The 228,676-nt window shown below is 73.1% G+C and carries 213 protein-coding genes, 2 tRNA genes and 2 riboswitches (2 of these 217 only partly in view); of the genes, 127 read left to right on the top strand and 88 right to left on the bottom strand.

Annotation, left to right across the window (positions count from 1 at the left end):
- The 9 genes from JOE38_RS07060 to JOE38_RS07020 all read right to left on the bottom strand — a co-directional run.
- A protein-coding gene (locus JOE38_RS07060; RefSeq protein WP_204575495.1) for a nucleotidyltransferase family protein crosses the window boundary here: on the bottom strand, window positions 1–77 show its beginning. Its footprint begins 1,084 nt before the window's first position; 77 of the gene's 1,161 nt are visible here — the first part of the coding sequence; its start codon is at window positions 75–77; its stop codon lies off the left edge, out of view.
- A gap of 89 nt (window positions 78–166) precedes the next feature.
- Window positions 167–1,264, bottom strand: a complete 1,098-nt coding sequence (locus tag JOE38_RS07055; protein WP_204575494.1) for an iron-containing alcohol dehydrogenase — start codon at window positions 1,262–1,264, stop codon at window positions 167–169.
- Window positions 1,254–2,423, bottom strand: coding sequence for a phosphoglycerate kinase (pgk, locus tag JOE38_RS07050; protein WP_204575493.1), 1,170 nt, complete (start codon window positions 2,421–2,423; stop codon window positions 1,254–1,256). Before pgk ends, JOE38_RS07055 begins: the two co-directional genes overlap by 11 nt.
- An 11-nt stretch (window positions 2,424–2,434) precedes the next feature.
- A complete protein-coding gene (gene argC, locus JOE38_RS07045) occupies window positions 2,435–3,511 on the bottom strand; it encodes an N-acetyl-gamma-glutamyl-phosphate reductase (protein WP_204575492.1) in 1,077 nt (358 codons plus the stop codon).
- Entirely contained in the window at window positions 3,508–4,542 is a 1,035-nt protein-coding gene (locus JOE38_RS07040; RefSeq protein WP_204575491.1) for a zinc-dependent alcohol dehydrogenase, read from the bottom strand. The genes argC and JOE38_RS07040 overlap by 4 nt, the downstream gene beginning before the upstream one ends.
- Window positions 4,539–5,525, bottom strand: a complete 987-nt coding sequence (locus JOE38_RS07035; protein ID WP_204575490.1) for an NAD(P)-dependent oxidoreductase — start codon at window positions 5,523–5,525, stop codon at window positions 4,539–4,541. Before JOE38_RS07035 ends, JOE38_RS07040 begins: the two co-directional genes overlap by 4 nt.
- Window positions 5,526–5,583: 58 nt before the next feature.
- Window positions 5,584–6,447 carry an isocitrate lyase/phosphoenolpyruvate mutase family protein gene (locus tag JOE38_RS07030; RefSeq protein ID WP_204575489.1) on the bottom strand — a complete coding sequence of 288 codons (864 nt, stop codon included), beginning with the start codon at window positions 6,445–6,447 and terminating at the stop codon, window positions 5,584–5,586.
- Between the two features lie 20 nt (window positions 6,448–6,467).
- The gene (locus tag JOE38_RS07025) at window positions 6,468–8,624 is read right to left on the bottom strand and encodes an FAD/NAD(P)-binding protein (RefSeq protein WP_204575488.1); all 2,157 of its coding nucleotides are present in this window, start codon (window positions 8,622–8,624) and stop codon (window positions 6,468–6,470) included.
- Window positions 8,621–9,706, bottom strand: coding sequence for a pyridoxal-phosphate-dependent aminotransferase family protein (locus JOE38_RS07020; RefSeq protein WP_204575487.1), 1,086 nt, complete (start codon window positions 9,704–9,706; stop codon window positions 8,621–8,623). Before JOE38_RS07020 ends, JOE38_RS07025 begins: the two co-directional genes overlap by 4 nt.
- A gap of 538 nt (window positions 9,707–10,244) precedes the next feature.
- On the opposite strand from JOE38_RS07020, the gene JOE38_RS07015 reads away from it, so the two are divergent.
- The 6 genes from JOE38_RS07015 (at window position 10,245) to JOE38_RS06990 (ending at window position 16,834) form a co-directional block, all read left to right on the top strand.
- Window positions 10,245–11,396, top strand: a complete 1,152-nt coding sequence (locus JOE38_RS07015; RefSeq protein ID WP_204575486.1) for a bifunctional 2-methylcitrate synthase/citrate synthase — start codon at window positions 10,245–10,247, stop codon at window positions 11,394–11,396.
- A 74-nt stretch (window positions 11,397–11,470) separates the two neighbouring features.
- Window positions 11,471–13,048 (top strand): methionine--tRNA ligase, encoded by a 1,578-nt coding sequence (gene metG / locus JOE38_RS07010; protein ID WP_204575485.1) that lies wholly within the window; start codon window positions 11,471–11,473, stop codon window positions 13,046–13,048.
- Between the two features lie 72 nt (window positions 13,049–13,120).
- Window positions 13,121–14,071 carry a TatD family hydrolase gene (locus tag JOE38_RS07005; protein ID WP_045528950.1) on the top strand — a complete coding sequence of 317 codons (951 nt, stop codon included), beginning with the start codon at window positions 13,121–13,123 and terminating at the stop codon, window positions 14,069–14,071.
- Complete coding sequence (rsmA, locus tag JOE38_RS07000; RefSeq protein ID WP_204575484.1) at window positions 14,068–14,979, top strand: 16S rRNA (adenine(1518)-N(6)/adenine(1519)-N(6))-dimethyltransferase RsmA; 912 nt, start codon at window positions 14,068–14,070, stop codon at window positions 14,977–14,979. The genes JOE38_RS07005 and rsmA overlap by 4 nt, the downstream gene beginning before the upstream one ends.
- Window positions 14,980–14,989: 10 nt before the next feature.
- Complete coding sequence (locus JOE38_RS06995) at window positions 14,990–15,928, top strand: 4-(cytidine 5'-diphospho)-2-C-methyl-D-erythritol kinase (protein WP_204575483.1); 939 nt, start codon at window positions 14,990–14,992, stop codon at window positions 15,926–15,928.
- An 18-nt stretch (window positions 15,929–15,946) separates the two neighbouring features.
- Window positions 15,947–16,834, top strand: coding sequence for a DMT family transporter (locus JOE38_RS06990; protein WP_204575482.1), 888 nt, complete (start codon window positions 15,947–15,949; stop codon window positions 16,832–16,834).
- Here the strand turns inward: JOE38_RS06990 and JOE38_RS06985 are convergent.
- Genes JOE38_RS06985 through JOE38_RS06975 form a run of 3 tightly spaced genes read right to left on the bottom strand, consistent with a single transcriptional unit; the run spans window position 16,831 to window position 18,549 of the window.
- A complete protein-coding gene (locus tag JOE38_RS06985) occupies window positions 16,831–17,250 on the bottom strand; it encodes a hypothetical protein (RefSeq protein WP_204575481.1) in 420 nt (139 codons plus the stop codon). The two genes, JOE38_RS06990 and JOE38_RS06985, sit on opposite strands and share 4 nt — an antisense overlap.
- A 55-nt stretch (window positions 17,251–17,305) precedes the next feature.
- Window positions 17,306–18,010, bottom strand: a complete 705-nt coding sequence (locus JOE38_RS06980) for an HAD family hydrolase (protein ID WP_204575480.1) — start codon at window positions 18,008–18,010, stop codon at window positions 17,306–17,308.
- Between the two features lie 38 nt (window positions 18,011–18,048).
- Complete coding sequence (locus JOE38_RS06975) at window positions 18,049–18,549, bottom strand: CGNR zinc finger domain-containing protein (protein WP_204575479.1); 501 nt, start codon at window positions 18,547–18,549, stop codon at window positions 18,049–18,051.
- Window positions 18,550–18,636: 87 nt separating this feature from the next.
- On the opposite strand from JOE38_RS06975, the gene JOE38_RS06970 reads away from it, so the two are divergent.
- A complete protein-coding gene (locus JOE38_RS06970; protein ID WP_204575478.1) occupies window positions 18,637–19,497 on the top strand; it encodes an alpha/beta fold hydrolase in 861 nt (286 codons plus the stop codon).
- Between the two features lie 12 nt (window positions 19,498–19,509).
- Here the strand turns inward: JOE38_RS06970 and JOE38_RS06965 are convergent, their stop codons facing one another.
- On the bottom strand, window positions 19,510–21,216 hold the full coding sequence (locus JOE38_RS06965) for a glycosyltransferase family 39 protein (protein WP_204575477.1): 1,707 nt from the start codon (window positions 21,214–21,216) through the stop codon (window positions 19,510–19,512).
- On the opposite strand from JOE38_RS06965, the gene JOE38_RS06960 reads away from it, so the two are divergent.
- From JOE38_RS06960 to JOE38_RS06940, 5 genes are all read left to right on the top strand, one after another.
- Window positions 21,215–22,402 carry a ThiF family adenylyltransferase gene (locus JOE38_RS06960; protein ID WP_204575476.1) on the top strand — a complete coding sequence of 396 codons (1,188 nt, stop codon included), beginning with the start codon at window positions 21,215–21,217 and terminating at the stop codon, window positions 22,400–22,402. The genes JOE38_RS06965 and JOE38_RS06960 overlap by 2 nt on opposite strands.
- Window positions 22,375–23,208, top strand: coding sequence for a nucleotidyltransferase domain-containing protein (locus tag JOE38_RS06955; protein WP_204575475.1), 834 nt, complete (start codon window positions 22,375–22,377; stop codon window positions 23,206–23,208). Before JOE38_RS06960 ends, JOE38_RS06955 begins: the two co-directional genes overlap by 28 nt.
- 90 nt (window positions 23,209–23,298) lie before the next feature.
- Entirely contained in the window at window positions 23,299–24,294 is a 996-nt protein-coding gene (locus JOE38_RS06950; protein WP_204575474.1) for a hypothetical protein, read from the top strand.
- On the top strand, window positions 24,287–25,747 hold the full coding sequence (locus tag JOE38_RS06945) for a hypothetical protein (RefSeq protein ID WP_204575473.1): 1,461 nt from the start codon (window positions 24,287–24,289) through the stop codon (window positions 25,745–25,747). The genes JOE38_RS06950 and JOE38_RS06945 overlap by 8 nt, the downstream gene beginning before the upstream one ends.
- A gap of 146 nt (window positions 25,748–25,893) precedes the next feature.
- On the top strand, window positions 25,894–26,505 hold the full coding sequence (locus tag JOE38_RS06940) for an acetyltransferase (protein WP_204575472.1): 612 nt from the start codon (window positions 25,894–25,896) through the stop codon (window positions 26,503–26,505).
- Window positions 26,506–26,557: 52 nt separating this feature from the next.
- On the opposite strand, the gene JOE38_RS06935 is transcribed toward JOE38_RS06940, so the two are convergent.
- Window positions 26,558–27,055: a general stress protein gene (locus JOE38_RS06935; RefSeq protein ID WP_204575471.1), complete on the bottom strand. Its 498-nt coding sequence runs from the start codon at window positions 27,053–27,055 to the stop codon at window positions 26,558–26,560.
- 108 nt (window positions 27,056–27,163) lie between these two features.
- On the opposite strand from JOE38_RS06935, the gene JOE38_RS06930 reads away from it, so the two are divergent.
- A complete protein-coding gene (locus JOE38_RS06930) occupies window positions 27,164–27,658 on the top strand; it encodes a MarR family winged helix-turn-helix transcriptional regulator (RefSeq protein ID WP_204575470.1) in 495 nt (164 codons plus the stop codon).
- 196 nt (window positions 27,659–27,854) lie between these two features.
- Here JOE38_RS06930 and JOE38_RS06925 read toward each other — a convergent pair whose 3' ends face one another.
- Window positions 27,855–28,700: a trypsin-like serine protease gene (locus JOE38_RS06925; RefSeq protein ID WP_204575469.1), complete on the bottom strand. Its 846-nt coding sequence runs from the start codon at window positions 28,698–28,700 to the stop codon at window positions 27,855–27,857.
- A 313-nt stretch (window positions 28,701–29,013) separates the two neighbouring features.
- On the opposite strand from JOE38_RS06925, the gene JOE38_RS06920 reads away from it, so the two are divergent.
- Together JOE38_RS06920 and JOE38_RS06915 are read left to right on the top strand one after the other, a co-directional pair.
- Window positions 29,014–31,047 carry an aldo/keto reductase gene (locus JOE38_RS06920; RefSeq protein ID WP_204577145.1) on the top strand — a complete coding sequence of 678 codons (2,034 nt, stop codon included), beginning with the start codon at window positions 29,014–29,016 and terminating at the stop codon, window positions 31,045–31,047.
- Window positions 31,026–32,057 (top strand): LacI family DNA-binding transcriptional regulator, encoded by a 1,032-nt coding sequence (locus JOE38_RS06915; RefSeq protein WP_204575468.1) that lies wholly within the window; start codon window positions 31,026–31,028, stop codon window positions 32,055–32,057. The genes JOE38_RS06920 and JOE38_RS06915 overlap by 22 nt, the downstream gene beginning before the upstream one ends.
- Window positions 32,058–32,066: 9 nt before the next feature.
- Here JOE38_RS06915 and JOE38_RS06910 read toward each other — a convergent pair whose 3' ends face one another.
- Window positions 32,067–32,957: a cyclase family protein gene (locus JOE38_RS06910; RefSeq protein ID WP_204575467.1), complete on the bottom strand. Its 891-nt coding sequence runs from the start codon at window positions 32,955–32,957 to the stop codon at window positions 32,067–32,069.
- Between the two features lie 135 nt (window positions 32,958–33,092).
- On the opposite strand from JOE38_RS06910, the gene JOE38_RS06905 reads away from it, so the two are divergent.
- The 5 genes from JOE38_RS06905 (at window position 33,093) to JOE38_RS06885 (ending at window position 36,520) form a co-directional block, all read left to right on the top strand.
- Complete coding sequence (locus tag JOE38_RS06905; protein WP_204575466.1) at window positions 33,093–33,557, top strand: MarR family winged helix-turn-helix transcriptional regulator; 465 nt, start codon at window positions 33,093–33,095, stop codon at window positions 33,555–33,557.
- 49 nt (window positions 33,558–33,606) lie between these two features.
- Window positions 33,607–33,957: a GntR family transcriptional regulator gene (locus JOE38_RS06900; protein ID WP_204575465.1), complete on the top strand. Its 351-nt coding sequence runs from the start codon at window positions 33,607–33,609 to the stop codon at window positions 33,955–33,957.
- Window positions 33,954–34,919 carry a DUF1648 domain-containing protein gene (locus tag JOE38_RS06895; RefSeq protein WP_204575464.1) on the top strand — a complete coding sequence of 322 codons (966 nt, stop codon included), beginning with the start codon at window positions 33,954–33,956 and terminating at the stop codon, window positions 34,917–34,919. The genes JOE38_RS06900 and JOE38_RS06895 overlap by 4 nt, the downstream gene beginning before the upstream one ends.
- 109 nt (window positions 34,920–35,028) lie before the next feature.
- On the top strand, window positions 35,029–35,508 hold the full coding sequence (locus JOE38_RS06890; RefSeq protein ID WP_204575463.1) for a VOC family protein: 480 nt from the start codon (window positions 35,029–35,031) through the stop codon (window positions 35,506–35,508).
- Between the two features lie 115 nt (window positions 35,509–35,623).
- Window positions 35,624–36,520 (top strand): dihydrodipicolinate synthase family protein, encoded by an 897-nt coding sequence (locus JOE38_RS06885; protein ID WP_204575462.1) that lies wholly within the window; start codon window positions 35,624–35,626, stop codon window positions 36,518–36,520.
- 27 nt (window positions 36,521–36,547) lie between these two features.
- Here JOE38_RS06885 and JOE38_RS06880 read toward each other — a convergent pair whose 3' ends face one another.
- The 4 genes from JOE38_RS06880 to moaA form a co-directional block, all read right to left on the bottom strand.
- Window positions 36,548–36,871 carry a hypothetical protein gene (locus tag JOE38_RS06880; protein WP_204575461.1) on the bottom strand — a complete coding sequence of 108 codons (324 nt, stop codon included), beginning with the start codon at window positions 36,869–36,871 and terminating at the stop codon, window positions 36,548–36,550.
- Window positions 36,872–37,058: 187 nt separating this feature from the next.
- Window positions 37,059–37,925 carry a DUF2971 domain-containing protein gene (locus JOE38_RS06875; protein WP_204575460.1) on the bottom strand — a complete coding sequence of 289 codons (867 nt, stop codon included), beginning with the start codon at window positions 37,923–37,925 and terminating at the stop codon, window positions 37,059–37,061.
- A 14-nt stretch (window positions 37,926–37,939) separates the two neighbouring features.
- On the bottom strand, window positions 37,940–38,206 hold the full coding sequence (locus JOE38_RS06870; protein ID WP_204575459.1) for a MoaD/ThiS family protein: 267 nt from the start codon (window positions 38,204–38,206) through the stop codon (window positions 37,940–37,942).
- 1 nt (window position 38,207) lies between these two features.
- Entirely contained in the window at window positions 38,208–39,293 is a 1,086-nt protein-coding gene (gene moaA, locus JOE38_RS06865; protein ID WP_374191159.1) for a GTP 3',8-cyclase MoaA, read from the bottom strand.
- A 93-nt stretch (window positions 39,294–39,386) separates the two neighbouring features.
- On the opposite strand from moaA, the gene JOE38_RS06860 reads away from it, so the two are divergent.
- From JOE38_RS06860 to JOE38_RS06845, 4 genes are read left to right on the top strand one after another with little or no spacing between them, the layout of a single operon-like run.
- Complete coding sequence (locus JOE38_RS06860) at window positions 39,387–39,902, top strand: TOBE domain-containing protein (RefSeq protein WP_204575458.1); 516 nt, start codon at window positions 39,387–39,389, stop codon at window positions 39,900–39,902.
- 35 nt (window positions 39,903–39,937) lie between these two features.
- Window positions 39,938–40,711 (top strand): molybdate ABC transporter substrate-binding protein, encoded by a 774-nt coding sequence (gene modA, locus JOE38_RS06855; protein WP_307838843.1) that lies wholly within the window; start codon window positions 39,938–39,940, stop codon window positions 40,709–40,711.
- Window positions 40,701–41,513 (top strand): ABC transporter permease, encoded by an 813-nt coding sequence (locus JOE38_RS06850; protein WP_204575457.1) that lies wholly within the window; start codon window positions 40,701–40,703, stop codon window positions 41,511–41,513. The genes modA and JOE38_RS06850 overlap by 11 nt, the downstream gene beginning before the upstream one ends.
- Entirely contained in the window at window positions 41,510–42,577 is a 1,068-nt protein-coding gene (locus tag JOE38_RS06845) for an ABC transporter ATP-binding protein (protein WP_204575456.1), read from the top strand. The genes JOE38_RS06850 and JOE38_RS06845 overlap by 4 nt, the downstream gene beginning before the upstream one ends.
- Here the strand turns inward: JOE38_RS06845 and JOE38_RS06840 are convergent, their stop codons facing one another.
- Window positions 42,578–44,035: a glycosyltransferase family 87 protein gene (locus tag JOE38_RS06840; protein ID WP_204575455.1), complete on the bottom strand. Its 1,458-nt coding sequence runs from the start codon at window positions 44,033–44,035 to the stop codon at window positions 42,578–42,580.
- Between the two features lie 78 nt (window positions 44,036–44,113).
- Between JOE38_RS06840 and JOE38_RS06835 the strand changes: the two genes are divergently transcribed.
- Both JOE38_RS06835 and JOE38_RS06830 read left to right on the top strand, forming a co-directional pair.
- Window positions 44,114–45,343, top strand: coding sequence for a molybdopterin-dependent oxidoreductase (locus JOE38_RS06835; protein ID WP_204575454.1), 1,230 nt, complete (start codon window positions 44,114–44,116; stop codon window positions 45,341–45,343).
- Window positions 45,343–45,822: a hypothetical protein gene (locus JOE38_RS06830; protein ID WP_204575453.1), complete on the top strand. Its 480-nt coding sequence runs from the start codon at window positions 45,343–45,345 to the stop codon at window positions 45,820–45,822. The genes JOE38_RS06835 and JOE38_RS06830 overlap by 1 nt, the downstream gene beginning before the upstream one ends.
- Here JOE38_RS06830 and JOE38_RS06825 read toward each other — a convergent pair.
- The 3 genes from JOE38_RS06825 to JOE38_RS06815 are packed head-to-tail and all read right to left on the bottom strand — an operon-like array spanning window position 45,771 to window position 47,853.
- The gene (locus JOE38_RS06825) at window positions 45,771–46,469 is read right to left on the bottom strand and encodes a class I SAM-dependent methyltransferase (RefSeq protein ID WP_086522709.1); all 699 of its coding nucleotides are present in this window, start codon (window positions 46,467–46,469) and stop codon (window positions 45,771–45,773) included. The genes JOE38_RS06830 and JOE38_RS06825 overlap by 52 nt on opposite strands.
- Window positions 46,466–47,149, bottom strand: a complete 684-nt coding sequence (locus tag JOE38_RS06820; RefSeq protein WP_204575452.1) for a TIGR04282 family arsenosugar biosynthesis glycosyltransferase — start codon at window positions 47,147–47,149, stop codon at window positions 46,466–46,468. Before JOE38_RS06820 ends, JOE38_RS06825 begins: the two co-directional genes overlap by 4 nt.
- The gene (locus tag JOE38_RS06815) at window positions 47,146–47,853 is read right to left on the bottom strand and encodes a glycosyltransferase family 2 protein (protein ID WP_204575451.1); all 708 of its coding nucleotides are present in this window, start codon (window positions 47,851–47,853) and stop codon (window positions 47,146–47,148) included. The genes JOE38_RS06820 and JOE38_RS06815 overlap by 4 nt, the downstream gene beginning before the upstream one ends.
- Before the next feature lie 142 nt (window positions 47,854–47,995).
- Between JOE38_RS06815 and JOE38_RS06810 the strand changes: the two genes are divergently transcribed.
- The 4 genes from JOE38_RS06810 to JOE38_RS06795 all read left to right on the top strand — a co-directional run bounded on the left by JOE38_RS06810 (window position 47,996) and on the right by JOE38_RS06795 (window position 52,089).
- Window positions 47,996–48,844 carry a response regulator transcription factor gene (locus JOE38_RS06810; protein WP_204575450.1) on the top strand — a complete coding sequence of 283 codons (849 nt, stop codon included), beginning with the start codon at window positions 47,996–47,998 and terminating at the stop codon, window positions 48,842–48,844.
- Window positions 48,841–50,103, top strand: coding sequence for a sensor histidine kinase (locus JOE38_RS06805; protein WP_204575449.1), 1,263 nt, complete (start codon window positions 48,841–48,843; stop codon window positions 50,101–50,103). Before JOE38_RS06810 ends, JOE38_RS06805 begins: the two co-directional genes overlap by 4 nt.
- Entirely contained in the window at window positions 50,100–51,719 is a 1,620-nt protein-coding gene (locus JOE38_RS06800) for a molybdopterin-dependent oxidoreductase (RefSeq protein ID WP_204575448.1), read from the top strand. Before JOE38_RS06805 ends, JOE38_RS06800 begins: the two co-directional genes overlap by 4 nt.
- Window positions 51,720–51,834: 115 nt before the next feature.
- A complete protein-coding gene (locus tag JOE38_RS06795) occupies window positions 51,835–52,089 on the top strand; it encodes a hypothetical protein (RefSeq protein ID WP_204575447.1) in 255 nt (84 codons plus the stop codon).
- 87 nt (window positions 52,090–52,176) lie between these two features.
- Here the strand turns inward: JOE38_RS06795 and JOE38_RS06790 are convergent, their stop codons facing one another.
- Complete coding sequence (locus tag JOE38_RS06790) at window positions 52,177–52,860, bottom strand: PadR family transcriptional regulator (RefSeq protein WP_204575446.1); 684 nt, start codon at window positions 52,858–52,860, stop codon at window positions 52,177–52,179.
- 265 nt (window positions 52,861–53,125) lie between these two features.
- Between JOE38_RS06790 and JOE38_RS06785 the strand changes: the two genes are divergently transcribed.
- The gene (locus JOE38_RS06785; RefSeq protein ID WP_204575445.1) at window positions 53,126–53,818 is read left to right on the top strand and encodes a hypothetical protein; all 693 of its coding nucleotides are present in this window, start codon (window positions 53,126–53,128) and stop codon (window positions 53,816–53,818) included.
- Between the two features lie 131 nt (window positions 53,819–53,949).
- Here JOE38_RS06785 and JOE38_RS06780 read toward each other — a convergent pair whose 3' ends face one another.
- The 6 genes from JOE38_RS06780 to JOE38_RS06755 all read right to left on the bottom strand — a co-directional run bounded on the left by JOE38_RS06780 (window position 53,950) and on the right by JOE38_RS06755 (window position 59,961).
- Window positions 53,950–54,333 carry a cupin domain-containing protein gene (locus tag JOE38_RS06780; RefSeq protein ID WP_204575444.1) on the bottom strand — a complete coding sequence of 128 codons (384 nt, stop codon included), beginning with the start codon at window positions 54,331–54,333 and terminating at the stop codon, window positions 53,950–53,952.
- Window positions 54,334–54,364: 31 nt separating this feature from the next.
- Complete coding sequence (locus tag JOE38_RS06775; RefSeq protein WP_204575443.1) at window positions 54,365–55,762, bottom strand: hypothetical protein; 1,398 nt, start codon at window positions 55,760–55,762, stop codon at window positions 54,365–54,367.
- 7 nt (window positions 55,763–55,769) lie between these two features.
- On the bottom strand, window positions 55,770–56,630 hold the full coding sequence (locus JOE38_RS06770; protein WP_239544761.1) for a TIGR03943 family putative permease subunit: 861 nt from the start codon (window positions 56,628–56,630) through the stop codon (window positions 55,770–55,772).
- Entirely contained in the window at window positions 56,617–57,510 is an 894-nt protein-coding gene (locus tag JOE38_RS06765) for a permease (protein ID WP_204577142.1), read from the bottom strand. Before JOE38_RS06765 ends, JOE38_RS06770 begins: the two co-directional genes overlap by 14 nt.
- A gap of 517 nt (window positions 57,511–58,027) precedes the next feature.
- The gene (locus JOE38_RS06760; protein ID WP_204575442.1) at window positions 58,028–58,879 is read right to left on the bottom strand and encodes a hypothetical protein; all 852 of its coding nucleotides are present in this window, start codon (window positions 58,877–58,879) and stop codon (window positions 58,028–58,030) included.
- Window positions 58,876–59,961 (bottom strand): hypothetical protein, encoded by a 1,086-nt coding sequence (locus JOE38_RS06755; RefSeq protein ID WP_204575441.1) that lies wholly within the window; start codon window positions 59,959–59,961, stop codon window positions 58,876–58,878. The genes JOE38_RS06760 and JOE38_RS06755 overlap by 4 nt, the downstream gene beginning before the upstream one ends.
- Window positions 59,962–60,089: 128 nt before the next feature.
- Between JOE38_RS06755 and JOE38_RS06750 the strand changes: the two genes are divergently transcribed.
- The 4 genes from JOE38_RS06750 to JOE38_RS06735 all read left to right on the top strand — a co-directional run bounded on the left by JOE38_RS06750 (window position 60,090) and on the right by JOE38_RS06735 (window position 62,779).
- Complete coding sequence (locus JOE38_RS06750; protein WP_204575440.1) at window positions 60,090–60,272, top strand: hypothetical protein; 183 nt, start codon at window positions 60,090–60,092, stop codon at window positions 60,270–60,272.
- A 56-nt stretch (window positions 60,273–60,328) separates the two neighbouring features.
- Entirely contained in the window at window positions 60,329–60,796 is a 468-nt protein-coding gene (locus JOE38_RS06745) for a Dabb family protein (RefSeq protein WP_204575439.1), read from the top strand.
- A 100-nt stretch (window positions 60,797–60,896) separates the two neighbouring features.
- Complete coding sequence (locus JOE38_RS06740) at window positions 60,897–61,913, top strand: CPBP family glutamic-type intramembrane protease (RefSeq protein WP_204575438.1); 1,017 nt, start codon at window positions 60,897–60,899, stop codon at window positions 61,911–61,913.
- A 77-nt stretch (window positions 61,914–61,990) separates the two neighbouring features.
- Entirely contained in the window at window positions 61,991–62,779 is a 789-nt protein-coding gene (locus JOE38_RS06735; protein WP_204575437.1) for an SDR family oxidoreductase, read from the top strand.
- 57 nt (window positions 62,780–62,836) lie between these two features.
- Here JOE38_RS06735 and JOE38_RS06730 read toward each other — a convergent pair whose 3' ends face one another.
- The 5 genes from JOE38_RS06730 to JOE38_RS06710 all read right to left on the bottom strand — a co-directional run bounded on the left by JOE38_RS06730 (window position 62,837) and on the right by JOE38_RS06710 (window position 66,580).
- Window positions 62,837–63,286 (bottom strand): hypothetical protein, encoded by a 450-nt coding sequence (locus tag JOE38_RS06730; protein ID WP_204575436.1) that lies wholly within the window; start codon window positions 63,284–63,286, stop codon window positions 62,837–62,839.
- A gap of 120 nt (window positions 63,287–63,406) precedes the next feature.
- Window positions 63,407–64,471 carry an NAD-dependent epimerase/dehydratase family protein gene (locus JOE38_RS06725; protein ID WP_204575435.1) on the bottom strand — a complete coding sequence of 355 codons (1,065 nt, stop codon included), beginning with the start codon at window positions 64,469–64,471 and terminating at the stop codon, window positions 63,407–63,409.
- A complete protein-coding gene (locus tag JOE38_RS06720) occupies window positions 64,468–65,370 on the bottom strand; it encodes an MTAP family purine nucleoside phosphorylase (protein WP_204575434.1) in 903 nt (300 codons plus the stop codon). The genes JOE38_RS06725 and JOE38_RS06720 overlap by 4 nt, the downstream gene beginning before the upstream one ends.
- 97 nt (window positions 65,371–65,467) lie before the next feature.
- Entirely contained in the window at window positions 65,468–66,241 is a 774-nt protein-coding gene (locus tag JOE38_RS06715) for an isocitrate lyase/PEP mutase family protein (RefSeq protein ID WP_204575433.1), read from the bottom strand.
- Between the two features lie 114 nt (window positions 66,242–66,355).
- Window positions 66,356–66,580 carry a hypothetical protein gene (locus tag JOE38_RS06710; protein ID WP_204575432.1) on the bottom strand — a complete coding sequence of 75 codons (225 nt, stop codon included), beginning with the start codon at window positions 66,578–66,580 and terminating at the stop codon, window positions 66,356–66,358.
- 140 nt (window positions 66,581–66,720) lie between these two features.
- Between JOE38_RS06710 and JOE38_RS06705 the strand changes: the two genes are divergently transcribed.
- The 7 genes from JOE38_RS06705 to JOE38_RS06675 all read left to right on the top strand — a co-directional run bounded on the left by JOE38_RS06705 (window position 66,721) and on the right by JOE38_RS06675 (window position 70,856).
- Window positions 66,721–68,019 (top strand): molybdopterin molybdotransferase MoeA, encoded by a 1,299-nt coding sequence (locus tag JOE38_RS06705; RefSeq protein WP_204575431.1) that lies wholly within the window; start codon window positions 66,721–66,723, stop codon window positions 68,017–68,019.
- The gene (moaC, locus tag JOE38_RS06700) at window positions 68,012–68,509 is read left to right on the top strand and encodes a cyclic pyranopterin monophosphate synthase MoaC (protein WP_204575430.1); all 498 of its coding nucleotides are present in this window, start codon (window positions 68,012–68,014) and stop codon (window positions 68,507–68,509) included. Before JOE38_RS06705 ends, moaC begins: the two co-directional genes overlap by 8 nt.
- A complete protein-coding gene (locus JOE38_RS06695) occupies window positions 68,506–69,045 on the top strand; it encodes a MogA/MoaB family molybdenum cofactor biosynthesis protein (protein WP_204575429.1) in 540 nt (179 codons plus the stop codon). Before moaC ends, JOE38_RS06695 begins: the two co-directional genes overlap by 4 nt.
- Window positions 69,042–69,473, top strand: coding sequence for a molybdenum cofactor biosynthesis protein MoaE (locus JOE38_RS06690; protein WP_204575428.1), 432 nt, complete (start codon window positions 69,042–69,044; stop codon window positions 69,471–69,473). The genes JOE38_RS06695 and JOE38_RS06690 overlap by 4 nt, the downstream gene beginning before the upstream one ends.
- A gap of 235 nt (window positions 69,474–69,708) precedes the next feature.
- Window positions 69,709–70,290: a hypothetical protein gene (locus JOE38_RS06685; protein ID WP_204575427.1), complete on the top strand. Its 582-nt coding sequence runs from the start codon at window positions 69,709–69,711 to the stop codon at window positions 70,288–70,290.
- Window positions 70,291–70,357: 67 nt separating this feature from the next.
- A complete protein-coding gene (locus JOE38_RS06680) occupies window positions 70,358–70,546 on the top strand; it encodes a hypothetical protein (protein ID WP_204575426.1) in 189 nt (62 codons plus the stop codon).
- Between the two features lie 97 nt (window positions 70,547–70,643).
- Window positions 70,644–70,856: a molybdenum cofactor biosynthesis protein MoaE gene (locus JOE38_RS06675; RefSeq protein WP_374191158.1), complete on the top strand. Its 213-nt coding sequence runs from the start codon at window positions 70,644–70,646 to the stop codon at window positions 70,854–70,856.
- A 26-nt stretch (window positions 70,857–70,882) separates the two neighbouring features.
- On the opposite strand, the gene JOE38_RS06670 is transcribed toward JOE38_RS06675, so the two are convergent.
- Both JOE38_RS06670 and JOE38_RS06665 read right to left on the bottom strand, forming a co-directional pair.
- Window positions 70,883–71,053 (bottom strand): hypothetical protein, encoded by a 171-nt coding sequence (locus JOE38_RS06670; protein WP_167435227.1) that lies wholly within the window; start codon window positions 71,051–71,053, stop codon window positions 70,883–70,885.
- Window positions 71,054–71,176: 123 nt separating this feature from the next.
- Entirely contained in the window at window positions 71,177–72,469 is a 1,293-nt protein-coding gene (locus JOE38_RS06665; RefSeq protein WP_204575425.1) for an MFS transporter, read from the bottom strand.
- Window positions 72,470–72,618: 149 nt separating this feature from the next.
- On the opposite strand from JOE38_RS06665, the gene JOE38_RS06660 reads away from it, so the two are divergent.
- Complete coding sequence (locus JOE38_RS06660; protein WP_204575424.1) at window positions 72,619–74,436, top strand: ABC-F family ATP-binding cassette domain-containing protein; 1,818 nt, start codon at window positions 72,619–72,621, stop codon at window positions 74,434–74,436.
- Between the two features lie 25 nt (window positions 74,437–74,461).
- On the opposite strand, the gene JOE38_RS06655 is transcribed toward JOE38_RS06660, so the two are convergent.
- Window positions 74,462–75,295 (bottom strand): hypothetical protein, encoded by an 834-nt coding sequence (locus JOE38_RS06655; RefSeq protein WP_204575423.1) that lies wholly within the window; start codon window positions 75,293–75,295, stop codon window positions 74,462–74,464.
- Window positions 75,296–75,356: 61 nt separating this feature from the next.
- On the bottom strand, window positions 75,357–76,253 hold the full coding sequence (locus JOE38_RS06650) for a hypothetical protein (protein WP_204575422.1): 897 nt from the start codon (window positions 76,251–76,253) through the stop codon (window positions 75,357–75,359).
- A 336-nt stretch (window positions 76,254–76,589) separates the two neighbouring features.
- Between JOE38_RS06650 and JOE38_RS06645 the strand changes: the two genes are divergently transcribed.
- Genes JOE38_RS06645 through JOE38_RS06635 form a run of 3 tightly spaced genes read left to right on the top strand, consistent with a single transcriptional unit; the run spans window position 76,590 to window position 79,217 of the window.
- Window positions 76,590–77,522: a MetQ/NlpA family ABC transporter substrate-binding protein gene (locus JOE38_RS06645; protein WP_204575421.1), complete on the top strand. Its 933-nt coding sequence runs from the start codon at window positions 76,590–76,592 to the stop codon at window positions 77,520–77,522.
- A complete protein-coding gene (locus tag JOE38_RS06640) occupies window positions 77,519–78,556 on the top strand; it encodes a methionine ABC transporter ATP-binding protein (protein ID WP_204575420.1) in 1,038 nt (345 codons plus the stop codon). Before JOE38_RS06645 ends, JOE38_RS06640 begins: the two co-directional genes overlap by 4 nt.
- Window position 78,557: 1 nt before the next feature.
- The gene (locus JOE38_RS06635) at window positions 78,558–79,217 is read left to right on the top strand and encodes a methionine ABC transporter permease (RefSeq protein ID WP_204575419.1); all 660 of its coding nucleotides are present in this window, start codon (window positions 78,558–78,560) and stop codon (window positions 79,215–79,217) included.
- Window positions 79,218–79,255: 38 nt separating this feature from the next.
- Here JOE38_RS06635 and JOE38_RS06630 read toward each other — a convergent pair whose 3' ends face one another.
- Entirely contained in the window at window positions 79,256–80,152 is an 897-nt protein-coding gene (locus JOE38_RS06630) for a LysR family transcriptional regulator ArgP (RefSeq protein WP_204575418.1), read from the bottom strand.
- 69 nt (window positions 80,153–80,221) lie between these two features.
- On the opposite strand from JOE38_RS06630, the gene JOE38_RS06625 reads away from it, so the two are divergent.
- The 3 genes from JOE38_RS06625 to JOE38_RS06615 are packed head-to-tail and all read left to right on the top strand — an operon-like array spanning window position 80,222 to window position 82,405.
- The gene (locus JOE38_RS06625) at window positions 80,222–81,031 is read left to right on the top strand and encodes a LysE/ArgO family amino acid transporter (protein ID WP_204575417.1); all 810 of its coding nucleotides are present in this window, start codon (window positions 80,222–80,224) and stop codon (window positions 81,029–81,031) included.
- Window positions 81,032–81,033: 2 nt separating this feature from the next.
- On the top strand, window positions 81,034–82,041 hold the full coding sequence (locus JOE38_RS06620; protein WP_204575416.1) for an LLM class flavin-dependent oxidoreductase: 1,008 nt from the start codon (window positions 81,034–81,036) through the stop codon (window positions 82,039–82,041).
- Between the two features lie 7 nt (window positions 82,042–82,048).
- Window positions 82,049–82,405 carry a TraR/DksA family transcriptional regulator gene (locus JOE38_RS06615; RefSeq protein WP_204575415.1) on the top strand — a complete coding sequence of 119 codons (357 nt, stop codon included), beginning with the start codon at window positions 82,049–82,051 and terminating at the stop codon, window positions 82,403–82,405.
- A gap of 29 nt (window positions 82,406–82,434) precedes the next feature.
- Here JOE38_RS06615 and JOE38_RS06610 read toward each other — a convergent pair whose 3' ends face one another.
- A complete protein-coding gene (locus JOE38_RS06610; protein WP_204575414.1) occupies window positions 82,435–82,938 on the bottom strand; it encodes a MarR family winged helix-turn-helix transcriptional regulator in 504 nt (167 codons plus the stop codon).
- Window positions 82,939–82,989: 51 nt separating this feature from the next.
- Between JOE38_RS06610 and JOE38_RS06605 the strand changes: the two genes are divergently transcribed.
- The 5 genes from JOE38_RS06605 (at window position 82,990) to JOE38_RS06585 (ending at window position 86,119) form a co-directional block, all read left to right on the top strand.
- Complete coding sequence (locus JOE38_RS06605; protein WP_204575413.1) at window positions 82,990–83,184, top strand: hypothetical protein; 195 nt, start codon at window positions 82,990–82,992, stop codon at window positions 83,182–83,184.
- Between the two features lie 15 nt (window positions 83,185–83,199).
- On the top strand, window positions 83,200–83,382 hold the full coding sequence (locus tag JOE38_RS06600; RefSeq protein ID WP_204575412.1) for a hypothetical protein: 183 nt from the start codon (window positions 83,200–83,202) through the stop codon (window positions 83,380–83,382).
- Window positions 83,383–83,458: 76 nt separating this feature from the next.
- A tRNA-Gln gene (locus JOE38_RS06595) sits at window positions 83,459–83,533 on the top strand.
- A gap of 48 nt (window positions 83,534–83,581) precedes the next feature.
- Window positions 83,582–85,108, top strand: a complete 1,527-nt coding sequence (glmU, locus tag JOE38_RS06590; RefSeq protein ID WP_204575411.1) for a bifunctional UDP-N-acetylglucosamine diphosphorylase/glucosamine-1-phosphate N-acetyltransferase GlmU — start codon at window positions 83,582–83,584, stop codon at window positions 85,106–85,108.
- A 33-nt stretch (window positions 85,109–85,141) separates the two neighbouring features.
- A complete protein-coding gene (locus tag JOE38_RS06585) occupies window positions 85,142–86,119 on the top strand; it encodes a ribose-phosphate diphosphokinase (RefSeq protein ID WP_204575410.1) in 978 nt (325 codons plus the stop codon).
- Between the two features lie 20 nt (window positions 86,120–86,139).
- On the opposite strand, the gene JOE38_RS06580 is transcribed toward JOE38_RS06585, so the two are convergent.
- Window positions 86,140–86,514 carry a hypothetical protein gene (locus JOE38_RS06580; RefSeq protein ID WP_015490910.1) on the bottom strand — a complete coding sequence of 125 codons (375 nt, stop codon included), beginning with the start codon at window positions 86,512–86,514 and terminating at the stop codon, window positions 86,140–86,142.
- Between the two features lie 70 nt (window positions 86,515–86,584).
- Window positions 86,585–88,039: an NADP-dependent phosphogluconate dehydrogenase gene (gndA, locus tag JOE38_RS06575; RefSeq protein WP_204575409.1), complete on the bottom strand. Its 1,455-nt coding sequence runs from the start codon at window positions 88,037–88,039 to the stop codon at window positions 86,585–86,587.
- A 139-nt stretch (window positions 88,040–88,178) separates the two neighbouring features.
- On the opposite strand from gndA, the gene JOE38_RS06570 reads away from it, so the two are divergent.
- From JOE38_RS06570 to mfd, 4 genes are all read left to right on the top strand, one after another.
- Window positions 88,179–90,104: a gluconokinase, GntK/IdnK-type gene (locus tag JOE38_RS06570; protein ID WP_307838842.1), complete on the top strand. Its 1,926-nt coding sequence runs from the start codon at window positions 88,179–88,181 to the stop codon at window positions 90,102–90,104.
- 169 nt (window positions 90,105–90,273) lie between these two features.
- A complete protein-coding gene (locus JOE38_RS06565) occupies window positions 90,274–90,918 on the top strand; it encodes a 50S ribosomal protein L25/general stress protein Ctc (protein ID WP_204575408.1) in 645 nt (214 codons plus the stop codon).
- A gap of 139 nt (window positions 90,919–91,057) precedes the next feature.
- Entirely contained in the window at window positions 91,058–91,645 is a 588-nt protein-coding gene (pth, locus tag JOE38_RS06560; protein WP_015490906.1) for an aminoacyl-tRNA hydrolase, read from the top strand.
- 88 nt (window positions 91,646–91,733) lie between these two features.
- Window positions 91,734–95,366 carry a transcription-repair coupling factor gene (mfd, locus tag JOE38_RS06555; protein ID WP_204575407.1) on the top strand — a complete coding sequence of 1,211 codons (3,633 nt, stop codon included), beginning with the start codon at window positions 91,734–91,736 and terminating at the stop codon, window positions 95,364–95,366.
- A 36-nt stretch (window positions 95,367–95,402) separates the two neighbouring features.
- On the opposite strand, the gene JOE38_RS06550 is transcribed toward mfd, so the two are convergent.
- Entirely contained in the window at window positions 95,403–96,632 is a 1,230-nt protein-coding gene (locus JOE38_RS06550; protein ID WP_204575406.1) for a Na+/H+ antiporter NhaA, read from the bottom strand.
- Window positions 96,633–96,738: 106 nt separating this feature from the next.
- Between JOE38_RS06550 and JOE38_RS06545 the strand changes: the two genes are divergently transcribed.
- The 9 genes from JOE38_RS06545 to JOE38_RS06505 all read left to right on the top strand — a co-directional run bounded on the left by JOE38_RS06545 (window position 96,739) and on the right by JOE38_RS06505 (window position 105,172).
- Window positions 96,739–97,452, top strand: coding sequence for a MazG family protein (locus JOE38_RS06545; protein WP_204575405.1), 714 nt, complete (start codon window positions 96,739–96,741; stop codon window positions 97,450–97,452).
- Window positions 97,453–97,606: 154 nt separating this feature from the next.
- A complete protein-coding gene (locus tag JOE38_RS06540) occupies window positions 97,607–98,242 on the top strand; it encodes a TetR/AcrR family transcriptional regulator (RefSeq protein WP_204575404.1) in 636 nt (211 codons plus the stop codon).
- A 12-nt stretch (window positions 98,243–98,254) separates the two neighbouring features.
- Entirely contained in the window at window positions 98,255–99,562 is a 1,308-nt protein-coding gene (gene hisS / locus JOE38_RS06535; protein ID WP_204575403.1) for a histidine--tRNA ligase, read from the top strand.
- Window positions 99,563–99,678: 116 nt separating this feature from the next.
- Window positions 99,679–100,959, top strand: coding sequence for a phosphopyruvate hydratase (eno, locus tag JOE38_RS06530; RefSeq protein ID WP_012038953.1), 1,281 nt, complete (start codon window positions 99,679–99,681; stop codon window positions 100,957–100,959).
- Between the two features lie 83 nt (window positions 100,960–101,042).
- Complete coding sequence (locus JOE38_RS06525) at window positions 101,043–101,606, top strand: FtsB family cell division protein (protein WP_204575402.1); 564 nt, start codon at window positions 101,043–101,045, stop codon at window positions 101,604–101,606.
- Entirely contained in the window at window positions 101,603–102,118 is a 516-nt protein-coding gene (locus tag JOE38_RS06520) for a DUF501 domain-containing protein (protein ID WP_204575401.1), read from the top strand. Before JOE38_RS06525 ends, JOE38_RS06520 begins: the two co-directional genes overlap by 4 nt.
- Complete coding sequence (locus tag JOE38_RS06515) at window positions 102,118–103,458, top strand: S8 family peptidase (protein ID WP_374191168.1); 1,341 nt, start codon at window positions 102,118–102,120, stop codon at window positions 103,456–103,458. The genes JOE38_RS06520 and JOE38_RS06515 overlap by 1 nt, the downstream gene beginning before the upstream one ends.
- Window positions 103,459–103,495: 37 nt before the next feature.
- Entirely contained in the window at window positions 103,496–104,983 is a 1,488-nt protein-coding gene (locus tag JOE38_RS06510) for an NAD(P)/FAD-dependent oxidoreductase (RefSeq protein ID WP_204575400.1), read from the top strand.
- Between the two features lie 114 nt (window positions 104,984–105,097).
- Window positions 105,098–105,172 (top strand) — tRNA-Leu (locus tag JOE38_RS06505).
- 26 nt (window positions 105,173–105,198) lie between these two features.
- On the opposite strand, the gene JOE38_RS06500 is transcribed toward JOE38_RS06505, so the two are convergent.
- Window positions 105,199–106,353, bottom strand: coding sequence for an acyltransferase family protein (locus tag JOE38_RS06500; protein WP_204575399.1), 1,155 nt, complete (start codon window positions 106,351–106,353; stop codon window positions 105,199–105,201).
- Between the two features lie 176 nt (window positions 106,354–106,529).
- Between JOE38_RS06500 and JOE38_RS06495 the strand changes: the two genes are divergently transcribed.
- The 6 genes from JOE38_RS06495 (at window position 106,530) to JOE38_RS06470 (ending at window position 114,247) form a co-directional block, all read left to right on the top strand.
- Complete coding sequence (locus JOE38_RS06495; RefSeq protein ID WP_204575398.1) at window positions 106,530–107,726, top strand: PP2C family protein-serine/threonine phosphatase; 1,197 nt, start codon at window positions 106,530–106,532, stop codon at window positions 107,724–107,726.
- Window positions 107,723–109,714, top strand: a complete 1,992-nt coding sequence (locus JOE38_RS06490; RefSeq protein WP_204575397.1) for a glycosyltransferase family 2 protein — start codon at window positions 107,723–107,725, stop codon at window positions 109,712–109,714. Before JOE38_RS06495 ends, JOE38_RS06490 begins: the two co-directional genes overlap by 4 nt.
- On the top strand, window positions 109,711–110,049 hold the full coding sequence (locus tag JOE38_RS06485; RefSeq protein ID WP_204575396.1) for an STAS domain-containing protein: 339 nt from the start codon (window positions 109,711–109,713) through the stop codon (window positions 110,047–110,049). Before JOE38_RS06490 ends, JOE38_RS06485 begins: the two co-directional genes overlap by 4 nt.
- A complete protein-coding gene (locus tag JOE38_RS06480) occupies window positions 110,039–110,488 on the top strand; it encodes an ATP-binding protein (protein WP_307838841.1) in 450 nt (149 codons plus the stop codon). Before JOE38_RS06485 ends, JOE38_RS06480 begins: the two co-directional genes overlap by 11 nt.
- 14 nt (window positions 110,489–110,502) lie before the next feature.
- The gene (opgC, locus tag JOE38_RS06475; protein ID WP_239544759.1) at window positions 110,503–113,121 is read left to right on the top strand and encodes an OpgC domain-containing protein; all 2,619 of its coding nucleotides are present in this window, start codon (window positions 110,503–110,505) and stop codon (window positions 113,119–113,121) included.
- Between the two features lie 184 nt (window positions 113,122–113,305).
- On the top strand, window positions 113,306–114,247 hold the full coding sequence (locus JOE38_RS06470) for a ferritin-like domain-containing protein (RefSeq protein WP_204575395.1): 942 nt from the start codon (window positions 113,306–113,308) through the stop codon (window positions 114,245–114,247).
- A 76-nt stretch (window positions 114,248–114,323) separates the two neighbouring features.
- Here the strand turns inward: JOE38_RS06470 and JOE38_RS06465 are convergent, their stop codons facing one another.
- Complete coding sequence (locus JOE38_RS06465; RefSeq protein WP_204575394.1) at window positions 114,324–115,766, bottom strand: amino acid permease; 1,443 nt, start codon at window positions 115,764–115,766, stop codon at window positions 114,324–114,326.
- A 133-nt stretch (window positions 115,767–115,899) separates the two neighbouring features.
- Window positions 115,900–118,197 carry a hypothetical protein gene (locus JOE38_RS06460; RefSeq protein ID WP_204575393.1) on the bottom strand — a complete coding sequence of 766 codons (2,298 nt, stop codon included), beginning with the start codon at window positions 118,195–118,197 and terminating at the stop codon, window positions 115,900–115,902.
- A gap of 140 nt (window positions 118,198–118,337) precedes the next feature.
- On the opposite strand from JOE38_RS06460, the gene JOE38_RS06455 reads away from it, so the two are divergent.
- Window positions 118,338–119,756, top strand: coding sequence for a glycoside hydrolase family 1 protein (locus JOE38_RS06455; protein ID WP_204575392.1), 1,419 nt, complete (start codon window positions 118,338–118,340; stop codon window positions 119,754–119,756).
- Between the two features lie 105 nt (window positions 119,757–119,861).
- Window positions 119,862–120,428 carry a LemA family protein gene (locus tag JOE38_RS06450; protein WP_204575391.1) on the top strand — a complete coding sequence of 189 codons (567 nt, stop codon included), beginning with the start codon at window positions 119,862–119,864 and terminating at the stop codon, window positions 120,426–120,428.
- A 10-nt stretch (window positions 120,429–120,438) separates the two neighbouring features.
- Here JOE38_RS06450 and JOE38_RS06445 read toward each other — a convergent pair whose 3' ends face one another.
- Window positions 120,439–121,692, bottom strand: coding sequence for a winged helix-turn-helix domain-containing protein (locus JOE38_RS06445; RefSeq protein ID WP_204575390.1), 1,254 nt, complete (start codon window positions 121,690–121,692; stop codon window positions 120,439–120,441).
- An 86-nt stretch (window positions 121,693–121,778) separates the two neighbouring features.
- Between JOE38_RS06445 and JOE38_RS06440 the strand changes: the two genes are divergently transcribed.
- Window positions 121,779–123,014, top strand: coding sequence for an AI-2E family transporter (locus tag JOE38_RS06440; RefSeq protein WP_204575389.1), 1,236 nt, complete (start codon window positions 121,779–121,781; stop codon window positions 123,012–123,014).
- A complete protein-coding gene (gene ilvA, locus JOE38_RS06435; protein WP_204575388.1) occupies window positions 123,011–124,387 on the top strand; it encodes a threonine ammonia-lyase in 1,377 nt (458 codons plus the stop codon). The genes JOE38_RS06440 and ilvA overlap by 4 nt, the downstream gene beginning before the upstream one ends.
- 85 nt (window positions 124,388–124,472) lie before the next feature.
- Here the strand turns inward: ilvA and greA are convergent, their stop codons facing one another.
- Window positions 124,473–124,961, bottom strand: a complete 489-nt coding sequence (greA, locus tag JOE38_RS06430; protein WP_086513190.1) for a transcription elongation factor GreA — start codon at window positions 124,959–124,961, stop codon at window positions 124,473–124,475.
- Window positions 124,962–125,021: 60 nt separating this feature from the next.
- Complete coding sequence (locus JOE38_RS15905) at window positions 125,022–125,504, bottom strand: DUF4307 domain-containing protein (RefSeq protein WP_204575387.1); 483 nt, start codon at window positions 125,502–125,504, stop codon at window positions 125,022–125,024.
- 66 nt (window positions 125,505–125,570) lie between these two features.
- Between JOE38_RS15905 and mca the strand changes: the two genes are divergently transcribed.
- The 7 genes from mca (at window position 125,571) to JOE38_RS06390 (ending at window position 131,451) form a co-directional block, all read left to right on the top strand.
- Complete coding sequence (mca, locus tag JOE38_RS06420; RefSeq protein ID WP_204575386.1) at window positions 125,571–126,452, top strand: mycothiol conjugate amidase Mca; 882 nt, start codon at window positions 125,571–125,573, stop codon at window positions 126,450–126,452.
- Window positions 126,452–126,799 (top strand): hypothetical protein, encoded by a 348-nt coding sequence (locus JOE38_RS06415; protein WP_204577136.1) that lies wholly within the window; start codon window positions 126,452–126,454, stop codon window positions 126,797–126,799. The genes mca and JOE38_RS06415 overlap by 1 nt, the downstream gene beginning before the upstream one ends.
- 110 nt (window positions 126,800–126,909) lie before the next feature.
- Window positions 126,910–127,170, top strand: a complete 261-nt coding sequence (locus JOE38_RS06410) for a hypothetical protein (protein WP_204575385.1) — start codon at window positions 126,910–126,912, stop codon at window positions 127,168–127,170.
- A gap of 173 nt (window positions 127,171–127,343) precedes the next feature.
- The gene (locus JOE38_RS06405) at window positions 127,344–128,333 is read left to right on the top strand and encodes a carbohydrate ABC transporter permease (protein WP_204575384.1); all 990 of its coding nucleotides are present in this window, start codon (window positions 127,344–127,346) and stop codon (window positions 128,331–128,333) included.
- Window positions 128,330–129,241 (top strand): carbohydrate ABC transporter permease, encoded by a 912-nt coding sequence (locus JOE38_RS06400; RefSeq protein WP_204575383.1) that lies wholly within the window; start codon window positions 128,330–128,332, stop codon window positions 129,239–129,241. Before JOE38_RS06405 ends, JOE38_RS06400 begins: the two co-directional genes overlap by 4 nt.
- A 63-nt stretch (window positions 129,242–129,304) precedes the next feature.
- On the top strand, window positions 129,305–130,684 hold the full coding sequence (locus tag JOE38_RS06395) for an ABC transporter substrate-binding protein (RefSeq protein ID WP_204575382.1): 1,380 nt from the start codon (window positions 129,305–129,307) through the stop codon (window positions 130,682–130,684).
- Window positions 130,681–131,451, top strand: a complete 771-nt coding sequence (locus JOE38_RS06390) for a glycerophosphodiester phosphodiesterase (protein WP_204575381.1) — start codon at window positions 130,681–130,683, stop codon at window positions 131,449–131,451. The genes JOE38_RS06395 and JOE38_RS06390 overlap by 4 nt, the downstream gene beginning before the upstream one ends.
- A 44-nt stretch (window positions 131,452–131,495) precedes the next feature.
- Here the strand turns inward: JOE38_RS06390 and trhA are convergent, their stop codons facing one another.
- The gene (gene trhA / locus JOE38_RS06385; protein WP_204575380.1) at window positions 131,496–132,248 is read right to left on the bottom strand and encodes a PAQR family membrane homeostasis protein TrhA; all 753 of its coding nucleotides are present in this window, start codon (window positions 132,246–132,248) and stop codon (window positions 131,496–131,498) included.
- An 82-nt stretch (window positions 132,249–132,330) separates the two neighbouring features.
- Between trhA and JOE38_RS06380 the strand changes: the two genes are divergently transcribed.
- Together JOE38_RS06380 and JOE38_RS06375 are read left to right on the top strand one after the other, a co-directional pair.
- On the top strand, window positions 132,331–133,116 hold the full coding sequence (locus tag JOE38_RS06380) for an isoprenyl transferase (RefSeq protein WP_204575379.1): 786 nt from the start codon (window positions 132,331–132,333) through the stop codon (window positions 133,114–133,116).
- Between the two features lie 224 nt (window positions 133,117–133,340).
- Entirely contained in the window at window positions 133,341–134,687 is a 1,347-nt protein-coding gene (locus JOE38_RS06375) for a PhoH family protein (protein WP_204577135.1), read from the top strand.
- Window positions 134,688–134,766: 79 nt separating this feature from the next.
- On the opposite strand, the gene JOE38_RS06370 is transcribed toward JOE38_RS06375, so the two are convergent.
- From JOE38_RS06370 to xseA, 5 genes are all read right to left on the bottom strand, one after another.
- A complete protein-coding gene (locus JOE38_RS06370; RefSeq protein ID WP_204575378.1) occupies window positions 134,767–136,194 on the bottom strand; it encodes a class II fumarate hydratase in 1,428 nt (475 codons plus the stop codon).
- A gap of 80 nt (window positions 136,195–136,274) precedes the next feature.
- Entirely contained in the window at window positions 136,275–136,922 is a 648-nt protein-coding gene (locus JOE38_RS06365; protein ID WP_204575377.1) for a carbonic anhydrase, read from the bottom strand.
- The gene (locus JOE38_RS06360; protein WP_204575376.1) at window positions 136,919–137,626 is read right to left on the bottom strand and encodes a DUF4245 domain-containing protein; all 708 of its coding nucleotides are present in this window, start codon (window positions 137,624–137,626) and stop codon (window positions 136,919–136,921) included. Before JOE38_RS06360 ends, JOE38_RS06365 begins: the two co-directional genes overlap by 4 nt.
- 2 nt (window positions 137,627–137,628) lie before the next feature.
- On the bottom strand, window positions 137,629–137,871 hold the full coding sequence (locus JOE38_RS06355; protein ID WP_012038920.1) for an exodeoxyribonuclease VII small subunit: 243 nt from the start codon (window positions 137,869–137,871) through the stop codon (window positions 137,629–137,631).
- Between the two features lie 10 nt (window positions 137,872–137,881).
- Window positions 137,882–139,198, bottom strand: coding sequence for an exodeoxyribonuclease VII large subunit (gene xseA / locus JOE38_RS06350; protein ID WP_204575375.1), 1,317 nt, complete (start codon window positions 139,196–139,198; stop codon window positions 137,882–137,884).
- Window positions 139,199–139,300: 102 nt separating this feature from the next.
- Between xseA and JOE38_RS06345 the strand changes: the two genes are divergently transcribed.
- The gene (locus tag JOE38_RS06345) at window positions 139,301–140,335 is read left to right on the top strand and encodes a 4-hydroxy-3-methylbut-2-enyl diphosphate reductase (RefSeq protein ID WP_043560941.1); all 1,035 of its coding nucleotides are present in this window, start codon (window positions 139,301–139,303) and stop codon (window positions 140,333–140,335) included.
- Window positions 140,332–141,165 carry a DUF6264 family protein gene (locus JOE38_RS06340; RefSeq protein ID WP_204575374.1) on the top strand — a complete coding sequence of 278 codons (834 nt, stop codon included), beginning with the start codon at window positions 140,332–140,334 and terminating at the stop codon, window positions 141,163–141,165. The genes JOE38_RS06345 and JOE38_RS06340 overlap by 4 nt, the downstream gene beginning before the upstream one ends.
- Window positions 141,166–141,263: 98 nt before the next feature.
- Here JOE38_RS06340 and fbaA read toward each other — a convergent pair whose 3' ends face one another.
- The 3 genes from fbaA to JOE38_RS06325 form a co-directional block, all read right to left on the bottom strand.
- Entirely contained in the window at window positions 141,264–142,289 is a 1,026-nt protein-coding gene (gene fbaA / locus JOE38_RS06335) for a class II fructose-bisphosphate aldolase (protein WP_045528764.1), read from the bottom strand.
- A 105-nt stretch (window positions 142,290–142,394) separates the two neighbouring features.
- Window positions 142,395–143,774 (bottom strand): DNA recombination protein RmuC, encoded by a 1,380-nt coding sequence (locus tag JOE38_RS06330; RefSeq protein WP_204575373.1) that lies wholly within the window; start codon window positions 143,772–143,774, stop codon window positions 142,395–142,397.
- Window positions 143,775–143,840: 66 nt separating this feature from the next.
- The gene (locus tag JOE38_RS06325; RefSeq protein WP_204575372.1) at window positions 143,841–144,470 is read right to left on the bottom strand and encodes a 3'-5' exonuclease; all 630 of its coding nucleotides are present in this window, start codon (window positions 144,468–144,470) and stop codon (window positions 143,841–143,843) included.
- 99 nt (window positions 144,471–144,569) lie between these two features.
- Between JOE38_RS06325 and ychF the strand changes: the two genes are divergently transcribed.
- Window positions 144,570–145,643 (top strand): redox-regulated ATPase YchF, encoded by a 1,074-nt coding sequence (gene ychF / locus JOE38_RS06320; RefSeq protein ID WP_204575371.1) that lies wholly within the window; start codon window positions 144,570–144,572, stop codon window positions 145,641–145,643.
- A 135-nt stretch (window positions 145,644–145,778) separates the two neighbouring features.
- On the opposite strand, the gene JOE38_RS16100 is transcribed toward ychF, so the two are convergent.
- From JOE38_RS16100 to JOE38_RS06280, 8 genes are all read right to left on the bottom strand, one after another.
- Window positions 145,779–146,828 carry a ComEC/Rec2 family competence protein gene (locus JOE38_RS16100; RefSeq protein WP_204575370.1) on the bottom strand — a complete coding sequence of 350 codons (1,050 nt, stop codon included), beginning with the start codon at window positions 146,826–146,828 and terminating at the stop codon, window positions 145,779–145,781.
- Entirely contained in the window at window positions 146,825–147,148 is a 324-nt protein-coding gene (locus tag JOE38_RS06310; RefSeq protein WP_204575369.1) for a hypothetical protein, read from the bottom strand. The genes JOE38_RS16100 and JOE38_RS06310 overlap by 4 nt, the downstream gene beginning before the upstream one ends.
- A 336-nt stretch (window positions 147,149–147,484) precedes the next feature.
- Window positions 147,485–149,557, bottom strand: coding sequence for a sensor histidine kinase (locus JOE38_RS06305; protein ID WP_204575368.1), 2,073 nt, complete (start codon window positions 149,555–149,557; stop codon window positions 147,485–147,487).
- Window positions 149,545–150,750: a hypothetical protein gene (locus JOE38_RS06300; protein ID WP_204575367.1), complete on the bottom strand. Its 1,206-nt coding sequence runs from the start codon at window positions 150,748–150,750 to the stop codon at window positions 149,545–149,547. The genes JOE38_RS06305 and JOE38_RS06300 overlap by 13 nt, the downstream gene beginning before the upstream one ends.
- 397 nt (window positions 150,751–151,147) lie before the next feature.
- Window positions 151,148–151,915: an SCO1664 family protein gene (locus JOE38_RS06295; RefSeq protein WP_204575366.1), complete on the bottom strand. Its 768-nt coding sequence runs from the start codon at window positions 151,913–151,915 to the stop codon at window positions 151,148–151,150.
- Complete coding sequence (locus JOE38_RS06290; RefSeq protein ID WP_204575365.1) at window positions 151,915–152,478, bottom strand: DUF3090 domain-containing protein; 564 nt, start codon at window positions 152,476–152,478, stop codon at window positions 151,915–151,917. Before JOE38_RS06290 ends, JOE38_RS06295 begins: the two co-directional genes overlap by 1 nt.
- Before the next feature lie 23 nt (window positions 152,479–152,501).
- Window positions 152,502–153,194 (bottom strand): histidine phosphatase family protein, encoded by a 693-nt coding sequence (locus JOE38_RS06285; RefSeq protein WP_204575364.1) that lies wholly within the window; start codon window positions 153,192–153,194, stop codon window positions 152,502–152,504.
- 50 nt (window positions 153,195–153,244) lie between these two features.
- Window positions 153,245–154,657 carry an amino acid permease gene (locus JOE38_RS06280; RefSeq protein ID WP_204575363.1) on the bottom strand — a complete coding sequence of 471 codons (1,413 nt, stop codon included), beginning with the start codon at window positions 154,655–154,657 and terminating at the stop codon, window positions 153,245–153,247.
- Window positions 154,658–154,845: 188 nt separating this feature from the next.
- Between JOE38_RS06280 and JOE38_RS06275 the strand changes: the two genes are divergently transcribed.
- Window positions 154,846–155,433 (top strand): TlpA family protein disulfide reductase, encoded by a 588-nt coding sequence (locus JOE38_RS06275; protein ID WP_204575362.1) that lies wholly within the window; start codon window positions 154,846–154,848, stop codon window positions 155,431–155,433.
- Between the two features lie 202 nt (window positions 155,434–155,635).
- The gene (locus JOE38_RS06270) at window positions 155,636–156,640 is read left to right on the top strand and encodes an HNH endonuclease (protein WP_204575361.1); all 1,005 of its coding nucleotides are present in this window, start codon (window positions 155,636–155,638) and stop codon (window positions 156,638–156,640) included.
- Window positions 156,641–156,692: 52 nt separating this feature from the next.
- Here the strand turns inward: JOE38_RS06270 and JOE38_RS06265 are convergent, their stop codons facing one another.
- The 3 genes from JOE38_RS06265 to JOE38_RS06255 form a co-directional block, all read right to left on the bottom strand.
- Window positions 156,693–157,148 (bottom strand): universal stress protein, encoded by a 456-nt coding sequence (locus tag JOE38_RS06265; RefSeq protein WP_204575360.1) that lies wholly within the window; start codon window positions 157,146–157,148, stop codon window positions 156,693–156,695.
- Window positions 157,149–157,151: 3 nt separating this feature from the next.
- Window positions 157,152–158,618, bottom strand: coding sequence for an APC family permease (locus tag JOE38_RS06260; RefSeq protein ID WP_204575359.1), 1,467 nt, complete (start codon window positions 158,616–158,618; stop codon window positions 157,152–157,154).
- Window positions 158,619–158,691: 73 nt separating this feature from the next.
- Window positions 158,692–159,087 carry a MarR family transcriptional regulator gene (locus tag JOE38_RS06255; protein WP_239544757.1) on the bottom strand — a complete coding sequence of 132 codons (396 nt, stop codon included), beginning with the start codon at window positions 159,085–159,087 and terminating at the stop codon, window positions 158,692–158,694.
- A 248-nt stretch (window positions 159,088–159,335) separates the two neighbouring features.
- Here JOE38_RS06255 and JOE38_RS06250 point away from each other — a divergent pair, with 248 nt between their 5' ends.
- Both JOE38_RS06250 and JOE38_RS06245 read left to right on the top strand, forming a co-directional pair.
- Window positions 159,336–159,740: a hypothetical protein gene (locus tag JOE38_RS06250; protein WP_204575357.1), complete on the top strand. Its 405-nt coding sequence runs from the start codon at window positions 159,336–159,338 to the stop codon at window positions 159,738–159,740.
- Between the two features lie 58 nt (window positions 159,741–159,798).
- Window positions 159,799–160,362 (top strand): GIY-YIG nuclease family protein, encoded by a 564-nt coding sequence (locus JOE38_RS06245; RefSeq protein WP_204575356.1) that lies wholly within the window; start codon window positions 159,799–159,801, stop codon window positions 160,360–160,362.
- A gap of 19 nt (window positions 160,363–160,381) precedes the next feature.
- Here JOE38_RS06245 and JOE38_RS06240 read toward each other — a convergent pair whose 3' ends face one another.
- Complete coding sequence (locus tag JOE38_RS06240; RefSeq protein WP_204575355.1) at window positions 160,382–161,467, bottom strand: zinc-ribbon domain-containing protein; 1,086 nt, start codon at window positions 161,465–161,467, stop codon at window positions 160,382–160,384.
- Window positions 161,468–161,515: 48 nt separating this feature from the next.
- Here JOE38_RS06240 and JOE38_RS06235 point away from each other — a divergent pair, with 48 nt between their 5' ends.
- Both JOE38_RS06235 and JOE38_RS06230 read left to right on the top strand, forming a co-directional pair.
- Window positions 161,516–162,070, top strand: a complete 555-nt coding sequence (locus tag JOE38_RS06235; protein ID WP_204575354.1) for a GNAT family N-acetyltransferase — start codon at window positions 161,516–161,518, stop codon at window positions 162,068–162,070.
- A gap of 159 nt (window positions 162,071–162,229) precedes the next feature.
- Window positions 162,230–165,079 (top strand): glycoside hydrolase family 43 protein, encoded by a 2,850-nt coding sequence (locus tag JOE38_RS06230; protein ID WP_204575353.1) that lies wholly within the window; start codon window positions 162,230–162,232, stop codon window positions 165,077–165,079.
- 40 nt (window positions 165,080–165,119) lie between these two features.
- On the opposite strand, the gene JOE38_RS06225 is transcribed toward JOE38_RS06230, so the two are convergent.
- The 4 genes from JOE38_RS06225 to phoA form a co-directional block, all read right to left on the bottom strand.
- Entirely contained in the window at window positions 165,120–165,515 is a 396-nt protein-coding gene (locus tag JOE38_RS06225) for a ChaB family protein (protein ID WP_204575352.1), read from the bottom strand.
- 79 nt (window positions 165,516–165,594) lie between these two features.
- Window positions 165,595–166,038, bottom strand: coding sequence for a Fe-S cluster assembly sulfur transfer protein SufU (gene sufU / locus JOE38_RS06220; protein ID WP_204575351.1), 444 nt, complete (start codon window positions 166,036–166,038; stop codon window positions 165,595–165,597).
- Window positions 166,035–167,342, bottom strand: coding sequence for a SufS family cysteine desulfurase (locus tag JOE38_RS06215; RefSeq protein ID WP_204575350.1), 1,308 nt, complete (start codon window positions 167,340–167,342; stop codon window positions 166,035–166,037). The genes sufU and JOE38_RS06215 overlap by 4 nt, the downstream gene beginning before the upstream one ends.
- A gap of 120 nt (window positions 167,343–167,462) precedes the next feature.
- Window positions 167,463–169,154, bottom strand: coding sequence for an alkaline phosphatase (phoA, locus tag JOE38_RS06210; RefSeq protein ID WP_204575349.1), 1,692 nt, complete (start codon window positions 169,152–169,154; stop codon window positions 167,463–167,465).
- 157 nt (window positions 169,155–169,311) lie between these two features.
- Between phoA and JOE38_RS06205 the strand changes: the two genes are divergently transcribed.
- Window positions 169,312–170,079 (top strand): copper resistance CopC family protein, encoded by a 768-nt coding sequence (locus tag JOE38_RS06205; protein ID WP_204575348.1) that lies wholly within the window; start codon window positions 169,312–169,314, stop codon window positions 170,077–170,079.
- Between the two features lie 9 nt (window positions 170,080–170,088).
- Here the strand turns inward: JOE38_RS06205 and JOE38_RS06200 are convergent, their stop codons facing one another.
- A complete protein-coding gene (locus JOE38_RS06200) occupies window positions 170,089–170,460 on the bottom strand; it encodes a BlaI/MecI/CopY family transcriptional regulator (protein WP_015490825.1) in 372 nt (123 codons plus the stop codon).
- Window positions 170,461–170,586: 126 nt separating this feature from the next.
- On the opposite strand from JOE38_RS06200, the gene JOE38_RS06195 reads away from it, so the two are divergent.
- The 10 genes from JOE38_RS06195 (at window position 170,587) to JOE38_RS06150 (ending at window position 181,191) form a co-directional block, all read left to right on the top strand.
- Window positions 170,587–171,042: an SseB family protein gene (locus tag JOE38_RS06195; protein WP_204575347.1), complete on the top strand. Its 456-nt coding sequence runs from the start codon at window positions 170,587–170,589 to the stop codon at window positions 171,040–171,042.
- A gap of 145 nt (window positions 171,043–171,187) precedes the next feature.
- Window positions 171,188–171,274, top strand: a riboswitch (glycine riboswitch).
- 1 nt (window position 171,275) lies between these two features.
- Window positions 171,276–171,369: riboswitch (glycine riboswitch) on the top strand.
- 43 nt (window positions 171,370–171,412) lie between these two features.
- Complete coding sequence (gene gcvT, locus JOE38_RS06190) at window positions 171,413–172,621, top strand: glycine cleavage system aminomethyltransferase GcvT (protein ID WP_204575346.1); 1,209 nt, start codon at window positions 171,413–171,415, stop codon at window positions 172,619–172,621.
- Window positions 172,618–172,989: a glycine cleavage system protein GcvH gene (gcvH, locus tag JOE38_RS06185; protein WP_204575345.1), complete on the top strand. Its 372-nt coding sequence runs from the start codon at window positions 172,618–172,620 to the stop codon at window positions 172,987–172,989. Before gcvT ends, gcvH begins: the two co-directional genes overlap by 4 nt.
- The gene (gene gcvP, locus JOE38_RS06180; protein WP_204575344.1) at window positions 172,986–175,967 is read left to right on the top strand and encodes an aminomethyl-transferring glycine dehydrogenase; all 2,982 of its coding nucleotides are present in this window, start codon (window positions 172,986–172,988) and stop codon (window positions 175,965–175,967) included. The genes gcvH and gcvP overlap by 4 nt, the downstream gene beginning before the upstream one ends.
- Window positions 175,968–176,183: 216 nt before the next feature.
- Window positions 176,184–176,939, top strand: coding sequence for an HAD family hydrolase (locus tag JOE38_RS06175; RefSeq protein ID WP_204575343.1), 756 nt, complete (start codon window positions 176,184–176,186; stop codon window positions 176,937–176,939).
- The gene (phnD, locus tag JOE38_RS06170) at window positions 176,936–177,913 is read left to right on the top strand and encodes a phosphate/phosphite/phosphonate ABC transporter substrate-binding protein (protein WP_204575342.1); all 978 of its coding nucleotides are present in this window, start codon (window positions 176,936–176,938) and stop codon (window positions 177,911–177,913) included. The genes JOE38_RS06175 and phnD overlap by 4 nt, the downstream gene beginning before the upstream one ends.
- Window positions 177,914–177,916: 3 nt before the next feature.
- The gene (gene phnC / locus JOE38_RS06165) at window positions 177,917–178,738 is read left to right on the top strand and encodes a phosphonate ABC transporter ATP-binding protein (RefSeq protein ID WP_204575341.1); all 822 of its coding nucleotides are present in this window, start codon (window positions 177,917–177,919) and stop codon (window positions 178,736–178,738) included.
- Entirely contained in the window at window positions 178,735–179,529 is a 795-nt protein-coding gene (gene phnE, locus JOE38_RS06160; protein WP_204575340.1) for a phosphonate ABC transporter, permease protein PhnE, read from the top strand. The genes phnC and phnE (JOE38_RS06160) overlap by 4 nt, the downstream gene beginning before the upstream one ends.
- Window positions 179,526–180,332, top strand: a complete 807-nt coding sequence (phnE, locus tag JOE38_RS06155) for a phosphonate ABC transporter, permease protein PhnE (protein ID WP_204575339.1) — start codon at window positions 179,526–179,528, stop codon at window positions 180,330–180,332. Before phnE (JOE38_RS06160) ends, phnE (JOE38_RS06155) begins: the two co-directional genes overlap by 4 nt.
- Entirely contained in the window at window positions 180,319–181,191 is an 873-nt protein-coding gene (locus tag JOE38_RS06150) for a MurR/RpiR family transcriptional regulator (protein WP_204575338.1), read from the top strand. The genes phnE (JOE38_RS06155) and JOE38_RS06150 overlap by 14 nt, the downstream gene beginning before the upstream one ends.
- A gap of 45 nt (window positions 181,192–181,236) precedes the next feature.
- Here JOE38_RS06150 and JOE38_RS06145 read toward each other — a convergent pair whose 3' ends face one another.
- From JOE38_RS06145 to JOE38_RS06135, 3 genes are all read right to left on the bottom strand, one after another.
- On the bottom strand, window positions 181,237–182,835 hold the full coding sequence (locus JOE38_RS06145) for a solute symporter family protein (protein WP_204577134.1): 1,599 nt from the start codon (window positions 182,833–182,835) through the stop codon (window positions 181,237–181,239).
- Window positions 182,836–182,855: 20 nt separating this feature from the next.
- Complete coding sequence (locus JOE38_RS06140) at window positions 182,856–183,263, bottom strand: DUF485 domain-containing protein (protein WP_204575337.1); 408 nt, start codon at window positions 183,261–183,263, stop codon at window positions 182,856–182,858.
- 107 nt (window positions 183,264–183,370) lie between these two features.
- Complete coding sequence (locus JOE38_RS06135; RefSeq protein ID WP_204575336.1) at window positions 183,371–184,186, bottom strand: CPBP family intramembrane glutamic endopeptidase; 816 nt, start codon at window positions 184,184–184,186, stop codon at window positions 183,371–183,373.
- 289 nt (window positions 184,187–184,475) lie between these two features.
- Between JOE38_RS06135 and JOE38_RS06130 the strand changes: the two genes are divergently transcribed.
- From JOE38_RS06130 to JOE38_RS06120, 3 genes are all read left to right on the top strand, one after another.
- Window positions 184,476–186,311, top strand: coding sequence for an ABC transporter family substrate-binding protein (locus tag JOE38_RS06130; protein ID WP_204575335.1), 1,836 nt, complete (start codon window positions 184,476–184,478; stop codon window positions 186,309–186,311).
- A gap of 178 nt (window positions 186,312–186,489) precedes the next feature.
- On the top strand, window positions 186,490–188,016 hold the full coding sequence (locus JOE38_RS06125; RefSeq protein WP_204575334.1) for an ABC transporter permease: 1,527 nt from the start codon (window positions 186,490–186,492) through the stop codon (window positions 188,014–188,016).
- Between the two features lie 3 nt (window positions 188,017–188,019).
- Window positions 188,020–189,213: an ABC transporter permease gene (locus tag JOE38_RS06120; protein WP_204575333.1), complete on the top strand. Its 1,194-nt coding sequence runs from the start codon at window positions 188,020–188,022 to the stop codon at window positions 189,211–189,213.
- 53 nt (window positions 189,214–189,266) lie between these two features.
- Here JOE38_RS06120 and JOE38_RS06115 read toward each other — a convergent pair whose 3' ends face one another.
- Window positions 189,267–189,872 carry a PH domain-containing protein gene (locus JOE38_RS06115; protein ID WP_204575332.1) on the bottom strand — a complete coding sequence of 202 codons (606 nt, stop codon included), beginning with the start codon at window positions 189,870–189,872 and terminating at the stop codon, window positions 189,267–189,269.
- A 71-nt stretch (window positions 189,873–189,943) separates the two neighbouring features.
- Here JOE38_RS06115 and JOE38_RS06110 point away from each other — a divergent pair, with 71 nt between their 5' ends.
- From JOE38_RS06110 to JOE38_RS06095, 4 genes are all read left to right on the top strand, one after another.
- Window positions 189,944–191,635: an ABC transporter ATP-binding protein gene (locus tag JOE38_RS06110; protein ID WP_204575331.1), complete on the top strand. Its 1,692-nt coding sequence runs from the start codon at window positions 189,944–189,946 to the stop codon at window positions 191,633–191,635.
- Window positions 191,636–191,733: 98 nt separating this feature from the next.
- The gene (locus tag JOE38_RS06105; protein ID WP_204575330.1) at window positions 191,734–193,587 is read left to right on the top strand and encodes an ABC transporter family substrate-binding protein; all 1,854 of its coding nucleotides are present in this window, start codon (window positions 191,734–191,736) and stop codon (window positions 193,585–193,587) included.
- A 114-nt stretch (window positions 193,588–193,701) separates the two neighbouring features.
- Complete coding sequence (typA, locus tag JOE38_RS06100; RefSeq protein WP_204575329.1) at window positions 193,702–195,609, top strand: translational GTPase TypA; 1,908 nt, start codon at window positions 193,702–193,704, stop codon at window positions 195,607–195,609.
- Window positions 195,610–195,615: 6 nt separating this feature from the next.
- Window positions 195,616–196,125 (top strand): hypothetical protein, encoded by a 510-nt coding sequence (locus JOE38_RS06095; RefSeq protein WP_204575328.1) that lies wholly within the window; start codon window positions 195,616–195,618, stop codon window positions 196,123–196,125.
- A 40-nt stretch (window positions 196,126–196,165) separates the two neighbouring features.
- On the opposite strand, the gene efeB is transcribed toward JOE38_RS06095, so the two are convergent.
- The 3 genes from efeB to efeU all read right to left on the bottom strand — a co-directional run bounded on the left by efeB (window position 196,166) and on the right by efeU (window position 199,682).
- A complete protein-coding gene (gene efeB, locus JOE38_RS06090) occupies window positions 196,166–197,497 on the bottom strand; it encodes an iron uptake transporter deferrochelatase/peroxidase subunit (RefSeq protein ID WP_204575327.1) in 1,332 nt (443 codons plus the stop codon).
- Window positions 197,497–198,708 (bottom strand): iron uptake system protein EfeO, encoded by a 1,212-nt coding sequence (gene efeO / locus JOE38_RS06085; RefSeq protein WP_204575326.1) that lies wholly within the window; start codon window positions 198,706–198,708, stop codon window positions 197,497–197,499. Before efeO ends, efeB begins: the two co-directional genes overlap by 1 nt.
- Window positions 198,709–198,785: 77 nt before the next feature.
- Window positions 198,786–199,682 carry an iron uptake transporter permease EfeU gene (gene efeU, locus JOE38_RS06080; RefSeq protein WP_204575325.1) on the bottom strand — a complete coding sequence of 299 codons (897 nt, stop codon included), beginning with the start codon at window positions 199,680–199,682 and terminating at the stop codon, window positions 198,786–198,788.
- A 178-nt stretch (window positions 199,683–199,860) separates the two neighbouring features.
- Here efeU and JOE38_RS06075 point away from each other — a divergent pair, with 178 nt between their 5' ends.
- From JOE38_RS06075 to JOE38_RS06030, 10 genes are all read left to right on the top strand, one after another.
- Window positions 199,861–201,228: a PIG-L family deacetylase gene (locus tag JOE38_RS06075; protein WP_204575324.1), complete on the top strand. Its 1,368-nt coding sequence runs from the start codon at window positions 199,861–199,863 to the stop codon at window positions 201,226–201,228.
- A 40-nt stretch (window positions 201,229–201,268) separates the two neighbouring features.
- The gene (gene fdxA, locus JOE38_RS06070; RefSeq protein ID WP_045528705.1) at window positions 201,269–201,589 is read left to right on the top strand and encodes a ferredoxin; all 321 of its coding nucleotides are present in this window, start codon (window positions 201,269–201,271) and stop codon (window positions 201,587–201,589) included.
- 5 nt (window positions 201,590–201,594) lie between these two features.
- Window positions 201,595–202,707 (top strand): succinyldiaminopimelate transaminase, encoded by a 1,113-nt coding sequence (gene dapC, locus JOE38_RS06065; RefSeq protein ID WP_204575323.1) that lies wholly within the window; start codon window positions 201,595–201,597, stop codon window positions 202,705–202,707.
- Window positions 202,708–202,868: 161 nt separating this feature from the next.
- Window positions 202,869–204,194, top strand: a complete 1,326-nt coding sequence (locus JOE38_RS06060; protein ID WP_204575322.1) for a citrate synthase — start codon at window positions 202,869–202,871, stop codon at window positions 204,192–204,194.
- Window positions 204,195–204,351: 157 nt separating this feature from the next.
- Window positions 204,352–205,920 (top strand): serine/threonine-protein kinase, encoded by a 1,569-nt coding sequence (locus tag JOE38_RS06055; RefSeq protein WP_204575321.1) that lies wholly within the window; start codon window positions 204,352–204,354, stop codon window positions 205,918–205,920.
- The gene (locus JOE38_RS06050; protein ID WP_307838840.1) at window positions 205,899–211,931 is read left to right on the top strand and encodes an Ig-like domain-containing protein; all 6,033 of its coding nucleotides are present in this window, start codon (window positions 205,899–205,901) and stop codon (window positions 211,929–211,931) included. Before JOE38_RS06055 ends, JOE38_RS06050 begins: the two co-directional genes overlap by 22 nt.
- 59 nt (window positions 211,932–211,990) lie before the next feature.
- Window positions 211,991–213,031 (top strand): AAA family ATPase, encoded by a 1,041-nt coding sequence (locus JOE38_RS06045; protein WP_204575320.1) that lies wholly within the window; start codon window positions 211,991–211,993, stop codon window positions 213,029–213,031.
- Complete coding sequence (locus JOE38_RS06040) at window positions 213,028–214,524, top strand: DUF58 domain-containing protein (protein WP_204575319.1); 1,497 nt, start codon at window positions 213,028–213,030, stop codon at window positions 214,522–214,524. The genes JOE38_RS06045 and JOE38_RS06040 overlap by 4 nt, the downstream gene beginning before the upstream one ends.
- A complete protein-coding gene (locus tag JOE38_RS06035) occupies window positions 214,521–217,013 on the top strand; it encodes a transglutaminaseTgpA domain-containing protein (protein WP_204575318.1) in 2,493 nt (830 codons plus the stop codon). The genes JOE38_RS06040 and JOE38_RS06035 overlap by 4 nt, the downstream gene beginning before the upstream one ends.
- A gap of 90 nt (window positions 217,014–217,103) precedes the next feature.
- A complete protein-coding gene (locus JOE38_RS06030; RefSeq protein WP_204575317.1) occupies window positions 217,104–220,439 on the top strand; it encodes an FtsK/SpoIIIE domain-containing protein in 3,336 nt (1,111 codons plus the stop codon).
- Here the strand turns inward: JOE38_RS06030 and JOE38_RS06025 are convergent.
- Both JOE38_RS06025 and gabT read right to left on the bottom strand, forming a co-directional pair.
- On the bottom strand, window positions 220,429–221,439 hold the full coding sequence (locus JOE38_RS06025) for an asparaginase (protein WP_204575316.1): 1,011 nt from the start codon (window positions 221,437–221,439) through the stop codon (window positions 220,429–220,431). The genes JOE38_RS06030 and JOE38_RS06025 overlap by 11 nt on opposite strands.
- Window positions 221,439–222,854 (bottom strand): 4-aminobutyrate--2-oxoglutarate transaminase, encoded by a 1,416-nt coding sequence (gene gabT, locus JOE38_RS06020; protein ID WP_204575315.1) that lies wholly within the window; start codon window positions 222,852–222,854, stop codon window positions 221,439–221,441. Before gabT ends, JOE38_RS06025 begins: the two co-directional genes overlap by 1 nt.
- Window positions 222,855–222,925: 71 nt before the next feature.
- On the opposite strand from gabT, the gene JOE38_RS06015 reads away from it, so the two are divergent.
- From JOE38_RS06015 to JOE38_RS06005, 3 genes are all read left to right on the top strand, one after another.
- Window positions 222,926–223,420, top strand: coding sequence for an OsmC family protein (locus JOE38_RS06015; protein WP_204575314.1), 495 nt, complete (start codon window positions 222,926–222,928; stop codon window positions 223,418–223,420).
- Between the two features lie 110 nt (window positions 223,421–223,530).
- A complete protein-coding gene (locus JOE38_RS06010) occupies window positions 223,531–224,538 on the top strand; it encodes an FKBP-type peptidyl-prolyl cis-trans isomerase (protein ID WP_307838839.1) in 1,008 nt (335 codons plus the stop codon).
- 8 nt (window positions 224,539–224,546) lie between these two features.
- Window positions 224,547–225,629 carry a 1-deoxy-D-xylulose-5-phosphate reductoisomerase gene (locus JOE38_RS06005; RefSeq protein WP_204575312.1) on the top strand — a complete coding sequence of 361 codons (1,083 nt, stop codon included), beginning with the start codon at window positions 224,547–224,549 and terminating at the stop codon, window positions 225,627–225,629.
- 194 nt (window positions 225,630–225,823) lie between these two features.
- Here JOE38_RS06005 and JOE38_RS06000 read toward each other — a convergent pair whose 3' ends face one another.
- Both JOE38_RS06000 and JOE38_RS05995 read right to left on the bottom strand, forming a co-directional pair.
- Complete coding sequence (locus JOE38_RS06000; protein ID WP_204575311.1) at window positions 225,824–226,429, bottom strand: hypothetical protein; 606 nt, start codon at window positions 226,427–226,429, stop codon at window positions 225,824–225,826.
- Window positions 226,426–227,691 carry a serine/threonine-protein kinase gene (locus tag JOE38_RS05995; RefSeq protein ID WP_204575310.1) on the bottom strand — a complete coding sequence of 422 codons (1,266 nt, stop codon included), beginning with the start codon at window positions 227,689–227,691 and terminating at the stop codon, window positions 226,426–226,428. Before JOE38_RS05995 ends, JOE38_RS06000 begins: the two co-directional genes overlap by 4 nt.
- A gap of 137 nt (window positions 227,692–227,828) precedes the next feature.
- Here JOE38_RS05995 and JOE38_RS05990 point away from each other — a divergent pair, with 137 nt between their 5' ends.
- Window positions 227,829–228,676, top strand: the 5' portion of a protein-coding gene (locus JOE38_RS05990; protein ID WP_204575309.1) for a M50 family metallopeptidase. Its footprint extends 574 nt past the window's final position; 848 of the gene's 1,422 nt are visible here — the first part of the coding sequence; the start codon lies at window positions 227,829–227,831; the stop codon falls past the right edge of the window.

Raw genomic sequence — 228,676 nt, 5'->3', positions numbered from 1 at the left:
ACCCGCGACAGCCGCAGGAGCAGGCGTCCTTCCGGATCCATGCCGCTCGGCTCGGCCCGCTCGTCGTGCGGTTCCATGGTGGTCGGCCTCTCCGTCGTGGTGTCGGGCCGCGGGTCCCCGTGGTCCGTGGCGCGGCCGGGGCGGACGCGGCGCGCGCGTCGGTCCGTCACCAGGACCGCCGCAGGATCGCGAGCATCGCGTCCGGGCCGCCGTGGGCGCCCGGGTCGTTCTCGACGCTGCCGGTGACCGCGGCGACCAGGCGCGGCAGGTCGCCAGCGGACACCCCGGTGTCGCGGAGCCTCAGCCGCAGATCGAGGCCGTCGAGCAGCCGCGCGACGGTCGCCGCCGTCGCTCCCGCGCCGCCGAGGACGTCGTCGGTCCGGCCGAGCGCATCGGGGGCGAGCTCGCCGAGGTGCTGGATCCACGCCGGGTACAGCACCGCGAGGCCGGCTCCGTGCGGCAGCTCGATCCCCACCGCGCCCATCGCCTGCTGGAGGCGGTGCGGGAACCCGGTGCTCGCCGTGGCGACGCTGAGCCCGCCGAACAGGGCCGCCTCCGCCAGGCGGTGGCGGTCCCGCCGCTCCGGGCTCCGGTCGAGCTCGGCGGACATCCGCCGCAGGGCCGTGGTGGCGAAGACGTCGGACACGGGGCTGCGACGGCGCGCGACGAGCCCCTCGATCCCGTGGGCCACCGCGTCGAAGCCGGTGGCGGCCGCCGTGCGGTCGTCGACGCCCGCGAGCAGCTCCGGATCGACGAGCGCGATGGCCGGCCGCACCGCCTCGCCGCGGATCGCGACCTTGCCGCCGCCGTGGTCGTCGCCGAGGAGCGCGCCGGTGGTGACCTCGGCGCCGCTCCCGGCGGTGGTCGGCACGGCGATCACGGGGATCCGCCGCTCGACGGCCGCGCCGACCAGGCTCGCCACGCCGCCACCGCCCGCGGCGACGCCGCACGCCTTCGCGACGTCGAGCACGCTGCCGCCGCCGATCCCGATGATCACGTCGGCGCGGGCGTCCTCGATGACGCGCAGCACGCTCTCCGCGTCGCGCACCCGCGGTTCCGGCGGCACGATGTCCGCCACCGTCACGTCGACCGCCGCGCGCCGGAGGCTCGCGACGGCCCGGGCCGTCACCCCGGATCGGCGCATCGCGTGCCGGCCGGTGACCAGCACGGCGCGCGTGCCGAGCCCCGCCGCCAGCGCGCCGACCTCGTCGAGGCCGCCGTCGCCGAGCACGATCCTCGTGTCCAACCGGATGTCAGAGAGCATGGGTCCTCCTCGTCGGGGGGAGCGGGCGGCGGGTCCGGAGCGCGTCCAGCGCGGCGGCCGATCCGGTGGCGATCAGCGCGAGGGCCGAGCCGCCGCCGGACGACCGGCGTGCGACGGCCGCGGGGAGGTCGTGCACGGTGTCGCCGCCGAGCAGCAGGGCGGTGGCGCGGGGATCGCCGCAGCACCGCTCCACCGCGCGGGCCGCGCGGCGATGCCCCTCGTGCGCGGCGCTCGGGGTGCCCGCGACCAGCACGCGCGTCGGCGCATCGAGCGGTCCGAGCGCGGCGGTCGCGAACTCGAGGTCGACGATGCGCTCGCCGGTCCGCACGGGGTCGCCGACCGCGATCCGCCGCACCTCCCCGTCGGCGCCGGCGACGATCAGCCGCGCGGGCAGCACGAGCCGGTGGGAGGACGGGCCCGTGAGCACGGACCGGGCGGCGGCCAGCGCGCGGGCCGGTCGTTCCCCCAGCGAGGAGTCGCCGACGTCCATGCCCGCGGCACGGAGGACGGCGTTGAGCACGGTGCCCGCGGGGATCACTCGCTCGTAGTGGCGCGCGAGGTGCGGCAGGCCGATCTCGGCCTTCTCGGCCTTGACGCCGCCGATCACGGCGAGCGAGCGACCCTCCGGCCGGGTCCAGCCGTCGAGCTCCGCGACCGCCCGCTCGACGGACGACGCCAGGTAGGCGGGCAGGTGCCGGAGGATCGCGTCGTTGGACGCGTGCGCCCGGTGCAGCTTCGAGAAGCCGCCGAGGACGAGCGCGTCCCCGAGCCGGGCGAAGGCGCGCCCGAGCGCGGGATCGTCCCGTTCCTCCCCGGCGTGATGGCGCGTGTTCCCGAACACGACCACCTCGCCCGGGCGCATCGCGCCCGCGCGCCTCCGCGCCGTGGGCGACGCGTTCTCCGGGAAGTAGTCCACGCGGCGTCCGAGGCGCGACCCCAGGTACCGGGCGACGTGGCCCAGGTGCGTCGCGGATCCGTCGCCGTGCTTCCCCTGGTGGCTGAGCACCGCGACGCGCGCCCCGCGCCCGGCCAGCATGGCCAGGTCGTCGAGCTCCTCGTCGATGCGCTCGGTGCTCGAGAGGCGCGCGTCGACGTTGAAGCCCGCCGAGAAGACCCACCTGTCCCCGGCCCGGATGCGCGCCGTGCGGATCGACGCCACCCCGCGCACGCTCAGAACCCCCGCATCGTGAGCCCGGCCCGCTCCGGCAGCCGCAGGGACACGTTCATGTTCTGGATGGCCGAGCCCGCGGCGCCCTTGACGAGGTTGTCGGTGACGCCCACGAGCCGCACCACTCCCGACGCGCGGTCGACGTCGGCCCCGAGGAAGCACCGGTTGGTGCCCACCACGTGCCGGAGGTTCGGGTGGATGTCGTACTGCTTGGCGTTCCTCACCGCGTCGTGCGGGCGCCGGTTGACGTGCACGAACGCGGCGTCGCGCTCCCGGTAGAACGCGTCGAGGCACTCGAGCACGTCGTCGCGGGTCGCGCCGTCCCGCAGCACCGCGCTCGCCTGCAGGTGGATCCCGCGGGGGAAGTCCCCGTGCGCGGTGGCGAGGTCGATGTCCGGGGAGGAGCCGACGATCCGCGTGATCGCCTCGTGGATCTCCGGCGCGTGCCGGTGCCCGTCGAGGTCGTACGGCAGCAGCGCTCCCGACAGCTCGGTCACGGACAGCGGACGCCGCGCCTCGATCCCGGCTCCGCTCGTGCCGTTCACCGCGAAAACCGCCACCCGCTGGGCGGTGTCGACGAGCCCCGCGGCGTGGAGCGGCGTGAGGGCCAGGAGCGCGGTGAGCGCGTAGCAGCCGGGGTTGGCGATGAGGTCGGCGTCGCGGATCCGGTCGCGGAGCACCTCGGTGAACCCGTAGACCGCGCGCGGCAGGAGGTCCGGCGCGGCGTGCGGCTTCCCGTGCGCCGCCTCGAAGGACCGCGCGGTCGCGAAGCGGAAGTCGGCGCTGAGGTCCACGACCCGCACGCCGGCGTCGAGCAGCGCGGGCGCCAGGCGCATGGCCTCGCCCGTGGGGGTGCAGAGGAACGCCACGTCGAGCTCGTCCCGGTGCTCGAGGAGCTCCTCGACGCGGAGGGAGCGCAGGCCGCTGCCGTCGAGGGCCGGGTTGGTCCGCTCGATGTCCGCCCCGCTCCGCGACGCCGCGCGGATCTGGCCGACGTGCGGGTGCTCCAGCAGCAGGCGGCAGAGCTCCGCGCCCGCGTATCCGGTCGCGCCGACGACGCCGACCACGAGGTCGTTCACGATGCGGTCCCCTCGATGATGATCTTGCCCAGGTCGCCGTCCCCGCGGTCCATGAGCGCGAACGCCTCCGGTGCCGCCGCGAGGGCGAACCGGTGGCTGATGAGGGTGGCGGGGTCGACGAGGCCGGCCTCCCACCACGCGATGACGGCGGCGACGTCGCGCGGGGTGCTGAGCGCGGATCCGCGGATGGCAATCTCCTTCGACACGGCCTCGTTGGCATGGAGCACCTGCGCGTCGGGGAAGTAGCTGACGACGATCACGGTGCCTCCCGGCCGCGCCAGCCGCACGGCGTCGTCGAGCACGCCCGGGTACGCGGTCGCGACGACCACCACGTCGTGCGCGACGACGTCCTCGTCCGACAGGTCACGGACGGCGGCGTCCCGGACGTCGACGAACGCGTCGCCCCCGGTGGCGACGAACCGGTCGCGCTTCCCGTCGCCGCGGTCGATCCCGCGGATGGACGCGGCACCCGCCGCCCGGGCGGCGATGACGCAGCCGAGCCCGATGGTCCCGCAGCCGATGACGCAGACGGATCGCCCGTCGAGCGCCGCCAGCGCCGCCGCGTGCGCGGAGATGGCCAGCGGCTCGATGAGCACCACGGCATCGCTCGGCATGCGCGGCGGCACCGCGCACACCATGGCCGCGCGGAGGACCACCTCCTCGGCGAGCGTGCCGCCGAGCCGGCCGGCGCTGAGGTTCTCGCGATCGGAGCACAGGTGCGGATCCCCGCGCCGGCAGGCCGCGCAGCGGAGGCAGGGGGCGTAGGCGAAGGTGGCGACGCGGTCGCCCGGTCGCACGTCGCGCACCCCGGGGCCCACCTCCGTGACGGTCCCGGCGAGCTCGTGCCCCAGCACGGCGGGCGGGCGCTTGTAGGGGTGGTGCCCCCGGTACGCGGCGAGGTCGGATCCGCAGATACCGGAGCTGATGACCCGCACGCGCACGTCGTCGGCGCCGAGCGCCTCCGGTGGCGCCGTCATGACCTGCACGTCGCGCTCCGCTCGGAGCACGGCGCTGGCGATGGCGGCGCTCATGCGACCCGTCCCTCCAGCGTCGCGTCGCCGCGCGCGACCTGGGCGAGGATCGACGACACGACCCGTCCCACCCGCTCCTGCGCCTCGGCGGTCATCCCGCCGATGTGCGGGGTGAGCACCACGTCGTCGAGCGCGGCGAGCGGGCTGGTCCCGCGGCCCTCGACCTCGTGCACGTCGGTGGCGGCTCCGGCGAGGCGACCGGACGCGAGCGCGTCCGCGAGCGCCCGTTCGTCGACGATGCCGCCGCGCGACACGTTCACGAGGTACGCCCCGGCGGGCATCCGCGCGAGGAACGCCGCGTCGACGACGCCCCGCGTGTCCGCGTCCAGGGGCAGCGCCAGGAAGAGCAGGCCGGCGCGTGCCGCCATCTCGTCGCGGGTGACCAGCTCGACGCCCTGCGCGGCGAGCTCCGCGCGCCGCGCCTCGCTCGGGGAGCCGACGGCGGCGATCACCCGTGCGCCCAGGGCCGACGCGATGGAGCCGATCCGGGACCCGATGGCCCCGAACCCGAGCACGCCGACGGTCGAGCCGGCGATCTCGGCCCCCATCAGCTCGTGCTTGCGCCAGCTGCCGGCGCGGAGCTGGCGGTCGGCGAGGGCCACGTGGCGCATGGTGCCGATCGCCAGGCCGACGGCCAGCTCGGCCACGGCGTTCGCGGATCCGCCGGGCACGGAGCAGACCGGAACGCCCTGCGCGGTCGCGGCGGCGAGGTCGATGTTGTCGAGGCCGGCCCCGGCCCGGATGATCGCCCGGAGCCCAGGCGCTGCGCGCATCATGTCGGCGGTCAGCGCGGCGCCGCTGCGGAGGACGATGACGTCCGCCTCCGCGAGATCCGCGGCCTCGGCCGGTCCGCTCGCGCCGTAGCGCTCCACGAACCGGCTGCCGGCCGGGGCGCTCGTGCGCACGACCGGGTGGACGGGATCCAGCAGCAGGATCGTGAGCTCCCGCTGCGTGCCGCCCGCGCGCGTGTCCGTGTCGGTCATGTGGTGCTCCATCTCGTTCGTCGTCGTGGGCGTCGGGCGTCCTCCGGGACGCGCCTCGTCAGGACCGGGTCAGCTCCTGCCACTGGCTGAGGTCCTGGATCTCGAAGACCTGCTGCACGGAGGCGATGTCGCTCTCGAGCGAGAGGCTGGATCCCTCCCGGAGGATGGTCGCGAACGTGCCCTCCATCGCGCGGACGGACGACCGGAGGCCCTGGTTGGCGTAGATGACGGCGGACGCGCCGGCCTCGCTGATGGCGTCGACCTGCCAGTCCGGGTACGTCGTCGGCACGATCACCACGGGCGCGGCGCCGTCCCACTGGCGGAGGAAGCTCTCGATCTCGCCGCGCTCGCTCGACTTGGAGTGGGCGAGCACGGCGTCGGCGCCGGCGGCGACGTAGGCGGCGCACCGCTCGAGCGCCTCGTCGACGCCGAGCCCCGCGATCATCGCCTCGGTGCGGGCGATGACGTAGAAGTCGTCGCTCGCCTGGGCGCTCTTGGCGGTGTCGATCTTGTCGGAGAACTCCTGCACCGTGAGCAGCGCGTGGTGCGCGTCGGCGAACGAGTTCATCTTCGGGTGGTGCTTGTCCTCGATCGCGACCGCCGTGATCCCGGCGCGCTCGTAGCGGTGCACCATGTGCGCGACGTTGAGGTTGTTCCCGTAGCCGGTGTCGCAGTCCGCGACGACGGGGATCCCGATGGCCGACTGGATGTTCTGGGCCGCCTCCAGGTACTCCGCCATGGACAGGAGGCTCGCGTCCGGCAGCGCGCGGGATGCGGAGACCTCGAAGCTCGACGACCAGACGGCGTCGAAGCCGGCGCTCTCGGCGAGCTTGCCGCCGAGGCCGTCGTGCACGCCCGCGATGCGGACGATGGGCTTCTCGGCCATGAGCCGCCGGAAGCTGGGATGTGAGTTGCTCTTCATGGGTGTCTGTCTCTTTCTTCTTACGCGGAGAGGAGTTCGTGCTCGAGGTGCTCGATCCAGGTGAGGATGTCCTGCATCAGGTGGTGGTTCTGCTGGGGGCGCAGGGCTCCCAGCTGGAAGAACATGACGCCCTCGCTGGGCGGCCCGAGGAACGTCAGCCGACGGTCGGCCTCGCCTGAGGCGGTGAGCGGATGGAAGTCCGGCGAGAGGTCGAGGCCACCCGGGCGGTAGGGCGTCCCGTCGGGGGAGGGGTTCTCCCACATGCGGACGAGGCCGCGATCGAGGAGGGACGCGTAGAGCGGGGACACGTCGGCCTCCGCGTCGAACGGGTGGACGCGCGCGTCCACCAGCACGTCGGCGGGGGAGCGGGCGCCGGTGCGCGGGCCGACGACCGTGAAGCCGTCGTCGTCGCCGAGGATGCGCCCGCCCGGTCCCGTGCTCATGTCGATGACGCCGGCGTGGATGAGGGCGAGCATCTTCTCCATCACCTCCAGCGCGGCGCCGTTCGCCAGGCGGTTGTGATGGCGCATGACGGACTCGACGAAGTCGCGGTGCGACTCCGCCGTCAGGCCCCCGAAGTCGACGGCGTGCTGGAGCACCGGGCGCAGGTCCCGCCAGACGCCGTCGGCCGCGGCCTTCGACGGGTTGAGCAGGTTGCCCTGGGCGGCGGCCAGGTGGTCCCGTTCCATGAAGTCGATCACCGCGGCCGTGTACCCGGCGGGGTCGGTGGCCGCCTCCTCGGGGACGGGCCGGATGGCGTCCTCCCAGGAGAAGCGGTGCTCGACCGGGTGGATGGGGTGCCGCCACGGGCTCGGCGCGCCGGCCAGGTAGGCGGCCCGGTTCGCCTCGGTGTCGTCGCGGGGGTCCTCCGGGCTCCCGCCGACGCCGTAGACGACCCGCAGGAACCGCTCGGCCGCCTCGTCCACGTCCCAGGGGACGTCGTCGGCCGCGGCGGGATCCCCGTCGAGCGACGCCTGGAGGGCCGCCGCGACGGATGCGGCCGCCTCGTCGATCGTGCGCCCGAGGGCCTCGGCCGTCTCGGGCCCGGGGGCCGCGAGGAACTGCCGGAACACCGGCTCCACCACCGAGCGGAGGTGCGCGGCGACGGTTGCGCCGTAGAGCGTCGCGTGATGGAGGTACGCCATCTCGAGCGTGACCAGCGGGAACAGGTGGGCCTGGAAGTCGAGCTGCCGGACGGTGCCGGTCCCGACGCGCACGGGGATCCCCGCCGACTCGCGGAGGGCGTCGACGGCGGTCTCGGAGAGGAACCGCCCCCGGTGCTCGTACCGCGGCAGGTCCACCTGCTTGGCGTTGAAGGGCCGCGCGAAGGTGAACAGACCGGCTCCCGACACCATCGCGATGCGCGCGGGCTCGCCGCCGCTCGGCCGGTACCGGAGCGATCCGTCCTCCTGGCGGGTGAAGGTGCCGCCGCGACCCTCCGAGAGGTACAGCGCGACGTCGATGGCCGTGAGGCCGGCGCCCGAGCAGGCGACGACGGATCCCGGGGGGACGGCGTCCGGCGTGAGGGTGGCCTCCAACGGGTAGGCGTAGCGCACGAACGTGCGGCCGGATGCGTCCGCTGCGGCGGCCCAGACGGCCTGTCGCGGGTACTTCTCGGGCTTGTTCACCGAGTGGCCGGTCACGAAGAGCACCTGGTCGGCGGCGATCCGGGCGCCCGAGGCGCAGCGCAGCTCCAGGCGTCGCCCGAGGTCGTCGATGTCGACCACCTCGTCCTCGTGCAGCTCCAGGTGCACGCCGGGGATCTCCCGGAGGTGCTGCACGTACCGGTCGAACTGCGCGGCGAGCGCCATGCCGTGCATGAACCGCTTCGGCCAGTCCTCCGCGCGCAGGTTGAACCGCTCGTCGCCCGTGCGCCGGTATTCCTGCTGGCACCACTCGTGCAATGTCGGGCGTTCCGATTCGCCGAGGAGATCACCCGCGCCGACGACGGTCTCGTCCGCCGCGAACGACACCTGGCCGACGATGCGATTCAGGAAGCTCGTCTGCGGCTGCCGCGCGCTGTGCACGGCGCCCGCACCGAATTCCCCGGTCTTCTCGAAGACGTGGATCTCCAGGTCGACGGCGACCGGATCGGCGCGCAGGAGGCTCACCAGCCTTTCCAGGACATATGTGCTGCTCGGACCGCCACCGACGATCGCGAGCGATCCGCGCTTCATGCGGGCACCACGGAGCGCAGCTCGACGAGCGATTCATCGAAGGCGTCCAGGAATCGCGTGAGGTCGGATTCGCGCAGCTGCCCCATTGTGGAGAGGCGGACGTATTCGCCCACCTTCTGCGGGACGCCGTAGATGGTGTATCCGCGCCGCTTCAACGCGTCGTGCAGCTCCTCGTAGGTGACGCCGTCGGGCAGGGCGACGTTGGTCACGCTCCTGGCCCGGTCGCGGGGCTCGAGCGCGATCCCGAGGCCGCGCTCGGCCATCCCGTCGCGGAGGATCCCGGCGAGCGACTCGTAGCGTGCGCCGCGGGCCGCGACGCCCTCCTCGAGCGCCATCGCGAGCGCGACGTCGAGCGCGTAGAGCACCTGCACGGCGGGCGTGAACAGCGGTGCGTCGTCCTCCTGGGCCAGGTGGTGGCGGTGCAGGTCGAGGTAGAGGGTGCGGGGCGGGTGGTCCGCGATCGCGTCCAGCGCCGCCCGTCGGGCGACCACGAAGCTGACCCCGGGGAGGCCCTCGACGCACTTGTTCGCGGTGCCGACGCACCAGTCGACGTGGTCGTCGACCACGCTCAGGTCCTCGGCGCCGAGGCTCGAGATCGCGTCCACGATCAGCGAGCGGCCGAGCGCGTGCACGATCTCGCCCACCCCGTGCAGCGGGTTCATCATTCCGGTGCTGGTCTCGTGGTGGATCATCGCGACGTGCGTCAGGTCCTCGTCCGTGACGAGGGCGTGGCGGACCGCGTCGAGCTCGATGCGCTCGCCCCAGCCGAACTCGAGGTGCGTGGAGGGGATGCCGTGCGCGGCGAGCACCTTGGCGATCCGCTCGCCGTAGTTGCCGTTGTCGAGCACGAGGACCCGCTTGCCGGGAGGCACGACGCTGGTCAGCGTCGCCTCGAGCGCGGCCGTCCCGGATCCCGTGACGACGACGCTCGTGAAGCGGGAATCGCCTCCCGCGAGCCGGGTGGCGGAGGCGCGGACGTTGCGCAGGAGGTCGGCGACCTCGACCTCGCGGTGGCAGGCGTCCGGATAGGACATGGCCTCGCGGACGGCCGGATGCACGTTCACGGGGCCGGGATTGAGCAATACGGATCTGCTCGGTGGGGGTACGGCGGGCATGGCATTCCTCCATGTGTCGTGCGGTGCTCGAGAGAATGCGGCGAAATGGCTGCCGCGACGGGGTCGGATGCGATATCCGGCGTGGAGGTGGACGCACGGGGGCGTCCTCGCGCACTGACGAGCGCGAAACGGGGACGGGCGACGAGAAGCGCATTCCGCTTTTCGTGGGGAGCGTCACCGGGGACTCGTTAAGGAATATGCCTCCGACTGGACCAAGTCAAGACACCGTCGCCCCGTTGCTCTCTGCGCGAACGTGTGCTAATGCTCGGCGCGCATTTGCGGGCAGGCTGGGATCCCGGCATTTCTTTGGTCAGGAAATCAGGACCCGTGGCTATTTCGGATGAAGCGGAAATTAGGCCGCCGTGATTCGCGGCCCCACGTCTCCGCCCGGGTGGCTCCGGGCGCCGCGCCGCGCCGCCGCCCGCCCCTGGCCGGGCACGCGCCGCCCCGATACGCTGACGACGCACCCTCCGTGGGCATCCGAGCCGCTCGGGAGCGGTGCGGCATGACGCGAAGGAGCACCATGACCGACATCCGCAAGGGCCTCGCCGGGGTCGTCGTCGACACGACCCGCATCAGCAAGGTCGAGCCGGCCACCAACTCCCTCCTCTACCGCGGGTACCCCGTTCAGGAGCTCGCCGCGCACTGCTCCTTCGAGCAGGTCGCGTACCTCCTCTGGCACGGCGAGCTGCCCACCGACGAGGAGCTCGCGCACTTCGAGAACCAGGAGCGCGCCGAGCGACGGCCGTCCGACGCGGTGCTGCGAATCATCGACGCCCTGCCCGTCGACGCCCACCCGATGGACGTCCTGCGCACCGCCGTCAGCGCGATCGGCGCCGCGGATCCGGCCCCGGACGACCACTCGGCCGACGCCGACCTCGAGCGCTCCGTGCGGCTGCTCGCGCAGATCCCCGTGCTCATCGCCCACGACCAGCGCCGCCGCCGGGGCCTCGCCCCGGTCGAGCCGCGCGACGACCTCGGCCTCGCCGAGAACCTGCTCCTCATGGTGCACGGCGACCGGCCCACCGAGGCCGACGCGAAGGCCATGGAGGTGTCGCTGATCCTCTACGCCGAGCACTCCTTCAACGCCTCCACGTTCACGGCCCGCGTCATCACCTCGACCCTCGCCGACCTGCACTCCGCCGTCACGGGCGCGATCGGCGCGCTCAAGGGCCCGCTGCACGGCGGCGCCAACGAGGCCGTGCTCGAGACGCTCGACGAGATCGGCGACGCATCGCGCGTGGAGACCTGGCTCGACGAGGCGCTCGCCGCGAAGCGCAAGGTCATGGGCTTCGGGCACCGTGTCTACCGCGCGGGCGACTCGCGCGTGCCCACCATGAAGCAGGCGCTCGACGACCTCGTCGCCGTGCGCGTGGCCGGCGGCGGCGAGGCCGGGGAGTCCGCCCGCCGCACCATGGAGCTGTACGACGCGCTCGAGCGCGGCATGGCCGAGCGCACGGGGATCCTGCCGAACCTCGACTACCCGTCGGGCCCCGCCTACGCGCTCCTCGGCTTCGAGACCCGCGCCTTCACGCCGCTGTTCGTCGCCGCGCGCGTGGTCGGCTGGACCGCGCACGTCGTCGAGCAGCGGGCCGCGAACTCGCTGATCCGGCCGCTGTCGGAGTACGACGGACCGGCCGAGCGCCACCTGTACTGATCGCCGCCGGAGCCGCCCCGCGGGCCCCGGTCACACGGCCGGGAGCGCTCCCGCCGATCGTTAGGATGGAGCCCATGTCCCGCGGCGAGCCCTTCTACATCACCACGCCGATCTTCTACGTGAACGACGTCCCGCACATCGGGCACGCGTACACCGAGGTCGCCGCCGACGTGCTCGCCCGCTGGCACCGCCAGCGCGGCGACGACACCTGGTTCCTCACGGGCACGGACGAGCACGGGCAGAAGATCCTCCGCACCGCGACGGCGCACGAGACCACGCCGCAGGCCTGGGCCGACCGCCTCGTCACCGAGAGCTGGCAGCCGCTGCTGGAGGCCGTCGACATCTCCAACGACGACTTCATCCGCACCACGGACGCCCGCCACGAGGAGAGCGTCAAGATCTTCCTGCAGCGCCTCCACGACGCCGGGTTCATCTACACGGGCGAGTACAAGGGCTACTACTGCGTCGGCTGCGAGGAGTACAAGCAGCCGTCCGACCTCCTCGAGGGCACGGGTCCGTTCGAGGGCCAGCTCGTCTGCGCCATCCACTCCAAGCCGGTCGAGCTGCTGGAGGAGAAGAACTACTTCTTCCGCATGAGCGACTTCGGCGAGCGGCTCCTCGCGTTCTACGAGGAGCGCCCCGACTTCATCCAGCCGGAGAGCGCCCGCAACGAGATCCTGTCGTTCGTGCGCCGGGGCCTCGAGGACCTCTCCATCTCGCGGTCCAGCTTCGACTGGGGCATCCCGATCCCGTGGGACGAGAGCCACGTCGTCTACGTGTGGTTCGAGGCGCTCATGAACTACGTCACCGCCATCGGCTACGGCGTGGACGACGAGCGGTTCCAGCGCCGCTGGCCCGCGACGCACCTGGTGGGAAAGGACATCCTCCGCTTCCACGCGGTCATCTGGCCGGCCATGCTCATGGCGCTCGGCGAGGAGCCGCCCCGCCGCGTCTTCGGCCACGGCTGGCTGCTCGTCGGCGGCGAGAAGATGTCGAAGTCGAAGCTCACGGGCATCGTGCCGCAGACCATCACCGACACCTTCGGCATCGACGCGTTCCGCTACTACTTCATGCGCGCCTTCGCCTTCGGGCAGGACGGATCCTTCAGCTGGGAGGACCTCAGCGCCCGCTACCAGGCCGAGCTCGCCAACGGCTTCGGCAACCTCTCCTCCCGCGTGATCGCCATGGTCGGCCGCTACTTCGACGGCCGGATCCCCGAGGCCAACGAGCTCACCGAGGCCGACGAGCGCGTGCTGTCCGTCGCACGCGCTGCCGCGTCCACCGCCGACGACGCCATCGAGCGGCTCGCGATCCACGAGTCGCTCGCCGCCGTGTGGACCCTGGTCGACGAGCTCAACGGCTACATCACGAGCCAGGAGCCCTGGGCCCTCGCCAAGAAGGACGAGGACCGCGCGCGCCTCGAGACCGTGCTGCACACCGCGGTCCGCGGCCTCGGCACGCTCGCCGTGCTGCTCGCGCCCGTGCTGCCCGGCGCCACCGCGAAGCTCTGGACCGCGCTCGGCGGCACCGGCACGGTCGGCCAGCAGCGCATCGACCTCGCCGACGAGTGGACCGGTTCCGGCACCGTCACCCCGCTCGAGGCGCCGCTGTTCCCGCGCATCGAGCAGGAGCCGGCGACCGCCTCCGCCTGACGCCCGCCGCCTGATCCTCGGGGTGCCGCGCCCCGCCGGGCGGGGCACCCGGCCGTCGGTAGAGTGAGCGGGATGTCCGAATCCAGCTACGTGCGCCAGCGCGACACCTCCGCGGCCCACGGCCAGACGCGCGACCTCACGTACCCGCCGCTGCCCGAGGCGCTCACGGTGCCCGTCTACGACAACCACACGCACCTCGAGATCGCGGACGGCGAGTCGCCCATCGACTTCACCGAGCACCTCGACCGCGCGAGCTCCGTCGGCGTCCGCGGCGTGATCCAGGTCGGCGGCGACCTCGAGACGTCGCGCTGGTCCGCGGAGACCGCCGCGCACGAGCCGCGCATGCTCGCGGCCGTCGCGATCCACCCGAACGAGGCCCCGGCCTACGAGGAGGCGGGCACGCTCGACGACGCGCTCGCCGAGATCCACGAGCTCGCCGGACGCCCGCGCGTGCGCGCCGTCGGCGAGACCGGCCTCGACTTCTTCCGCACGGGCGAGGAGGGCCGCGCGGCCCAGCAGCGCTCGTTCGAGGAGCACATCCGCATCGCCAAGGAGCGCGGCATCGCCCTCCAGATCCACGACCGCGACGCGCACGACGAGGTCGTCGCCACCCTGCTGCGCGTCGGCGCCCCCGAGCGCACCGTCTTCCACTGCTTCTCCGGTGACGAGGACCTCGCCCGGATCTGCGCCGAGAACGGCTGGTACATGTCGTTCTCCGGCACGGTCACCTTCAAGAACGCGGGAGACCTGCGCGAGGCGCTCGCCTTCGCGCCGCGCTCGCTCCTGCTGGTGGAGACGGACGCGCCGTTCCTCACGCCCGTGCCGTTCCGCGGCCGGCCGAACGCGCCGTACCTCATCCCGCACACGCTCCGCGCGATGGCCGCGCACCTCGGCACCGACGTGTCGATGCTCGCCGCGCAGATCTCCTCCAACACCGAGCTCGTCTACGGGCGCTGGGACGACGAGCCCGTGACGTCGCCCGCGAAGGACCCCGCCGAGATCGACCCGGCGGGCCGCGCGTGAGCGACGAGGCGGCACCCGCCGCGCCCGCTCCCGCCGCGCCGACGCTCCTCGGCCCCGCCGAGATCCGCGACCTCGCCGAGCTGCTCGGCGTCGCGCCCACCAAGAAGCTCGGCCAGAACTTCGTCATCGACGCCAACACCGTGCGCCGCATCGTCCGGGTCGCGCGCGTCGAGGCCGGCACGCACGTGGTCGAGGTGGGGCCGGGCCTCGGATCCCTGACGCTCGGCCTCCTCGAGACCGGCGCGAGCGTCGTGGCGGTGGAGATCGACGGCCGGCTCGCCGAGCAGCTGCCCATCACGGTGCGCCTCTACCAGCCGGAGGCTGCGCTCACGGTCGTGCACGAGGACGCGCTCCGCGTCGCCGAGCTGCCCGGGGATCCCACCGCGCTCGTCGCGAACCTCCCGTACAACGTCTCCGTGCCCGTGCTGCTGCACCTGCTCGAGCACTTCCCGGCGATCCGCACGGGCGTGGTGATGGTGCAGGCCGAGGTCGGGCACCGCATCGCCGCGGCACCCGGATCCAAGGTCTACGGATCCCCGAGCGTCAAGGCCGCCTGGTACGGCGCGTGGCGCACGGCCGGCCAGGTCAGCCGCCAGGTGTTCTGGCCGGTGCCGAACGTCGACTCGGTGCTCGTCGCGTTCGAACGGCACGCGGAGCCGTTCGCCTCCGAGTCGCTGCGCGTCCGTACCTTCAAGATCGTCGACGCGGCCTTCCAGCAGCGCCGCAAGATGCTCCGCCAGGCGCTCGCCGAGCTGCTCGGCGGGAGCGAGGCCGCGTCCGCGCTCCTCGAGGCCGGAGGGGTCGCCCCCACTTCGCGGGGCGAGCAGCTGAGCGTGCACGACTACCTCCGCGTAGCCCATGCCTGGGCGGATCGCGAGGCGGACGGAGTGCCTCCCAGCCTCCGCTAGGTTGGAGCACATGACCTCCGCGGCCACCAGCTCCGACGTGGTGCACGCGCGGGCCCCGGGGAAGATCAACGTCTCCCTCACCGTCGGTGCGCTCCAGGAGGACGGGTACCACGACGTCGCCACCGCGTACCAGGCGGTGAGCCTCTACGAGGACGTGTGGGCGACGAAGGCCGACGGCTTCTCGGTCGAGTTCGGCGGATCCATCGACACCTCCCACCTCACCACCGGTGCCGACAACCTCGCCGTCCGCGCGGCCCGTCTCCTCGCCCGGAGCACCGGCTACCGCGGCGGCGTGCACCTGCGGATCGAGAAGAACGTCCCCATCGCGGGCGGCATGGGCGGCGGATCCGCGGACGCCGCGGCCACCCTCCTCGCCTGCGACACCCTGTGGGGCACCGAGCGCACGCGCGACCAGCTGCTCGCCCTGGGCGCGGAGCTCGGCGCCGACGTGCCGTTCGCGCTCGCCGGCGGCACCGCCATCGGCACCGGCCGCGGCGACCGGCTGAGCCCCGCGCTCGCCAAGGGCACGTTCCAGTGGGTGCTCGCCATCGCCGAGTTCGGCGTCTCCACGCCCGACGTCTACGGCGAGCTCGACAAGCACCGCGAGCGCCACGCGCAGGACATCTTCCCGGCGCAGCAGATCCCGCAGGTCGACTCGGGCGTGCTGCAGGCGCTGCGGGCGGGGGATCCGCACATGCTCGCCGAGGTCCTCCACAACGACCTCCAGGCGCCCGCCCTCCACCTCGCGCCCGGCCTCGGCGAGGTGCTGCAGCTCGGCGAGGAGAACGGCGCGCTCGCCGGCATCGTCTCGGGATCCGGCCCCACGGTCGCGTTCCTCGCCGCGGACCTCGACAGCGCGCTCGAGCTGCAGATCGCGCTGAGCGCCGCCCGCCTCACGGTCATCCGGGCGACCGGGCCCGTGCACGGCGCCCGCATCATCACGGGCTGACGCGGGCCGCTCCGCTCCATGCGCACGATGCTGCCCCGCGCCGTCCGGCCGTCCCGCCCCGAGTGGGCGCTCATCGGCATCACGGCGATTTGGGGCGGCACGTTCCTCGCGGTGCACGTCGCGATGGAGCACAGCGGGCCGCTCTTCTTCGTCGGGCTCCGATTCCTCGCGGCGGGGCTGATCAGCGTGGTCCTGTTCCGCCGGGTCCTCCGCGGGATGCGCCGGATCGACCTCGCGGCCGGCGCGGCGATCGGCGTCATGATCTTCCTCGGCTACGGCCTCCAGACGTACGGGCTGCAGACGATCCCGAGCAGCACGTCGGCCTTCATCACCGCGCTGTACGTGCCGCTCGTGCCCCTGCTGCAGTGGGCGGCGTTCCGGAAGCGACCGAGTGCGCTCGCCCTGGTGGGCGTGGCGCTCGCCTTCGTCGGGCTGCTCCTCGTAGCCGGTCCGCAGGAGGGGGTGGCGCTCGGCGCCGGGGAGGTGGCGACCCTCGTGAGCACGCTCCCGATCGCCGCCGAGATCATCCTCATCGGGCTGTTCGCCGGTCGCGTCGACGTCGGCCGGGTGACCGTCGTGCAGCTCCTCATCGCCGGGGCGCTCTCGCTCGCGTGCATGCCGCTGGCCGGGGAGGCGATCCCCGCCTTCTCGTGGGTGTGGCTCGTGGCGGCGGTGGCGCTCGGGGCGAGCAGCTGCCTCATCCAGCTCACGATGAACTGGGCGCAGCGCTCCGTCTCGCCGACCCGCGCCACGATCATCTACGCGGGCGAGCCGGTCTGGGCGGGCGTGGTCGGACGCGTGGCGGGGGAGCGGCTGCCCGCGCTCGCGATCCTCGGCGCGGCGCTCATTGTCGCGGGGACGGTCGTGAGCGAGCTGCGGCCGCGGCCGGCGCGGGAGCCCGTCTAGCGCACGGCTCCCGTCGCGCGGAGGTGGCGGATCAGGTCGGCGGGGTCGGCGCACATCGTCTCGAACGCCAGGTGGAGCGTCTCGGTGCGGTCCGGCGGGCCCACAGCGACGCAGGGCTTCCCGAGCCCGAAGGCGATGCCGGCCTCCATGTGCGCGGCAGCTCCTGCCGGGAGCACCAGCACGAACCGGTCGGCGGCACGGAGCGCGGCGAGGTCCTGCTCGAACAGCCTGCGGATCCCCGGGGCGTCGAGGTCGGCGTCGTCCGCGCCGCCCGGAACCGCGAAGGCGGCGGCCTCCGCGTCGTAGGAGGCCCGGATGAAGCAGGTGGACCGCGCGCCCACGCCGTCGAGCGCGTCGAGCACCTGGGCGATCGCCTCTCGATTGCGCCAGCTGCCGGCGACGAAGAAGGTGCTCACGGGGTGACGCTACTGCGGGCGACGGGGCTGGGGCGGCGGCGTGCGGCGATCTGTCTCATCGGGAGACAGGGAGGCCGTCGACGATACGCGCCGCAGCGTCGCCCAGCGTGAGCGCTGCGTCGTCGCCCGACGGGCGGTGGACGAGCATGGCCCGCATGCCGACCGCCCGCGCGCCCGCGACGTCGGCGACGGGGTGGTCGCCGACCATCCAGCTGTCCCTGGCTGCGCCCGTCATCCGCAGCGCGGCCTCGAACATGCGGGGATCCGGCTTCTCCATCCCGAGCGATGCGCTGGTGATGGTCCGAGTGACCGGGGGTGCGAACCCGAGCGCGCGCACGAGGTCCGGAAGCTCGGGGGCGTGGTTGCTGAGGATGACGCTCGGGAGCCCCGCACGCGAGACGGCGTCGAGGGCCTCGTGCGCGCCCGGGAGGATCCGCCACGCATCAGGCCGGTAGTAGACGCGTGGGACCTCGGCCATCACGCGCTCCGTGGTCGCCCCGTCGACGCCCGCCTCCCGGCACGCGCTCCCGAGGGCCGGGGATGCCTCCGCCCACCAGTCGGATGCGCGGGCGTGGAGGCCCATGCCGCCGGGGCCCCAGCGCGGGAAGCCGGTGCGAAGTACTCGGTCGAGGGCCTCCAGGTCCACCGCCTGCGTCGGGTTGACGGCGAGGATCGCCTCCTGGAGCACGCTCGGCCACATCCCGTCGCGGGCGGCGAGGGTGCCGTCGAAGTCCCAGAACACCATCAGCGCGTCGCTCATGCGCCCACCGTACGGGCGGGGAACGCGACCGCCGCGCGTCAGTCGCGCACGCGCTGCGCGTGCGCGCGGGCCTTCATCCGGTTGCCGCACGTCGCCATGGAGCACCACTTCGCGGTGCCGGGTCGGCTGTGGTCGACGAGGAAGAGCTCGCACTCGTGGTTGGCGCACGGACGGAGGCGACCGGGGAGCCGCGCCGAGACGGTCGACCAGGCGAGCACGGCGTCGACCGGGAGGCGGTCGTCGCGCGGCACGCGGAGCTCCCAGGTCACACCTTCGGCGGTGACGCGCGGCGTGCGCACGGCGCCGTCGACCACCGCGGCCAGCTCCGCGACGGCGGCGGGCGCGGCGTGTCCGCGGACGACGGCCTGGATCGCGTCGCGGGCGCGGCGCAGGCGCTCGAGCTCGGCGGCGGTGCCGGTGCCGCCCCACTCGCGGGCGAGCTCGCGGCCGGATGCGCCGGCGAGCCGGTCCTCGCGCCGACCGTCGACCACCGGCGCGCTGTTCAGCACGGCCAGCAGCAGCTCCTCGTCCGGGTCCACCGGCTCCTCGATCCTCCGCGCCCGGATGGCGCGATGGATCCATGCTACCGTCCGACTAACCACCAAAATAACTCAAAGGGGTTAGCCATGGTCACCGTCCACCACCGCACCGTCTCGATCGACGGCCTCGACGTCTTCTGGCGCGAGGCCGGACCCGCGGACGCGCCCGTGCTCCTGCTCCTGCACGGATACCCGTCGAGCTCGCACATGTTCCGCCACCTGATCCCCGCGCTCGCGGGCCGCTTCCGCGTCATCGCGCCGGACCTCGTCGGGTTCGGCCGGTCGTCGGCGCCGTCCGTCGACGACTTCGACTACACCTTCGCAGCCCTCGCGGACACGACCGGCCGCTTCCTCGCCGCCATCGGGGTGTCCCGCTACGCGATCTACGTGCAGGACTACGGCGCCCCCGTCGGCTGGCGCCTGGCGCTCGCCGACCCGTCCCCCGTCACGGGCGTCATCACGCAGAACGGCAACGCCTACGAGGAGGGCTTCGTGCCGTCGTTCTGGGATCCGATCTGGGCCGACGCCGCCGAGCGCACCCAGGTGACACGCGAGGCCCTCCGCCCCGCCCTCGGCCGCGAGGCCGTCGAGTGGCAGTACACGCACGGCGTGGCGGATCCGTCGGTCGTGGATCCGGACGCCTGGGAGCACGACCTCGCGCTCCTCGCCCGTTCGGGCCAGGACGACGTGCAGCTCGCGCTCTTCCGCGACTACGCCACCAACCGGGAGCTCTACCCGGCGGTGCACGCCTGGCTCCGCGAGTCCCGGGTGCCCGTGCTCGCGATCTGGGGACGGAACGACGAGATCTTCGCCGCGGCCGGCGCCGAGGCCTTCCGTCGCGATGCCCCGCACGCGCGGATCGAGCTCGTCGACGGCGGCCACTTCCTGCTCGAGTCGCACCTCGACCGCGTCGTCACGGCGATCGGGGAGTGGCAGCCCGGAGCGTGAGGTGGCGCAGGATCAGCCCGCTGCCACCCGCTCGTACCGCTCGACGTTCGCGTTCATCACGTGCCAGTCGTCGGTCTTGGCGAAGCCGCGCGGGGTGAGCGCCGCGGCCACGTCGTCCCGGATGTCCTGCTTGTCGCTAGTGACCAGCCAGACGACGTCGGCGCCGTCGACCTCGTCGACGCGGTCGGCGAGCGGGTACGTCTGCTCCCAGAGGCCGTCGGTGTCGCCGGGCGGCGTGCGCAGCAGGATGTCGTCCATGCCGCGGAACGCGTCCGGGTACGAGTACGCGACGATGCGCGAGGTCGCCTTCGGGTGGCGGCGGACCGGGCCGAAGATCACGGCCTCGCTCGTGCCGGGGGCCTCCTGCGCGCGCTCCTCGGAGACGATCCGCGCGATGGCGGCCCAGTCGGAGTCGGCCTTCACGGTGGTCGTGCGGTCGTGCACGAGCTGCATCACCGACAGCGCCACGAGCAGGGCCGTGACGCCGGCGACGAGCGGCTTCCACTTGAGCGCGAGGATCCCGACCGCCATGAGCATCGCGAACGCGGGCGCCGTGTACGCCATGTACCGCGGGGAGTAGAGCGGCGACATGAGCGTGGAGGCGCCGATGAGCAGCAGCGTCGGCACGACGAACCACACGACCGCGAGCTGCAGGATCGTCGGCGACCACCCGGCGTGCAGGTACGCCGACTCGAACTCGGCGAGAGCGCCCTCCGGCTCGAGGCGCGAGGCGCGGCGGGCGCGCACCAGGCGGATCCCGCGGCGCACCAGCAGCGCCAGGCCCACGAGCGCGAGCGCCCAGGCGAGGAAGCCGAAGACGTCGTTCTGGTAGAAGAGCTGCGTCGAGATCACCTGCGTGATCGTGTTCGGGCCGATGGGCTTGATCCACCCGACCTGGCCCGACTGCTCCGTCACCACGCGCACGAGCGGCAGCGACAGGAGCCCTGCCGTGATGGAGGCGATGGCCCAGCCGAGGAGCGAGACGACCATGGGCCGGCGGCTGCGGCGGCCGGCGCGCGCGGAGGCGATGGACCAGAGGATCACGACGCCGTGCGCGCCCACGAGCAGCGCGAGGTACACGAACGTGGAGGCGCCGAGCCACGCGAGCAGCCCGTACAGCGCCCACCACCTGGCCTGCACCTGCCAGCGGGATCCGGCACGGCGGGCCGCGAGCACGAACGCGACGGTGAGCGCGACCGCGATGAGGGTGCCGAGCGCGAACGAGCGTCCCTCCGTGCCCATCCAGGCCGAGCGCGGGATCACGACGAAGACCAGCCCTGCGACGATGCCGGTGGCGCGCGTGGAGATCGTGCGCGTGAGGAGCACCACGCCCGCGGCGGCGAGGCCGATGAACACCGCGCTCGGGAAGCGCAGCGACGTGGGCGAGTAGCCGACCAGCTCGAACCACACCTTCATGCCCGCGTAGTAGAGGCCGTGGACGGCGTCGACCGTGCTGAGCTCGCGGAGGAGGTCGTCCCAGCCGCGCGTGGCCGAGATCACCGTGGCGGCCTCGTCGTACCAGACCGAGGGCGCGCCGGCGAGGGGGAGCGCGAGCAGGAAGCCGAGGAGGCCGATGAGCCAGGCGTCGCCCCAGCGGCGGTGGTGGAAGCGGCCGAGGGGGCCCGAGGGGCGACCGCCGCGGGGACCGTCGGCGGGCCGTCGTACGCTGGGTCCGGTCGACGCGGGTCCGCGTCCGCCGTCCGTACGGAGGTCTGTCATGGGGTCGTCTCTGCCGCTCGTCGATCTGGACGGCACGCACCCCGGGGGGCGGGGCCTCGGTGGTCATGGCTCCGGGCAGGATGCGCACGAACGGCGCGAACGCCACTCCCGGCACCTCGCCCTTCCCGGCATCGGGATGGGGGGTCAGTCCCGCATCGACCAGGCGCGCGTGCTCGTGATCGGCGCGGGCGGCCTCGGTTCCCCCGTGCTGCAGTACCTGGCCGCGGCGGGGATCGGGACCCTCGGAATCGTAGACGACGATGCTGTGGACCTCTCCAACCTCCAGCGCCAGACCATCCACGGCACGCCCGACGTCGGCCGGCCGAAGACCTCGTCAGCGGCGGATTCGGTGCACCGCACCGACCCCGGCATCGAGGTCGTGGAGCACGCCGAGCGGCTGACGAACGACAACGCCGTCCGGATCCTCAGCGGCTACGACGTGGTCGTCGACGCCACCGACAACTTCGCCACGCGGTACCTCATCAGCGACGCGGCTGCCCTCGTGGGCGTGCCCTGCGTGTGGGGATCCGTGTACCGGTGGGACGCGCAGGTCACCGTCTTCTGGGACGCGGCCCCCGACGGTCGCGGCATCGACTACCGCGACGTCTTCCCCGAGCCGCCCGCCGACGGCGCCGTGCTCTCCTGCGAGGAGGCGGGCGTGTTCGGCGCGGTCTGCGGCACGGTCGGTGCGCTCATGGCGACCGAGGTCATCAAGCTCGTCACGGGTGCCGGGACGCCGCTCCTCGGCCGGGTCGTGGTGCTCGACGCGCTCGCCGGCACCAGCCGCACCATCGGCGTGAAGCGCGCGAAGGGCCGCCAGCGGGTCACGGCGCTCGCCGACTACGACCTCTTCTGCGGCGTGGGCGCCGCCACCGACGGCACCGAGCTCGACGCGGAGGAGGTGGAGCGGATCCTCGCCTCCGACGAGCAGGTCGTGCTCCTCGACGTGCGCGAGCCCGACGAGCGGCTCGTCGACTCCATCCCCGGCCACGTCGCGGTGCCCGTGCGCATCGTCACGGTGGATCCGGGCGCGGTGCCCGGCGCGATCACCGACCGCGTGATCGTCTACTGCGCCTCCGGTGTGCGCTCGCGGGCGGCCGCGGCGGCGTTGCGCGAGGCGGGGCGCGACGCGGTGAGCCTGCGCGGCGGGATCCGGTCGTGGCGGAGCGTGGCGGGGCGGGCGTGACGGGTGGCGTCGACGCGGGTCCGGTCCTCGGGCTCGACGACGACGCGTTCCTCGAGCACGTCGCCGATGCACTCGCCTCCGTGCCGGGGGTGCGGGGCGTGGCGCTCGGTGGATCCCGCGCACAGGGCGCGAACCGGCCCGACAGCGACTGGGACGTCGCTGTCTACTACCGCGGATCCTTCGACCCCGATGCCCTGCGCGCCCTCGGCTGGCCCGGCGCGCTCAGCCCGCGCGGCGGCTGGGGTCCGATCTTCGACGGCGGCGGCGCGCTGCACGTCGACGGCCGCACGGTCGACGTGCACTACCGGGACCTCGACACGATCGAGGCCGTTCATGAGGAGGCGCTCGCCGGGCGCTTCACCATCGAGACGCTGCTCTTCCACCAGGCGGGTCTGCCGAGCACGATCCTGCTGGCCGAGGTGGGCGTGAACCGCGCGCTCCGCGGCGAGGTGTCGGCCTTCGAGTACCCGGCGGCGCTGCGCGCGTCCGCGCCCGGCGTCTGGTGGCAGCGGGCCGAGCTGACGCTCCACTACGCCCGCGAGGGCCACGCCCGCCACGGCCGGGTCGCGCAGTGCGCGGGTCTCCTCTCCGAGGCGGCGTGCTCCGCGGCGCACGCGATCCTCGCCCGCCGCGGCGAGTGGATCACGAACGAGAAGCAGCTCCTCACGCGCGCGGGGCTCCGCGGGGTCGACGCGGTCGTCGGGCGGATGGGGGCCGAACCCGCCGACCTGCTCGGTGCGGTCGACGAGGTCGAGGTCCTGCTCGTCGACGCGGTGCGACGCGAGGGGGTCGCGAGCCGCGCCTGATCGACTCGTCCGGTCCGCGGTTCCCGCGCCGGCGTCGCCGGTCGTCTATATCCTCCAGTGAGGAAATGGCATCGACGGGGATGGGAAGACGTGATGGACGAACAGCGCGGCTTGGGCAAGGCCAGGGACGGCATCGCCAAGGCGGTGGACGACGCTGCCCGGAGGGCGCGCGCCGCGTCCACGCAGGTGGGCGAGCGGGTGGGGGATCTCCGGGACACGACGAAGGAGACCGTCGAGAAGCTCGCCGCGAGGAAGCCGGACCCCTACGAGGACGCGGTCGCCGAGTACAACGTCGCGTACACGACGATGAACGACGCGGGGCTCGCCCTCCTGCGTCAGCGCGAGCGGTCGGCCGACCTGATCGAGCACGTGGAGGCGCTGGTCAACAGCATCGCCAACACGCCGAAGTCCTTCGAGGCCGCCATCGGTCGGATCGACGTCGACAGGGCTGAGTTCCTGGACGTGGAGGAGTTCGCCCGCCGAGATCTCGAGGCCGCCCGCCGGTCCGCCGCCGGGGGCGGGGCCGGGTTCGCCGCGGGCGCCGCGGTCGCGAGCGTCGCGCCGAGCGCGGCGATGTGGGTCGCGACCACCTTCGGCGCCGCGTCGACCGGCACCGCGATCTCCGCCCTGTCCGGCGCTGCGGCCACGAACGCCGCGCTGGCCTGGCTCGGGGGCGGAGCCCTGGCAGCCGGCGGTGGCGGCACGGCCATGGGAGGAGCGATCCTCGCGCTGTCCGGACCGGTCGGCTGGGGCGTCGCGGGGGCTGCGATCCTCACGTCGGTCGCCCTGTTCGCCTGGAAGAAGGGCGAGACCCGCGAGGAGAAGCAGGAGGCTCTCATCGCGGTGAAGCGCAACACCGCCCGCGTCGAGGAGCTGGCCGCCCGGGTCGACGGGCTCCTGCGCCGCACCGACGAGCTCCGGTCGCAGCTGACCACGAGCTACCGCGACGCGATGCGGTCCTTCGGCGCCGACTTCTCGGCACTCCCCGCGAGCGAACAGTCGCGTCTCGCGGCGCTCGTCAACAGCACGCAGGCGTGCGCGGCCCTGCTGGGCGAACGTGTCGACGGGGGCGCCGACCGTGGTTGACGCGCCCCGCCTCGCGCGGCGGAACCAGGAGCAGGCGGTCGCGGCGTGGGTGAACCACCTCAACCAGGTGCGCCTCGACGGGCTGCTGGACGCGCTCCGGCGTCAGGACGGGAACCTCCGCGAGGCGCTGGCACGTGTCGACGCGGCGATCCGGACCATCGACCTCGAGGTGGTCGGGAGGAACCGTGGCGGCACGAAGGGCATGCACGGCTTCATCGCCGAGGCCGCCGAGAGCGGCATCGGGGACGCGCGCAGCCAGATCCTCGGACAGGGCCTGGTCTACGAGTGGGTGAACGACAACGGCCCCGTCGACCTGATGCGCGGCGGCGTGGAGATCCAGCAGAAGTTCGTCGCGGCGGGCGGGCGCTTCGGCCTCGGAGCCGTCGCGGAGCACCTCGAGAGGTACCCCGACTTCGTCAGCGGAGGGGGCAGGTACCAGGTCCCGAGCGACCACTTCGAGGTGATCCAGGCGCTGCACGGCATGAGCCGTGAGGAGGCGGGTCGCCTGCTCACGCGGGGAGGCGAGGGTCCGTCCTTCCGCGACTGGAAGGCGGTGCAGACCTTCTTCGCGACGCGCGACCTCGGGATCGAGTCGCTCGAGCCCTCCCACCTCCGCTACGACGAGGTGCAGCGGGGTGCCTTCGGCGCGACGCTGGAGGGGGAGAAGGAGTCGCTGCGCACGACCGACGAGGCCCTTCGGGACGACGCCCACCGCGCGAGCCGGCCCAGCGCGCGCGAGGGGGCGGAGGCGACCCTCGTGGCCGCTGGCGTCGAGGGCGGGACGGCCTTCGTCCTCGCGGTGGTGCGGAAGCGCCGTGCGGGAACGAGGCTCCAGGACTTCACGAGCGAGGACTGGGCCGAGATCGCGGGCGACTCCGGCAGGGGCTTCCTCACGGGCGGCATCCGGGGCCTCAGCATCTACTCGCTCACCAACTTCACCGCCACCTCCGCATCGGTCGCCAGCGCCATGGTCACCGCGGCGTTCGGGGTCGCGGAGCAGGCGCACCGGCTGCGTACCGGCGAGATCGCCGAGGCGGAGTTCCTCGACAACGCCGAGCTCGTCTGCCTGGAGGCGGCCGTCGGCGCGCTGTCGTCCTTCGTGGGCCAGGCGCTCATCCCCGTGCCGGTGCTCGGAGCCGTCATCGGGAACACGGTGGGCATGATCATGCACTCGGCCGTGTCGGACGCGCTGTCCCGGCGGGAGGCCGCCCTCATCGAGGGCTACCTGCGTGACCAGCGCGAGCTCGACGAGCAGCTCGCCGCCGAGCACCAGGCGCTGATCGACGAGCTCGACACGAGCATGGCCACATGCCTCGCCGTGCTCGAGCGGGCCTTCTCGCCCGACACCGAGGCGGCCCTCATCGGGTCGGTCGACCTCGCGCGCTCGGTCGGGGTGGCGACGGAGCGGATCCTGGACTCGGAGGAGAAGGCCCGCAGCTACTTCCTCGACTGAGCCAGGACCACGGGCAGCCCCCTCCCGCCGGCACACCCTGGCCGGTGCGATCAGCTGCAGCGTCTCGTGGCTCTCCGCGCCGGACCGGGCAGCTCGGATCGGCCGCATCGCGGGGCTGAGCGGCCCCGCCATGCCAGGCTCGCGGGATGAGCGCCAAGCCCGTCATCGCCCGATCCGACGACCCGCGGGCGACGCGCCTCGCCGCGGAGGGCTGGATCGTGATCGCGCGGTCGTGGGGCGCGCAGCTCGACGCGGCCGACGCGGACCTCGCGCTGCTGCGGGCGCTCGTCGACCGCGTCGGCGGATCCGCCGTGCTGCGCGAGCTCGGGCCGGACGACGTCCCGCGGATCCTCGCGCTCGACGCCGCCACCCTCGCCGACTACCCGGGCGGCCCGGCCACCCGCCACGCGGGCCTCACGCGCGACTCCGCTCGCGTCCCTGCTCCGGACCGCCGCGGCTTCGGCGCATTCGACTCCGCCGGCGCGCTCCTGGCGATGACGATCGTCGACCTGGATCCCGCGGGCCTGGCCGCCGAGACCGACGTGACGGTCGTCGACGCCGCCCATCGCGGGCGCGGCCTCGGCACGGCCGTCAAGGCGGCCTCCGTGCTGGCGCTGATCGAGGCGGGCGCGATGTCGTTCCGCACCGGGGGCTCGAGCGAGAACGCCGCGATCATCGCGGCCGGTGCCGCGCTCGGCTACCGCGTCGACGAGGAGTGGCTCACGCTCGAGGCGCCCGAGGACGCACCCCGGACATGACGACGCGGACGGGCGGCTGAGCCGTCCGTCCGCGTCGCGGTGATGCGGCGGGTCAGGCGCGCGGCGCCCCGGTGGTGTCGAACAGGATCCGCGACGCCTCGGCGGCCCGGGCGCTGTCGACCAGCACGTCGTAGCGGCCGGCCGTCAGCGTCTGGATGGAGGAGAAGTCGCGCTTCCCGCGGGTGGCGTAGTGGCCGACGAAGCCGAACAGCGCGCCCCAGAGCGCGCCGATGCCGACCGCGACGAGGAGCACGCCGAGGAACGCGACGCCGGGCGTGAAGATCCCGAACAGCACGCCCAGCATGAGGCCGAACCAGGCGCCGCCCGCGGCCCCGCGCACCGCGGCGCTGCCGTTGGTGACCCGGCCGGTCACTGTCTCGACGGTGCGGACGTCGTGGCCGACGATCTGCGTCGATGCGACCGGGAACTCGCGGTCGGACAGCGTGTCGACGGCGGCCTGCGCGTCGGCGTACTCGGTGTAGCTCGCGATCACCTCGCGGGGCGTGGCCGGGACGGCGTGCGCGCGGGGGTCGGTGCTCGGGGTGGACATGGGGTGCTTCCTCTCGGATCGTGCGGTTCGTGCGTTCCGTCCGGGGCCGGACGATATGGTTTGAGGATACCAACGGTCGGCGATCACGGAGGGGACGGGGATCGAACGGTGAGGGAGCTCCCAGGCAAGGACGGCGCGCACAACCAGGACGGCATCGCCGTCGGAGCCGCGATGGAGCGTGCGGTCCTCGCGATCACGCGCTGGGCGTCGCGGCCCGATGTGCGTCGGCGCATGCTCGCCGACGAGGGCGAGGCGTTCTCGTCGACCGACACCTGGCTCCTCGCCCACCTCGCCGAGTGCGGGGCGACCCGGATGCGCGTCCTCGCCGACTGGCAGGGCGTCGACAAGTCGACGATGACCGCGCACGTGCGGCGCCTCGAGGAGCGGGGCCTCGTGATCCGCGAGCCCGACCCCGACGACCGGCGCGCGGTCCTCGTGCGCCCGACGCCCGACGCCGAGCGGGTGCTCGACCGCAACTCCGCCACGGCCCGCGCGCTCCTCGGCGAGCTCGTGGGGGAGTGGTCGCCGCGCGAGCGCACCGAGCTGACCCGGCTGCTCGGGCGGCTGGTCGCGGAGATCGAGGCGGAGGGCGCGGAGCGGTGACGCCTCGGGCGCGACCCTCGCTCAGGTCGCGCTCACGAACGACGGCAGACGACGGCTGGCCGCGCGCTTCGCCGTCCTGCGCGGTCGGGATCCCTCGTAGCGGCGGCGCTGGATCGTGGGGCCCGCCTCCCACCCGGGACCGGCCGGCACCCGGCGGACGCGGTCCGTCGGGCGCCGGCCGGCGCGGGCGAGGGGATCAGCTCGTGGGCGCCAGCACGTAGGCGGGCAGCTCCGCGAGCACCTGGTCGATCGACGTGTAGAGCAGGTAGTGCCCGTTCGCCGTCTGGCTGGAGATGATGCCGATCAGCTTGTGCCCGTAGGACACGACGGGACCCCCGGAGTCACCACCGGTGATGGCGGCATGCTCGTCCGACTCGCCCGCCGACACGTGGTTCCACCGGGTCTCGACGCCCGGGGGCAGGCTCACCGGCTGGAACACGCACCTCACGCCGGACGCGTGCCCGCTCGTGCAGAACCTGCCCTCGGGGGCGGTGGTTCCCTGGACGGGCTGGCGTCCGACGCGGCCGCGGCTGGGCATGAAGACCTGGCCGTTGGCGCGCGGCGTGTACGTCTGGATGGGGCTGCAGAACGCCGCGGACGAGTGGTGCGAGCGGCAGTAGAGCGTCCGCTCGTCGGGCTGGGGGGAGACGCGGATCAGCTCGATGTCGGAGTTGTGGGGCGAGATCCAGTCGACCGTGCCGAGGGCCGCGGTGCCGACGTGGACCGTGGAGTACATGCCCCCGCAGTGCGCGGCCGTGACGATGTACCGCGTCGCGTTCTGGTAGGGCGTGAGCCGCAGGAACCAGCTGCGCGGGACGAGCACGGCGCCGACCGTGCAGGTGCCGGCGGACGAGTCGATCATCGAGCCCGCGATCACGGGCAGGGCCGTGCGGTCGCCCTGGTCGGCGTTCGCGGGTGCGGCGCCGAGGCTGGTGAGGGCCACGACGGCGACGACGGCGGCGAGCAGGGTGACGAGCGGGGAGGGCCGGCCGCGGCCGGGGCCGCTCCGGTCCCGGGCGCTGTGGCGACGTGCGAGGTGCATGGGTTCTCCTTCGGGGTGCGGGGCCGCGCGATCGCGCGGCGGGGTCGGAGGTCGGCGGCGTTCCGGCCGGGACGTCCCGGCGTGCGCCTCCTCCGCGAGCGGACGCTAGCGGCGGGATCGTGAGCGGGGAGCGCGGAGCGCACACGCCCGAGGGGCCTGGGGAGAGCGCCGGATGCTCCGCGCGGAGCCGCTCCCGCGGGTGCCTGCGTGAACGTTCACGCCGCCCCCCGGCCGAGAGGCTTGACCATCCCGCAGCCCAGCCCTTAGCGTCGTCGTGAACGTTCACGCCGACGACGCCGCGAAGGGCCCCACCATGACCGACCCCACCCCGACCACCCCGACCGCACCCGGCTGGGCGGTCCTCGGCCCGGGCTCCATCGCCCGCCGCTTCCTCTCCCAGCTCCCCGCGAGCGTGCGGGGCGCGCGCCTCGTCGCGGCCGGCAGCTCCAGCGCCGAGCGCGCCGAGTCCTTCGCGGCCGAGGCCGCCGACCACGGCTTCGACGACGTCACGGGCGCCGACTACGACGCCGTCCTCGCGGATCCGGCCGTCGGCGCCGTCTACATCTCGACCGTGCACACCGGCCACGCCGACCTCGTGATCCGCGCGCTCGACGCCGGCAAGGCCGTCCTCTGCGAGAAGCCGCTCGCCGTCAACCACGGCACCGCGATGGCGCTCGTCGACGCGGCCCGCGAGGCCGGCCTCCCGCTCGTCGAGGCGTACATGTACCGCTTCCACCCGCAGACGGCCGCGCTCCTCGAGCTGCTGCGCGACGGCGTGATCGGGGAGGTCGCCCACGTCGACGCCTCCTTCTCCTTCCGCACCGGATCCCGCACCGGCCGCCTCTACGACACCGCGACCGCGGGCGGCGGGATCCTCGACGTCGGCGGCTACGCGGTCACCGCCGCGGCGGCCGTCGTGCAGGCCGCGACCGGGATCGCCGTCGCCGAGCCGCTCACGCTCGAGGTCGAGGGCACCGTCGGGCCGACCGGCGTCGACGAGTGGTCCGTGGCGCGCGCGACCTACCGCGGCGGCGCCGGGCAACCGGGCATCACCGCGACCCTCCGCACGGGCGTCGCGCTCGACGAGCCGCAGGCGCTCACAATCCTGGGCTCGAAGGGCCGCATCCACCTCAGCGACCCGTGGACCCTCGGCGACGCGCCCACCATCGAGGTCTCCGTCGTCGGCGAGGAGCCGCGCACGCTCACCTTCACGGGCGCGAAGCCGTACGCGATCGAGGCCGACGCCACGACCGACGCCCTCGCGGCCGGCCTCGGCGAGGCCGCGCAGATGACCCTCGACGAGACCCTCGCCACGGCCCGCACGCTCGACCGCTGGCGCGCCGCGCTCGAGCTGCGCTACCCGTTCGAGTCCGAGGACGCCGACATCCCCACCGTCTCCGGCCGCCCGCTCCGGGTCCGCGACGACAGCCCGATGCTGTACGGCGAGATCCCCGGCGTCGGCAAGCGCATGTCGCGCCTCGTCATGGGCGTCGACAACCAGCCCGACCTCGCGCACGCGTCCGCGATCTTCGACCACTTCGTCGAGCAGGGCGGCAACGCGTTCGACACCGGCTACATCTACGGCGGCGGCGTGCTCGAGGGGCGCCTCGGGAGGTGGATCCAGAACCGCGGCATCCGCGAGGACGTGGTCGTCATCACCAAGGGCGCCCACACCCCGCACTGCGACCCGGAGTCGCTCACCAGCCAGCTGCTCGAGAGCCTCGACCGCCAGGGCACCGACTACGCCGACATCTACCTCATGCACCGCGACAACCTCGAGGTGCCGGTGGGGGAGTTCGTCGACGTGATGGACGAGCACCAGCGCGCCGGGCGGATCCGCTCCTACGGCGTCTCGAACTGGACGCCCGAGCGCTTCGACGAGGCGCAGGCCTACGCGAAGGCCAACGGCCGCGCGGGGTTCCAGGCGCTGAGCGACCACTTCGGCCTGGCCGAGGCGTACGACGTGCCGTGGGCGGGATGCGTGCACGTCACGGATCCCGCCTCCAAGGCGTGGCTCGAGGAGCGGCAGGTCCCGCTGCTGCCGTGGTCGTCGCAGGCGCGCGGCTTCTTCACGGGCCGCGCCCGCCCGGACGACCTGAGCGACCCCGAGCTCGTGCGCTGCTACTACGGCGACGACAACTTCGAGCGCCTCCGTCGCGCCGAGGAGCTCGCGGCCGAGCACGGCGTGCAGGCCACGGCGATCGCGCTCGCCTACGTGCTCGCGCAGCCGTTCCCGACCTTCCCGCTGTTCGGGCCCCGCACCATCACCGAGGTCCGGTCCTCGATGCGCGGCCTGTCGATCGAGCTCACCCCGGAGCAGGTGGCGTGGCTGGACCTGCGGGGCTGAGCGGGTCGGGCGCGGCCGGTCGCGAGCCGGCCGGCCGCGCCACCATCCACGACGTCGCCTCCGCCGCGGGCGTCTCCCGCCAGACCGTCACGCGCGCGATGAACGGCATGCCGGGCATCAGCGAGGACACGAAGCGGCGCGTGCTCGACGCCGCCGATCAGCTCGCGTACCGGCCGTCGCGGTTCGGGCGCGGGCTCGTGACGGGCGGGGACCACCAGCTCGGCCTGGTGGTCGACGACCTCAGGAACCCGTGGTCGCCCGAGCTCGCGGCCGCCGTGGTGCGGATCGCGGCGGCCCGCGGCTGGAACGTGTCGCTCGCCGACGTCGGCCTCGCCGCCGACTCCGACCGCATGGTGGAGGACCTCGGCGCGCAGACCGACGCCGTGATCGGGACGCTCGGATCGCGGGCCGCCGAGTGGATCGCGCGGCTCGGCTCCGTGCCCGTCGTGGAGCTGGATCCGCGCGGCGACCCGCTCCGCGCCGCCGTGCAGCTGGATCCCTCGGAGGCGATCGACGCGCTCGCGGACCATCTCGCGGCGGTCGGCGTGCGCCACCCCGTCGTGCTCGATGCCGCCGTCGCCGCGGGCCCCAGCGCGCGCGCCGCCCTGCTCGTGCGCGCGTTCGAGGCCCGGTCCATGGAGGTGTCCGTCGTCCGGGCGTCCGCGCCCACCGCGGAGGCCGCCGCCGTCGCGACCGAGCGCGTCGTCGCCCGCCCGCGCACGGCCGACGCGATCGTCGCCTTCAACGACGTGTGCGCCCTCGGTGTGCTCTCCGCCTGCCGCCGCGCGGGCGTCGACGTGCCGGGCGACGTGCGCGTGGTCGGCATCGACGGCCTCTCGCTCGGCCGCCTGCTCGCCCCCACCCTCACGACGCTCGCGGTGGACCTCGACGAGCTCGCCCGCCACGCGCTCGACCTCGCGGTCGCGATGATCGCGGGCGACCTGCCGCGCTCCGGCCCCGAGGTGGTCCGCACGGTTCGGCACCAGCTCGTGGTGCGCGAGTCGGCCTGACGCCGATCGTCAGAAGACGGCGATCGGGTTCACGGGGACGCCCGTCAGTCCGTGGATCCGCGGCGGCGCCACGCTGAGCAGGAACGACCAGCGGTCGAGCTCCCGGCAGGCGGCCGCGAGCTCCTCGACGGCGGCGCTGTCGATGAGCGGCATGCCGAGCCGGGCCAGGGCCACCATGTGCATCGGCATGGGGACGTCGGGGTCGCTCGGCGGGAAGCCGTCGCTGACGTCCCCCGCGTAGAGGGCGACGCCGCGCGCGTGCATCCACCGCACCGCGTCGACGGTCATGCCGGGTCCGGGCTCCGTCGCGCCCCAGGCGAACGCCCATCCGCTCCGGACGACCAGGGCGTCGCCGGGCTCGAGGGCCACGCCGCCGCGCGCCTCGGCGGCGTCGAGGTCGGCGCCCGTGATCGCGTGGCCTGACATCAGGCGTCCCTCCGGCGCGAGGTCGAGCAGCACGCCGCGCGTGACGACGCCCTCCGCGAAGGCCGTCGTGGATCCGGACGCCACGTGCCCGCCCGGCGCCGCCTCCGCGAGGGGTCGGCCCGGGTACACGACGCCGTCGATCGGCATGTGCACGACCGCGTCGATGTGCGTGAGGGCCGGGTGGTGCGGCGTGACCACGAGGACCTCGGACATGCCCATCGGCGGCGTGCCCGTGTGCAGCAGCGCCTGCTGCACGGGCGGCGACGGCGGTGACGGAGGCGCGAACGGCCCGCCCAGCATCGACGCGGGCTCGACGGGCAGCGCGAGCGAGACCCAGCGGCCGGTGCGCACCGCGGCGGCGGCGCGGGCGCGGGCGTCGTCGTCGACGAGGTTCAGGGTGCCGCGCTCGTCGTCGTGGCCCCAGCGGCCGCGGTCGTCGGGGAGCGCGGGGTGCGCGGTGGGCGGTGTCGTCATGGGTGGTGTCCTGTCGGGTCGACGGCGCCCCGGGCGGGTGCGCCGCGGGATCCTGCAGAAGCAGGCACCTGCATGTTAGTCACCAACAGGACCCTGCTGGTCCACGCGGCGGTGATCATGCGCGAGGATCGGCACATGGTCAGGAACGACGACGGGGCGCTCGAGGCGGTCCTCGGCTGGAACGCGGTGAAGGTCGCGCGCATCATCGGGACCCGGATCACGGCCGAGCTCGCCGCGCACGACATCAGCCTCGTGCAGTTCGGCGTGCTGTCCTGCCTGGCCGGGGGCACGCAGATGACGTCGGCCGACATCGCCCGGGCCGTGTTCGTGCGGCCGCAGAGCATGGCCGAGGTGCTCGACGGGATGGAGCGGCGCGGGCTCGTGCAGCGCGTGGGCGTCCGGTCGAAGGGCCGTCGCAATCCCGTCCGCATCACGGAGGACGGGGAGCGCGCGCTCGCCGCATCGCAGGAGATCGCGACGGCGACGAACGACCTCAGCGCCTTCGGGATGAGCGCGGCCGAGAGCGCGCAGCTGAACGCCCTGCTCCTCGCCGTCATCCGGAACGCCGACGAGCAGCCGCCGGTGGATCCGTCGCTCTGAGGGCCGCCGACCGCTGGCTCGGTCGGGATTGTTCGCATACAATGCGAACATGCTCATCACGGTGGATCCCACGGCCAAGGCCTCGCTCGCCGAGCAGGTGGCCACGCAGATCCGCTACGCGATAGCGCGCGGGGAGCTCGCGAGCGGGGAGCGGCTGCCGTCGGCGCGCGACCTCGCGGCCTCGGTGGACGTGAACATGCACACGGTCCTCCGCGCGTACGCGAGCCTCCAGGACGACGGGCTCATCGAGCTGCGTCGCGGTCGCGGCGCGACGGTGATCCGCTCGGGCAACGCCTCCTTCGACCGCCTCCGCACGCTCGTCGAGGAGCTGCGCGAGCAGGCGGAGACCCTCGGCGTGCCGATGGACGACCTGTTCACCATGATCAAGGGAGCACGATGACGACTCCAGCACCTTCGCCCCTGTCGACCGGCGCGCGCGTCGCGGTCGTCGCCCCCGCGGCCGTCATCGCCCTGGCGCTCGGCGTCGCGGCCGTCGTGCTCGCGCCGGCGCTCCCCGGTCGGATCGCCGTGCACTTCGCCGCCGACGGGACGCCCGACGGGTGGGGCTCGCCCTGGGTGATGCTCGCGGCGGCACTGGGTCTCGCGCTCGTCGCCGTGGCCCTCGCTGTCGCCGCCCTGCGAGCGCGGGACCGGCGCACGGCGGCCACGGTGCTCCTCGTCGCGAACCTCGTGGCGGGCATCCTCGCGACGGGGTGGATCGCGATCGCCGCTTCCGCCGGCATCGGCGACGGCACCTTCCCCGTGGTGTCAAGCGTCGTGCTGCTGGGCGTGGGCGCGCTGGCGGCCGCGATCCCCGTGGCCGTCCTCGTCCGCGCCGCGGGGCCCGTCCCCGCGCACGACGTGGCGCCGCTCGAGGTCGCCGCGACGGCCCGCGTGGCGTGGCGCGGGCGCACCGGCAGCGGCTGGTTCGCGGGCATCGGCGCGGTCGTCGTGGTGCTCGGCTTCGTGGCCGCGGCCAGCGCGCCTCCGGGCGATGCCGGTACCGCTGCGCTCACGGGCCTCCCGCTGGTCGTGGCCGGCGTCGCGATGCTGGCGCTCGCGCGCGTCGACGTCACGGTCGACCGGCGCGGGCTCCGGGTCGTCTCGGCCTGGACGCGGATCCCGATCATGCGCGTGCCCCTCGCGCGCATGGAGTCGGCCGGGTGGGAGGACGTCTCGCCGGGGCAGTGGGGCGGCTGGGGCCTGCGCATCTCGGGTCGCGGCGTCGCCTACGTGACGCGCTCCGGGTCCGGCCTCGTCGTGCGGCTCAGCGGCGGAGGAGCCCGGCTGGTCACCGTCGAGGACGCGGATCGCGGCGCTGCCGTCCTCGAGGCGCTCCTCGCGGGGCGCCGCACGCCCTGAGCCGCCCGCCGCATCCGTCGTCGGGCGGGCTCTGGTCCGCGGGACCGCCGGTGGCTAGCGTGGCCCCGACGGCGCGCGACGAGGCCGCCGTCGGACACGAGGAGCAGCCATGCCGCGCATCACCCCCACCCTCTGGTTCGGCGAGGAGATCGAGGAGGCGGCTCGGTTCTACGTCGACCTGTTCCCCGGCTCGCGGATCCTCGACACCTCGCGCTACCCGGACGACTTCCCCGACGCGGCCCTCCGCGGCACGGCCCTCGTGATCGACGTCGAGCTCGACGGCCAGCAGATCCGCCTGCTGAACGGCGGCCCCGGCATGCAGGCGACCGAGGCGGTGTCGCTGTCGATCTCGGTGGGCGGCCAGGACGAGGTCGACCGCTACTGGGACGCGTTCGCCGACGGCGGGACCGAGGGCCGATGCGGCTGGGTGCGCGACCGCTGGGGCTTCTGGTGGCAGGTCGTCCCGGAGGCGATGGCGACCACGATCGGCGGGCCCGACCCCGAGGGTGCCGCGCGCGCCATGGCCGCGATGATGGGGATGGGCCGGCTCGTCGTCGCCGAGCTGCAGGCCGCGTACGACGCGCGCTGACCGAGCGCGCGCACCTGTCGGTGCCCGCACCCGGCGCCCGCCCCCGTCAGGATGGGGTGATCCCCGCACCCGCCCACTCGACGGGATCGGCCGCCCTCGACCGGATCGGATGCCCATGCTCACGGGTCTCAGCGCCTTCCCCCTCACCCCGCTCCGCGACGACGCGGTCGACGAGGCCGCGTACGCGGGCCTCGTGGGGCGGCTCGCCGTCGCCGGGGTGGACTCGATCACCGCCCTCGGGTCTACCGGCTCGTACGCGTACCTGGGCCGGGAGGAGCGCCGCCGGGTCGCGACCTCGACCGTGGACCACGCGGGTCCCGTGCCGGTGATCGTCGGCATCGGCGCCCTCCGCACGTCGCAGGTCCGAGCGCTCGCGGAGGACGCGCAGCGGGCCGGGGCGCGCGCGGTGCTCCTCGCGCCCATCACCTACCAGGCGCTCACGGACGACGAGGTGCACGGCCTCTTCGCCGACGTGACGGCCGAGCTGTCGGTGCCGCTCGTGGTCTACGACAACCCGGGCACCACGCACGTGACCTTCACGGACGACCTGTACGCGTCCATCGCGCGGCTGCCGCACGTCGCGTCGATCAAGATCCCGGGCGTGCCCGCGGATCCCGCCGCGGCCGCCGCGCGCGTGCAGGCGATCCGCGCCCGGATCCCCGCCGGCGTGACGATCGGCGTATCCGGCGACGGCTTCGGCGCGACCGGCCTCGTCGCGGGCTGCGACGCCTGGTACTCGGCGATCGCGGGCACGCTGCCGGAGCCCGCCCTGCGGATCACTCGCGCGGCCCAGGCCGGGGATCACGCGTCGGCCGCGGCGGAGTCCGCCCGGCTGCAGCGGCTGTGGGACCTGTTCGCCGAGCACGGCGGCAGCTACCGCGTGATCGCCGCGATCGCGGAGCACCTGGGGCTCGTGGCGCCGGACGCGCTGCCGCGGCCGGTGCGGGGGCTGGATCCCGCTGCCCGCGCGCGCGTCGCCGATGTCGTGGCCGAGCTGGACCTGCGCGCGTAGGGCACCGCCGGGTGCGGCGTCTCGACGTCAGGCCCCCGCGCGCTCCGACAGCAGCAGGAGGAGCAGCGACCCGAGCGCGACCAGGGCGATCAGACCCATGAGGGAGGCGAAGGCGAGGTTCCGGATGCGCGCCGTCCGTACCGTCGCGGCGACCACGACCATGGCGAGGTAGAGGAGCGCCGTCGCCACGATGCCGGTCAGCGGGATCGCCGTCTCCAGCCGGAGCGCCGCGACGAGCAGCCCCACGGTGAGCCCCGCCATCAGCCCCGCGGGGACGAGCCACTGGCGGCGGCGCGCGGTGCGGATCGCGGGCTGATCGCGGACGCGGGTGGGATCGGGTTCGGCGGGCATGCCCCACCCTCCCGCTGCGCCGCGTCCCTGCCTACGGATGGATCGCACGCGGGAGGATCAGCGCGCTAATGGCTCGTATACATTGATGACGGCATGGCGACCGCAGGGAGCTTTGCGGGATTCGGGGTGAGCTCTACCGGCGATTGCATGAGGTTCTGGTCTGTGCAGGACATGGTGCTGCGCCTTTTTACCAATTGAAGGGCAGCGCCGATTCTCGGATCTCCACGTGACTGTACGAGCCGCGGTCTCCATCGGACAACAAGCTTTCGAGCGCGCGTCTTTGCTGCGAGGCGTTGGCGCTCGGTGCCATGGTGATGCTGCGGATCGCTTCGCGAGGAAAATTAAATGTCCGATAAGAAACGAGTGAACCAGTTCCTGATACCCGGACGCGCGCATCGAGCGCGTGGTGACCGACTATTCTGATGACCAAGCGAGCTTCTCGCTCGTCGGCAAAGGCGTCATGCTTTCGATAAGAGAGTTTCTGAAACACCGACCGCAGCTCGGTGTCTAATTGATCACGCTTTAGTTCATCAGCATTGAGGCTTTGGATCTCCCTAACTAGGTGTTCTAGGTCGGTCTCTCCGTATATGACGTCCTCAACGGAACCGAACAATTGATAATTACTCTTAATGGCTTCGTCTTCCTCCGAAGCACCGTCGAGCGGGAAGAAATTTGAATTGTTGAGCCAGGCGAGTAATATATCTTGATCGAAGCCAATAGCAAATCCATTGCGACCGGCGTAGAGGCGCCAAAGCGTAAGGCTCTCGTCGGATCGCGAGAAGCTGGTGACGAACGACCGCTCTTCGACGACGAGATCTGCGGAGTGGGCGTCGAAGTATTGCTCTTCCAGTAAGACACCGGCTCTGATTAAGAGGTCTTCGGGTCTTCCGCTAGGTGCAGGCGTTTCGGCCAGGCGAAGAGCTAGAGCACGGGCACCAAAAGTAATTTCCGTAGGGTCGTTGAGGTAGTTTGACTGAGTCGCCCACAACTCGCGATTCTGGACGATGTGAATGAGCGCAGCCGCGTTTGTGTAGTGATAGAGCTCTGAAATCACTGTCTCTCCTAGCCTCAGCCGCCCGAGAACGGCGGCAGCACGTCCACCGTGCTGCCGGCGGTGAGGGGCGCGTCGCGGTCGGTGGTCGCGACGCCCTCGACGAGGTAGGTGCAGCGGGCGAGGACGGCGGCAGCGTTCGCGGGATCCTCCGAGGCGGCGGCACGGGACCCGAGCGCGTCCATCAGGTCGCCGAGCACAGCTGCGGACGGCAGGTCGAGCTCGTCCGTCGTGCGGCCGAGCGCGGCGGCGGCAGCGGCGAAGAGCTCCACGGGCACGATCACGTCAGCCCCCGATCGCGCTCATCGAGCGGGCGGGCTGGATGAAGTCGGCGTCGTCCATGCCGTGGCCCTTCGGCTTGGCCCACATGGCGCCGCGCCAGAGGTCGGCGATCTCCTGGTCGGTCGCGCCGGAGCGGAGAGGCGCGAGCAGGTCGGTCTCCTCGTGCGAGAAGAGGCAGCTGCGCACGCCGCCCGTCGCGGTGAGGCGCGTGCGGCGGCAGTCGGCGCAGAACGGCTCGGTGACGCTCGCGATGACGCCCACGCGGCCGAGCATCGCGGTGCCGGCCCCGCCCTCGCGGGAGTGCACGCGCCAGAGCTCGGCGGGGGATCCGTCGCGCGGCTCCTCGTCGGGCACGAGCGTGAAGCGCTCCGAGAGGCGTGCGCGGATCTCGGCGGCCGTGATCATCTCGTCCCGGTCCCACGCGTGGTCGGCGTCGAGCGGCATCTGCTCGATGAAGCGCAGCTGGTGCCCGCCCGCGACCGCCCAGGCGAGGAGATCCGCCGCCTGGTCGTCGTTGACGCCGCGCACGAGCACCGCGTTGATCTTGATCGGCGTGAGCCCCGCGGCAGCCGCGGCGTCGATCCCGTCGAGCACGCGGTCGAGGAACGGGCGGCGCGTGATGAGCCGGAACGTCTCCGCGTGCACGGAGTCGAGCGAGACGTTGATCCGATCGAGCCCCGCGTCCTTCAGGGCCTGCGCGCGGGAGGAGAGGCCGATCGCGTTGGTCGTGAGCGAGATCTCGGGCCGGTCGGGGATGGCAGCGCAGGCGGCGATGATCTCGATGAGGTCGCGGCGCAGCAGGGGCTCGCCGCCCGTGAAGCGCACCTGGCGGACGCCGAGGTCGCGCGTGCCGATGCGCACGAGCCGCTCGATCTCCGTCAGCTGCAGCGCCTGCCGGTCGGGCGTGAAGGGGAGGCCCTCGGCCGGCATGCAGTACGTGCAGCGCAGGTTGCAGCGGTCGGTGAGCGAGATGCGGAGGTCGGTCGCGCGGCGGCCGAAGGGATCGAGGAGCGCCGGATCGTCGGGCCGGGCGGGGCCCGGAGCGGCGGCGGGACGCGGCATCGCCGGCATCCCCAGCGAGGTGCTCATCACCCCAGGCTACGCGCGCCCCGGAGCGGGCCCGTCGCCGCCCGGCTCCGACGGAACGGAGCGCGCCGCGCCTGCGGTGCCTAGGATCGTCGCATGACGCAGAACAGGGACCGGGCGCCCTCCCGCGCCGCGGATGCCGAGGATCCCCTCACCGCCGAGACCGCCTCCGGGCCCTTCCGCTACCGCGTGAGCGAGGCCGCCGCGCTCCTCGGCGTGAGCGACGACACCCTCCGTCGATGGGCCGACGCCGGTCGCCTCGACCTCGTGCGCGGCGAGGGCAGGCTGATCCAGGTCGACGGCGTGCAGCTCGCGCACCTCGCGACGGAGCTCGCGGCCGACGGCACGCTCGCGGCGAGCGGCGGCGCCCGGCGCCCGACGTCCTCGGCGCGGAACCGCATGGCGGGCATCGTCACGCGCGTCGTGCGCGACGGGGTGATGGCGCAGGTCGAGATCCAGGCGGGGCCGTTCCGGATGGTGTCGCTCATCAGCCGCGAGGCCGCCGACGAGCTCGGGCTCGAGGTGGGCGCGCCCGCCGCCGCGACCGTCAAGGCCACCAACGTGGGCGTCGAGCTGCTCGCGCCCGAGACGCTGACGGGCGGGCGGGCGTGATCCGCCGGGGACGCCGGGCGGCGACCCTCGCGCGCGTGGCCGTCGTCGGCGCCCTCGCCGCCGGGCTCCTGGCCGGGTGCGCGGCGGGCGGATCCGCGCCCGCGGGCGTCCCGGATCCCGCCCCCGACTCCCTCGCCGGCACCCTCGTCGTGCAGGCCGCGGCGTCGCTCACCGGCAGCATGGACGAGGTCGCCCGCGGCTTCGAGAGCGCGCACCCGGGCGTGACGGTCACGGTGTCGTACGGCGGCAGCTCGACGCTGGCGCAGCAGATCGTGCAGGGCGCGCCCGCGGACGTGTTCGCGTCCGCATCCGACGCGACGATGACGACGGTGGTCGACGCGGGCGAGACGGCGGCGGATCCGCGCGTGTTCGCCCGCAACGCCCTCGAGATCGCGGTGCCGCCCGGGAACCCCGCCCGCATCGCCGGCCTCGCGGACTTCGCGGACGCCGGCCGCACCCTCGCCCTCTGCGCGCCCGAGGTGCCGTGCGGGGCCGCCGCGGCGCAGGCGTTCCAGGAGGCGGGCGTCACGCCGCAGCCGGACTCGCTCGAGCAGGACGTGCGCGCCGCCCTCACGCGCGTCGAGCTCGGCGAGGTGGACGCGGCGGTCGTCTACGAGACGGACGTGCGCGCCGCGGGCGACCGGGTCGAGGGCGTGCCGCTGCCGGACGAGGTGAACGTGACGACCGACTGCGTCGTGGCGCCGCTCGCCGGATCCGCGTCGCCCGCTCTCGCCGCCGCGTTCGCCGACTACGTGGCCGGCGACGACGCCCGGGCCGTGTTCCAGGCGGCGGGCTTCCGTGCGCCCTGACCGGCGCGCCGACCGCGTCCCGGTCCTCCTCTGGATCCCCGCCGGCGTCGCCCTCGCGTTCCTCGTGCTGCCGCTCGCGGCCCTGGTGGTGCGCGCGCCGTGGGCGACGCTGGGGGAGCGGCTCGCGGATCCCGGGATCGCGCGCGCCCTCGGCCTCTCGCTCGGCAGCGCGCTCGCCGCGACCGCCCTCAGCCTCGTGCTCGGGGTGCCGCTCGCGTTCGTGCTCGCGCGCTCGGCGAGCCGGCCGGCCGTGGTGCAGCGGATCCTCCGCGCGCTCGTGACCGTTCCGCTCGTGCTGCCGCCCGTGATCGGCGGCGTGGCGCTGCTGCTGCTGCTCGGGCGCCGCGGGCTCGTCGGCGGACCGCTCGAGGCGCTGACCGGGATCACCATCCCCTTCACGACGCCGGCCGTGGTGATCGCCGAGACCTTCGTGGCCATGCCGTTCCTCGTGCTCGCGGTGGAGGGGGCGCTGCGCGGCGCCGACCGCCGCTTCGAGGACGCGGCGGCGACGCTCGGCGCGAGCCGGTGGACGGTGCTCCGCCGCGTGACCCTGCCGCTCGTCGCGCCCGGGATCGGCGCCGGCGCGGTGCTGTGCTTCGCCCGCGCGCTCGGCGAGTTCGGCGCCACGCTCACCTTCGCGGGCAGCTTCCCGGGCGTGACGCAGACCGTGCCGCTGTCCGCCTACCTCGCGCTGCAGACGGATCCGGACGCCGCCGTCGTGCTGAGCCTCGTGCTCCTCGCCGTGTCGGTCGTCGTGCTCGTGAGCCTGCGCGACCGGTGGGCGACGGGGGTGCACGCGTGAGCGCGTCTGCGGGCCGCGGGACGGTGACCGATGGGCTCGACGCGCGCGTCGTCGTCGAGCGCGCCGCGTTCCGGCTCGACGTCGCGCTGCGCGTCCCGGCCGGATCCACGACCGCGGTCGTCGGGCCGAACGGCGCCGGGAAGTCCACGCTGCTCCGCGCGCTCGCCGGGCTCGCGCCGCTCACGGCGGGACGCGTCGCGCTCGGCGGCCGGGTGCTCGAGGAGCCGGTCGGGAGCGCCGCGCGGATCCCCGCCGAGCACCGCGGCATCGGCGTCGTCTTCCAGGACCACCTGCTCTTCCCGCACCTGTCCGCGCTCGCCAACGTCGCGTTCGGGCCGCGGGCGCACGGCGTCGCGCGTGCCGTGGCGGAGGAGCGGGCGCGGGCCCTGCTCGACCGGCTCGGGATCGCGCACCTCGCCGACCGCCGGCCCGCCGCGCTGTCGGGCGGGCAGTCGCAGCGCGTCGCGCTCGCCCGCGCCCTCGTGCTCGAGCCCGCGCTGCTCCTGCTCGACGAGCCGATGGCGGCGCTCGACGCGGGCACGCGCCTCGACGTGCGCGAGCTCCTCGCCGACGAGCTGCGGCGCTTCGGCGGCGCGGCCGTGCTCGTGACGCACGATCCCGTGGACGCGCTCGCGCTGGCCGACCGGATCCACGTGCTCGAGGACGGGCGCCAGGTGCAGGAGGGCGCGCCCGCCGAGGTCGCCGCGCAGCCCGCGACCGCCTACGTGGCGCGGCTCGTCGGGATGAACCGGCTGACGGGGAGCGATTCCGACGGGCGACCCGTCGTGGTCCTCGCGGCGCCGGCCGACGTGCGGCTCGCCCGGGACCGCGACGGCGATCCCGCGTCCTCGCCCGCGACCGGCGCCGGCGCCCACGTCGCGACCGGCGAGGTGCGGCGGATCGAGGGCGTCGCCGGCCGGATCCGCGTCACGCTCCGCCTCGCTGCCGGCGACCCGTCGGCTCTCGCGGGCGACGTCACCGCCGAGCTCGACGCCGCGTCCTTCGCCGCGCTCCGCCCGCTCGCGGGCGAGCGCCTCGCCGTGCGGATCCCGCGCGGGGCCTGATCAGCCGGCGTCGGGTCCGCCGGCCGGCACGCGCTGCCGGTCCCCGCGACCCAGCCGTCGCCGGACGGCCGCCGGCATCAGCCGTGCGCGCCCGTCCGGCCCGAGGCGCACGAGCGAGCCGGCCACGACGATCACGAGGGCCGCCGCGAGCGCGATCTGCCACGCCCACAGGTCCGGCGCGAACAGCCGCAGCGCGAGCGCGGCCACCACCGCGAACCACTCGCCGCGGCCGGTCATGGCGATGAACGGGATGAGCAGCAGCGCGTACCAGGGGTAGCGCGGGCTCACGGCGAGGAGCGTGACGCCGATCATCACGACCTGGCCGAGCCACGGATCCGCCGGGTCGGTCTTCCACCAGACGAGCCCGGCGGTGACCGCGAGGATCAGCCCGACCGCGATCAGCCCGTACTGCCCGGGCACGACGAGCTCCACCAGCGGGAACCGCCCGCCGTCGTCGTAGCCCTCCTCCTGCAGGTAGCCGGGGAGGTAGCCGAGCACGGCGATCCCGGTGCTGAGCACGTACGGCACGTAGAGCAGGGCGAACGTGACGACGGCCGCGGTGATCACCTTCCAGGGCTGCTTCCGCAGCAGCGCCGGCGCCGCGATCACCGGGATGAGCTTGGTCGCGATGGCCGCACCGAGCGCGATCCCGCCGCGCCATCGCATCCCGCCCGCGACGAGCAGCGACGCCGCGAGCGCGAGCAGCGCCCCGAGCGCGTCGACGTGCGAGTTCGTGACGACCTCGCTCGCCACGAGCGGGCACCACGCCCAGAGCGCCGCCCACCACACGGGCTTGCCGCGCTTGCGCAGCGCGCGGACGAGCAGGAGCGTCACGGCCGTCATCATCAGGAGCCCGGCGGCCTGGAACGCCCAGTACTCGGCCGTCACGGGGACGACCGCGCGCACGCCGGCGAAGAACAGCTCGGCCATGGGCGGGTAGATGGTGGGGACCTTCGGCCGGTTGAGCGCCGTGCACATCGGCTCGTGCGTCTCCTCCTCTCGGACGCCCATGATCCGCTTGCCCTCGCAGGTGGCGGCCCCGTCGGACCCGACGACGGTCTTCGGATAGAGCCAGTCGGGCCGGAGGTCGCGCAGCTCGGGGTCGGCCGGCGTGTACCGGTAGGGCGACTCGCCCGCGTTCTGCACGATGCCGTCCCACGCGTATCGCGCGGAGTCGGTGCTGGTGTTCGGCGGTCCGGCCATCGCGACCGCGCCGAGGCCCACCGATCCGAGGATGATGAGCGCAGCGGTGGATCGGGCCGGCAGCTTCCGCACCAGGAGGACCGCCGCTCCGAAGACCACCCAGATGACGACCACGAGCCAGAACAGCGGCGCGGCACCCTCGCGGCGGAAGAACGCCTCGTCGTCGGCATCGCCGAACAGATCGAACGCGACCACCGACCACCCGGTGAGCGCGGCCATGACGGCGAGGACGAGGGCGGTGAGGGCGGTGCGCACACTCCATCATGGCGGCGCGCGCCCGGGCGATCGCCGACCGGCCCCGACCCGCCGCTCCCCGGACGAAGGACGACCCCCATGCGGACGCTGATGCACGAGGCCAGGCGGCGCCTGGCCTCGCCCGCGCGCACGACCCGGTTGGCGGTCGTGATCGGCCGGCTCCTCGGCCTCGCCTTCCTGGTCTGCTTCGCGACGGGCCTCTACAGCCACTTCCTGCAGGACCCGCTGCCGTGGATGCGCTTCCCGACCGCGCCCGTGTCGCTGTACCGGGTGACGCAGGGGATCCACATCACCGCCGGCATCGCGTGCGTGCCGCTGCTGCTCGCCAAGCTCTGGATCGTCTTCCCCGAGCTGCTGACGTACCCGCCCGTCACCGGCGTGGTCTCGTTCCTCGAGCGCGCGTCCATCGCCGTGTTCGTCGGGGCGTCGCTGCTCGAGGTGACGATGGGCCTCCTTAACACGTTCCAGTGGGTGCCGTTCCCCTTCTACTTCCGGCAGACGCACTTCGCGCTGGCGTTCGTGGTGATCGGGTCGCTCGCGATCCACATCGGCGTGAAGCTGCCCGCCATCGCCCGGCACTGGCGGCGCGGGCAGGCGGACGAGTCGCCCATCGTCGAGGACGCGCCCGGCGTGGACGGTGCGCCCGCTGCCGCGCCCCGCGGCGTCACCGGTCGCGTGCTCGCCTGGATCGACGACACCCCCGTCACGCCCACCCCCGTCGCCCGCCGCGGCTTCCTCGTCGCGGTCGGCGCGTCCGTCGTCGCGGTCGTGGGCCTCACCGCCGGGCAGTCGTTCCGGATCCTCGCCCCGTTCAACGCCTTCGGCCCGCGCGTCATGGGCACCGGCCCGCAGGCGCTGCCCGTCAACCGCACGGCCGAGGCCGCGGGGGTCACCGAGACCGCGATGGATCCCGGGTGGACGCTCACCGTCTCGAACGGATCCGCCTCCCGCGCCTTCACCATGGACGACCTCCGCGGCATGGGGCTCGTCACCGCGACGCTCCCCATCTCCTGCGTCGAGGGCTGGAGCCAGTCGGCGACCTGGCGCGGGGTCCGCCTCATGGACCTGATGGACGCCGTCGGCGCGGATGCGGGCGCGCGCCTGCGCGTCACGAGCCTCGAGAGGAGCGGCGGCTTCCGGCGCACCGAGATGGGCCCGGAGTACGTGCGCGACCCGCTCACCCTCGTGGCGCTCGAGCTCGACGGCGCGCCGCTCGACATCCAGCACGGCTACCCGGCGCGCATGATCGCGCCCGGGCGTCCCGGCGTGCTGCAGACCAAGTGGCTCTCGACCCTGGAGGTCATGTGATGTCCGGCACCCGCATCCCCGCTGCCCGCGGCGTCCTCGCCGCCCGCATCGCGCTCATCGCGGTGGGGGTGGTCGGCCTCGTGGTCGGCGCGCTCGTGCTGCTCGACTCGCAGCGCACCGACCAGGTCGTCGGCGTCGCCGTGTTCCTGCTGCTCGCGATCCTGGTGCACGACGCGATCCTGTCGCCCGTCGTGTTCGTCGCAGGCCTGCTGATCCGAAAGGCCGGCCGACGCCTCCCTGCCGGGTCGCTCGTGATCGTCCAGGCCGGCGTGGTCGTGATGGCGGTGATGACCCTGGTGGTCGTCCCCGAGATCCGCGCCCGGGCGATCGGCAACGACAACCCGACGATCCTCATCGCCGACTACGCGCCGCGCCTCGCGCTCATGTGGGTCGCCACCGCGGTGGCGACGGCCGTGGTCGCGACGCTCTACGCGCGCACGAGGCGGCAGAAGGACCGGCCCTCGGTCTCCCAGCACTGAACGAGGTCGAGGCCCGCGTCGCCGGCCATGCGCGCGACGGCGTCGCGGCCGACCTGCGCCCACGGGAACGGGTCGCTCGCGCGGCCCTGGCCGTCCTCGACCGTGCACTCGAAGGTGCGGTCGCGGGCGGGATCCGGGTGGGTCTCCACCACGAGCGCGCCCTGGTCGTCGAGGAGGTCGCCGCAGCGCGCGAGGAGCGCGGCCGCGTCGCCGCCGATGCCGATGTTGCCGTCGAGGAGCAGCAGCGTGCCCCAGCCGCCCTCGCGGGGCAGGCGCTCGAAGACGGAGCGGTGGAGGACGGGGAGGCCGAGGCCCGCGGCCATCTCGACCACGGTGGGGGAGACGTCGATCCCGAGCGCGCCGAGCCCGGCGTCCATCGCGGCACGGACCATGCGGCCCGGGCCGCAGCCGATGTCGAGCACGGGGCCGGCGGCGTCGGCGAGCAGGCTCGCGTCCACGGCGTCGGCGTCCGCGCTCCAGCGGCCCAGGTCCATGACCTCGGCGCTGTCGTCGTCGGAGGCGAGCGATAGGAAGAGGACCTCGCCGGAGTCGCGGAGGGCCCGGGCGTAGGGCTCGCCGCCACCGGATCCGAAGGTGCGGACGCGCGCGGAGGCGCGGTCCTCGGGGTGGTCGACGGCCAGGCTCATGCGGGGTCCCTCTGCGATGTAGCGGGTGCGGTGGCGGCGGCGCGGCTGCGCGCGCCGGTGTCCAGGGTTCGGAGCGCGTGGGCGAAGCGATGGGCGGGCGCCGCTGCGGCGGCCTCCCGCGCGTCGTCCACCGTGTCCACGTCGGTGAGCTCGGGCAGCATCGCCACGTCGAGCCCGGCGTCGATGAGGCGCGACAGCTGCACCGCGCCGGTGTCGTCGCGGGACATGGGCACGCCGCGCACGAGCGCACCGTCCGGATCCCGCAGGCCGAGCGCCCAGAAGCCGCCGTCGTTCGCCGGGCCGAACCAGGCGTCGGGGCCGCGCGCGCCGTCGGCCCAGGAGTCGAGCACGGGGCGGATCAGGTCGGCGGTCAGCTGCGGGGTGTCCATGCCGACGAGCAGGACGGGGCCGTCGAGGGCGTCGAACATGGCGGCGAGCCGCTCGTCGAGGTCGCCGGCCACCTGCGGGATCACGTCGTAGCCGGCGGCCTCCGCGGGCGGGGTCGTGCCGTCGAAGAGGAGGACGCGGCGCGCGGGCGCGGCGTCGTCGACGGCGGCGAGCGTGTCGGCGAGGGCGGCGGACGCGAGCTCGGCCGCCTCCTCGAGGGTGAACGGCGGGTGCAGGCGCGTCTTGACGCGGCCCGGGATGCACTCCTTGGCGATGACGACGACGGCGGTCACGCGGCTCCTCCCGGGGTGCGGTCGGCGCCGGCCGCCGCAGCTCGCGCCTCGGCCAGCACGCGCGACATGTCGCGCACGGCCGTGACGGTCCCGCGCACGGTGCCGGTCACCTTGGACCGCCCCACGCGCGGTGCGTACGGCATCTCCACCTCCAGGATGCTCCACCCGGCCGCCGATGCCCGGAGCAGCATCTCCAGGGGATAGCCGCTGCGCCGGTCGAGGATCCCGAGACCGAGCAGCTCCGTGCGCCGCCCGCAGCGCATCGGCCCGAGGTCGTGCAGGGGCACGCCCGTGATCCGCCGCAGCCGCCGAGCCAGCTCGAGGTTCGCGATCCGCGCGTGCAGCGGCCACGCGCCGCGCGTCGACGGCATCCGCCGCCCGAGCACGAGGTCGCGCTCGCCGTCGCGGACCGGGTCGACCACGCGGGGGAGGAGCGCCGGATCCATCGACGCGTCGGCGTCGCAGAACGCCACGAGCGGCGCGGTCGCCGCCTCGAGCCCCGCGTGCGCCGCCGCCCCGAACCCGCGGCGCGACTCCGTCACGACGAGGGCGCCGTGCGCGCGGGCGACCTCGGCCGAGCGGTCGGTGGAGCCGTTGTCGACGACGATCGCGCGGTACCCCTCGGGCAGGCGGGAGAGGACCCAGGGCAGGGCCTCCTCCTCGTCGAGGCAGGGGAGGACCACGTCCACGAGCACTGGCGTCATCCGTCGAGCCTAGGAGTCCGCGCCTGCGCGCGTCCGCCACGCATCCGCGCCGCGCACCGCCGCGCGCCCCGAGGGGTGACGGCTCGCTCGCAAGCCGGACACCGCGCGGGTCCCCGCCAGGGACGGCGCATAGTCTGACCGGGTGAGCCCCACCTACGATCCCGCGCGCGCCGACGCCGGGCGCCCCGACCCCGCGCGGCCCGATCCCTCGCGGCCGGACCCGCTGCGCGGCCGCCGCATCCTCGTGGTCGAGGACGACCCCACGGTCAACGAGGTCGTCTGCCGCTACCTCAAGGCCTCGGGCTTCCAGGTGGAGACCGTCGCCGACGGCCTCGAGGCCGTGCGCGTCGCCACCGAGCGCATGCCCGACCTCGTCGTGCTCGACCGCATGCTGCCCGGCCTCGACGGCCTCGAGGTGTGCCGCCGGATCCGCGCGCACCACCCCGAGTCGCCCGTCCCCGTCGTGATGCTCACCGCGCTCGGCCAGGGCGAGGACCGCGTCAACGGCCTCGACGCCGGTGCCGACGACTACCTCGCCAAGCCCTTCTCCCCGCGCGAGCTCGTGCTCCGGGTCCGCGCCGTGCTCCGCCGCACGGTGCCCGAGCCCGTGCCGGAGCCGCCCTTCGTCGCGGGGCCGTTCGTGCTCGACCTCGGCGCGCGTGAGATCCACCAGGCCGGCGTCATGCTGTCGCTCACCTCCCGCGAGTTCGACCTCCTCGCCTTCCTGCTGCGGAACCCGCGCCGCGTCTTCGGGCGCGACGACCTGCTCCGCTCCGTGTGGGGCTGGGAGATCGGCGACCTCTCCACCGTCACCGTGCACGTGCGGCGTCTGCGGGAGAAGATCGAGGCGGATCCCGCGCACCCCGTGCTCCTCGGCACCGTGTGGGGCGTGGGCTACCGCTTCGACCCGGACGCCGCGGCGCCCGTCGCGCCGCCCGCCGACGAGGCGGAGGCCGCGGATCACGCCCCCTCCGCCGGGGCCGACGCGTGACCGCCGACTCCTTCCTCGTCGTCGTGCTGACGGCGCTCGTCTGCGCCGCCGTCGTCGGCCTCGGCGCGAGCGTGCTGCTGCGCGCGCTCCGCCGCCGCTCGCTCGTGCTGCAGATCTGCGTGGTCGCGCTCGCGGCCGTGCTCTCGGTCGTGGGCGGCATGGTCGCCGTCACCGCGAGCATGCTCGTCGACGACGCCGGCCTCACCGCGTTCCTCTCGGTCGCCGCCGTCTCCGCGCTCGTCTCGCTCGTCATGGCCGCGATGCTCGGCATGACCCTCGTGCGCGGCAGCCGCGAGCTCGGCCGCTACGCCGCGTCCATGGGCGAGGAGGCCGCCGTCGAGCCCGGCCGCCCCACCAGCACCGAGTTCGCGCAGCTCGCCCGCGAGCTCAGCGCCGCCAACCGCCGCCTCGCCGACGCCCGCGACCGGATGGAGGCGCAGGAGCGCAGCCGCCGCGAGCTCATCGCGTGGATGTCGCACGACCTGCGCACGCCGCTCGCGGGGATCCGCGCCATGGCGGAGTCCCTCGAGGACGGCATGGTCGACGACGAGCACCGCTACTTCCGCCAGATCCGCGTGCAGGCGAACCGCCTCAACGGCATGGTCGACGACCTGTTCGAGCTGTCGCGCATCAACTCGGGCAGCCTCGAGCTCGCCGTCGAGCGCGTCTCCCTCTACGACGTCGTCAGCGACACGGTGGCCGAGCTCGGCCCGGTCGCGCAGGCCCGCCAGGTCGACCTCCGCGGCGAGACCGCGCACGACGACCTCGTGGTGCAGGGCGACCCGCGCGAGCTCTCCCGCGTCGTCGGCAACCTCGTGATGAACGCCATCCAGCAGTCGCTCCCGGGCGGCCGCATCGTGATCTCCGCGCACCGCGACTCTGGCAACCTCGCCGTCCTCTCGGTCGAGGACACCGCGGGCGGCATTCCCGAGGCCGACCTCCCGCGCGTGTTCGACGCGGGCTGGCGGTCGACCGGATCCCGCACCCCGCGCGCCTACGGCAAGAGCGCCGCGGAGAAGACCGCGCTCGGCCCCGACTTCCCGGTCGCGACCGTCGAGGCCACTCCTCCGGATCCCGCGGTGCAGGCCGAGGGCACGCACGACGGCGGCTACGCGTCGGGCGGCGGCGGGGCCGGCCTCGGCCTCGCGATCGTCCGCGGCATCGTGCGCGCCCACGACGGCGACGTCACCGTCCAGAACATCGACGGCGGCTGCCGCTTCGACGTGATCCTCCCGTACAGCAAGCCGGTCGCCCCGTGACCCGCGCGGCCCTCCGCTGGTGGTCCGCGTTCCTCGGTGTGGTGGCGGCGCTCGCCGTGCTGGCCGTCGCCGAGATCGCCGCGGCGTTCGTCGCCCCTGCGGCGAGCCCCGTGCTCGCGGTCGGCGCGCTCGTCATCGACCTCGTGCCCGCGGGCGTCAAGGACACCGTGATCGCCCTGTTCGGGACGGGCGACAAGGTCGCCCTCATCGTCGTGCTCGGCCTCGTGGTGCTCGCATCGGCCGCGCTCGCCGGGATCCTCCAGGTGCGCCGCCCGCCGCTCGGCGTGGTGGTGCTCGCGCTCTTCGCCGGGATCGCCGTGCTCGCGGCCACCACGCGCGCCGGGGCCACGGGCGCCGCGGCGATCCCGACGATCGTCGGCATGATCGCCGGCGTCTTCATCCTCCACCGCGGCGCCGACCGCCTCCGCGACTGGCGCGACGCGGCGGACCGCGCGGCATCCGCGTCGGCCGCGGTCGCCGAGCCCGTGCGCGGCATCGTCCGCCCGGCCGCGCGGGCCCCGCTCACGCCGGGCGCAGGCTCCCGCGTCGAGCGCCGCACCTTCCTCCTCATGACGGTCGTGGCGGGCGTCACCTCCGTCGTCGCCGGATCCGTGGCCCGCGGCCTCAACGCCGCCGCCGCCCGCGTGGACGACTTCCGCCGCACGCTCGTGCTCCCGCGCGCCGCGACGCCGGCCGCCGCGATCCCCGCGACCGCCGAGCTCGGCGTGCCCGGCCTCGCGCCGTTCCTCACGCCCGCGACCGACTTCTACCGCATCGACACCGCGCTGCAGGTGCCGTCGGTCGACGCGGCGTCCTGGAAGCTGCGCATCACGGGCATGGTCGAGCAGGAGGTCGAGATCACGTTCGCCGAGCTGCTCGCCCTGCCCCTCGAGGAGCACGTGACCACCCTCACGTGCGTGTCCAACGAGGTCGGCGGGAACCTCATCGGCAACGCGCTGTGGCTCGGCTACCCCATCCGTCTCCTGCTCGAGCGCGCGAAGCCGACCGCGGGCGCCGACATGGTGCTCTCCACGAGCCAGGACGGCTGGACCGCGAGCACGCCGCTCGAGGCGCTCACGGATCCCGACCGCGCGTCGATCCTGGCCGTCGGCATGAACGGCGAGCCCCTGCCGCAGCAGCACGGCTTCCCCGTGCGCATGGTCGTGCCCGGCCTCTACGGCTACGTCTCCGCCACCAAGTGGGTCACCGAGCTCAAGGTCACGACCTTCGCCGAGGACGTCGCGTACTGGTCGACCCGCGGCTGGACCGAGCGCGGCCCCATCAAGACCGGCTCGCGCATCGACACCCCGCGCTCCGGCGCGCGCGTGGACGCGGGCCGCACGGCGATCGCCGGCATGGCCTGGGCGCAGCACACCGGCATCCAGAAGGTGGAGGTGCGCGTCGACGAGGGCGACTGGGTCGAGGCGACGCTGGGCGACGGCGTGGGCGCGGACACGTGGCGGCAGTGGTCGTACGCGTGGGACGCGACGAGCGGATCCCACAGCGTCGAGGTGCGCGCCACCGACACGACGGGCGCGACGCAGACCTCCGACGAGGCGCCGCCCGCCCCCGATGGCGCGACCGGCTGGCACCGCATCAGCGTCGGCGTCTCCTGACCCCAGCACGCCCCCGACGCCCGCGGGATGCATCCGGCCAGCACGCGCGGAGCCTCGGCGCGTACCGTCGACGCACGGCGCGAGCGCGCCGCATCGACGAGCGAAGGAGAGCACCGTGAGCGACATCGAGAACCCCCGCGACCCCGCCGACCGCGACCTGGACGACACGGGCGTCGACGAGGAGGAGCTCGTCGGGGCCGACGCCCACGAGGCGCAGGAGGCCATCGACGCCGAGCGCGTCGTGCCGCTCGACGACGATCCGGTCGCGGACGACGACGCGGACGGCGGCCTCGGCATCGACATCACCGAGTCGGACGGCCCCGACCTCGAGGCCGGCGACGACCTCGACACGGGAGCGGCGATCCGCTGATCCGCCCTCCCGCACGCACGCACGACGACGGCCCCCGCTGATGCGGGGGCCGTCGTCGTAGTGCGGGGGCCATGCGGCCGGCGCGGGTCAGTCCGCGAGGATCGCGTACAGCGCGCGCCGCGTCTCGTCGAGCTTCGCCGCCGCGGCCTGGCGCTGGGCGTCCGTCGCGTCGTGCATGAGGGGCTTCACCACGCCCATGAGCTTCATGAGGCTCGTCTGGAACGCGTCCTCGCCCTCGGACTTGTCGGTGGTGGCGGCCCAGGCGGCGTCGATCTCCGCCTGGTTCTCCTCGACATGGGCGCGGCCCTGGTCGGTGAGGGAGTAGACGCTCTTGGCGCCGGATTCGTCGGCGACGATGAGGTCCTCGTCGACGAGCTGCTGGAGCGTCGGGTAGACGGATCCGGGGCTCGGCCGCCAGGCGCCCTCGGTCTTCGCGGCGATGCCGGTGATGAGGCCGTAGCCGTTCGAGGGCGCGTCGGCGAGCAGGGAGAGGATCGCGAGGCGGACGTCGCCGCGGCGGGCGCGCCCCCGTCCGCCGCGTCCCCGGCCCGGGCCGAAGCCGGGGCCGCCGAAGCCGCCCATGCCGGGGAAGCCCGGGAACCCGGGGAAGCCGGGGCCGTCGCCGGGGCGGAAGCCGCGGGCGAGGGGGTGGCCCGGCATGATGCGCGGGCGTCCGCCGCGGTGGTGCTGCATGCGGGGCTCGTGGTGGTCGGCGGGGACGCCGGCGGATGAGGAGGACGGCAGGTGGTCGTCGTGGTCGTGGGTGCGCATGAGCGCTCCTTCCGGTCAGGGGATGTCGGGGATCGCGACGTTCTGTCGCGATGTAGCGACGATATATCGGCGACAGTCGGATGTCAACAGGCGCCGAGGACCGGTCCTGGCGTCGATCCGCATGGATCCGGGGGGAGCGGCGCGTGAACCTGGCGTTCACCTGGGAATGGAGGACCGACCCCAACCCGTTCTCCGACCGCGCCGAAGTCCCTGTGTCGCCCGGGAGAACGGGCGGAACCCCAGTCCACACAGCGAAGGAAGAACCATGCGCAACCTCACCAAGTCCGTCTTCGGCCTCGCCACCGCGGGCTTCCTCGTCGTCGGCCTCGCGGCCTGCTCGACCCCCGCCGAGAGCCCCTCGTCCTCGAGCTCGTCCAAGCCCGCCGCGACCGCGACGACCGAGGCGAACCCCACCCCGCTCGCGACGATCCCGACCCTCACCGGCGTGAACACGCAGGTCACCCTCGACTCCGGCTTCACCGGCGCCCTCACGACCCTGGGCCTGACCCCCGGCGTCATCGGCGGCGCGACCCTCGACGGCGCCACCGGCACCCTCGCGTTCCCCATCACCGGCGGCAACGTGAAGTACTTCGACCCGCAGCAGTCCTACCGCCCCTACGTCCAGGGCGAGATCGACCACGCCGGCTCCGGCATCAGCCTCACCGCCGGCTCCACCGTCGTGAAGCTCACCGACTTCGTCATCGACCCCGGCACCAGCCGCCTCACCGGATCGGTCCAGGTCGGCGACGGCGAGGTCATGAAGGACGTCTACATCTTCAACCTCGACGGCACGACCCTGAAGCCCCTCCAGATGGAGGGCGACAACGCCGTCCTCGAGGGCACCACCGTCAAGGTCAGCCCCGACGCCGCCGCGCTCCTGAACAGCACGTTCGGCACCACCGCGGTCACCGACCAGCTCGTCGTCGGCATCGCCAAGATCACCGTCAACACCAAGTAGCACCCCACCCGGCACCGCCGGGACGCACCACCTGCGATCACAGCAGAACGCATCGACGGCCTCGTCTCCCTCCCGGGAGCCGGGGCCGTCGGCGCGTTAGGGGACGGTGCCGTCCTGCCGCGCCCGGCGCGTCAGCGGAAGTCGCCCACCTGCCGCTCGACGGGCACGGTGCCCGGCACGATCACGTCGCCGGTGTGCGCGGTGGTGACCGTCTCGATGAGGACGATCTCCACCTCCTCGTCGGCGACCGGATTGTGCGGCACGCCCCGCGGCACGACGTGGAACTGCCCGGGACCCAGCACGACCTCCTGGTCGTCGGGGAGCTGGATGCGGAGCCGTCCCGAGACGACGAGGAACATCTCGTCCTCGGCGCCGTGCGCGTGCCACGTCAGCTCGCCGAGCAGCTTGGCGACCTTCACGTACTGGTCGTTGACCCGCCCCACGACCCGGGGCGTCCAGTGGGCGGTCACCTGGCGGAGCTCGGCGGCGAGATCGGTCACGGGAGGAGTCGTCATGGGTCCATCCTCCGACGGTCCGCGGCGGGCGTCAGCCGATCGTGACCTCGAAGCCGGCGACGCTGCGGGTCACCGTGCCCGTGGCGAGCTCGACGAGGAGCGTGGTCACGGTCGTGTCGCGGGGCTCACGGGGGTAGCCGTCGCTGGCGCCGCGCGCGGGATCCGGCACCGTCTCCAGGAGCGCGAACCGGCCGTTCGGGGTGACGGTCAGGCCCGTGATGCGGGTCGCCGGGTCCGCGGGCACGTACACGTCGGTCGCCTTCCCGTCGCGCACCACGACGAGGCGCTGCGTGGCGGTGCCGGTCGCGGGATCCCGCGCCGTGCGCACGCGGAGCACCGCGCCGTCGTCGCCGGGCACGAACGAGATCGCGCCGTCGTCCGGGAGGTCGGCGTCGCCGGCCTCGGTGGGCAGCGTCGTCTGCTGGGCCGTGCGCAGGTCGATCTCGGTCGTCGAGCCGGGATCCGTGACCGCGATCCGGGTGCCGTCCGCGGAGAACGCGCCGAGCGCGCCGTGGCGGCCGAGCGGGACGGGGGGCGAGGATCCGTCGACCGTCACGAGGGAGAGGTCGCCGTCCTGCCCGTGCGCGACGAGCTGCGGGCGGCCGGGCACGAAGCCCCAGGCCTGCACGCGGATCGGCTGTCCGTCGAGCCCGAGGACGGGCGTGGGCGCGGCGGCCGCCCCGACGTCGTCGACCATCAGGGTCTCGTCGTACGGCCCGCCGTCCGTGCTCGTGAAGCGGAAGCCGATCGCGGTGCCGGTGTCCTCCGCGTGGAGGTCCTGGAGCGTGCCGATGCCGGGGAGCGGCAGGTCGACCTGGCCGGATCCGTCGAGGGCCGCGAGCACGAGGCCGTCCGTGCCGTCGTCCTGGAGCGTGGCCACCACGAGCGACTGCCCGACGACCGCGTACTCCTGGATCCTCGTGGCCTGGAAGACCACGTCGCTCGCGCCCGCGCCCGCGCCGCCGCCGGCCACGCTCTGCCGCACGATGCGGTCGGGCTGCTGCTCGTCGCCGCGGACGAGCACGTACATGCCCGGGTCGCCCGTGCGGAACGCCGTGCGGAGGTCCGACGCGGGGCCGCCGCCGACGCCCTGCACGCCGTCGATCGACACCGTGTAGTCCGCGTCGTAGGCGAGCGGCCGGGTGAAGTCGATGATGATGCGGTCGGCCTGCGTGTCGACGGTGAAGTCGGCGCCGGGCTCCATCCGGATGCGCGACGCGTCGACGGGCTGGATCGACCGGTTCGCCGCGAGCACGAGCCGCTGCCGGGACTGCTGCACGACGGCGAGCGGATCCACGTCGGTGCGCACGAGCCGCGGGCCCTGGCTGCCGGCGACCGCGAGCAGGCCGCCGCAGGCGAGGGCGAGCACGAGGATCACGGCGGTGAACGCCCGGCGGAAGGCGCGCGGGGAGGCGGGGGCGTCGGTCACGGGCGGCTCAGTAGACGTAGGGGTCGGCGGGCTGGTCGACCGGCGCGACGCCCTGCGGCATGACCGCGAGCGGCTGCCGGCTCTTCGCGCTCGGGTTCGAGGCGAACGGGCCGGTGACGCGCACCCACTCGTCCGTCTGCAGCGTCGACTTCCAGTCGGGCTGGTAGACGGGCACGCCGACGGGTTGCGCGTCCACCGCGCAGCACGTGATGACGAAGCGGGTCACGTAGAAGACGTCGTCGGGATCGTCGGGGTCGGCGCTCACGAAGCCCGTGATGTCGACGGACTTCGAGGTGAAGAAGGTCGGATCCGTGGTCTGGGCCAGGAGCTGCGACCACTCCTTGACGCCCAGCGTCGAGGAGTCGCCGGTGCCGAGGAGCTCCTGGTCGGGTGCGGCCCCGGAGGCGACCGTGCTCGAGTTGAGGGCGCGCTGCGTGACGGTGCTCTGGGTGAGCGTGCGCGGCGGGAGCACGAGGACGGCGACGACCGTGATCGTGACGACGGCGGCGACGGCCACGCGGGAGCCCAGGGCGGAGCGGCGTGCGGCGGGTGCGGCCGTGCGGTCGCCGAGCGCGCCGGATCCGTGGTGGTGGTCGTGCTCCTCCGCGGCGTCGGCGGGGCGGAGCGCGAAGCCCGCGACCGTGGCGACGAGGCCGATGACCGCCATGACGCCCGTGAAGACGAAGTAGCGCGGGTGGATGTAGAGGCCGAGCTGGCCCGTGATCGCCAGCCACAGGGTCGAGACGATGCAGGCCGCCAGCAGCACGAGGCCCACCGTGGAGGAGGCGCGGCCGCCCACGGCGCGGCGGCGGACGTCCGTGGTCCGGTCGCGGGGCGCGCGGGCGTCCCGGTCGTCAGGCGATCGCATTGACACCCCATCCCAGCGCGAGGCTGATCAGCGCGACGACCGAGGTGATCATCACGAGCGTGCGGGTCGAGTAGGTGGTGCGCATGAGCGCGAGCATCTTCACGTCGATGACCGGCCCGAAGACGAGGAAGGCGACGATGCCGCCGGGGAGGAACACGGATCCGAACGAGAGCACGAAGAACGCGTCGACGTTGGAGCAGACCGAGACGACGAACGCCAGGAGCATCAGCGCGAGCACCGAGAGGATCGGGCTGCCGCCGAGCGTGACGAGCACCTCGCGCGGCACGGCGACCTGGATGAGGCCGGCCAGCAGGGATCCGATGACGAGCGCGGGCATGATCGTGGTCGCCTCGCGGCCGAACAGCGAGATCGACTTCCGCACGCGCGCGCCGCCGTGCGCGTGCGGGTCGGGCAGGGCGCACTCGGCGCGGAACTCGTCGGTGAGGAGGCGGTCGGGCTCGGGGTGGAGGCTGAAAAGCCAGCCGACCACGTTCGCGATGAGGAAGCCGCCGACGAGGCGGGCCACGAGGATCCAGCCGTCCCAGCCGAAGGCCGCGTGCGTCGTGATGATGGTGATCGGGTTGAGGATCGGCGCCGCCAGCAGGAACGTGATCGACTCCGGCACCGTGAAGCCGCGCACGACGAGGCCGCGCGCGAGCGGCACGTTGCCGCACTCGCAGACGGGCAGCGCCATGCCGAGGAACGAGATGCAGGCGCGGCGCGCGAACGGGTTGCGCGGCAGGCGGCGCTCGATGACGCCGGGCGGCACCCACACCTGCACGACGATCGAGAGCACGATGCCGAGGATCACGAACGGCAGCGACTCCACGATGACGCTGACGGAGAGCGTGACGAGGTCCTGGATCCGGTCGGGCAGCACGCTGTCGCCGAGCGCGGGAGAGGCGGCGCGGAGGGCGAGGAGCAGGAGGACGAGGGCGAGGCCCGTCGCGAGGCCGGTGCGGACGCCCGCGGGGGTGGCGCGCGCGAGGGGCGGTGCGTCGTGGTCGTGCGGGTGGCCGTGGTCCGCGGGGGTGCGGATGGCGGTCGCCGTCGCGGTGACGGTCGCGGCGGTGGCTGCGGCGGGCGATCCCTCGGCGGGCCGGTCGGCGCGGGTCCGGCGCGCGCGGGGCGCCCGCTCGCGGCGCGGGCGGGCGGGCCGGTCGAAGGGGGACGCGTCGTCGTCGACGGGCGCGAACGGATCGTGCCGGTCCGTCATCGCGGACCGGTGGCCCGGAGCCGGGGTCCGAGGGGGGCGCGCACGGCCTCCACCCTAACCGCGCTGAGAAGCGTCCTCAGGAGGCGGGGCGGCGGGTCAGCGGAGGCCGCGCCCTCGCACGCCCGGCCGGGGAGCGCGGAGTCGAGGAAGCGGTCTCGCAGCCAGCCGAGCGCGGCGTCCGTCAGGGCCCCTGCGGCGCGACCGGGAACCGGACCTGGCAGACGTACCGCACGACCGGATCCGCGGAGTCGTTGCCGAGCCGCGCGTCGTCGCCCGTCCCGATCACCTGCACGCGCACGCCTGATTCGCCGAGGCACGCGGCCTGCTGCCGCACCCACTCCTCGCCGGCGAGGATCCGCTCGACCGGCACGTCGGGGCGCACCGCGTCCGGTCGGTCGAGGGCGACGCGCTCCCAGGCGGAGTCCGCGCTCTCCCGGAGCGCCGCGACGGTCTCGACGTCGGTGAGCTCCGCGCGCATCTCGGCCGGCGGCTCCGCCGTGAACGCGGGAATTGGCATGCCGGTGCGGGGATCCGGCGTGCTCGCCGGCCCGGGTGTCGACGTGGGCTCCGGGGAGCGCCAGCCGTCGTCGTCGGTGAGGAGCCCGGACGCGGATGCGGTGCCCAGCCCGACGACGAGGAGCGCGCCCGCGAGCACCGCGGCGACCGGGCCGGGGCGGAGGCGGCGGCGGGGGCGCGGGGCGAGCGGGTGCGCGCGGGGATCCGCGGTCTCCGCGGCCGCGGCCGGGACGTCGTCCGATGCGAGCGGGGCCGCGCGCGCGTCGGACGCGAGCAGCTCCCTGCCCTCCGGGACGAGGCGGTGCTCCTCGACCAGCAGCGCGACGAGCGGTGCCGGGAGCGCGTCGACCTCGATCCCGGAGTCGCGTCGGATCCCCGCGGGCACCTCCACGAGCGGGGCATCGCCGTCCTCGCGACCGTAGGCGGCGCGCCGGAGGACGTCGAGGGCGCGAGCGGCGTCCGGGTCGTCCCGCAGGCGGCGACGGAGGGCGTCGGCGGGCGATCCCGGAGTCGTCACCGGTAAGCCGCGGGGAGCACCGGGCACGCAGCGGCCAGCTGCTCGTCCATGCCGTCGGGGAACGGGGTCCAGGGGCGCTCGGCGCGCACGGCGGCGATGAAGTCGTCGACCGCGGGGACCTCGCCGAGGTACGGCTCGCCCTCCGCGGCGTAGCAGGGGATCAGGTAGGAGACGTAGTAGTCGTGGATGTAGGCGAGCTCGGCGTCGGTGCGCGGGCCGGCCTCGCGCTGGGGGAACCGGACCTGGCAGGTGTACACGGTGACCGGATCCGCGTCGGTGAGGCTGTAGCTGTCCTGGCCGATCACCGAAGCCGTGATCCCCGCATCGCGCAGGCAGGCCACCTGCTGCTCGACGTAGTCCTCCTCGTCGACCACCCGCTCCGTCCTCACGTCGGGCCGCACCGCGTCGGGCTGCTGCTCGAGCACCATGTCCCAGGCCCGGTCGGCGCGGACCCGCAGGTCCTCGGCCAGCTCCGCGTCGGTCGGCGGGACCTCCACGGGCGGATCCGCCGTGAAGTCGGGGACGACGGATCCGCGTCGGCCGTCCGGCGTGCCCATCGCCTGGCCGTGCGGGGTGGCGGTCGAGGTGACGTCGGAGCCGACGCTCTCGGCGGTCGGGGGCGTCGAGGCGGTGGATCCGGCGTCGAGGGCACCCACGGCCGCTGCGGTGCCGAGGCCGGCGAGCGCGACCAGGCCCGCGACGACCATCACGAGGACGCCACGGCTGCGTGGCCGGCGGGGAGCGGCCACCTCGGCGTCGTCACCGGATCGCGCTTCCCCGTCCGCCTGCGCGGCCCGCGCGGCATCGAGCATCGGACGCTCGGCCGCCAGCAGCGCCTGGCCCTCGTCGACGAGCCGGGCCTCCTCCGCGAGCAGCGCGACGACCGGCGCCGGCAGCTCGGCCTCGTCGTAGCCGGTTCGCGCGCGGAGGTCGGCGGGGACCTCGACGAGCGGTGCGGTGGATCCGTCGCGGCCGTACGCGGTCCGTCGCAGCTCCTCGAGGCGGCGCGCGGCGTCGGGATCATCGCGGAGCCGCCGGGCGAGCGCGGCGTCGGGGGCGGGGCCGTCGAGCGGATCGGTCATGGGGCTTCCTCGTCGAGGGCCGGGTGACGCGGCCGGGGCGGTGGTCGCGTGTCGCCAGGCTACGGCGACGGATCCGTCCTGGCGAGGCCCCGTCCGGGTCACGGCGGGGCGCCCCGTACCCTGGGCGGGTGGCCACCACCGTCATCGCCTGGATCATGACCGTCGCCGGTGCCCTCGTCGCCCTGGACGCGCTGGCCACGGTCGTCGTCGCGCGCCGTGCCGGCCGCCGGATCGCCGGCCGGACGTGGCCGCAGCTCGCCGTCGGGGTCGCCGGCCTCGCGCTCGGCGTCCCGCTCCTCGTCACCTCCTGACCGCGCCGCCGCGGACGGATCGCGTCGTCGCGGCCGGATCGGGCCAGGATCCGGACATGACCATCGACGACCGCCCCGCCCCCACCGACGCCCAGCTCACCGCGCGCGACCACGTCCGCGGGCTCGTCCACCACGTCGTGCTGTTCCGCCTCCGGGACGACGCGGTGCCCGCCGACCGCGACGAGGTGGAGCGGCGGTTCCGCGCGCTCGCCGACTCGCCGCACCCGGATGGCTCGGGGCCCTACATCCGCTCGCTGCACGCCGGACGGCAGTCGAGCCCCGAGGGCGTCGGCCGCGGCTTCGAGCTCGGCTTCGTGCTGACCTTCTCCTCGGAGGGCGACCGCAACCTGTACCTGGGCGAGCCGCTCATCGCGGATCCGTCCCGCATCGACGCCCAGCACGCCGCCTTCAAGGACTTCGTGGGGCCGCTGCTCGCGCCGGATCCGCACGGGGTGCTGGTGTTCGACTTCACGGAGGCGGCGGCGTCGCCGGCGTCCGCGTCCGCGGGGGCGTCCGCCGCCTGATCCCGCGCCCCAGATGCGGGCCGCGCCGCCGCCGGGGTCGCGCGGCATCGACCCGCCCGCCAGCCTGGATCGACCGCCCGACGCCTACGAGACGAGTCCCGTGCCCGCATCCGCCCGCCCCGCCGCTGTGTCCTCCGAGCCGTCCGCCGCGCGCGCCGAGTCCCCCGATCCGTGCCTCGACGCGCAGACGCGCCGCCCGCAGTCGTGGATCCGCGCCGTCGCGGTCGCGCTCCTCGCCTGGGTCGTGCTCGGGGTGGGGCTCGGCCTCGCCATCGGCATCACGGACGCGGTGGAGCAGGCGACCGGCGCCGGCCTGCTCGCCAGGATCGTGCTGCAGGCCGTGCTCATGTCCGCGCTCGTCGTGCCCGCCGTCGTCCTCCTGCGGCGGCGGCTCGACCGCAGGAGCCTCGCCAGCCTCGGCCTCTCGCGACGGATCGGGCGGCCGATCGCGCTGGGCGTCGGGGTGGGAGCGGTGTCGGGCGCGGCCGTCTGGGTCCCGGCCGGCCTCCTGGGCTGGATCCGCGTCGACGGCATCGACCTCGCCGCGTTCGCCGGGTTCCTCCTCCTCAACGGCGTCGTCCTCGCGCTCTACGAGGCGATCCCCGAGGAGCTCGCCCTCCGCGGGTACATGTGGACGAACCTCCGCGACGGCACCGGGCTCGTCGCCGCGACGGTCGTGACCACCGCCCTCTTCCCGGCGATCGGCGTCGTCATCGAGTCCGGCCGCTGGGTCGTGGCCACGATCGCGGGATCCGACCCCGGCCCCTTCACGCCGGTGCCCGAGGGGAACGACGCGATCGTCTACGTGCTCCAGCTCGCCCTGTTCGGCCTCACGCTCGTCGCCGCGCGGCGGATCCCGATGGAGGGCGCGCTCCTCATCGCGATGGCGTTCCACTGGACGCAGCTCACGGTGACCCGCGTGCTGCTGGGCGGCATGGGCTGGGCGTCGTCGGGCTGGGACGTCGCGTTCGTCGAGCCGGACGCGATCGCGCTGGTGCTCGTGCACATCGTGTCCGCCGGGATCGTCTTCGTCGCGGTGCGGTGGTGGCGGGAGCGGCGCGCGCCCGAGCTGCGGGCGGCGCGCGGAGCCCGCGTCCAGGAAACCGACCTACGGTAGGTATGTCCATGCGAGCGCATGGATCAGTGGCTCCGCCCACGAGACGCGGGCCACCGCCCCACTCGTCAGGAGACCCCATGACCACCACCCGCTTCACCGACAAGGTCGTCCTCATCACCGGCGGAGGCTCCGGCCTGGGCCGCGCCGCCGCCGTCCGCCTCGCCGCCGAGGGCGCGAGGCTCGCGCTCGTCGACATCTCCGAGGGCGGCCTGGTCGACACCGTCGCCGCCGTCACCGCGGCGACGCCCGACGCCGAGATCCTCACCGTCCTCGCCGACGTGTCGAAGGAGTCCGACGTCGACTCCTACGTGAGCCAGACCGTCGAGCGCTTCGGCCGCATCGACGGCTTCTTCAACAACGCCGGCATCGAGGGCCGCCAGAACCTCACCGAGGACTTCACGGCCGCCGAGTTCGACCGGGTCGTCGCCATCAACCTCCGCGGCGTGTTCCTCGGGCTCGAGAAGGTCCTCGCCGTCATGCGCGCGCAGGGCTCCGGCATGGTCGTGAACACCGCGAGCGTCGGCGGGATCCGCGGGGTCGGCAACCAGTCCGGCTACGCGGCCGCGAAGCACGGCGTCGTCGGCCTGACCCGCAACTCGGCCGTCGAGTACGGCCAGTTCGGCATCCGCATCAACGCCATCGCGCCCGGCGCCATCTGGACGCCCATGGTCGAGGAGTCGATGAAGCAGATCAGCGCCGACGACCCCCGCGGTGCCGCCGAGCAGTTCATCCAGGGCAACCCGACGAAGCGCTACGGCGAGGCGGAGGAGATCGCGTCGGTCGTCGCGTTCCTGCTGTCGGACGACGCGGCGTACGTGAACGCGGCCGTGCTGCCGATCGACGGCGGGCAGTCCGCGAAGTACTGAGCGGTGCGGATCGCGTCGGCCGCGTGGGCGGTCGGCGCGATCCCGGCTGTCGGCGGGTCAGCCGAAGGGCGCGGTGGGCACCTGGCAGGTCACCGGCTGGCCGGCGGCCGCGGTCGAGGCCGCGATCTCCTTCACGCCGTCGACGAGGATCCGGCAGGTCAGCGCCTCGCCGTCCACCGGGGTGGCCTGCACGAACGCCCAGTCCTCGGCGGTGACGACGGACTCGACCGACCAGATCGAGCTCGCCGAGTCGTCGTCGGGCGCGAGCGACGCCTGGCCGACCTCCTTCACGATCGACGGGCGTCCGCGGTGGGAGGCCTCGGCGTACGACACGTCGGTCAGGCCGCTGTCGGCCGGCCCGGTCGTGGTCACCTCGTAGGTGATCGCGTAGATGTCGGCGAGGTCGTCGGTGATGCCCGAGCAGCCGGCGAGGGCGAGCGACGCGGCGCCGGCGACGAGGGCGATCCCGGAGCGGCGGCTCACGCTGCGGGGCGATGCGGAGGTCATGCTCCCAGTGTGGCGGCCGGGCCGGGCGGATCTCGTCGGCCGGAGGTGCCGGGATCCCCGCCCGGGCGGCACCCGGGTACGACTTGCGCGGGAGCCCCGCGGCGAACAGGCGCCCGCGCCTCAGACGACCGCGCTCCGCAGCGGCGCCGTCGCGAACTCGCGCATGCCCTCCTCGAAGGTCATCCGCGGCTCCCAGCCGAGCTCCGTGCGCAGGCGCTCCGACGACGCCGTGATGTGCCGCACGTCGCCGAGCCGGTACTCGCCCGTGGTGACGGGCGCGGATCCGCCGGCCTCCCGCGCGAGCGCCTCCGCCATCTCGCCGATGGTGTGCACGGTGCCGCTGCCGACGTTGAACGCGCGGAACGACCCGGCCTCGCGCGTGCTCGTCCAGGCGAGCGCCGCGAGGTTCGCGCCGGCGACGTCGCGCACGTGCACGAAGTCGCGGCGCTGCCGGCCGTCCTCGAACACCCGTGGCGCCTCGCCGCGCGCCAGGGCGGAGCGGAACAGCGACGCGACGCCGGCGTAGGGCGTGTTCTGCGGCATGCCGGGCCCGTAGACGTTGTGGTATCGGAGCGCGGCGGCCCGGCCGCCGGTCGCGCGGGTCCACGAGCTCGCGAGGTTCTCCTGCGCGAGCTTCGTGGTGGCGTAGACGTTGCGCGGATCCAGCGGCACGTCCTCGCCGATGAGCTGCGGGACGAGCGGCTCGCCCGTCGCGGGATCGACGGGATCGAACATCCCGGCGTCGAGGTCGGCGACGCGGCGGGCGGGCGGGCGCACCGGCCCGTCGGCGCCCGCGTAGGCGCCCTCGCCGTAGACGACCATCGAGCTGGCGAGCACGAGCCGGTCGATGCCCGCGCGGGTCATCGCGGCGAGGAGCACGGCGGTGCCGCCGTCGTTCGTCGTCACGTAGTCGGGGGCGTCGAGGAAGTCGACGCCGAGGCCGACCTTCGCGGCCTGGTGGCACACGACGTCCACGCCGTCGAGCGCTCCGGCGACGGCGTCCGGATCGGTGACGTCGCCGCGCACGAGCTCGACCCGCGGGTCGAGCTCCGGATCGCCGCCGTGCACGTCGGCCCGCAGCGAGTCGAGCACGCGCACGCGCCGGCCCTCCTCGAGCGCGGCCTGCACGATGGCGCCGCCGATGAAGCCCGCGCCTCCCGTGACGAGGAGGATGCCGTCGCTCACGAGCGCGCGTCCGTGGTCGGGCGCGCGAGCACGGACGCGACCGCGTCCGGGTCGATGAGCGGGCGCCCGCGGTAGTCGTCGGGGATCGTGCGGACGACCGCCTCGATCGCCCGCACGATGCGCGGCTGCGCCTCCTTCAGGCGCGTGAACACCAGGTCGGCCGTGACGGCGTCGCCCTGCTCGCCGGGCAGCGGCGCGAGGCCCGCGTCGGCGTCGGTGACGAACGACAGGTTCACCGTGCCGATGTTGAGCTCCGAGGCGAGCACGACCTCGGGGTACTGCGTCATGTTGACGATGTGCGCGCCCGCCTGGCGGAACCAGAGCGACTCGGCGCGGGTGGAGAAGCGCGGGCCCTGGATCACGACGACGGTGCCCGAGGTGCGCAGCGGCCCCGCGGGATCCGCCCGGTCGCCGCCCTCGAGCTCGACGAGCGCCGCGGCTGCGAGCGCGTGCAGCTCGGGGTCGAAGGGATCCGCCGCCGAGAGGTGCTGCACGACACCGGCGTCGAAGAAGGTGTCGGGCCGGCCCCAGGTGCGGTCGAGCAGCTGGTCGGTGAGCACGAGCGATCCCGGCGGGTAGTCCGGCGAGACGCCGCCGACCGCCGACGACGACACGATGGCGGCGACGCCGAGCGACGCCAGCGCCCAGATGTTCGCCCGGTAGTCGATGAGGTGCGGCGCGACCGAGTGGTCCGCGCCGTGCCGGGTGAGGAACGCGACGCGGCGTCCGGCCAGCTCGCCGACCGTCACCTCGCTGGACGTGGGGCCGAACGGCGTCTCGATGCGGTGCGACGTGCTCGTCGCGGGGTCGAGCAGGGAGTACAGGCCGGATCCGCCGATGACGCCGATGTCGGCGCGCGGGGCGGATGCGGCGGTCGCTGCGGCAGGGGTGTCGGTCACGTCGTGCTCCTTCGGGTGGGTGCCCAGTCAACCAGGGCGCGGTGGACGCGGGCTCGACCGCGTCCGCCGCGCCCCGGTCGGCGTCGACGGGCCCCGGTCAGTTGAGCGGCCGCGTCCCCTCGGGCAGCGCGCCGCCCGCGTAGAGGTCCTTCGCCGTGTCCTGCAGGGCCGTGAGCGCGACGCGCTGGGTCCACGGGCCGTAGGAGATGCGGCCGACGCCGAGCTCCTCGAAGCGCGCGGGGGAGAGGGATCCGGGGACGCCGATGACGGTGAGACGCTGCGGGCCGACGGCGTCGACGAGGGTGCGCACCTCGTCCTCCGTGAGCGGACCGGGCACGAAGACGCTCGTGGCGCCGGCCGCCATGTAGGCGCGCGTGCGCTCGACGGCGTCGGCGAGGACGTCGGTCCGGTCGCGATCGCCGCCCAGCACGTACGCGTCGGTGCGGGCGTTGAGCGCGAACGGCACGCCCTCGGCCTGCGCGGCGGCGACGGCGGCCTCGACCGCGCGCACCGAGTCGGCGAGGGGGCGCATGCCGTCCTCCAGGTTCGCGCCGACGACGCCCACGCCGATGGCGCGGCGGATCGTCTCGCCCGCGTCCCCGTAGCCCGACTCGAGGTCGGCGGAGACGGGCTGCTCGACGGCCGCGACGATGCGGCCGATCATGTCGAGGTGGAGGTCGAGCGGGATCCTCTCGCCGTCCTCGTAGCCGAAGGTGGCGGCGATGGAGTGGCTCGCGGTGGCGAGGGCCTTGGTCTCGGGGAGCGCGCCGATGGCGGCGGCCGTGATGGCGTCCCACACGTTCACCACCCTCAGGAGCTCGGGTGCGGTGTGGAGGTCGACGAGGGTCTGCCCGCGGGCGGCGATGGTCATCCTCCGACCCTAGGACGGCCGGGCGGCGTGTGGCAGGGGCGGCTTCGGGACCCGGACACGGATGCGACTCCGCGTGCTGGGGAGGAGCGGGGGGGGCGGAGCGCGGGGGGCGGATCAGCGCGGACGGTCCGCGGCCGACCGCGCGGCCGAGACGACCAGGCCCGCGCCCGCCGTGAGCAGCGCGAGGGCCGCGACGAGCAGCAGCAGGCCGAGGTCGGATCCGCCCGTGTAGACGACGACCCCGGCGACGCCGAGCGCGACCGCGGCGGCGAGCAGCACGGCGCCGATCGAGGCGGCCACGCGGCGGCGGGCGGCGGCGCGGCGCTCGTGCGGATCCATGCGCTCAGGGTCCCGCGCCCGGACGGCGACGGCAAGGCCCATGGCCGATGCGCGGACGGCGGAGGCCGACGAGCGGGCGTCCTGCTTCGGGATCCGGCGTCGTCCGGGGAGGACGCGGCCCGGTCGGGGATGATGGGCGCATGACCCCCGACCGCCCCGCTGGCCGCCGACGACGCACGGTCGACGAGCACCGCGCGGCCGTGTCGGCGCTCCTCGCCCCGCTCGCGGACCTGCCCGTCCAGGAGCTGCCCGTCTCCGCCGAGGCGCTCGCCGCGGATCCGCAGCGGTACGCCGACCGCGTCCTCGCCCGCGACGTCACGAGCCCGCTCGACCTGCCGCCGTTCCGCAACTCGCAGATGGACGGCTACGCGGTGCGCGCGGCCGACCTCGCGGGCGCGAGCGAAGCACGCCCCGCCGCCCTCCGCATCGCGCCTCGGATCCCCGCGGGCGTCGCCCCCGCGCCCCTCGCGCCCGGCACCGCCGCGCCCTGCATGACCGGCGCCCCGGTCCCGCCCGGGGCCGATGCGATCGTGCCCATCGAGGCCGCGATCCCGGACCGCTTCGTCGACGAGGACGCGCCCGACGCGACCGTCGCCTTCGCCGCCCCCGTGGACCCGGGCGCCTTCGTCCGCGCGCAGGGCAGCGACCTCGCGGCGGGCGCCGTGCTCGTCGCCGCGGGCACGCGCCTCCTGCCGTCCCACTGGGGCGTGCTCGCGTCGGCCGGCGTCGCGACCGTCGCCGCGCGCCGCCGACCCGTCGTCGTCCTCCTCTCCACCGGCCTCGAGCTGCGCGGGCCCGGCGAGGAGCTCGAGCCCGGGCAGATCCACGACGCCAACTCCGTCGCGCTCGCCGCCGCGCTCGCGGCCGCCGGGGCGGAGGTCCGCCCGCTGCGGATCGCATCCGACGACGCCGACCGCGTGCGCGACGCGATCCGCGCCGCCGCCGCCGCCGGCATCGACCTCCTCCTCACGACGGGCGGCGTCAGCGCCGGCGCCTACGAGGTCGTGCGCGACGTCCTGGAAGGCGGCGGAGTGGAGTTCGTCTCCGTAGCGGTGCAGCCGGGCGGGCCGCAGGGGCTCGGGACGGCGGACATCGGCGGCGCTCGGATCCCCGTGGTCGCCTTCCCGGGCAACCCCGTGAGCGCGTTGGTCTCCTTCGAGCTCTTCCTCCGCCCGGTGCTCCGCGCGCTCGCCGGGCATCCGCGTCCGGAGCGCCCGTCGCGCGAGGCGCCGCTCGCAGCCGCGCTCGACTCGCTCGCCGGCAAGCACCAGGTGCGGCGCGGGCGCCTCGACGCCGACGGCCGGGTCGTCGCGGTCGGCGGACCCGGATCCCACCTGCTGCACGCGTACGCGACCGCCACCCACCTCGTCCACATCCCCGCAGGCGTCGACCGGCTCGAGGCCGGCGCGCCCGTCACCGTCTGGAGCATCGATGACTGATCCCGCCCCGAGCGACGCCGCGCCGTCCCTCACCCACCTGCGGCAGGACGGATCCGCGCACATGGTGGACGTCACCGAGAAGGCCGTCACGAAGCGCCGCGCCGTCGCGCAGGCCGTGCTCGTGACGCGGCCCGAGGTGGTCGCCGCCGTGATCGCGGGCGACCTCCCCAAGGGCGAGGCCGTCGGCACGGCGCGCATCGCGGGCATCATGGCGGCGAAGCGGACGTCCGACCTCATCCCGCTCTGCCACCCGCTGCCCATCGGCCGCATCGAGATCGACATCACGGGTGACGACGACCGGCTCACCGTCGTCGCGTCCGTGAGCACCACGGGCGTCACGGGCGTCGAGATGGAGGCGCTCACGGCGGCCTCGGTCGCGGCGCTCACGCTCTACGACATGGTCAAGGCGGTGGATGCGCGGGCCGTGATCACCGACGTGCTCGTGCGCGAGAAGCAGGGCGGCAAGTCCGGCGACTGGGCCCGGCCGTGAGCGCGGCGGATCCCCGCGGCCGCGCGGTCGTGATCGTCGCCTCCACGCGCGCCGCGGCGGGGGAGTACGAGGACCGCACGGGTCCCGTCATCGCCGCGTGGCTCGCCGAGCGCGGCTTCGAGGTGGGCGCGCCGGTCGTGCGCGCCGACGGCCCCGGGGTCGCGGCGGCGCTCGCCGAGGCCGTGGCGGGCGGCGCGCGCGTGATCCTCACCACGGGCGGCACGGGCATCACCCCCACCGACCGCACGCCCGAGGCGACGGCGCCGCTGCTCGACCTCGTGATCCCCGGGATCATGGAGGAGGCCCGCCGCATCGGCACGGCCCACACGCCCACGGCCGTGCTCACGCGCGGGCACGCCGGGCTCGCGGGCGGCGCGTTCGTCATGAACCTGCCGGGCTCGCCGGGCGGCGTGCGCGACGGACTCGGAGCGCTCGACCGGATCCTCGACCACGTGCTCGAGCAGGCACGCGGCGCCGTGCATCCGGCGACGGATCCGGCGGCCGACACCGCTCCCGCTGCCGGAGCCAGCTCGTGACCGCCGACCGCGTGCTCTTCGCGCGCATCGCGGGCGGCGCGATCCGCGTGAAGGACTGCGCCGACGCGGTGCGCGCCGACGACGCGGGCGCGGTCGTCACCTTCGAGGGCGTGGTGCGCGACCACGACGACGGCCGCGGCGTCCTCTGGCTCGACTACTCCGCGCATCCGGCCGCCCGCCAGGCGATCCGGCAGGTCGCGCTCGACGTCTCCGCGCGCTACCCCGAGGTGCGGATCGCGGTCGAGCACCGCATCGGCCGGCTCGGCATCGGCGACGTCGCGCTCACCTGCGCCGTCTCCTCCGCGCACCGCGCCGACGCGTTCGTCGCGTGCGGTCTCCTGGTGGACGAGGTCAAGCAGCGCGTCCCCATCTGGAAGCAGCAGGCCTTCGACGACGGCACGAGCGAGTGGGTGGCCTCGCTCGGCTAGCTCGCCGGGTCGAGCGCTTCAGATTCTCCGCCCTGTGGGCTGTGTCGACGGGCTTCGAGCACGAGTTCTAAGTTCGGCCTTGAGGGCTTAGTCGATCCTGGAATTTTGACCGAAGCCCACGTCACGCGAGGCATCTCTGAATGCCGAGCCCTGCCTTGCTCACTCGGCACATCGGGCGTAGGTCGAGCGACATCGGTGTGCGGACTGTCTCACTCCTCTATAGAAGGAAAGACAAATGAACAGCAGATCGAAGGCTCCACTCCACATGGCCGTGGCGACAGTCATTGCTATGGGCTTGATGTCCACCTCGTCCGTCGCGGCGAACGCCGCGGAGCCCGCACCGAACTCCGCGGCGTCAGCGATCTCAGAGCGAGCGGCTAGTGCCGCGCAGGCCGAAGTGGATGCGTCGGCCGTCCCTCGTGACAGTTCGCTCCATGATGGGCGGTCCGTCACGACATACCATGAAAGCCACGGCGACGAGGTGGCGTCCAAGGAGGGTGCGGCACCGAATTCTCCCGAAGGTGAATTCGAGTCGAAAATCTCCGGCGGCACGGACGACGGGCATGGGCATCCCTACATCCTTCTCAATTCATTTGATCAAGATGCCATCATCAATGGGAGTGGTGTCCTGGTCGGCTTCGCGTTGTGCGGTGCGTTTCCCGGAAGCTGCTTCATCACCAGCGTCGCCATCGGGGCGGCGCAGCAGTACCTCAGTTACAACGGAAAGTGCTCTGACGATCGCCAACTGCTTCTGCCCTTCTTCGGACACGAAGCAGCGTGGACTGGTATAAACGATTCATGGATTCGGTGCGTCTAACCCCTAGGTCGCCCCTTAGGTGGGCGCCACGCGACTCGCGGCGCCCACCTCAGGGGGATGTTTCACGTTGAAGCTCAAGATAGTGGCCATCGCCGTCCTCGGTGTGGGAGTCGGCCTACTCATCCAATTCCTCACTTTCGAGCAATCCGGGATCGTCCGCATCGCGGGGTCGATCGGCTTCGTAGTGCTGATCGTGATCGGCGGACGTGCAATAGGAGCTGTTGTGCGCCACGAACGCGAGAAACGACACGATTGAGGGCGCGTTTCTCAAGGGGCTATCGGACCCGGTTGCCGGCCAAGCGTGCCCCCACAGAGGAAAGGCTGCCGGTTCGAGTGACGTCAGTTTTGTCTGCGTGGAGCAGTCCTCACTAATTCCCATCGGGCGGCTCGGCATCGGCGATGTCGCCCTCCCGTGCGCCGTCTCGTCCGCGCATCGCGCAGACGCGTTCGCGGTGTGCGGCCTGTTGGTGGACGAGGTCACACAGCGCGTCCCCATCTGGAAGCAGCAGGCCTTCGACGACGACGACGACGACGGCGCGAGCGAGTGGGTGGCGTCGCTGGGCTGACCCGACCGTCGCCGGCCGCCGGGCCGCTACGCCTTGGGCGTCTTCGCGGCGTTGTAGCGACGGCGGAGGCTGCCGAGCACGATCGTGCCGAGGATCAGGATGATGCCGATGATCCCGAGCCAGATGAGGCCCTTGATGGCGAAGCCGACGACCGTGAGGATCAGCCAGAGGACGAGCAGGACGACGATGAACGCCATGGGGGACGACCTTCCGTTCGGGGCCGGCGCCGGGCGGGATGCCGGTCCGGTGGGACGCGCGCCGGCACGGCTCGGCCGCACGGCGACGACGATGCTACCCGGATGCCCGCACGGCGGCGGTCCTCAGCGGGAGGCGGCGTCCAGCGCGTCGGCGATCCGCTCGGCGCGGCGTGTGCGGCGTCCCGTGAGCTGCAGCACGAGCGCGACCAGGGCGCTCGCCGCGACGAAGGCGCCGTAGACGGTGAGCACGATCGGCAGCCCGTCCGCCTCGACGAACACGCCCGCGACGATGCTCGGCACGCCGAAGGCGAGGTAGCTCGCGACGTAGACGGAGGAGAGGAGGCTGGCGCGCTGGTCGACGGGCGCCTCCGCGAGCACCAGCCGGAGGCCCGCCTGGAACCCGGCGCCGAAGCCGACGCCGCCGATCACCGCGGCGACCGCGAAGAGGGGCAGCGAGGCGGTCCAGATCGCGGCGACGAGGCCGACCGGTCCCAGCACGAGCGCGACGACGCCGACGATGAGGCTGCGGCGGGCGTCGCGCGTGCGGATCACGATGCCGGTGATCGCGCCCGTGCCGGTGAACAGGGCGATCGCGGCGCCCGTGAGCGCGGCGCTGTGGAGGCCGAACGTGGTGCCGAGCACGGATCCGATGAAGGCCAGGAACATGCCGCCCAGCGCCCAGCTGGCGATCATGCCGCCGACGACCGCCGTGAAGACCGAGCGGGCAGCGCGCGGCACGGCGACCGACGGGACGAGCGACCGGAGCGCGCCCGCGCGGCGCGGCTGGCGCTCGGGGACGAACGCGACCGCGATGCCCGCGACCACCATGAGCGCGGCGAGCACGACGAACACGGTCTCCTCCGGCGCGGGTCCGTAGGCGACGAGGAAGCCGCTGCCGAGCGCGCCGACCGTGAGCGCCGCGGGCGGCACGACGCCGTTGAGGAACGCGGCGAGGCCGGAGCGGCGGGTGGGCTGGTGGTCGATCATGCCGGCGCCGAGGGCACCCGTCGCGAGGCCGATCGCCAGGCCCTGCAGGATCCGGGCGACCACGAGCGCGAGCCCGTCGTGCGCGAAGGCGAACACGAGCATCGCCGCGGTGGAGACGGCGAGGGCGCCGAGGATCACGGGGCGGCGGCCGATGTGGTCGGAGAGCCGGCCGGCCGTGAGCAGCGTCGCGAGGAGGCCGGCCACGTAGACGGCGAACACGATCGTGAGGACGACGGGCGGCAGCGCCCACTCTTCCTGGTACACGGGGTAGAGGGGCGAGGGCGCGGCACCCGAGGCGACCAGCACGAGCAGCGTCAGCGCGTAGACGAGCAGGCCGGCGGCGGATTCGCGGCGGGCGGGCGTCGCGGCGGGCGCGGCGCTCGCGGACGCGGTGGGGATCGATGCGGTGTCGGTGCGGCTGGTCGTCATGGGCGCTCCTCGCGGTGGGCTGGTCCCCGCGCCTCGGCGGCGGGGCGGGCTGCTCCCCGTCGAGCGCGCGGCCCTCACGGGTCACGCTGGAGGCCAACGGCGGGCGCCCCGCGGGAATTCCCCGGGTGGGGGTCACCTAGGCTCGTGCGGTGGCCCATCTACTGGGAGCCGAAGCGCTCCACCTCGAGTTCCCGACGCGCGTGATCTTCGACGACGTGACCATCGGGGTGAACGAGGGCGACCGCATCGGCATCGTCGGACGCAACGGCGACGGAAAGTCGACCCTCCTCTCCCTCCTCGCCGGACGCCTCGAGCCCGACAGCGGCCGCGTCACCCGCCGCCGCGGGATCACCATCGGCGTCCTCGACCAGAGCGACACCCTGCCCGACGGACAGACCGTCGGCGAGGCCATCGTCGGCGGCATCGACGAGCACGAGTGGGCGGGCAACCCGCTCGTCCGCGACGTGATCGACGGCCTCGCCTCCGACGTGCCGTGGGACGCCGACGTCGCGAACCTCTCGGGCGGCCAGCGCCGCCGCGTCGCGCTCGCGAAGCTCCTCATCGGCGACCACGACATCCTCTTCCTCGACGAGCCCACCAACCACCTCGACGTCGAGGGCATCGCCTGGCTCGCCGGGCACCTCCGCCGCCGCTGGGCGCCCAACTCCGGCGGCCTCATCGTCGTGACCCACGACAGGTGGTTCCTCGACGAGGTGGCGAACGCCACGTGGGAGGTCCACGACCGCCTCATCGAGCCGTTCGAGGGCGGCTACGCGGCCTACATCCTGCAGCGCGTGGAGCGCGACCGGAGCGCCGCCGTCTCCGAGGCGAAGCGTCAGAACCTCATGAAGAAGGAGCTCGCGTGGCTGCGCCGCGGGGCGCCCGCGCGCACGGCCAAGCCCAAGTTCCGGATCGAGGCGGCCAACGCCCTCATCGCCGACGAGCCGCCCGCGCGCGACACCGTCTCGCTCGCCTCGATGGCGATGCAGCGGCTCGGCAAGGACGTCGTCGACCTCCTCGACGTGTCCGTCAGCTACGGCGAGAAGCAGATCCTGAAGGACGTCGAGTGGCGCATCGCGCCCGGCGAGCGCACGGGCATCCTCGGCGTGAACGGCGCCGGCAAGTCCACGCTGCTGTCGCTCGTCGCCGGATCCCTCCAGCCCACGACCGGCCGGGTCAAGCGCGGCAAGACCATCAAGGTCGCGGTGCTCACGCAGCAGCTCGACGAGCTGAAGGACGTGCTGGACGACCGCGTCTCCACGGTCATCGGCCGCCAGCGCACCACGTACGTCGCGGGCGGCAAGGAGATGACGCCCGGCCAGCTGCTCGAGCGCCTCGGCTTCACGAGCGCGCAGCTGTCGACGCCGGTGAAGGACCTCTCGGGCGGCCAGAAGCGCCGCCTCCAGCTCCTCCTCATCGTGCTCGACGAGCCGAACGTGCTGATCCTCGACGAGCCCACCAACGACCTCGACACCGACATGCTCGCCGCCATGGAGGACCTCCTCGACTCGTTCCCCGGCACGCTGCTCGTCGTGAGCCACGACCGGTACCTCATCGAGCGCGTCACCGACCAGCAGTACGCGGTGATGAACGGGAACCTCCGCCACCTCCCCGGCGGCGTGGAGCAGTACCTGAAGCTCCGTTCGCAGCCCGGCAACGCCGAGAAGGCGACCGTCGCGCGGCCGGACGAGGTCGGCGGCCAGGCCACCGCGACGCTCGGCGGATCCGGCGGCGCGCAGCTGCAGGGCGCCGAGCTGCGGAACGCGCAGAAGGAGCTCGCGAGCATCACGCGGAAGCTCGAGAAGGCGGACACGCGCCGCCGCCAGACGCTCGACGCCATGGCCGAGCACGACCCGAACGACTACGACGGGCTCGGCAAGCTGAACGAGGGGGTGCGCGCGATCGAGGCCGACGTCGAGGCGCTCGAGAGCCGCTGGATGGAACTCAGCGAGCTGCTCGAGGGCTGATCCCGCGGGCTGACCGCGCGGGCGCTCAGTAGGCGAGCAGGACGTCCGGCGAGCTCAGCGTCAGAGTCCCGTCGGGCGACCAGACGACGCTGAGCCCGCCTCCGGCCATCCGCACGCTGCCGTCGAACGCGCGCACCGGGACGTCCGCGATCCAGGTGACCTCGAGGCCCGAGACGGCGAGCTGGGCGGGCGGGGCGCACGACGCGACGCCGGAGCCGGGGCTGTCCTCCGCCGAGGGCACGGATCCCGTCCACGGGTACACGAGCAGGCACGCGTCACCGGAGATCGTGCGCGCCACGAAGAGGCCGACGCTCGTCTGCACGCCGCGGATGGAGGTGAGGTCGATGTCGCCGCCCGGCGAGCGCGGCGGGGTGTCGGCCTCCTCCTGAGGAGCGGCGAGGATCCCGGCGACCGCGACGGGCGCCGAGGTGCGGCTGATGTCGGTGCCGAGGAGCGACCGCACGCTGGCGGGATCCGGCGCCGGCTGGCCGTCGTCGGTCGCGGTGGCTGTCGGGGTCGCGGTCGCGTCAGCTGGCGGCTCCGCGGATCCGCCCACGCCGGCGGCGATGCCCGCGCCCGCGAGCAGCCCGACCACGAGGGCGCCGCCGGCCCAGGCGAGCGTCCGCCGGCCGGATCGTCCCGCGTCCGCGCGCGCGTCGGATGAGTGGGTCGTGCCATCCGGGTCGCTCGCATCGCCCGCGGCGGGGGAGGACGCGCGCTCGCGGCGGGTCAGCTCGGCGGCCGCGCGGATCCACCGCTCGTCGCTCTCGTCGGCGCCCTGCGCGTAGACGAGCTGCCGGAGCGCGTCGAGCGAGAGCGCGGTGAGGTCGTCGCCGGACCCCGGCGTGCGTGCGTCCATGGTGGTGCCCCTTCCCCGCGACGACCCTCCCACATCGCCCGCGCGGTCCGTCGGGGCCTCCTCAGTACGCGAGGATGCGGTCCGGCGTCGTGAGCGTGATGAGGTCGTCGCCCGACCAGGTGGCCGTCACGTCGCCGGTGATCATGCCCGTCGAGCCGTCGCGGTTGCGCGACGGGAACTCGGTCGTCCACGCGATGCGGAGGCCGTCGGAGGCGACGCGGTCGGGCGAGGCGCACGTGACGACGCCCGCTCCGCCGCTCGGGAACACCAGCAGGCACAGGTCGCCCGACACGGAGAGCCCGGCGTAGAGGCCGACGCTCGTCTGCACCGCGCGGATCGTGGTGGCGTCGACGTCGGCGCGCACGGCCTTGGGCGGGCGGTCGCCGTCCTCCTGCGGTCCGTCGAAGATCGCGCCGACCGGGCGGCTGCGCTGGTCGGACGTGGAGTCGGGGCCGAGGAGCGCGGGGCCGTCGGCGCTCGCGGTCGGGGCGGGGGAGGATCCCGCGGCGGCCGGGGGCGCGTCCGCGCCGGGACGGGGCGTGCCGTCGGCGGGGGTCGCGGCGGGGGATGCGTCGCCGAGCGATGCGCCGAGCGCGGCTCCCGTGGCGAGGCCGACCGCGAGCGCGGCGGCGGCGACCCCGACGAGCAGGCGACGGGATCCGCGGGTCGGGGCGTGCTCGGGGGCGGCGGGGTCCGCCGTCGCCGGGTCGGCCGTCACGGGACCGTCGGCGACGGCGGAGGCGCCGGCGGAGGCGGAGGCCGCGGCGCCGGTGGAGGCACGTGCATGATCGTCCGCCACGTCGTCCGCGACCGGCCGGGACGCGCGCTCGCGGCGGGCGAGCTCGGCGGCCGCGCGGATCCACCGCTCGTCGCTCCCATCGGCCCCCTGCGCGTACACGCGGCGTCGCAGCTCCTCGACCGGGAGCGCGGAGACGGCGTCGTCGTCGTCCTCGTGCATGGGCACCTCCGTGGCCGACCCTGCCACATCCCGCGGGCTATGCGGGGTGTCCCCGTGTTACGGCCCGGTTCGACACGCCCCGCCCGTCCGCCTACCGTCGAGGTGCTGCAGGGACGCGGCCGTCGGCCGTCGTCGGCGTCCCGCATCGGAGGTCGAGACGTCGTCCCGCGCGCGCCTCCCGGAGGCATCCGATCCGGACGCCCTGGCGCGTCCGCCCGACCGCGTCGGCGCGCTCATCCGCGCGCCGCCCGCCGAACCGCATCCCCGCCTCGCCGCACGACCGCACCCGCACCACCACCGGACAGCACCGGCGCCCGCACCACCGAGAGGACCCCCATGACCACCCAGGCACCCTTGATCGACGCCCCGAAGCGGAGGAACCGCCTCGGCCTCCTCATCGGCGCGGTCGTCGTCGTCCTCGCGATCGTCGCGGCCGTCCTCTTCGCCACCGGCGCGTTCTCGGGCGGCGGCAAGGCCGTGCGCATCGGCGTCGTCGGCGCGAGCGACCCGCAGTGGCCCCTCTTCGTGGAGGCGGCGAAGGAGCAGGGCATCGACGTGGAGATCGTCGACTTCACCGAGTACCCGCAGGTGAACCCCGCCCTGTCGGAGGGCGAGATCGACCTCGACCAGTTCCAGCACCTCGTCTACCTCGCGCAGTACAACGAGGGTTCGGGCGAGGACCTCGCGCCCATCGGCGCCACGGCGATCTATCCGCTCGGGCTGTACTCGTCGAAGCACGCGTCGGTCGCCGACATCCCGCAGGGCGGCACCGTGATCCTGCCCAACGACGAGTCGAACCTCGCGCGCGGCCTGCTCCTGCTCCAGCGCGAGGGCCTCCTGACGCTGAAGGGCGGCGGATCCAGCGTCTCCACGCTCGACGACATCGACCAGGCCGCGTCGAAGGTCAGCGTCACGACGGTGGACGCGGCGCTCACCGCCACGTCGCTGCCGGACGCGGACGCCGTCATCATCAACAACGACTTCGTCACCGACGCCGGCCTCACCGCCGACGACGCGATCGCGCAGGACGACCCCAGCGACCCGAAGGCGCTCGCCTACGTCAACGTCTTCGCGGCCCGCGCCGCCGACGCGCAGAACGAGACCTACCTGGAGCTCGCGCAGATCTTCCGGGACACCCCCGCCGTGGTCGACGCGGTCGTCGAGAACTCGGGCGGCACGGCGATCCCGCTGCAGACGCCGGCCGACGAGCTGCAGAGCCTCCTCACCACCACCGAGAAGGCCGTCGCCGAGAAGAAGGCGGCTCGATGACGGACGCCCCGCACGTCTCCCTGCGGGGTGTCGGCAAGCGGTACCCGGCGCGCGCGAAGGGCGAGCAGGCCCTCGAGGCGCTCGCCGACGTCGACCTCGACATCCGCCGCGGCGAGGTGTTCGGCATCATCGGCTACTCGGGTGCCGGGAAGAGCACGCTCGTGCGGCTCGTGAACGCGCTCGAGCGGCCGACCGCCGGAACGGTCTCGGTCGACGGCCGGGAGATCCAGGGCCTGCCCGAGCGGGAGCTCCGGAAGCTGCGCCTCGGCATCGGCATGGTGTTCCAGCAGTTCAACCTCTTCACCTCGAAGACCGTGTGGGGCAACGTCGCGTACCCGCTCACGGTCGCGGGCATGCCGAAGGACCAGCAGCAGCGGCGGATCAGCGACCTGCTGCACTTCGTCGGCCTCGCCGACAAGGCGCACGCCCGGCCCGACGAGCTGTCCGGCGGCCAGAAGCAGCGCGTCGGCATCGCCCGCGCGCTCGCGACGAGCCCCGCGATCCTCCTGGCCGACGAGGCCACGAGCGCGCTGGATCCCGAGACCACGAGCGAGGTCCTCGCGCTCCTGCGCCGGGTCAACGAGGAGCTCGGCGTCACCATCGTCGTCATCACGCACGAGATGGAGGTCATCAAGTCCATCGCCCACCGCGTGGCCGTGATGGACTCCGGCCGCGTCATCGAGCAGGGCGAGGTCTTCGACGTGTTCTCGCAGCCCTCGAGCGACGCCGCGCGCCGCTTCGTCTCCACCGTCGTCGCCGGGATCCCCGAGACCGACGAGGTGCAGCGCCTCCGCCGCCGTCACCCCGGCCGCCTCGTCACGCTGTCCTTCGCGGACGGCGGCGCCACGCAGATCGAGGTCTTCCGGGCGCTCGCGGATGCGGGCATCGCGTTCGAGGTCGTGCACGGCGGCATCACCGACATCCAGGGCCGCACGTTCGGCAACCTGACCCTCGCGCTCGGGGGTGACCCCGCGCGCATCGACGAGGTGCTCGCGGCCGACCGCGCCGGCGTCACCGTGACGGAGGTGGTCTGAGATGGACGCGCTCACCCCGCTCCTGCCGCTCCTCGGCCAGTCGACGGTCGAGACGCTCGTGATGGTGCTGCTCACCGTCGTGTTCGGCGGACTCGGCGGCCTCCTGATGGGCCTCGGCCTCTATCTCACGCGCGCCAGCAGCCTGCTGCCGAACCGGGCCGTGTTCGCGGTCCTCAACGTGGTCGTCAACACCTTCCGGCCGATCCCGTTCATCATCTTCCTGGTCGCGGCGCAGCCCCTCGCCCGCCTGGTCACGGGCACCGGCATCGGGCAGCCGGCGATCATCTTCACGCTGTCGCTCGGGGCGTCCTTCGCGATCAGCCGCATCGTCGAGCAGAACCTGCTCACCGTGCAGCCGGGCGTGATCGAGGCGGCCCGATCCGTGGGCGCGAGCCCGGTGCGGATCATCTTCACGCTGCTGATCCCGGAGGCGCTCGGCCCGCTGATCCTCGGCTACACCTTCGTCTTCGTCGGCATCGTGGACATGACCGCGGTGGCGGGCTCGGTCGGCGGCGGCGGCCTCGGGAACTTCGCCATCGTCTACGGCTACCGGCAGTTCGAGCCGGTCGTGACGTGGGCGGCCGTGCTCATCATCATCGTGCTCGTGCAGGTGGTGCAGTTCGCCGGCAACCGGATGGCCCGGGCGGCCCTCCGGCGCTGACGCCGCCGCCCCGGCACTACCTCGCGGCCGTCGCGCTCCTACCGGAGCGAGGCGGCCGCGGCGCGCACGTGCCGGGTGAGGTCGGCGAGCACGGGGGAGTCGACGCTCCAGCGCTGCCAGTGCAGGGCCACGTCCACGTGGGATCCGGCGTCCAGCGGCACGAGCGCGCCCGACGCGACGAGCTCCTCGCTCTGCAGGTCGGGCAGCATGCCCCAGCCCATGCCGAGCGTGACCGCCGTGACGAACTCCGCCGACGACGGCACGTAGTGGCGCGGCTGGCCGGCGGGCGCGCGGCGTCCGCGCAGCCAGCGGTCCTGCATGGCGTCCTTCCGGTCGAACATCACGAGCGGCGCCACCGCCAGCGCGCTCGGCGTCGGCCCGTCTGCCAGGTGCGCGGCGACGTAGGCGGGCGTCGCGAGGGCGCGGTACCGCATCCGCCCGAGCCGCTCCGAGGTGCAGCCCTGCACCGGGTCCTTCACGCTCGTGACGGCTGCCATCGCGGATCCGTCGCGCAGCAGGTCGAGGGAGTGGTGCTCGTCCTCGCGCAGCACCTCCACGGCCTGTCCCGTCTCGGCCGCCAGCGCCGCGAAGGCCGGCAGCAGCCACGACGCGAGCGAGTCGCCGTTCACGACCACGGGCACGGCCGCCGTCCCCGCGCGGGGCGCCTCGCCCTCGCCCACGCCCAGCAGCCCGTCGAGGTCGCGCTCGAGCAGGAGCACCTGGCGCGCGTGGCGCAGCACGGCGTCGCCCGCCTCGGTCGTGGTGGCGGGCCGGGTGCGGCGGAGGAGCACGCGGCCGGCGCTGCGCTCGAGCGCGGTGATCCGCTGGCTCACCGCGGAGGGCGTGAGCCGCAGCGCGCGGGCGGCGGCGTCGAGCGTGCCCGTGTCGATGACGGCGGCCAGGGTGCGCAGGTGCTCGGTGCGGATGTCCATCATCAGCGATGCTAATGGTGCCGCAGTAACATGAGCTGGTCTGATGCGCAGCCGGTGCCTAGCGTGGAGGCCATGCACCCGCTCGCGCACGCGCTCTCCGGCTTCGGCCTCGGCTTCTCGCTCATCGCCGCGATCGGCGCGCAGAACGCCTTCCTCCTGCGGCAAGGGACGCGCCGCGAGCACGTGCTCGTCGTGGTCCTCATCTGCGCGGTGTCCGACGTGATCCTCATCGGCCTCGGCGTCGCCGGGATCGGCGCGGTCATCGAGGCGGCGCCCGTCGCGATCGTCGTCATCCGGATCCTCGGCGCCTGCTTCCTCGCGGGCTACGCGGCCCTCTCGCTGCTGCGGGCCGTCGCGCCCCGGGGCCTCGCGGTCGCCGTGTCCGCGCCGCGCGCGCTCGGCACCGTGGTCGCCGCGTGCCTCGCGCTCACCTGGCTGAACCCGCACGTCTACCTCGACACCGTGCTCCTCGTCGGATCCGTCGCGGCCGGCCACGGCGACGGCCGCTGGGCGTTCGGCGTCGGCGCGATGGTCGCCAGCTGCGTCTGGTTCACGCTCCTCGCGACGGCGGCCCGGGTCTTCGCGCCCGTGCTCGCCCGCCCGTCCGCGTGGCGGGTGCTCGACACCGTGATCGCCGGCGTGATGCTCGTGCTCGCCGTGCAGATCCTGCTGCCGCTCGTGCCGGCCGGGCTGGGGGAGGGGGCGCGGATCCTCGTCGCCACCGCGATCTGCGCGGCCCTCGCCGGCGCCGTGGCCGCGTGGTCGATCGCGCGCCGACGTCGCGCGGACGCGGCTCGCGGGGACGCGACGACGGCCGACGCGCCCACCGCCCCCGCTCCGACCGGGCTCGGAACACCGGAGGCGTCCGCGCTGTTGGGATGAGCATGACCGTCCCGCTCTCCATCCTCGACCTCGCCCCCATCGCCCCCGGGGAGACCGCCCGCGACAGCTTCGCCGCCTCCGTCGCCCTCGCCCATCAGGCCGAGCGCAGCGGCTACCGTCGCGTCTGGTACGCCGAGCACCACAACATGGCGTCCATCGCCTCGAGCGCGACGAGCGTGCTCATCGCCCACGTGGCCAGCCAGACGTCCACCATCCGGCTCGGCTCCGGCGGCGTCATGCTCCCGAACCACTCGCCGCTCACCATCGCGGAGCAGTTCGGCACGCTCGAGACGCTGCACCCGGGCCGCATCGACCTCGGCCTGGGCCGCGCCCCCGGCAGCGACCAGGCGACGTTCCGCGCGCTCCGCCGCGACCCCGGATCCTCCGACCGATTCCCCGAGGACGTCGTCGAGCTGCAGGGCTTCCTCGCCGGCGAGAGCCAGGTGCCGGGAGTGTCCGCGACCCCGGGCGCCGGCACGCGCGTGCCCCTCTACATCCTCGGATCCTCGACCTTCGGCGCCCAGCTCGCCGCGGCCCTCGGCCTGCCGTTCGCCTTCGCGTCGCACTTCGCGCCCGACATGCTGCTCGACGCCATCGCGATCTACCGCCGCGACTTCCGTCCGTCGGAGCAGCTCGACGCGCCCTACGCGATCGCGGGGATCAACGCCATCGCGGCCGACGACCGTGCCGACGCCGAGCGCCAGTTCGCCGATGTCCGCCGCGCGCGCCTGATGATGCTGCTCCGCCAGAGCGGCCAGATCCCGGCCACGCAGACCTTCACGGACGACGAGCTCGACCGCCTCCTCGAGGCCCCGGTCGGCGCGCACGTCGCCAGCATGATGACCTACACGGCCGTCGGCACGGGCGCCGAGGTCTCCGACTACGCGAACCGGTTCGCGGAGCAGGCGGGGGTCGACGAGGTCATCGTCGGGCATGCCTCGCAGCGCACGCCGGAGCGCCTCCGCTCGGTCGAGCTGATGGCGGACGCGCACGCGCTCGTCGCCGCGTAGCGGGCCGGTGCCCGACGACGCCGCGCCCGCTCCGGCGGACGCGCGCGCGGCCCTCGCCGCGCTGCGGGCCGACACGCTCGCGCTCATCCGCGGGCTCGACCGCGACGTGGCCGCGATCGTCGAGGCCCGCCAGGACGCGAACTCCGACGACGAGCACGACCCCGAGGGCGCGACCCTCGCGTTCGAGCGCTCGCAGTCCGACGCGATGATCCGCGAGGCCCGCGTCCGGCTCGCCGACGTCGACGCCGCGGTCGCGCGCCTCGACGCGGGCACCTACGGGCGATGCGAGGTCTGCGGCGAGGCGATCCCCGCGGGCCGCCTCGAGATCCGCCCGGCTGCGCGCCGCTGCGTCGCGCACGCCTGAGGCCGCAGGCGCGCGTCGGGCGTCAGGCGTCAGGCCCCGTCGTCGTCGAGGTCGAGGATCAGCTGCCGCAGCAGCCCCGCCAGCACGTCGCGGTCGGCGCCCGGCATCGTGTCGAGGAGCGTCGCCTCCTCGGCGACGAGCCGGGTGATGGCGGTGTCGACGCGCGTGCGGCCCGCGTCCGACATGACCACGAGGATCCCGCGCCCGTCGTGCGGATCCGTCCGCCGCTCCACGAGCCCGCGCGCCACGAGCCGGTCGATGCGGTTCGTCATGGTGCCCGAGGAGACGAGCGTCTGCTGCAGGAGCGCCTTGGGGCTCAGCTGGTAGGGATCGCCCGCCCGGCGGAGCGCCGACAGCACGTCGAACTCCCACGACTCGAGCTCCGACTCCTGGAACGCCGACCGCCGCGCCCGCTCCAGCAGCCGCGCCAGGCGACCGACGCGCGACAGCACCTCGAGCGGGGAGAAGTCGAGGTCGGGCCGCTCGCGTCGCCACGCGTCGACGATGCGGTCGACCTCGTCGCGGCTGGGCATCCCCCCATCATGCCGGTCCGGGGCGTCCGCCCGGTCGCTAGCGTGAAGGGCATGGCCGACCTCCCCTCCATCCGCTCCGTCATGCCAAGGTGGTACGTGGGCGGGGCCGGGCTGGCCCTCCTCGTCGCCCTCCTCCTCGTCCCGGTCGCGAACCTCGGTCTGGTGCTCCCGATGTGGGGCGCCCTCATCGGCACGACGATCCGCGACCGCCATCGCGGTGCCGAGCGCATGATCCCCCGGAAGTAGGCCCTCGTCGCGGCGGTGCTGACGCCGCTCATGCTCGGCATCGCCGCCCTCCTCAGCCAGGTGTGGCCCTTCCAGCGGGGCGCGTTCGACTGGCGCGTCCTCATCGGCGGGGCCGTCGCGCTGGTGCTCGGCGGCGCGCTCCTGCTGGTGCTGCGGTTCCGCGACGACCTCCGCCGACGCCGAGCGCGCGGCACCTGACCTCGCGCCGCGCCCCGGTCTCCGCCCCCGGGGACCTCTGGCAGACTCGACCTGCGCACGGCCGGACCGTGAGCGGTCCGCCTTGGTGTAACGGCAGCACTTCAGCCTTTGGAGCTGTGAGGTCCAGGTTCGAATCCTGGGGGCGGAGCCACGCCCGACGGCCGCGCCGGACAGACGCACGAGGACCAGGGAGACCGCCATGACCGACTCAGACATCACGCCGACGACCCGCGAGATCCCCATCGTCACGGGCGAGCTCGACGTCGACGGCGAGCCGCGCAGCCCCTCCATCGCGGTCGTGATCCTCGCCGCCGGCCAGGGCACCCGCATGCGCTCGCGCCTCCCCAAGGTCCTGCACCCGCTCGCCGGCCTGCCGCTCGTCGGCCACGTGCTCGCGACCGCGGAGGAGCTCGGCGCGCGCCACATCGTCACGGTCGTGCGCCACGACCGCGACCAGGTCGTCGAGGTCGTGCGCGCGCTGTCGCCCGAGGCCCTCGTGGTCGACCAGGACGAGATCCCCGGCACCGGCCGCGCGGTGGAGGCGGGCATCACGGCACTGCCCGAGGGCTTCACCGGCCAGGTCGTCGTGCTCTCGGGCGACGTGCCCCTGCTCGATGCGGCCACCCTCCGCTCGCTCGTCTCCGCGCACCGCCAGGCGCGCAACGACCTCACCCTCCTCACCGCCCGCCTCGACGACCCGACCGGCAACGGCCGCATCATCCGCGGACAGGACGGCGCGTTCGAGGCCATCGTCGAGCAGAAGGACGCTACCGGCGAGCAGCTCCGCATCGACGAGGTCAACGCGGGCGTCTACGTCTTCGACGCGGAGGCGCTCCGGCAGACGCTCGGCGCGATCGGCACCGACAACGCGCAGCGCGAGAAGTACCTCACCGACGCGGCCGACGTGATCCGCCGCGCGGGCGGCGCCATCGAGGGCCTGCCGGTGCGCGACAGCTGGCTCGTCGCCGGCATCAACGACCGCGTCCAGCTCACGGCCGCGGCCACCGAGCTCAACGCGCGCATCATCCGCCGCTGGCAGCTCGCGGGCGTGACGATCCAGGACCCGCGCACCACCTGGATCGACGTGAAGGCCACGCTCTCCGCCGACGTCACGATCCTCCCGGGCACCCAGATCCTCGGCGCCTCCACGGTCGCCGCCGGCGCCACCGTCGGCCCCGACACGACCCTCCGCGACACCGAGGTCGGCGAGGACGCCGTGGTCCGCCGCACCGACGCGGAGCTGGCCGTCATCGGCGCCCGCGCGACGGTCGGCCCGTTCTCCTTCCTGCGGCCCGGCACGCGCCTCGGCGACGACGGCAAGATCGGCGCCTACGTCGAGACGAAGAACGCGGAGATCGGGGAGCACAGCAAGGTCCCGCACCTCAGCTACGTCGGCGACGCGACGATCGGCGCGCACACCAACATCGGCGCGGGCGCGGTCTTCGCGAACTACGACGGGCACACGAAGCACCGCACCGAGGTGGGCGACCACGTGCACCTCGGCTCGCGGAACGTCCTCGTCGCACCGGTTAGGATCGGTACCGGCTCCTACACGGGTGCCGGTGCCGTCATCCGCAAGGACGTCCCGCCCGGCGCACTCGGCATCTCGGTGGCGCCGCAACGCAACATGGTCGGCTGGACCGAGGCCAAGCGACCGGGCACCCCCGAGGCCCGGGCCGCCGTCGAGGCCGCCGACGGGCCTGCGGACGACGCGTCCGACGCCTGAGCACACCGAGCAGCACTGACGAGACGGAGTCCCGTGTCCGCAATCAAGACCGCCGGAGAGAAGCGGCTCGTGATCGTCACGGGTCGCGCGCACCCCGAGCTCGCCGAGCAGATCGCCCAGGAGCTCGAGACGAGCCTCGTGCACACCGACGCGCGGACCTTCGCCAACGGCGAGCTCTACATCCGGTACGACGAGAGCGTGCGCGGCAGCGACGCGTTCGTCATCCAGTCGCACACGGCGCCCATCAACGAGTGGCTCATGGAGCAGCTCATCATGGTCGACGCGATGAAGCGGGCCTCGGCCAAGCGCATCACCGTGGTCGCCCCGTTCTACCCCTACGCCCGGCAGGACAAGAAGGGCCGCGGCCGCGAGCCGATCTCCGCCCGCCTCGTCGCCGACCTGTTCAAGGCCGCCGGCGCCGACCGCATCATGTCGGTCGACCTGCACGCCGCGCAGATCCAGGGCTTCTTCGACGGCCCCGTCGACCACCTCTTCGCGATGCCCGTGCTCCTCGAGCACATGCGCTCGGTGCTCGACTCCTCGACCCTCACGGTCGTCTCGCCCGACATGGGCCGCGTGCGCGTCGCCGACATCTGGAGCGACAAGCTCGGCGCGCCGCTCGCCATCATCCACAAGCGCCGCGACCCGAAGGTGCACAACCAGGTCACCGTCCACGAGATCGTCGGCGACGTCGCCGGACGCGTGTGCCTCCTGGTGGACGACCTGATCGACACCGGCCGCACCATCGTCTCGGCCGCCGAGGCGCTGAAGAAGAACGGCGCCACGGGCGTCGTGGTCGCGGCCACGCACGCCGTGTTCTCCGACCCGGCCACGCAGATCCTGAACAGTCCGCACATCGACTCGGTGGTTGTCACGGACTCGCTGCCGATCCCCGCGGAGAAGCGCTGGGACAAGCTCACGGTGCTGCCCATCGCGCCGCTGCTGGCCCGCGCGATCCACGAGGTCTTCGACGACGGATCCGTCACGAGCATGTTCGACGGCGCGGCCTAGGACCAGCGCCGGCTCCAGGATCAGTCCCGCGAGTTCCGCTCGACGACCTCGCGCGCGACGCGACCCGAGGGGATGAGCCCGAGCGACGTGATGTGCTCGTCGCCGCCGAAGGCGTACTTCGTGTAGCACTCGTAGCCCACCACGCCGGGGCCGAACAGCTGGAACCGCACCTCGTAGGAGGGGGAGTCGGGCCGCTCGTACGCCACGAAGTCGGCGCAGGCCATGTCGGCCGTGCTCGCGCCCACGCGCACCATGGTGACGACGCCGGGGAGAAGCAGGCTCACGATCCCGACCACGACGACCACGCGCATCACGAGCAGGGTGCGCTTGCTGCGCAGGCTCCGCGGGCGGTGCGGCTCATAGCCCGCGAGCTCCGGGTGCTCGTCCTCGTCCATCCGCCCCAGTGTGACAGACGCCCCGCCGCCCGGGATGGGCGGCGGGGCGTCGGCGACGGTCGGCTGGCCGCTAGTGCGTGTCCTCCGCCTCGACCTCGGAGCGGTCGCCGGACCACAGCGTGTGGAAGGTGCCCTCCTTGTCGGTGCGGTGGTACGTGTGCGCGCCGAAGAAGTCGCGCTGTCCCTGTACGAGGGCGGCGGGTAGGCGCTCGGAGGCGAGCGAGTCGTAGTAGCTCAGCGCCGACGCGAAGCCGGGCACCGGGATCCCCGACAGCGCGGCGACCGAGACGACCCGGCGCCAGGCCTGCTCGCCGTCGGCGACGGCCTTGGCGAAGTACGGGTCCTCGAGCAGCGTCGCGAGCCCTGCGTCCTTCTCGTACGCCTCGACGATGCGGTTGAGGAACTGGGCGCGGATGATGCAGCCGCCGCGCCAGATCTCCGCGACCTTGCCCTTGTCGATGTCCCAGCCGTACTCCTTCGCGCCCGCGATGATCGCGTCGAAGCCCTGCGCGTACGCGACGACCTTGCTCGCGTAGAGCGCGGCGCGCACGTCGTCCTCGAAGGTGTCGCCCGCGGGCTGGATCTCGGGACGGCGCGTGATGGTGGCTTGCACGGCCTTGCGCTGCTCGGGCTTCGAGGACACGGCGCGCGCGAACACGGCCTCCGCGATCCCGCCCACCGGCACGCCGAGGCCCACCGAGTTCTGCACGGTCCAGACGCCCGTGCCCTTGGATCCGGCCTGGTCGACGATGACGTCGACGAGCGGCTTGCCGGTCGACGCGTCCTTCTGCCGGAGCACCTCGGCGGTGATCTCGATGAGGTACGACTCGAGGTCGCCCCCGTTCCACTCCTCGAACACGTCCGCGATGGCGTCCGGCTCGTGGCCGCCGACGCGGCGCAGCAGGTCGAAGGACTCCGCGATGAGCTGCATGTCGGCGTACTCGATGCCGTTGTGGATCATCTTCACGAAGTGCCCGGCGCCGTCGGTGCCGATGTGGGTGACGCAGGGCTTGCCCTCCGCGACCGCGGCGATCGACTCGAGGATGGGGCCGAGCGTCTCGTACGCCTCGGCCGTGCCGCCGGGCATGATGCTCGGGCCCTTGAGCGCGCCCTCCTCGCCGCCGGAGATGCCGGCGCCGACGAAGTGGAGGCCCTTCGCGCGGACCTCCTTCTCGCGGCGGATCGTGTCGGTGAACAGCGCGTTGCCGCCGTCGACGATGATGTCGCCCTCCTCGAACGCCTCGGTGAGCTGCTCGATGACGGCGTCCGTGCCGCGTCCGGCCTTGACCATGATGATCGCGGTGCGGGGGCGCTGCAGCGAGGCGGCGAACTCCTCGATCGTGGTGGCGGCGACGAAGCCCGCCTCGGGGTGCTCCTCGACGAGGTCGGTGGTCTTCTGGGTCGTGCGGTTGTACACCGCGACCGTGTTGCCCTCGCGGCTGGCGAGGTTGCGGGCGAGGTTCGACCCCATCACCGCGAGCCCCACCACCCCGATGTTCGCCGTGGCCTGCTGGTCATCTGACATCTGATGCCTCCTTGTCGACAGTCGTCCTCAGGCTACGCCCGGGCCCCCGACCGTCAGCGGGGCGTCGGGGAGCGTCTCGTAGGATGGATGAGCGCACCCACACGGAGCGCCGCACGAGTTCCTCACCGAACCGCAGGGAGTGATCCGCATCGACGCCGTCCGCCCGTTCCCGCCCGTGATCGTGATGGGGGTCTCCGGATCCGGGAAGTCGACGGTGGGCGAGATCCTCGCCCAGGACGCGGGCGTCCCCTTCATCGACGGCGACGACCTGCACCCCGAGGCCAACCGCCGCAAGATGGCCGAGGGCCACGCGCTCGACGACGACGACCGCCGACCCTGGCTCGAGGAGGTCGGCCGCGTGCTCGCCGGTCGCCCCGAGGGCGGGCCGGTCGTCGCGTGCAGCGCGCTGAAGCGCTCCTACCGCGACATCCTCCGCGCCGCCGCGCCGGACGCCGTCTTCGTGCACCTCGCCGGCGACCACGATCTGCTCGCCGAGCGCCTGGGCGGCCGCGAGGGCCACTTCATGCCGTCGAGCCTCCTCGCGTCGCAGCTGCGCACGCTCGAGCCGCTCGGCGACGACGAGCAGGGCATCACCCTCGACATCACCGACGATCCCGTCGCCCTCGCCGACGCGGCGGTCCGCGAGCTGCTGCCGGGCGGTCGCACGGCGTCCCCGGGCCGGGTCGACGAGGAGCCGGCCACCTCGACCGAGCCCGCGGCCGCGGTGCCCGAGGCGGACGTCCCCGCGGTCGTCCGGGAGGCGCGGTCCGAGGCCGACGTGCCCCGGGCGGACGTGCACCGCGCCGACGCGGCACCGTCCGCGGGCCCGGAGGGCGCCCCCGCCGCCGCCGTGCACGAGCCCATCCGCGTCGCGATCGTCGGCTGCGGCGTCATCGGCACGCACCACGCGCGCGTCCTCGCCGAGCACCCCGAGTTCCGCGTCGCCGCGCTCGTCGACGTCGCGGACGCCACGGCCGAGGAGCTCGCCGACGTGGTGGTCGACGAGCTGCGCGCCGCCCGCCCGCGCGTCTTCGCGCACCTCGGCGACATGATCCGCGCCGACGCCGCCGAGCTCGTCGTCATCTGCACCCCCAGCGGCCTGCACATCGGCCTCGCCGAGGAGGCGCTCGCCGCCGGCCTCCACGTGGTCATCGAGAAGCCGCTCGACGTCGACCTGGCGCGCGGCCGCCGCATCGCCGAGCTCGCGCGCGAGGCCGCCGGGCGGGGGATCCTCTCGACCGTCATCAGCCAGCACCGCTTCAACCCGTCGAGCGTGATCGTCGACCGCGCCGTGCGCTCCGGCCGCCTCGGCCGCCTCACCACCGCGGTCGCCAGCGCGCCGTGGTGGCGCAGCCAGGGCTTCTACGACTCCGGCCACTGGCGCGGCACATGGGACCTCGACGGCGGCGGCGCCCTGATGAACCAGGGCGTGCACACGCTCGACCTGCTCGTCTCCTACCTCGGCCGACCGGTCGAGGTCTACGCGCAGACCGCGCTGCTCGCGCACGACGGCATCGAGGTCGAGGACGTCGCGGTCGCCGTGATCCGCTTCGCCTCCGGCGCCCTCGCCACGCTGCAGGCGACCACCGCCGGGTACCCGGGCCTCGACACCCGCGTGCAGGTGCAGGGCACGCGGGGATCCGCGGTCATCGAGGCCGGGTCCCTCACCTACTTCCACGCGGCGCCCGAGTCGGGCGTGCCCGCCCAGGCGGACGTGCGCAACGACGCCGAGCTGGAGATCCACGCCGCCGACCTGCCGCGCTCGCCGCGCCTCGACAACACGTACCTCGAGGGCCACTACCGGCAGTACGACGACATCGCCGACGCGCTGCGCACCGGTCGCCCGGCCGGGGTCACGGTCGACGACGCGTTCCTCTCGCTCGCGACCGTGGTGAGCGTCTACGTCTCGGCCACGCTGGGCGCACCGGTCGCGTTCGAGGACGTCGTCGACGGGGTCCACGACGGCCTGCGGCTCCGGGTCGGCCAGTCCACGCCGCCCGCGCCGGGATCCCCGTCGCCGGCGGCCGCCCCCGACGCGTCGACCGGGGACCCGTCCGTCCGGTAGCATCGGGGGTTGAACTTCGGCGAGGGATCGCAGGAGCCGTGCGCGAGCGCGGCGGCGGTCCGTTATCGACGCGGTGGACGGGGCTCGCACCTCATTCCTCACGCGCAAGCGTTCGAGCAGACACAGACACACGACGCGAGCCCTCACGGGCCGCAATTGGAGCGACACCATGGTGGACAACAACCTCTCCGCGGAGCTGCGCACGCAGTTCGGCAAGGGCGCGGCCCGCAAGATCCGCGCGATCGGCAAGATCCCCGCGGTCATCTACGGCCACGGCACCGACCCGCAGCACGTCACGCTGCCGGGCCACGAGCTCATGCTCATCATCCGCAAGGCCAACCAGATCATCACGCTCGACATCGCGGGCACGCCCCAGCTGGTGCTCGTGAAGGACGTCCAGAAGGACCCCGTCCGCCAGATCATCGAGCACGTCGACCTCATCGTCGTCCGCCGTGGCGAGCGCGTCGAGGTCGAGGTCCCGATCCACGTCGAGGGCGAGTCCTACCCCGGCACGATCCACAACCTCGAGAACACGTCCATCACGGTCGACGTCGAGGCCACCCACATCCCGGAGCGCTTCACCGTCTCCATCGAGGGCTTCGAGGAGGGCACCCAGGTCACGGCCGGCCAGGTCGACCTCCCCGCCGGCGCCAACCTCGTCACCGACCCCGAGACCCTCGTGGTCGCGATCTCCGTGCCGCAGCTCGACCTCACGACCGACGCGGTCGACGAGGACGTCGTGGCCGAGGGCGACGCGGACGTCGCGGTCACCGACGACGGCGCCACCGGCGACCAGTCGGGCGACGACAAGTAGCATCCCCGCGGCCCCGGCCGCACGCACGACCAGCACGACAGCACCACGGAGCCCGTCGGCCGCCGTCCGGGACACCGGCAGCGGCCGGCGGGCTCCGCGCATCCGCCCCGGATGCGATCGACGGACGAGGAGAGCGCACGTGGACGACCGGACCCTGCTCGTGGTCGGCCTCGGCAACCCCGGCCCGCAGTACGCGGGCACGCGGCACAACGTCGGCCAGATGGCGCTCGACGTGCTCGCCGACCGGATGCGCGCCACCTTCCGCTCGCACCGCGCCAACGCGCAGGTCGCCGAGGGGCGCGCGGTCCCCGGCGGGCCGAAGCTCATCCTCGCGAAGCCGAGCTCGTTCATGAACCTGTCCGGCGGGCCGGTCGCGAACCTCCTCAAGTACTTCTCGCTCGAGCCCGCGCAGCTCGTGGTCGCGCACGACGAGCTCGACATCCCGTTCGACTCCATGAAGCTCAAGCAGGGCGGCGGCCACGGCGGCCACAACGGTATCCGCGACATCATCTCCTCCGCCGGCACGGGCGACTTCACGCGCGTGCGCATCGGCATCGGCCGCCCGCCCGGCCGCCAGGACGCCGCCGACTTCGTGCTGAAGCCCTTCTCCTCCACCGAGCGGCAGGTGCTGCCCAACGTGCTGGAGGACGCGGCCGACGCCGTCGAGATGATCGCCTCCGACGGCCTCATCGCGGCGCAGCTGCGCTTCCACACCGCCGCGTCCTGATCCGCGCGGCGGGCCCGTGGTGCAGCCCGCGCGTCCGCCCTCGGCGGACGACGCCGGCCCTGTCGGCGGTGGCGCGTACGATCATCTGGTGATCCTCCAGGGCTTGATCCCGGCGCTCTCGCGCGCCTCCACGTTCGACGACGCCCTCGCATCGGCCTCCCGCGACGCCGACTTCTCCCTCACCGAGGGGCTCCAGGGGCCGCTGCTCGCGGGGCTCCTCCGCCAACGCATCCAGCGCGGCATCCCGGGGTGCCTCTTCGTCGTCACCGCCACCGGCCGCGAGTCCGAGGGCATGCGCCGCAGCCTCGACGCGGTGCTCCCGGACGCCGAGATCCTCGAGTTCCCCGCGTGGGAGACGCTGCCGCACGAGCGCCTCAGCCCGAGCGCCGAGATCGTGGGCAAGCGGATCCACGCGCTGCGCCGCATGGAGCAGTGGCACGCCGCGCTCGGCCAGGGCGCCCGCGAGGTGCCCGCCGACCAGGTGCGCCCGCTCGTCATCGTCGCCTCGGTGCGCGCGGCCCTCCAGCCCGTCGCCGACAACCTCACGGAGCTCGCGCCCGTGCAGCTCGCCACCGGCAGCCGCGGCCACGACCTCTCCGAGCTGGCCGTCCGGCTCGTCGACCTCGCGTACTCGCGCGTCGACATGGTCACGCGCCGCGGCGAGTTCGCGGTGCGCGGCGGGATCCTCGACGTCTTCCCGCCCGTCTCCGACCACCCCGTGCGCGTCGAGTTCTTCGGCGACGAGGTCGACCAGATGCGGCCGTTCGCGGTCGCCGACCAGCGCTCGCTCGAGGAGGAGATCACCTCGGTCGAGCTGCCGCCCAGCCGCGAGCTGCTGCTGAGCGCGCCCGTGCGCCAGCGCGCCCGCGAGATGCAGCACGAGTTCCCGAACCTGCAGCAGATGCTCGCGAAGATCGCCGAGGGCATCCCGGTGGAGGGCATGGAGTCGCTGGCTCCCGCGCTCGTCGACCGGCTCGTGCCCGTCACGCACTACCTGCCGGTGGACGCGGCCATCGCCGTCGTCTCGCCCGAGCGCGTCTCCACCCGCGCGCAGAGCCTCGCCGACACCAACCGCGAGTTCCTCGACGCCGCGTGGAACGCCGCCACGGCGGGCGCGCAGGCGCCCATCGACCTCGCGTCCGGCGACTTCCTCTCGCTCGGCCGCCTGCGGGATGCCCGCGGCCCCCGCCGCTGGTGGACCCTCTCGGGCTTCCAGGCCACCGACGTGCTCCCGGAGGACCTGGGGATCGACGAGGTCATGACCGTGCGCATCCAGGCGGATCCCGTGCCGAGCTTCGCGGGCAACGCCGACGGCGCCATCGAGCACGTGCGCGAGCGCCTCGCGGCCGGGTGGAGCGTGGGCGTCGTGGCCCAGGGATCCGGCCTCGTCGAGCGCGCCGACACCGTGCTGCGCGAGGCGGGCGTCCCGGCGCGCGTGGTCGAGGAGTTCCCCGCCGAGCCCGAGCCCGGCATCGCCTACCTGCTCCGCTCGGCCATCGACGCGGGCTTCGAGATGCCCGAGGTCAAGCTCGCGCTCCTCACCGAGAGCGAGTTCTACGGGCGCGCCGCCGGGTACGACAGCCGCCAGGTCAAGAAGCTCGCCACGCGGCGCAAGAACGTCGTGGATCCGCTGCAGCTCAAGCCCGGCGACCACGTCGTGCACACCACGCACGGCATCGGGAAGTTCGTCGAGCTCACGCAGCGCGAGGTCTCCTCCGGCGGCCGCAACGCCGTGAAGACCCGGCGCGAGTACCTCGTCATCGAGTACGCGCCCTCGAAGCGCGGCTACCCGGGCGACAAGCTCTTCGTGCCCACCGACCAGCTCGACCTGCTCAGCCGCTACGTCGGCGGGGAGGAGCCCGCCCTCAGCAAGATGGGCGGCAGCGACTGGGCCGCGGCGAAGGGCAAGGCCCGCCGGGCCGTCCGCGACATCGCGGTCGAGCTCGTGAAGCTCTACTCCGCGCGCATGGCGTCGCGCGGGCACTCCTTCCCGCCGGACACCCCGTGGCAGCGCGAGCTCGAGGAGGCGTTCCCCTTCATGGAGACGCCCGACCAGCTCACCGTCATCGACGAGGTCAAGCGCGACATGGAGAGCCCCATCCCCATGGACCGGCTGGTGTCGGGCGACGTCGGCTTCGGCAAGACCGAGATCGCCGTGCGCGCCGCGTTCAAGGCCGTGCAGGACGGCAAGCAGGTCGTGATGCTCGTGCCGACCACGCTGCTCGTGAAGCAGCACTTCGAGACCTTCTCCGAGCGCTTCGCCGGATTCCCGGTGCATCTCCGGCAGCTCAGCCGCTTCCAGTCGGAGAAGGAGTCGCGCGAGACCGTCAAGGGCCTCGAGGACGGCTCGGTCGACGTGGTCATCGGCACGCACCGGCTCCTCACGGGCAACATCGCGTTCAAGGACGTGGGGCTCGTCATCATCGACGAGGAGCAGCGGTTCGGCGTCGAGCACAAGGACGCGCTGAAGAAGCTGAAGGCCAACGTCGACATCCTCGCGATGTCGGCCACGCCGATCCCGCGCACGCTCGAGATGGCGGTCACCGGCATCCGCGAGATGTCGACGCTCGCGACGCCGCCGGAGGACCGGCACCCGATCCTCACGTTCGTGGGGCCGAACAGCGAGAAGCAGATCGCCGCCGCCATCCGCCGCGAGCTGCTGCGCGAGGGCCAGGTGTTCTTCGTGCACAACCGCGTGTCGAGCATCAACCGGGTCGCGTCGGAGCTCGCGGAGCTCGTGCCCGAGGCGCGCGTCGCCGTCGCCCACGGCAAGATGAGCGAGGCGATGCTCGAGCAGGTCATCGTCGACTTCTGGGAGCGCAAGTTCGACGTGCTCGTCTCGACGACCATCATCGAGACCGGCCTCGACATCGCGAACGCCAACACGCTCATCATCGACCGGGCCGACAAGTACGGCCTCAGCCAGCTGCACCAGCTGCGCGGGCGCGTCGGCCGAGGCAGGGAGCGCGCGTACGCGTACTTCCTCTACGACGCCGACAAGCCCCTGTCCGAGACGGCGCACGACCGGCTGTCCACCATCGCGGCGAACAACGAGCTGGGATCCGGCATGCAGGTCGCGCTCAAGGACCTCGAGATCCGCGGCGCCGGCAACCTGCTGGGCGGCGAGCAGTCCGGGCACATCCAGGGCGTCGGCTTCGACCTCTACCTGCGCATGATCGGCGAGGCCGTCTCCACCTTCCGCGGCGACGTCGCCGAGGGCCAGACGGAGCTGCGGCTCGAGCTGCCGGTCGACGCGCACATCCCCGAGGAGTACGTGGACAGCGAGCGGCTGCGGCTGGAGGCGTACCAGAAGCTCTCCACCGCGGCGTCGCCCACGGCCACCGACGACCAGATCGACCGGGTCATCGAGGAGCTGTCCGACCGGTATGGCGAGCCGCCCGTCGAGGTCGACAACCTCGTGCGGGTCTCGCGCCTGCGCCGCGTGGCGCAGCGCGCCGGGCTCAGCGAGGTCGTCGCGATGGGCCCGAACCTCCGCATCGCGCCGGCCGACCTCGCCGACAGCAAGCAGGTGCGCCTGCAGCGCATGTACCCGGGCAGCCGGCTCTTCGCGCAGACCAACGCCGTCATGGTGCCGCTGCCCAAGCGCGACGGCGAGCCGCTGCCCGATGCCGAGCTCGTGGACTGGGTGCGGCAGCTGCTCGACGCCGTGTTCACGGTGGAGCCGGCGCCGGCGGCGAAGGAGTCGGCGCCCAAGGCGTGACCAGCCGGTCGTGATCCGCGGCGGGTCGGTCGGCGCCTACGCGCGGGCCGGCCCGCCGTCGGCGTGCGCCGGGAAGTCGTCGCGCGTCGCGTCGTCCCCGTCCGTGGTTGCGCCAGCGCGGCGTGCCCGGCGGCTGCGGACCGACAGCGTGACGGCCGCCGCGACGATCGCGACCCCGGATCCCAGCAGCACCGCGAGCGTGCCCTCGTCGCGCACCTCGTCGAGGCCCGCGAAGGCGAGCTCGCTCATCAGCAGCGAAACCGTGAAGCCGATGCCGCCGAGGAGCGACACGGTCACGAGGTCGGGCACGGCGAGGCCGCCGGTGGATCCGCGGCGGCGCGCGACCCACGCCCCGAGCAGACCGCCCGCGGTGATCCCCACGAGCTTGCCGAGCGGCAGCGCGAGCGCGATGCCCCAGAAGGCCGGCGCGAGCTCCGCGAGGCCGATCGCGGGGATCGCGACGAGCGCCGCGGAGAACGCGAACAGCGGCAGGACGATCCCGTTCGAGAACGGCTCGAGCGCATGCGCCGCCCGGAGACCCGAGAGGCGTGGGAGCGCGAAGCCGAGGGCCACGCCGGCGATCGTCGCGTGGATCCCGGAGGAGAGGGTCGCCCACCACGTGACGAGCGCGATGAGCACCAGCAGCGCGACCACGGCGACCCGCACGGCACCCGTCCGCCCGACGCCGAGGCGACCCACGATCGCGAACACGACGACGCCCGCGACCGCGATGCCGAGCGCGCCCACGTCGAGGTCGGTCGTGAAGAAGACCGCGATGATCCCGATGGCGATGAGGTCGTCGAGCACGGCCAGCGCCAGGAGGAACACGCGGACGGCCGCGGGCAGCCCGCGCCCGAAGACCGCGAGGACGCCCAGCGCGAAGGCGATGTCGGTCGCGGTCGGCACGGGCCAGCCGCGCTCGAGGCCGCTGCCCGCGGTGATCGCGAGGTAGACGCCCGCGGGCACCACCACGCCGCCGACCGCCGCGATGGCGGGCACGAGGGCGCGCGAGACGCTGTTCAGCCCGCCGGCCAGGAACTCGTGCTTGAGCTCGACCGCGACGATGAAGAAGAAGACGACCAGCAGGCCGTCGCTGACCCAGTGCCGGAGCGACAGGTCGACGCCGATCGCGGGGACGGCGAGGTGCCCGTCGGCCCACGCGATGAGGCCGGGCCCGGCCGGCGTGTTCGCGACGACGAGGCCGACGACGGCCGCGAGGAGGAGGAGCCCGGCGGCGACGCGCTCGGAGCGGATGAGGGAGGTCATGGGGCCTTCCGGGGTCGATGGATGGGGAGACGGTCACCCGCCGCCGACCAGACTTCCCGGCACACCGACCCTCAGCCTACCGGCGGCCCGGTGCGAGGATGGCGGGATGAGCGAGCCCGCGTCCCCGTCCGCATCCGCCGCCCCATCGGGATCCGAGGCCGCGTCCGTCGCCGTCGCCGAGCTGGCCGCCGCGATGGCCGTCCTCCGGGCCCCCGACGGCTGCGTCTGGAACCGGGGGATGACGCACCGCAGCCTCGTCCCGTACCTGCTCGAGGAGAGCCACGAGCTCGTCGAGACCATCGAGACGGACGACGTGCCCGGCATGCGCGAGGAGCTCGCCGACGTGCTCCTCCAGGTCGTCTTCCACGCCGACATCGCGCGCACCGAGGGCGAGGGCTTCGACCTCGCCGACGTGGCCCGCACCGCCACGGACAAGATGGTGCGCCGCCACCCGCACGTCTTCGGCGACGAGCGCGCCGACACGGTCGAGGAGGTGCTGCGCGTCTGGGGCGCCGCCAAGGACCGCGAGAAGTCGGCGCGCACGAGCGTGGTCGACGGGATCCCGATGGGCATGCCGTCCCTCGCGCTCGCGGACAAGCTGCTCGGCCGGGCCGAGCGCGTCGGGCTGCTGGAGGCGGACGCGCCGGCCGCGATCCCGGTCGACGACGAGGACGACCTCGGCCGGCTGCTCCTCGCGGTCGTGGTCTCCGCGCGGTCGCGCGGGCTCGACGCGGAGCGCGCGCTGCGGACGACGCTGCGGTCGCTGACCGCGGAGATCCGCGCGGCCGAGCCGGCCCCCGGCGCGGGCCGGAGCGCCTGAGGCGAGGTCCGGCCCGCGGGGGCGTCGCCCGGGATTTACCCGATCCCGGGCCGCCATGTCCATCGCCTCCACCCGAAGGAGACGGCGGACAGATCTGGGCGCTCACACCGTACGGGTCTTCGCCGCCTGTCCATCACAGGCGTTATGGTGAAGCGTGGCAGCCCCGGATCCGCGTCGCCGCCAGGACCTGCTGGCCCACATCCTCGACCACCTCCGCGCGCACCCGCTCCAGTCGGTGACCTTCCGCGGGCTGGCCGACGCGCTCGGCGAGAGCACCTTCGTGCTCGTCTACCACTTCGGATCCAAGGAGCGGCTGCTCGAGGCCGCGATGGACGCCATCGACCAGCGGCAGGCGGAGATGGTGGCGGGCGATCCGCGCGCGATCCCCGCGACCGAGCTCCGCGCGTGGGCGACGCAGGCGTGGCGGTGGCGCCTCACCGACGTCAACCGCGACTTCCAGCGCCTCGAGTTCGAGGCCGCGCTCCTGCGCACCCGGGACGGCGTCGTGCGCCCCCATGCCATCGCGAGCGTCGCGGCGTGGCGGCGGTTCGGGCTCGAGTGGATGATCGCGCACGGCGTCCCCGAGGACGTCGCCATCGACACCGCCGACCTCCTGCAGGCCGGCTCCTACGGACTGCAGTTCGACTTCGTCATCTCCGGCGACCGCGTGCGGGCCATGCGCGGCTTCGAGGCGCTCGTCGACGCGTTCGTCCCGCGGATCCGGCCCTGGCTCGACCTGCCGGACCGCCCGCGCGCGCCCGGCTCGCCCGACCGGCACCGCGCCGCCTGACAGAATCGGGGGATGCCCCAGCAGATCACGCCGCCCCGCGGCATGCGCGACTTCCTGCCCGCCGAGAAGGCCCGTCGCGAGCAGGCGCTCGCGATCATCCGCCGCACCTACCGCGCGCACGGCTTCGACGAGATCGAGACCCCCGTGGTCGAGGAGTCCGGCCGTCTGCACGCGGGCCTCGGCGGCGACAACGAGAAGCTCGCCTACTCGGTGCTCAAGCGCGGCCTCTCGGGCGACGACCTGCGTGCCGCTGCCGACGCCGGCGACGTGCTCGCGCTCTCCGACCTCGGGCTGCGCTTCGACCTCACGGTTCCGCTCGCGCGCTTCTACGCGTCGCACCGCGCGGAGCTGCCGGGCGTCTTCCGCTCGATCCAGGCCGCGCCCGTCTGGCGCGCCGAGCGCCCGCAGAAGGGCCGCTACCGGCAGTTCATGCAGTGCGACATCGACATCATCGGCGAGGCCGGGCAGCTGGCCGAGGTCGAGCTGATCTCCGCCACCGCCGCGACGCTCGCCGCGCTCGGCCTCACGGGCTGCACCATCCGCGTCAACGACCGCCGCATCCTCCGCGGGATCCTCGACGCGTGCGGCTTCGCGCCCGAGCGCCAGGCGCAGGCGCTCATCAGCATCGACAAGCTCGACAAGATCGGCGCCGCGGGCGTCGTGGCCGAGCTCGCCGAGGGCGGCGCCGACGCGGCCGACGTGCTGGGCGGGATCCTCGCGCGCATCGAGCCCGCGCTCGCCGACGGCGGCGTGCCGCTCACGGCCGAGGCGATCACGGGGATCCTCCCCGCGGGCGTCGACCCCGACGCGGTCGCCGACCTCGAGACCCTCGCCAGCGCGCTCGTCGGCCTGCCCGAGGGCGTCACGCTCCGCTTCGACCCGACGCTCGTGCGCGGCATGGGCTACTACACGGGCACGATCTTCGAGATCGCGCACCCCGCGTCCGGCAGCTCGGTGGGCGGCGGCGGCCGCTACGACGGCATGATCGGCCGCTTCCTCGGCCAAGACGTGCCGGCGGCCGGCTTCTCCATCGGCTTCGAGCGGATCGTCGACCTGGCCGTCCTCCCGGCCGCCGAGGACGCGGACGCCATCGCCCTCGTGCACGACCGGCGGACCCCCGTGGCCGTGCTCGCGCGCCTCAAGGCCGAGCTCGTCGCCTCGGGCCGGCGCGTGCGCCTGGAGCCGCGGCCGAAGAACGTCGCGCCGCTCCTCGAGGCGCTCAAGCAGCAGGGCTTCCGCACGTTCGCGGCCGTCGACGCCGACACGGCCGATGCCGCGTCGCTGCAGGAGCGCCCGCTCGACGGCGGCGCGCGCGGCTGATCCGCCACCTGCGCGACACCTGCGCGCAGGCCCCGCCGCCCCCGGCCCGGAATGACCCCGCGGCTAGGATGGACCCGACTTCCCACCCCCTCACCGCAACGCAAGGAGACCATTCCGTGGCAGCCATCGAAGCAGTCAACGCACGCGAGATCCTCGACTCCCGGGGCAACCCGACCGTCGAGGTCGAGGTGCTCCTGGAGGACGGCACGTTCACGCGCGCGGCCGTCCCGTCCGGCGCATCCACCGGCGCCTTCGAGGCGTACGAGCTGCGCGACGGCGACGCGGGCCGCTACCTGGGCAAGGGCGTCCAGAAGGCCGTCGCCGCCGTCGTCGACGAGATCGGCCCGGCCATCCAGGACCTCGACGCCGCGGACCAGCGCATCATCGACGCCACGATGATCGAGCTCGACGGCACCGAGAACAAGTCCCGCCTCGGCGCCAACGCGCTCCTCGGCGTCTCCCTCGCGGTCGCGAAGGCCGCGGCGGACTCGGCCGAGCTGCCCCTCTACCGCTACCTCGGCGGCCCGAACGCGCACACGCTGCCCGTCCCCATGCTCAACGTCATCAACGGCGGCTCGCACGCGGACACCAACGTCGACATCCAGGAGTTCATGCTCCTGCCCGTCGGCGCGTCCACCTTCTCCGAGGGCCTGCGCTGGGGCGTCGAGACGTACCACGCGCTCAAGAGCCTGCTGAAGAAGAAGGGCCTCTCCACCGGCCTCGGCGACGAGGGCGGCTTCGCGCCGAACCTCGACAGCAACCGCGCCGCGCTCGACCTGCTGATGGAGGCCATCGACGCCGCGGGCTTCACCGCCGGCAAGCAGATCGCGCTCGGCCTCGACGTCGCGTCCAGCGAGTTCTACTCCGACGGCGCCTACACGTTCGAGGGCCAGAAGGTCGACGCCGCGCACCTCACCGCGTACTTCGCCGACCTCGTCGCGTCCTACCCCCTCATCACCATCGAGGACCCGCTGGACGAGGACGACTGGGCCGGCTACGACCACTTCACCGCCGAGCTCGGCGCGAAGGTGCAGATCGTCGGCGACGACCTCTTCGTCACGAACCCGAAGCGCCTCGCCGACGGCATCACGCGCGGCGTGGCCAACTCGATCCTCGTCAAGGTCAACCAGATCGGCACGCTCACCGAGACGCTCGACGCGGTCAGCCTCGCGCAGCGCAGCGGCTACACCACCGTGCTCTCGCACCGCTCCGGCGAGACCGAGGACACGACCATCGCCGACCTCGCGGTCGCCGTGGACGCGGGCCAGATCAAGACCGGCGCCCCCGCCCGCAGCGAGCGCGTCGCGAAGTACAACCAGCTCCTCCGCATCGAGCAGGACCTCGGCGCCGCCGCGGTCTACGCCGGCCGCAGCGCCTTCCCGCGCTTCCAGGCCTGATCCGGCCGATCCGCCCGCGCCCATCCGGCGCGGGCGGATCGCCGTTCCCCCGCACGACCCGATCCGCACACGAAGGAGGACCGATGGCCCGCTTCCCCGGCCTCGACACCCTCCGCGCCCGCCGCACGACGCGCCCGCGCGCCGAGCGCGTCCCCGTGGCGCTGCCCGACGGCGACGCCCCCGCGGGCAACTGGCTCCGCAGCATGCGCTTCTCCGGCTTCTCGGTGATGGTGCTCGTGCTCCTCGTCCTCACGGTCGTGGTGCTCGCCCCGGGCCTGCGCATCTACCTCGAGCAGCGGCAGCAGCTCAGCAGCCTGCAGAGCGCGGTGGACGCCCAGAAGGGCACCATCGCCCAGCTCCAGGACCAGCGCGCCCGCTACGACGACCCCGCCTTCCTCAAGGCCCAGGTGCGCGACCGCCTCTTCTACGTGATGCCCGGCGAGACGAGCTACCTCGTCCGCGGGCTGCCCGCCGCGACCGGCGACGCCGCCGCCACGACCACGCCCGACGGCGCGCCCATCAGCGCCGACCTGCAGGAGACGAAGCAGGACTGGGTGCAGGCGCTGCTCGGATCCGCGCTCACCAGCGCCCTCAGCGACACCCCGCCCGACCAGCTCCAGGGATCCGTCCAGGGAGGCGACCAGTGACCCGACCCCCCTTCGACCCGCCCTCCGAGCGCGACGTGCGCGTCGTCACCGCCCAGCTCGGCCGCCCCGCGCGCGACGTGGTCGGCATCGCCGCCCGCTGCGTCTGCGGCAACCCCACCGTCGTGAGCACGGCACCGCGACTCACCGACGGCACGCCGTTCCCCACGCTGTACTACCTGTGCCACCCCGCGGCCACCGCCGCCATCTCGCACCTCGAGGCCGAGCACGTCATGGCCGAGCTGCAGGACGACCTCGCGGAGGACGAGGCGATGCGCGATGCGTACGCCGCCGCCCACGCGTCGTACCTCGCCGACCGCGAGTCGATCCTCGTCGTGCCCGAGCTCGCGGGAGTGTCCGCGGGCGGAATGCCCGTGCGCGTGAAGTGCCTGCACGCCCTCGCGGGCCACGCGCTCGCCGCCGGTCCGGGCGTGAACCCCATCGGCGACATCGCGCTGGCCCGGGCCTCCTGGTCGCCGGACGTCTGCGAGTGCGCCGACCACGACGCGCCGTGATCCCCTCGTCGGGCATCCCCGCGTCGGGCGTCCCCGTGTCGGGCGTCCCCGTGTCGGGCATCCCCGCGCCCGGCCCGCGCGCGTCGACCCGGCTCGCGCGCCGCGTCGCGCGGGCAGCCGCCGTCGGGATCCTCGCGCTCGCCGCCGTGCTGACCGCGGCGACGCCCGCCCAGGCGGATCCCGTCCGCGAGCGCGAGTACTGGCTCGCCGACTACGGCATCGAGCAGGCGTGGCAGACCACGCGCGGCGAGGGCGTGAAGGTCGCCGTCATCGACACGGGCGTCGACTCGTCCGTCGCCGACCTGCGCGGCGCCGTCGTGGGCGGCACCGACGTCTCGGGCGTCGGATCCGCCGACGGCTCGAAGCCCGTCGGCGCCTCGAGCGAGCACGGCACCATGGTCGCGTCGCTCCTGGCGGGTCGCGGCACGGGCACCGGATCCGGCGTGATCGGCGTCGCCCCGGCCGCGAGCGTCCTCAGCGTCTCGGTCGCGCTCGGCGGACCGACGCCGGGTGCGCGCGACGAGGACGCGCAGATCGCCGACGCCGTGCGCTGGGCCGTCGACAACGGCGCGAGCGTCATCAACATGTCCCTCACCCGCAACTCGCTCGACTGGCCCGAGAGCTGGGACCGCGCCTTCCTCTACGCCTACCAGCACGACGTCGTGGTCGTCGCGGCGGCGGGCAACCGGGGGAGCGGCACCACCGAGGTGGGCGCGCCCGCGACGATCCCCGGCGTGCTCGCGGTCGCGGGCGTCGACCGCGCGGGAGCCGCGAGCTTTGACGCGTCCTCGCAGGGCATCACCATCGCGGTGGCCGCGCCCAGCGAGCAGCTCGTGGGCGTCGAGCCCGGCGGCCGGTACGTGCAGTGGAGCGGCACGAGCGGCGCGGCGCCCCTCGTCTCCGGCGTGGTCGCGCTCGTGCGGGCCGCGCACCCGGAGCTGAAGGCCGACGATGTCGTGGAGCGCGTGCTCGCCACGGCCAAGCAGAAGGGCCAGCCCGAGATCTACGGCCGCGGGCTCGTCGACGCGGCCGCCGCCGTGACGGCCGACGTCGCGCCCGCGAGCGGCAAGCCGCTCGGCGACCTCGAGGAGTGGGTGCGCCTGTACCGCCGCGCTCCCGCCGCGACGCCGGATCCGGCCGCCTCCGCCACCCCGGACCCCGCGCCCGCGGTGCCCGCCGACGCCCCCGCCGCCGACCCCGCGGCCGACGCGCTGCCCACCGCCGGCGAGCTCCGCCAGGTCGGGATCCCCGCCCTCGTCCTCTCCGTCTTCGCGGCGCTCGCGGCGGCCATGGGGGTCGTGGCGTGGCGGCATTTCAGGCGGCTGCTCCGGAAGGGGTAGCCTGATTTCGACCACAACCTGCAGGGAGTCATCCATCGTGCCCAAAATCCTGATCGTCGGCGGCGGCTACGCCGGTTTCTACACGGCATGGAAGCTCGAGTCGCACCTCCGATCCGGCGAGGCCGAGGTCACCATGGTCGACCCGCTGCCGTACATGACGTACCAGCCGTTCCTGCCCGAGGTGGTCTCCGGATCCATCGAGCCCCGCCACGCGGTCGTCTCGCAGCGGCGCCACCTCCGCACCACCAACGTCGTCACGGCGAAGGTCACCGGCATCGACCACGCGTCGAAGACCGCGACCATCACGCCGCCCGTGGGCGAGCCGTACGAGTTCCAGTACGACATCATCGTCGTCACCGCGGGCAGCGTCTCGCGCACGTTCCCGATCCCGGGCGTCGCGGACGAGGCCATCGGCCTGAAGACGATCGAGGAGGCCGTCGCCATCCGCGACCGCATCTTCGCCAACTTCGACCGCGCGGCCACGCTGCCCGCCGGCCCCGAGCGCGACCGCCTCCTCACCTTCGTGGTGGTCGGCGGCGGCTTCGCCGGCATCGAGGTCTTCGCCGAGATGCGCAGCATCGCGACGGACCTCGTGAAGAAGTACCCCGAGATCGACTTCGAGGACACGCACTTCCACCTCATCGAGGCGATGGGCCGGATCATGCCCGAGGTCTCGCTCGAGACCAGCCACTGGGTGCTGAAGAACCTCGCCGAGCGCGGCGCGAACGTGCACCTCGACACGCAGCTCAAGTCCGCCGTCGGCGGCGTCGTCGAGCTGTCGACCGGCGAGTCGTTCGAGTCCGACGTCATCGTCTGGACCGCGGGCGTCATGGCCAGCCCCATGCTCAAGAACACCGACCTCCCGATCGAGGAGCGCGGGCGCCTGCGCGTGCGCGCCGACGGTCGCGTCGAGGGCGACGACGGCATCGTCCAGGACGCCTGGGGCGCCGGCGACGTGGCGGCCACCCCCGACCTCACGGGCGGCGGCGTCGGAGGCTTCTGCGTGCCCAACGCGCAGCACGCCGTCCGCCAGGGCAAGCTCATGGCGAAGAACCTCACTGCGAGCCTCCGCGGCGAGGGCATCACCGACTACTTCCACAAGAACCTCGGCGCCGTCGCAGGCCTGGGCCTGTACCAGGGCGCGTTCCAGTCCGGGAAGCTCGGCATCACCGGCTTCCCCGCATGGGTCATGCACCGCGGCTACCACGGCCTCGCGATCCCGTCCTTCGAGCGCAAGGCGCGCGTCGTCACCGGCTGGGTGAACAACCTGGTCTGGGGCCGCGACATCGTGTCGCTCGAGGCGCGCGAGACCCCGCGCACCGCGTTCGAGACGTTCGCGTCGCGCCCGCGTCCCGCCGCGGACGCCGCGCCGGCCGCTCCCGCGAAGAAGGAGGCGGCGCCCGCCAAGAAGGCCGCCGAGGACAAGGCCGACGCGCCCGCCGAGGGCGAGAAGTCCCCGGCGCTCGCGGGCAGCTACAGCTCCGCGCCCAGCGCGGAGACGACGGACGAGAAGCCCTCGGCCTGATCCACCCGCACCACCGATGACGGCCCGCACGCAGCAGCGTGCGGGCCGTCGTCATGCCCGGGCACCGCGGATCCGCGCGGCGACCGTAGGCTGTCGGGAGCGCTCCGGCGCCATGCCCCCGTAGTCCAATTGGCAGAGACGGGCGACTTAAAATCGCTACAGGTCAGGGTTCGAGTCCCTGCGGGGGCACCGTTTCGGCGGGCGGATCGGCCGGGTCAAGCCGCGGGCCGGGGCACGACGGGCGCCGCGTCCGGATCCGCCGCCTCCGTCACGTGCACCTGGCGCGTGTTGAGGAAGTGCCGCTCCACGAGGTGGAAGAAGCCGAAGCCGGCGGCCACCGCGAGCGGCGCGACGAGCAGCAGCATCAGCGCGGCGTGCGCGCCCGTCGGCAGCCCGAGGGGCAGCAGCAGGAGGTTCCCGAGCGCGAGGAACGGGCTGTGCACGAGGTAGACGCTGTAGGAGACGAGTCCGAGCCGCTGCGCCGGACGGGTGACGAAGGCGCCGAGCGCACGGGGACGGGATCCGGCCATGGTGCGCCCGCCGGCCCACGCGAGGAGGGACGCGAAGCCCGCGCCGGCGACGAGCTCCGCGGCCCACACGCTGCCCTGCAGAACGGTGATCCCGAGGAGCAGCACGGCCGCGGCGCCCACGGCCACCGCGAGCAGCAGCCGGTCGGACGCCCAGCGTGGGCGCGCTCCGACGGTGAGCTCGGCGGCGAGCATCCCGGCGGCGAAGAGGCCCAGCAGCCACGGGCAGGCCCAGGGGGCGAAGCCGGCGAGGGACGCGCCGGTCATGACGATCGTGGCGACGGCGACGACGGGCAGCCCGCCCCAGCGCCGCCAGAGCGGCAGCAGCACCAGCGGCATGAGGAAGTAGATCTGCCACTCGACGGCGACGCTCCACAGCGGCGCGTTCACCTGGCTGACCCACGCGGGGGAGAGGTCCTGGAGCAGGAGCACATGGGAGACGATGCCGGCGGGGGTTGCGGGCGCCGCGCTCTCCCACGCGGTGCCGCCGCCGTCGCGCATCACGGGGATCACGAGCGGCATCAGCAGGCTGAGCGCCAGGGCGGCGAAGTAGGGCGGGAGGATCCGGCGGGCCCGGCGCCGGAGGAAGGTCGCCGTGCCGTGCCGGAGGTCGAGGCCAGGGCGGCCGGCGACGGGGAGCATGAGCACGTAGCCGGACAGGACGATGAAGACCGGCACACCGAGGTAGCCGTAGCCGGTGATCCAGCCGAGGAGTGGCAGGTCGCGCCACGCCTGGCCACTGAGGCCCGTGTAGAGGAAGGCGTGGAACGCGACGACGGCGAGGGCTGCCGCGCCGCGCATGCCGTCGAGGTAGGGGAGGTCCGGTCGCCGTGCTGATGCCATGAGAGCCCCCGGTCCGCTCTCGAAGCTAGCAGCCCATCCGCGACCACTGGGACGACCACTGGCGTCATCCGCGTAGCGCCACTTAGTACGTCCCCTATGGATCCGGCCACGTAAGCTGAGCGCACCCGACGTTTCGGGTGCCGTGGGCGGGGGTCCACGTCGGCGAGGGGGCGGGGATGACTCTGATCGAGGACGCGCGGGTGACCGCGGCGCAGCGCGCTGTCGAGGCCCTGGGGCTGCTCGACGGCCCGCGCGAGGAGCGATTCGACCGCGTCACGCGCATCGCCCGCACGGCCTTCGCCGTCCCGCTCTCGACCATCGGCATCGCCGACCACGACCGCATGTGGTTCGCGTCGTGCTCCGGCGCCGACGTGTCCGAGACGCCGATCGTCAACAACTTCTGCGACACCACCGTGCGCGAGGAGCGCGTGCTCGTCGTCGAGGACGCCCAGGCGCATCCCGTGTTCCGGCACCTGCCCACCGTGGTGGGTGAGCCGCGCATCCGCTTCTACGCCGGTCACCCCCTGCGGGACGCCGAGGGCCTCGTCATCGGCACGTTCTGCCTGTACGACTTCGAGCCGCGCGCCCTCGACGCCGGCCAGCTCGCGCTCTTCGCCGAGCTCGCCGACTGGGCGCAGCGCGAGCTCCTCGCGAGCGCGGAGATGGACCGCGCCCAGGCGGTGCAGTCGGCGCTGCTGCCGGCCGCCGAGGTCGAGATCCCCGGCTACGACATCGCCGCCGTGTGCGTGCCCGCGCACGTCGTGGGAGGCGACTTCTACGACTACGAGCGCACCCCGTCCGGCCTCCGCTTCTCCATCGCCGACGTGATGGGGAAGGGCACCGGCGCCGCCATCCTCACCGCCACGGTCCGCGCCGTGCTGCGCGGCATCGCGAGCACCGCCGACCGCTACGGAGCGGGCGTCCTCGAGGACACGGGCCTCATGGTCACCGACGCGGCGCGCTCGCTCGAGGCGGACCTCGACCGCACGGGTGCGTTCGTCACGCTGCAGCACGGGCACCTCGACCAGGCGTCCGGCCTCCTCCGCTACGCCGACGCCGGGCACGGGCTGACCATCCTCGTCCACCGCGACGGCCGCGTCACCCACCTCGACACGAGCGACCTGCCCGTCGGCATCGACCCCGACCACCGTTGGGAGGAGCGCCACGCGGTGCTCGGGCACGGCGACACCTTCGTCACCTTCAGCGACGGGCTCTTCGACATGTTCGGCGGCAGTGACCCCGCGTTCGCGGCCATCGGCCGCCTGGTGACCGAGGCCGGCGGCGTGCACGCGCTCGTCGAGCGGGTCCGCGCCCTCGCCTCCGTCGGCACGCCGCTCGACGACGTGAGCGTCCTCGCCGTGAGCCGCGCGTGAGCCGCTCGTCGCACCGCGCTCCGACCACGGGCCGGTCGCCGCTGCGCTTCGCGTTCATCCGCCTCCTCGCGGTGGTGACGGCGATCCTCGGCCTCAACTACATCGTCTGGCGGCTGCTGTTCTCGGTGAACCCCGAGGCGCTCTGGATCGCGATCCCGCTCGTGCTCGCGGAGACCTACAGCCTCATCGACTCGCTGCTGTTCGGGCTCACGATGTGGCGCGCCCGCGACCGGCCGAAGCCGCCCGCGCCGCAGCCGGGCCTCACGGTCGACGTGTTCATCGCCACGTACAACGAGCCGCTCGACCTCGTGATGGAGACCGCGCGCGCCGCCCAGCGCATCACGTACCCGCACAAGACGTGGGTGCTCGACGACGGCAACCGCACCGAGCTCCGCGACCTCGCCGAGGCCGAGGGCATCGGCTGGATCACCCGCTCGGCCGACTGGTCGGGCCGCGCCCGCCACGCCAAGGCCGGCAACCTCAACAACGCGCTGCTCACCACCGAGGGCGAGTTCATGCTCATCCTCGACGCCGACCAGGTGCCGGTGCCCGAGATCCTCGACAAGACGCTCGGCTACTTCGACGACCGGCGCATGGCGATCGTGCAGACGCCGCAGGTGTTCGTGAACGTGCCGGACTCGGATCCGCTCGGCAGCCAGGCGCCGCTGTTCTACGGCCCCATCCAGCAGGGCAAGGACGGCTGGAACGCGGCGTTCTTCTGCGGGTCCAACGCGATCCTCCGCCGCGAGGCCCTCATGCTCCTCGGCGTCTCGCGGTACGTGACGGACATCGAGATCACCGTGTTCCGCGCGCTGCGGACCGCGGGCGACGTGATCGACAAGGCGCGCGAGGAGCTCGAGCCCGACCAGCTGGAGCTCCGCAAGGCGCTCGACGACGTCGCCTACGACGTGCGCCGCGCCCGCGCCGAGCTCCGCCGCGGCCAGGCGCTGGCGGACGTGACCTACCGATTCCAGAAGCGCGTCGACTCCATCGCCGCGCGCATGGTGCAGGACGACATGGCCGCCCTCCACGCCGACCTCGCCGAGATCGCCGCGCTGTCCGGACGGCACTCCGCCGCGCGCGACGCCGTGTCCCTCGTCGACGAGACCGCCATGGCCCGCCTGTCGGAGCGCGACTGGTCGCCGCTCGGGGCGCTCGACGCCGTCCGCGCGATCGTCCGCGACATCGACGTGCACCGCGACGACGACGCGCAGTCGATCATGCCGCTGGCCACCATCTCGGTCACCGAGGACATGGCCACCTGCATGCGCCTGCACGGGCTCGGCTGGAAGTCGGCGTACCACGACGAGGTCCTCGCCTTCGGGCTCGCCCCGGAAGACCTGCCGACCATGCTCACCCAGCGGCTGCGCTGGGCGCAGGGCACGATCCAGGTGTTCTTCCGCGAGAACCCGCTGCTGCAGAAGGCGCTCTCGATCCCGCAGCGCCTCATGTACTTCGCCACCATGTGGAGCTACTTCTCCGGGTTCACGGCGGTCGTGTACGTGGCCGCGCCCATCATCTACCTCGTCTTCGGCGTGCTCCCGGTGCAGGCCCTGTCGACGGACTTCTTCAGCCGCCTGATCCCGTTCCTCCTCGTCAACCAGCTGCTGTTCGCGGTGGTCGGCCGCGGCAAGCGCACCTGGCGCGGCCAGCAGTACTCGCTCGCGCTCTTCCCGGTGTGGATCTCGTCGGTCACCACCGCGGTGGGCAACGTCTTCTTCCGCCGGCCCCTCGACTTCGCCGTGACCCCGAAGGTCCGCGCCGAGAGCGGGAAGCCGCGGTGGGACCTCGTGAAGCCGCAGCTCTACGTGATCGGCGCGCTCATCGTCGCGTCCGCGATCGGCCTGCTGCGCCTCGCGATCGGGCAGGCGACGCCGCTCGGCACGTTCACCAACCTCGCCTGGGTCGTCTTCGACCTGGCGATCTTCAGCATCATCATCCGTGCGGCCCGCTACCGGGGCTTCACGCCGGCCAAGGAGGACGCATGATCGACATCGCAGTCAACGAGCAGGGCACGCACGTGAGCGTCGTCATGCCGACCGGCCGCCTCAACATGGTCTCCGCCCGGCAGCTCACCGCCATCATCACCGAGGTCATCGACGGCGGACGGGCCTTCGTCGTGGTGGACCTCGGCAGCACCGACTTCATGGACTCCTCCGGCCTCGGCGCCCTCGTCTCGGGGCTCAAGCGCGCCCGCCAGGCCGGCGGCGACCTCCGCCTCGCCCGCCCTAACGCGCAGGTCAAGGCCGTGCTGGAGCTCACGAACCTCAACCGCGTGCTGACGGTGCACGACTCGCCCGAGGGCGTGTTCCGTGACCGATGAGGGCATGACGCACCACGCGCCCCCGGTGCGGGCCAACGTCACGCTCCCGGCCGTCGACGAGAGCCTCGCCGCCGTGCACGCGGTGATCGCCGCGGTGTGGGACCAGGCGTACGACGTGAGCGACACCGAGCGCATGCTGTTCGAGACGGCCGTGGTGGAGATCGCGGGCAACGTGGTCGAGCACGGCGTCGCGGTGGGGGAGCGCGCGGGCTACCCCGTGACGTTCACCATGACCGTGATCTGCCAGCACGACCGCATCGTCGCCCTGTTCGAGGACGACGGCCAGCCCGCCGTCGTCGACCTCACGCGCGTGTCCATGCCCGACGACCTCAGCGAGAGCGGCCGCGGGCTGGCGCTCGCGCAGGCGGTCCTCGACGACCTCACCTACGAGCGCACCGACGGCAGCAACCGCTGGCGGCTGGTCAGGCTGCGCGGCTGATGCGCGGCGGGGGGATGCGGGCACGCGGGGGCGGGCGCACGCGGAGGGGGATCGGCGGCTGGGCCGCGGCCATGGTGGCGCTCGCGATCGCGGTCGTCCCCGCGACCGCGGCGCTCGCCGCACCGGCCGCACCGCAGGCGGCCGCGCCGCAGGCCGCCGCGCCCGCGGCACCGGCGGACGAGGTCGACCTCACCCGGGCGCCCGCCGCGCCCTGGTTCGGCGGCATCATCGACTGGACCGCCGACGACGCGCAGAGCTACGCCGACCGCCTCGGGGCGACCCCCGCCGTGCTCGGCCAGTCGGTGCGCTACCCCCTCGGATCCGACGACGTCACCTACCTCGACCAGTTCGCGCAGCAGGCCGCGCAGCAGGGATCGCTCCTCTTCCTCACGCTCGAGCCGACGAAGCCGCTCGCCGAGCTGACGGCGGCGGACGCGACCGCGCTCACGGGCCGGCTCGAGGCGCTCCGCGAGCGCTACGACTCCCGCGCGCTCGTGCGGTTCGCGCCCGAGATGAACGGCTCGTGGACCCCCTGGGGCCAGCAGCCGACCGCGTACATCGCCGCCTTCCGCCAGGTCGCCGACGCCGTGCACGCGTCCGACGCGGGCGCCGTCACCGTGTGGTCGCCCGCCTACGCGGCCGGCTACCCGTTCGGATCCGCCGACGGCCTCACGCAGGGATCCGCCGCCCGCTCCATCGCCGAGCTCGACACCGACGGCAACGGCCGCGTCGACGTGGACGACGACGCGTACCGGCCGTACTACCCGGGCGACGACGCCGTCGACTGGGTGGGCCTCTCCGCGTCCCACTTCGGCACCGAGCAGGACTTCACCATCGGGGAGCCCACGGAGGACTACCTCGGCACCGAGGTGATCCCGCAGCAGGAGTTCGGCGAGAACGTCGTGCCCGAGCAGGACAAGTTCTCCCGCGAGCTCGCCGGTGCCTACGGCTACTCCGACCAGGCCGGCGCGGGCCGCGACTTCGCGGCCGAGTGGATCGAGGGCACCGGCAAGCCGGCCGTCATCGAGACGGGCGCGCTCTACGACCCGGCCCGCACCGACGGGGCGAGCGAGATCGACATCAAGAGCGCGTGGTGGGACCAGGTGCTCTCCGCCGACATCCGCTCCGCGCACCCGGGCATCGGCATGGTCGTGTGGCGCGAGCTCCAGCGCACCGAGGCCGAGGCCCAGGGCGCCGTCATCGACTGGCGGGCCACGGGCGACACCACGGTCGCGTCCGCCCTGCGCGCGCACCTGGATCCGGCGACCGCGACCCTCGGCCCCGTCACGCAGGTCTTCGACCAGGAGCGCGCCAACGTCGCGACCGCGCAGTACCGCGATCCGGGATCCCCGGAGGACGAGCAGATGGGCTGGATCGTGCTCTGCGCGGTCGTGCTCCTCCTCCTGTTCGTGATCTCCGGCCCCATCGGCCGCCTCAAGCCCGGCTGGCGCTACCCCGATGAGAACTCGCCCCGCGACCGCCGCCTCGACCTCTTCCGCGGCTGGACCATCGTCGCCGTGGTCATCACCCACATCGAGGTCGCGAGCCCGTACTCGTACGTGACCATCAACGCCATCGGCGCCATCACGGGCGCCGAGATGTTCGTGCTGCTGTCCGGCCTCGTGCTCGGCATGGTCTACCCGCTGGCGGTGAAGAAGTTCGGCGAGATGAAGGCCCTGGTCTCCATCCTCCGGCGCGCGTTCAAGCAGTACATCGTGGCGATCGCGGTGGTCGTCATCGTCTTCGCGCTCACGTTCGTGCCGTTCCTGAACACCGACGTGATCACCACGTTCACCGACCGCGGCACGGGCGCCGACGGCAAGGTCACGACCGGGCAGGTCTACGACCTCTACCCGAACGGCGCGCGCCTGCTCGACTACCCGCCGCCCTGGTACGCGATCCGCGACCTGCTGCTGCTGCGCATGGGCCCGTGGGTGTTCAACATCATGGGCCTGTTCGTGGTGCTGACCCTGCTCGTCCCCGCGATCGTGTGGCTGCTCCGCCGCCGGATGTGGTGGGTCGTGCTCATCGCCAGCTGGACCGCGTACGTCCTCAACGCGCAGTTCGACATCCGCGTGCTGCCGTCCATGTTCGAGGACGTCTTCCCGCTGCTCACCTGGCAGGTCGCGTTCCTCAACGGCATGGTGATCGGCTACTACCGGAAGCAGATCACGCGCGCGCTCACCGGCCGCGTGGGCCGCGTGCTCGTGACGATGCTGCTGGTCGCGTACGTCGGGGCGCTCGCCGTGCTCTGGGCCGGCCACACCTTCGGTGTGCAGCTGCCGGGCGTGCCCGACGGCCTCTACTCGTCGCTGTACGAGTCGATGTACCAGCGCACGTTCCTGCAGCCGGGGCGGCTGATCGACCTGGCGCTCCTGCTCGTGGTGGCGTACACGTTCCTCACCCGGGTGTGGAAGCCCGTGGATCGCGCGTTCGGCTGGTTCTACACGCCGCTCGGATCCGCCAGCCTCTACGTCTTCATCGTCCACGTGTTCTTCGTGCTGCTCGTCGGCAGCCTGCCGTTCCTCGACAGGGCGAATCCCTGGCAGGGAGCAGTGGTCCACACGCTCGTGCTGGCGGCGATCTGGTTCATGGTCACGCGCAAGGTGCTCTTCAAGGTCATCCCGACCTGATCCGGGTCCCCCAGATCCGCGCACTCCCGGGGCAATCCGCGGAGGGCCGCGTTCCGAAGGGTTCGTGACATCCGGCGAAACAGTGCATCGCGCCTCTTCTCGGATGCCTGTCACCCGTTTAGCGTTCGAACCACCACGCGCTCGGTATCTGGGATACGGACGCGCCGATCAAGGGAGCTCATCCATGTTCGACAAGAAGTTCATCACCCAGGCCATCGACCGGAGCGCGCAGTCGCCGCTCGACCGTCGTCGCTTCTTCAGCGCCGCGGGCATCGCGGGTCTCGGCGTCGGCGCCGCGGCCCTCATCCCCGCCACCGGAGCCCAGGCGGCCGACGCCCAGGCCGAAGCCGACTCCGGCCAGGCGACCGACCTCGCCGTCCTCAACTTCGCGCTCAACCTCGAGTACCTCGAGGCGGAGTTCTACCTCCGTGCGTCCACCGGCAACGGCCTCGTCCCGAACGACATCTCCGGCGTCGGCACGGCCGGCGGCGTCACGGGCGGTCGCCAGGTGCAGTTCAAGGACCGCGCCATCCGCGAGTACGCCCGCGAGATCGCCCAGGACGAGAAGGCGCACGTGAAGTTCCTGCGCTCGGCGCTCGGCTCGGCGAAGGTCGCGCGTCCCGCCATCAACCTGGACGACGCGTTCTCCGCGGCGGCCACGGCGGCCGGCCTCATCAAGCCGGGCGAGAAGTTCGACGCGTTCGCGAGCGACGAGAACTTCCTGCTCGCGTCGTTCGTGTTCGAGGACGTCGGAGTCACCGCGTACAAGGGCGCGGCCCCGCTCATCACGAACAAGACGTACCTCGAGGCGGCCGCCGGCATCCTCGCGGTCGAGGCGTACCACGCGGGCATCATCCGCACCTCGCTGTTCGCGAAGGGCCTCGCGGCCCCGACCAACGCGATCTCCAACGCGCGCGACTCCCTCGACGGGTCCACGGACCTCGACCAGGGCATCACGGTCTCGGGCGGCGCGAACCTCGTGCCGACCGACGCGAACGGCATCGCGTTCAGCCGCACCACGGGTCAGGTCCTCAACATCGTGTACCTGAACAACAAGGCCGTGACGAAGGGCGGGTTCTACCCCAACGGCGTCAACGGCGGCATCAACACCAGCGGCGCGAACTAGCCAGCAGGTACGACGCAGCAGGGGCGCCGCCCACCTCGCGAGGTGGGCGGCGCCCCTGTCGTCGTCCCGGCGGTCGTCAGCGCCGGTTGCGCGGGCTGTCCGGGCTGAGCACCGAGTTGCGGCGCGAGTACGTGAGGTAGATCACGAGGCCGATGACGAGCCACACCGCGAACCGCACCCACGTCTCCCACGGCAGCGACGAGACCAGCCACAGCGAGAAGCCGATGCCGATGATCGGCACCACGGGCATGGCCGGCAGCCGGAACGCCCGCGGGATCTCCGGGCGCTTGTAGCGCAGCACGATCACGGCCGCGCACACCACCACGAACGCCAGCAGGATCCCGATGTTCGTCAGCTCCGCCACCACGGTGATGGGCAGGAAGCCCGCGAACAGGGCCGAGCCGATGCCGATGATCCACGTCACGCGCGTCGGCACGTTGCGCTTCCGGTCGGTCACGGCGAACCACTTCGGCAGCAGCCCGTCGCGGCTCATCGAGAACCACACGCGCGAGGCTCCGAGCATGAACGTGAGCATCACGGTGACGACGCTGACGATCGCGCCGACGGCCACCACGTTGGCCACCGCGGGCAGGCCCACCGACTCGAACGCCGTCGCGAAGCCGCTCTCCGGGTTGATGTCGCTGTACTTCTGCATGCCGGTCAGCACGATGGTCGCGAGCACGTAGAGCACCATCGCGATCCCGAGCGACAGCAGGATCGCCTTCGGCATGTGCTTGGTGGCGTCCTTCGACTCCTCGGCCGCGGTGCTCATGGCGTCGTAGCCGAAGACCGCGAAGAAGACGGTGGCGGCGCCCGTGAAGACGCCGGCCGCGCCGAACGGGAAGTACGGCTGGTAGTTGGCGCCGGTGATCTGCGTGAAGCCGATGACGACGATCACGAGCACGAGCGTCACCTTGAGGCCCACGAGGTAGAGCTCGAACCGGCCGACGCTCTTCATGCCGCGCGTGAGGACGAAGGCGGTGCCGAGGCAGAGGATCACGGCGAAGAGGTCGACCACGTGGCCGTCGCCCGTGCCGGCCGCGCCGAGCATCCACGCGGGGAGGTCGACGCCGAACTGGTCGAGGAGGAAGCCCGCGTAGCCGGAGACGCCGATGGCGACCACGCCGACGATGGCGGTGTACTCCAGCAGCAGGTCCCAGCCGATGAACCAGCCGACGATCTCGCCGAGCGCCGCGTAGCCGTAGGTGTACGCGGATCCGGCCTTGGGGATCATGCCCGCGAACTCCGCGTAGGAGAGGGCGGCCGCGGCGCTCGCGATGCCCGCGATGAGGAACGAGATGAGGACGGCGGGCCCGGCGGTCTGGTTCGCGACGGTGCCCGCGAGCGTGAAGATGCCGGTGCCGATGATCCCGCCGACTCCGATCGCCGTGAGCTGCCACAGGCCGAGCGAGCGGGTGAGGCCGCCCTCCTCCGTCGCCGCGCCGGGCTCCGCCTCGATGGCCTCCACGGGCTTCCGCCGCGTGAGCGCCGCCCAGAGGGACGTGCTCGATGTGCTCATGCAGGACTCCTGCCGTCGGGGCCGCGCGGGCCTGATCGAGGCCGCCGGAGCCGGCGACGCCACCCAGTGTGGCCTCGGCCGGGCATCCGCACCAGACGCGGCGCGGCAGCGGGACAGCGGCGGGGGACGGCTGCTAGAGGCGCTGCAGGGAGGGCTCGACCACGCGGATCCAGAGCCACACGGCGATGCTCACGGCCGCGAAGGCGGCGGAGATGACGAGGGCCGTGATCCACACCTCGGCCGGCACGCCGCTCGCGGTCGTGGCCACCGCGGCGAACGCCAGCGTGAGGACGGCGACGCTGACGACGGCCCACAGCGGCAGGGAGCGCAGGAGCAGCGAGCGTCCGAGCACGAGGGAGACGGGCGCGAGCGCGAGCGCCGCGGAGCTGAGGGAGGCGAGGGTGATGACGCTGAGGAGCTCGTTCGCCAGCTGCGGCCACATGGCGCCGTCCGCGGGGACGAAGCCGTAGAGGATCCAGGCCAGGAGGCCGAGCGTCGCGAGCGACCCCGATTGCACGAGCGCGAGACGGGCGCGGGACCGGTCGTCGCGGTCGTCGGCCACGAGGCCGAGGACCTGGCCGATGACGATGGGCGGGGCGAGCCCGAACGCCCGCGACGCGAGCACGGCGGTCGCCGAGAGGACGAGCAGGGCGGGCACGGCCCGCACCCGGGCGGGTCCGGCTCCGACACGGCCCGCCACAGAGGCGACCGCGACCACGCCGACGCCGTTGACGACGGCGAGGCCCACGAGGGCCGCGAGGAAGAGGCGGACGGCGTTGGGGTCGGATCCCACGGGCAGCGACAGCGCGGCCAGCGCGGCGGCCAGGGCGAGGGCTGCCGCGGCGGCACCCCAGCGGCCGGCGCGGCCGGGCTCGTGCGCGGGGCGGGCGCCGAGGAGCGTCGGCTCGGGCTCGCGGCGGGCGGGCACGGGGATGGGCGCGGAGTCGAGCCGTCCCGGCATGATGCGCAGCTGGCCGGTGGTCGCGGTCGAGTCGGTGAAGGCGGCCGCCGCGGCCCGGGTGGTGAGGGCGCCGGCGTCGCCGCGGGGGATGATCCGCAGGGGCGTCACGTCCTCGGCCGCGCGGTGGCGGCCGCCGAAGCGCGCGACGAGCGCCCCGCGGAGGAGGAGGGCCGGCAGGGTCACGAGCAGCACCGCGCCGAGCGCGAGCAGCAGGGGGAGGAGTCCGCGGCCGTCGGTGAACGCGGCGGGCAGCGGCTGGAGCGAGGTGCCGAAGCGCGTGGGCGCGTTCCAGGTGCCGGGCGCGGGGGCGGCGGGTGCGGATCCGGTGCCGGGCGCGCCGTCGGGTCCGGGCGCGGCGCCCGTCGTGCCGCCGCCCCCGCCGCCGCCGGGACCGGATCCGGGAGCGGGGGCCGCCTGCGTGCCCTCGGGCGAGCTGGTGGCCTCGGGCGTCGCGCTCGCGGGCGGCGTCGTCGCGCCCGGCGTGGGCGAGGAGGCGGGCTGCGCGACCGTGATGTCGACCTCCGCGGCCAGCGTGCTGATGTTGCCGAGCGGATCCGTGACCGTCGCCGTGATCCCGAGCGGACCGGGCGGCAGCGTGCCGGTCGTGCACGACCAGCGGCCGCCGGCGACCTGCGCCTGGCACGCCGCGTCGCCGTAGCCCGTCAGGTACGCGCGCACGACGGCGCCGTCCTCGTCGGCGGTGCCGGAGATCGTGATCCCCGTGCCGTCGACGGTGGCGCCGGCCGCGGGGGCGGTGATGATCGCGGCGCTCGGCGCCGTCGTGTCGAAGCTGCCCGTGCCGCGTCCCACGGCGGGCGTGCCCGTGCTCCACGGCGTGGACTGGGTCGCGGTCACGGGGACGCCGGTGCCGGAGGGCGGCGGCGGTGCGAGGAGGCACGCCCACGTGCTCGAGGAGCCGACGGTGGCGCGGCAGGCGGCGGATCCCGAGCGCGCGTCGACGATCGCACCCGGGTAGCCCGTGCCGCTGACCAGCCCGGTGGTCACGACGGAGAAGCTGTTGACGCCGGGAGCCCGAAGGACGGACGCCGTCGCGGTGGCCTCCTGCCCGCCCGCGGTGACGCGCACGGGGCTCTGCCCGTCCGGGACGCCCGTCGCGGTCGCGCGCCAGGTGGTGGAGGAGGGGAGCGTGACGGCGGCGGGGACGCTCGCGATGGTGACCTGCACGTCGGCGCCGGCGGGCCGGGTGCCGGTGACCACGATGGAGCCGTCGGTCGAGAACGGCGGCGTCTCCACCGTCGGCGCGGGTGCCGGCGCGCCGGACGGGACGGGGCTCGGCGTGGGGGCGGGGGTGTCGGTGGCGGCGGAGGCGGCGGCCGTGCCGCCGGCGGTGAGCGCCGCGAGCAGCAGGAGGACCGACGCCGTGCGGACGAGCCGCTCGCGGGATCGACGGACACCGCCCGCTCCACCCCCCGTGGACGGACGATCCTCGTTCCTCGCCAGTTGCTGCACCGTGCGTCCATTCAGACGGCTGCATCCGGGCGTGTCAACCGCACGCACCGACCGTGACGGAAGTGGTAGGAGAACCTGTGCGGCGCGTGCCCGGCGCCGGGGCGCCGGCTGGGCGTCCCCGGTGGCCGATACTGGCTCACGTGACCTCCCGCGCCGCCGCCCCCGACCGCCCGACGCCGACCGAGCTCGCGGGTCTCCTCGCGGGTGGCCCGCGCATCGGGGTGAGCACGAGCGCGACCAAGGTCGAGGGCCGCGCGCACGAGGGCGGCCGCACGGAGTCCGTGTGGGACGCGTTCGCCCGACGGCCCGGCGCGGTGGCGGACGGCAGCGACCCGGAGCGCGGCGCCCGGCACATGGAGAGGTACCGGGAGGACGTCGCGCTCGCGGCCGAGCTCGGCGCCGACGTCCTCTCCTTCTCCCTCTCCTGGTCGAGGATCCAGCCGGAGGCCCGCGGGGGCCTCCGCCGCGAGGGCATAGCGTTCTACGACGAGCTGGTCGACGCGCTGCTGGCCGCGGGGATCCGCCCGCGCGCCGCCCTGCACGACCACGACCTGCCCGTCGAGCTGCAGGACCGCGGCGGCTGGCTGCACCGCGACACCGCGCTGCGCTTCGGCGACCTCGCGTACCTCGCCGCCGAGGCGCTCGCCGACCGCGTGCCCGACTGGGTCACGCTCCGCACGCCCGCGCTCACCACGATGGCCGGGCACGTCACGGGGACGCACGCGCCCGGAGCCCGCCTCGGGCTCGACGCGCTCCCCACCGTGCACCACCAGCTGCTCGCGCACGGCCGTGCGGTCGAGGCGATCCGGGGCTCGAGCTCCGCGGCCCGGGTCGGCATCGTGAACGCGCACCGCGTGGTCGAGGCCGCCTCCGGGGACGACGACGACCGCGCCGCCGCCATCGTGGCGCGTGCCCTGCACCAGGACCTCTTCGCCGACGCCGTGCTCCTCGGCCGCTACCCGGACCTCGCCGGCCCGCACGCCGAGGCCTTCGATCGGCTCGGGCGCGTGGATCCCGCCGACCTCCGCTCCATCGGCCAGCCGCTCGACCACTACGGCGTCGCCCTCGCCGACCCGATCCGCGTGGCCGCGGTGCCGCGCCTCGTCGCCGGATCCACCGCGATCCCGTTCGCCGCGCTGCCCTGGACCGACCACCCCGCGTCCCTCGACGGGCACCCCGTCGCGCCCGACCTCGTGCCGGCCGTGCTCGCCGACCTCCGCGCGCGCTACGGCGACGCCCTGCCGCCCGTCGTGCTCTCGGGCCTCGACGCCGCGCACCCCGAGCAGGTCGACGACCGGGACGGCTCGCGCCGGGATCCGCGCCGCGCGCACGCCATCTCCGACCACCTCGTGCAGGCGCTCGCCGCCGTCGCGCCCGGCGGCCCGGCGGAGGGCGTGCGGCTCGAGGCCGTCATCGCCGGCAGCCTGCTCGACGGCTTCGAGTGGGAGGCCGGGCGCGAGGCACCGCGCGGCCTCGTGCACGTGGATGCGCGCACCGGCGACCGCACGCCCCGCTCCTCGTACCGCTTCCTCCGCGACACCCTCCGCGAGCGCGGCTGACCCGGAGGCGGTGGACCCGGAGGCTGCCCGCCCACGCCCCCAGAACGGGTGCGCCCGCGCCGCGTACCCCGGGTCCTCCCCAGGCCCGCGCGTAGGATCCGGAGCATGGAATTGTGGATCGCGCTCGGAGTCGTCGTGCTCCTGGCAGTTCTCGTCGGCATCTACCTCTGGGCCACGTACAACGCCCTCGTCACCCTGAACGTCCGCGTGGACGAGGCGTGGAGCGACATCACGGTGCAGCTGAAGAGGCGCGCCGACCTGCTGCCGACCATCATCGAGTCGGTCAAGGGCTACGCCACCCACGAGCAGAAGGTGTTCGAGAAGGTCGCGTCCGCCCGCACCGAGACGATCAGCGCCGCGAACCCCTCGGAGGCGAGCGCCGCCGAGGAGCACCTGCAGGGCGCGATGAAGTCGCTGTTCGCGGTCGCGGAGGCGTACCCGCAGCTCCAGACGAGCCAGACGTTCCTGCAGCTGCAGGGCGAGCTGGTGGACACCGAGGACCGGATCCAGGCGTCGCGCCGCTTCTACAACGGCGGCGTGCGCGAGCTGAACACCAAGATCACGCAGTTCCCGAACACGCTGTTCGTGCGCGGGCTGGGCTTCGGCGAGCGGGACTTCTACGAGGTCTCGAGCCTCGCGTCCATCGCCGAGCCGCCCCGCGTGCAGTTCTAGCGGCGGCGCATCACTCCGGCGGACTCTGCAGCGGCGTCGGCGCCGTCGCCGCCACGGCCGGCAGGTGCGCCCGCAGCGCCGGCGCGAGCGTGCCGCGGTCGACGACCCCGACGCCCTCGAGCCCCTGCCACGCGGCCGCGCGCTCGAGGAGCGGCGCGATGCGCTCGGCGACCGTCGCGGGATCGTGGCGCCCCTCGATCCACGACGCCTGCACGCGCAGCACGCCCGCCTGCCGGTCGCTCTTGAGGTCCACCCGGGCGACGATCTCGTCGTCCACCAGCACGGGCAGCACGTAGTAGCCGTGCACGCGCTGCGCCGCCGGCGTGTAGATCTCGATCCGGTAGTGCAGGTCGAACAGGCGCAGCGCGCGCTCGCGGAACCACACGACGGGGTCGAACGGCGAGAGCAGGGCCTCGCCGCGGATCCGCCGGGGCAGCCGCGCGTCGCGGTGCAGCCACACGGGCAGCGGCTTCCCGCGCCCCTCCCCGCCGGGCACGGTGACGGGCAGCACCTCGCCCGCATCGGCGAGGTCGCGCAGGGCGCGGTCGGTCGCGGCGCGGGACAGCCGGTGGTAGTCGCCGAGGTCGGCGGCCGTGCCGATGCCGTGCGCGACGGCGGCGCGGCGCACGAGCTCCCGCACGGCGTCCTCCTCGGGCACCTCGCGCTCGCGGACCGCGGCCGGCAGCACGTCCTCCGCGAGCCCGTAGACGCGCTCGAACCCGCGGCGGCCGGCGCTCGCGATCTCGCCCCACGCGAACATCGCCTCCAGCGCGCGCTTCACGTCCGACCAGCCCCACCACGGGCCCGTGCGGACGTTCGACTCGTGCTCGATCGCGCTGGCGGGCACCGGGCCCGTGCGGGCGAGCTCGGCCCGGACCTCGGCGATCAGGGGCACGTGCTCGAGCGCCCAGGAGCCGGGTCGCGTGCGCCGGGCGCGCTCCGCCGCCATCCGCCATCCGAACAGCGGCAGGTCCTCGACGGGCAGCACGGCTGCCTGGTGCGCCCAGTACTCGGTGTACGCGCCGCCGCCGCCGAACAGCATCCGGTCGAGCGCCGCGCGATCGTAGGGCCCGACGCGGGCGAGCACGGGCAGGTGGTGGCTGCGCTCGAAGACGTTGACGGAGTCGATCTGCAGCAGGCCGAGGCGCTGGATCTCCGCGGCCAGGCGCCGCGTGCCCGCCGCCGCGACCGGATGGGGCCGGCCCAGCCCCTGCGCCGCCAGGGCCACGCGTCGGGCGAGGGCGGGGGAGACGGAGTCGGCCATGCTGCGACGCTAGCGGCGACCCCCGACCGGGCGGCACCGGCCCGGCGGGGAGCGGCCGCACGGGAGCCCCGTCCTAGACTCCCAGCATGATCTTCGGCCAGCGATCCCGTGCGCGCGCCGCGGCAGCCGCCCGCGCGGCCGAGCGGCCCGCCGAGCCCGACATCGACTCCGTCCAGCCCGTCGCGCGCACCGTCGCCGAGACCGTGCCGCCCGGGATGGTCATCGCAGGTGCGTGGGCCTGGCGGCTGCTCCTCATCCTCGGCGTGCTCGGGGTCGTCGCGTGGCTCGTGATCCAGCTGGAGTACGTGGTCATCCCGCTGTTCCTCGCCATCGTGCTCGCGGCCCTGCTCGTGCCCATCTCCCAGTGGATGCAGCGCCACCACGTGCCCAAGTGGCTGGCGGTCGCGATCTCCGAGATCGGCGTGATCGTCGCGGTGGCCGCCCTCGTGTACCTCGTGACGACGCAGATCATCGGCCAGTACGACTCCCTCCGCGCGCAGACGCTCACGCGCTACGCCGACCTCCGCGGGTTCCTCACCGACGGGCCGCTCCAGCTGTCCGAGCAGCAGCTCAACGACGCGTACGCGCAGGCGGTCGACGCCGTGCAGCGGGATGCGGGCGCGCTCCTCAGCGGCGCCCTGTCCGTGACGTCGTCGCTCGGCCACGTGCTCACGGGCGTGCTGCTGGTGCTCTTCTCGACCCTGTTCATCCTCATCGACGGCGCGGGCATGTGGCGCTGGGTCGTGCGGCTGTTCCCGCGGCTCGCGCGTCCCGCGGTCGACGGCGCGGGCAGGGCCGGCTGGAGCACGCTGCAGAACTTCGTGAAGGTGCAGGTGCTCGTCGCGCTCATCGACGCGATCGGCATCGCCGGGGGCGCCGCGATCATCGGGGTGCCGCTCGCGATCCCCATCGGCGTGCTCGTGTTCCTCGGCTCGTTCATCCCGATCGTCGGCGCGGTCGTCACGGGCACGCTCGCCGTGTTCGTGGCGCTCGTCTACAACGGGCTGACGCAGGCGCTGATCATGATCGCCATCGTGCTCATCGTGCAGCAGGTGGAGGGCCACGTGCTCCAGCCGCTCATCATGGGCTCCGTCGTCAAGGTGCACCCGCTCGCGGTCGTCCTCTCGGTCGCCGCGGGAGGCATGGTCGGCGGGATCGCCGGCACGTTCTTCGCCGTGCCGCTCGTCGCCACTCTCAACTCCATGGTCAAGCACGTCGCCAGCGGGGCATGGCGCGGGCAACCCGAGCCGCCGCCTCCCGCGGTCCCCGCCGACGCCGCGCACGCCACCCGCCGCCCGAACCCGAGGAAGCCCACCCGATGACCGACGCCGCCCCCGCACGGACCCCCGCCGAGGAGGCCGCCGCCGCCCCGCACGCCGACCTCCCGCACCTGCGCGCCGTCGGCGACGAGCTCGACCCGTCGCAGCTGGGGGAGGACGCCGCGGCGCTCGCCGGGGAGCTGCCCCGCGGTTCCGCGCCCACGCTCGCGCGCATCGAGGCCGCGCGTGAGATCGTCAGCCGCGTCGCCGAGGTGACGCCGATGGAGTCGTCGCGGTTCCTCGCCGAGATCCTCGGCAGCCCCGTGCACCTCAAGTGCGAGAACCTGCAGCGCACCGGCTCCTACAAGATCCGCGGCGCGTACAACCGGATCTCGCGCCTCACCGACGAGGAGAAGGCGCGCGGCGTCGTGGCCGCGTCGGCCGGCAACCACGCGCAGGGCGTGGCGTTCGCGGCGCGCGAGCTCGGGATCCGCGCCACGATCTTCATGCCCGTCGGGGTCGCGCTCCCGAAGCTCCAGGCCACGCGCCAGTACGGCGCCGAGGTCATCCTCCGCGGGCACACGGTCGCCGAGCCGCTGCTGGCCGCCGCGGAGTTCGCCGCGCAGACCGGCGCCGTGCTCATCCCGCCGTTCGACCACGAGGACGTCATCACGGGCCAGGCCACGCTCGGCCTCGAGATCCTCGACCAGACGCCCGACGTCGAGACGGTCGTCGTCCCGATCGGCGGCGGCGGCCTCATCTCCGGCGTCGCGACCGCGCTCAAGCTGCGCGCCGCCGAGGAGGGCCGCACGATCCGCGTGATCGGCGTGCAGGCGCGCAACGCCGCCGCCTACCCGCCGTCCCTCGCCGCCGGCCGCGCGACCGAGATCGAGATCACGCCCACCATCGCCGACGGCATCGCGGTCGCGAAGCCGGGCCTGCTGAACTTCGACATCATCCGCGAGAGCGTCGACGAGGTCGTCACGGTCGAGGACGACGACACCGCGCGCGCCCTGCTCCTCCTGCTCGAGCGCGCGAAGCTCGTGGTCGAGCCCGCGGGAGCCGTGGGCGTCGCCGCGGTCCTCGCCGGGCTCGTGAAGGACGCCGGCCGCACGGTCGTGATCCTCTCCGGCGGCAACATCGACCCGCTCATGATGGAGCGCGTCATCAGCCGCGGCCTCGCCGCGAGCGACCGCTACGTGAAGCTGCGGATCATGCTGCCCGACCGCCCGGGTCAGCTCGCGCGCACGTCGCAGATCATCTCCGAGGCGAATGCCAACGTCGTCGAGGTGCTGCACACGCGCCACGGCCGGGGCCTGCAGATCAGCGAGGTCGAGCTCGAGGTGAGCGTGGAGACGCGCGGACCCGAGCACACGGGCGAGGTCGTCCAGCGGCTCCGCGACGCCGGCTACGACCCGCGCCTCCAGCGCGACTGAGCGCCGCGCACGCGACTGAGCGCCGCGCACGCGACGAGGGGCGCGGACCACATGGTCCGCGCCCCTCGTCGTCGTGCCGCTCGCCCTACGGCGTGTAGTTCTCCACGGCCTGGATCTCGACGGGGATCTCACGGCCGTTCGGCGCGGTGTACGCGCCCTTCTGCCCGACCTCCCAGCCGATGATCGCGGCGCCGAGCGGCGACTGCTCGCTGTAGACGTCGAGCTCGCTGTCGCCCGCGATCTCGCGGTTGCCGAGCAGGAACTTGGTCTCGTCGCCGGCGATGAGCGCGGTGACGACCGTGCCGGGCTCCACGACGCCGTGGCTCTCCGGGGCGTCGCCGACCTCGGCCGTCCGCAGCAGCTGCGTGAGCTGGCGGATGCGCGCCTCGATCTTGCCCTGCTCCTCCTTGGCGGCGTGGTAGCCGCCGTTCTCCTTGAGGTCGCCCTCCTCGCGGGCGATCTCGATCTTCTTCGCGATCTCCTCGCGGCCCTGCACGCTGAGGGTGTCGAGCTCCCTGCTGAGGCGGTCGAACGCCTCCTGGGTCAGCCAGGTGACTGCCTGCTCCTGCGCCACGATGGACTCCTTGCACTCGCACGGACGCCCCGACGGAACCGTCGAGGCGAATCCCCCACTCTAGGCGGGCCAGCAGCTGTGGATCAACCCGGTCACCGCGGGACCTGTGGTGCGCAGGCGCACTGTCTCCATGCGCTCGAAGCCGTCCTGGGCCGGCAGCTCCACGACCTTCCAGCCGACGATGGAGCGCTGCTCGTCCTGCGCCTGCACCGCGCAGTAGGCCTCCGTGCCGGCGGGCATCACGACGGAGAAGGTCACGTCGATGGTGCGGTCGTCGACGATGTCGAACGCGCGGTCGGTGGCGTCGATGCTCCCCGACGCCTGGTCGAGCCCGGCCCACAGCACCCACGCGCCGAACACCAGCGCGACGAGGCCGCCGGCGACGCCGTAGAGCCATCGCTGGCGGATGCGGGCGGGTCGCGTGCGGCCGTACCGCTCGTCGAGCGCGGGCGTCGACCGGGGCCCGGCGACGCGGTGCTCGACGGTCTCGTCGTCGTCCGCGTGCGGGCCTGCGGGGGCGGGGGAGCGGGACTCGGTCGTCACGGCGATCTCCTCACACGCACCTTGTACTCTGGGGATCCAGACTACCTTCCCCACCCTTGGAGCCCCGTGACCCTGCGCCTCATGGCCGTGCACGCCCACCCCGACGACGAGTCCAGCAAGGGCGCGGCGACCTACACCCACTACACGCACCAGGGCGCCGAGATCATGGTCGTCAGCTGCACGGGCGGCGAGGCCGGCGACATCCTCAACGAGGGCCTCGCCGAGCGGGCGATGGCCGAGCGCGACCTGCCGGGGCTCCGCCGCATCGAGATGGCGCGCGCGCAGGCGGTCATGGGCGTGCAGCACCGCTGGCTCGGCTACGTCGACTCGGGCATGGCGCGCGAGGACGGCTCGCTGCCGCCCGCGGCCTTCGCGAGCATCCCGGTGGAGGTGTCGGCCGAGCCGCTCATCCGCCTGGTGCGCGGGTTCCGCCCGCACGTGCTCGTGGCGTACGACGAGAACGGCGGCTACCCGCACCCCGACCACATCCAGGCGCACGTGATCGCGATGGAGGCCTGGCGCGAGTCCGGCGTCGCCGGCTCCTACCCCGACGCCGGCGAGCCGTGGGAGATCTCCAAGCTCTACTTCGACCGGATCTTCAACGGCGCCAAGCTCCGCGCCGTGCGCGAGCACCTGGTCGCCACCGATGCGGCCGCGGAGATGCTCGAGGCCGTCGACGAGATGCTCGGCTGGATGGGCGACCGCCCCGACCTCGCCACCACGCACGTCCACGTCGCCGACCACTTCGAGGCACGCGACCGCGCGCTCCTCTCCCACGCGAGCCAGGTCGCGCCCGACAGCACGTTCTTCCGTTGGCCGCGCGACCTGCAGCAGCGGGCGTGGCCGTTCGAGGACTTCCAGCTCGTGGAGTCGCGCGTCGACGTGCCGGACGAGGAGCACGACCTCTTCGCCGGCATCGTCGACGAGGAGCAGGAGGCGGTCGCGTGATGGGCGCCGACCTCGTCCTGCGGCTCGCGACCGCCGTGACCACGACGCCGAGCCCCACGCCCACGGCGGAGTTCGACCCCGACACCGTCTCGCCCGGCCCCATCGGCTTCATCGCGATCTTCTTCGTCGCCGTGGTGGTGCTGCTGCTCATGGTCGACATGACCCGCCGGATCCGCCGCACGCGCTACCGCGAGGAGATCCGCGGCCGGCTCGAGGCGGAGAAGCTCGAGGCCGACCTCGCGCGCGACGCGGCGCCCGAGCGCGACCTCCGCATGCCGGGCGCGACGGCCGCGGACGACGACGGCCCCGCGGATCCGGACGATCCCGCAGGTCCGCCGCGCGGCTGAACGACGCCCCTCCCGGTCGGCGGGCCCGTCGGCGCTGTGGACGTCCACCAGCCCATCGGCCCTCGGGCTCCGTAGCCTCGTGATCCCCACGAGAACGGAGCCCCACGAGCATGTCACCCACCACGCCCTCCACCCGACCCTCCCGCCGCCTCGGCCGAACGGGGTCCGTCACGGCCGTCGCCGTGATCGCCCTCTCGGCCGGCGTCGGCCTGGGCATCGCGCACGCATCCGCCGCCGCACCCGCGACCGCCGACTCGGACGGGGTCAGCGTCGTCGCCATGGGGCACAACCACAGCCCGGCCGAGCCGGATCCCTACTACGTGGGAGTGCCCTCGATCGGGGACTGGCGCCACGGTCACCACGGGGGCTGATGGTCGACGGCTGATCCGCCCGCCGACGACCGGCGACCCCCGTCCGGGGGGCGCCGGTCGCCGCTCGGCCGCCCGCTCGCCACCCGCGGGCCCCCCGCCGTTAACTCACCCTCCGTACCTTGGCCAGGCACGAAGGGAACGTTCCCTCCTCGTGTCCCCAGAGGAGGTCGGACATGACGCACGCCCCCGCGCCCGCCCGGGTCGCGCCACCGCCCGGAGCGGTGTCCTCCACGATCCCCGCGGTCGCCCCGCCCGCCGGCGCCGCCCCCCGCTCGCGCCGCCGCCGCCCGGGACGCCTCCGCGACGGGCTCCTCTTCCTCGCCTTCGTCGGCCCGAACGTGCTCCTGCTCGCGGTCTTCACGTACAAGCCGCTCCTCGAGTCCTTCTACTACTCGACGCTGCAGTGGAACATCGGATCCTCGGTGGCCCGCGAGGTCGGCCTCGCCAACTACGTCGCCTGGTTCCAGGACCCGCAGACGCCCACGGTCATCCGGGTCACGCTGATCTTCACCGGAGTGACGGTGGTCGGCTCGATGGCGCTGGGGCTCGGGGTCGCGGTGCTGCTGAACAGGCGGATCCGGCTGCGCGGGCCCGTGCGCACGATCATCGTCGCGCCGTACGTGCTCTCCGGCGTCGCCGTCGGCTTCCTCTGGCTCTACGTCTTCGACCCCAACTTCGGCCTGATCTCCGCGGGGCTCCAGCTCGTCGGCCTCCCGTCGCCCGACTGGTACAGCGACCCGGGCGCCGCGCTCGCGATGGTGACCACCGTGCAGGTGTGGCGCGACCTCGGCTACTGCGCCCTCATCTACCTCGCGGGCCTCCAGGCCGTGCCGAAGGACCTGCTCGACGCCGCGGCCCTCGACGGCGCCGGCCGCATCCGCACCTTCCTCCGCGTGGTGCTGCCGCTGCTCAGCCCGACCACGTTCTTCCTCAGCGTGACCACGCTGCTCAGCTCGCTGCAGACCTTCGACCTCATCAGCGCCATGACCAAGGGCGGGCCGCTGCAGGGGACCACCACGATGATGTACCAGATCTACCACGAGGGCTTCGTGGCCGGACGGGCCGGCTACTCGTCCGCCGTCGCCACGATCCTGTTCCTCGTCCTGCTCGTCGTCACGCTCGTCCAGCTCGTCGTCGTCCAGCGGAAGGTGCACTACTCGTGACCACGACCCTCGCCCGCCCCGAGCCCGCGGCGGTTCCCGCGGGTGCGCGCCGCCCTCGTCGCGGCCTCCGTCCGTCCGCGTCGGGATCCGCCCGCCCGTCGCTCGCCGGCACGTACCTCGCGCTCGCCCTCGCCGTGGTCGTCATGCTCCTGCCCCTCGTCTGGATGGTGCTCACCAGCTTCAAGGACTTCGGCGAGATCTACTCGCTGCCCCTCAAGCTCCTGCCGTCGTCCTTCGCGCCGACGAACTACGCGACCGCGTCCGACACGGTGTCCTTCTCGACGCTCGCGACCAACAGCCTCATCAAGACGATCGCGGGCTCGGGCCTCAAGGTGCTGCTTGGCCTGATGACCGCGTACGCGCTGGTCTTCATCCGCGTGCCGTTCAAGAACGTGTGGTTCGGCGTCGTGATCCTCGCGCTCCTCGTGCCGCAGCAGATCGTGATGATCCCGAACTACCAGGTCATCGCGGGCCTCGGCTGGATCAACACCTACCCGGGCCTCATCCTCCCCGGCGTCGCGAGCGCGTACGGCACCTTCCTCTTCCGCCAGCACTTCCTCACGCTGCCGGGCTCCGTGCTCGAGGCCGCGGCGATGGACGGCGCCGGCCACCTCCGCCGCCTGTGGTCGTTCGTGATCCCCATGTCGGGCCCCACGATCGCCGCCGTCGCCCTGGTCTCCATCGTCGGCGAGTGGAACGACTACCTCTGGCCGCTCCTCGTCACGACCGATCCGCACATGATGACGCTGCCCGTCGGCCTCACCCTGCTCCAGGACACCACGGGCATCACGAACTGGGGCGTGCTCATGGCCGGCACCGTCATCGTCACGATCCCGGTGCTCGCGGTCTTCCTCGTCTTCCAGCGGCGCATCGTCGGCGGCCTCACCGCCGGCGCCGTGACCGGCTGACGCGCCTCTCCCTCCCGCCCCACCACCTCCCCGCTCGACCCGCATCCCGAACCCAGGAGAACCATGCCCATCGATCCCCGCTCGGCCCTCGGCGGCTTCGCCGCCCGCCCGTTCGACCGCCGCAGCGTGCTGAAGCTCGGCGCCGTCCTCGGCGGCACCGCGATGCTCGCCGCCTGCTCCGGTCCGTCCGTCGGCGGCGACACGGCGGCCACCGCGGCCCCCGACACCGACTGGGACGGGATCCAGCCCGCCACCGACATCACCTGGTGGACCACCCACCCCGGGCAGACCTCGGACCTCGAGGCGCAGTTCGCGGCGGACTTCCTCGCGAAGACCGGCATCACCGTCAACGTGGTGACGGGCGGCGCGAGCTACGACGAGATCGCGCAGAAGCTGCAGGCGGCCGCGGGAACCGACAGCATGCCCGACATGGTGAACGCCAGCGACACCTGGTGGTTCCGCTACATGGTGAACAAGCAGTCGATCGCGATGGACGGCCTCATGTCGCACCTCGGCTTCGAGCTCGACGACTTCAACAAGGTGTTCCTCGACGACTACCTGTACAACGGCGCGCGCTACGCGGTGCCCTACGCGCGCTCGACGCCGATCTTCTACTACGACAAGTCGATCTGGCAGAAGGCCGGCCTCCCCGACCGCGCGCCCGACACCTGGGCCGAGCTCGAGGAGTGGGCGCCCGCGATCATGAAGGCGACCGGCGGCACGCCCGCCTTCCGCATGCCCCAGGGATCCATCGGCACGTGGGCGATGAGCAACGTCCTCTGGGGCCGCGGCGGCCAGTACTCCGACGGCTGGGACCTGAAGCTCGACCAGCCCGAGACGCTCGAGGCGGCCCGCTACGCGCAGGGCCTCGTCTTCGACTCCAAGATCGCGAACGTGGCGGCGGCCAGCGGCGACACCGCGGTCGACTTCGCGGGCGGGCTCGCGCCCTGCACCATCGCCTCGGCGGGCGCGGTCGGCATCGTCACCGCGAGCGCCAAGTTCCCGATCGGCACGGGCGTGCTCCCGGGCGGCCCCCAGGGCCAGTTCGTCCCCACGGGCGGCACGGGCCTCGCGGTCATCGGCAGCAAGACCAAGGAGCAGCAGCTGGCCGCGGCCATGTTCATCAAGCACTGCACGGAGGTCGACCAGCAGGTCGCCTTCGCGAAGAAGACGGGCTACGCGCCCGTGCGCACGTCGGCCGGCGAGTCGTCCGACCTCACGGGCTTCTGGGCCTCGAACCCGGCCTTCCGCACGGTGTACGACAGCCTCGACCACGTGCGCTCGCAGGACTGGGCCCGCACGCTGATCCCGAACGGCGACACGTACCTGCAGCAGCCGTGGTCGCAGATCCTCACGCAGGACGCGGACCCGGCCGCGGTGTTCCCGGCCGCCGCGACGCAGCTCACGTCCGCCTACACGGAGAACGTCGAGCCGTACCTGTGACCGGCTCTCCGCGCACCTTCCTGCTGGCGGGCCACCGCGGCAGCATGGCGGACTGCCCGGAGAACACGATGCTGTCGTTCACGACGGCGGAGCGGGCCGGGGCGGACGAGATCGAGCTCGACGTGCGCCTCACGCGCGACGGGCAGTTGGTCGTGCTGCACGACCGCACGCTCGAGCGCACGGCGGCGGCACCCGGCCCGCACCTCGACACGCCCGTCGAGGAGCTGACGCTGGCCGAGGTCCGCTCGGTGGACCTCGGCTCGGGCCAGCGCGTGCCGACCCTCGACGAGGTGCTCGACCGCACGCGTGGGCTCGTGCAGGTGGAGGTCAAGGCGCCGGCGGCGGCGGGACCCCTGGTCGCGCTCCTGCGCGCCCGCGGCGACGCCGACCGGGCACGCTGCACGGTCATCAGCTTCCACCCGCAGGCGCTCGTGGACGTGATGACCGGGCTGCCCGACCTCCCGCGCGGCACGGGCCTGCTCGTCGCCGACATCGACGGCGAGTGGCGCGATGTGGTCGCGCCCACGCGGGCCCGCACCATCATGCTGCCGTGGCGCGGTCTCACGCGGTCGCTCGTGGACGGGCTGCACGACGCGGGGCTCCGCGTGCACGCGTCCCTCCTCGAGGGACCGGGCGAGGTGCGCCGCATCGTGGAGCTCGACGTGGACGCGACCACGGCGAACCACCCCCGGTACGCCCGCGAGCTGCTCGCGGCGCACCCGGGGTTCGTCGCGCGGTTCCCCGGCTTCGGGCGCGCGGGCGCCTGACCGCGGACGCCTGACCCGGCTGCGCAGGCCGGTGCGAGCTCCGGTCAGACGACGGGCGGGTGCGTCGCCACCAGGAGGATCCCCGTCCAGTGGCAGAGGAACGCCACGAGGGTGCACGCGTGGAAGATCTCGTGGAAGCCGAAGCGGCCGGGCCAGGGGTTCGGCCGCTTCAGCGCGTACGCGACCGCGCCCACCGTGTAGGCGAGGCCGCCCGCGAGGATGAGCGTCATCATCGCGGCGTCGGCGCGGAAGAAGTCGACGATGAAGACGAGCGACGCGTACCCGAGCACGAGGTATAGCAGCACGTAGAGCCAGCGCGGGGCGTGGATCCAGAGCACGCGGAAGAGCACGCCGATCGCGGCGCCCGACCACACCAGCCAGAGCAGCAGCACCGACTTGTCGTGCGGCAGCGCCAGCACCGTGATGGGCGTGTACGAGCCCGCGATGAGCAGGAAGATGTTGGCGTGGTCCATCCGCTTGAGCAGGATCTTGGCTCGCGGCGACCAGTCGAACCGGTGGTAGACCGCCGAGACGCCGAACAGCAGGAGCGACGACGCCACGAACACGGCGCACGCGATCTTCGCCGCGGCCCCGTCGGCGACCGCGATGAGCACGATCCCGAGCACGAGCGCCACCGGCGTCATCCCCGCGTGCAGCCAGCCCCGCCAGGTGGGCTTGGGCTCCGGTCCGACGTCCTGCGCGTCCTCGACGAGCGGGAGGTGGGCGACGTGGTCGTCCTCCGGCGACGCGCCATCCGGGGTGCTGAGCGGGCCGGGGGACGGGGCGGCGGGCGTCATCCTGCGAGTGTAGGACAGCCGTCCACGACGTCGGCCTGGCGGGCGATCCGGGCTCACGGGCAGGTGGGATAGCGTGGCCTCCGTGCGAGAGAAGCCGATCCGACCGTGGCGCGGTCTGCTCTACCGGGCGTACCAGAAGCGCCTCCGCCGCGGCCTCGACCGGAACGCGCTGCCGCACCACATCGCGATGATCCTCGACGGCAACCGCCGCTGGGCCCGCCAGCTCGGGCTCGAGTCCGCGGCGCACGGCCACCGCGCCGGAGCGGCCAAGTTCCTCGAGTTCCTCGAGTGGTGCGACGACCTCGACGTGAAGGTCACCACGCTCTACCTGCTCTCCACCGACAACCTCACGGGCCGCGGCAGCGCGGAGCTCACCGCGCTCATCGACATCATCGGCGAGCTCGCGGAGGACCTCTCCCGGCACCGCGACTGGCGGGTGAAGCACGTCGGATCCGATGAGGGCCTGCCGCCCGAGCTCATCGCCCGGCTCGACGCCTCCGAGGAGCGCTCGAAGGACAACGCCGGGCTCCACATCAACCTGGCCGTCGGCTACGGCGGGCGCACCGAGATCGCCGACGCCATGCGCAGCATCGTGCACCAGCACCACCTCGCCGGCGGCACGCTGGAGGACCTCGCGGCGCTCCTCACGCCCGACCTCATCGGCGAGCACCTCTACACGAGCGGGCAGCCGGATCCGGACCTCGTGATCCGCACCTCGGGCGAGCAGCGCATCAGCGACTTCATGCTGTGGCAGTCGGCCCACAGCGAGCTCTACTTCATGGAGGCGCTGGGTCCCGACCTCCGCGAGGTCGACTTCCTCCGCGCCTTGCGCGACTACTCCTCCCGCCAGCGCCGCTTCGGCTCCTGACGCGCTCCCCGGCGCGGTCCGGGGCGCGCGGAGGAAGAGTTAATGTCCACGACACATCCGGACCCGCGTCGCTCTGGTCATGGCGCCGGTGCGCGACGTAGGTTCGCACTCATCGGGCATGGCGCCCGATCGAGAGGGCCGCAGGATCTCTTCTCGCCACCGTGGCCCGATCGCCGTCAGGATCCGAGCGCGACCGCTCGGGGATGGAGTGGCCCGTGGCCCCGATGGACAGCCAGAGCAGCACAGCACGACGCGCGAGCCGGGGGGAGGGGACGCCGCAGGCCGAGCGCACGTACGTGCTCGACACCTCCGTCCTCCTGTCCGACCCGCGGGCGCTCTTCCGCTTCGCCGAGCACGCGGTGGTGATCCCGGTCATCGTCATCACCGAGCTCGAGTCGAAGCGGAACGACCCGGAGATCGGCTACTTCGCGCGCCAGGCCCTCCGCCTCCTCGACCAGCTCCGCGAGGAGCACGAGCGGCTCGACTTCCCCATCGAGGTGGGCGAGGCCGGCGGCACGCTGCGGGTCGAGCTCAACCACTCCAGCATGGCGGCGCTCCCGAACGGCCTGCAGCTCGGCGACAACGACTCGCGGATCCTCGCGGTCGCGCTCAACCTCTCGACCGAGGGCCTCGCGGTCACGGTCGTCTCGAAGGACATGCCGCTGCGCGTGAAGGCCGCCTCCATCGGCCTGCAGGCGGAGGAGTACCGCGCCGAGCTCGCCGTCGACAGCGGCTGGACCGGCATGGCCGACGTCACGCTCTCCAGCGAGCAGATGGCCGACCTCTACGACGGCGAGTCGCTGCAGACGCGCGTCGTGCAGGACCTGCCCGTGAACACGGGCGTCGTGCTGCACTCGGACCGGGGGTCCGCGCTCGGCCGGGTCGTCCGCCGCGGCACGGTGAACCTGGTGCGCGGCGACCGCGAGGTGTTCGGCCTCAAGGGCCGATCGGCGGAACAGCGTCTCGCGATCGACCTGCTCCTCGACCGCGAGGTGGGGATCGTCTCCCTCGGCGGCAGCGCCGGCACCGGCAAGTCGGCGCTCGCCCTGTGCGCCGCGCTCGAGGCCGTGCTGGAGAAGCAGCAGCACCGCAAGATCATGGTGTTCCGGCCGCTGTACGCGGTGGGCGGCCAGGAGCTCGGCTACCTGCCGGGCGACGCCGCCGAGAAGATGAACCCGTGGGCGCAGGCCGTGTTCGACACCCTGGGTTCCGTGGTCTCGCAGAACGTCATGGACGAGGTGGTGGAGCGGGGGATCCTCGAGGTGCTGCCGCTCACCCACATCCGCGGGCGCTCGCTGCACGACGCGTTCGTGATCGTCGACGAGGCGCAGTCGCTGGAGCGGAACGTGCTGCTCACGGTGCTCAGCCGCATCGGCCAGAACTCGCGCGTGGTGCTCACGCACGACGTCGCGCAGCGCGACAACCTGCGGGTCGGCCGGCACGACGGCGTCGCGAGCGTCATCGAGACGCTCAAGGGCCACGAGCTGTTCGGGCACATCACGCTCACCCGCTCGGAGCGGAGCGCGATCGCGGCGCTCGTCACCGGGCTGCTCGACGGCGACCCCATGTGATCCACGTGCCCCGCGCATGACGACGGGCGCCGGTCCCCGAGGGGATCGGCGCCCGTCGTCGTCGGTGCGGAGCGGCGGCCTACAGGCCGGGCGCCGTCATCCGCAGCACGTCGAGGCCCGCATCGAGCTGCTCTTCGGTGATCTCGCCGCGCTCGACGTAGCCGAGGTCGACGACGGCCTCGCGCACGGTCATCTTCTGCGCGACCGAGTGCTTCGCGATCTTCGCCGCCGCCTCGTAGCCGATGATGCGGTTGAGCGGCGTGACGATCGACGGCGACGACTCCGCGAGCGCCCGCGCGTGCTCCTCGTTGACGCGCAGGCCGTCGACGGTCTTGTCGGCGAGCAGGCGCGTGGAGGAGGCGAGGATGCGGATCGACTCGAGCAGCGACGAGCCCATGACCGGGATCGCGACGTTGAGCTCGAACAGGCCCGAGGCTCCCGCCCACGCGACGGTGGCGTCGTTGCCGATGACGCGCGCGCAGACCATGAGCACAGCCTCGGGGATGACCGGGTTGACCTTGCCGGGCATGATCGAGGACCCGGGCTGGAGGTCGGGGATGTGCAGCTCGCCGAGGCCCGTGTTCGGGCCCGAGCCCATCCAGCGGATGTCGTTGCAGATCTTGGTGAGGCTCACCGCGAGGGTGCGCAGCGCGCCGGACGCGTCGACGAGGCCGTCGCGCGCGCCCTGCGCCTCGAAGTGGTCGAGCGCCTCGGTGACGGGGAGGCCGGTGTCGTCCGCGAGCACGCGGATCACCTTCTGCGGGAAGCCGACCGGGGTGTTGATGCCGGTGCCGGTGGCCGTGCCGCCGAGCGGGACCTCCGCGACGCGGGGGAGCGCGGTGCGCACGCGCTCGATGCCGAGGCGGATCTGGCGCGCGTAGCCGGCGAACTCCTGGCCGAACGTGACCGGCGTCGCGTCCATGAGGTGCGTGCGGCCCGCCTTGACGAGCCCCTTCCACGCCTCGGCCTTCGTCTCGAGGGCCTCCGCGAGGTGCTCGAGGGCGGGGATCAGCTCGGCGAGGAGCGCGCCCGTGACGGCGACGTGCACCGAGGTGGGGAAGACGTCGTTCGACGACTGCGACGCGTTGACGTGGTCGTTCGGGTGCACGGGCTTCCCGAGCGACGCGGTCGCGAGGGCCGCGAGGACCTCGTTCATGTTCATGTTCGAGCTCGTGCCGGAGCCCGTCTGGTACACGTCGATGGGGAAGTGCTCGTGGTGGGATCCGCCCGCGACCTCGTCGGCGGCGGAGACGATGGCGGCCGACACGTCGGCATCGACGATGCCCATCTCGCCGTTCACGATCGCGGCGGCGCGCTTGATGCGGGCGAGCGCCTGGATCTGCGCGGGCTCGAGCCCGCGGCCGGAGATGGGGAAGTTCTCGACGGCGCGCTGCGTCTGGGCGGCGTACAGCGCGTCCTTGGGGACCCGCACCTCGCCCATCGTGTCGTGCTCGATGCGGAACGCGTCCGCCGAGCTGCTGTCGGATCCGGGGGAAGTGTCGACCACGCTGTTTCTCTCTCCTTCGGGACGGGTGATGCACCGGGCCCCGCGGGCCCGGGTCGCGCAGGTCAGCGCGGGCGTGTCCTCTAGCGAGGGATGTCGCCCACGATGACGTCGGGCACCGCGGTGCCCTCGAGGAGCTTGTAGTTGGCGCCGACGATGGCCAGGCTACCGGCCGCCACCTTGTCGGAGATCATCTCCGAGGCCTCCAGCATGCGGGTCACGGTGCCGCGCAGGTGCTGGCGGCCGACCTCGCCCGCGTCGACCTCGCTGGGCACGACGTGGTCGCCCGCGACGCGGTGGACGGCGGGCGCGATCGGCGCGATGAGGTTCGCGATGTGCGGCGGCAGCGCCTCGGCGCCCGGCGCCGCGCTCTCGATGGCGGCGCGCACGGCGCCGCACTCGTCGTGCCCGAGCACCACGATGAGCGGCACGCCCAGCACGGCGACGGCGTACTCGAGGCTGCCGAGCACGGAGTCGGAGATGATCTGGCCCGCGTTGCGGATCACGAAGAGGTCGCCGAGGCCCTTGTCGAAGATGATCTCGGCCGCGAGGCGCGAGTCGCTGCAGCCGAACAGCGCGGCGACCGGGCGCTGCACGTGGGCGAGCGCGGCGCGGCGCTCGACGTCCTGGCGCGGGTGCTCGGGGGTGCCGGCGACGAAGCGCGCGTTGCCCTCCACCATCTCGGCCCACACGTCGGCGGGCCTCTGCACGGTCTCGTCCTGGTCGGTCATCCCTCGATCCCCTCTCCGGGTGCGGTGGTGCTGGTGGTGCCGTCGGCGGGCGTCGGCGTCGTGCCCGCCGGGGCGGTGCGCGCGGCGGCGACCGCGTCGATCGCCGTGCGGAGCTCGTTCGCGTCGGCCGTGCCGTAGATCGCGTAGGTGCTGTCGCCGTCGACGGCGCTCGCCGCGAGGACGACGTTGCCCGGGTCGTCGGCCTGCGAGTTGTCGTACAGGGTCCACTCGAGGCCGCCGATCTCCTCGGAGCTCACCTCGGGCGCCGACTGCAGCGTCTCGTCGAGCCAGGTGGGGTTCGCGTCGATGCCCTGCGAGATCCCGATGTAGCGGTTGCTCGGCGTGATGAGGCCGATGTACCAGACGGCCACGCCGTCGCGGCCGGCCGGGCGGATCTCCGCGTCGTTGCTCTTCCACGCCGTCGGCAGGTCGGGCACGACGAGCGTCTGCGGGAACCCGCCCTGCGCCTCGGCGGCCGCCGCGCCGTAGTCGACGTCGGGGAGGATCGTGGTGTTCGAGCGGGGGACGAGCGCGACGATCACCGCGACGGTCGCCACGGTGACGATGAGCGAGTAGAGCAGGTTGCGGAACGTCTGCTTGGCGCGGTGGCGGCGGGAGTCGGCGGCCTTGCGGGCGGCGGTCTCCTCGGGCGTCTCGGGCCGGCCGAGCTCGGCGACGACGTTCGGGGTGCGGGGCTTGGCCACGGTCAGCCGGCGTCGGATGCGGTGGTGCGGGCGGCGTCGAGGCGCGCCTTCGCGCCGAGCAGCCACTCCTCGCAGCGGGCCGCGAGGGCCTCGCCGCGCTCCCACAGGGCGATCGACTCCTCGAGCGTGGACGCGCCCTGCTCGAGGTCGTTGACGACGCGCACCAGGGCGTCGCGCGCCTCCTCGTAGCTGAGCTCGGAGACGTCGGGCAGGCGTGCGCCGGTGTCGGCGGGGCTGGTGGGCATGGGGGTGATCCTAGCTTTCGGCGCCGGACGCCGGCCGGGCGCCCGGGGCGGGGGAGGCGGGCAGGCGCGCGGCCGACGAGGGGATGTCGTCGGTGGGGCCGGTGGAGGTCGCGCCGAGCGCGCCGGCGGCGAGCCGCAGCACGAGGCCGGTGCCGTCGGGCGCGTCCACGGGCGTGCGGAGGGCGGATCCGTCGGCCGTCTGCACGATGGCGTAGCCGCGGTCGAGCACGTGCTGCGGCGAGAGCGTGCGGAGCTGCCGGGACAGCTCGCTCGTCTGCTGCATCCCGCGCTCGACGACGCGGCCGGCGAGCTCCGCGGATCGCGCGATGTAGCGGCCGAGCTCCTCGGCGCGCGAGTCGACGATCCACGCCGTGCTCGTGAGGACGGGCCGCGACCGCAGCTGCTCGATGCGGTCGATCTCGCCGCGCACCTGGCTGGTGAGGCGCATGCCGATGCGGGCGCGCGCCTGCTGCACGCGCGACAGCTCCTCGGAGACGTCCGGCACGACGCGCTTGGCGGCGTCGGTGGGGGTGGAGGCGCGGAGGTCGGCGACGTCGTCGAGCAGCGGCCGGTCGGCCTCGTGCCCGATCGCGCTGACGAGCGGCGTGCGGCACGCGGCCGCCGTGCGCACCAGCTTCTCGTCGCTGAAGACGAGGAGGTTCTGGAAGTCGCCGCCGCCGCGCGCGATGACGATGACGTCGACCTCGGGATCCTCGTCGAGCACCCCGATGGCGCGCGTCACCTCACCGGCGGCCCGGTCGCCCTGCACCGCGGTGTGCACGACGCGGAAGCGGACGCTCGGCCAGCGGAGCTGGGCATTGCGGAGCACGTCCTTCTCGGCGTCCGAGTCCTTGCCGGTGATGAGGCCGATGCAGCCGGGGAGGAACGGCAGGCGGCGCTTGCGGTCGGCGTCGAACAGGCCCTCCGCGCGCAGCGTCTGGCGCAGGCGCTCGAGGCGCTCGAGCAGGTCGCCGAGGCCGACGTGGCGCATCTCCAGCACCTGCATCGTGAGCGTGCCGCCCTTGACCCAGTAGTTCGGCTTCACGAGCGCGACGACGCGGGCGCCCTGGCCGAGGTCGGCCGGGATCTTCGCGCGCACCGACGACCAGACGGTGAAGCTGATGGTGGCGTCGACGTCGAGGTCCTTGAGCTTCCCGTAGACGTTGCCGCCGGATCCGCCCCACTGCGTGATCTCGCCCTCGACCCACGCGGTGCCGAGCCGATCGATCCAGCCCTTGATCTTCCCGGACAGCACGGAGACGGGCCAGGGGGCGTCGACCGTCGGGGCGCCGGCCGCCGGCATGGACACGGTGCGCGTCTCGCTCATGGCTCCCCCACTCGTCGCCCAGCACGGGCGCTTAGACTCGGGACTGTGACTACAGCGACCACTGACCAGCGACTCGTGGGAGCACCCGTCGTCAGCCTGTCGATGCCGCGGATGCCCGGCGTCCGCAACAGGCTCAAGGATAACCCGGTGGCCGGACCCAAGAAGGTCCTGCTCGCCGCTCCCCGCGGCTACTGCGCCGGCGTCGACCGCGCCGTCGTGGCCGTCGAGAAGGCGCTCGAGCGCTACGGCGCCCCCGTCTACGTGCGGAAGCAGATCGTCCACAACGTGCACGTCGTCTCGACGCTCGAGCGCATGGGTGCGGTGTTCGTGGAGGAGGTCGACGAGGTCCCCGAGGGCGCCCACGTCGTCTTCAGCGCGCACGGCGTCTCGCCGGCCGTCGTGCAGGGCGCGGCCGACCGCGGCCTCCAGGCCATCGACGCCACCTGCCCCCTCGTCACCAAGGTGCACCGCGAGGCCGTGCGCTTCGCGAAGGCCGACATGCAGATCCTCCTCATCGGCCACGAGGGCCACGAGGAGGTCGAGGGCACCGCGGGCGAGGCGCCCGAGCAGACCATCGTCGTCAACTCCCCGGAGCACGCCGACGTGATCGAGGTCAAGGACCCCGACAACCTCGTCTGGCTCTCGCAGACCACGCTGTCGGTCGACGAGACGATGGAGACGGTCCGCCGACTCCGCGCCCGATTCCCGAACCTGCAGGACCCGCCGAGCGACGACATCTGCTACGCCACGCAGAACCGTCAGGTCGCCATCAAGAAGGTCGCCGTCGACGCCGACCTCGTGATCGTCATCGGATCCGCGAACAGCTCCAACTCCGTCCGCCTCGTCGAGGTCGCGCTCGAGTACGGCGCCAAGGCGTCGTACCGGGTCGACTACGCGTCCGAGGTCAAGCAGGAGTGGCTCGACGGCGTGCAGACGGTCGGGGTCACCAGCGGCGCGTCCGTGCCCGAGGTCCTCGTGCAGGAGCTGCTCGACGACCTGGCCGACGCCGGCTACGGCGACGTCACCGCGGTCGTCACCGCCGAGGAGGACCTCGTCTTCTCGCTCCCCAAGGAGCTGCGCAAGGACCAGTCCGGCAACACGGACTCCCGCGCCATCGGCGGGCGCACCCGCGCGTGAGCGACGACGACGGCACGCGCCGTCCCGGACGGCCCGCGCCGCGCTACGGCGAGTACGCGTCGCCGGCCGCGTCGGACGCGGGCGGATCGTCGGAGCTGTCCGAGGCGGACGCGCGGATCGTCGCCGAGGCGGCGGAGTACCGCCGCGCGCAGGCCGAGCGCGACGCCCCGGCGTCCGCCGGTCGCGGCGCGAAGAAGGCCGGCAAGGCCGCCGCGCCGCAGACCCTCGCCGAGCAGATGGCGGAGGAGCGCAAGGCGGCGCGTGAGCGCCAGCAGGCGGAGCGCCGCGAGGCCGAGAAGGCCGCGGCCGATGCCCGTCGCACGGCGGAGAAGGCCGCCGCGACGGAGCGCCGGGACACGCGTCGCGCGCCGACCGCCCCCTCCGCCGCGGACGCCGGCGCCACCCCGGGCACCCGTCCGGAGCGCCCCGCGTACCTCGCCGGCCAGGAGCCGCGCCGCGCGCCCCGGCGCTTCGACGCGGCCATCACGGTCGGCCTGCTCGCCGCGGGCCTCGTCAACGTCGTCGGCAGCATCGGCGCGAACGCGGATCCGTCGCGCGCCATCAACCAGTCGTACGCGCTGTTCGGCGGCGGCACCTACGAGGTGACGCCGCAGACCTCGGTCATCGGGATCGCGGTGAACGTCGTGAACATCGTCGTCTTCGTGCTCGCCGCGTGGATCTCCCTGGAGCTCGTGAAGCGCCGGCGCATGGCCTTCTGGGTGCCGATCGTCGGCGCGATCGTCGCGACCGTGATCACGAGCGTGCTCGTGCTGACGCTGATCGTGCAGGATCCCGCGTTCCAGCAGATCATGTCGAGCCGCGGGCCGTGACGCGCGGCATCTGATGCGCGGCATCTGACGAACGACGGCGGGGCCGGTCCTGGTGGACCGGCCCCGCCGTGGTTCGCGCAGCGCTGGGCTGCGTCCCGCTAGCTCTGCGAGTGGCCGTGCGACCCGAGCTGGCGCGTGGCCTCGACGACGCGGGCGGCCATGGCCGACTCCGCCGTCTTGCCCCAGGCGCGGGGGTCGTACGTCTTCTTGTCGCCGACCTCGCCGTCGACCTTCAGGAAGCCGTCGTAGTTGCGGAGCACCGAGTCGGCGATGGAGCGGCTGAACGCGTACTGCGTGTCCGTGTCGATGTTCATCTTCACGACGCCGTTGCGCACGGCCTCCGCGATCTCGTCGTCGGAGGAGCCGGATCCGCCGTGGAAGACGAGGTCGAACGGCTTCTCGCCGGTGCCGTACTTCGACTGGATGCCGTCCTGGATCTCCTTGAGGAGCGCCGGGCGCAGCTGCACGCCGCCGGGCTTGTACACGCCGTGCACGTTGCCGAAGGTGAGGGCGGCCATGTAGCGGCCCTTGTCGCCGAGGCCGAGCGCCTCGACGGTGGAGATGGCGTCCTCGAGGGTCGTGTAGAGGTGCGAGCCGGTGTCGTGGCTGACGCCGTCCTCCTCGCCGCCGACGACGCCGATCTCGACCTCGAGGATCGCGTTGATCGCCTTCATGCGGGGGAGCAGGTCCGTCGCGATGTCGAGGTTCTCGTTCAGCGGGATGGCCGAGCCGTCCCACATGTGCGACTGGAAGATGGGGTTGCGGCCCGCGCGGACCTCCTCCTCGCTGGCCTCGATCATGGGGATCACGAAGCCGTCGAGGGCGTCCTTCGGGCAGTGGTCGGTGTGCAGCGCGACGGTGATGGGGTAGTTCTTGGCGACCTCGGTGGCGAAGCGCGCGAACGCGAGGGCGCCGGCCGCGCGGTTCTTCACGGTGTGGCCGGAGAAGTAGTCGGCGCCGCCCGTGGTGACCTGGATGATGCCGTCGGATCCCGCGTCGGTGAGCCCCTGGAGGACCGCGTTGATGGTCTGCGACGAGGAGACGTTGACGGCCGGGTAGGCGAATCCGCCGGCCTTGGCGCGGTCCAGCATCTCGGCGTACTGCTCGGGGGTTGCTACGGGCATGGTGCATCTCCTTCGGCGGATCCACGGCGACGCCGTGCGGCTGTCGCGGGATCCTGATCGGCCGGCGGATGGAGTCGTGCGGCCGGGCCCCGCGTGCTCGCCACTCTACCCAGCGGGGCTCTCCGCGACCGGGGCGGCGGGGCGCGTGAACTCGTCCGCGGTGAGCTCCCGGGTGGTGGCCTCGAGCGGCTCGAGCGTGCCGATGACCTTGGACTCGTCGAGCCGGGTGAGGCGGCGGGCGGTGGGGAGCACCTGGCGCTCCAGGGATCCGACGACGCGGTTGTAGTCGCCGACCGCGCCCGTGAGCGAGCGGCCGAGCTTGGCGATGTGCTCGCCGCTCGTGGCGAGGCGCGCGTGCAGCTCGCGGCTGAGGTCGAAGAGCTGCTTCGCGTCCTCCGTGAGCACCTCCTGCTGCCAGCTGAACGCGACGGTCTTGAGCACGGACCACAGCGTGACGGGGGAGGAGAGCGCGACACGGCGGGAGAACGCGAACTCCATGATGCTCGGATCCGCCTCCAGCGCCGACGACACCAGCGACTCGCTCGGGATGAACGCGATGACCATCTCGGGGCTCGCGTCGAGCCCCGCCCAGTAGGCGCGGCTGCCGAGCGCCGTGATGTGGTCGCGCACGGCCTGCACGTGCTGCTTCATGAGGTGGTCGCGGCGCGCGCCCTCGGGCCCGGTGGCCGAGGCGGGGATGGCGCTCGCCTCGAGGTAGGCGGTGAAGGGCGCCTTCGCATCCACCGCGATGTGCTTGCCGCCCGGCAGGTGCACGACCATGTCGGGCCGGCCGATGCCCTGCGCCGTGGAGACGGACGTCTGCACGTCGAAGTCGACCCGGTGGATGAGTCCCGCCGCTTCGACGACGCTCCGCAGCTGGGTCTCGCCCCACACGCCGCGCGTGCTGTTGGAGCGGAGCGCGGACGCGAGCGTCTCAGCCGTGGCGCGCAGCCGCTCCTCCGCCTCGGTGGCGCTCCGCAGCTGCTCGCTGAGCTCGCCGTGCTGCTGCCGGCGCTGCTCCTCGAGCTCGTGCACCTTCGCCTGCACCTGCTTGAGGCTCTCGGCGACGGGGCTGAGCGCGGTGAGCACGCGACCGTCCTCCTCGGTGCGGGCGAGCTCAGCGCGCTGGATCTCGCGCAGCCTCGTCTGCAGCTCCGCGATGCGGTCCTCCTGCTGGCCGATCTGCTCGCGGAGGTGGGACTCCTGCGCGTCGAGCCGCTCGCGGTGCAGAGCGTCCTGCGTCTGGGCGCGCTCGGCGTACTGCGCGGTGGTCTGGGCGACCTGCTCCTCGGCGAGTCGCTCCGTTCGATCCAGCTGCTCGCGCAGCGCCTGGACCGTGGCCTCGGCGGCGGCGAGGCGCGCGGCCTCGCCCGCGCGACCCGGCGCATCCAGCCCGGAGCGTGCGCGCGACACGGCCAGCCCGACCACCGCGCCCACGGTCAGGCCGATGACGAGGCCGACGAGCAGGGCGATGACGGGATCCATGCGTGCAGTGTGCCAGCGGCCCCCGACACGGCAGGGACCTGGGTCGGCGGGTGGCCGAGCGGCGGATCAGGCCCAGTCGATGGGCGGCGTCGCGGCGGCCGAGGCCTGCGTGACGGTCTGCGTGCGCGGCGCGCCGATGCGGCCGAGGCCCACGCCCGCCGCCTCCGCCAGCCCCGCGATCGAGGCGGCGCCGTGCCGGGAAGCCGCGTGCACGACGATGGCGGCGCACGCCCGCGCGTCCGCCAGTGCCTCGTGGTGCGAGAAGTCCTCGAAGCCCGCGGCCCGCGCGGCGACCGGCAGCCGGTAGGAGTCGAGCGTGTAGGTGCGGCGCGCGACCTGGAGGCTGCAGAGGTAGGAGTACGGCGGCGGGATGAGCGCGGTGGCCTTGCACGCGCCCTGGATCACGCCCATGTCGAAGCGCGCGTTGTGGGCGACGAGGTGGTCGTCGCCCGCGAAGGCCATGAGGCGCGGCAGCTGGTCGGCCCAGCCGTCGGCGCCGGCGACGTCGTCCTCGACGATGCCGTGGATCCGCGTGTTCCAGACCGAGAAGGAGTCGTGCCCCGCGGGCGGCCGGATGAGCCAGGACGCGGTCTCGACGACGACGCCGTCCCGGACCTTCACGAGACCCACCGAGCACGCGCTCGCCGACGAGTTGTTGGCGGTCTCGAAGTCGATCGCGGTGAAGTCCAACGGCATGGGTTCGAGTGTTCCACGCACGACCGACCCTGGATCCCGGGACAGCCCAGCCCGGCGCGGGCGGGGGAGGAGCCGGAGGGCCCCGTACGATGGACTCCCGTGGCACTCACTATCGCGATCGTCGGTCTCCCCAACGTCGGCAAGTCGACGCTCTTCAACGCCCTGACCAAGAACCAGGTGCTCGCCGCGAACTACCCGTTCGCGACGATCGAGCCGAACGTGGGCGTGGTGAACCTCCCGGACCCGCGCCTCGAGGTGCTCGCCGGCCTCTTCGGCAGCGAGAAGATCCTCCCCGCGCCCGTCTCCTTCGTCGACATCGCCGGCATCGTCCGCGGCGCGAGCGAGGGAGAGGGCCTCGGCAACCAGTTCCTCGCGAACATCCGCGAGGCCGACGCCATCGCGCAGGTCGTCCGCGGCTTCGAGGACGAGGACGTCGTGCACGTCGACGGCCGCGTCGACGCCGCGAGCGACATGGAGACCATCAACACCGAGCTGATCCTCGCCGACCTGCAGACCCTCGAGCGCGCCGAGCCGCGCTACGAGAAGGAGCTGAAGACGAAGCGCATCGAGCCGATCGTGCTCGAGACCGCGAAGGCCGCGCGCGAGTGGCTCGACTCGGGCAAGCCGCTGTCGGCCTCGTCCATCGATCTGGAGCCGGTGCGTGAGCTCGGGCTGCTGACCGCGAAGCCCTTCATCTACGTGTTCAACGTCGACGAGCAGGTGCTCGGCGACAAGGCTCGTCTCGACGAGCTGGCCGCCCTCGTGGCGCCTGCGCAGGCCGTGTTCCTCGACGCGAAGATCGAGTCGGAGCTCATCGAGCTCGACCCTGAGGACGCCGCCGAGATGCTCGCGAGCACCGGCCAGGAGGAGTCCGGCCTCGACCAGCTCGCCCGCATCGGCTTCGAGACCCTCGGCCTCCAGACCTACCTGACGGCGGGCCCCAAGGAGACGCGTGCCTGGACCATCGGCAAGGGATGGAAGGCCCCCCAGGCGGCCGGCGTGATCCACACCGACTTCGAGAAGGGCTTCATCAAGGCCGAGGTCATCTCCTACGACGACCTGGTCGAGACCGGCTCCATCGCCGAGGCGCGCTCCAAGGGCAAGGCCCGCATCGAGGGCAAGGAGTACGTGATGCAGGACGGCGACGTTGTGGAGTTCCGGTTCAACAACTGACGTACTTCATATGGACTCTTAGCGAGCTGACGTGAGCTTAAGCACGCTCCGTAAGCATGTGCCGGTACTGAGAATAGGTCATGAACGCGAGCATGCGACCGCAGCTTTCCCAAAGGCGATTTTGTTGATGTTCCCCTAACCTCCTGGCCTCTCTAGCTCCCGTGACGCTAGACGGCAGCGTGCTCCAGGAACGAACTCGTCGAGGAAAGCCTCATGGGCGGTGCGGTCAAGAAACAGCGGGCCGCCCACGGGCCCGCTAATAATAGCTGAACCTAGGCAGGAATGCCCTTCTTGCCAACCGGCTGCATAGCCGTCGGAGGACCCCGTTCGACCAACTGGACTGGGTGAACATGAGCGAGATAACTGTGTACACGCAACGGCTACATTGGGCATCGCGCTCAACGCAGCCTGTAGCACCTCGGGTCTAGGGTTGTCCATGCCAGTCGACCTGCCATTTGAGATTAGGACAAGTTCGGGTTGTACGGCCGCGACGAGTTCTGCTAATGCCGTCGCTGTCCCGGCGGCGGAAGAAGCCATAGTTCCACCATGGTGAGGTAAGACAAGATACTTAGCCCGCATGTCGGGAAGCTCTGGATTCTTCATGTGACGCAGTCCCACTGCGTCCAGGTCACCAGGAACAAGCATTAAGGGCATGTCGTCCACCGATACGCGCACGACCGCGCTCACCGAGTTTGTCTTAATGGCTGCCCCTGTGCGGTCCCTATTGCCTACCCCTAACCGCCGAAGCCGTAGTCGCGGAGCTAGAATCTCAAGCTTCACGCGAGGCCCTATATTGGTGACCAATAAGCCTTTACCCACCTCCTCGTGCGCAATGATGCTTCCGGAGTCCGCCAGGTCATCAAGCTGATAACTGAGATCTTGAAATAGCTTAGTGCGCTTAAGTCCATCTGTATTCCAAACAACACGGCGAACCGGAAAGCCAGACGAAAGCATCGCAGAAAGGCCGCCGACGTGGTCTTGGTCAGCGTGACTGATAATCACAAGATCTATCAGTTGGATATCGCGGGCTTCGAGATACTCTAAGACGGAGGAGTTTGCCCCAGTGTCGATGAGAATCGTGGCGACTTCAGTCTGCACAACAACACAGCTGCCATGCCCAACGTCCAAAATTGCTACGCTGACGTCTGACGTATTCAGTTGTTGAGTAAGGACTACGTCGCTCATAAATCGTATTCCCAATCGGCGACATACAGGGCATCCGCCGATTCGGTCCCAAGGTTTACCTGCGCGTAGGCTCGGTAATCCGGTTGTGTGGTTACTTTCAAGGCTAATTCTGGAGGTAAATCGGCGACACGAAGTGCAACTGCTTCTGAACTCCACGCGGGCATCTTCACATACACCGATTGGTTTTCAGGGACATACTCGACGAATCTAACGAGTGCACGTCGAGGGCGTCGTACGGCCTGAAAGCTACCTTCGAATTCTGCACGAACGACAGCCAGGCCTTCCCTAACCGCATCTGAAGAAAGCTCGTTGGGCGACATGACGACGGGTATCCAACGTCTCAGTGACCGAAATTGGTCAGCGCTCGAGATGCTATACGTCGTGCATAGTACGGCGGGAAATTGAGTCCTGTACCATTGCGCAACGAGCTTTGCTCCGTCGAACTGCGCGTAGCCAGCAGGCGTCAAGCGATGGTCACTGACTGCCGATGTTGCGTTCTTTGGTCGCGCTAAGTACGACTCGAGGGAGCCAAGCGGCCCTGGCTGATCGACAGGGGTGAATTCGTCACCCTCAATCGCGTATGCGTATCCCTCGCGCACATCCTGATCATCATCAATGATGGCAATTCGTTCAGAATCGTGATTCATTATGTCCTTTTAGTCGGCACCGAGAGTAGGCAACTGTAGAGTAAAGACGGCTCCTCCCAAGGAGCCATTTGCTATAGCTTTGACGTTACCGCCCAAATCCGCAACCGTATCTTTGACGATCGTCAACCCTAGACCTGTCCCGTGTGGTTTGAGGGTATGGCCGGGTAGCCATATCTCCTCCAAGCCGATACCAACGATGCCAGGGCCGCTGTCTGCCACCTCGAGGCACCACAACTCATCTGTCGTTGAAACTGTCATGTGAATCATGCGATCGCTATTCGTTGAGGTTTCGAACGCCGCTAATGAATTATTGATAAGGTTGGTAATTATGGATTCTACTGAAGCGGCTGACCCCTGCAAGAAAGGTTCACTGCCTTCAGGTATGACGACTGTTAGCTGCACATTTCTACCATCCAAAAATGGCTTAAATGTTTGAGTGATGTCTCTCACGGTTTGGTTGAGTACAACTTTGCCCATACGCCGCTTATCGGCATCGATAAGTTCGAGCGTGGCTGTCGATAGCACGCTGAGTGCCAGCGTAGCGGCCCTTATTCGACTGATGGCTTGAGCGTAGTCCGCTTCGAAATTGACTGATGGATTCCGGACGAGTCGCGAGGCTATGCCAGTTAAAGAGGTGCCGATGGCTTTCAGGGGATTTCCTTGCGCCTCATGAGCAAAGGTCGCGGCCGTGATGCCGGCCGTGCTCAAAGTGCGATACAATTGGACTTCGCGTCTAAGAACTTCGGCCTCACGGTCTCTTTCCCGTTCGTAAGTTTTAAAAGAAAGCTGAAGTGCTGCTTTGGAAGCATCATCTGTTACTTGCCGAATGAGTTCGTTTACGGTTTCACTTGACTTCGACGCATCTTTCTGAGTTTCTGCTCTTGCTGCGCGCCGCTTACGCTCTGCGGTCTCGACCCGTTTCTGAGCCATCCAGTTCATTGCATCTTTTGCAAAACGTTGAAGCTCTGAAAACTCCCACGTGTCTAGGAAGCCAGACCGATCAGTCTTTTGGCGGAGCGAGTCATTTGGGTCTTCCACAAGCACTCGGCCAATAGATGTATTAGTTGATGGTCGCTCTTCTGGGCTTCGCGCGCGGGCTAGATTCATATCCAGCCAGTCGTTCGACGGGTTGCCATAGGGCGCAACCCTTAGGCCGTTCACGTAAACATGAACGCCACCAAACGTTCCAAGCCACTCCCTCACTGCCGACAGCTGAACTGACCGAGTTTGGAACGATTGATGGTTAAGTATATAAACCCATAGTTCAAATCGCGTGTCGGGAACACCGTAGGCACCGTCTCCTGTAGCCCGATTAAAATCGGACGGCGCGGCGGTCCAAAGAATTTCGCCCCGCCAATCTCGGACTGTGGCTTCAGGTTGACCGTCTTTGATTTCCGCAACGAGGTGATACTCCGCTTGGTCGAAGTAGCGGTTTGTTACTTGTCCTGCTAAGTCCGAAAAGGTCTCTGTATGAAGAACTGGTTCAAATCCTCCAGACCCGTCTGTAAATGGGTCGGCGAGAAGGACGAGCGCCCTCGCTAAACGGCGTGCATCCACGCGTCCAATAGTTGTACGAAGTCCACGCAGCTCAATTCGCGTGCCTGGCGGGTCTGTCGATGGAAATTGAGTAACACTTAGGGCGACGTCATCGACGGCTTCAACGCCAGAAAATAAGTCCCAATCGATGGTTATCGAGTACTCGAACCCATTTCCTGGTCTTGAGCTCATATGTGCAATTCGCCCTAGCCGCAAGGCGGCAAGGCGCCCAAGGCCCTTATTGCCGGCCGGTCGCCGACCGGCTTTTGTCAATGTGTTGGTTGACTTTGATGAGCCACCCAGAACGAGCCATCCTCGTAAGATAGCGTCCGCGTCCATACCCGTGCCGTTGTCTTCTATGACGACTGAATCATGTCCGTCCTCGCCGTCGAGCCAAACATCACATCGGCTAGCATCGGCGTCGTATGAATTCTTGACTAATTCAATAATTCCTTGATCGACACTTGGATTCAGCTCTTCACCAAGTCGTTGAAGAATAAGTGGCGAAAAGCGGAGCTTGGCCTCTGCGTTGACTAGTTTGTCCACGGGATCTCCTTGAGGGCGGTGACGGTCAGGTGGCGGCAACGAATGCGCTCGTCGAGAAAGGTACGTGTATGTTCTGATTGAAGTACTCGTAATGCATCATCTATAGTCACTCCCGAGTTCGCGTTGGGTTTCACAATCAGAAGGTGATTCTCAACAGCGGTTGGGGTAGTCGCGGTCCATCGACGAACGCGTACTCGCGGATTATCGCCCGGTCGAGCCGTTCGATTGACGAGAAGCATCGGGCCATACTCAAGTCTGCCGGTGAATGATCTAGTTAAGGGAATTCCTGCCGTCAATGAACGGGCTGTTACATAAGCAACCTCGTCGCCGTCGTGACTATCTCGATGGGGTACAACTGGGCCGACGGCCACACGGCAGTACTCCTGTAGCGTGTGTTTGGTGTCTGATGAACTTTGCCAAGAGCTATTGGGAACTGCAGCGCCGACTTCGATTTTAATCAAGAATGTGTGCACGTCTGTTTGGTGATCAAACTGATCTTGGGTCGACAGTGCGCGGATCGAACCAAGTGCGGAGACCGAACTGCGCCACTTCGCGTAGCGGGTCCCGGATCGCAGAACATCCGGCAATATGGCTAAAAGGACGCTTCCATCTTGCATGTCTAGAAGGGCACGCTCTACAAAAAGCGCAGCCGCATTTATGCTTCCGCGTCCCCATGGTCGTTCGGCCTTGATTGAAAAAAATGGCGGGTTCATTACGACGTGGGTGGCGTTGGTTAGGTCGAAGTTACCGGATAAGAAGTCGAGGTTTGAGCTTGATATTTGGCTACGTTCGATCACGCCTGTCTGCGCAAGGCGCCGCTCGGCTATTTGCAGAAAGAGTGGGTTAGTGTCGTTTATTCTGTATGAGGGTCGCGTTGTTTTATCGCTATGTGGACGGCCGCGGTCGGGGACGCTATGATCTGTTACAGACGGCAGCAATAAGTCGCCTGCACCTACGGCTGGATCTACCACAATGGCGCCATCGGGCAGGGGTAAATCCACCAGATCCCACAGTGCTTTCGCGAGAGACGGGCTTGTGAAATAAGTTCCAGCAGCTCGCATCGCTTCTTTTGTTGTAGTAGCTCGCAGGGCTGTGTACGGAGTCTCCCATGTCGGGTCATTTGAATCACTTGCCAGGCGTGCGAGTGGCGTCGCGTAAGCGGCGGCATAAGATCCGAAAGTGGCTAACGTCATTATGTGTCCTGTTCGGGCGTCACTCGTGGCGGAGTATAGATCTCAGGATTGCTCGTAGAAGTAACGCCTGGCATTGGTCATCGCCGGAAGATTTCCCTGTGGGTGCCTTGAGACATGTGCCTCGTGAAGTTGACTAGATCGTACTCTGTATGCTCTTCCAGAGCCCACCTGTGTTGCCACATCGCGTCTAACTGAGCCACATGGGGCGACTATGAGCATGGGGCGCCTACCGACTGGAAGGGCGAGCAGTCACCACGTGAGTCCTTGAGGTGAGTACGATCTCGGCTTTGTAGCTTGCCGGCGCGCTTGGTGCCGGATACCTAGGGCCGGAGCGGTCCTGCTGCCGAGTAGAGCTACGACCCAGCTTCGTGGGGTGGTGAGCGACGTGGACCGGAGCTCAGAATAGTGGCCAGGGGACGGCCGAGGCCTCCCCTAGGGGGGCCGGAAACTTCGCCGCCGCACGCAACCGCGCGCACCGCTCCGCCAACGCCTCGACCTCCTCCACCGTCAGCAGCCCAGCCAGCTCCCGCCCCAGCTCCCCATCCAGCCCCGCGAGCACCCGATCCACGCCCTCGAGCTCATCCGCGGTCAGCGGATCCCCCACCCACCCCCACAGCACAGTCCGCAGCTTGTGCTGCGCGTGGAAGGTGAGGCCGTGGTCGATGCCGAAGCGGTGGCCGTCCGGCATGGCGAGCACGTGGAAGCCCTTGCGGTCGGCGTTGTTCACGATCACGTCGAAGACGGCCATGCGGCGCAGCGCCGGGGTGTCCTCGTGGATGAGGGCGACGGTGTTGCCCTCCTCGTCCTCGCCGCCGAGGATCGTCCGGTAGCCGGTCTCCGGGATCTCGGCAGCGGGGATCAGGTCCACGGCGTCCTGGTCGGGATCCTCGTCCTGCCAGAGCTGCACCATGCCCTCGCCCGCCGGGCCATCGCGGAGCCACGTGCGCGGCACGACGCCCCAGCCGAGCGCCTCGGACACAAGGTAGGCGGCGACCTCGCGATGCGCGAGCACCGCGTCGGGGAAGTCCCACAGCGGGTTCTCGCCGCGGATGGGCTTGTAGACGACGGCCACGTCGCCGATCGTCCCGAGGAAGGTCGCGTTCGACGCGGTGCGGATGCGGCCGGTGACGATCAGCTCGCCGTCCAGCGGGTCCGTCTCCGACATCATTCGTCGGGGAAGGTGTGGATGTGCCCGTCGGGGTCGATGGGGTAGCCGCACAGCGCGCAGATGGGACGGCCGGCGCCCACGACCTCGTGGGTGCGCTTCGCGAACGCGCGAGCTGCGCCGACGGGCATCCGCACCACGAGCATCTCGGTGTCGTCCACGTCCACGTCGTCGTCGACGCTCGGCAGGTCGAAGTCGTCGCTGTCGTCGTCCTCCGCGAGCGGGTACGCCTCGATGACCACCTGGGCCGTCGTCGGATCCCAGCCGAGGCCCATCGCGCCGGTGCGCCAGCGCTCGACGACGTCCTCGAGCGGGTCGTTGTCGACGAGCTCCGGGGGCGTGCTCTCGGGGATGCTGAACGGGTTGCCCTCGACGGTGACGAGCTGGTCGAGGATCTCGTCGATCTTCTCGGCGAGCAGCGCGGACTGCTGCTTCTCGAGGGCGATGGTCACCAGCTGCGGGCCGGAGCGCACCTGGAAGTAGAACGTGCGCGCGCCCGGGAGGCCGATGGTGCCGACCACGGCCCGGTCGGGCCAGTCGAATTCGAGGGCTCGTGTGGGCATGCGTCCACTCTATGCGCGGGGGATCACGGCGTGCTGTGCCCGGCGCCGCCGCCGACCGGCGCATCGCCGGATCCGACGCTCGCGGCCAGCCAGGAGAGGTCGCCCGCGTCGGTGTTGGTCGCGTGCACGGTGGGGCGGCCCGCACCGTAGCGCACGATCGAGAGGGACGCGGGGCCCACGTCGATGCGCTGGAACAGGTCGAGGTGCATGCCGTACGCGTCGGCGAGGATCGACTTGATGACGTCGCCGTGGCTCACCGCGACCCACACGGCGCCCGGCCCATGTTCGGCCTCGATGGCGGCGTCGTGCCGGCGGATCGCGGCGACCGCGCGCGCCTGCATCCCGGCCATGGACTCCCCGCCGGGGAAGACGACGGCGGACGGGTGCGCCTGGACCGTCTTCCAGAGGTCCTCGGTGGCGAGCTCGCTGAGGGGGCGGCCCTGCCAGTCGCCGTAGTCGCACTCCGTGAGGTCGGGGTCGACGGGCTGGGCGGGCTTCGCCGGCTGCCGCTCGAGGATCCGCTGCGCGGTCTCCCAGCAGCGCTGCAGCGGGCTGGACACGACGGCCGCCAGCGGGACAGCGGCGAGCCGGTCGCCGGCGCGGTCGGCCTGGTCGCGTCCTGTGTCGTCGAGGTCGACGCCGGGGGTGCGCCCCGCCAGGATCCCGGTCGCGTTCGCTGTCGTCCGTCCGTGCCGCACGAGGATCACTGTCGCCATGCGGCCAGCCTAATCAGCTGGCCTCGGCGGTCACCGGCCGGCCGTCGCCTTCACCGGGCGTCGGGCACCGGCACCGCGGGCGCGGTGGCCGCCTCCTCCGCATCGACCGCCGCCGCCGGATCCACCGACCCACCCCGCGCCTTCGTGACGACGTAGAGCACCAGCACGACCGCCCACGCCACGAGGCTCAGCACGAGCTGCGGGCGGATCTCGGGGTCCAGCGCCATCTGCGCGAGCACCGCGAGGATCCCGACGACCGTGACGATCGAGAGGCCCGGGAACAGCCACATCTTCACCGGCAGGCCCGCGGATCCGCTGCGGCGGCGGAGGACGATCTGCGAGATCGCGATCAGCAGGTAGACGAACAGGATGATCGCGCCCGAGGAGTTGAGCAGGAACAGGAAGACGGTGTCGGGGGAGACGGCCGCCGCGATCACGCAGAGGAAGCCGACGACCGACGAGAGCAGGATCGCCGCGCGCGGCACGCCCCGCGACGTCACCTGCACGAGCCGCGCGGGCGCCTCCCGCCGGGCCGCGAGCACGAACAGCATGCGGCTCGCCGTGTAGAGGCCGGAGTTGAGGCACGAGAGCACGGCGGTGAGGACGACCGCGTTCATCACGTCGCCCGCGAAGGGGATCCCCATCCGGTCGAACGCGCTCACGAACGGGCTGGCGCCGAGCTCCGTGGAATCCCAGGGGAGGATCACGGCGAGCAGGAAGAGCGAGCCGACGAAGAAGAGGGAGATGCGGAGGATCACGGAGTTGGTGGACTTCCGGATGGCCTTCGCGGGGTCCTTCGACTCGGCGGCCGCGATGGTGGCGATCTCCGCGCCGACCATGGAGAAGATCACGACGACGACGGAGGAGAAGATCGCGCCGACGCCGTTCGGGAAGAAGCCGCCGTTGGCGACGAGGTTCGAGAAGTCAAGCGAGCGGCCCGGCCAGATGCCGAGGACGTAGAGGCTGCCGAGGCCGAGGAACAGGATGATCGCGGCCACCTTGATACCCGCGAACCAGTACTCGAACTCGCCGAACGCGCCGACGGAGATGAGGTTGGTGGCGGTCATCAGCGCCATGAGTCCGAGGGAGAGGAGCCAGAGCGGCGCGTCGAACCAGTAGGTGAGGGCCTTCGCGCCGGCGACCGCCTCGAATCCCACGACGATGACCCAGAAGTACCAGTAGAGCCAGCCCATCGAGAACCCGGCCCAGCCGCCGAGGGCGTGCCGGGCGTAGTCGGCGAAGGATCCGGTGCTGGGATTCGCGGTCGCCATCTCGCCGAGCATGCGCATCACCAGGATGATCAGCACGCCGGAGATCGCGTACGTGAGGAACGCGCCCGGGCCCGCGCCGTTGATCACCACCCCGGAGCCCACGAACAGGCCGGCGCCGATGACGCCGCCGATCGCGATCATGGTGAGCTGCCTCTGCGTGAGGCTCTTGTGCAGCTGGGGGGCGGATGCCATGGAAGCCTCCGGGCGGGTCGGCGTTCGCGGGTGGGGGATCCTCCCGCTCGACCGGCGACGCGTCGGGCCGGGAGGTGCTGAGCACGATACGCAGGGGACGAGAGCTTCCGCGAAGTGTTCACATGGGCTTTACATTGCGGCGGCGGCGGCGGGCGGGCGGGCGGTCGCACCGGCCGTAGCATGACGGGGTGATCCGCCGAACCGCCGCCGCAGCCCTCGTGCTCGCGGCCGCGCTGGCCCTCGGCGGCTGCACGGCGACGGATCAGCTCGCGAGCGACTTCCGATCGGGCGATGGCGCCGGGAACGGGACCGTCTCCGGCGATGGCCGGGTCACGGAGTTCGCGGCGGACGACCGCGGCGAGCCGGTCTCCTTCACCGCGGAGGACCCGACCGGTGCGACGGTGACGGCCGAGCAGTTCCGCGGGAAGGTCCTCGTGGTCAACTTCTGGTACGCCGAGTGCGGCCCGTGCCGTGTCGAGGCGGCCGACCTGCGCCAGGTCAGCGCCGCGACCGCGGACACGGCGACATTCCTCGGCGTCAACACGAGGAACTCGGCGGCGAGCGTCGACGCCTTCGTCCGCACCTTCGACATCCCCTACGCGAACGTCCTCGACGGCCAGGACAGCGCGGTGCAGCTCGCCTTCGCGGCTCGCACCGCGCCGAACACGACCCCGTCGACGCTCGTGCTCGACCCCGAGGGTCGGGTCAGCGCGCGGATCCTCGGGGTGGTGGATGCGGGGACGCTCACGGAGTTGATCGCGACCGTCGCCAGCTGACGGGGATCACCCGCCCTCCTCGTCATGGGGAGACGTGGGTGGCCCGACAAAGGGGGCCTAGGCGTGCGCGCCGAGGTCTCGTAGCGTTTCGTCGCAGTGTCGGCGCGCCTCCTGCCTGGCACCTCTTCGCTGTCGTCTCCCGCCCAGAGATGACGGCGCACGTCTCCTCGTCGAGACCCGAGCTCCCCGATAGGACTGGCCCTTGCCCTACATCATCGCGTTGGTCCTGATCATCTTCCTGATCAGCCTCATCTTCACGTACTGGCAGATATCGCTGACCGTCGTCGGTCTGATCCTCGCCATCATCATCGTCCCGAAGATCGTGCGCAACGTCCGCAAGAACCGTTACTTCAAGGGCGAGGTCTTCCTCGCGCAGAAGCGCGAACTCGCCGCCTTCGTCGATGAGCACAACGAACTGGCCGAGTACATCGCGGAGATCCGAGAGCGCGATTCGTTCCAGCTCGCCGTCGCTGAGACGGGCACTCATGCTCACCTCGCCACCTTCCAGAACACGAGCAATCACAAGCATCGGCGGGATCGCAACGAGGCGTCCTTCGAGGATCCGAACGTGCACAACTGCTCCCTGCAGGTGGTCCGTTCGGCCAGCGGCGACCCGCTGAAGTACTTGATGAAGTACTTCAACATCGCCGCGACAGAGACACGGCTCACGCAAGTGGAGACGCTGGGCGAGGACATCGCGCGTCTCGAGGACGCGGTCGGCAACCTTCGCCAGCGTGAGACGGCCATCGTCGAGTCGATCCGCCCGCCGGCGTTCATCCTGAAGCACTACGAGGAGGAGTTCCGCAATCAGGTCGGCTACGAGGTCAAGCGGATCGTGATTCCCTACCCGGTCTATGTCTTCGAGTACGTGAGCGCAGGTGGCAACAGCTCGCAGAGGACGTCGATCAAGCTGAACAACGAGACGATCGACGAACTCGTCGATGTGCTGGCCGGCAAGATCCGATTCGACAAGAGCGCGGCAGGGCAGCGTGCACTGATGACAGCCCGCCTACGTCAATTCATCAAGGCTCGCGATGGCCACGCCTGCCGCTTCTGCTCGGTCTCCGTCGTGGATGAGCCCCATCTGCTCCTTGAGGTGGACCACATCGTGCCCGTGTCCAAGGGCGGACTGTCCACGCACGACAATCTCCAGACCCTCTGCTGGAAGTGCAATCGAAGCAAGTCGAACAAGATCCTCGCCGCCTGATTCAGATGCACCGGCGTCCGTCGGTTCGCGTCACCTACCGTCCGCCATGCCGCTACCCCCGCCCGCGCACCGTCGGCCGGCAGATCAGCACCGGGCACGGCGCCGAGTGCTGCACGCGCGAGGCCGTGCTGCCGAGCAGGATCGTCGCGGTGAGGCCGCGGCTGCCGGCGGCCATCGAGATCAGGCCCGCGGAGAGGTCCTCGGCGGCGCGGATGATCTCGGTGGCGGGGGAGCCGCTGCGCACGTCGCGGTGGATGGTCGGGCCCCAGCCGTCGAAGACCGCCGCGACCGTGTCGACGGCTGCCTCGGCGTCGCGGCGGTAGCTGAGCTCGGTCTGGCCGGTCGCGCGGCGCGGGCCGAGCTCGTTGGCGAACGGCGCGGCCGCGTAGGGGCTCACGACCGCGAGCACGGTGACCTCGGTGATCTCGCGGGAGTCCGCGATCACCTGGAACTGGCGGGCCGCCTGCAGCGATGCCTGGGATCCGTCGGTGGTGACGATGACGTGCACGGGTCAGACCTCCCTGTCCGTGGGTCCGGCTGCGGCGACGCCCGCCGCCGCTTCCAGGTCCGGCTTCTTCGCGCCGAACGTGCGCTGCGCGAGGTAGAGAACGAGCCCCAGCGCGAGCAGCCCGCCGACCCAGAACAGCGCTCCGGGGTCGTCGACGAGCGTGTAGATCAGCACGGCGACGTTCCCGAGGATCCCGACGATCAGCAGCGGCGTGTTCGCGCGGTACGTGTCGTCGCGCTCGTCGTGGCCGCGCAGCTTCAGGCACGCGACGATCACGAGCGCGTAGATGAAGAGGAGGAACACGACGGTGATGGTCGCGAGGCGGTCGACGATGTCGAGCCGCTCGTCTTCGGGGATGCCGGCCTGGCTGGAGCGGATCGCCGCGCCGATGATGAGGAGGCCGGCCACCACCGCGCCGCCGAAGATCAGCGCCACGTAGGGGCTGCGGCGGGCCGGGTGCACCTTGGCGAAGATCGCGGGGACGACGTTCTCGCGCGCCATGCCGAACAGGATCCGCGATTGCGCCACCACGGTCACGAGCGCGGTGTTGCTGATGGCGACCATGGCGATGAGGCCGAAGATCACGAGCATCACGGCCGCCGGGATGAAGAAGAGGTCGGCGCGGACGACCTCGAGGAGCGTGTTGCCCGCCAGCGCGTCGATCGGCACGGCGAGGGCGGCGGCCATCGAGACCAGCACGTAGACGACGCCGGCGGTCATCATGCCGCCGATGAGCGCGCGGGGGAACGCGCGCGACGGGTCGATGGTCTCCTCGGCCACGTTCGCCGCGTTCTCGAAGCCGGTCATGGCGAAGAACGCGAGCGAGACGCCGGCGAGCACGGCCAGCACCGCGGATCCGGGGCCGCCCTCGACCTGGAACTGCAGCAGCACGGCGGGGTCGCCCACGCCCTCGACCAGCGCGATCACGCCGATGGCGACGACGATGATGAGGCCGCTGATCTCGACGAACGTCATGATCACGTTCGCGACGACCGACTCGCTGATGCCGATGAGGTTGATCGCCGTGATGACGGCGACGAACGCGACCGCGATGCCGGTGGTCGCCCAGATCGCGGACTCGGGGAGGCCGATCAGGTCGCTGAGGTAGCGCACGAAGCCGGCCGCGAGGGATCCGACGGCGGCCATGTTGGCGCTGAGCATGCAGATGGTGATGAAGAACGTGAGCACCGGGCTGCGGAACGCCTTGTTGATGTAGAGCGAGGCGCCGGCGGCCTGCGGGTACTTCGTGACGAGCTCCGCGTAGGCGAGGCCCGTGATGGTCGCGATGGAGACGCCCACCAGGAACGCCATCCAGAACGCGCCGCCCACGGCCGCGGCCACGAGGCCGACGAGCACGTAGATGCCGGATCCGAGGACGTCGCCGACCACGTAGAAGTACAGCTGCTTGACCGTGATGGAGCGCTTCAACTCGGATCTCGGGGGTGCCTGGGCCTCGATGGGATTCGCCATTTCCCCACACTAGGGGCGCGGTGGCGAGCGGTCGAGGGGGCAGGATCGGCCGGCGTCGCGTGGTATCCCCGGGTCAGGCGCCGTCGACGATGCGCTGCAGAGCGCCGATCGCGCGCCGCAGCTCGCCCTCGTCGACGGGCGGCTGCACGGAGGCGCACGCCCCGCGGATCCAGCCGGTGCGGGCGCGCATCACCGTCTCGAGGAGCTCCCGGCCGGCGGGCCCGACGACCAGGCGCGCCCCCTCCCCATCCGCCTCCTCCACGAGGATCCGCCGCTGCAGCAGCGCCGCGAGGCTCGGCACGAGGGCCGCGCGCGAGGTGCGGGTCCACATGGAGAGCGACTGGCGGTCCACCTGCATCCCGGTGGCGACGACGCGCAGCAGCTGGATCTGCAGGCCGGTGAGGCCTTCCCAGGCGTCGAGCGTCGCGGCATCCATGAGGTCGAAGACGGTCGCCATCGAGGAGATCAATTCCTCGTGTGTGCTCGGCTCGGACACTGCGCTCCTTCGGCCAAGCGGACGGGGTGAGCAGGCGGACCGCCTGCTCGTGGAGGGAAAGGTACCCATCAGGACCGTTCCCGGTCCAGGTTCGCGGTCGACACGCCACGGAGGCGATCGTGCGGGGATACTGGGACGTGGTGCGCGGTCCCGGGTGGACGGCCGCCGGGACGGGGATGTCGCATGAGCGCAGCAGCAGGAGACGCCGGGCGGGCGCGGCCATGACGCCGCGGATCCGGGCGCTCCTCCTCACCGGGATCATCACCGGCCTGACCATGGCGATCGTCGCGGCCGCGCGCCCGTGGACCCGCGAGGACGAGCCCGACGACTGGGTCGTGCTGCGCTTCGAGGCCGGCGAGGCGGCGACCGCGTACGAGGCGTTCGAGTCGCTGGCCGCGACCGAGATCGCGGGCGATGACGCCCTGCAGCTGCTCGAGGCCGGATGGATCGACGGCAACGAGTTCGGCGAGGACTCCTACGACGTCTACTTCGTCGGCCCGGACCGCCGCATCATGTGGGAGGTGCTCGAGCCGATCTTCGCCGACGCTCCCGTGCCGTGGACCTCGGTCGAGCTCCGCCGTGGCCTCGAGGACCAGGCGCCCTTCGTCGTGCGGGCGGCGCGCTGAGGTCGTCCGGACCGCCGGTCCGGGTTCCGGTGTCGGCGCCCGCGCATAGCGTCGGGGCATGACGTCGACCGGATCCGCCCCGTGCCGCGCCGAGGGCTGCGACGCGGCGGCTGAACCCGGCGCACCCGTGCCGCTGTGCGCCGTGCACCTCGTGGGCGCGGCCGCGTGGGCGGAGCGCGAGCACGGCGTCGAGGACGTGCTGCCGTCGCCCTGCCCGGCGTGCGGATCACGCCTCGGCGTCCGGTACCCGTCGGGCTGGCTGTGCGCGGTGTGCGAGTGGCGGCACGGCGACCACCCGGACGGGGAGCTGGCGCCGCCGCGCGTCGACGTCGTCTACTACATCCGCTTCGGCGACCGGATGAAGATCGGCACCAGCGCCAATCCGCGGCAGCGGCTCGGCACGCTGCGGCACGACGACCTGCTGGCCTTCGAACGCGGCGGTCGATCGGTGGAGCGGGCCCGGCACGCGCGGTTCGCGCGGCAGCGCTACGACCGCACCGAGTGGTTCGCGCTCGACACCGAGCTGCGGGCGCACGTCGCCGCGCTCGCCGCGGGCCAGCCGGATCCGTGGGAGCTGCTCGCCCGCTGGCGGAGCGAGGCGCTGGCGCTGCGGGTCAGCTGACGCCCGCGGCCCGCGCCGCTCATCCGGTCGCGGCCGGCGGCGGCACCTCCCGCAGGTAGGCGTCCACCAGGAACGGGCCGCGGATCTCGCGGAGCCGGTCGAGGAGCTGATCCACCGTGCCGCGGGTGAGGCCCGCGACGCACAGGTCGTACGGCCCGAGGGGCGGCAGCTTGCCGGTGCGGATGCGGATCACCTCCCAGCCGGCGGCCCGCAGCGCGCGGTCCTTGCGTCGGTCGGCCTCCTCGCGGCGGCCGACGTGCTCGAGGCCGTGGCGGCCGGTCGAGTCGTACTCGATCGCGACACGCAGCTCGGGCAGCAGGATGTCGGGCCACGCCTCGAGGTGCTCGAAGAAGGGGCGGGCGAGCCGTACGGCGTTCAGGCCGGGCGTGTGATCCAGGCGCGCGGCGAGATCCTGCCGCAGGCGCTCCTCGACGGCGGACGCGGGCGGCGGCGCGCACGCGCTGGCGAACGGCTCGCCGACGGGGAGGTCGGGCGTCTTCGCGCAGACGGCGGGGGATCGGCGGGCGCGGGTCGGCGTGGTGGCCGTGGCGGGGGATCCGCGGCGCTCGTCGGGCCCGACCGTGCTCGGGGTGCCGTTCTTCCCACGCCGGTCGCGGGCCGTGCCGCCGACCGCGGGCCGTCCGTCGCGCGCGCCGCGCCGGGGACGCGTCTGGCCGCCGGCCGTCGACGGCGATCCGCCGGACGCGCCGGACGCGGATCCGCCCGCCACCGGCCCCGCCACGAGCGGCGACGCCCCGGGCCACCGCACCTGATCCGCCATCGGCAGCACGGGCGTGCGCGGCGCCGCGGCCTCCGCGCAGTCCGGGCACCACGACGAGCGGCGGCGCTCGCGGCCCGGCCGCCTCCGCTGCTCCTCGGGCGTCGCGACGAAGACGTGCCCGACGTCGCACTGCCAGGTGAGGAGGACGTCGGCCGCGGGCGGCACCTGCGTGAGCGTGATGCCGCGGTTGAGATCCGGGTGGTACTGCCGGATGAGCACGGGGAACGACGCCCACGCCTCCCGGTAGGTGCCCACCGGGTACGGCACGTCGAGGCCGCGCGACCAGCGGCGTCGCGCCCACCACGCATCCACCGGCTCGGGCATGCCGTCACGCTAGGGGGAGCCACCGACGTCGCTGACTAGCCTGGGGCGATGCCCGACCTCGCGACCGACCGCCTGCTCCTCCGCCGCTTCACGGAGGCCGACGCGCCCTTCCTCCTCGACCTGCATTCGCGGCCCGAGGTGATGCGGTGGATCGGCACGGGCGCGGTGCAGACGGATCCCGCCCAGGCCGTCGCGCGCTCCGCCCGCTACGCCGCGCTCGACCACCCCGTGCGCGGCATCTGGGCGATCGAGGACCGCGACGGCGGCGCGCTCCTCGGCACGCTCCTGCTCAAGGACCTGCCCGCGTCGGCCGCGCCGCTCGCCGGCGACGACCCGGCCCCGCGCGACGCGCCGGAGGACGGCGAGACGGAGATCGGCTGGCACCTGCATCCGGACGCGTGGGGTCGCGGCGTCGCGACGGAGGCGGCCCGGCGGGTGCTCGCGCACGCGGCCGAGGGCGGGCTGACCCGGGTGCTGGCCGTGACGAACCCGGAGAACGCGCCGTCGCAGGCCGTGTGCCGGCGGATCGGGATGCGTCCCCTCGGCCGCACGCGCGCCTACTACGACGCGGACTGCGAGCTGTTCCGGGTCGACCTTCCCTGACCCGGCGGACGGCGCGCGGGGTCCGGCATGGGAGGTCCACCCCGGATCCCATGTGACATGGCACCGACCTCCGGGGCTAGCGTGGGAGGCGATGCGAGGGGGCACCGCGACGATGCGGGGCGTCCGGATCCGCATCGCGCACCTGGAGGACGATCGACGATGATCACGCAACCATCCGCACCCGGACGCGGGACGCCCGTCGAAGGCGAGGCCCCGAGCCCCACGAGGAGGAGGGGCATCCGGGCGCTCGCCGTCACCGCGGGGCTCGCCACCGCCCTGTCCCTCGCGGGCCTGCCGGCGCACGCCGCGACGCACGCGTCGGCACCCGCCGCCGCCCGCGCCGCCGCTCCGGCCGCCGCGACCCCGCCAGCGCCGGCGGCCGTCGAGGACGCCACCTTCACGCCCGGTGAGGCCCGTCTCGACACGTCCGGCGAGGTGATCCAGGCCCACGGCGGCCAGATCGTCCCGTCTGTCGACGAGGCCGGCGACACGATCTACTACTGGTACGGCGAGGACCGCTCCAACGGCTACGCCTCGAGCCCCGGCGTGCACGTCTACTCCTCGCACGACCTCGAGGCCTGGACCGACGAGGGCCTCGTCCTCCGGGCCATGTCGTCGCCCGACCAGTTCGACGCCGACCCCTACTTCGCCGGCCTCTACGGCGACCTCGACGCCGACGCGCGCGCCGCCGTCTACGAGGACCTCGGCACCGTGCCCGCCGGCGGATCCACGCGCCCCGCCGCGATCCTCGAGCGCCCGAAGGTCGTCCACAACGCGGCGACCGGCCAGTGGGTGATGTGGATCCACACCGACGGCCCCACCGCCACGAGCGACGCGCAGTACGCCAAGGCCACCGCGGGCGTCGCCGTCTCCGACTCGCCGACCGGCCCGTTCCGCTACCTCCAGGACTACCGCCTGCACGAGGCGCCGCCCGGGGAGCCCGACTACCAGCCCGAGAGCAAGGGCATGGCGCGCGACATGAACCTCTTCGTCGACGACGACGGGACCGCCTACATCGTCTACTCGAGCGAGGAGAACTACTCGCTCTACATCTCGAAGCTCGACGCCGACTACACCGCGCTCGCCACGGGTCCGGCCGACGCCGTCAAGGGCGTCGACTTCACGCGCCCCTACGTCGGCGCGCACCGCGAGGCGCCCGTGCTGTTCAAGTCGCACGGCACCTACTACCTGATCACCTCGGGTGCGACGGGCTGGAACCCGAACCCGGCGTCCTACGCCACGGCGACCGACATCCTCGGCACCTGGACCGACCGCGGCAACCCCGCGCAGGGCGACGGCGCCGGCACGACCTTCGGCTCGCAGAGCACCTCCGTGATCCCGATCGACCCGGAGAACGGCCGCTTCGCCTACATGGGCGACCGGTGGACCCCGGACGACCTCGCGAACGCGCCCTACATCTGGCTGCCGCTGTCCTTCGGCGAGGGCGGATCCATGACCCTCGCGAACCCGGGCACGTGGAGCGTCCGCGACATCCCGGCGTACGCGCCGTGGGAGGTCACGACCGCGATCCCCGCGATTGTGCGCACCGACGACGCCTCCGCGCTGCCGGCCGAGGTCGAGGTGACCAGCGGCGGCGCGACCACGACGACGGGGATCACCTGGGAGGCCGCGGCGCTCGCCGGGGCCGGCCCCGTGCAGCTCCGCGGCACCCTCGACGACGGGCGCACGCTCGTCCGCCGCGTGGTCGTCGTCCCGCAGGACCTCGAGTACGCGGTCGACGCGGGCGGCTGGGCCACGGCCGACTGGGCGGCGATCGTCGCCGCGTCCGCCGCCGACGGGCCGCTCCTCGGCTCGGTCCCGGAGCAGCCCCTCGGCGCGGATCCTGCCACGGGCGCCACCTGGGGCTGGACCGGATCCAGCGACGTGAAGGGCGACGCCACCGGCGACCTCTACTCGACGCTGCGCTGGGCGAAGTCCGGCGCGACGCTGACCTACTCCTTCGGCGGGCTCACCCCGGGCGAGCACCGCGTCGACCTCGGGTTCTCGGACCCGTGGACCACCGCCAGCCGCGCCGCGCGCATCACGCTCAACGGGCAGGTCGTGGAGACCGCCCGGCCGTTCGGCGCCGACTCGTCGAGCGCGTACACCGCGACCGTCGGGGCGGACGGGGTGCTGAGGGTGGAGATCGCGAAGGCGGCGGGCCCGGACATCCAGGTCAGCTTCCTCATGGTGTCCGGCGGCCCGGCCGCGCTCGCCGCGCAGACGATCGCGTTCACCGCGCCGACCGGCGCGACCGCGGGCGGCGACGCGATCGCTCTGACGGCCACCGCGACCTCGCGCCTACCCGTGTCGTTCCAGGCGTCCGGCGCGTGCACGGTCACGGGGACGCGGCTCTCGCCGACCTCCGCGGGCGTCTGCACGATCACCGCCACACAGGCCGGGGACGGCGAGTTCGCCCCCGCCGAGTCGATCACGCGCACCTTCCGGGTGCAGGCGGCCGTGCTCGACGACTTCGCGCGCCGCGGCTCCGCGGTCGGCGGATCCTGGACCGGCGACACCGCCGCCACCGCCTACCGCCTCGCGGCCGGCACGCTCCGCCCCTACCAGGGCGGCGCGCTGCTCCGACCCGAGGTGCTCGGCGCCACGCAGGAGGCGTCCGTGACGCTGACCAAGGTGGCGCGCACGGCGCGGTCCGTGGGCCTGGTGCTCAAGGCGCAGTCGGCCCGCACGGTCGACCGCGGCGCGATCACCGTGACCTACGACGCGCGGTCGAAGGCGATCACGACGACCGCCATCGCGACCGACGGCACCCGCACGGCCTACCCGGCGATCCCGGTGCGGCTGATCGCGGGCGACGTGCTCACCGCGCGGTACACGGCGGACGACACCGTGGAGATCCAGCTCGGCGACGACCTCGTCGGCACCAGGGAGCTCTCCGACGCCGACGCGGCGCGCTTCCACGACGCGACCGGGCGCGTCGGCGTCTGGACGCAGGGCGCGCTCCTCACGGTGCTCGACGACGTGCGCGGCGGCACGACGATCGGCTGACCCGACGGGGCGCCCGTCCGTTCGGGACGGGCGCCCCGCCTCAGCCCTCGCGCTCGCGCGCCCGGCGGGTCTCGCGGTCGTTCGCCTTCCGGATCCCCTCCACCAGCTCGTCCTTCGTCATGCGGCTGCGGCCGGCGACGTCGAGACGGCGCGCCACCTCCATCAGGTGCGCCTTCGACGCGTTCGCGTCGACCCCGCCGGCCGTGCCCGCGCCGCGCTCCTCGGCGCCCGCGTCCGACGGCCCCGCTGACTCCTTCGGCTCCCAGTGGTCGCCGACCTTCTCGAAGCCGTGCTTGAGCGCGGCGTAGGCGGTGCGCTCGGCGCGCTCGCCGGATCCGTACTGCTCCTCGGCCGCCGCGTGCGCCGCCGACCAGGTGGCCTGCGCGTGCTCGGGGGAGCGGCGGATGGTGCTCGGCATGTCGTCGTCGGGGGCCACGGATCCTCCTGGTGTCGCGGGCGGCCGCCTCGCGCGGCCCGTCTCCCCACTCTGCCCGCCCCGCGCGGGGACGGCCGGGTCAGCCCGCCCGGAGCGCCTCCTCCAGCGTCGTCCACGGCAGCATCGCGCACTTCACGCGGCCCACGTACCGTGAGACCCCGTCGAGCGCGACCGCGTCGCCGAACTCCTCCGGGTCGAGGTGGGACGCGCCTCGGCTCCGCATGACCTCGCGGAACGCCTCGGCCCGCGCGTGCACGGTCTCCAGGTCCGCGCCGTCGAGCACGCCGACGAGCATCGACGCCGACGCCTGCGAGATCGCGCAGCCGTGTCCCGTCCACGCGATCTCGGCCACGCGACCGTCCTCGACGCGGATCCCGAGGGTGATCTCGTCCCCGCACGTCGGGTTCACCTGGTGCGCGTGCAGCGGCCAGCCCGTGGGGTCGCCCTGGCCCTCGGGCGTGCGCGAGTGGTCGAGGATCAGCTCCTGGTACAGCGCGCCGCCGCCAGACGCGGGAGCGCTCATCGGCCGGACCCGAAGAAGGCGGCGGCGTCCTCGACGCCCTGCAGCAGCAGGTCGATCTCGGCGTCGGTCGTGTGCAGGGTCCCGCTCGCGCGCGTCGACGCGGTGAGCCCGAGCCGGCGATGCAGCGGCTGCGCGCAGTGGTGGCCGACGCGCACGGCGATGCCGCGGTCGTCGAGGATCTGCCCCACGTCGTGCGCGTGCACGCCCGCCAGGTCGAACGCCGCGAGCCCGACACGGTGGCCGTCGGCGGCCGGGCCGAGCACGCGCACGCCCGTGATCCCCGAGAGACCCGTCACGAGCCGCTCCCCGATGCGCCGCCCGTGCTCCGCGATCCGGTCCATGCCGACCGCCTCGAGGTAGTCGACCGCGACGCCCAGCGCCACGACCTGCGAGATGCGCTGCGTGCCGGCCTCGAACCGCTGCGGTGGCGGGAGGAACTCGGCCGCCTCCATCGTCACGGTCGTGATCATCGACCCGCCCGTGAGGAACGGCGGCAGCGCCTCGAGCACCTGGCGGCGCCCGTAGAGCACCCCGATGCCCGTCGGCGCGAGCATCTTGTGGCCGGAGAACACGGCGAGGTCGACGTCGAGGGCGCGCAGGTCGACGGGGAGGTGCGGCACGGACTGGCAGGCGTCGAGCACGACGAGGGCCCCGACCTCCCGCGCCCGCGCGATGACGGGTCCGAGCGGCGCGACCCCGCCCAGCACGTTAAAGACGTGCGCGAGCGCGACGACGCGCGTGCGCTCCGTGATGACGTCGCCCAGCGTCTCCAGCCGCAGCGCGCCCTGGTCGTCGACGGGGATGAACCGCAGCCGGGCGCCCGTGCGGAGCGCGAGCTGCTGCCACGGGATGAGGTTCGCGTGGTGCTCCGACTCCGTGACGACGATCTCGTCGCCCTCCCGCACGCGGATCGACGCCGGCGCGGCCGCGCTCCCGAGGCCGTACGCGACGAGGTTCAGCCCCTCGGTCGCGTTCGAGGTCCACACGATCTCGCCCGCGTCGACGCCGACGAAGCGCGCGACTTTCTCCCGCGCCTCCTCGAACTCCTCCGTCGCGAGGGCCGCGAGCGTGTGCGCGCCCCGGTGGACGGCGGCGTTGCGGTGCTCCAGGTACGCGCGCTCCGCGTCCAGCACCTGGCGCGGCTTCTGGGAGGTGGCGGCCGAGTCGAGGTAGACGAGCGGGTGGCCGTTCACCTCCGAGTCGAGGATGGGGAAGTCGCGGCGGATCCGGTCGATCTCGTCGGCGGTGAGGCCGGCGGATCGCGCCGTGCCGTCACCGGGGGCGTCCTGGGGTGCGGTGTGCATCCGACGAGTCCATCGTGATGCGACGCTCGGCGCAACACGGGCGCGGGTGCGCGACGCCCGGAGACGCGGAAGGCGCCCCTCCGGCCGTGGCCGAGGGGGCGCCCGTGGAGAGCCGCGGTGCTAGCGGACGGTCACCTTGGCGGTGACGACCTTGCCCGTCTGCACGCCGGTGAGGGTCAGCGTGAGCGGTCCCGCGGTGGCCGGGGCCGTGAACGGGATGGCGACCTTGCCGTCGATGACGTCGTACGTGCCGACGAGGTCCCCGGCGGACGTGGTGAGGGTCACCTGGCGGTCGCCGGCGAAGCGGCTGCCCGTGACGGTGATCTCCTCGCCCCGGTCGGGCCGGTAGTCGCTGGCGACGACCGATGCGCCCTTGCTGAGCGCGGCCGTGCTGCGGTCGAGCTTCAGCGCGTTCGCCATCGTGAAGAAGGTGTCCGTCTGGTCGGTGAGGCCGACGACGTTCGCCGCTCCCGGACCGTAGGCCGCGACGCGGACCTGGGTGCCGGTGTGCTGCTGCGATCCGCCGAGGCCCGCGGTGCCGTAGGACAGCTTCATCACGCCGCCCTCGAGGGTGCGCACGGCGGCGCTGAGCGAGGTGGGAGGCGTGCTGTCCACGATCTGGCTGGAGTGCGCGTGGTCGGCGGTGACGATGACGAGCGTGTTGCCGTCCTTCTTCGCGAAGGCCATGGCGGCCTGCACGGACTCGTCGAAGTCGAGCGTCTCGCCGATCTGCCCGCACGGGTTGGCGGCGTGGTCCTGCTTGTCGATGCTGGCGCCCTCGACCTGGAGGAAGAAGCCCTTGCCGCCCTTCCTGGTGTCGAGCAGCGAGATCGCCTTGTCCGTCAGCGTCCGGAGCGACAGGTCGCTCCCGAGGCGCGCGGGGTTCTCGGTGCAGGTGACGGGCGCGAGGTCGGCGCCGCCGACGGTCGCGGGGGTCGGCGCGAAGCGCGTCGGGAAGTTCCCCGGGGTGAACAGGCCGAGCACCGGCGCGGTCTGGTCGGCGGTCTTCACGTCCGCCAGGCCCGCGGCGTCCTGCACGACCTGGTAGCCGCGCTGGTCGGCCTGGGCGAAGAGGGTCTGGCCCTCGTACCGGCCGGCCTTCGCGGTCTGGGTGAAGCTCGCGGATCCGCCGCCGAACGTGACGTCGGGGCGGGTGTCCAGCAGCTGCTCGCTGATGGATCCGAGGCCGCCGGCGGCGAGCGCGTCGTCGCCGCACGAGGCGGAGTCGGGCCCGTAGCAGGAGCGGCTGTCGACGTGCGCGACCTGGACGGCCGGGGTGGCGTCCTGGATCTCCGCGGTGCTGACGTCGCCGGTGCGCAGCCCGTTGGCCTTCGCGATCTCGGTGAGGGTCGCCTGCGGCTTCCCGTCGATGTCGACGCTGATCGCCCCGTCGTTGGTCTTGGTGCCGGTGGCCCAGCCGCTGCCGGTCGCGGCCGAGTCGGGCACGTAGTCGGGCTGGCCCTTGCGGTCGCCGCTCTTCTCGAGGGAGTACGTCGTGTACTGGCCGGTCAGGGGCGGCGCGTCGAGGCCCGGGAGGCGTCCGGCGGCGCCGTAGGCGTAGTCCCGGGCGATGGTTATCTCGGAGTCGCCCATGCCGTCGCCGATGAGGAGGATGACGTTCTTCGCGGAGGCGTTCTTGATCTCGGAGCGGATCTGGGCGGTCTGGTCGCCGGCGAGGCGCTGGGCGCCGCCGTTCTGCGACAGCGCCGCGCCGGCGGCGAAGGCGCCCGCCGGCAGGAGGATCGTCGCGGCGACGGCGGCTGCGGCGATCGGGAGGACGCGGCGACGCGTCCGGGATGGCGTGGTTGTCATGGGGGTGCGGGTCTCCTCGGGTGATGCCCCCGGAGCGGGGTGCATTTCAGATTCCGCCGAAATAGGTCCCGCCAGGCGAACCGCAGGCGACCGGCGGGCGAACATCGTTGCGTCGGGTCAACTTCTCGGGCCGCCATGCGCGGGAGATGATGGATCCATGGCGTCTCCGCTCCACCCCCGCACCCCGTCCCCCCTCCGTCGCGCCGCGCTCGCCGCGGCTGCCGCAGCGCTCGTGCTGGGCGGGGCGCTGATCCCGGCGGGCGCCGCGTCCGCGCACGACCGGCTCGTGGGATCCACCCCCGCCGCCGACGCCACCGTCACGGACGAGCCCGGCACCGTCGCGCTCGACTTCAGCGAGGAGCTGCTCGCGCTCGACGCGCAGGCCTCGGGCTTCGCGATCCAGGTGGTCAACTCCTCGGACGGCTCCTTCCACGAGGACGGCTGCGTCGCCGTCGACGGATCCACCGCCACGACCCGCATCGCGCTCGGCACCGCCGGCACCTACCAGGTCACGTGGCGCGCGGTCTCGAGCGACAGCCACCCCATCGACGGCACCTACTCCTTCACCTACGCGCCGACGGGCGACACGACGGGCACCCCCGCGATCCTCGCGGCCCCGGCCTGCGGCGACGCCTGGGCGGGCAGCGCGGCCACCGCGACGCCCGAGCCCGAGGGCACCATGACCACGCAGGACGCCGAGTCCGTCGCGCCCGCGCCCACGTCGGACGCGCAGTCCGGCGCGTCCGTGCCGCTCGCCGAGACGGCGGAGACCACGCCCGTCTGGGTCTTCGTGCTCATCGGCCTCGTGATCCTCGCGGCCGCCGTGCTCGTGGTGGTCGGCGTCGTGCGCCGGTCGTCGCGCCGGTTCCCCGGGGAGGACGGCAGCGTCGGCGGACCGTACGACGGCGCCGACGACCCGCGCTAGCGGTCCCGCCTAGGCCCGGTCGTCCCCGCCGAGCGCGCGACGCAGTGCCGTGAGGTCGTCCCCGTCGAGCGTGCCGGCGAAGCGCAGCAGCGCCGCCTCGCGGTCCTTGGTGGCGGCGAGCGCGCCCGACATGAGCGACGCCGCGTGGTCGGTGCGCGACCGGGCGGGCGCGAACGTGAGCGCGCGCGCCTCGTCGGAGCGCGTGACGAGCCCCTTCTGGCCGAGACGGTCGAGCACCGTGAGCACGGTCGTGAGCGCGGGGCGCGGATCCGGGATGCGGGCGACGACGTCCTTGGCCGTGAGCGGCTCGTCGGCGTCCCACAGGGCGTCCATGATGGCGGCCTCGAGCTCGCCGCGGGGGCGCTGGCGTCCGATCGACACGGGCGTCTCCCCTCGGGACGGATGGCGGGTGGAAGAGACGATCCTAACTCCGCGCACGGCCGCGACGACGCCCCGTCCGGCCGCCGCGGTCAGCCGCCGCCCCGCCGGATCGGGCACGATGGACGCATGACCGATTCACAGGACCGAGAGCCCACCCCCCTCGAGCAGGCCATCGCGCGCGGCCAGGCGGGCGAGTCCGACATGACCGCCGTCCTCACCGAGTTCATCAACACGACGGTCGTGGTGCCCACCGCCATGCCCCTCACCCCGGAGACCGACCAGCTCCAGCCCGTCCTCTTCGACCGCGACGGCGTGCCCATGCTCGCCGCGTTCACGCACGAGGACCGCATCGACGAGAAGGTCACGAGCGTCGCCGACCACGTCGCCACCATCCCCGCCGCCGAGCTCGTCCAGGCGATCCCCGAGGGCACCGGCCTCGTCATCAACGTGGGCACCACCGACGGCTTCGAGATGATGCCCGAGGGCGTCGCGCAGCTCGCCGACGACGTGCGCCGCGTCATCGACCAGGACGAGGACGGCGCGCCGCAGGCGCCCGTCGCGCCCTCGCCCGACGCGATCTGATCCCGCGGGTCGACCCGCCCACCCGACGCCGCCGCATCCACCCGGATGCGGCGGCGTCGTCGTCTCCGGCGGAGGGGATCGGCGGGGAATCGTCACGCGCCCGAAACGTCCCGCTCGATATGCTGGTCTCCGAACACACGGCCGCGCACGCATCGCGGGAGAGCTCCTCCGGGAGCACCGAAGGAGCAAGCCTCCCCGCCAATCTCTCAGGTCCACGTACCGCGATGCACTGGCCACTCTGAAAAGCAGCCGTCCCGCACGGCTCGCCCACGGTGAAAGCACCGTCCTCGGACGGCGCGAAGCTCTCAGGCCCATGACAGAGGGGGAGTCCCGCATCCGGCATCCGCGCCGGAGACGACCGGAGGACTCCATGACCGACGCACCCGCCGAGACCGACGCCGGGTCACCGCCCCGCCGATCCCCGCTGCACGCCGTGCACGAGGCCGCCGGCGCCTCCTTCACCGACTTCGCCGGCTGGCTCATGCCCGTGCGGTACACGAGCGACCTCGCCGAGCACCGCGCCGTGCGCGAGGCCGCCGGCATCTTCGACATCTCGCACATGGCCGAGATCGCGGTGGAGGGGGAGGGCGCCGCCGCGTTCCTCGACTCCGTCCTCGCCGGCAAGCTCTCCGCCATCGCCGAATGGCAGGCCAAGTACACGCTGCTGCTGGATCCCTCGGGCGGCATCGTCGACGACCTCATCGTCTACCGCACGGGCGAGGAGTCCTTCCTCGTCGTCGCCAACGCGGGCAACCACGACCCCGTGCTCGCCGTCCTCGCGGAGGCCGCCCGAGGCCGGGACGACGTGGAGGTCGACGACGCGAGCGACGACGTCGCGCTCATCGCCGTGCAGGGCCCGGTGTCCCGCGCGATCCTCGAGGCCACCGTCGGCCTCGAGACCGAGACGCCGCTCGAGGCGCTCGGCTACTACCGGGCCACGGCCGCGCGCTTCGCCGGCCAGGACGTGCTCGTCGCCCGCACCGGATACACGGGCGAGGACGGCTACGAGCTGTACGTCGCGACCGAGGACGCCGTCGCCCTGTGGGAGGCGCTCGTCGCGGCCGGCACGCCACTCGGCCTCCTGAACACGGGCCTCGCCTGCCGCGACACGCTCCGCCTCGAGGCGGGCATGCCGCTCTACGGCCACGAGCTCGGCCTCCATACGCTGCCCGTGCAGGCCGGCCTCGGCAAGGTGGTCGCGCTCGCCAAGGAGGGCGACTTCCGCGGTCGCGCCGCGGTGGAGAAGGGACCGGATCCCGTCGCCCGCGTGCTCGTCGGCCTCGTCACCGAGGGCCGCCGCGCGCCCCGCGCCGACTACCCCGTCTACGCCGAGGAGGCCGCGGGCGACTCCGCTGCGGCCCTCGAGGCCGTGATGGAGGCCACCGAGGGCGCCGTCGCGCCCGTCGGCATCGTCACGAGCGGGGCCCTGTCGCCCACGCTCGGCCACCCCGTCGCCATGGCGTACGTGGATCCCTCGCTCGCCGCCCCCGGCACGCGCCTCGCCGTCGACGTCCGCGGCACGCGCGTGCCCGCCACCGTCGTGACCCTCCCCTTCTACTCGCGAAAGGCCTCCGCATGACCGATCAGACCAGCCTCCAGTACACCGCCGAGCACGAGTGGGTGCAGGTCGACGGCGACGTCGCGACCGTCGGCATCACGGCCTACGCCGCCGACAAGCTCGGCGACGTCGTCTTCGTCGAGCTGCCCGCCGTGGGCGACGAGCTCGCGGGCGGCGAGGTCGTCGGCGAGATCGAGTCGACCAAGTCGGTCGGCGAGCTGTTCGCGCCCATCGACGGCACCGTCACCGAGGTCAACGACGACGTCGTGGCCTCGCCCGACCTCGTCAACAGCGACCCCTTCGGCGCCGGCTGGCTCGTGAAGGTGCGCTTCGCGGCGCTGCCGACGCTCCTCAGCCACGACGAGTACGTCGCGCTGGTGGGCGAGTGACCGCCGTCGACGCCGGCACCCGCTCGGCCACGCCCGCACCCGCACCCGCCGCCGCCCCCGACATCGCGGAGGAGTCCTCGGCCTTCGCGCCCGGGGCGTTCGGCGCCCGCCACATCGGCACCGACTCCGAGGCCCGCGCGACCATGCTCGGCGTCCTCGGCCACGACTCGATCCCGTCGCTGCTGGCGAAGGCCGTGCCCGAGACCATCCAGGTCGACCGCTTCCGCACCGAGGGCGACTCCGTGCTGCCCGAGGCGGCCACCGAGCGCGACGCCCTCGCCGAGCTCCGCCGCATCGCGGGCCGCAACCGCGTGCGCACGTCGGTGATCGGCCTCGGCTACCACGACACGATCACGCCCGCCGTGATCACCCGCAACGTGCTCGAGAACCCGAGCTGGTACACGGCCTACACGCCGTACCAGCCGGAGATCTCGCAGGGCCGCCTCGAGGCGCTGATCAACTTCCAGACGATGGTCGCGGAGCTCTCCGGGCTCGCGACCGCGAACGCGTCCATGCTCGACGAGGCCACCGCCGTCGTCGAGGGCATGCTGCTCGCGCGCCGCGCCTCCAAGGCCAAGACCGACGTGTTCCTCATCGACGCCGACGCCCTGCCCCAGACGCGCGCCCTCCTCGACAGCCGCGCCGCCGCGGTCGGCATCGAGCTGGTCGCGCACGACCTCGCCACGGTGGATCCCGCCGAGCTGCCCGACGCGTTCGGCGCCTTCATCCAGTACCCCGGCGCCTCCGGCCGCGTGTGGGACCCGAGCGCCGTCATCGCGCGCGTGCACGAGGCGGGCGGCCTCGCGGTCGTCGCGGCCGACTTGCTCGCCCTCACGGTGATCACGTCGCCCGGCGAGCTCGGCGCCGACATCGCGGTCGGCACCTCGCAGCGCTTCGGCGTGCCCATGGGCTTCGGCGGTCCGCACGCGGGCTACCTCGCCGTGCGCGCCGGCCTCGAGCGCCAGATGCCCGGCCGCCTCGTCGGCGTCAGCCAGGACGCGGCCGGCCACCCCGCCTACCGCCTCTCCCTGCAGACGCGCGAGCAGCACATCCGCCGTGAGAAGGCCACGAGCAACATCTGCACGGCGCAGGTGCTCCTCGCCGTCATGGCGTCGATGTACGCGGTCTACCACGGGCCGAAGGGCCTCCGCGTGATCGCGCGCCAGGCGAACCGGGGCGCCCGCCGCCTCGTCCGCTCGCTGGCGACGGTCGGCGTCGAGCCGATCCACGCCGCGTTCTTCGACACCGTGCGCGTCTCCGTTCCCGGCCGCGCCGACGAGATCCTGGCCGCCGCCGCCCGGGGTGGGGTCAACCTGCTCCGCGTGGACGCCGACACCCTCGGCTTCAGCGTCGACGAGGCCACGCGCCCCGAGGACCTCGCGGCCGTCGCGCATGCGTTCGGCGCCGAGCTCGCGGAGGACGAGGGCGCCGCGGGCGACCTGTCGTCGATCCCGCACGGCTCGATCCGCACGAGCGAGTACCTCACGCATGCCGTCTTCTCCACGCACCGCTCGGAGACCGGCATGATGCGCTACCTCAAGCGCCTCTCCGACAAGGACTACGCGCTCGACCGCGGCATGATCCCGCTCGGCTCCTGCACCATGAAGCTCAACGCCGCCACCGAGATGGAGGCGGTGACCTGGCCCGAGTTCCAGGCCATCCACCCCTTCGCCCCGGCGGACGACGTCGAGGGCTACCTCGAGCTCGTCCTCCAGCTGGAGACCTGGCTCGCCGACGTCACGGGCTACGACACCGTGAGCCTCCAGCCGAGCGCCGGCAGCCAGGGCGAGCTCGCGGGCCTCCTCGCGATCCGCGGCTACCACCTCGCGAATGGCGACGACGCGCGCACGGTCTGCCTCATCCCGCAGAGCGCGCACGGCACGAACGCGGCCAGCGCCGTGCTCGCCGGCATGCGCGTCGTGGTCGTCGCGTGCGACGAGCTCGGCAACGTCGACCTCGACGACCTGCGGGCCAAGATCGCGGCGCACCGCGACGAGCTCGCGGGCCTGATGATCACGTACCCCTCCACCCACGGCGTCTACGAGCACGAGGTCGGCGCGATCTGCGAGGCCGTGCACGAGGCCGGCGGCCAGGTCTACGTCGACGGCGCGAACCTCAACGCGCTCCTCGGCTTCGCCCGGTTCGGCGACTTCGGCGGCGACGTCTCGCACCTGAACCTGCACAAGACGTTCTGCATCCCGCACGGCGGCGGCGGACCCGGCGTCGGCCCGGTCGCGGCGAAGGCGCACCTCGCGCCCTTCCTGCCGGGACACCCGCAGGCGCAGCGCAACGTCCACGCGCTCGTGCAGGACGGCGTCGTCTCGACCATCGAGCACGGCGGCGCCCCGGTGTCGGCGGCTCCCTACGGATCCCCGAGCATCCTGCCGATCAGCTGGGCCTACGTCCGCATGATGGGCGCCGAGGGCCTCAAGCAGGCCACCGGCGCGGCGGTCCTCTCGGCGAACTACATCGCCGCGCGCCTCCGCGACCACTACCCGGTGCTCTACGCGGGGGAGGACGGCCTGGTCGCGCACGAGTGCATCCTCGACCTGCGTCCGCTCACGGCCGCGACCGGGATCACGGTGGACGACGTGGCCAAGCGCCTCGTCGACTACGGCTTCCACGCGCCGACGATGAGCTTCCCGGTCCCGGGCACGCTCATGGTCGAGCCCACGGAGAGCGAGGACCTCGCCGAGGTCGAGCGCTTCATCGCCGCGATGATCGGCATCAAGCAGGAGGCCGACTCCGTCGCCGCGGGCGAGTGGCCGGCCGACGACAACCCCTTGCGGAACGCGCCCCACACGGCCGAGTCGGTCATCGCGGGGGAGTGGACGCACGCCTACACGCGCGAGCGCGCCGTCTACCCGGTGTCCACGCTCGTGCGCGACAAGTACTGGCCGCCGGTGCGCCGGATCGACCAGGCCTACGGCGACCGCAACCTGTTCTGCGCCTGCCCGCCGCCGGAGGCGTTCGCCTGATCCGCTGACCGCGGCGCTCCGGCGCCGCACCGCATCACCGCGAGGGCGGCGGGACCGAAGGGTCCCGCCGCCCTCGCGTCGTCCCGCCCGCCGTCGTTCACGCGGCGTTCACCGGGCGCGGTCATCCCGTCGACGACGCCTCCCTATCGTGGACGCTGCGTCCACAGGATCCCGACGCGGGATCCGATGAACCGGGCGCGGAGACGAGCGCCACCCGTGAGCACCCCCGGCCGGACCATCGTGTTCGACTTCGACGGCACGGTCTCCCTCGGCGACGGCCCCGTGCTCCGGTACGCCCACCACGTGGCCGAGACGCTGGCGGTGGACGCCCGCCCGGGCTTCGCCGCCGGAGTCGCCGCGGGTCTCCGTGACGTCGGCTGCGCCTCGGGTGCGGTCGACGGCTACGCGCTCGTGCAGGGCCTCGCCGCCGACCACGGCGTGCCCGCCCGTCTCCTCTCCGCCGCGTTCCTCGCGAGCCGCGCCGAGCTCGGCGGACCGCACGCGCCGGTGCTCGCCCCCACCGGCCTCGCCCCGTTCCTCCGCGGGGTCGCCGGCCGCGTCCGCCGCGTCCTCGTCACCAACTCGCCCGCCGTCCGGATCCCCGAGGCGCTCGCCGCGCTCGGCCTCGACGACGCCTTCGACGAGGTGGTCACCGGTGCCGGCAAGCCCGGCGGGATGGACGCCGTCCTCGACCGCGTCGACCCGGGCCCTGCCGCGGGCCTCAGCGCCGACCGGCTCCTCAGCGTCGGCGACCTCTGGGTCAACGACCTCGAGCCCGCGCACGTCCGCGGCTTCAGCACCGCGCTGGTGGGACCGGGATCCTCCGCCGACGCGCGGCCCACCTTCCGCGCCGCCTCCGTCGCCGACCTCTACGCGGACATCGACGCGTGGCTCGCCGGCGCCGCCACCGACCCCTCCTCTCCTCATCCCGCACCCACCGCAGCTCCCCACGGAAAGCAGATGCACGCATGAAGAAGCCCGCCCTCCCGCTCCTCGCCATCGGGGCCGTCACCGCCCTCGCGCTCACCGGCTGCTCCGCAGGATCCGGCTCCGACGCGTCCGGCACCCCCGCGGCCGCCGCGGATCCCACCTCCCTCACGCTCGCGCTGGTCCCGTCGCAGGACCAGGACGGCCTGGTCGAGACCGCGGCGCCGCTCACCGACATGCTCACGAAGGCGCTCGGGATCCCCGTCACCGGCGTGGTCTCGAAGGACTACCAGGCCGCGGTCGAGGCGATGGGCGCCGACCAGGCGCAGATCGGCTTCCTCCCGTCGCTCCAGCTCTGGCAGGCGAGCGACATGTACAAGGCCAAGGTCGTGCTGCAGACCGAGCGCAACGGCAACATCACCTACCCCGCGCAGTTCATGACGAACGACCCCGACAAGTACTGCGACGACACCCCGGTCGAGCGCGACGGCATGCTGTTCTGCAACGGCGCCGACGCGCTGTCCGGCCCCCAGGGACTCGACTCCATCACGAAGGTGAAGGGCGCGAAGGTCGCCGTCCTCGGCCCGGGCTCGCCCGCCGGCTACATCTACCCGATGCTCGCCCTGAAGGACGCCGGCCTCGACATCGACTCCGACATCCAGCGGATCCCCGTCACGGCCAACGACGCCTCGGTGCTCGCGGTCTACAACGGCGACGCCGAGGTCGGCTTCAGCTTCTGGGACGCCCGCACCATCGTCGCGAAGGACAAGCCGGACGTCGGCCAGAAGGTCGTCGTCTTCGCCATGACGGACGAGATCCCCAACGACGGCGTCGCGGTCTCCGGCTCGCTCTCGCCGGAGCTGCAGGACAGGATCACGAAGGCGCTGGCCGACTACTCGGCCACGCCCGAGGGATCCGCCGCCCTCACGGCCGTGTACTCCATCACCAAGCTCGCGCCCGCCGACCCGTCGTCGCTCGACGTCGTGGCCCGCGCCGCCGAGTCGCTCGGTCTGCAGTAGCGGATGCCCGCCACCCGCTCCCTCGTGGAGGCCGACGCGCTCGCGCCGGCCTCCGCGCCGTGGGCCGTGCGCCTCGCCGGCGTCACGGTCCGCTACCCGAACGGCGTCGTCGCGCTGAAGGACGTCTCGCTCGACATCGCCGGCGGCGAGATGGTCTCCATCGTCGGGCTGTCCGGGTCCGGCAAGTCGAGCCTCATCCGCACGATCAACGGCCTGGTCCCCGTCTCCTCGGGCGAGGTGGAGGTCGGCGGCACGCGCGTCGACGGCCTCGCGGGTCGGCGCCTCCGCGCCCTCCGCGGCGACATCGGCATGATCTTCCAGGGCTTCAACCTCGCGAAGCGCGCGAGCGTGCTCGAGAACGTGCTCGTGGGCCGGCTCGCGCACACACCGGGCTGGCGTACCTTCCTCGGGCGGCCCTCGGCGGCCGATCGCGAGATCGCGTTCCAGGCGCTCGAGAGCGTCGGGATCCTGCCGAAGGTCTGGGACCGCGCCTCCACCCTCTCGGGCGGCCAGCAGCAGCGCGTCGCCATCGCGCGGGCGCTGGCCCAGCGGCCGCGGCTCGTCCTCGCCGACGAGCCCGTCGCGAGCCTCGACCCGCCGACCGCGCACGGCGTCATGGGCGACCTCCGCCGCATCAACCGCGAGCTCGGCATCACCGTGCTCACGAACCTCCACCTGCTCGACCTCGCGCGCGAGTACGGCGACCGCATGATCGGCCTCCGCGCCGGCGAGGTCGTGTACGACGGCCCCGCCGCGACGGCGGGAGACGACGTGTTCGAGGCCATCTACGGCCGCTCCATCCGGCCCGAGGACACCCTCGGATGAGCGTCAGGGAGCTGCCGCCGCGACCGGCCGGACGCTGGAAGCCGTGGCTCGCGCTCGCGGTGGTCGTGGCGATCACGGCGGTCGCGATGAGCCCGCAGCTGGGCGTCGCGTTCGGGTTCGACGCCATCGCGCGCAACTGGCGGAACGGCGCCGACAAGCTCGTGCGCCTCGTCCAACCCGACTGGGCGTTCTTCCCGCGCACGGTCGCGCCGATGCTCGAGACGCTCGCCATGGCCGTCGTCGCCACGGTCGCGGGCGCGGCGGTCGCGCTGCCGCTCAGCCTCTGGGCCGCGCGGCTCACGAACCCGCACCCGTTCAGCCGGGGGATCCTCCGCGCCATCCTCAACGTCGTCCGTGCCGTGCCCGAGCTGCTCTACGCCTCGGTGCTCGTCGCGATGGTGGGCGTCGGCGCGCTGCCCGGAATCATCGCGCTCGTCCTCTTCAACGTCGGCATCATCGTGAAGCTCGTGTCGGAGGCCATCGAGTCGAACGACGCCGGCCCCCTCGAGGCGGGTCGCGCGGCGGGCGGCACCCGCATGCAGGTCGACCGCGCCGTGGCCCTCCCGGACGTGATGCCCGGCTTCATCGGCCAGACCCTCTACGTGCTCGAGCTCAACGTCCGCGCGTCCACCGTGCTCGGCCTCGTCGGCGCCGGGGGCATCGGCCTCCTCATCGACGCCGTGCGCACCTTCTACCGCTACGACCAGCTCGCGCTCATCGTGCTCGAGATCCTCGTGATCGTCATCGTCATCGACCTCGTCTCGAACGAGATCAGGAAGAGGATCGCATGACCCTCGCCGTGCCCGCCCGCCCCCGCCGCCCCGGCCGCGCGATCGCCGCCGCGGGCGTCACCGTCGTCGTGGTCGTCGCCTGCTGGTCGACCGACATCGCGTGGGACCGCCTCGGCGACCTGCCCGCCGAGGTCGTCCGCTACCTCTGGCTCATGTTCTCCGGCCCCGACTGGTCGAAGCTGCCCGAGGCCCTCGCGCAGACCTGGATCTCCGTGCTCATGGCCTGGGTCGGGACGGTCCTCGGCATAGTGGTCTCGGTGCCGCTCGCGTTCGTCGCGGCCCGCGGCTTCGCGCCGGCTGCCGTGCGCTGGCCGCTGCGGATCCTGTTCGCCGCCATCCGCGCCGTGCCGGAGATCATCACGGCCATCATCATCCTGTCCGTCACCGGGCTCACCCCGCTCACGGGTGCGCTCGCGCTCGCCGCGTCGAGCGTCGGCACCCTCGGCAAGTGGGGCTACGAGTCCGTCGAGGGCGTGGACCGCGGCGCGCTCGAGGCCGTGCGCGCGGCCGGCGGCGGCGCGTGGTCGCTCATCCGCTGGGGCGTGTGGCCGCAGGCGAGCGGCGAGTTCCTCTCCTTCTGGCTCTACCGGTTCGAGATCAACGTGCGCGCGTCGGCGGTGCTCGGCCTCATCGGCGTCGGCGGGATCGGCGACATGCTCACCTCCTACACTCAGTACCGGGAGTGGCCCACCGTCGGCGTGCTCCTCATCGTGGTCGTCGCCGTCACCATGTCGATCGACGCGATCTCCGGTGCCATCCGCCGCCGGATCACCGAGGGGGCCAGGGTCCGTGCAGTGGAGTGACGACGTCGGGCCCACCACGCGCATCGCGACCGTGGTCAACGCCCTGCAGCCGAGCGAGCGCCGGGTCGTGCAGCTCATCCTCGACGACACCGAGGGCGTGGTGGAGATCACCGCGCAGGAGCTCGCCGACCGGGCCGGCGTCGCCCGGTCCACCGTGGTGCGCTCCTGCCAGAGCCTCGGCTACCGCGGCTACCCGCAGCTGCGCGTCGCCCTCACCCGCGAGCTGGCGCGCAGCTCGGCCCTCGCCCCGACGGCCGCGGGGGACGACGCCCACGGTCCCAGCGCCCTCGGCCGGATCCGCGCCGACCTCGACGCGCTCGTCGCCGCCCTGCCGCGCGTCGCCAGCGTCCTCACGGAGGCGGAGGTCGAGGACGCGGTCGTCCGCGTCGTCGGCGCCCGCCGCCTCGTGATCGTCGCGAGCGGCCTCTCCTCGCCGCTCGCCCTCGACCTCTCGATGCGTCTCACCGCCGTCGGCCGTCCGGCCGAGCACGTCGCCGACCCCATCGGGCAGCAGATCGCCGTCAGCCGCCTCGGCGCGGACGACGTCGTACTGGTCATCAGCGGCAGCGGGGCCAACGAGCTGAGCCTCCGCGCCGCGCGCTCCGCCCGGGCATCGGGGGCGGGGATCGTCGTGGTCACCTCGTTCGCGACCTCGCCCATCGGCGCCATCGCCGACGTCGCGCTCGTCGTGGCCCCCGCAAAGGCCGGCTTCCGCCACGAGGTCGAGCACACCTCGCGCATCCCGCACGTGATCGTGCTGGAGTCGCTCGTGGAGATCGTCGCCGACCGCCTGGGCGCCACCGCGGTCGACACCCGCGCGGGCGTCCTCGCGATCCTCAGCGACGCGCTCAGCGACTGAGCGTCCGCGCGGGCGCCTCGGAGGAGGCGCCCGGGACGCCCGGTCCTAGTGCTCCGTCGCCTTCTCCGCGCCGTGCCCGGTGAGCGACCTGACGTCCATCTCGGCCGCGACCAGCGGGTCCTCCTTGCGCGTTGACGTCACCGTCCCGATCCAGCCGAGCAGGAACCCGACGGGGATCGACACGATCCCGGGGTTGCTCAGCGGGAACCACGAGAAGTCGGCCCCCGGGATCATCGACGTCTCCGCGCCCGACACGACGGGCGAGAACGCGATCAGCACGAGCGCCGTCCCGAGCCCGCCGTACATGCTGAGCACCGCGCCCCGCGTGGAGAAGCGCCTCCAGTAGAGGGAGTACAGGATGGTCGGCAGGTTCGCGCTCGCCGCCACCGCGAACGCGAGCGCCACGAGGAACGCCACGTTCTGCCCGTTCGCGCCGATGCCCGCGATGATCGAGACGATGCCGATCACGACCACCGTGATCCGCGCGACGCGCACCTCGCCGTTCGCCGAGACCTGCCCCTTCTTGATCACGCTCCCGTACACGTCGTGCGCGAAGGACGCCGCGGCCGTGATGGTGAGGCCGGCGACCACCGCCAGGATCGTCGCGAACGCGACCGCCGCGATGATCCCGAGCAGGATCGGCCCGCCCAGCTCGAGCGCCAGCAGCGGTGCCGCGGAGTTCACGCCGCCGGGGGCCGCGAGGATCCGCTCGCTCCCGAGCAGCGCGCCCGCGCCGTAGCCGAGCACCAGGGTGAAGAGGTAGAAGATCCCGATAAGCCAGATCGCCCAGACGACGCTGCGGCGCGCCTCCTTCGCGGTCGGCACCGTGTAGAAGCGCATGAGCACGTGGGGGAGCCCCGCCGTCCCGAGCACCAGCGCGAGCGCGAGCGACAGGAAGTCGAGCTTCGTGATCCCCGTGGCCCCGTACTGGTTGCCGGGCTCCAGCACGGGCTTGTCGGCTGCGGCCGCAGCGGCGCCGAGCAGGTCGGAGACGTCGAACCCGTGGATCGCGAGCACCCAGACCGTCATCACCGCAGCACCGGCGATGAGCAGGCACGCCTTGATGATCTGCACCCAGGTCGTGCCCTTCATCCCGCCGACGAGCACGTAGACGATCATCAGCGCGCCGACCACCGCGATGACGAGCGACTGCCCGAGCCGGTCGTCGATCCCGAGCAGCAGCGAGACGAGCCCGCCCGCGCCCGCCATCTGCGCGAGCAGGTAGAAGAAGCAGACCGCGAGCGTCGTGGTCGCCGCCGCGAGCCGCACGGGCCGCTGCTTCAGCCGGAAGCTCAGCACGTCGGCCATCGTGAACTTGCCCGTGTTGCGCATGAGCTCCGCCACGAGCAGCAGCGCGACGAGCCACGCGACCAGGAACCCGATCGAGTAGAGGAACCCGTCGTACCCGTTGATGGCGATCGCGCCGACGATCCCGAGGAACGACGCCGCCGAGAGGTAGTCGCCCGCGATCGCGGTGCCGTTCTGCGGCCCCGTGAACGAACGTCCTGCCGCGTAGTAGTCGGCCGCGGTCGAGTTGTTCCGGCTCGCACGGAACACGATCACGAGCGTGATGACCACGAACGCCCCGAAGATCGAGATGTTGAGGACGGGATCGCCCGTGTCGGTCGTCGGCGTCGTCGCCATGACGGCCGTGCCCGACGCGATCACCGTCGGCCGCCCTTCCGGCGCTTCGGCGGCGTGGATCCGCGCGGTCCGTCGACGGCGACGCGCTCCCGCTCCTCCAGGTCGGCGCGGATCTCCGCGGCGATGGGGTCGAACCGCGAGTTCGCGCGGCTCACGTACCAGGTGGTGATCGCGAACGTCGTGACGAACTGCCCGAGCCCGAGCAGGATCCCGAGGTTCACGTTCCCGATGACCGGCGTGGACATGAGCTCGTGCGCGTAGTCCGACAGCAGCACGAACGCGAAGTACCAGACGAGGAACGCGACGGCGAGGGGGAAGACGAAGCTCCGGTGCGCGTGCTTCAGCTCCCGGAACCGGGCCGAGTCCTCGACCTCCCGGTAGTCGATGGCCGGCCGGGGGTCCCCGGTCGGATGAGCGTCGTCGCCCATGTGATCTCCTCGAGATGAGGCCGCACCTCGTCGTGCGGCGCTCCCAGGTTAGGCACAGGTCGGGCGGGAGCGCCAGGGTCGCGCCCCCGGTCCCGCCCGAAAACCCGTCAGCCGAACAGCCCCGGGAGCAGCTGCAGCGCGACCGGGTAGCCCACGAAGCTCACGACGTCGAGGATCAGGTGCGCCACCACGAGCGGCGCCGTGCGGCCGAAGCGCACGTAGCACCAGCCGAACACGATCCCCATCGCCACGTTCCCGAAGAAGGGCCCGTAGCCCTGGTAGAGGTGGTAGCTCCCGCGCAGCACGGCGGCCGACAGGATGATGCTCCACGCGCCCAGCCGCCCGTGCCCCCAGCCGAGCTCGCGCAGTCGGGTGAAGAGGTACCCGACCACGATCACCTCCTCCTGTAGCGCCGCGCGGAGGGCGACGAGCACGAGCACCGGGACCGTCCACCAGTACGAGTCGAGCGCGGTCGGCACCACGTCCACCGTGATCCCGAGCGCGCGGCCGGCGAAGTAGAGGCCGAGGCCGGGCACGCCGATGAGGGCAGCGAGGCCGAACCCGGCGGCGACGTCCCGCCCCGGACGCGCGAGGTCGAGCCCGATGCGCCGGAACGCGCTCCGCCCCGGCTGCCACAGCAGGAAGAGCACGAGGGCCACGGGCACCAGCGCCGTCGCGATGTCGAGCAGCTGGTACAGGAGATCGAACACCTGCCGGTCGTTGAGGCTCCGGTTGATGGTGGCGCTCTGCGACCCGAGCGCCTCCGGACGCGTGGACAGGTCGACGATGCGCAGCACCGAGTACACGGCGCTCGCTCCGAGCGAGAGACCGAGCACGATCGCGATCTCCCACCGCAGCCGCGTCCGCATCGCTCGTCGCAGCGGCGGTCGGGGAGCACGGGAGATGGCGGGGGCGTCGGGCACGGGCCGATCCTAGGCGCGCGATGCCGACCGGCCGCCTGCGGGCCGGACGTGGCCCGAGAGGCCCCTGACGACGCGATCCGTCGCAGCGGGCGACGGGAACGCGCGATTCCGCCCGTCGAGACGCACGGATCCGGACGGCGACGCGCGGATCCGCGCGTCCGCGTTACCGGTGTGTAACGTTTGGGCCCAGTTTTTGCAAAGACTCCCAGCCGTACCTAGGGTCATTCTTATCTGCGCGGTCGACCGCACGCACGGTCGGTCCGCGCCATTCCCATGCACAGGAGGACCCTTGAAAATCAGACGCCTCGCAGCGGCTGGTGCCGTCATCGTCTCCGGTGCCCTCGTACTCAGCGGCTGCTCTGCGCCCGCTCAGCAGTCCGAGGTCATCGCCGGCACTGAGATCACCGTGGCCTGGAACGACCCGTTCCTCGAGTACAACAACGCGTCGGCGACCGGCAACGCGTCCGCCAACACGAACATCGTGTACCTGACGAACCAGTCCTTCAACTACTACGACGACGGTCCGTCCCTCGTCAAGAACACCGACTTCGGCACCTACGAGAAGGTCTCCGACAACCCGCTCGTCGTGAAGTTCACGATCAACGAGGGCGTCAAGTGGAGCGACGGCACCCCCGTCGACGCCGCGGACATGCTCCTTAACTGGGCCGCGAACACGACGAACGTGAACACGACCGAGGACGTGAAGACGAACGACGACGGCACGGTCTCCACCGGCGACGACCAGGTCTTCTTCAACTCGGGCGCCGTCAAGGACACCCGCCTCGGCCTGGTCACCAAGACCCCCGAGATCGGCGACGACGGCCGCAGCCTCACCTACACGTACGACCAGCCCTACGTGGACTGGGAGATCGCGACCGGCAACGGCGTCGGCGTCTCCGCGCACGGCACCACGCAGCTGGCGTTCCCCGACGAGAACCTCTCGGCCGAGGACGCGAAGAAGAAGCTGATCACGGCGATCCAGGACAAGGACGCCAGCGTCCTCGCCCCGGTCTCCAAGGTCTGGAACGACGGCTACCGCTACTCGGACATGCCGACGGAGCCGCAGAAGACCCTGGGTGACGGCGCGTACACGATCACCGACCTCAAGGCCGACCAGTACATCACCCTGACGGCCAACAAGGAGTACACCGGCACCAAGAAGCCGAAGTACGAGAAGATCACGGTCCGCTTCATCGCGGACCCGCAGGCGCAGATCCAGGCCCTCTCCAACGGCGAGGTCCAGATCGCGTCCGGACAGCCCACGGCCGACCTCCTCCAGCAGGTCCAGGGACTCAGCGGCATCGAGTACAAGGGCCAGGCCGAGGGCACGTACGAGCACGTCGACCTCCAGGTCACCAACGGCGGCCCGTTCGACCCCACGAAGTACGGCGGCGACGCCGAGAAGGCCAAGCTCGTCCGCCAGGCGTTCTTCAAGACGCTGCCGCGCGAGGAGATCCTCGACAAGCTGATCAAGCCCCTCCAGTCGGACGCGGAGCTGCGCAACTCGAACGTCTACGTGCCCGGCACGCCGGAGTACGAGGCGTCCGTCGAGAAGAACGGCTACAAGGACCAGACGGTCGACATCGACGGCGCCAAGGCGGACCTCGCGAAGGCCGGCGTCACGGGCACGATCGACGCCCGAGTCATCTACGGCCAGGGCAACACGCGCCGCCAGCAGGAGTTCGAGCTCATGCGCCAGTCGGCCGCTCTCGCCGGGTTCAACCTCATCGACGTGAACAGCGCGACGTGGGGCGCCGACCTCTCCAGCAAGACGGGTTCGTACGACATCGCCCTCTTCGGGTGGCAGTCGGTGAGCCTCGGCGTCGGCGAGTCCGGCCCGAACTACCAGACCGGCGGCATCAACAACTACTACGGCTGGTCGAACCCCGAGATCGACGCGCTGTTCAAGCAGCTGGACACGGAGACGGACAAGGACAAGCAGCTCGAGATCGTCACCCAGGCCGAGACCCTGATCCAGCAGCAGGGCTGGACGACGCCGATCTACCAGTTCCCCGGCCTCACCGCCTGGAGCGACACCGTGTCGGGCGTCAAGCCCGCGTTCCTGTCGCCCAACTGGTTCTGGAACTACTGGGAGTGGGCTCCGGCTCAGGCAGCCGCTCAGTAGCACGACAGCAGTGAGCGCCGTCCCCTGAACGGGAGGGTGCGAGGGTGCCGAGGCCGCCTGGCTTCGGCACCCTCTCCATGTCCGTTGCCGATTCGTGATCCGCGGATCCGGCCGCGTATGCTCTCGTCGGGCCGGGTCACGAGCCCTGGCCGAACACAGAAAGGGACGTCGTCGCCCTGTGCTTACCTTCGTCTTGAGACGTCTCGTCGCGTCGTTCTTCGTCCTCCTGGGCGCCAGCTTCATCATCTACAACCTGGCCGCCAACTCCGGTGATCCCCTCCAGGATCTGCGGGAGAACCCGTCGCCGAACCGCGACGCGCTCATCGCCGCACGCGTCGACCTCCTCGACCTCGACGTGCCGTCGCCGCTGCGCTACTTCATCTGGCTGGGTGGGGTGTTCAAGGTCTTCATCGGCCAGGTCGACCTCGGCAAGGCCATCGACGGCCGCGAGGTCAACGAGATCATCGCCAACGCCGCCGGGCAGACGATCCAGCTGGTGACGATCGCCACGATCATCGCCGTGCTCATCGGCGTCTCGATCGGCATGACGACCGCGCTCCGCCAGTACAGCGGCTACGACTACACGGTCACCTTCGCGTCGTTCCTCTTCTTCTCGCTGCCGATCTTCTTCGTCGCCGTGCTGCTCAAGCAGTACGTGGCCATCGGCTTCAACGACTTCCTCGTGAACCCGTCGATCCCACCGGTGATGATCGTGGTCCTGTCGCTCGTCTCCGGCTTCGTCTGGATGAGCATCATCGGCGGCGACCCGAAGCCGCGGCTCATCGTCTTCGGCTCCGCGACCGTCATCACCGCGATCGTGCTCATCTACCTGCTCGCGACGGACTGGTTCACGCGACCCGGTCTCGGCATCCTGCTCATCGCCGCGCTCGGCGCCCTGGTCGCGGTGCTCATCACGTCGCTCTCGACGGGGCTGCGCAACCGCCGCGCCTTCTACTCCGCGCTCGCGATGGCCGCCCTCGGCGCGGCGCTCTGGTACCCGCTGCAGTACGTGCTGACCGTCTCCGCCCCCTGGTGGATCACGATCGTGCTCATCGTCGCCTTCGTCGTCGTCGGCGTGGTCGTCGGCTACGTCGTCGGCCAGAACGACAAGCCGATCGTGGCGCGCGGCGCCGGCATCACGGGTGGCCTCGTCGCCCTGCTGATCATCATCGACCGCGTGATGCAGGTGTGGCCCGACTACGTGACCAACACGCGCGGCCGCCCCATCGCCACCGTCGGCGCCGTCACCCCAGGGCTCAACGGCTCCGTCTGGCAGGGCATGCTCGACAGCTACACCCACCTCCTGCTGCCGACCATCGCGATCCTCCTCATCTCCGTCGCGAGCTACTCCCGCTATTCGCGGGCGAGCCTCCTCGAGGTCATGAACCAGGACTACGTGCGCACCGCGCGGGCAAAGGGACTCACCGAGCGCACCGTCATCATGCGCCACGCGTTCCGCAACGCCATGATCCCGGTGGCCACCGTCATCGCGTTCGACGTCGGCGGGCTCATCGGCGGCGCGGTGATCACGGAGACGATCTTCGCGTGGAAGGGCATGGGCTCGGTGTTCCAGGACGCCCTGACCAAGACCGACCTCAATCCGCTGATGGGATTCATCCTGATCACGAGCATCCTCACCGTGATCTTCAACATGCTGGCCGACATCCTGTACTCGGTCCTCGATCCTCGAATCCGGGTGAGCTGACACATGTCCAACGCACTGATGGGGAACCCCAACGACCCCCACAACGACCCGAGCCTGCCCGAGGGCGGCGCGAACTCCGAGCTCACCATCGAGCAGCGCGAGGTCGAGGGCCTCAGCCAGGGCACCGTCGTCCGCCGCCGGTTCCTGCGCCACAAGGGCGCGATGACCGCGCTCGTCGTGCTGCTGCTGATGGCGATCCTCGTGTACTCGTCGGTCGGCATCCAGTTCTTCGGCTTCCGCATCCCCGGCTGGTGGATGTGGAACTACGAGGACGTGTCGCCCATCGTCAACGGCGGCAACCCCACGTGGACCCTGCCGTTCCAGTTCGGCGTGCACCCGTTCGGCCAGGACGAGATCGGCCGCGACATCTTCGCCCGCGTCATGCGCGGCACGCAGCAGTCCATCGTCGTGATGGTGCTCTACGGCATCATCGCCGCGTTCATCGGCATCGTGGTCGGCGCCGTCTCCGGCTTCTTCCGCGGCCGCATCGACTCGCTGCTCATGCGCTTCACCGACCTCATCATCGTGATCCCCGTGATCGTCATCGCGGCCGTCCTCGGTCGCACCTTCGGCGGCCTCGGCGCGGTGGTCCTCGGCATCGTCCTCGGTCTCATCGGATGGCCGTCGCTGGCCCGCCTGGTGCGCGGCGAGTTCCTGAGCCTCCGCGAGCGCGAGTTCGTCGACGCCGCGCGCGTCGCCGGTGCGTCGAACAGCCGGATCGTGTTCCGGCACATCCTGCCGAACGCCATCGGCGTGGTCATCGTCTCCACGACCCTGCTGATGAGCGCGGCCATCCTCCTCGAGGCGGCGCTGTCGTTCCTCGGGTTCGGCATCGTGAAGCCCGACGTGTCGCTCGGCCAGATCATCAACGAGTACCAGGGCGCCTTCGCGACCCGGCCGTGGCTGTTCTGGTTCCCCGGTCTGTTCATCATCATCATCGCGCTGTCGATCAACTTCATCGGCGACGGACTGCGCGACGCGTTCGACCCGCGCCAGCGGCGCATGCCGGGCGGACAGGGGCCCTACAAGCAGATGTTCGCCATGCTCACCGGGCGCAACCGCCGCGACGCGGGTCCGGCGATCGGCTCCGGTGCCGAGGGCGTCCGCGTCCCGCCGCCCGTCGGATCCGCGCGACCGGATGCCCAGGCCGACGGCCCCGCCGACGGCCAGGCGCCCGACAGCACGGACGGCCGGTGACGGTCGCCGAGACGGCTCGACCGCTCACCCGCGGTCGGGCCGCTGGCCCGCTCTCAGATCAGGCCGGTCAGCACCGTCGCGACGACGAGCACCGCGAGCACGGCGATCTCCGCCCAGTGCGTGCGCACGCGCCGGCCCTCCTCCTCGACCGGGCCGCCCAGGTGGCCCGCCTCGCGGAGGTCGGCCAGGCGCAGGCGGATCACCGTGGCCGCGTCGCCCGAGTCGGTGCGGGGCAGGTCGCCGCGGCGCGCGTCCTGCATCATCGCGCTGAGGTACGGCTGGACCTTCTCCTCCTTCGTCGTGATGTAGGCGTTCGAGTGCCGGCCGGGCGCGGGAGCGGCCCACGCCGTGACGCGCTCGTGCGCGGTCGTGATGTTCAGGGCCCACTTGGTGTCCACGTCGCGGATCGCGGGCCACGAGATCTCGTGCGTGCGGAAGACGTTGCGGATCTCGACGCCCTCGGTCGCGATGCGCACGCGCGGGTGCCAGAAGACGAGCCACGACGCGTAGGCCAGCATGACCGGGCCCCACGCCGACGTCGGCAGGAGGTCGGCCCGACCCCCGACCACGGTGCTCACGAGCACCAGGACCGCGATCGCCGAGACGATCACGGTCAGCAGGCGTCCGAACGACGGGCGGATGACGACGGGCTGATCCATGGCCACATCGTCCCACGGCCCGCCTCGGCGCCCCTCGACACCCCCACTTCCAGCAGCCAGGAGTACGCAGCATGAGCGCTCACGCGAACGGGACGGACCCGATCGTCCCCATCCTCGAGGTCTCCGGCCTCGGCGTCGACTTCTGGGTCGGCGACGAGTGGATCCCCGCGGCCGTCGACCTCGACTACAAGGTCAACCCCGGCGAGGTGCTCGCGATCGTCGGCGAGTCCGGCTCCGGCAAGTCCGTGAGCTCCATGTCCCTGCTCGGCCTGCTGCCCAAGAACGGCCGGGTCCGGGGGAGCGCGAAGCTCAAGGGCGTCGAGATGGTCGGCGCCGACCAGGCCACCCTGCGGAAGGCACGCGGCAACGACATCGCCGTGATCTTCCAGGAGCCCATGACGGCGCTCAACCCCGTGTACACGGTGGGCTTCCAGATCGTGGAGGCCCTGCGGGTCCACAACTCGATCATCCCGTCGGCCGCCAAGGCGCGCGCGCTCGAGCTGCTGAAGCTCGTCGAGATGCCCGACCCCGAGAAGGCGTTCGACTCCTACCCGCACCAGCTGTCCGGCGGCCAGCGCCAGCGCGCCATGATCGCGCAGTCGCTGTCCTGCGACCCGGACATGCTCATCGCCGACGAGCCCACGACGGCGCTCGACGTGACGATCCAGGCCGAGATCCTCGACCTGCTGCGGAAGCTCCACCAGCGCCTCAACAGCGCGATCGTGATCATCACGCACGACATGGGCGTGGTGGCCGACCTCGCCACCAACGTCATCGTCATGAAGAGCGGCCGCATCGTCGAGCGCGGCTCGGTGCGCGAGATCTTCCAGTCGCCGAAGGACCCGTACACGAAGCAGCTGCTCGCGTCGGTGCCGCACCTCGGCACGGGCGAGGCCTCGCAGGTCGAGATCGTCGAGCGCACCACGGAGCCCGCCATCTCCCTCAGGGAGGTGGACATCGACTACCCGAAGCTCGGCCGCGTGCCGGCCTTCCGGGCGGTCACGGGCGCCTCGTTCGACATCCACCCCGGCGAGGTCGTCGGCGTGGTGGGCGAGTCCGGATCCGGCAAGACGACCATCGCGCGCGCCGCGGTGGGGCTGCTGCCCGTCGCGGGCGGCGAGCTCACGGTCGCCGGACGCCGCATGACCGGCATCTCGGCGAAGGACCTCCGGGCCGTGCGCCGCGAGATCGGCATCGTGTTCCAGGACCCGGGCTCCTCGCTCAACCCGCGCTGGCCCATCGGCCAGAGCATCGGCGAGCCGCTCGAGCTCTCGGGCCAGTTCTCGAAGAAGCAGCAGAGCGACCGCGTCGAGGAGCTCCTCGAGCAGGTGGAGCTGCCGCGCAGCTTCCGCAACCGCTACCCCAACGAGCTCTCCGGCGGCCAGCGCCAGCGCGTCGGCATCGCTCGGGCGCTCGCGCTCCGGCCGAAGGTGCTCGTCGCCGACGAGCCCACCTCGGCGCTCGACGTGTCGGTGCAGGCCCGCGTGCTCCAGCTGCTGCAGGAGATCCAGAAGGAGCTCCAGTTCGCGTGCCTGTTCGTGAGCCACGACCTCGCGGTGGTCGACCTCCTCGCCGACCGCATCGTCGTGATGAACCACGGCAAGATCGTGGAGCAGGGGCCGACCGAGTCGATCCTCCGGAACCCGCAGCACCCGTACACGCAGAAGCTCATCGCCGCGGTGCCGCTGCCCGATCCCGACCAGCAGAAGGAGCGCCGCGAGCGCCGCGAGGAGCTGCGCGACCAGCAGCCGCCCGCCGCCTGATCCGCTGCCGCACGACCCGGCCCGCCGTCCGACGCACCCCCTCGCGGGGGCGCGCGGGCGGCGGGCCTCGTCGTGGCGCTCGCGTAGGATCGACGGCGATGGACAGCGACACGCGAGGCCCCGGGGCCGTACGAGCCCGGCGCCCGCGAGGGATCCGCCGGGGCGTCCGGGGCGCATCCGCAGCCGTCGCGCTGGCGCTCGTCGCCGGCCTCGCCGCCTGCTCGCCGACCACGGGCATGGTCGCCGACACGGAGATCCGCGCCGCCGTCCCCACCACGTTCACGTCCTACAACGCGGCGTCGCGCACGGGCGGCACCGCGGGCAACCAGGAGATCGTGCACGCGACGAACTCGCGGTTCTCCGAGGTCTCCGCCGACGGCACGGTCGCCGCCGACCCGGGCTACGGATCCGCGAAGGTCGTCTCGCGCGACCCCTTCACCGTCGAGTACACCGTCGCGGAGGGCGTCCGCTGGTCCGACGGCGAGCCCGTCGACGCGGCTGACCTCCTGCTCGCCTGGGCCGCCGGGTCCGGCGCGCTCGACACCCCCGGGTTCGACCCGGCCGGGTACGTCGACGAGACGACGGGCGGCTACACGGGTCCGCTGCCCGAGCAGACCGTCTTCTTCGACGCGGCGGCCGACGAGACGCTGACGCACGTCACCCGCACGCCCGAGATCGGGGACGGCGGCCGGTCGATCACCATGGTGTTCGACGAGTACACGCCGGACTGGCGCCTCGCGTTCGAGGTGGGCCTGCCCGCGCACGCGGTGGTGCAGCTCGCGCTCGACATGTCGAGCCCGGGCCGTGCGAAGCAGACGCTCGTGGACGCCGTGCAGGACGGCGCGCCCGAGCTCCTCTCGCCCATCTCCGACGCGTGGAACCGCGGCTTCGGCGTCGCGGAGATCGCCGCCCACCCGGACCGCGCCGTAGGCTCGGGCCCGTACGCCATCGAGTCCATCGACCCGGGGACCTCCATCACGCTGCGCGCCAACCGCTACTACACCGGGCTGCACCGGCCGTCGGTCGAGCGCATCGTCGTGTCCACGATCGAGGATCCCGGCGCCGCCGTCACCGCGCTCCAGGTGGGCGACGTGGACGTCATCGCGCCCGAGGCCGACGCCGAGGTCGCCGATGCGCTGGCGGGGACGGACGGCGTGCGGGTCGTCCGGGGATCCTCCGACTCCTGGGAGCGGCTCGACCTCCAGACCCTCGGCGCGCGCGACGCCGCCATGTCGGACGCCGCGGTCCGCACCGCCTTCCTCTCCACCGTCCCGCGGGACGCGATCGTGCGGGAGGCCGCGCTGCCGGCGGATCCCGACGCCACGACGCGCGACTCCTTCGTGCTCGCGCCCGGCTCGGACGGGTACGCCGACCAGGTGCGCGCCAACGGGTCCAGCCGCTTCGACGACGTCGACCTCGACGAGGCGCGGCAGCTGCTCGCGTCGGTCGGCCGCACGGCCCCCGAGGTCTGCGTGCTCTACGACCCCGCCGACCCGCGCCGCGCGGCCGCGTTCGAGGCCATCCGCGACTCCGCCGAGAAGGCCGGCTTCGTCGTCACCGACTGCTCGACGCCGCAGTGGGAGAGCGTGCTCGACCAGCCGGGCGCCTACGACGTCGCGCTCCTCTCCTCGGAGGACGCCTACCCGTCCGTCGCCGGGATCCGCGCCGCGCACGAGGCCCGCGCCGACGCCCGCGACGGCCAGGCGACGGCCGACCCCGACGTCGCGTCCCTCTTCGCGTCGCTCAGCCGCACCGAGGACCAGGACGCGCGCGACGAGCTGCTCCTGCGCCTGGACCGCCGCATGTACGGCGACCGCGCCGGCCTCCCGCTCTACCAGCTGCCCGCGCTCGCGGCCATGCGGGACACCGTCGGGGGCGTGCAGGTGTCCCCGCACCAGGCCGGGATCCTCGACGACGCCTGGCGCTGGACCCTCGCTCCCGACGCTCCCTGAGCCCGGCTTGCATCGGCACGGTAGGCTGTAGGTCGCTGGGAATAGCAGACGGCGGCTCTTCGCCCTCCTCCCTTGATGACAAGGCCGGCACCCTCTCCACTGAAGGACAGCACTATGGCGCTAGTCGCGCGCAACGACCTCCGCAATGTGGCCATCGTGGCCCACGTGGACCACGGCAAGACGACCCTGGTCGACGCCATGCTCAAGCAGACGAACTCGTTCGACGCCCACTTCGAGGGCGAGGACCGGATGATGGACTCGAACGACCTCGAGCGCGAGAAGGGCATCACGATCCTCGCGAAGAACACCGCGGTGCTCTACAACGGCAAGCACGCCGACGGCTCGCCCATCGTCATCAACGTGATCGACACCCCGGGCCACGCCGACTTCGGCGGCGAGGTCGAGCGCGGCCTGTCCATGGTCGACGGCGTCGTGCTCCTCGTCGACGCGTCCGAGGGCCCGCTGCCCCAGACGCGCTTCGTGCTCCGCAAGGCGCTCGAGGCGAAGCTGCCCGTGATCCTCCTGGTCAACAAGACCGACCGCCCCGACGCGCGCATCGACGAGGTCGTGGCCGAGAGCCAGGACCTCCTCCTCGGCCTCGCCTCCGACATGTCGGACGAGCACCCGGACCTCGACCTCGACGCGATCCTCGACGTGCCCGTCGTCTACGCGTCCGGCCGCAACGGCGCCGCGAGCTCCAACAAGCCCGAGAACGGCACGCTGCCGGACAACGACGACCTCGAGCCGCTCTTCAAGGCGATCCTCGACCACGTCCCGGCGCCCACCTACGACGACCAGCACCCGCTGCAGGCCCACGTCACCAACCTCGACGCGTCCCCGTTCCTCGGCCGCCTCGCCCTCCTGCGCGTCTTCAACGGCACGCTCAAGAAGGGCCAGCAGGTCGCCTGGGTCAAGCACGACGGATCCGTCAAGAACGTGAAGATCACCGAGCTCCTCATCACGAAGGCGCTCGACCGCTTCCCGACCGAGTCCGCGGGCCCCGGCGACATCGTCGCCGTCGCCGGCATCGAGGACATCACCATCGGCGAGACGCTGGCCGACCCGGACGACGTCCGGCCGCTGCCCACCATCACCGTGGACGACCCGGCCATCTCGATGACCATCGGCACCAACACCAGCCCGCTCATCGGCAAGGTGAAGGGCCACAAGCTCACCGCCCGCATGGTCAAGGACCGCCTCGACCGCGAGCTCATCGGAAACGTCTCCATCAAGCTGGTCGACATCGGCCGCCCGGACGCCTGGGAGATCCAGGGCCGCGGCGAGCTCGCGCTGGCGATCCTCGTGGAGCAGATGCGCCGCGAGGGCTTCGAGCTCACCGTCGGCAAGCCGCAGGTGGTCGTCAAGCAGGTCGACGGCAAGGTGCACGAGCCCTTCGAGCACCTCACCATCGACTCGCCCGAGGAGTACCTCGGCGCCATCACGCAGCTCCTCGCCGCCCGCAAGGGCCGCATGGAGGGCATGGCGAACCACGGCACCGGCTGGGTCCGCATGGAGTTCGTCGTCCCGTCGCGCGGCCTCATCGGCTTCCGCACGGAGTTCCTCACCATCACGCGCGGCGCCGGCATCGCCAACGCCGTGTCGCACGGCTACGAGCAGTGGGCGGGCGAGATCACGACCCGCGTCAACGGCTCGATCGTCGCCGACCGCGCCGGCGTCGCGACCCCGTTCGCCATGGTGGCCCTGCAGGAGCGCATGTCGTTCTTCGTGGAGCCGACCCAGGAGGTCTACGAGGGCATGGTCGTCGGTGAGAACTCGCGCGCCGACGACATGGACGTGAACATCACCAAGGAGAAGCAGCTGACCAACATGCGTCAGTCCACCTCCGACTCCTTCGAGCGCATGACGCCCTCGCGGCGGCTCACGCTCGAGGAGTGCCTCGAGTTCGCCCGCGAGGACGAGTGCGTGGAGGTCACGCCCGAGTTCGTGCGCATCCGCAAGGTCGAGCTCGACGCCAACGCCCGACAGCGCAAGACGTCGCGACTGAAGAAGCAGAACGCGTAGCGCAGCATGACCCCGACGAGCCCGTCCGCCCGGTCCCTCCGCAGGAGGGGGCTGGCGGCCGGGCTCGTCCTCGTTCCCGCCCTCGTCCTCACGGGATGCAGCCAGGTGGGCGAGGTCGTCCGCGACGCCGCCCACGAGGGCGCGAAGCAGGTGCGGCACAGCGTCGAGGACGTGATCGGCGACACGCTCGGCAAGGTCCAGGTGTCCACGGACGGCCACGTCCCGCCCTCGTTCCCGACGGACGCCGTGCCCTTCGCCGAGGGCAAGCTGCTCGGCGGGGGAGCCGCCCCCGAGGACGCCGGCTGGGTCGCGCAGGTCGCCGTGCCGGACGTCGAGGGAGGGTTTTCGGATGCGCGGGCGCGGCTCGAGGCCGCCGGCTACGCGTCGAGCGAGATCGCGAGCGACGCGCAGAGCGGATACGGGCGGTTCACGACCGACGCGTACTCGGTCATCGTCACGGTGTCCGCGGACCTCGGATCCCCGGTCGCCACGTACGTGGTGATGCCCGCGGGCTGAGACCCGCCGACAGGGGCCCCGCCCGGCGGTGCGCGCCCGATCAGGACGCGAAGAGCGTCTCCCCGACGTAGCCGTCGCGCGAGGCGCCCGGCGGCACCGCCCAGATGCCGCTGCCCACGTGCCGCAGGTACTCGTTCATGGCGTCGCGGGCGAGGCTCCGCTGGATGGGGATGAACTGCGTGCGCGGATCCCGCTGGAACGCGAGGAAGAACAGGCCCGCGTTCAACCGGCCCAGCTCGTCGTTGCCGTCGACGAAGTTGTAGCCGCGGCGGAGGAGCACCGCGCCGTCGTTCGCGTCCGGGTGCGCGAGGCGCACGTGGGACGCCGGGTCGATGAGCGGCGCGCCGCCGCGTCCGGTGGCGTGGAAGTCGGGCGCGGTCATCTCGGTGCCGCCGCTGAGGGGCGCGCCGGATCCCTTCGTGCGGCCGACCACGCGCTCCTGCTCGCGGAGCGACGAGCGGTCCCAGGTCTCGATGGTCATGCGGATGCGGCGGGCGACGAGGTAGGAGCCGCCCTGCATCCACGCCTCGGCGGGGGAGGATCCCGCGTCGGCCCAGACGTGATCCTCGACCTGGCGCGTGTCCTCCGACTTGACGTTCGCGGTGCCGTCCTTGAAGCCGAAGAGGTTCCGCGGCGTGACCTGCGCGCGGCTCGTCGACGAGGTGCGGCCGAAGCCGAGCTGCGACCAGCGGATGGAGGCGCGGCCGAACGCGATGCGCGACAGGTTGCGGATCGCGTGCACGGCCACCTGCGGATCGTCGCTGCACGCCTGGATGCAGAGGTCGCCGCCCGTGGCCTGCGCGACGAGCGCCTCGCCCGGGAAGCGCGGCAGGTCGACGAGCGCGGCGGGCCGGCGGTCGGCGATGCCGAAGCGGTCGACGCCGTCCGCGGTCGTGAACAGCGACGGGCCGAGGCCGAACGTGATGGTGAGGCCGGCGGGCGGCAGGTCGAGCGCCTCGCCCGTGTCGTCGGGCGGCGAGTCGTACGGGCCGTCGACGGCGCCGAGCGCGCCCGCGGATCCGCCTGACGTCATGCGCGCGGCCGCGGCGCTCCAGTCCTGGAGGAGCGAGACGAGGCGGGCGCGGTCGATGTCGGCGACGTCGAACGCGGCGAAGTGCAGGCGGTCCTGGGCGGGCGTCGTGATCCCGGCCTGGTGCGCGCCGTGGAACGCGTAGGTCGCGCCGCCCGCGGCCTGGCGCGCGCCCGCGAAGGCGCGGTCGGCCATGACGCCGCCCGCGGAGCCGACCAGGCCGCCGCCGAGCGCGCCCGCGCCGAGGAGGCCGAGGATCCCGCGGCGGGAGATGCCCGCCGGCGCCGCAGGAGCCTCTGCTGCCGTCGTCTCGTCGGGCGTGGCGGTCGCGTGGTCCGTCATCAGCCGACGAGCGCGCCGGTGAGCTTCGACAGCGGCTCGGCGAGCGCGTTCACGCCGTCCGCGAGGCCCTTGACCTGCTCGCTGGTCAGCTTGTCGTACGTCGTGAAGCCCTTCTCGAGGGATCCGTACGCGGCGAGGTCCTTCTCCAGCGAGGCGAACTGCGCGTCGAGCGTGGCCACGAGCTGCGGGTCCTTGGGCGCGACGATGTCGCGGACGCCCTCGTACGCGACGCGCGCGCCCTCGAGGTTCGCCTGGAAGTCCCAGAGGTCGGTGTGCGACCAGATCTCCTCCTCGCCGGTGATCTTGCCGGAGGCCACCTCGTCCATCAGGCCGACCGCGCCGTTGGAGACCGTGGAGATGTCGACCGAGAAGCCGTCCGCGTGCACCGCGTCGTAGAGCTTCTGCGTGTCGGCGGTGAGCTCCTGCGCGAAGTGCGCGCGATCCGCGGCGCCGAGCGGCGTGTACACGTCGCCGCCGTTCGCGTCGGGCGCGGGCTGCCAGAGGTCCTTCTCCAGGCGGTGCCACCCGGTCCACTCGGTGCCGGGCTCGACGTCGGCCTCGCGGAAGTCGATCTCCGGGTCGAGGTCGCCGAACGACTCCGCGACGGGCTCGACGCGCTCGTAGTACGCGCGGGCCGTGGGGTAGAGCGCGCGCGCCTTGTCGTCGTCACCCGCGAGGTACGCGTCGGCGAACTCCTGCGTGGCGGGGAGGAGGCGGCCGACCTGGTCCTTCACGTAGGCGAGGTACGCGGCCGCCGCGTCCTTCCCCTGCTGCTCGGCGTCGCCCGCGAGCGCGACCTGGTCGCCCGTGACGGTGAAGGGCGCGCGGCCCACGCCGTCGCCCACCATGCCGGGCTTGCAGACGGTGTAGTAGCTGCCGGGCTGGGCGGTGAGCACGAGGTCGCGCTCGATCCCGGGGCTCACGTTCTCGACCTCGCCGACGATTCGGAGGCCGTCGTCCGCGAGCAGGTAGAACTCGGTCACCTGGTCGGTGGAGTTCGTGACGTGGAACGACACCGTGCCGCTGGGGGCGGTCGCGGCGGACACGGTGCACGCGTCGGCGGAGCTGTCGACCGTGAGCTGCGTGACGCCGGGGTCCGCGGATGCGGCGCCGTCGGCGGCGGATCCGGTCGGGGTGTTCGCGACGCAGCCCGAGAGGGCGAGGGCGGCGCCGGCGAGCAGGGCGGCGGCGGGGAGGGCGGAGCGCTTCATGGGTCCTCGGGGGAGCGGGCCGGCGGGGCCGGGCGGTGGATGGATCGGGGAGAGGGAGCAGGAGGGGAGCTGCGGCGTCAGCGGGCGGCGGTCGCGTCGGCGACGCGGGCCGGGGCGGCGGAGGGGTCGGCGGCAGAGGCGGAGACGGAGGCGGGTGCCGGGCGCGCCCGTCGGCCGCGGCGCGCGAGGGTCAGGTAGATCGTGATCGTCGGCACCACGTAGAGCACCCACGTGATCGCCTCGAGCCAGGTGGTCGCGGGGGAGAAGTTGACGGTGCCCTTGAGGAGCGTGCCGTACCAGGATCCGGGCGGCACCGCGCCCGAGACGTCGAACGCGAGCGCGCCGATGCCGGGCAGGATCCCCGCCTCCTGCAGGTCGTGCACGCCGTACGCGAGCACGCCGCCGGCCACGACGATGAGGAGCGCGCCCGTCCAGGTGAAGAAGCGCGCGAGGTCGATGCGGAGCACCCCGCGGTAGACGAGCCAGCCGAGCGCGACCGCGGTCAGGAGCCCGAGGCCGGCGCCCACGAGCGGCATGGTGGTGGCGCCCGTGGCCTGCACGGCCGACCAGAGGAACAGGGCCGTCTCGATCCCCTCGCGGCCGACGGCGAGGAATGCGACGGCGACGAGGCCCCAGGCGGCGCCCGCGATGGCGCGGTCGACGGCGCCCTGCAGCTCGGAGCGCATGTCCTTCGCGGTGCGCAGCATCCAGAACACCATCCAGGTGACGAGGCCCGTCGCGACGATGGAGAGGGATCCGCCGATGGCTTCCTGCGCCGCGAACGTGAGGCCGTACGCACCGTAGGTGAGGATCGCGCCGACGGACAGGGCGAGGAGGACCGCGAGCCCGACGCCGAGCCAGAGCCGGCCGAGCACGTCGCGGCGGCCGATCTTGACCACGTAGGCGATGAGGATGGTGACGACCAGCGCGGCCTCGAGGCCCTCGCGCAGGCCGATCAGGTAGTTCGCGAACACGCGTGCGCCTCTCCGGGCGGAGGGCGCGACGAGAGGCGCCCTATTGCTGGCTGTGGGGAAATGTAGGTGAGGCTTGCCTTACCTCGTGCACAGTAGCGCGGGGGCGGGATCGCGTCCAGTCGACCGTCCCGGGCGGGCGCCCAGGGAGCGGCGCGCGGCCCGCGGCTAGGATCGCCGGATGACCTCCGGCACGTCCCGACGCCCCGATCGGGCCGCCCGCATCGCCCGTCCCGAGCGCGAGCACGTCGTCTTCGTGCACGCCCACCCCGACGACGAGAGCATCGTCACGGGCGGCACCATCGCGAAGCTCGTGCGCGACGGCGTGCCCGTCACCGTGCTCACGTGCACGCGCGGGGAGCGCGGCGACGTGATCCCCGAGGAGCTCCGGCACCTGGAGGGCGACCTGCGGGCGCTCGCCGACCACCGCGAGACCGAGCTGGCCGACGCCATGGCCGCCCTCGGCGTCACCGACCACCGCTTCCTCGGCGCTCCCGACGCGCGCTGGCGCGGCCTCGAGGCCCGCCGCTACGTCGACTCCGGCATGGAGTGGGGCGACGACCGCGTGCCCGTGGCGCTGCGCCCCCTGGATCCCGACTCGCTGTGCGCGGGCGACGAGGCGGACGAGGCGCGCGACGTGCTCGCGGTCATCGCCGACGTCGACGCCACGAGCGTCGTCACCTACGACGACCACGGCGGCTACGGCCACCCGGACCACAAGCGCACGCACGTCATCGCGACCTGGGCGGCCGAGGAGGCGGGGATCCCCGCGTACCTCATCACCACGACGGAGTCCTCGGCCCGCCAGGCCCACGAGCTCGTCGCGGCGCGCGGCCGCTTCCCCGCGCCCGACCCGCGGCCGGCCGGCATGCTCGTGCTGCCCGACGACGCGGTGGACGTCGCGGTCGACGTCGCCGAGGCGCTCGACGCGAAGACCCGGGCCATCGCGTCCCACCGCACGCAGGTCGTCGTCGACGGCGACCAGTTCGCGCTCTCGCACGGGATCGGCGAGCCCATCGCGGCCGTCGAGCTGTTCCGGATCCACCGGCCCGCCGGCGCCGTGGTCGACGATGGGCCGCCGCGGCCCCCGCGCGGCGCGCAGCGCGTGGGCACGGCGGTCGCGTCGCTCGTGCTCGGCCTCCTGGTGGGCGCGGTCGGCACCGCGGCGCACCGCGCGACGCTCCCGGTGGGCGGGATCGCGCTGCCGGTCGGCCTCGTGCTCGCGCTCGCGACGCTCGCGTGCCTGCTGGTCGCGTTCCGCCTGCTCCTCGTCGACCGCCTGCACGCGCTCTGCCTCGGTCTCGGCGTGGTCGCGGCCGTGGCCGTGCTCGGCACGCAGGGCCCGAGCGGATCCGTGCTGTTCCCCGACGACGGGCTGAGCCAGGTCTGGGCCATCGCGCCCGCGATCCTGGTCGCGGCGGTCGTCGTGTGGCCGCGGTTCTCGAACCGCGCGCCCGTCGCCACGGCTCGCCCGGACGCCGCGGATTCCGCGGACGTCGCGGGATCCGTCGCCCCGGCCCCGGCCGGGACCGGCTCGCGGCCCGCGTAGACTCGTCGGGCCGCACCGCTCCCGGAAGGACCCGCCCGAAGTGACCTACGTCATCGCCCTGCCCTGTGTCGACGTCAAGGACCGCGCCTGCATCGACGAGTGCCCGGTGGACTGCATCTACGAGGGCGAGCGGTCGCTCTACATCCACCCCGACGAGTGCGTGGACTGCGGTGCCTGCGAGCCCGTGTGCCCGGTCGAGGCGATCTACTACGAGGACGACCTGCCCGAGAAGTGGTCGGACTACTACACGGCCAACGTCGAGTTCTTCGCCGAGATGGGATCCCCGGGCGGCGCGACCAAGGTCGGCGTCACCGCGGGCGACCACCCCGTCATCGCCGCGCTCCCGCTCCAGAACGGTTGACGCGCGTGGCCCTCGGCGAGCTCCCCGACTACCCCTGGGACCAGATGGGCCCCTACGCCGAGCGGGCGCGACGGCACCCGGACGGGATCGTCGACCTCAGCATCGGATCGCCCGTGGATCCGACGCCCCCGCTCATCCGCGACGCGCTCGCCTGGGCGACCGACGCGCACGCGTACCCCACCACGGTCGGCACCCCGGAGCTCCGGCAGGCGATGGTCGACTGGCACGCGCGGCGCCGGAACGCGACGCTCGGCACCGACCAGGTGCTGCCGACCATCGGGTCCAAGGAGATGGTGGCCTGGCTGCCGTTCATGCTGGGCCTCGGCGAGGGCGACGCGGTCGTGCACCCGCGCGTCGCCTACCCGACCTACGCGATCGGCGCGGCGCTCGCGGGCGCCGAGTCGGTGCCCGCCGACGACCCGGCCGACTGGCCCGCGCACACCCGCCTCGTCTGGCTGAACTCGCCCGGCAACCCCGACGGCCGCGTGCTCGGCGTCGACGAGCTGCGCGCGGCCGTCGCCCGCGCGCGTGAGCTCGGCGCCGTGATCGCGAGCGACGAGTGCTACGCCGAGCTCGGCTGGGAGGGCGAGTGGGCGGACGGCCCGACGCCCTCGATCCTCGACGCGCGCGTCGTCGGCGACGACCACGCGGGTGTCCTCGCGCTCTACTCGCTCAGCAAGCAGTCGAACCTCGCGGGCTACCGGGCCGCGCTCGTCGCGGGCGACCGGGAGCTCATCGCCCGGCTGATCCGCGTCCGCAAGCACGCGGGGCTCCTCCCGCCCGCGCCGCTCCAGCACGCCATGACCGTGGCGCTCGGCGACGACGAGCACGTGCGCGCCCAGCGCGAGCTCTACCGCGCCCGCCGCGACGTGCTGCGGCCCGCGCTCGAGGACGCCGGTTGGCGCATCGACTCGAGCGAGGCCGGCCTCTACCTCTGGGCGACCCGCGGGCGCGACGCCTGGGAGGGGATCGCGGAGCTCGCCGACCTGGGGATCCTCGCGGGTCCCGGGCCCTTCTACGGCGACGCCTCGCCCGCGCACGTGCGCCTGTCGCTCACGGCGACGGACGAGCGGATCCAGGCGGCCGCCGCCCGGCTCCGCGCCTCCTCCACCGCGTAGCACGACCTCCAACGGATCCGGCCGGATGCTGGCGGAGGCGACAGTGTCCCGGTCGGCCCTTTAGGCTGTAGTCGGCTCGGATCCCGACGCCGCGACGGCGCCACGAGCGCCCGGCGGCGCGCATCCCCTCCGGGCCATCCACCCAGACTCGAGGAGGCGCCGTGACCGATGGCGGGCAGCAGGCGGACGACCGGCCGAAGGCGGACGAGAAGCCCACGGCGACCCTGACGTACCCCGGCGGCCGGGTGGAGTTCCCCATCCTCCCCGCGGTCGAGGGCGCATCCAGCATCGACATCTCGGCGCTCACGAAGAAGACGGGCCTCACGACGCTCGACAACGGCTTCGTCAACACCGCGTCGACCCGTTCGGCCATCACCTACATCGACGGCGAGCAGGGGATCCTGCGCTACCGCGGCTACCCCATCGAGCAGCTCGCGCGGCAGTCGAGCTACCTCGAGGTGGCCTGGCTCCTCATCCACGGCGAGCTGCCCACGAGCGACGAGCTCGCGGGGTTCGAGGACGACATCCGTCGCCACACGCTCCTGCACGAGGACTTCAAGGGCCTCTTCCGTGCGCTGCCCACCAACGCGCACCCCATGTCGGTGCTCTCGAGCGCGGTCTCCGCGCTCTCCACCTACTACGAGGACTCGCTGAGCGTCCACGACCCCGAGCAGGTCGAGATCTCGACGCTGCGCCTGCTGGCGAAGCTGCCGGTCATCGCGGCGTACGCGCACAAGAAGAGCCTCGGCCAGGCGTTCCTCTACCCGGACAACTCGCTGTCCTTCGTCGACAACTTCCTCCGCCTGAACTTCGGCAACAACGCGGAACGCTACGAGGTCGATCCCGTCGTCAGCCGCGCGCTCGAGCGCCTGCTGATCCTGCACGAGGACCACGAGCAGAACGCGTCGACGTCGACCGTGCGGCTCGTCGGATCCACCGAGGCGAACATGTTCTCCTCCGTCTCGGCCGGCATCGGCGCGCTCTTCGGGCCGCTGCACGGCGGCGCCAACGAGGCCGTGCTCGCCATGCTCGGCCGCATCCGCGACTCCGGCGAGGGCGTCGACCGCTACGTGGAGCGCGTGAAGAACAAGGAGGACGGCGTCCGCCTCATGGGCTTCGGGCACCGCGTCTACAAGAACTTCGACCCGCGCGCCCGCCTCGTGAAGGAGAGCGCCGACGAGGTGCTCGCGGCCCTCGGCATCCAGGACCCGCTGCTCGACATCGCCAAGGAGCTCGAGGCCGTCGCGCTCGCCGACGACTACTTCATCGAGCGGAAGCTCTACCCCAACGTGGACTTCTACACGGGCGTCATCTACAAGGCGATGGGCTTCCCGACGCGCATGTTCACAGCGCTGTTCACCATCGGGCGCCTGCCCGGCTGGATCGCGCACTGGCGCGAGATGAACGAGGACCAGGCCACGAAGATCGGCCGCCCGCAGCAGCTCTACATCGGCCAGCCCGCGCGCGACCTGCCGCCGCGCGACTAGCCCGACGAGCACGATCGCCGCTCCCGAAGAGGGGGCGTCAGGAGGCCGCCGACCCGTGTACCCGCGCGGATCGGCGACCTAGACTCGTCTCACAGCGAGAGATCCATCCGCCGCCCGCAACAGCCCCTGCCGTCGGTCCCGACCCGAAGAGGGGGCCATGGCCAGACGCCTGCCGTCGTCCCCGCCGGTGCTGCCGGGGTTCACGTACGTGACGGTCCTCGGTTCCGGCGGCTTCGCCGACGTGTTCCTCTACGAGCAGGACATGCCGCGCCGCCAGGTCGCCGTGAAGGTGATGCTCGCGGAGATCGTCACCGACCGCCTGCGCGCGATGTTCCGCGCCGAGGCCGACCTCATGGCGCAGCTCAGCGCGCACCCGTCCGTGCTCACCGTGCACCAGGCGTCCGTCGCCGCCGATGGGCGGCCGTACCTCGTGATGGAGCTGTGCTCGTCGAGCCTCAGCGACCGCTACCGCCGCGAGCCGCTCGGCGTCGCGGAGGGGCTGCGCGTGGGGATCCGCATCGCGAGCGCCGTGGAGACCGCCCACCGCGCGGGCGTGCTGCACCGCGACATCAAGCCCGCGAACATCCTCACGACCGCGTTCGGCCACCCGGTGCTCAGCGACTTCGGGATCGCCTCGACGCTCGAGGACGCCGCCGCGACCGACGCCGTGGGCCTCTCGATCCCGTGGTCGGCGCCCGAGGTGCTCGCCGACGAGAGCCCCGGCACCGTGCGGAGCGAGGTGTGGTCGCTTGCGGCGACCGTGTACTCGCTGCTCGCCGGCCGCAGCCCGTTCGAGGTGCCGGGCGGGCAGAACGCGCCCGCGGACCTCGTGGCCCGGATCCAGAGGGCCCGGCCCCTGCCGACCGGGCGCGCCGACGTGCCCGAGCGGCTCGAGCTGGTGCTGCGCCGCGCGATGTCGCGGCAGCCGGAGGCGCGGCCCGATTCGGCGCTCGCGTTCGTGCGCGAGCTGCAGGCGGTGGAGGCGGAGCTGCGGCTCGCGCAGACGCCGCTCGAGGTGGCGAGCGAGGAGTGGGCGTCGGCCGTGGCGGCCGCCGTCGACGAGGACGACGACCCGACGCGCGTGCGCGGCATCGTGCAGGTGGATCCGGGGATGACCGGGCCGGGCGGGACGGGCGGCCCGGGCGGCCTGCGTCGTGCGCGGCGCAAGGCGGCGCCGGCGGCCCTGCGCGCGGCGGCCGTGGCACCGCGTCCCGGCGCGCCGGCGACCGCGTCCGATCCGGTGCGCGCGGGATCCGCGTCCACCTCCCTCGGCCGGTCGGGATCCGGGCCCGTCGGCGCGTCCACCCCGGCCCGCCCTGCGGCGTCCGGCCGGCGCGCGTTCCTCGGCCGGCACCGCGTGGCGTTCGCGGCGGCGGCGGCCGGTGCGGTCGTCGCGAGCGTGGCCGTGGGCGTGCTGCTCGGCGGGTCGGGCGGCGGCACCGCGGCGCGCGACATCCCGGTGGTGGGCGAGATCCAGGCCTCCGCCGCCGCCGACGGCGTGCTGTTCTCCTGGCGCGACCCCGGACTCGGCGCCGACGACGCGTACCAGGTGGTGCGCGACGGCGGGCTGCCGAGCACGCAGCGCGACACGACCTTCCGCGTGACGGCGGGCGCCGGCGGGGCGGGCGGCGCCGCGGGCGAGCGCGCCTGCATCCGGGTCACCGTCACGCGCGACGGCATCGCCGGGGACGCGTCGACCGAGAAGTGCGCGGAGCTCCCGCGATGATCCGCGAGTGGATCCGCCGCCACCGCCAGGCCGCCACGACCGTCACCGGCGGGGCCGTCGTGCTCGTGCTCCTCACGGGCTTCGCGCTCGTCTCGGACGGCTACCAGGCGCAGCGGGTCGACCTCGACGACGGATCCGTGTGGGTCGTCAACTCCGCGCAGCAGGCCATCGGCCGCGCGAACACGGCCGTGCTCGAGCTCGACAGCGTCGTCGACTCCCGCAGCGAGGACATCGACGTGCTGCAGGCCGGATCCACCGTGCTGCTCGCCGACCGCGGCAGCTCGCGCCTCGACGTGGTCGACGACGCGACGAGCGAGGTGGTCGACACGGCGCCGCTGCCCGCGGGCGCCGAGGTCATGCTGGCGGGATCCCGCGCCGCGATCCTCGTGCCGGCGACGGGCCAGCTGTGGCTCGTGCCGGTCGCCGGCCTCTCGGCGTTCGACGCCGCGAGCGCGCCCACCCTCATCCTCGGCGCCGACGCCGTCGCGTCGATGGACGAGGACGGCACGCTCCTCGTCTACTCGGCCGCCACGGGCACGCTGTCGCGCATCGAGGCCGCCACGGACGACACGGTGCGGGCGACCGTGGACGTCGGACCCGTCGGCGCACCCGCGGAGGAGACGGCCGACGCGCCCGCCGATCCGGCCGCGGCCCTCGCCGGCGAGACCGTGCAGGCGGGGGATCCCGGCCGCCCCGCCGGGCAGCGCCTCGCGCTCACCTCCGTCGACGGCCACTGGGCGCTGTACGACGCCGACGCGCGCGCCCTCCTCGTCGACGGGCGGACGGTCGACCTCGCCGGATCCGTGGCCGCCGACGCGCGCGTCGCCCTCCAGCGCGCGTCGTCGGGCGGCAGCGGCGTGCTGGTCGCGCACTCGGGCGGGCTCGTCGAGGTGCCCGTCTCGGGCGGGGACCCGGTCGTCGTGACAGGCGACGCGCGCGGCGGGCCCGCGCGTCCCGTCCGCGTCGCCGGCTGCGAGTACGCGGGCTGGACCGACGGATCCGGCTGGCAGCGCTGCCTCGCCCCCGCCGTGCTCCCGGGCACGGGCGAGGGCGACCAGGACGCGCGGCGCACGGCGGCGGGCGCCACGAGCGGCATCGGGTCCATGCCGCAGCAGGCCGCCCTGCGGTTCCTCGTCGACGGCCAGCGCGTCGTGCTCAACGACACGCGCGGCGGCACGGCCTGGGCCGTGCAGCGCGACGCGGGCCGCATCGACAACTGGTCGGACCTCATCGACCGCGACCGCTCCGACACCGTCGTCGAGCAGAACACCGCGGACACCCCGCCCGAGACCGACCGCGTGCAGCAGCCGCCCGTCGCGGTCGACGACGACCTCGGCGCGCGCCCCGGCCGCACCACCGCGCTGCCCGTGCTCCTCAACGACCACGACCCGAACGGCGACGTGCTCGTGATCGACTCCGTCACGCCCGTGGACGCGGCGGTCGGCGCGGTCGACATCGTGGACGAGGGCCAGGGCCTCCAGCTCGCGCTGGCCGCGGGCGCGTCGGGCACGGTGCGGTTCTCCTACGTCGTGAGCGACGGACGCGGCGGCACCGCGACGGCGGACGTGCGCGTCGCCGTCCGCGCGCCCGACGACAACGCGCCGCCCGTGCAGGTGCGGCCCGCGACCGGCGCCGTCGCGGAGGGGGACCGGCTGCAGACCGACGTGCTGGGCGGCTGGTACGACCCCGACGGGGATCCGATGTACCTCACGCGCGCGAGCGTCGCGGCCCCCGACGCCGTCAGCTGGAAGCCCGAGGGGCGCGTCGTCTACACGGACGCGGGGGCCGGCGGCGACACGCGGACGGTGGCGCTGCAGGTGTCCGACGGGCGCGAGGAGGGATCCGGCGAGCTGGTCGTCACGGTGCGCCGCGCGGGGGACGTGCCGCTCGTCGCCGAGGGGTTCGTCGTGCAGGCGTCGATCGGGCGCGAGATCACCGTGGAGCCGCTCACGCACGCGCGCGGCGGCAGCGGCGCGATCCGGCTGGCGGCGGTGCCCGCGCGGGCCGGCGTGCAGATCACGCCGGACCTCGAGGCCGGCACGTTCCGCCTCGAGGGCGGCCAGGCGGGCACGCACCTCCTCGAGTACACGGTGACCGACGGGCGGACGACGGCCACGGGCGTCGTGCGCGTCGAGGTGCGCGGCGCCCCCGAGTCCGACGGCCGGCCCGTGACCGTGCCGCACACCGTCTTCGTGCGCGCCCTCCAGGCCCAGGACGTGGACGTGCTGGCGACCGACTTCGACCCGGCCGGCGGCGTGCTCGTGATCACCGACGCGGTCGCGCCCGACGAGGCGACGGGCGTGCGCGCGGAGGCGGTCGGGCAGCGGCTGGTGCGGATCAGCCTGACGCGGCCGCTCGACGGGCCCGTGGACGTCGCGTACCGCGTGAGCAACGGCGTGGCCGAGGCGACCGGCGTCATCACCGTGATCGAGGTGCCCGAGCCCGCCGTGCGCCAGCCGCCTGTCGCGACCGACGACCGCGTGGCCGTGCGCGTGGGCGACGCCGTCGACATCCCGGTGCTCGCCAACGACGAGCAGCCCGACGGCGACGCGCTGCGCCTCGACCCCGTGCTCGTGGATCCGCTGCCCGAGGGCGCCGGCCTCCTGTTCGCGAGCGAGGACCGCCTCCGCTACCTCGCGCCCGACCGCACGGGCGACTACACGGCCGTCTACCGCGCCGTCGCGCCCGACGGCCAGTGGGCGACCGCGACGCTCACCGTCTCCGTGCGCGAGGCCGACGTCGCGACCAACGCGGCGCCCGTGCCGCGCCCGCTGACGGCGCGCGTGCTCGCGGGGGAGACGGTGCGGATCCCCGTGCCGCTCACCGGCATCGACCCCGACGGCGACTCGGTGCGGCTCCTCGGGCAGGACACCGGGCCGGAGAAGGGCCAGGTCGTCGAGGTCGGGCCGGACTGGATCGACTACCAGGCGGGCGACTACTCCACCGGCACCGACGCGTTCGCCTACGCCGTGGTCGACGGGCTCGGCGCACGCGCGACCGGCACGATCCGGGTGGGCATCAGCACGCGCGTCGAGGGCGCCAGGAACCCCGTCGCGACCGCGGACACCGTGACCGTGCGGCCCGGTCGCGTGCTCCGCGTGCAGGTGCTCGCGAACGACACGGATCCGGACGGCGGGGCGCTCGAGCTCGTGTCGGTGCAGCCGCAGGCCGAGGGGCTCGTCGCGGGGCTCGACGGCGACACCGTGCGCGTCGTCGCGCCCGAGGCCGCCGGGCGCTACGGCTTCGTCTACGGCGTGCGCAACGCGCGCGGCGGCAGCGACGAGGCGTTCCTCACCGTGATCGTGGACCCCGCCGCGCCGCCCACGCGCCCCGTCGCGCGCGACACGGTGCTCCAGCTCTCCGACGTGCTCGACCGGTCGAGCGTCGACGTCGACGTGATGCGGAACGTCTTCTCCGCGGAGGGCGACGTCTCGTCGCTCGTGCTCGGCGTCGGCGCGGGCTACGAGGACGTCGCGCGCGTGACGGACGACGGCCGGATCCGCGTCGAGGTGGGCGACGAGCGCCGCATCGTCCCGTTCACGGTGGCGCAGCCGGACGACGCGGGCGTCTCCGCGACGGCGTTCATCTGGGTTCCCGGCTTCGCGGACACGCTGCCGCAGCTGCGCGTGGGCGAGCCGCGGCCGACCGTCGCGAGCGGCGAGCGGCTCGTGGTCGAGCTCGACGAGCAGGTGGTCGCGGCGGGCGGCCGGGCCGTGCGCATCGCGGATCCGAACTCGCTCTCCGCGACGCACGCCGACGGACCCGTGGAGCTCGTGGACGAGGACACCATCGCGTACCGCAGCGAGCCGGGGTACTTCGGGCCGGCGGCGATCTCCTTCACGGTGACCGACGCATCCGGCGACGGCGAGCGCACGGCCGCGCTCGTGCTGCCGATCACGGTCACGCCCACCGAGAACCAGCCGCCCGTGTTCACGGGCGCGGTCATCGACCTCGAGCCCGGGCAGTCCAAGGACGTCGACCTCGGCCGCCTCACCACCTACCCGTACCAGGACGACCGCGGGCAGCTCGCGTTCGCGCTGGAGGGATCCGTCGCCGCCGGGTTCCGCGCGTCGGTCGAGGGCGGCACGCTGCGCATCTCCGCCGACGAGGGCGTCGCGACGGGGCAGGCCGCGTCGTTCCCGGTGAGCGTGCGCGACGCGACGCAGACCGGGCGCGCGGGCCGGGTGGACCTCCGCGTCGTGCCGTCGACGCGCCCGCTCGCGCAGCCCGCGACCGACGAGGGCACCGTGACGCGCGGATCCTCCACCTCGATCGACGTGCTCGCCAACGACCAGGCCGGCAACCCCTTCCCGGGCACGCCGCTCACGGTCGCCTCCATCCGCGGGGCCGACGGCGCGAGCCTCCCCGCGGGCGTGACCGTGACGCCGTCGGCCGACCGCGCCACGCTCGCCGTGAGCGCGTCGGCCGACGCCGTGCCCGGCGACGTGCGCGTGCAGTACGAGGTGCGCGACGCCACCGGCGACGCGGGGCGGGCCGCGTTCGGCACCGTCGTGATCCGCGTGCAGGACCGCCCGGGACCCGTCTCGGCCCTCCGCGCGTCCGGCTTCGCGGACCGGTCGCTCACGGTCGCGTTCGAGCCGGGCGTGTTCAACGGATCCGCCATCACGGGCTACCAGGTGCGCGTGCTCCGCGGCGGCACGGCGACCGCGACCGTCACCTGCCCGTCGACGACGTGCACCGTGCCGACGCCCGGCAACGGCCCCGCGGCCTCGGTGCAGGTGGAGGTCTCCGCCGTGAACGGCGTGGGCATCTCGGACCCCGTGTCGATCTCGGGCCTCTGGTCGGACGTGCTCCCGGCCGCGCCCGCGGGCCTCGCGATCGAGCCGCTCGTCGACGGGCTGCGCGTCTCGTGGCAGCCGTCCGCCGTGCCGTCGTCCTCCAGCCCCGTCACCCAGTACGTCGTGGGGGTGGGCGGCATCACCCGGCAGGTCGCCTCCGACGCCACGAGCGTCGAGGTGCGGGATCCGTCGCTCGTCGCCGAGGTGCCCGTCGCCGTCTCGGTGGCGGCGCGCAACAGCGCCCAGGTGCAGGACGGCACCGCGTGGCTCGCCGCCACCGCGACCGGCAGCCCCCGCGGCGCCCCGACCGCGACCGGCGCCCCCTCCGCGGTGGCCGACCCGGCCGACGAGACGCGCGTCACCGTCTCGTGGCCGGCGTTCCAGGGCCAGGGCGTGGACGGGATCCGCTACCTCGTCGCCGCGTACGCCCCGGGCTCCGCGCCCGGCTGCTCCGTGCCCACCGAGGGCGTGTCCCCGTGGGCCGCCGATCACGGCCCCGCGGTCGACGTGGGCGGCGCGACGAGCCATGTGTTCACGGGCCTCGCCACCGACCAGCCCGTCGCGTTCGCGGTGCTGGCCGCCAACAGCCAGGGCTGCACGGTCGTCGAGGCCGGCCAGCTCACGCCCCGCACCGCGCCGTCGACGCCCGTCGTCACGGTCGACCTGCCGCGCGCGGACCGGGGGAGCGACGGCGTGTTCCGCGCGGTGCTCGCCGACGCCCGCTACCGGCCGGGCAGCGCGTCCGCGTCCGCCCAGCTCCTCTACCGGGTCGACGGGCAGGGCGACGGCGTGCCGATCGGCGTCGGCCAGGCCCTCACGCTGCCGCGCACGGGCGCGGGCGCGAGCATCCAGGTGCGCGTGGTCGAGGACTCGGGCGACGGACGCCCGCGCTCGAGCGGCTGGTCGGATCCCGTCTCCGCCGGCACCGCCGTGGACGCGCGGGCGGGCGACGTGCGGTCGGCGACCGACGAGGCGGGCGTCACGACCTTCTCCTGGACCTCGATGCCGCCGGCCGCGGGTCGCGGCGCGCGCGTCGGCGACGGCGGCGGGTACGCGCGCAGCGAGTGGCGCTGCGGCGGCCAGGGCGCGTGGACCGACGCGTCCTCGGGGGCGGCCGGATCCTGCGCTGTCCCGGCGGGCGGCGAGCGGATCCTCGAGGTGCGCGTCACCGCGAACTCGGGCACCCTGTACACGTACGCCCACCGCGGATGACGGCCGAACCCGCGGCCATCCCGCCTGGCGACGAGGCCGCACCCGAGAGGCACGCCCCCATGACGATGACCGCCGACGAGGCCCGCGCCTTCCAGGACGAGTTCGCGCGGCTCGTGCGCAACGTCGAGCAGGTGCTGCTCGGGAAGTCCCACGTGGTGCGCCTCGCCTTCACGGCCATGGTCACGGGCGGGCACCTGCTGCTCGAGGACGTGCCCGGCACCGGCAAGACCTCGCTGGCGCGCGCCATGGCGCAGACGGTCGACGGCACGCACAGCCGCGTGCAGTTCACGCCCGACGTCCTCCCCGGCGACATCACGGGCGTGAGCGTCTACGACCAGCGCACGGGCGAGTTCGAGTTCCACCGCGGGCCGGTGTTCGCGAGCATCGTGCTGGCCGACGAGATCAACCGCGCGAGCCCGAAGACCCAGTCGGCGCTCCTCGAGGTGATGGAGGAGGGCCGCGTCACGGTCGACGGCACGCCGTACGACGTGGGGCACCCGTTCATGGTCATCGCCACCCAGAACCCCGTCGAGCAGGCCGGCACCTACGCGCTGCCCGAGGCGCAGCTCGACCGGTTCCTGCTGCGCACGTCCATCGGGTACCCCGACCACGAGTCGATGCTGCGGATCCTGCAGGGCGCCTCCGTGAGCGCCCACGACGTGACGCTCGAGCCCGTCGCGACGGCCGCGGCCGTGCGGGCGCTGCAGGAGCGCGCGGGGACCGTGCACGTGGATCCCGCGGTCGCCGACTACGTGGTGCGCCTCGTCGACGCGACCCGCACCGCGCCCGAGGTGCGGCTGGGCGCGAGCGTGCGCGGCGCCCTCGCGCTCGTGCGCGCGTCGCGCACGTGGGCCGCCGCCGACGGCCGGCACTACGTGGTGCCCGACGACGTGAAGGCGCTCGCCGAGCCCGTGCTCGCGCACCGCCTGCTGCTGGATCCCGAGGCCGAGTTCGACGGGGTGACGACCACGAGCGTGCTGTCGCAGATCCTGATCGAGACCGCGCCGCCGCGCGACGGGCACGCGGGGGCGGCGGCGAACGGCGCGGGCGCGGGCGCTGGCGCGGGCGCGCACGCCGCGGGCGCGCGGCCGGGCGGATGAGCGCGGTCGGGACGCGCGGCGCCGCCGCCGCCCCGGATCCCGCCGCGGTCGTGCCCGCCGCCGAGCCCGGCGCGGTCCCGACGGCCGAGGCCGTCCCGTCCCGGAACGCGCTCGCGCGCCTCGTCGCGGTCGTCACGCCGCTCGGTCGCGTCGTGGCGCTGGCCGCGGTCGTCGCGGGTGCCGCCGGCTACGCGCTCGGCTGGCGCGAGCTCGTCGCGGTCGCGTGGACCGGCGCCGCCCTGTGGATCATCGCGCTGCTGCACCTCGTCGGGTCGTCGGGCGTCGAGGTGTCGCTGCGCCTCCCGCGCGACCGCGTGGTCGCGGGGGAGCGCGCGCCCGCGACCGTCGCCGTGCGGAACCCGCTGCGCCGCCGGGCCGTGGGGCTCACGGTGGAGGTGCCCGTCGGATCCGGTCTCGCCGAGGTCCACGTGCCCTCCCTCGCGCACGGCCATACCCACGAGGACGTGTTCGTCGTGCCCACCTCGCGTCGCGGCGTGATCGCGCTCGGCCCCGCCCGCATCGTCCGCGGCGACCCGATCGGCCTCGTGCGCCGCGAGTCCGCCGAGGCCGCCGCGACCCGGCTCCTCGTGCACCCGCGCACGCTCGCGATGCCCAGCACGAGCACGGGCTTCGTCCGCGACCTCGAGGGCCGGGCCACCCGCGACCTCACCGACAGCGACGTGTCGTTCCAGTCGCTCCGCGAGTACGTGCCGGGCGATCCCGTGCGGCACATCCACTGGCGCTCGACCGCGAAGACCGGCGTGCACATGGTGCGGCGGTTCGAGGAGACGCGGCGCAGCCACATCATGGTCGCGCTGTCGCTGCACGCGGGGGACTACGGGGACGGCGTCCCCGGCCCGGTCGCGGACGCGGCGGGCGGCGCCGCGGGCATCCCCGCGGGCGGCACCACGGTCGTGGCCGGATCCGCGGCGGGCGCGCCCGCCGGATCCACCGCCGACGCCGAGTTCGAGCTGGCCGTGAGCGTCGTCGGATCCCTGGGCGCGCGCGCCATCGTCGACGCGCGCACCGTCCAGGTCGTCGCGAGCGCCGACCGCGCCGCCGGCCGCGCCCGGGCCCGCCGCCTGCCGACCGTGCCCACGCTGCCTGGCCTCGCCCGCACCGCGGCGCGCTCCGGCCCGCCCGGATCCCGCTCCGCGCCCCTCCGCCGCCTCGCCACCGTCACGCGCGACCGGCTGCTCGACGACCTCGCCGAGATCGGCGCGTCCGACCGCGCGGCGTCCCTCGTCGAGCTGGCCCGGGCCGCGGCCGACGAGGTCGCGGGCGTGTCCGTCGTGTTCCTCGTCTGCGGCACCGGGGCGGCGCCCGCCGCGATCCGCGCGGCCGCCGTCGGCTTCCCGCCCGGCGTGCAGGTGGTCGCGGTGGTCTGCGACCCCGAGGTCGAGCCGGGCCTCCGCCGCCTCGGCGACCTGTCGGTCCTCACGATCGGCTACCTCGACGACCTGCGCGGCGCCCTGCAGCGGAGCGCGTCGTGAGCGCGCGGGGATCCGGGGCCGGCCGCCGCCCGGCCGCCGGACGCGACGCCGACCGCCCCCGCGACCCCGCCGTGTCCCGCGATCCCGGCCGCACGCTGGTCCCCGTCGTCGCGATCGCGCTCCTCACCGGCCTCGCCGCGGCCGCCTTCTGGCCCGTCTACCGCGACGCGTCGTTCGTCCGCATGGCGGGGATCACGCTGGTCGTCGGTGCGCTCGTCGCGGTCGCGGGCGCGCGGTACCGCTGGGGGAGCGCGGTGGTGGCGGGCGCGATCGTCCTCGTCTTCCTGGCGCTCGGCGTGCCGCTCGCGGTGCCCACCGCCGCGGTCGACGGCTGGCGGCCGACGCTCGCGGGCCTCGGCGAGCTGATCGAGGGCGCGTCCCTGGGATTCGTGCGGCTCGTGACCATCGCGCTCCCGGTCGGCGACTACCAGGCGCTCCTCGTGCCGGCGTTCGCGCTCGTGCTGCTGGGATCCGTGATCGGCGTCTCCGTGGCGCTCCGCACCCGGCGTCCCGAGCTCGCGGTCATCCCCTCCCTCGTGATCCTCGTCGTCGCCGCCGCCCTCGGCCCCGACCGCAGCCAGGGCCCGGACGCGCCCGACGCCACGGGGCTCCTCGTCCCGGTCGCGCTGGCCTGGCTCGCGGCCGCGCTGCTGTGGATCGCGCGCTGCCGCTGGCGCCGCCGCCACCGCGCGGTGCGCCGCCTCGGCCGGCAGGCGGGGATCCCCGTGGAGTCCGCGTCCGACCGGCGCCGCTCGGGCACGCGCGCCGGGATCTCCGCGGTCGTCGTGCTCGCCGCCGCCCTGGTCGCCGGCGTCGCCGCCACGGGCGCGGCTCCTCCCGACGCGTCCCGCACCGGCCTCCGCTCCACCGTGGAGCAGCCATTCGACCCGCGCGAGCAGGTCAGCCCGCTCTCCTCCTTCCGCACCTACTGGAAGACGCCGACCGTCGACGACACGCTGCTCACCGTCGCCGGCCTGCCGGCGGGCGGCCGCGTGCGCCTCGCCGCCCTGGACACCTACGACGGCGTCGTCTACGGCGTGGGCGGCGCGCGCGGCAGCGTCGACGCGTCGCGCACGGGCCAGGCGTCCGGCACCTTCGCGCGCGTGCCCTACCGGCTGGACCAGACGGGCGTCGTCGGCGACGACGTGACCCTCGACGTCGTCGTCGACGCCTACCGCGGCGTGTGGCTGCCGGGCGCCGGCCGCCTCGAGCGCATCGCCTTCGCGGGCGACGACGGCGGGCGCCTCGCCGACTCCTTCTACTACGACGACGCGACCGCCACCGGCGCCGTGATCGGCGGCCTGGCCGCGGGAGACGCGTACCGGATCGAGGCCGTCGTCGCGTCCACCCCGCCGCTCGAGGCGCTCGCCGACGAGCGCCCGGGCGATGCCGTGGCCCCGCGTCCCACGGGCGTGCCCGACGAGGTGGCCGCGCGCGTGGAGGCGTCCACCGCCGCCCCCGACGGCGGGACCGCGGGTGGCGCGGACGCGGGCGCCGGCACCTCCGCGTCGCCCGGCGCGCAGCTCGTGGCTGCGATCTCCGCCCTCCGCGCCGACGGCTACGTCAGCCACGGCGTCGGCGACGCGCCCTTCAGCAGGTCGGGCCACTCCGCCGAGCGGATCGCCGACCTCCTCACGACCCGCCCCATGCTCGGCGACGCGGAGCAGTACGCGGTCGCGGCCGCCCTCCTGGCCGACGACATCGGCTTCCCCGTCCGCGTCGTCATGGGATTCGCTCCCGGCGAGGCGGCCGTGCGGGAGGCGCTCGGCGGGCCGGTCCGGATCCAGGGATCCGACGTCACCGCCTGGATCGAGGTCGACACGGCGTCGTCCGGCTGGGTCGCGGTGGATCCGAACCCGCCCGTCCGCGACGTGCCCGACGCCCTGCCCGACGAGCCGACCGAGGTCGCGCGCCCGCAGACCGTGCTGCCGCCGCCCGTCGAGGAGCAGGCCGAGCCCGAGGACCGCACGCCGCCGGACGCCAGCCGCGACGACCGGCCCGAGGTGGATCCCGCGCTCCAGGCCGTGCTCGCCGCCGTGCGCGTCGCCGGCTGGTCGCTCCTCGGGCTCGGGCTCGCGGCGTCGCCGTTCCTCGCGGTGGTGGGCGCGAAGGTCGCGCGCCGGCGTCGGCGGCGCCGGGCGGCGGTGGCCCGCGACCGGGTCGGCGGCGCCTGGGACGAGTTCCGCGACGGCGCGCTCGACCGCGGCCTCGTGCCGCCCGTCGCGGCCACGCGGCGCGAGGTGGCGCGGCTCGTGGGAGTGGGCGGTGCGCGCGGGCTCGCGCACGTGGCCGACGAGTCGGCGTTCGCGCCGGGCGACGTGCCCGATCCGCTCGCCGACGCCGCCTGGCGCCGCGTCGACGAGCTCGCGACGCGCATGGACGCGGGGCGGACCCGGCGGCAGCGGCTCCGGGCGCTGGTGTCGCTCGCGTCGCTGCGGCGGGTGCGCGGTGCCGACGGGCGGGCCGGGCGGCGTCCACCGCGTCGCTGACGTCTCCTCCCCAGGGGCCGGTCGCGTGCCGCGTCCACGAAGCACGGATGCGTCTCCCTGGCGTGCGCGCCCACCTGGTGTCCTCACCGGGTGGACATCTCCCCGCCCCCGTCGCCCGCGCCCGCGCCGCCGCCGCCGTTCCCCGTCCTCGGCGTCGCCGCGCCCCTCGTCGTCAGCGTCGCCGTCTGGGCCGTCACGCGCTCGCCGTACGCGCTGCTGTTCGCGGCGCTCGGGCCCGTCGTCGCCGTCGCGGGCGTCGCCGACCAGCGCATCTCCGGCCGGCGATCCGCCCGCCGGGTGGAGCGCGAGTCCCGCGCCGCGGACGCGCGGCTGCACGCCGAGGTGCGGGCGCGCGTCGTCGCCGCCCGCGTCGCCCTGCGGTCGCGGGTGCCGTCCGCGCGCGAGATCCTCGACGGCCGCGCCAACCCGGCGCTCCTCTGGCGGGCGGATCCCGGCGACGGCGCGCTCCCGATCGCGCTCGGCACGGGCGACGTGCCGAGCGGGATGGTCTGGCAGGGCGATCCGGACGCGCGGGTGCCGGATCCCGACGACCGGGATGGATCCGGTCCGCTCCGGCGCTTCCTGCTGCGGTGCACCCCGCGGGCTCGCGCCGGGGGCGCACGGGCGCGTGCCCGCTCCGCGGTGGCGACGCCGGGCGCGCACGACCCGGCGCGGTGGGCGGATCTCGTCCGCTGGATCCCCGACGCGCCCGTCCTCGTCCCCGCCGCCGGCGGCCTCGGTCTGCGCGGCGCCCCCGCCCTGGTCGCGCCCGTGCTCCGGGGCGTCGTCGTCCAGCTCGTGCACGCTCTGCCTCCGGACGACCTGCGGATCGCGTCCCGTCCGGCCGGGCCCGAGTGGGACTGGCTCGAGCGGCTCCCGCACGCGGCCGAGGGGCTCCGCGAGGAGCGTCCCGGCGCGGACCGCCTCGCCGCGCAGGGCACCGTGCCGGGCGAGCCGGGTGCCGCGGCGATCCGCATCGCGATCGGTGCGCGCGAGGTCGTGCTCGCGGCGGCGCCGCGGGTCGAGTCGCTCCCGGGCGCGTGCCGCACGGTGCTCGACGTCCGCACCCCCGGCACGGCGCGGATCCTCGCGGCCGACGCCGGCCCCGCCTCCTCGGACGTCCTCGCCTCGCCGCCCTCCGCGGATCCCCCGGCGCCCGGCCTCCCGCCCGAGGGCGACGGCGACGGGATCCCGTCCCCGCGCCTCACCCGCACCGGCCTCGTGCGACCCGACCTCGTGTCGCTCACGGAGGTGGAGCGCCTCGCCGACGAGCTCGCCGACCTCGCGCGGCGCCGTGGGCTCGCGGCGGCGCGGGCGCCCCTCCCGTCGCGCGTGCCGTTCGCGGAGCTGCCGGTCGGCGGCGGCCCCGACGCCGACCGGGGCGCGGCACCGGTCCGTCGTCCGCGCACCCTGGCGGCGGTCATCGGCGTCGGGCACGCCGGTCCCGTGGCCGTCGACCTCGTCGCGGACGGCCCGCACGCGGTCGTCGCGGGCACCACCGGCAGCGGCAAGAGCGAGCTCCTCGTCACGTGGATGGCGGCGCTCGCGGCGGCGCATCCGCCCGAGGAGGTCACCGTGCTCCTCGTCGACTTCAAGGGCGGCGCGGCCTTCGACCCGCTGCTCGTCCTGCCGCATGCCGTGGGCCTCGTCACCGACCTCGACGGCCAGGGCGCGCGCCGCGCGCTGGAGAGCCTGCGGGCGGAGATCCGGCATCGCGAGCGCGTGCTCCGGGACGCCGGCGCCCGCGACATCGACGACCCCGCCGCGGCGGGCGCCCTGCCGCGCCTCGTCATCGTCGTCGACGAGCTGGCCGCGCTCCTCGCCGACCAGGACGGCCTGCACGAGGTCGTCGCCGACATCGCCGCACGGGGTCGCTCGCTCGGCCTGCACCTGGTGCTCTGCACGCAGCGTCCCGCCGGCGTCGTGCGCGACGCGGTGCTCGCCAACTGCGACCTCCGCCTCTCGCTCCGCGTCAACAACGAGGCCGACAGCAGGGCGCTCCTCGGCACCGTCGAGGCGGCCCGCCTCGTCGACGCGCCCGTGGGCCGGTGCCTCGTCGGGGCGCACGGCGCGCCGGCGCGCCCGTTCCAGGTGGCGGTCACGACGTCGGACGACCTTGCCCGCATCGCCGCCGCCCGCCCGTCGGGCGCTCCCGTGCGGCGTCCGTGGCTGGATCCGCTGCCCGCGTCGGTCCCGTTCGCCGACCTCGCGGCGGTGCCGCCCCTCGTGCGGCACGGATCCGGGGCGCCCCACGGCGGTGCCCCTGCCGTGCCCTTCGCCCTCGTCGACCTGCCCGCGGAGCAGCGGCGGGCGACGGCCGCGTGGTGCCCGGCGACCGACGGCCACCTGCTCGTCGTCGGCGGCCCGGGATCCGGTCGCAGCACGTGCCTGCGCACCATCCGGGCGTCGGCCACCGCGGCCGGCGTCGAGGTGCTCCGCGTGCCCGCGGACGCCGAGGGCTGCTGGGATGCGGTCGCCGCCGTCGTCGCCCGCATCCGAGCCCCGCGCGGCCCGCGCGATCCGCTCCTCGTGCTGGCCGACGACCTCGACGTCGCCGTCTCCCGCCTGGAGCCCGAGCACCAGGCGGCTCTGCTCGAGGGGCTGGCCGCCATCGTGCGCGAGGGACCGCACGCGGGCGTGGCGCTCGCCGTCTCGGGTCGTCGGGCCGGCGGACCGCTCCAGGGGGTGGCAGCGGCCGCGGGACCGCCCGTGATCCTCGGCCTGCCGACCCGGCAGGAGCACGTGCTGGCAGGTGGCGATGGCCGCCTCTTCGACGCCCGCGCGACGCCCGGCGCGGGGGAGTGGCGCGGCGAGCGGATCCAGGTGGCCCGGCCGCCCGAGCGCCCGCCGTCGCCGCCGCGGCCCACGGGGACGGCCGGTGCTCCGGCGCTCGTGGATCCCGCACCCCGCGCGGTCCTCGCCGCCGACGCGGTCCACGCGCTCGTCACGCCGTCGTCCGTCGCCGCCGTCGCGCGCCTCCGCGAGGCCGGCGTCGACGCCGTCGAGGTCGAGCGGATCCCGCCGGGTCGGTCCCCGGATCAGCCGCTACCCGGTGCCGACGCGGCCGCTGTCGGGACGCGACCCCGGGTGCTGGTGGGCGACCCCGACTCCTGGCTGCTCCGCGCTCCGCTCCTCGCGGAACTCCGTCGCAGCGGCGACGTCGTCCTGGAGGGCTGCACCCCGCGGGACGCACGCACGCTGCTCCGCATCCGCGCGGTGCCACCGCCCCTCGCGCCGGTCCCCGACCGGGCCTGGCGGATCAGCCCCGACGGCGACGTGCGCCGCTGCTCGTGGCCGCCGGTCGCGTCCGCATCGCCGGTCGCGACGGAGGCGGGTCCGGCACCGGCGCACGAACCGGCACCGGCACCGGCGCACGAACCGGCACCGGCACCGACGCCCGCGCATCCCGCCGGGATCAGCCGATGAGAGTCGGCGACACGCGGATCTCGCCCACCGGCACCCCGCCGCCGAGCACCTGGAGGTCGAGCTCGGGGCGCACGCGCTCCACGTCGTCCCGCGTGATCGCGCCCGCCTCGGCCAGCAGCTCGAGCGCCACGATCGTCGACGCCCGGAGGCTCCCGTCGAGCGTCTTCGAGGCCACGGTGGTGCCGTCGGGGGCGGTCATGATCATGATCCCCTCGGCCCCGCCCTTGGCGAACAGACCGAGCCGCTCGATCACGACGGTGTTCGCGCGGCCGGGCCCGTCGATCGCCCAGCCGTGGGCGCGCACCGCGGCGGTCAGCGCGGCCGCGTGCCGGTACAGGGCGAACGGCGAGCCGGGCGCGGAGGTCGCGATGCGGTGGATTCCGCGCGCGAGAGCCGTCAGCGACATCGCGTGCACGGGCGCACCGCACCCGTCGACGCCCATCGTCGCGATCCGCTCGCCCGTGAATCGCTCGACCACGTCGCGGATCCGCACCTGCAGGGGGTGGTCCGGGTGCAGGTAGTCGTCGGTCGACCAGTCGTTGGTCACGCAGGCGAGCAGCATCGCGGCGTGCTTGCCGGAGCAGTTCATGTGCACGGGGGAGGCGGGGATCCCGGCGCGCACGAGCTCGTCGCGCGCGGCCCGGTCGAGCGGCCAGTCGGCGGGGCAGAGCAGGGCGGACTCGTCGAGCCCGGCCTTCGCGAGGATCCCGCGCACGACCTCCACGTGCCGCGCGGTCGCCGCGTGGCTGGCCGTGGCGAGCACGTGCTCCTCCTCGGTGAGCTCCGCGCCGCTCGCCAGCACGGCGAGGGCCTGGAACGGCTTCATGCTCGAGCGCGGGAACACGGGCGTGGTCGCGTCGCCCACCTCACGCAGCACCTCTCCCTCGCCCGACAGCACGACGGCCGCGCCGATGTGGCGCGACTCCACGAAGCCGCTGCGGTCGAGCACCGCGAGCTCCACGGCGCCCTGCACGGGGATCGTCTCGACGGACGCCCCCATCAGAGCGCCCGGAACGCGTCGGCGATCACGCCGAGCGCGTCGTCGAGCAGCTCCTCGGAGATCGCGAGGCTCGGCAGGAAGCGCAGCACGTTGCCGTACGTGCCCGCGGTGAGGATGATCACGCCGTGCGCGTGGCAGTACGCGGCGATGGCCGCGACCGCGTCCGCGTTCGGCTCCTTCGTGGTGGATCCCGTGCCCGGCTGCACGAGCTCGATGGCGACCATCGCACCGATGCCGCGCACGTCGCCGATGATGTCGTGCTCCTCCTGCAGGTCCGCGAGCGCGTGGTGCAGGTGGTCGCCGATGCGCGTGGCCTCGTCGAGCAGCCCGTGCGTCTCGATGGCCTCGAAGACGGCGACCGCGGCGGCCGCGGCCACGGGGTTGCCGCCGAACGTGCCGCCGAGCCCGCCGGGGAGCGCGGAGTCCATGATCTCGGCGCGGCCGGTCACGCCCGCGAGCGGCAGGCCGCCGGCGATGCCCTTGGCCGTGAGCACGAGGTCGGGCACGAGGCCGAGGTGCTCGCTCGCGAAGAAGCGGCCGGTGCGCGCGAGGCCCGACTGGATCTCGTCCGCGATGAACACGACGCCGTTCGCCGTGCACCACTCCTGGAGCGCGGGCAGGAATCCATCGGCCGGCACCATGAAGCCGCCCTCGCCCTGGATCGGCTCCGCGACGACGCACGCGAGGTCGGTCGCGCCGATGCGCTTCTCGAGGTACGAGATCGTGCGGGCCGCGGCCTCGGCGCCCGAGAGGCCGTCGTGATACGGGTACGAGCTCGGCGCGTGGTACACGTCGCCCGCGAACGGCCCGAAGCCCGTGCCGTAGGGCGACGCCTTGTAGTTCATCGCCATCGTGAGGTTGGTGCGGCCGTGGTAGCCGTGGTCGAGCACCGCGACCGCGCGGCGGCCCGTGTGCTTGCGCGCGATCTTCACGCCGTTCTCCACGGCCTCCGCGCCCGAGTTCACGAGCACCGTGCGCTTCTCGTGCGTGCCGGGCGTGTGCTCCGCGAGCAGCTCCGCCACGCGCACGTACTCCTCGTAGGGCGTGACGGTGAAGAGCGTGTGGATCACGTCGCCGAGCTGCGCGGTCGCCGCGTCCACCACCTCCTGGCGCGTGTGGCCGACGGTGGTCACGCCGATGCCGGCGCCCAGGTCGATGAAGCGGTTGCCGTCCACGTCCTCCACGATCGCGCCGTGCGCGCGGGCGATGTAGACGGGCAGGAGGGAGGAGACGCCGGGCGGCACCACGCGCTTCCGGCGCTCGTGCAGCTCGCGCGAGAGCGGGCCGGGGATCTCCGTCACGATGCGTCGCTCCTGCGGCACCTGCGGGCGCGCGTCGCGGGCGGACGCGGCGGGGGAGTCGGAGGCGGAGCCGGCAGGGGTGCCGACGCGGGCGGAGTCCAGGGTGTCTGTCATGATCCGGCGAGTTTACCCGCGCGGGCAGCGGGATCCGGGAGGGCCGCGGCGCCGTTCGCTAGCGTGATCCCATGCAGATCGAGCACCGGTACGCCCTGTCCCTCGAGTGGACGGGCGACCGCGGATCCGGCACGTCCGACTACCGCTCCTACGGCCGCGACCACGTCATCCGCGCTGCCGGCAAGCCCGACCTCCTGGGATCCGCCGACCGCCCGTTCCGCGGCGACGTCGACCGCTGGAACCCCGAGGAGACCCTCATCTCGGCCCTCGCGCAGTGCCACCTGCTCAGCTACCTGCACGCGGCCGCCATGGCGGGCGTCGTGGTCGTGGGCTACAGCGACGAGCCCACCGGCACCATGCGGCAGACGGACGACGGGGGCGGGCACTTCGTGGAGGTCACGCTGCGGCCCGTCGTCACCGTGCGGGATCCCGCGCACGTCGAGCTCGCGACGTCGCTGCACCAGGGCGCCTCCGAGCGGTGCTTCATCGCGTCGAGCGTCAACTTCCCCGTGCACCACGCGCCGCGCACCGTGCTCGAGGCCACCGCGGGCCCCGCGGGCGCCTGACCCGGCGCTCGGCTCACGCCCTGTCAGGCGGTCCCCGGCCGGTTCGGGCAGACTGTGCGAGTCCCTCCCACATACCTGGTGCGTCCGGCGCGCCGATGAAAGCGACTCACGTGAAGCGACGCATCCCCCTCACCCTGGCCGCGGCCGCCGTCCTGGCGCTGTCCGCCTGCTCCGGCAGCGGCACGTCGAACGCGGATCCGTCCGCGAGCCCGACGGCCGGCGCACGCACCGCGGGGGCGTCCTGCATCGACACCCCGTCGGGCGACGCGTCGAAGTCGGTCAAGGTCTCCGGCGACTTCGGGAAGGCACCCGAGGTCACGGTCGACGGACCGCTCACGGTCGACACCACCGAGCGCACCGTCGTCACCGAGGGCGACGGCGAGGAGGTCGGCGCGGGCTCCACCGCGAACATCGCGCTCGCCGCCTACAACGGGAAGACCGGCGAGGCCATCGCCCAGCTCGCCTACAACGCGGACTCCCCGCTCCCGGCCACGCTGGACGACAGCGCGCTCGTCCCCGGCGTCGTCCGCGCGGTCGAGTGCACCACGGTCGGATCGCGCATCGTCGCGGTGGTCCCGGCAGCAGACGGCTTCGCCGCCGAGCAGGCGACGACGCTCGGCCTCGGCGCCGACGACCCCATCGTCATCGTGGTCGACGTGCTGAGCCAGGTCCCCACGCGCGCCGACGGCGCGGACCAGCCCGCACCGGAGGGCTTCCCGACGGTCACCCTCGCGGACAACGGGGCGCCCACCATCACCATCCCGGACGCGGCCCCGCCGACGGAGACGAAGATCGCGAACCTCAAGGTCGGCGACGGCGCCGAGGTCACCGACGGCGCCAACGTCACGGTGCAGTACACGGGCATCAACTGGAACACCAAGAAGGTCTTCGACTCGAGCTGGGACAAGGGCGCCAAGCCGGTCTCGTTCCCGACGAGCGGCGTCATCCCCGGCTTCACGAAGGCGCTCGTCGGCCAGAAGGTCGGCTCGCAGGTCATCGCGATCATCCCGCCGGCCGACGGCTACGGCGACAAGGGCTCCGGCGCGGACATCGGCGGCACCGACACCATCGTGTTCGTCGTCGACATCCTCGGCACCCAGTCCGCCCCGGCCCAGTAGGACGAGCCGTGCGCCGCGTCATCATCCTCGGATCCACGGGCTCCATCGGCGTGCAGGCCCTCGAGGTCGTCGCGCGCCACCCGGAGCTCTTCGAGGTGGTGGGGCTCGGCGCCGGCAGCAAGCGCGAGGCGCTCGCCGAGCAGGCGCGCGTCGCCGGCGTCGAGCACACGGCCGTCGGCGCGGACGAGGCCGAGCAGCTCATCCGCTCGGTCGACGCGGACGTGGTGCTCAACGGCATCACCGGATCCGTGGGGCTCGGCCCGACCCTCGCCGCGCTGGAGGAGGGCCGCACCCTCGCCCTCGCCAACAAGGAGTCGCTCATCGTCGGCGGCGAGCTGGTGCGCGGTCTCGCGGCGCCGGGCCAGCTCGTCCCCGTCGACTCGGAGCACTCGGCCATCGCGCAGGCGCTCCGCGGCGGGACGGCCGACGAGGTCAGGCGCCTCGTCGTCACGGCATCCGGTGGCCCGTTCCGCGGCCGCTCGCGCGCCGAGCTCGAGCACGTGACGCCGCGCGAGGCCCTCGCGCACCCCACATGGGACATGGGCCTCGTCATCACGACGAACTCGTCGACGCTCGTCAACAAGGGCCTCGAGGTCATCGAGGCGCACCTGCTGTTCGACGTGCCCTACGAGCGCATCGACGTCGTCGTGCACCCGCAGTCGCTCGTGCACTCCATGGTCGAGTTCATCGACGGGTCGACGCTCGCGCAGGCGTCGCCGCCGGACATGCGCCTCCCCATCGCGCTCGGCCTGAACTGGCCGCACCGCATGCACGACGTCGGCGTGCCCATCGACTGGACCCGCGCCGCGACGTGGACCTTCGAGCCGCTCGACGACGAGGCGTTCCCCGCGGTGCTGCTCGCCAAGCAGGTCGGCGCCGCCGGATCCACGTACCCGGCCGTCTACAACGCGGCGAACGAGCAGGCCGTGCAGGCGTTCCACGCGGGGCGCGCGGGCTTCCTCGACATCGTCGACACCATCCGCCGCGTCGTCGACGCCCACGAGCCGGCGTCCGGCGCGCTCACGCGCGCGTCGCTGGCCGAGGCGGAGCGCTGGGCCCGCACCGAGGCCGACCGCGTGCTCGGCGTCTGACCCGTCCCACGGGAGCGTCCTCTCGTCGATGCGACCGCGCATCGCCTGTTGCGCCGCCACGGCGGGAGCGCGTGCGGAGCGCGGTCATGCCGCTGTCCGCTTGCGGAGCCGGAGCCGGAGCCGGACTCGGCCGCGGGGGATGGCGTGCGGAGCCCGGCTCAGCCCCGACGGGACCGAGGTCAGGCGTCCCCGCGTCAGCCGTTCCCGGGCTTGCCGGGTCCGCCGTTGCCCTTGCCGTTCCCGTTCCCGTTCCCCGCGTTGCCGGGTCCGGCATCCCCGCCACCCGGGGCGGCGGGTCCGTCGTCCTCCTCCGGCGTCGGGCTCGGAGTGGGCGAGGGTGAGGGCGTCGCCGTGCGCGTCGGGCTCGGCGTGGGGGAGGGCGTCGGCGTCCGCGAGGGGGACGGCGACGGCGAGGGGCTCGTGGACGGCGAGGTCGAGGGCGTCGGCGTGGTCTCCGCCGCGTCGCGGGCGGCCTCGAGCTGCGCGCGCACCGCGTCGATGCGCGCGATGACCTCGTCGTGCCGCGCCTGGTCGATGGATCCGTCGGCGAGGTCGGCCTCCACGGCGGCACGCAGCTCCTCGAGCTGCGCGAGCGCCTTGGCGTAGTCGCCGTCGGCGGACGACTGGGTCACGGACAGCGTGCGCTGCTGCAGGTCGTCGAGCGCGCGGTCCTCCGGCGTCGACGATCCCGCGCAGCCGGCGAGGAGGAGCACGGCGGTGGTCGCCGCCGCGAGGCTCACGGCGGCGCGCCCGCGGAGCGAGCGCCGGACGGGGCCGGGGCGGGTCGATGTGCGGATCACGGGGCGTTCTCCACGCTCTTCTGCAGCTCCTCGAGGCTGGCGCCGAGGGGTCCGGGGACGGAAGGGTACGACGTGTCGCGGTCGGACAGCAGGGGGATGGTCACGACGCCCACGACGGCGGCCGCCGCGATGAGCACGGACACGACGGCGATGCTGAGGGCCCGGCTGCCGCGGCGCTTCGCCGGGACGCGATCCTCGCCGGAGCCGAATGCCGGGGAGGTCATCGCCGTGGGGTCGGCGCCGCGCGGGGGAGGCGCGGCCGACGCGGCGGCGAACCGCTCGGTCCGGGCGTCCGGATCCGCGGCCGGCGCGGCGGCGGCCGCAGCCGCACCCGCCCCGGCGGCGCCGAACCCGGCCGCCGCGGCCGCCGGCATCACCCGCGTCGACGTGGCCGTCGGCGCGTCCACCGCGGACTCCGGCGCGCGCCCGGTCCGCAGCTCCGCGGCGACCTCGCGCGCGGTGGGCCGCGTCGCGGGATCGCGACGGGTCATGCGGCCGAGGAGGTCCACCCACGAGGCGCCGAGGCGCGCGGGGATCTCCGGATCGCGCACGACGCGCGCCATGGTCGACTCCGCGGCCGTGCCCGGGAAGGTGCGGCGGCCGGTGAGGCACTCGAGGAGCACGAGGCCGAGCGCGTAGACGTCGGTGGGCGCGCCCACCTCCTCGCCGAGCGCCTGCTCGGGGCTGAGGTAGCTGACGGTGCCGACGATGGATCCGGTCGAGGTGAGGCGCGTGCCGTCCACGAGGCGCGCGATGCCGAAGTCGGTGAGCTTGGCGATCGCGGGCTCGTCGTCGTCCTCGGGGCGCGCCAGCAGCACGTTGGCGGGCTTGACGTCGCGGTGCACGACCCCGCGGCGGTGGATGTAGCCGAGCGCGTCGCTGAGGATCCCGCCGATGCGCGCGACCTCGGGCCCCGGGAGCGGCCCCTCCTTCATCCGGTCGGCGAGCGTGGTGCCGTCGACGATCTCCATCACGATGAAGGCGAGCACGCGGTCCGCGACGACGTCGTCGCCCACGTCGAAGAGCGTCACGAGGCCCGGGTGGCTGAGGCCCGCCAGCATGCGCACCTCGCCCTCCTGGCGCTCGACCTCGGCCGGGTCGGCGGAGTCGGTCGCGAAGACCTTGACGGCGACCTCGCGGCCGAGGGTCTCGTCGGACGCGCGGTACACGGTGGCCATTCCGCCGCGTCCGAGCAGCCCGCTGATGCGGTAGCGGCCGGCCAGCAGCGTGCCGGCGAGTGGGTCGGGCCGTTCTCCGGGCATGGGCGCACCTCTCGTCACGGGTTCCCAGACTAGCCGGGGGCTCCTGGGCGGCACCCGCCCCGCGCGGTCGGCGGCCAGCCTGCGGATCCGCGCCGCGGGGGCGTCCGCCCAGGGTGCGGGAGGTAGCGTCTCCCACCATGGACGGCGTCTTCCTCTACATCCTCGGGGTGCTCATCATCGTGGTCGGCGTCGCCGTGTCCATCGGCCTCCACGAGGTCGGGCACCTGGTGCCCGCCAAGCTCTTCGGCGTGCGCGTCACGCAGTACATGATCGGCTTCGGGCCCACGATCTTCAGCCGCCGCAAGGGCGAGACCGAGTACGGCGTGAAGGCCATCCCGCTCGGTGGCTACATCTCCATGATCGGCATGTTCCCGCCGCAGAGCTCGCGCGCCGGCACGAGCAGCACGGGGATCGCGCAGCTCGTCGGGACCGACAGCCGTCGCGGCGCCGACGCCGCATCGCCGGCCGCCCCGGACGCCGACGACCGCGCCGGCCGCGGCTTCTTCGACCTCCTCGTGCAGGACGCCCGCCAGGCCAGCGCGGAGAGCGTCGGCGACGAGGAGGACCGCGCCTTCTACAAGCTGCCCGTCCTCAAGCGCATGGTGATCATGCTCGGCGGCCCGGCCATGAACTTCCTGCTCGCGATCGTGCTGTTCGCCGTCGTGCTCTGCGGCTTCGGCGTCACGACGCCCACCACGACGGTCGGCCAGGTGAACGCGTGCATCGTGCCCGCCGGATCCACCGCGTCGGCCGACGCCGCCACCTGCCCCGCCGGCGCCCCCGCGGCCCCGGGAGCGGCGGCCGGCCTCCAGCCCGGCGACACGATCGTCAGCATCGACGGCACGCCGATCACCGCATGGGACCAGGTCACCGGCACGGTCCAGGTGTCCGCGGGCAAGGAGCTCGACGTCGTCGTTGAGCGCGACGGCGCCCGCCAGACGCTCGCCATCACGCCCGTGCTCACGCAGCAGGCCGTCATCGGCCA

The sequence above is a fragment of the Clavibacter michiganensis genome, from assembly GCF_016907085.1.
Classification (GTDB): Bacteria; Actinomycetota; Actinomycetes; order Actinomycetales; family Microbacteriaceae; genus Clavibacter; species Clavibacter michiganensis_O.
Note: the sequence above shows the minus strand (reverse complement) of the source record. Positions and strands in the feature narration are given on the sequence as shown.

Coding starts and splice junctions, on each gene's coding strand:
- efeB (WP_204575327.1), bottom strand. CDS start 197,497: ATGACGGACCACGCGACCGCCACGCCCGACGAGACGACGGCAGCAGAG.
- JOE38_RS06290 (WP_204575365.1), bottom strand. CDS start 152,478: ATGCCCACACGAGCCCTCGAATTCGACTGGCCCGACCGGGCCGTGGTC.
- JOE38_RS06055 (WP_204575321.1), top strand. CDS start 204,352: ATGGCCAGACGCCTGCCGTCGTCCCCGCCGGTGCTGCCGGGGTTCACG.
- JOE38_RS06885 (WP_204575462.1), top strand. CDS start 35,624: ATGCTCACGGGTCTCAGCGCCTTCCCCCTCACCCCGCTCCGCGACGAC.
- moaC (WP_204575430.1), top strand. CDS start 68,012: ATGACTGATCCCGCCCCGAGCGACGCCGCGCCGTCCCTCACCCACCTG.
- fbaA (WP_045528764.1), bottom strand. CDS start 142,289: ATGCCCGTAGCAACCCCCGAGCAGTACGCCGAGATGCTGGACCGCGCC.
- JOE38_RS06655 (WP_204575423.1), bottom strand. CDS start 75,295: ATGGACGCACGCACGCCGGGGTCCGGCGACGACCTCACCGCGCTCTCG.
- JOE38_RS06120 (WP_204575333.1), top strand. CDS start 188,020: ATGTCCAACGCACTGATGGGGAACCCCAACGACCCCCACAACGACCCG.
- JOE38_RS06710 (WP_204575432.1), bottom strand. CDS start 66,580: ATGGATCCGCACGAGCGCCGCGCCGCCGCCCGCCGCCGCGTGGCCGCC.
- JOE38_RS06015 (WP_204575314.1), top strand. CDS start 222,926: ATGCAGATCGAGCACCGGTACGCCCTGTCCCTCGAGTGGACGGGCGAC.
- JOE38_RS06890 (WP_204575463.1), top strand. CDS start 35,029: ATGCCGCGCATCACCCCCACCCTCTGGTTCGGCGAGGAGATCGAGGAG.
- JOE38_RS06245 (WP_204575356.1), top strand. CDS start 159,799: ATGACGTCGACCGGATCCGCCCCGTGCCGCGCCGAGGGCTGCGACGCG.
- JOE38_RS06105 (WP_204575330.1), top strand. CDS start 191,734: ATGGACAGCGACACGCGAGGCCCCGGGGCCGTACGAGCCCGGCGCCCG.
- JOE38_RS06780 (WP_204575444.1), bottom strand. CDS start 54,333: ATGACGACTCCTCCCGTGACCGATCTCGCCGCCGAGCTCCGCCAGGTG.
- JOE38_RS06465 (WP_204575394.1), bottom strand. CDS start 115,766: ATGAGCACATCGAGCACGTCCCTCTGGGCGGCGCTCACGCGGCGGAAG.
- sufU (WP_204575351.1), bottom strand. CDS start 166,038: ATGAGCGCTCCCGCGTCTGGCGGCGGCGCGCTGTACCAGGAGCTGATC.
- JOE38_RS06980 (WP_204575480.1), bottom strand. CDS start 18,010: ATGAGCGACGCGCTGATGGTGTTCTGGGACTTCGACGGCACCCTCGCC.
- hisS (WP_204575403.1), top strand. CDS start 98,255: ATGCCCCAGCAGATCACGCCGCCCCGCGGCATGCGCGACTTCCTGCCC.
- JOE38_RS07005 (WP_045528950.1), top strand. CDS start 13,121: ATGTCCGAATCCAGCTACGTGCGCCAGCGCGACACCTCCGCGGCCCAC.
- JOE38_RS06445 (WP_204575390.1), bottom strand. CDS start 121,692: ATGGCCGACTCCGTCTCCCCCGCCCTCGCCCGACGCGTGGCCCTGGCG.
- JOE38_RS06250 (WP_204575357.1), top strand. CDS start 159,336: ATGACGCCGCGGATCCGGGCGCTCCTCCTCACCGGGATCATCACCGGC.
- JOE38_RS06715 (WP_204575433.1), bottom strand. CDS start 66,241: ATGACCATCGCCGCCCGCGGGCAGACCCTCGTCGACCTCCACACCGCA.
- JOE38_RS06830 (WP_204575453.1), top strand. CDS start 45,343: ATGTCCGGCACCCGCATCCCCGCTGCCCGCGGCGTCCTCGCCGCCCGC.
- JOE38_RS06920 (WP_204577145.1), top strand. CDS start 29,014: ATGACCGACCCCACCCCGACCACCCCGACCGCACCCGGCTGGGCGGTC.
- JOE38_RS06785 (WP_204575445.1), top strand. CDS start 53,126: ATGCGCAACCTCACCAAGTCCGTCTTCGGCCTCGCCACCGCGGGCTTC.
- JOE38_RS06770 (WP_239544761.1), bottom strand. CDS start 56,630: ATGCGATCGCCTGACGACCGGGACGCCCGCGCGCCCCGCGACCGGACC.
- JOE38_RS06545 (WP_204575405.1), top strand. CDS start 96,739: ATGAGCGAGCCCGCGTCCCCGTCCGCATCCGCCGCCCCATCGGGATCC.
- JOE38_RS06550 (WP_204575406.1), bottom strand. CDS start 96,632: ATGACCTCCCTCATCCGCTCCGAGCGCGTCGCCGCCGGGCTCCTCCTC.
- JOE38_RS06815 (WP_204575451.1), bottom strand. CDS start 47,853: ATGACGCCAGTGCTCGTGGACGTGGTCCTCCCCTGCCTCGACGAGGAG.
- moaA (WP_374191159.1), bottom strand. CDS start 39,293: ATGAGCACCTCGCTGGGGATGCCGGCGATGCCGCGTCCCGCCGCCGCT.
- JOE38_RS06665 (WP_204575425.1), bottom strand. CDS start 72,469: ATGACGACCAGCCGCACCGACACCGCATCGATCCCCACCGCGTCCGCG.
- JOE38_RS06905 (WP_204575466.1), top strand. CDS start 33,093: ATGGTCAGGAACGACGACGGGGCGCTCGAGGCGGTCCTCGGCTGGAAC.
- JOE38_RS06295 (WP_204575366.1), bottom strand. CDS start 151,915: ATGTCGGAGACGGACCCGCTGGACGGCGAGCTGATCGTCACCGGCCGC.
- JOE38_RS06970 (WP_204575478.1), top strand. CDS start 18,637: ATGGTCACCGTCCACCACCGCACCGTCTCGATCGACGGCCTCGACGTC.
- JOE38_RS06075 (WP_204575324.1), top strand. CDS start 199,861: ATGACCTCCGGCACGTCCCGACGCCCCGATCGGGCCGCCCGCATCGCC.
- JOE38_RS06145 (WP_204577134.1), bottom strand. CDS start 182,835: ATGGCGACGACGCCGACGACCGACACGGGCGATCCCGTCCTCAACATC.
- JOE38_RS06735 (WP_204575437.1), top strand. CDS start 61,991: ATGACCACCACCCGCTTCACCGACAAGGTCGTCCTCATCACCGGCGGA.
- JOE38_RS05995 (WP_204575310.1), bottom strand. CDS start 227,691: ATGCCCGGAGAACGGCCCGACCCACTCGCCGGCACGCTGCTGGCCGGC.
- JOE38_RS06325 (WP_204575372.1), bottom strand. CDS start 144,470: ATGCCGTTGGACTTCACCGCGATCGACTTCGAGACCGCCAACAACTCG.
- JOE38_RS06730 (WP_204575436.1), bottom strand. CDS start 63,286: ATGACCTCCGCATCGCCCCGCAGCGTGAGCCGCCGCTCCGGGATCGCC.
- JOE38_RS06260 (WP_204575359.1), bottom strand. CDS start 158,618: ATGGCGAATCCCATCGAGGCCCAGGCACCCCCGAGATCCGAGTTGAAG.
- JOE38_RS07015 (WP_204575486.1), top strand. CDS start 10,245: ATGACGCGAAGGAGCACCATGACCGACATCCGCAAGGGCCTCGCCGGG.
- JOE38_RS06195 (WP_204575347.1), top strand. CDS start 170,587: ATGACCGATTCACAGGACCGAGAGCCCACCCCCCTCGAGCAGGCCATC.
- gndA (WP_204575409.1), bottom strand. CDS start 88,039: ATGTCAGATGACCAGCAGGCCACGGCGAACATCGGGGTGGTGGGGCTC.
- phnD (WP_204575342.1), top strand. CDS start 176,936: ATGAAGAAGCCCGCCCTCCCGCTCCTCGCCATCGGGGCCGTCACCGCC.
- JOE38_RS06880 (WP_204575461.1), bottom strand. CDS start 36,871: ATGCCCGCCGAACCCGATCCCACCCGCGTCCGCGATCAGCCCGCGATC.
- typA (WP_204575329.1), top strand. CDS start 193,702: ATGGCGCTAGTCGCGCGCAACGACCTCCGCAATGTGGCCATCGTGGCC.
- JOE38_RS06345 (WP_043560941.1), top strand. CDS start 139,301: ATGCCGCGGATGCCCGGCGTCCGCAACAGGCTCAAGGATAACCCGGTG.
- JOE38_RS06620 (WP_204575416.1), top strand. CDS start 81,034: ATGACCGTCCCGCTCTCCATCCTCGACCTCGCCCCCATCGCCCCCGGG.
- JOE38_RS07025 (WP_204575488.1), bottom strand. CDS start 8,624: ATGAAGCGCGGATCGCTCGCGATCGTCGGTGGCGGTCCGAGCAGCACA.
- phnE (WP_204575339.1), top strand. CDS start 179,526: ATGACCCTCGCCGTGCCCGCCCGCCCCCGCCGCCCCGGCCGCGCGATC.
- JOE38_RS06685 (WP_204575427.1), top strand. CDS start 69,709: ATGAACAGCAGATCGAAGGCTCCACTCCACATGGCCGTGGCGACAGTC.
- JOE38_RS06485 (WP_204575396.1), top strand. CDS start 109,711: ATGATCGACATCGCAGTCAACGAGCAGGGCACGCACGTGAGCGTCGTC.
- JOE38_RS07040 (WP_204575491.1), bottom strand. CDS start 4,542: ATGAGCGCCGCCATCGCCAGCGCCGTGCTCCGAGCGGAGCGCGACGTG.
- JOE38_RS06670 (WP_167435227.1), bottom strand. CDS start 71,053: ATGGCGTTCATCGTCGTCCTGCTCGTCCTCTGGCTGATCCTCACGGTC.
- JOE38_RS06330 (WP_204575373.1), bottom strand. CDS start 143,774: ATGGATCCCGTCATCGCCCTGCTCGTCGGCCTCGTCATCGGCCTGACC.
- JOE38_RS06355 (WP_012038920.1), bottom strand. CDS start 137,871: ATGCCCACCAGCCCCGCCGACACCGGCGCACGCCTGCCCGACGTCTCC.
- JOE38_RS06470 (WP_204575395.1), top strand. CDS start 113,306: ATGTTCGACAAGAAGTTCATCACCCAGGCCATCGACCGGAGCGCGCAG.
- JOE38_RS06140 (WP_204575337.1), bottom strand. CDS start 183,263: ATGGGCGACGACGCTCATCCGACCGGGGACCCCCGGCCGGCCATCGAC.
- JOE38_RS06300 (WP_204575367.1), bottom strand. CDS start 150,750: ATGACGTTAGCCACTTTCGGATCTTATGCCGCCGCTTACGCGACGCCA.
- JOE38_RS06790 (WP_204575446.1), bottom strand. CDS start 52,860: ATGCGCACCCACGACCACGACGACCACCTGCCGTCCTCCTCATCCGCC.
- JOE38_RS07030 (WP_204575489.1), bottom strand. CDS start 6,447: ATGAAGAGCAACTCACATCCCAGCTTCCGGCGGCTCATGGCCGAGAAG.
- JOE38_RS06910 (WP_204575467.1), bottom strand. CDS start 32,957: ATGACGACACCGCCCACCGCGCACCCCGCGCTCCCCGACGACCGCGGC.
- JOE38_RS06640 (WP_204575420.1), top strand. CDS start 77,519: ATGACGGACGCCCCGCACGTCTCCCTGCGGGGTGTCGGCAAGCGGTAC.
- JOE38_RS06565 (WP_204575408.1), top strand. CDS start 90,274: ATGGTGGACAACAACCTCTCCGCGGAGCTGCGCACGCAGTTCGGCAAG.
- JOE38_RS06395 (WP_204575382.1), top strand. CDS start 129,305: ATGCCCATCGATCCCCGCTCGGCCCTCGGCGGCTTCGCCGCCCGCCCG.
- JOE38_RS06860 (WP_204575458.1), top strand. CDS start 39,387: ATGACGCAGAACAGGGACCGGGCGCCCTCCCGCGCCGCGGATGCCGAG.
- JOE38_RS06495 (WP_204575398.1), top strand. CDS start 106,530: ATGACTCTGATCGAGGACGCGCGGGTGACCGCGGCGCAGCGCGCTGTC.
- xseA (WP_204575375.1), bottom strand. CDS start 139,198: ATGAGCGAGACGCGCACCGTGTCCATGCCGGCGGCCGGCGCCCCGACG.
- JOE38_RS06635 (WP_204575419.1), top strand. CDS start 78,558: ATGGACGCGCTCACCCCGCTCCTGCCGCTCCTCGGCCAGTCGACGGTC.
- JOE38_RS06755 (WP_204575441.1), bottom strand. CDS start 59,961: ATGACCGATCCGCTCGACGGCCCCGCCCCCGACGCCGCGCTCGCCCGG.
- JOE38_RS06310 (WP_204575369.1), bottom strand. CDS start 147,148: ATGTCGCCCAACGAGCTTTCTTCAGATGCGGTTAGGGAAGGCCTGGCT.
- opgC (WP_239544759.1), top strand. CDS start 110,503: ATGCGGGCACGCGGGGGCGGGCGCACGCGGAGGGGGATCGGCGGCTGG.
- JOE38_RS06745 (WP_204575439.1), top strand. CDS start 60,329: ATGACCATCGACGACCGCCCCGCCCCCACCGACGCCCAGCTCACCGCG.
- JOE38_RS06965 (WP_204575477.1), bottom strand. CDS start 21,216: ATGACAGACCTCCGTACGGACGGCGGACGCGGACCCGCGTCGACCGGA.
- JOE38_RS06525 (WP_204575402.1), top strand. CDS start 101,043: ATGGCCCGCTTCCCCGGCCTCGACACCCTCCGCGCCCGCCGCACGACG.
- JOE38_RS06240 (WP_204575355.1), bottom strand. CDS start 161,467: ATGCCCGAGCCGGTGGATGCGTGGTGGGCGCGACGCCGCTGGTCGCGC.
- JOE38_RS06610 (WP_204575414.1), bottom strand. CDS start 82,938: ATGCCCAGCCGCGACGAGGTCGACCGCATCGTCGACGCGTGGCGACGC.
- glmU (WP_204575411.1), top strand. CDS start 83,582: ATGACCGACTCAGACATCACGCCGACGACCCGCGAGATCCCCATCGTC.
- JOE38_RS06280 (WP_204575363.1), bottom strand. CDS start 154,657: ATGGCATCCGCCCCCCAGCTGCACAAGAGCCTCACGCAGAGGCAGCTC.
- JOE38_RS06095 (WP_204575328.1), top strand. CDS start 195,616: ATGACCCCGACGAGCCCGTCCGCCCGGTCCCTCCGCAGGAGGGGGCTG.
- phnE (WP_204575340.1), top strand. CDS start 178,735: ATGAGCGTCAGGGAGCTGCCGCCGCGACCGGCCGGACGCTGGAAGCCG.
- JOE38_RS06405 (WP_204575384.1), top strand. CDS start 127,344: ATGACGCACGCCCCCGCGCCCGCCCGGGTCGCGCCACCGCCCGGAGCG.
- JOE38_RS06365 (WP_204575377.1), bottom strand. CDS start 136,922: ATGACCGACCAGGACGAGACCGTGCAGAGGCCCGCCGACGTGTGGGCC.
- JOE38_RS06025 (WP_204575316.1), bottom strand. CDS start 221,439: ATGGGGGCGTCCGTCGAGACGATCCCCGTGCAGGGCGCCGTGGAGCTC.
- JOE38_RS06990 (WP_204575482.1), top strand. CDS start 15,947: ATGCGCACGATGCTGCCCCGCGCCGTCCGGCCGTCCCGCCCCGAGTGG.
- JOE38_RS06960 (WP_204575476.1), top strand. CDS start 21,215: ATGGGGTCGTCTCTGCCGCTCGTCGATCTGGACGGCACGCACCCCGGG.
- JOE38_RS07035 (WP_204575490.1), bottom strand. CDS start 5,525: ATGACCGACACGGACACGCGCGCGGGCGGCACGCAGCGGGAGCTCACG.
- JOE38_RS06580 (WP_015490910.1), bottom strand. CDS start 86,514: ATGGACGAGGACGAGCACCCGGAGCTCGCGGGCTATGAGCCGCACCGC.
- JOE38_RS06285 (WP_204575364.1), bottom strand. CDS start 153,194: ATGGCGACAGTGATCCTCGTGCGGCACGGACGGACGACAGCGAACGCG.
- JOE38_RS06705 (WP_204575431.1), top strand. CDS start 66,721: ATGACCCCCGACCGCCCCGCTGGCCGCCGACGACGCACGGTCGACGAG.
- JOE38_RS06205 (WP_204575348.1), top strand. CDS start 169,312: ATGGCGTCTCCGCTCCACCCCCGCACCCCGTCCCCCCTCCGTCGCGCC.
- JOE38_RS06935 (WP_204575471.1), bottom strand. CDS start 27,055: ATGTCCACCCCGAGCACCGACCCCCGCGCGCACGCCGTCCCGGCCACG.
- gcvH (WP_204575345.1), top strand. CDS start 172,618: ATGACCGATCAGACCAGCCTCCAGTACACCGCCGAGCACGAGTGGGTG.
- gabT (WP_204575315.1), bottom strand. CDS start 222,854: ATGACAGACACCCTGGACTCCGCCCGCGTCGGCACCCCTGCCGGCTCC.
- JOE38_RS06995 (WP_204575483.1), top strand. CDS start 14,990: ATGACCTCCGCGGCCACCAGCTCCGACGTGGTGCACGCGCGGGCCCCG.
- JOE38_RS16100 (WP_204575370.1), bottom strand. CDS start 146,828: ATGAGCGACGTAGTCCTTACTCAACAACTGAATACGTCAGACGTCAGC.
- ilvA (WP_204575388.1), top strand. CDS start 123,011: ATGACCGACGCCGCCCCCGCACGGACCCCCGCCGAGGAGGCCGCCGCC.
- JOE38_RS06375 (WP_204577135.1), top strand. CDS start 133,341: ATGGACAGCCAGAGCAGCACAGCACGACGCGCGAGCCGGGGGGAGGGG.
- JOE38_RS06625 (WP_204575417.1), top strand. CDS start 80,222: ATGCACCCGCTCGCGCACGCGCTCTCCGGCTTCGGCCTCGGCTTCTCG.
- JOE38_RS06115 (WP_204575332.1), bottom strand. CDS start 189,872: ATGGATCAGCCCGTCGTCATCCGCCCGTCGTTCGGACGCCTGCTGACC.
- JOE38_RS06235 (WP_204575354.1), top strand. CDS start 161,516: ATGCCCGACCTCGCGACCGACCGCCTGCTCCTCCGCCGCTTCACGGAG.
- JOE38_RS06230 (WP_204575353.1), top strand. CDS start 162,230: ATGATCACGCAACCATCCGCACCCGGACGCGGGACGCCCGTCGAAGGC.
- JOE38_RS06500 (WP_204575399.1), bottom strand. CDS start 106,353: ATGGCATCAGCACGGCGACCGGACCTCCCCTACCTCGACGGCATGCGC.
- JOE38_RS06110 (WP_204575331.1), top strand. CDS start 189,944: ATGAGCGCTCACGCGAACGGGACGGACCCGATCGTCCCCATCCTCGAG.
- JOE38_RS06900 (WP_204575465.1), top strand. CDS start 33,607: ATGCTCATCACGGTGGATCCCACGGCCAAGGCCTCGCTCGCCGAGCAG.
- JOE38_RS06895 (WP_204575464.1), top strand. CDS start 33,954: ATGACGACTCCAGCACCTTCGCCCCTGTCGACCGGCGCGCGCGTCGCG.
- phnC (WP_204575341.1), top strand. CDS start 177,917: ATGCCCGCCACCCGCTCCCTCGTGGAGGCCGACGCGCTCGCGCCGGCC.
- JOE38_RS06040 (WP_204575319.1), top strand. CDS start 213,028: ATGAGCGCGGTCGGGACGCGCGGCGCCGCCGCCGCCCCGGATCCCGCC.
- JOE38_RS06605 (WP_204575413.1), top strand. CDS start 82,990: ATGGCCGACCTCCCCTCCATCCGCTCCGTCATGCCAAGGTGGTACGTG.
- JOE38_RS07055 (WP_204575494.1), bottom strand. CDS start 1,264: ATGCTCTCTGACATCCGGTTGGACACGAGGATCGTGCTCGGCGACGGC.
- JOE38_RS06440 (WP_204575389.1), top strand. CDS start 121,779: ATGATCTTCGGCCAGCGATCCCGTGCGCGCGCCGCGGCAGCCGCCCGC.
- efeO (WP_204575326.1), bottom strand. CDS start 198,708: ATGAAGCGCTCCGCCCTCCCCGCCGCCGCCCTGCTCGCCGGCGCCGCC.
- trhA (WP_204575380.1), bottom strand. CDS start 132,248: ATGACGCCCGCCGCCCCGTCCCCCGGCCCGCTCAGCACCCCGGATGGC.
- JOE38_RS06835 (WP_204575454.1), top strand. CDS start 44,114: ATGCGGACGCTGATGCACGAGGCCAGGCGGCGCCTGGCCTCGCCCGCG.
- JOE38_RS06410 (WP_204575385.1), top strand. CDS start 126,910: ATGTCACCCACCACGCCCTCCACCCGACCCTCCCGCCGCCTCGGCCGA.
- JOE38_RS06825 (WP_086522709.1), bottom strand. CDS start 46,469: ATGAGCCTGGCCGTCGACCACCCCGAGGACCGCGCCTCCGCGCGCGTC.
- JOE38_RS06925 (WP_204575469.1), bottom strand. CDS start 28,700: ATGCACCTCGCACGTCGCCACAGCGCCCGGGACCGGAGCGGCCCCGGC.
- JOE38_RS06940 (WP_204575472.1), top strand. CDS start 25,894: ATGAGCGCCAAGCCCGTCATCGCCCGATCCGACGACCCGCGGGCGACG.
- JOE38_RS06450 (WP_204575391.1), top strand. CDS start 119,862: ATGGAATTGTGGATCGCGCTCGGAGTCGTCGTGCTCCTGGCAGTTCTC.
- JOE38_RS06650 (WP_204575422.1), bottom strand. CDS start 76,253: ATGCACGAGGACGACGACGACGCCGTCTCCGCGCTCCCGGTCGAGGAG.
- JOE38_RS06045 (WP_204575320.1), top strand. CDS start 211,991: ATGACGATGACCGCCGACGAGGCCCGCGCCTTCCAGGACGAGTTCGCG.
- phoA (WP_204575349.1), bottom strand. CDS start 169,154: ATGACAACCACGCCATCCCGGACGCGTCGCCGCGTCCTCCCGATCGCC.
- JOE38_RS06630 (WP_204575418.1), bottom strand. CDS start 80,152: ATGATGGACATCCGCACCGAGCACCTGCGCACCCTGGCCGCCGTCATC.
- gcvT (WP_204575346.1), top strand. CDS start 171,413: ATGACCGACGCACCCGCCGAGACCGACGCCGGGTCACCGCCCCGCCGA.
- metG (WP_204575485.1), top strand. CDS start 11,471: ATGTCCCGCGGCGAGCCCTTCTACATCACCACGCCGATCTTCTACGTG.
- JOE38_RS06215 (WP_204575350.1), bottom strand. CDS start 167,342: ATGCACACCGCACCCCAGGACGCCCCCGGTGACGGCACGGCGCGATCC.
- JOE38_RS06415 (WP_204577136.1), top strand. CDS start 126,452: ATGGGCGCCGACCTCGTCCTGCGGCTCGCGACCGCCGTGACCACGACG.
- JOE38_RS06645 (WP_204575421.1), top strand. CDS start 76,590: ATGACCACCCAGGCACCCTTGATCGACGCCCCGAAGCGGAGGAACCGC.